Source organism: Metabacillus sp. KJ11-3 (assembly GCF_055808295.1).
Genome location: NZ_CM147865.1, coordinates 3575627 through 3806312, shown reverse-complemented (window position 1 = coordinate 3806312; position 230686 = coordinate 3575627). Strand labels below are relative to the sequence as shown.

General features: G+C 36.7%; 231 protein-coding genes, 1 tRNA gene, 8 pseudogenes, 3 riboswitches and 1 other annotated feature (1 of these 244 only partly in view). Of the genes and pseudogenes, 146 read left to right on the top strand and 94 right to left on the bottom strand.

The features are described from left to right. A protein-coding gene (locus AC0L8O_RS18945; protein ID WP_473444516.1) for a peptidoglycan-binding protein crosses the window boundary here: on the top strand, positions 1-343 show its final stretch. Its footprint begins 458 nt before the window's first position; only the last 343 of its 801 coding nucleotides appear in the window; its start codon lies beyond the left edge, outside the window; its stop codon occupies positions 341-343. Between the two features lie 98 nt (positions 344-441). Here the strand turns inward: AC0L8O_RS18945 and AC0L8O_RS18940 are convergent, their stop codons facing one another. The 7 genes from AC0L8O_RS18940 to AC0L8O_RS18910 form a co-directional block, all read right to left on the bottom strand. After that, positions 442-663, bottom strand: coding sequence for a hypothetical protein (locus AC0L8O_RS18940; protein ID WP_473444514.1), 222 nt, complete (start codon positions 661-663; stop codon positions 442-444). A gap of 240 nt (positions 664-903) precedes the next feature. Continuing rightward, positions 904-2382: an alpha-amylase gene (gene amyS, locus AC0L8O_RS18935; protein ID WP_473449028.1), complete on the bottom strand. Its 1479-nt coding sequence runs from the start codon at positions 2380-2382 to the stop codon at positions 904-906. Positions 2383-2876: 494 nt separating this feature from the next. Next, positions 2877-3419 carry a DinB family protein gene (locus tag AC0L8O_RS18930; protein WP_473444512.1) on the bottom strand — a complete coding sequence of 181 codons (543 nt, stop codon included), beginning with the start codon at positions 3417-3419 and terminating at the stop codon, positions 2877-2879. A gap of 83 nt (positions 3420-3502) precedes the next feature. Continuing rightward, positions 3503-4879: a Na+/H+ antiporter NhaC gene (gene nhaC, locus AC0L8O_RS18925; RefSeq protein WP_473444510.1), complete on the bottom strand. Its 1377-nt coding sequence runs from the start codon at positions 4877-4879 to the stop codon at positions 3503-3505. Positions 4880-5064: 185 nt separating this feature from the next. Beyond that, entirely contained in the window at positions 5065-6375 is a 1311-nt protein-coding gene (locus tag AC0L8O_RS18920) for a protoglobin domain-containing protein (protein ID WP_473444508.1), read from the bottom strand. Positions 6376-6500: 125 nt separating this feature from the next. Beyond that, positions 6501-7028, bottom strand: a complete 528-nt coding sequence (locus tag AC0L8O_RS18915) for a universal stress protein (protein ID WP_026560359.1) — start codon at positions 7026-7028, stop codon at positions 6501-6503. Positions 7029-7161: 133 nt separating this feature from the next. Beyond that, positions 7162-7482: a hypothetical protein gene (locus tag AC0L8O_RS18910; protein ID WP_026560358.1), complete on the bottom strand. Its 321-nt coding sequence runs from the start codon at positions 7480-7482 to the stop codon at positions 7162-7164. Between the two features lie 203 nt (positions 7483-7685). Between AC0L8O_RS18910 and AC0L8O_RS18905 the strand changes: the two genes are divergently transcribed. Together AC0L8O_RS18905 and AC0L8O_RS18900 are read left to right on the top strand one after the other, a co-directional pair. Next, a complete protein-coding gene (locus AC0L8O_RS18905; RefSeq protein WP_473444506.1) occupies positions 7686-7889 on the top strand; it encodes a hypothetical protein in 204 nt (67 codons plus the stop codon). Beyond that, complete coding sequence (locus tag AC0L8O_RS18900) at positions 7870-8187, top strand: YbjQ family protein (protein WP_473444504.1); 318 nt, start codon at positions 7870-7872, stop codon at positions 8185-8187. The genes AC0L8O_RS18905 and AC0L8O_RS18900 overlap by 20 nt, the downstream gene beginning before the upstream one ends. A 32-nt stretch (positions 8188-8219) precedes the next feature. Here the strand turns inward: AC0L8O_RS18900 and AC0L8O_RS18895 are convergent, their stop codons facing one another. The 3 genes from AC0L8O_RS18895 to AC0L8O_RS18885 all read right to left on the bottom strand — a co-directional run bounded on the left by AC0L8O_RS18895 (position 8220) and on the right by AC0L8O_RS18885 (position 9475). Beyond that, positions 8220-8840, bottom strand: a complete 621-nt coding sequence (locus tag AC0L8O_RS18895) for an NAD(P)-dependent oxidoreductase (RefSeq protein WP_473444502.1) — start codon at positions 8838-8840, stop codon at positions 8220-8222. 95 nt (positions 8841-8935) lie between these two features. Continuing rightward, positions 8936-9061, bottom strand: a complete 126-nt coding sequence (locus AC0L8O_RS18890) for a hypothetical protein (protein ID WP_275955425.1) — start codon at positions 9059-9061, stop codon at positions 8936-8938. A 195-nt stretch (positions 9062-9256) separates the two neighbouring features. Then, complete coding sequence (locus tag AC0L8O_RS18885) at positions 9257-9475, bottom strand: alpha/beta-type small acid-soluble spore protein (RefSeq protein ID WP_026560354.1); 219 nt, start codon at positions 9473-9475, stop codon at positions 9257-9259. A 379-nt stretch (positions 9476-9854) separates the two neighbouring features. On the opposite strand from AC0L8O_RS18885, the gene AC0L8O_RS18880 reads away from it, so the two are divergent. After that, positions 9855-10097: a hypothetical protein gene (locus AC0L8O_RS18880; protein ID WP_473449026.1), complete on the top strand. Its 243-nt coding sequence runs from the start codon at positions 9855-9857 to the stop codon at positions 10095-10097. Between the two features lie 40 nt (positions 10098-10137). Here AC0L8O_RS18880 and AC0L8O_RS18875 read toward each other — a convergent pair whose 3' ends face one another. From AC0L8O_RS18875 to AC0L8O_RS18840, 8 genes are all read right to left on the bottom strand, one after another. Further along, a complete protein-coding gene (locus AC0L8O_RS18875; RefSeq protein WP_026560352.1) occupies positions 10138-11250 on the bottom strand; it encodes an ABC transporter ATP-binding protein in 1113 nt (370 codons plus the stop codon). 127 nt (positions 11251-11377) lie between these two features. Further along, the gene (locus AC0L8O_RS18870) at positions 11378-12274 is read right to left on the bottom strand and encodes a PucR family transcriptional regulator (RefSeq protein ID WP_473444500.1); all 897 of its coding nucleotides are present in this window, start codon (positions 12272-12274) and stop codon (positions 11378-11380) included. Positions 12275-12365: 91 nt separating this feature from the next. Beyond that, positions 12366-12557, bottom strand: a complete 192-nt coding sequence (locus AC0L8O_RS18865; RefSeq protein WP_473444498.1) for a hypothetical protein — start codon at positions 12555-12557, stop codon at positions 12366-12368. Between the two features lie 47 nt (positions 12558-12604). Further along, on the bottom strand, positions 12605-12814 hold the full coding sequence (locus AC0L8O_RS18860; RefSeq protein ID WP_473444496.1) for a YheE family protein: 210 nt from the start codon (positions 12812-12814) through the stop codon (positions 12605-12607). A gap of 59 nt (positions 12815-12873) precedes the next feature. Continuing rightward, entirely contained in the window at positions 12874-13920 is a 1047-nt protein-coding gene (locus tag AC0L8O_RS18855; protein WP_473444494.1) for a YheC/YheD family endospore coat-associated protein, read from the bottom strand. Beyond that, entirely contained in the window at positions 13907-15280 is a 1374-nt protein-coding gene (locus AC0L8O_RS18850; RefSeq protein WP_473444492.1) for a YheC/YheD family endospore coat-associated protein, read from the bottom strand. The genes AC0L8O_RS18855 and AC0L8O_RS18850 overlap by 14 nt, the downstream gene beginning before the upstream one ends. Then, positions 15273-16370, bottom strand: a complete 1098-nt coding sequence (locus tag AC0L8O_RS18845) for a YheC/YheD family endospore coat-associated protein (protein ID WP_473444489.1) — start codon at positions 16368-16370, stop codon at positions 15273-15275. The genes AC0L8O_RS18850 and AC0L8O_RS18845 overlap by 8 nt, the downstream gene beginning before the upstream one ends. A 243-nt stretch (positions 16371-16613) precedes the next feature. After that, the gene (locus tag AC0L8O_RS18840) at positions 16614-17984 is read right to left on the bottom strand and encodes a YheC/YheD family endospore coat-associated protein (RefSeq protein WP_473444487.1); all 1371 of its coding nucleotides are present in this window, start codon (positions 17982-17984) and stop codon (positions 16614-16616) included. Between the two features lie 116 nt (positions 17985-18100). Here AC0L8O_RS18840 and AC0L8O_RS18835 point away from each other — a divergent pair, with 116 nt between their 5' ends. The 3 genes from AC0L8O_RS18835 (at position 18101) to AC0L8O_RS18825 (ending at position 20714) form a co-directional block, all read left to right on the top strand. Beyond that, entirely contained in the window at positions 18101-19234 is a 1134-nt protein-coding gene (locus AC0L8O_RS18835; protein WP_473444485.1) for a DUF445 domain-containing protein, read from the top strand. A 92-nt stretch (positions 19235-19326) separates the two neighbouring features. Next, positions 19327-19674 carry a YlbF/YmcA family competence regulator gene (locus AC0L8O_RS18830; protein WP_026560343.1) on the top strand — a complete coding sequence of 116 codons (348 nt, stop codon included), beginning with the start codon at positions 19327-19329 and terminating at the stop codon, positions 19672-19674. Positions 19675-19841: 167 nt separating this feature from the next. Further along, positions 19842-20714, top strand: a complete 873-nt coding sequence (locus tag AC0L8O_RS18825) for a Cof-type HAD-IIB family hydrolase (RefSeq protein WP_473444483.1) — start codon at positions 19842-19844, stop codon at positions 20712-20714. 31 nt (positions 20715-20745) lie between these two features. Here the strand turns inward: AC0L8O_RS18825 and AC0L8O_RS18820 are convergent, their stop codons facing one another. Then, entirely contained in the window at positions 20746-21291 is a 546-nt protein-coding gene (locus AC0L8O_RS18820) for a hypothetical protein (RefSeq protein WP_473444481.1), read from the bottom strand. 79 nt (positions 21292-21370) lie between these two features. Between AC0L8O_RS18820 and AC0L8O_RS18815 the strand changes: the two genes are divergently transcribed. Together AC0L8O_RS18815 and AC0L8O_RS18810 are read left to right on the top strand one after the other, a co-directional pair. Beyond that, the gene (locus AC0L8O_RS18815) at positions 21371-22285 is read left to right on the top strand and encodes a phosphatidate cytidylyltransferase (protein WP_026560340.1); all 915 of its coding nucleotides are present in this window, start codon (positions 21371-21373) and stop codon (positions 22283-22285) included. 147 nt (positions 22286-22432) lie between these two features. After that, the gene (locus AC0L8O_RS18810; protein WP_473444479.1) at positions 22433-22993 is read left to right on the top strand and encodes an AAA family ATPase; all 561 of its coding nucleotides are present in this window, start codon (positions 22433-22435) and stop codon (positions 22991-22993) included. Positions 22994-23223: 230 nt separating this feature from the next. Here the strand turns inward: AC0L8O_RS18810 and AC0L8O_RS18805 are convergent, their stop codons facing one another. Next, the gene (locus AC0L8O_RS18805; RefSeq protein WP_473444476.1) at positions 23224-23418 is read right to left on the bottom strand and encodes a hypothetical protein; all 195 of its coding nucleotides are present in this window, start codon (positions 23416-23418) and stop codon (positions 23224-23226) included. A gap of 187 nt (positions 23419-23605) precedes the next feature. On the opposite strand from AC0L8O_RS18805, the gene AC0L8O_RS18800 reads away from it, so the two are divergent. From AC0L8O_RS18800 to AC0L8O_RS18770, 7 genes are all read left to right on the top strand, one after another. Then, positions 23606-23743 carry a DUF3953 domain-containing protein gene (locus AC0L8O_RS18800; protein ID WP_473444474.1) on the top strand — a complete coding sequence of 46 codons (138 nt, stop codon included), beginning with the start codon at positions 23606-23608 and terminating at the stop codon, positions 23741-23743. 925 nt (positions 23744-24668) lie between these two features. Beyond that, a complete protein-coding gene (locus tag AC0L8O_RS18795; RefSeq protein WP_473444472.1) occupies positions 24669-25184 on the top strand; it encodes a sigma-70 family RNA polymerase sigma factor in 516 nt (171 codons plus the stop codon). After that, entirely contained in the window at positions 25181-25861 is a 681-nt protein-coding gene (locus AC0L8O_RS18790) for a DUF3600 domain-containing protein (protein ID WP_473444470.1), read from the top strand. The genes AC0L8O_RS18795 and AC0L8O_RS18790 overlap by 4 nt, the downstream gene beginning before the upstream one ends. Before the next feature lie 191 nt (positions 25862-26052). Further along, positions 26053-26349, top strand: coding sequence for a TIGR04104 family putative zinc finger protein (locus AC0L8O_RS18785; protein ID WP_473444469.1), 297 nt, complete (start codon positions 26053-26055; stop codon positions 26347-26349). Positions 26350-26436: 87 nt separating this feature from the next. Beyond that, the gene (locus AC0L8O_RS18780) at positions 26437-26868 is read left to right on the top strand and encodes a GNAT family N-acetyltransferase (RefSeq protein WP_473444467.1); all 432 of its coding nucleotides are present in this window, start codon (positions 26437-26439) and stop codon (positions 26866-26868) included. A gap of 53 nt (positions 26869-26921) precedes the next feature. Next, positions 26922-27590 carry a VanZ family protein gene (locus tag AC0L8O_RS18775; protein WP_473444465.1) on the top strand — a complete coding sequence of 223 codons (669 nt, stop codon included), beginning with the start codon at positions 26922-26924 and terminating at the stop codon, positions 27588-27590. Between the two features lie 84 nt (positions 27591-27674). Further along, the gene (locus AC0L8O_RS18770) at positions 27675-28301 is read left to right on the top strand and encodes a hypothetical protein (RefSeq protein WP_473449024.1); all 627 of its coding nucleotides are present in this window, start codon (positions 27675-27677) and stop codon (positions 28299-28301) included. 18 nt (positions 28302-28319) lie between these two features. Here AC0L8O_RS18770 and AC0L8O_RS18765 read toward each other — a convergent pair whose 3' ends face one another. Beyond that, positions 28320-28640 carry a hypothetical protein gene (locus AC0L8O_RS18765; RefSeq protein ID WP_473444463.1) on the bottom strand — a complete coding sequence of 107 codons (321 nt, stop codon included), beginning with the start codon at positions 28638-28640 and terminating at the stop codon, positions 28320-28322. 257 nt (positions 28641-28897) lie between these two features. Between AC0L8O_RS18765 and AC0L8O_RS18760 the strand changes: the two genes are divergently transcribed. After that, entirely contained in the window at positions 28898-30394 is a 1497-nt protein-coding gene (locus AC0L8O_RS18760; protein ID WP_473444461.1) for a coproporphyrinogen III oxidase, read from the top strand. Positions 30395-30702: 308 nt separating this feature from the next. After that, a complete protein-coding gene (locus tag AC0L8O_RS18755; RefSeq protein ID WP_473444459.1) occupies positions 30703-31479 on the top strand; it encodes an enoyl-CoA hydratase in 777 nt (258 codons plus the stop codon). Between the two features lie 51 nt (positions 31480-31530). On the opposite strand, the gene AC0L8O_RS18750 is transcribed toward AC0L8O_RS18755, so the two are convergent. Further along, on the bottom strand, positions 31531-31716 hold the full coding sequence (locus AC0L8O_RS18750; RefSeq protein WP_473444457.1) for a YhzD family protein: 186 nt from the start codon (positions 31714-31716) through the stop codon (positions 31531-31533). Positions 31717-31839: 123 nt separating this feature from the next. Here AC0L8O_RS18750 and AC0L8O_RS18745 point away from each other — a divergent pair, with 123 nt between their 5' ends. From AC0L8O_RS18745 to AC0L8O_RS18720, 6 genes are all read left to right on the top strand, one after another. Next, the gene (locus AC0L8O_RS18745) at positions 31840-32739 is read left to right on the top strand and encodes an ABC transporter ATP-binding protein (protein ID WP_473444455.1); all 900 of its coding nucleotides are present in this window, start codon (positions 31840-31842) and stop codon (positions 32737-32739) included. Next, a complete protein-coding gene (locus AC0L8O_RS18740; protein ID WP_473444453.1) occupies positions 32732-33985 on the top strand; it encodes an ABC transporter permease in 1254 nt (417 codons plus the stop codon). The genes AC0L8O_RS18745 and AC0L8O_RS18740 overlap by 8 nt, the downstream gene beginning before the upstream one ends. A gap of 740 nt (positions 33986-34725) precedes the next feature. Next, entirely contained in the window at positions 34726-34857 is a 132-nt protein-coding gene (locus tag AC0L8O_RS18735) for a YjcZ family sporulation protein (protein WP_473444451.1), read from the top strand. A gap of 255 nt (positions 34858-35112) precedes the next feature. Continuing rightward, positions 35113-39351 carry an AAA family ATPase gene (locus tag AC0L8O_RS18730; RefSeq protein ID WP_473444449.1) on the top strand — a complete coding sequence of 1413 codons (4239 nt, stop codon included), beginning with the start codon at positions 35113-35115 and terminating at the stop codon, positions 39349-39351. Between the two features lie 367 nt (positions 39352-39718). Next, positions 39719-40663, top strand: coding sequence for a 3'-5' exoribonuclease YhaM (yhaM, locus tag AC0L8O_RS18725; protein WP_026560325.1), 945 nt, complete (start codon positions 39719-39721; stop codon positions 40661-40663). A gap of 103 nt (positions 40664-40766) precedes the next feature. Then, positions 40767-40982 (top strand): sporulation YhaL family protein, encoded by a 216-nt coding sequence (locus AC0L8O_RS18720; RefSeq protein WP_473444447.1) that lies wholly within the window; start codon positions 40767-40769, stop codon positions 40980-40982. 79 nt (positions 40983-41061) lie between these two features. On the opposite strand, the gene AC0L8O_RS18715 is transcribed toward AC0L8O_RS18720, so the two are convergent. Continuing rightward, on the bottom strand, positions 41062-41919 hold the full coding sequence (locus tag AC0L8O_RS18715) for a peptidylprolyl isomerase (RefSeq protein ID WP_473444445.1): 858 nt from the start codon (positions 41917-41919) through the stop codon (positions 41062-41064). Between the two features lie 391 nt (positions 41920-42310). Here AC0L8O_RS18715 and AC0L8O_RS18710 point away from each other — a divergent pair, with 391 nt between their 5' ends. Continuing rightward, complete coding sequence (locus AC0L8O_RS18710; RefSeq protein WP_051475522.1) at positions 42311-42397, top strand: YjcZ family sporulation protein; 87 nt, start codon at positions 42311-42313, stop codon at positions 42395-42397. 88 nt (positions 42398-42485) lie between these two features. Next, positions 42486-42572 (top strand): YjcZ family sporulation protein, encoded by an 87-nt coding sequence (locus tag AC0L8O_RS18705; RefSeq protein ID WP_473449022.1) that lies wholly within the window; start codon positions 42486-42488, stop codon positions 42570-42572. Between the two features lie 117 nt (positions 42573-42689). Here AC0L8O_RS18705 and AC0L8O_RS18700 read toward each other — a convergent pair whose 3' ends face one another. Together AC0L8O_RS18700 and AC0L8O_RS18695 are read right to left on the bottom strand one after the other, a co-directional pair. Then, on the bottom strand, positions 42690-42869 hold the full coding sequence (locus AC0L8O_RS18700; protein WP_026560322.1) for a hypothetical protein: 180 nt from the start codon (positions 42867-42869) through the stop codon (positions 42690-42692). Between the two features lie 119 nt (positions 42870-42988). Beyond that, positions 42989-43531: a DUF3267 domain-containing protein gene (locus tag AC0L8O_RS18695; RefSeq protein ID WP_473444442.1), complete on the bottom strand. Its 543-nt coding sequence runs from the start codon at positions 43529-43531 to the stop codon at positions 42989-42991. Between the two features lie 215 nt (positions 43532-43746). Here AC0L8O_RS18695 and AC0L8O_RS18690 point away from each other — a divergent pair, with 215 nt between their 5' ends. Next, on the top strand, positions 43747-44076 hold the full coding sequence (locus AC0L8O_RS18690; protein ID WP_473444441.1) for a DUF1878 family protein: 330 nt from the start codon (positions 43747-43749) through the stop codon (positions 44074-44076). A 13-nt stretch (positions 44077-44089) separates the two neighbouring features. Here the strand turns inward: AC0L8O_RS18690 and AC0L8O_RS18685 are convergent, their stop codons facing one another. Together AC0L8O_RS18685 and AC0L8O_RS18680 are read right to left on the bottom strand one after the other, a co-directional pair. Continuing rightward, positions 44090-44668, bottom strand: coding sequence for an HTH-type transcriptional regulator Hpr (locus tag AC0L8O_RS18685; protein ID WP_026560319.1), 579 nt, complete (start codon positions 44666-44668; stop codon positions 44090-44092). Positions 44669-44977: 309 nt separating this feature from the next. After that, positions 44978-45331 (bottom strand): YtxH domain-containing protein, encoded by a 354-nt coding sequence (locus AC0L8O_RS18680; RefSeq protein WP_226529556.1) that lies wholly within the window; start codon positions 45329-45331, stop codon positions 44978-44980. A 401-nt stretch (positions 45332-45732) separates the two neighbouring features. On the opposite strand from AC0L8O_RS18680, the gene yhzF reads away from it, so the two are divergent. Then, positions 45733-45924, top strand: a complete 192-nt coding sequence (gene yhzF / locus AC0L8O_RS18675) for a membrane protein YhzF (RefSeq protein ID WP_026560317.1) — start codon at positions 45733-45735, stop codon at positions 45922-45924. A gap of 70 nt (positions 45925-45994) precedes the next feature. Here yhzF and AC0L8O_RS18670 read toward each other — a convergent pair whose 3' ends face one another. The 3 genes from AC0L8O_RS18670 to AC0L8O_RS18660 all read right to left on the bottom strand — a co-directional run bounded on the left by AC0L8O_RS18670 (position 45995) and on the right by AC0L8O_RS18660 (position 48579). Beyond that, positions 45995-46519 carry a tryptophan transporter gene (locus AC0L8O_RS18670; protein ID WP_473444439.1) on the bottom strand — a complete coding sequence of 175 codons (525 nt, stop codon included), beginning with the start codon at positions 46517-46519 and terminating at the stop codon, positions 45995-45997. 398 nt (positions 46520-46917) lie between these two features. Next, positions 46918-47997: a 3-phosphoserine/phosphohydroxythreonine transaminase gene (serC, locus tag AC0L8O_RS18665; RefSeq protein ID WP_026560315.1), complete on the bottom strand. Its 1080-nt coding sequence runs from the start codon at positions 47995-47997 to the stop codon at positions 46918-46920. Between the two features lie 159 nt (positions 47998-48156). Continuing rightward, positions 48157-48579: an HIT family protein gene (locus AC0L8O_RS18660; protein ID WP_026560314.1), complete on the bottom strand. Its 423-nt coding sequence runs from the start codon at positions 48577-48579 to the stop codon at positions 48157-48159. 885 nt (positions 48580-49464) lie between these two features. Between AC0L8O_RS18660 and AC0L8O_RS18655 the strand changes: the two genes are divergently transcribed. From AC0L8O_RS18655 to AC0L8O_RS18645, 3 genes are read left to right on the top strand one after another with little or no spacing between them, the layout of a single operon-like run. Next, positions 49465-50211, top strand: coding sequence for an ABC transporter ATP-binding protein (locus tag AC0L8O_RS18655; RefSeq protein WP_026560313.1), 747 nt, complete (start codon positions 49465-49467; stop codon positions 50209-50211). Further along, positions 50198-51424 (top strand): ABC transporter permease, encoded by a 1227-nt coding sequence (locus tag AC0L8O_RS18650; protein ID WP_473444437.1) that lies wholly within the window; start codon positions 50198-50200, stop codon positions 51422-51424. Before AC0L8O_RS18655 ends, AC0L8O_RS18650 begins: the two co-directional genes overlap by 14 nt. Beyond that, positions 51421-52128 carry an EcsC family protein gene (locus tag AC0L8O_RS18645; protein ID WP_473444435.1) on the top strand — a complete coding sequence of 236 codons (708 nt, stop codon included), beginning with the start codon at positions 51421-51423 and terminating at the stop codon, positions 52126-52128. The genes AC0L8O_RS18650 and AC0L8O_RS18645 overlap by 4 nt, the downstream gene beginning before the upstream one ends. Positions 52129-52254: 126 nt before the next feature. Here AC0L8O_RS18645 and AC0L8O_RS18640 read toward each other — a convergent pair whose 3' ends face one another. Further along, positions 52255-53460: a M20 family metallopeptidase gene (locus AC0L8O_RS18640; protein WP_473444433.1), complete on the bottom strand. Its 1206-nt coding sequence runs from the start codon at positions 53458-53460 to the stop codon at positions 52255-52257. 164 nt (positions 53461-53624) lie between these two features. Between AC0L8O_RS18640 and AC0L8O_RS18635 the strand changes: the two genes are divergently transcribed. From AC0L8O_RS18635 to AC0L8O_RS18600, 8 genes and pseudogenes are all read left to right on the top strand, one after another. Continuing rightward, complete coding sequence (locus AC0L8O_RS18635; protein ID WP_473449019.1) at positions 53625-54263, top strand: phosphatase PAP2 family protein; 639 nt, start codon at positions 53625-53627, stop codon at positions 54261-54263. Positions 54264-54394: 131 nt separating this feature from the next. Next, positions 54395-54604: a hypothetical protein gene (locus AC0L8O_RS18630; protein ID WP_473444431.1), complete on the top strand. Its 210-nt coding sequence runs from the start codon at positions 54395-54397 to the stop codon at positions 54602-54604. Beyond that, on the top strand, positions 54579-54965 hold the full coding sequence (locus tag AC0L8O_RS18625; protein WP_473444429.1) for a GntR family transcriptional regulator: 387 nt from the start codon (positions 54579-54581) through the stop codon (positions 54963-54965). The genes AC0L8O_RS18630 and AC0L8O_RS18625 overlap by 26 nt, the downstream gene beginning before the upstream one ends. Then, positions 54962-55864, top strand: a complete 903-nt coding sequence (locus tag AC0L8O_RS18620; RefSeq protein WP_473444427.1) for an ATP-binding cassette domain-containing protein — start codon at positions 54962-54964, stop codon at positions 55862-55864. Before AC0L8O_RS18625 ends, AC0L8O_RS18620 begins: the two co-directional genes overlap by 4 nt. Further along, complete coding sequence (locus AC0L8O_RS18615) at positions 55842-56591, top strand: hypothetical protein (RefSeq protein WP_473444425.1); 750 nt, start codon at positions 55842-55844, stop codon at positions 56589-56591. Before AC0L8O_RS18620 ends, AC0L8O_RS18615 begins: the two co-directional genes overlap by 23 nt. Beyond that, positions 56588-57313: a hypothetical protein gene (locus AC0L8O_RS18610; protein WP_473444423.1), complete on the top strand. Its 726-nt coding sequence runs from the start codon at positions 56588-56590 to the stop codon at positions 57311-57313. Before AC0L8O_RS18615 ends, AC0L8O_RS18610 begins: the two co-directional genes overlap by 4 nt. A 119-nt stretch (positions 57314-57432) precedes the next feature. Then, entirely contained in the window at positions 57433-58209 is a 777-nt protein-coding gene (locus AC0L8O_RS18605; RefSeq protein WP_473444421.1) for an aldo/keto reductase, read from the top strand. After that, a pseudogene (locus tag AC0L8O_RS18600) lies at positions 58169-58306 on the top strand (aldo/keto reductase); the annotation flags it as partial. The gene AC0L8O_RS18605 and the pseudogene AC0L8O_RS18600, both read left to right, overlap by 41 nt. Before the next feature lie 173 nt (positions 58307-58479). On the opposite strand, the gene AC0L8O_RS18595 reads toward AC0L8O_RS18600, so the two are convergent. The 3 genes and pseudogenes from AC0L8O_RS18595 to AC0L8O_RS18585 form a co-directional block, all read right to left on the bottom strand. Further along, on the bottom strand, positions 58480-59514 hold the full coding sequence (locus AC0L8O_RS18595) for a Gfo/Idh/MocA family protein (protein WP_473449017.1): 1035 nt from the start codon (positions 59512-59514) through the stop codon (positions 58480-58482). 120 nt (positions 59515-59634) lie between these two features. After that, positions 59635-61024 (bottom strand): annotated as a pseudogene (locus tag AC0L8O_RS18590) (hypothetical protein). 269 nt (positions 61025-61293) lie between these two features. Continuing rightward, positions 61294-61800: an antibiotic biosynthesis monooxygenase family protein gene (locus tag AC0L8O_RS18585; protein ID WP_473444419.1), complete on the bottom strand. Its 507-nt coding sequence runs from the start codon at positions 61798-61800 to the stop codon at positions 61294-61296. Between the two features lie 149 nt (positions 61801-61949). Here AC0L8O_RS18585 and AC0L8O_RS18580 point away from each other — a divergent pair, with 149 nt between their 5' ends. The 9 genes from AC0L8O_RS18580 (at position 61950) to AC0L8O_RS18540 (ending at position 75932) form a co-directional block, all read left to right on the top strand. Beyond that, complete coding sequence (locus AC0L8O_RS18580; RefSeq protein WP_473444417.1) at positions 61950-64094, top strand: transglycosylase domain-containing protein; 2145 nt, start codon at positions 61950-61952, stop codon at positions 64092-64094. 725 nt (positions 64095-64819) lie between these two features. Beyond that, complete coding sequence (gene hemE / locus AC0L8O_RS18575; protein WP_473444415.1) at positions 64820-65872, top strand: uroporphyrinogen decarboxylase; 1053 nt, start codon at positions 64820-64822, stop codon at positions 65870-65872. A gap of 34 nt (positions 65873-65906) precedes the next feature. After that, positions 65907-66836, top strand: a complete 930-nt coding sequence (gene hemH / locus AC0L8O_RS18570; protein WP_473444413.1) for a ferrochelatase — start codon at positions 65907-65909, stop codon at positions 66834-66836. A gap of 102 nt (positions 66837-66938) precedes the next feature. Further along, positions 66939-68408 (top strand): amidase family protein, encoded by a 1470-nt coding sequence (locus tag AC0L8O_RS18565; protein WP_473444411.1) that lies wholly within the window; start codon positions 66939-66941, stop codon positions 68406-68408. 266 nt (positions 68409-68674) lie between these two features. Continuing rightward, entirely contained in the window at positions 68675-69280 is a 606-nt protein-coding gene (locus AC0L8O_RS18560; protein ID WP_473444409.1) for a hypothetical protein, read from the top strand. Positions 69281-69377: 97 nt separating this feature from the next. Further along, a complete protein-coding gene (locus AC0L8O_RS18555; RefSeq protein WP_026560296.1) occupies positions 69378-69953 on the top strand; it encodes a TetR/AcrR family transcriptional regulator in 576 nt (191 codons plus the stop codon). A 111-nt stretch (positions 69954-70064) separates the two neighbouring features. After that, positions 70065-72263 (top strand): YhgE/Pip family protein, encoded by a 2199-nt coding sequence (locus AC0L8O_RS18550; RefSeq protein WP_473444407.1) that lies wholly within the window; start codon positions 70065-70067, stop codon positions 72261-72263. Between the two features lie 178 nt (positions 72264-72441). After that, positions 72442-74733 (top strand): ammonium transporter, encoded by a 2292-nt coding sequence (gene amt, locus AC0L8O_RS18545; RefSeq protein ID WP_473444406.1) that lies wholly within the window; start codon positions 72442-72444, stop codon positions 74731-74733. A 179-nt stretch (positions 74734-74912) separates the two neighbouring features. Further along, positions 74913-75932 carry a LacI family DNA-binding transcriptional regulator gene (locus tag AC0L8O_RS18540; RefSeq protein ID WP_473444404.1) on the top strand — a complete coding sequence of 340 codons (1020 nt, stop codon included), beginning with the start codon at positions 74913-74915 and terminating at the stop codon, positions 75930-75932. Between the two features lie 119 nt (positions 75933-76051). Here the strand turns inward: AC0L8O_RS18540 and yhfH are convergent, their stop codons facing one another. Continuing rightward, positions 76052-76186 carry a protein YhfH gene (yhfH, locus tag AC0L8O_RS18535; RefSeq protein ID WP_473444403.1) on the bottom strand — a complete coding sequence of 45 codons (135 nt, stop codon included), beginning with the start codon at positions 76184-76186 and terminating at the stop codon, positions 76052-76054. 208 nt (positions 76187-76394) lie between these two features. Between yhfH and AC0L8O_RS18530 the strand changes: the two genes are divergently transcribed. From AC0L8O_RS18530 to AC0L8O_RS18505, 6 genes and pseudogenes are all read left to right on the top strand, one after another. Further along, positions 76395-77135 (top strand): MBL fold metallo-hydrolase, encoded by a 741-nt coding sequence (locus tag AC0L8O_RS18530; protein WP_473444401.1) that lies wholly within the window; start codon positions 76395-76397, stop codon positions 77133-77135. Between the two features lie 328 nt (positions 77136-77463). After that, positions 77464-77673 carry an IDEAL domain-containing protein gene (locus tag AC0L8O_RS18525; RefSeq protein WP_473444399.1) on the top strand — a complete coding sequence of 70 codons (210 nt, stop codon included), beginning with the start codon at positions 77464-77466 and terminating at the stop codon, positions 77671-77673. A gap of 620 nt (positions 77674-78293) precedes the next feature. Continuing rightward, a complete protein-coding gene (locus tag AC0L8O_RS18520) occupies positions 78294-79850 on the top strand; it encodes a fatty acid--CoA ligase family protein (protein WP_473444397.1) in 1557 nt (518 codons plus the stop codon). 230 nt (positions 79851-80080) lie between these two features. Continuing rightward, complete coding sequence (locus AC0L8O_RS18515) at positions 80081-81094, top strand: ABC transporter substrate-binding protein (RefSeq protein ID WP_473444395.1); 1014 nt, start codon at positions 80081-80083, stop codon at positions 81092-81094. A gap of 12 nt (positions 81095-81106) precedes the next feature. Further along, positions 81107-82048 (top strand): annotated as a pseudogene (locus AC0L8O_RS18510) (ABC transporter permease); the annotation flags it as partial. Positions 82049-82069: 21 nt separating this feature from the next. Continuing rightward, positions 82070-82870: an ABC transporter ATP-binding protein gene (locus AC0L8O_RS18505; protein ID WP_473449015.1), complete on the top strand. Its 801-nt coding sequence runs from the start codon at positions 82070-82072 to the stop codon at positions 82868-82870. 36 nt (positions 82871-82906) lie between these two features. Here AC0L8O_RS18505 and nagB read toward each other — a convergent pair whose 3' ends face one another. Both nagB and nagA read right to left on the bottom strand, forming a co-directional pair. Further along, a complete protein-coding gene (gene nagB / locus AC0L8O_RS18500) occupies positions 82907-83653 on the bottom strand; it encodes a glucosamine-6-phosphate deaminase (RefSeq protein ID WP_473444393.1) in 747 nt (248 codons plus the stop codon). Further along, entirely contained in the window at positions 83640-84848 is a 1209-nt protein-coding gene (nagA, locus tag AC0L8O_RS18495; protein ID WP_473444391.1) for an N-acetylglucosamine-6-phosphate deacetylase, read from the bottom strand. The genes nagB and nagA overlap by 14 nt, the downstream gene beginning before the upstream one ends. 278 nt (positions 84849-85126) lie before the next feature. Between nagA and nagE the strand changes: the two genes are divergently transcribed. Continuing rightward, positions 85127-86578, top strand: a complete 1452-nt coding sequence (nagE, locus tag AC0L8O_RS18490; RefSeq protein WP_473444389.1) for an N-acetylglucosamine-specific PTS transporter subunit IIBC — start codon at positions 85127-85129, stop codon at positions 86576-86578. Between the two features lie 97 nt (positions 86579-86675). After that, positions 86676-87401, top strand: coding sequence for a GntR family transcriptional regulator (locus AC0L8O_RS18485; RefSeq protein ID WP_473444387.1), 726 nt, complete (start codon positions 86676-86678; stop codon positions 87399-87401). Positions 87402-87478: 77 nt separating this feature from the next. Here the strand turns inward: AC0L8O_RS18485 and AC0L8O_RS18480 are convergent, their stop codons facing one another. Next, positions 87479-88150 carry an SIS domain-containing protein gene (locus AC0L8O_RS18480; RefSeq protein ID WP_473444385.1) on the bottom strand — a complete coding sequence of 224 codons (672 nt, stop codon included), beginning with the start codon at positions 88148-88150 and terminating at the stop codon, positions 87479-87481. 191 nt (positions 88151-88341) lie between these two features. On the opposite strand from AC0L8O_RS18480, the gene AC0L8O_RS18475 reads away from it, so the two are divergent. The 6 genes and pseudogenes from AC0L8O_RS18475 (at position 88342) to aceA (ending at position 94446) form a co-directional block, all read left to right on the top strand. Next, complete coding sequence (locus AC0L8O_RS18475; protein ID WP_473444383.1) at positions 88342-88896, top strand: helix-turn-helix domain-containing protein; 555 nt, start codon at positions 88342-88344, stop codon at positions 88894-88896. A 24-nt stretch (positions 88897-88920) separates the two neighbouring features. Further along, the gene (locus tag AC0L8O_RS18470) at positions 88921-89649 is read left to right on the top strand and encodes an AzlC family ABC transporter permease (protein ID WP_473444381.1); all 729 of its coding nucleotides are present in this window, start codon (positions 88921-88923) and stop codon (positions 89647-89649) included. Continuing rightward, positions 89642-89951, top strand: a pseudogene (locus tag AC0L8O_RS18465) (AzlD domain-containing protein). Before AC0L8O_RS18470 ends, AC0L8O_RS18465 begins: the two are co-directional and overlap by 8 nt. A 107-nt stretch (positions 89952-90058) precedes the next feature. Then, positions 90059-91327 carry a M48 family metallopeptidase gene (locus tag AC0L8O_RS18460; protein WP_473444379.1) on the top strand — a complete coding sequence of 423 codons (1269 nt, stop codon included), beginning with the start codon at positions 90059-90061 and terminating at the stop codon, positions 91325-91327. Between the two features lie 203 nt (positions 91328-91530). Continuing rightward, complete coding sequence (gene aceB, locus AC0L8O_RS18455; RefSeq protein WP_473444377.1) at positions 91531-93120, top strand: malate synthase A; 1590 nt, start codon at positions 91531-91533, stop codon at positions 93118-93120. A 42-nt stretch (positions 93121-93162) separates the two neighbouring features. After that, positions 93163-94446, top strand: a complete 1284-nt coding sequence (aceA, locus tag AC0L8O_RS18450) for an isocitrate lyase (protein ID WP_473444375.1) — start codon at positions 93163-93165, stop codon at positions 94444-94446. 83 nt (positions 94447-94529) lie between these two features. Here aceA and AC0L8O_RS18445 read toward each other — a convergent pair whose 3' ends face one another. After that, positions 94530-94763 (bottom strand): IDEAL domain-containing protein, encoded by a 234-nt coding sequence (locus AC0L8O_RS18445; protein ID WP_026560276.1) that lies wholly within the window; start codon positions 94761-94763, stop codon positions 94530-94532. Between the two features lie 154 nt (positions 94764-94917). Between AC0L8O_RS18445 and AC0L8O_RS18440 the strand changes: the two genes are divergently transcribed. Both AC0L8O_RS18440 and AC0L8O_RS18435 read left to right on the top strand, forming a co-directional pair. Then, complete coding sequence (locus AC0L8O_RS18440) at positions 94918-95046, top strand: hypothetical protein (protein WP_473444372.1); 129 nt, start codon at positions 94918-94920, stop codon at positions 95044-95046. 131 nt (positions 95047-95177) lie between these two features. Next, positions 95178-95750, top strand: coding sequence for a competence protein ComK (locus tag AC0L8O_RS18435; RefSeq protein ID WP_473444370.1), 573 nt, complete (start codon positions 95178-95180; stop codon positions 95748-95750). 158 nt (positions 95751-95908) lie between these two features. Here AC0L8O_RS18435 and AC0L8O_RS18430 read toward each other — a convergent pair whose 3' ends face one another. After that, complete coding sequence (locus AC0L8O_RS18430) at positions 95909-96268, bottom strand: YhjD family protein (protein ID WP_473444368.1); 360 nt, start codon at positions 96266-96268, stop codon at positions 95909-95911. Between the two features lie 163 nt (positions 96269-96431). Here AC0L8O_RS18430 and AC0L8O_RS18425 point away from each other — a divergent pair. The 3 genes and pseudogenes from AC0L8O_RS18425 to AC0L8O_RS18415 all read left to right on the top strand — a co-directional run bounded on the left by AC0L8O_RS18425 (position 96432) and on the right by AC0L8O_RS18415 (position 98915). Next, a pseudogene (locus tag AC0L8O_RS18425) lies at positions 96432-97042 on the top strand (TVP38/TMEM64 family protein). 15 nt (positions 97043-97057) lie between these two features. Continuing rightward, complete coding sequence (gene lepB, locus AC0L8O_RS18420) at positions 97058-97567, top strand: signal peptidase I (RefSeq protein WP_473444366.1); 510 nt, start codon at positions 97058-97060, stop codon at positions 97565-97567. Between the two features lie 178 nt (positions 97568-97745). After that, positions 97746-98915: an acetyl-CoA C-acetyltransferase gene (locus AC0L8O_RS18415; protein ID WP_473444364.1), complete on the top strand. Its 1170-nt coding sequence runs from the start codon at positions 97746-97748 to the stop codon at positions 98913-98915. Positions 98916-98939: 24 nt separating this feature from the next. Here the strand turns inward: AC0L8O_RS18415 and AC0L8O_RS18410 are convergent, their stop codons facing one another. Beyond that, a complete protein-coding gene (locus AC0L8O_RS18410; RefSeq protein ID WP_473444362.1) occupies positions 98940-100088 on the bottom strand; it encodes an MFS transporter in 1149 nt (382 codons plus the stop codon). Positions 100089-100521: 433 nt separating this feature from the next. Here AC0L8O_RS18410 and addB point away from each other — a divergent pair, with 433 nt between their 5' ends. The 6 genes and pseudogenes from addB to AC0L8O_RS18380 all read left to right on the top strand — a co-directional run bounded on the left by addB (position 100522) and on the right by AC0L8O_RS18380 (position 112731). Beyond that, a complete protein-coding gene (addB, locus tag AC0L8O_RS18405; protein ID WP_473444360.1) occupies positions 100522-104013 on the top strand; it encodes a helicase-exonuclease AddAB subunit AddB in 3492 nt (1163 codons plus the stop codon). Next, complete coding sequence (gene addA / locus AC0L8O_RS18400) at positions 104006-107731, top strand: helicase-exonuclease AddAB subunit AddA (RefSeq protein WP_473444358.1); 3726 nt, start codon at positions 104006-104008, stop codon at positions 107729-107731. Before addB ends, addA begins: the two co-directional genes overlap by 8 nt. 93 nt (positions 107732-107824) lie before the next feature. Then, positions 107825-109006, top strand: a complete 1182-nt coding sequence (locus AC0L8O_RS18395) for an exonuclease SbcCD subunit D (RefSeq protein WP_473444356.1) — start codon at positions 107825-107827, stop codon at positions 109004-109006. Next, entirely contained in the window at positions 109003-109935 is a 933-nt protein-coding gene (locus AC0L8O_RS18390) for an AAA family ATPase (protein ID WP_473444354.1), read from the top strand. Before AC0L8O_RS18395 ends, AC0L8O_RS18390 begins: the two co-directional genes overlap by 4 nt. A 1877-nt stretch (positions 109936-111812) precedes the next feature. Beyond that, a pseudogene (locus AC0L8O_RS18385) lies at positions 111813-112400 on the top strand (SbcC/MukB-like Walker B domain-containing protein); the annotation flags it as partial. A 22-nt stretch (positions 112401-112422) separates the two neighbouring features. Continuing rightward, positions 112423-112731 (top strand): HNH endonuclease, encoded by a 309-nt coding sequence (locus AC0L8O_RS18380; RefSeq protein WP_473444352.1) that lies wholly within the window; start codon positions 112423-112425, stop codon positions 112729-112731. Positions 112732-112827: 96 nt separating this feature from the next. On the opposite strand, the gene AC0L8O_RS18375 is transcribed toward AC0L8O_RS18380, so the two are convergent. The 7 genes from AC0L8O_RS18375 to AC0L8O_RS18345 all read right to left on the bottom strand — a co-directional run bounded on the left by AC0L8O_RS18375 (position 112828) and on the right by AC0L8O_RS18345 (position 115450). Beyond that, complete coding sequence (locus tag AC0L8O_RS18375) at positions 112828-113046, bottom strand: spore germination protein (RefSeq protein WP_473444350.1); 219 nt, start codon at positions 113044-113046, stop codon at positions 112828-112830. Positions 113047-113139: 93 nt separating this feature from the next. Continuing rightward, positions 113140-113514 (bottom strand): spore germination protein GerPE, encoded by a 375-nt coding sequence (locus AC0L8O_RS18370; protein ID WP_473444348.1) that lies wholly within the window; start codon positions 113512-113514, stop codon positions 113140-113142. After that, positions 113511-113687 (bottom strand): spore gernimation protein GerPD, encoded by a 177-nt coding sequence (locus AC0L8O_RS18365; protein WP_026561271.1) that lies wholly within the window; start codon positions 113685-113687, stop codon positions 113511-113513. The genes AC0L8O_RS18370 and AC0L8O_RS18365 overlap by 4 nt, the downstream gene beginning before the upstream one ends. 224 nt (positions 113688-113911) lie before the next feature. Beyond that, a complete protein-coding gene (gene gerPC / locus AC0L8O_RS18360; protein WP_084043048.1) occupies positions 113912-114523 on the bottom strand; it encodes a spore germination protein GerPC in 612 nt (203 codons plus the stop codon). Between the two features lie 81 nt (positions 114524-114604). Further along, a complete protein-coding gene (locus tag AC0L8O_RS18355) occupies positions 114605-114844 on the bottom strand; it encodes a spore germination protein GerPB (protein ID WP_473449013.1) in 240 nt (79 codons plus the stop codon). A gap of 37 nt (positions 114845-114881) precedes the next feature. Further along, on the bottom strand, positions 114882-115103 hold the full coding sequence (locus tag AC0L8O_RS18350; RefSeq protein WP_026561274.1) for a spore germination protein: 222 nt from the start codon (positions 115101-115103) through the stop codon (positions 114882-114884). A gap of 173 nt (positions 115104-115276) precedes the next feature. Next, a complete protein-coding gene (locus AC0L8O_RS18345; protein WP_473444345.1) occupies positions 115277-115450 on the bottom strand; it encodes an aspartyl-phosphate phosphatase Spo0E family protein in 174 nt (57 codons plus the stop codon). A 240-nt stretch (positions 115451-115690) separates the two neighbouring features. Between AC0L8O_RS18345 and AC0L8O_RS18340 the strand changes: the two genes are divergently transcribed. Both AC0L8O_RS18340 and AC0L8O_RS18335 read left to right on the top strand, forming a co-directional pair. Next, entirely contained in the window at positions 115691-116593 is a 903-nt protein-coding gene (locus AC0L8O_RS18340) for a fumarylacetoacetate hydrolase family protein (protein ID WP_473444343.1), read from the top strand. Between the two features lie 156 nt (positions 116594-116749). Further along, positions 116750-117109 carry a YisL family protein gene (locus AC0L8O_RS18335; protein WP_026561276.1) on the top strand — a complete coding sequence of 120 codons (360 nt, stop codon included), beginning with the start codon at positions 116750-116752 and terminating at the stop codon, positions 117107-117109. 283 nt (positions 117110-117392) lie between these two features. On the opposite strand, the gene AC0L8O_RS18330 is transcribed toward AC0L8O_RS18335, so the two are convergent. Beyond that, positions 117393-117956 (bottom strand): DUF2777 family protein, encoded by a 564-nt coding sequence (locus tag AC0L8O_RS18330; RefSeq protein ID WP_473444341.1) that lies wholly within the window; start codon positions 117954-117956, stop codon positions 117393-117395. 203 nt (positions 117957-118159) lie between these two features. On the opposite strand from AC0L8O_RS18330, the gene asnB reads away from it, so the two are divergent. Further along, complete coding sequence (gene asnB, locus AC0L8O_RS18325; RefSeq protein WP_473444339.1) at positions 118160-120010, top strand: asparagine synthase (glutamine-hydrolyzing); 1851 nt, start codon at positions 118160-118162, stop codon at positions 120008-120010. A gap of 106 nt (positions 120011-120116) precedes the next feature. On the opposite strand, the gene AC0L8O_RS18320 is transcribed toward asnB, so the two are convergent. Next, positions 120117-121475, bottom strand: coding sequence for an MATE family efflux transporter (locus AC0L8O_RS18320; RefSeq protein WP_473444337.1), 1359 nt, complete (start codon positions 121473-121475; stop codon positions 120117-120119). Positions 121476-121596: 121 nt separating this feature from the next. Between AC0L8O_RS18320 and AC0L8O_RS18315 the strand changes: the two genes are divergently transcribed. Next, a complete protein-coding gene (locus AC0L8O_RS18315; protein WP_473444335.1) occupies positions 121597-122457 on the top strand; it encodes a helix-turn-helix transcriptional regulator in 861 nt (286 codons plus the stop codon). 8 nt (positions 122458-122465) lie between these two features. Here AC0L8O_RS18315 and AC0L8O_RS18310 read toward each other — a convergent pair whose 3' ends face one another. Further along, positions 122466-124220, bottom strand: a complete 1755-nt coding sequence (locus AC0L8O_RS18310; RefSeq protein ID WP_473444333.1) for an alpha-glycosidase — start codon at positions 124218-124220, stop codon at positions 122466-122468. 167 nt (positions 124221-124387) lie between these two features. On the opposite strand from AC0L8O_RS18310, the gene AC0L8O_RS18305 reads away from it, so the two are divergent. After that, on the top strand, positions 124388-125734 hold the full coding sequence (locus AC0L8O_RS18305; RefSeq protein WP_473444331.1) for an alpha-amylase family glycosyl hydrolase: 1347 nt from the start codon (positions 124388-124390) through the stop codon (positions 125732-125734). A 198-nt stretch (positions 125735-125932) separates the two neighbouring features. On the opposite strand, the gene AC0L8O_RS18300 is transcribed toward AC0L8O_RS18305, so the two are convergent. From AC0L8O_RS18300 to AC0L8O_RS18275, 6 genes are all read right to left on the bottom strand, one after another. Further along, positions 125933-126805, bottom strand: a complete 873-nt coding sequence (locus tag AC0L8O_RS18300; RefSeq protein WP_473444329.1) for an SDR family oxidoreductase — start codon at positions 126803-126805, stop codon at positions 125933-125935. A 140-nt stretch (positions 126806-126945) separates the two neighbouring features. Continuing rightward, complete coding sequence (locus AC0L8O_RS18295) at positions 126946-127377, bottom strand: MarR family winged helix-turn-helix transcriptional regulator (RefSeq protein WP_473444327.1); 432 nt, start codon at positions 127375-127377, stop codon at positions 126946-126948. 152 nt (positions 127378-127529) lie between these two features. Then, positions 127530-128156 (bottom strand): FMN-dependent NADH-azoreductase, encoded by a 627-nt coding sequence (locus AC0L8O_RS18290; RefSeq protein ID WP_473444325.1) that lies wholly within the window; start codon positions 128154-128156, stop codon positions 127530-127532. 1008 nt (positions 128157-129164) lie between these two features. Continuing rightward, the gene (gene metH, locus AC0L8O_RS18285) at positions 129165-132587 is read right to left on the bottom strand and encodes a methionine synthase (RefSeq protein ID WP_473444323.1); all 3423 of its coding nucleotides are present in this window, start codon (positions 132585-132587) and stop codon (positions 129165-129167) included. Further along, positions 132580-134433 carry a bifunctional homocysteine S-methyltransferase/methylenetetrahydrofolate reductase gene (locus AC0L8O_RS18280; RefSeq protein WP_473444321.1) on the bottom strand — a complete coding sequence of 618 codons (1854 nt, stop codon included), beginning with the start codon at positions 134431-134433 and terminating at the stop codon, positions 132580-132582. Before AC0L8O_RS18280 ends, metH begins: the two co-directional genes overlap by 8 nt. A gap of 451 nt (positions 134434-134884) precedes the next feature. Further along, positions 134885-134981: riboswitch (SAM riboswitch) on the bottom strand. A 238-nt stretch (positions 134982-135219) separates the two neighbouring features. Further along, the gene (locus AC0L8O_RS18275) at positions 135220-135711 is read right to left on the bottom strand and encodes a YajQ family cyclic di-GMP-binding protein (RefSeq protein ID WP_026561292.1); all 492 of its coding nucleotides are present in this window, start codon (positions 135709-135711) and stop codon (positions 135220-135222) included. A gap of 120 nt (positions 135712-135831) precedes the next feature. Here AC0L8O_RS18275 and AC0L8O_RS18270 point away from each other — a divergent pair, with 120 nt between their 5' ends. The 3 genes from AC0L8O_RS18270 to AC0L8O_RS18260 all read left to right on the top strand — a co-directional run bounded on the left by AC0L8O_RS18270 (position 135832) and on the right by AC0L8O_RS18260 (position 139457). Then, positions 135832-136695 (top strand): CvfB family protein, encoded by an 864-nt coding sequence (locus AC0L8O_RS18270; RefSeq protein ID WP_473444319.1) that lies wholly within the window; start codon positions 135832-135834, stop codon positions 136693-136695. Positions 136696-136832: 137 nt separating this feature from the next. Next, a complete protein-coding gene (locus tag AC0L8O_RS18265; RefSeq protein ID WP_473449010.1) occupies positions 136833-137795 on the top strand; it encodes a BMP family lipoprotein in 963 nt (320 codons plus the stop codon). Positions 137796-137804: 9 nt separating this feature from the next. Beyond that, complete coding sequence (locus tag AC0L8O_RS18260; RefSeq protein ID WP_473444317.1) at positions 137805-139457, top strand: methyl-accepting chemotaxis protein; 1653 nt, start codon at positions 137805-137807, stop codon at positions 139455-139457. Positions 139458-139649: 192 nt separating this feature from the next. On the opposite strand, the gene AC0L8O_RS18255 is transcribed toward AC0L8O_RS18260, so the two are convergent. Continuing rightward, entirely contained in the window at positions 139650-139781 is a 132-nt protein-coding gene (locus AC0L8O_RS18255; RefSeq protein ID WP_078435225.1) for a DUF3941 domain-containing protein, read from the bottom strand. 61 nt (positions 139782-139842) lie between these two features. Then, positions 139843-140700 (bottom strand): DegV family protein, encoded by an 858-nt coding sequence (locus tag AC0L8O_RS18250; RefSeq protein WP_026561296.1) that lies wholly within the window; start codon positions 140698-140700, stop codon positions 139843-139845. 215 nt (positions 140701-140915) lie between these two features. On the opposite strand from AC0L8O_RS18250, the gene AC0L8O_RS18245 reads away from it, so the two are divergent. Both AC0L8O_RS18245 and AC0L8O_RS18240 read left to right on the top strand, forming a co-directional pair. Continuing rightward, positions 140916-141758: a YitT family protein gene (locus AC0L8O_RS18245; RefSeq protein WP_473444315.1), complete on the top strand. Its 843-nt coding sequence runs from the start codon at positions 140916-140918 to the stop codon at positions 141756-141758. A gap of 8 nt (positions 141759-141766) precedes the next feature. Further along, complete coding sequence (locus AC0L8O_RS18240; protein WP_473444313.1) at positions 141767-142243, top strand: BsuPI-related putative proteinase inhibitor; 477 nt, start codon at positions 141767-141769, stop codon at positions 142241-142243. A gap of 21 nt (positions 142244-142264) precedes the next feature. Here AC0L8O_RS18240 and AC0L8O_RS18235 read toward each other — a convergent pair whose 3' ends face one another. The 3 genes from AC0L8O_RS18235 to AC0L8O_RS18225 form a co-directional block, all read right to left on the bottom strand. Next, complete coding sequence (locus tag AC0L8O_RS18235) at positions 142265-142459, bottom strand: DUF3813 domain-containing protein (protein ID WP_026561298.1); 195 nt, start codon at positions 142457-142459, stop codon at positions 142265-142267. Then, a complete protein-coding gene (locus AC0L8O_RS18230; RefSeq protein ID WP_169908462.1) occupies positions 142460-142612 on the bottom strand; it encodes a hypothetical protein in 153 nt (50 codons plus the stop codon). It abuts the gene before it with no gap. 116 nt (positions 142613-142728) lie between these two features. Continuing rightward, positions 142729-143541, bottom strand: a complete 813-nt coding sequence (locus AC0L8O_RS18225) for a Cof-type HAD-IIB family hydrolase (protein WP_026561299.1) — start codon at positions 143539-143541, stop codon at positions 142729-142731. Between the two features lie 330 nt (positions 143542-143871). Between AC0L8O_RS18225 and AC0L8O_RS18220 the strand changes: the two genes are divergently transcribed. The 10 genes from AC0L8O_RS18220 to AC0L8O_RS18175 all read left to right on the top strand — a co-directional run bounded on the left by AC0L8O_RS18220 (position 143872) and on the right by AC0L8O_RS18175 (position 155629). After that, a complete protein-coding gene (locus AC0L8O_RS18220) occupies positions 143872-144639 on the top strand; it encodes an alpha/beta fold hydrolase (RefSeq protein WP_473444311.1) in 768 nt (255 codons plus the stop codon). A gap of 309 nt (positions 144640-144948) precedes the next feature. Continuing rightward, on the top strand, positions 144949-145257 hold the full coding sequence (locus tag AC0L8O_RS18215; RefSeq protein ID WP_026561301.1) for a metal-sulfur cluster assembly factor: 309 nt from the start codon (positions 144949-144951) through the stop codon (positions 145255-145257). A gap of 511 nt (positions 145258-145768) precedes the next feature. Further along, positions 145769-146806: an N-acetyl-gamma-glutamyl-phosphate reductase gene (gene argC, locus AC0L8O_RS18210; RefSeq protein ID WP_473444309.1), complete on the top strand. Its 1038-nt coding sequence runs from the start codon at positions 145769-145771 to the stop codon at positions 146804-146806. 110 nt (positions 146807-146916) lie between these two features. Further along, entirely contained in the window at positions 146917-148149 is a 1233-nt protein-coding gene (gene argJ, locus AC0L8O_RS18205) for a bifunctional ornithine acetyltransferase/N-acetylglutamate synthase (RefSeq protein ID WP_473449008.1), read from the top strand. An 11-nt stretch (positions 148150-148160) separates the two neighbouring features. Further along, complete coding sequence (gene argB, locus AC0L8O_RS18200; protein ID WP_473444307.1) at positions 148161-148943, top strand: acetylglutamate kinase; 783 nt, start codon at positions 148161-148163, stop codon at positions 148941-148943. Continuing rightward, a complete protein-coding gene (locus tag AC0L8O_RS18195; RefSeq protein ID WP_473444305.1) occupies positions 148940-150100 on the top strand; it encodes an acetylornithine transaminase in 1161 nt (386 codons plus the stop codon). The genes argB and AC0L8O_RS18195 overlap by 4 nt, the downstream gene beginning before the upstream one ends. Positions 150101-150202: 102 nt before the next feature. After that, a complete protein-coding gene (locus AC0L8O_RS18190) occupies positions 150203-151273 on the top strand; it encodes a carbamoyl phosphate synthase small subunit (RefSeq protein WP_473444303.1) in 1071 nt (356 codons plus the stop codon). Beyond that, entirely contained in the window at positions 151266-154355 is a 3090-nt protein-coding gene (locus tag AC0L8O_RS18185) for a carbamoyl phosphate synthase large subunit (RefSeq protein ID WP_473444301.1), read from the top strand. Before AC0L8O_RS18190 ends, AC0L8O_RS18185 begins: the two co-directional genes overlap by 8 nt. A gap of 34 nt (positions 154356-154389) precedes the next feature. After that, on the top strand, positions 154390-155331 hold the full coding sequence (argF, locus tag AC0L8O_RS18180; protein WP_078435212.1) for an ornithine carbamoyltransferase: 942 nt from the start codon (positions 154390-154392) through the stop codon (positions 155329-155331). 118 nt (positions 155332-155449) lie between these two features. Next, positions 155450-155629: a YjzC family protein gene (locus tag AC0L8O_RS18175; protein WP_026561040.1), complete on the top strand. Its 180-nt coding sequence runs from the start codon at positions 155450-155452 to the stop codon at positions 155627-155629. Between the two features lie 81 nt (positions 155630-155710). Here the strand turns inward: AC0L8O_RS18175 and AC0L8O_RS18170 are convergent, their stop codons facing one another. Then, the gene (locus tag AC0L8O_RS18170) at positions 155711-155842 is read right to left on the bottom strand and encodes a DUF2929 family protein (RefSeq protein WP_473444299.1); all 132 of its coding nucleotides are present in this window, start codon (positions 155840-155842) and stop codon (positions 155711-155713) included. Between the two features lie 359 nt (positions 155843-156201). Here AC0L8O_RS18170 and AC0L8O_RS18165 point away from each other — a divergent pair, with 359 nt between their 5' ends. From AC0L8O_RS18165 to AC0L8O_RS18145, 5 genes are all read left to right on the top strand, one after another. Then, the gene (locus tag AC0L8O_RS18165) at positions 156202-156933 is read left to right on the top strand and encodes an alpha/beta hydrolase family protein (protein ID WP_473449006.1); all 732 of its coding nucleotides are present in this window, start codon (positions 156202-156204) and stop codon (positions 156931-156933) included. Positions 156934-157098: 165 nt separating this feature from the next. Continuing rightward, entirely contained in the window at positions 157099-157416 is a 318-nt protein-coding gene (locus AC0L8O_RS18160) for a hypothetical protein (protein ID WP_473444297.1), read from the top strand. Positions 157417-157661: 245 nt separating this feature from the next. Then, a complete protein-coding gene (locus AC0L8O_RS18155) occupies positions 157662-157850 on the top strand; it encodes a hypothetical protein (protein WP_473444295.1) in 189 nt (62 codons plus the stop codon). Positions 157851-157921: 71 nt separating this feature from the next. After that, complete coding sequence (locus AC0L8O_RS18150) at positions 157922-158875, top strand: BMP family ABC transporter substrate-binding protein (protein ID WP_473444293.1); 954 nt, start codon at positions 157922-157924, stop codon at positions 158873-158875. A gap of 24 nt (positions 158876-158899) precedes the next feature. Continuing rightward, positions 158900-159082 (top strand): ComZ family protein, encoded by a 183-nt coding sequence (locus AC0L8O_RS18145; RefSeq protein WP_026561045.1) that lies wholly within the window; start codon positions 158900-158902, stop codon positions 159080-159082. Between the two features lie 229 nt (positions 159083-159311). On the opposite strand, the gene AC0L8O_RS18140 is transcribed toward AC0L8O_RS18145, so the two are convergent. Beyond that, entirely contained in the window at positions 159312-159620 is a 309-nt protein-coding gene (locus AC0L8O_RS18140; protein WP_051475627.1) for a hypothetical protein, read from the bottom strand. 230 nt (positions 159621-159850) lie between these two features. Here AC0L8O_RS18140 and AC0L8O_RS18135 point away from each other — a divergent pair, with 230 nt between their 5' ends. The 4 genes from AC0L8O_RS18135 to AC0L8O_RS18120 all read left to right on the top strand — a co-directional run bounded on the left by AC0L8O_RS18135 (position 159851) and on the right by AC0L8O_RS18120 (position 163886). After that, positions 159851-160783: a beta-ketoacyl-ACP synthase III gene (locus AC0L8O_RS18135; protein ID WP_026561047.1), complete on the top strand. Its 933-nt coding sequence runs from the start codon at positions 159851-159853 to the stop codon at positions 160781-160783. A 24-nt stretch (positions 160784-160807) separates the two neighbouring features. Further along, a complete protein-coding gene (gene fabF, locus AC0L8O_RS18130; protein ID WP_473444291.1) occupies positions 160808-162049 on the top strand; it encodes a beta-ketoacyl-ACP synthase II in 1242 nt (413 codons plus the stop codon). 148 nt (positions 162050-162197) lie between these two features. Then, the gene (locus tag AC0L8O_RS18125) at positions 162198-162992 is read left to right on the top strand and encodes a DUF2268 domain-containing putative Zn-dependent protease (RefSeq protein WP_473444289.1); all 795 of its coding nucleotides are present in this window, start codon (positions 162198-162200) and stop codon (positions 162990-162992) included. A 141-nt stretch (positions 162993-163133) separates the two neighbouring features. Then, the gene (locus AC0L8O_RS18120; RefSeq protein WP_026561050.1) at positions 163134-163886 is read left to right on the top strand and encodes a YjbA family protein; all 753 of its coding nucleotides are present in this window, start codon (positions 163134-163136) and stop codon (positions 163884-163886) included. Positions 163887-164099: 213 nt separating this feature from the next. Here AC0L8O_RS18120 and trpS read toward each other — a convergent pair whose 3' ends face one another. Beyond that, positions 164100-165092 carry a tryptophan--tRNA ligase gene (trpS, locus tag AC0L8O_RS18115; protein ID WP_473449004.1) on the bottom strand — a complete coding sequence of 331 codons (993 nt, stop codon included), beginning with the start codon at positions 165090-165092 and terminating at the stop codon, positions 164100-164102. Positions 165093-165153: 61 nt separating this feature from the next. Beyond that, positions 165154-165358, bottom strand: a binding site (T-box leader). An 83-nt stretch (positions 165359-165441) separates the two neighbouring features. Further along, positions 165442-165804 (bottom strand): DUF3899 domain-containing protein, encoded by a 363-nt coding sequence (locus AC0L8O_RS18110; protein WP_473444287.1) that lies wholly within the window; start codon positions 165802-165804, stop codon positions 165442-165444. 403 nt (positions 165805-166207) lie between these two features. Between AC0L8O_RS18110 and AC0L8O_RS18105 the strand changes: the two genes are divergently transcribed. The 7 genes from AC0L8O_RS18105 to spxA all read left to right on the top strand — a co-directional run bounded on the left by AC0L8O_RS18105 (position 166208) and on the right by spxA (position 173453). Then, complete coding sequence (locus AC0L8O_RS18105; RefSeq protein ID WP_473444285.1) at positions 166208-167896, top strand: peptide ABC transporter substrate-binding protein; 1689 nt, start codon at positions 166208-166210, stop codon at positions 167894-167896. Positions 167897-168040: 144 nt separating this feature from the next. After that, positions 168041-168970 carry an oligopeptide ABC transporter permease gene (gene opp3b, locus AC0L8O_RS18100; protein ID WP_473444283.1) on the top strand — a complete coding sequence of 310 codons (930 nt, stop codon included), beginning with the start codon at positions 168041-168043 and terminating at the stop codon, positions 168968-168970. After that, positions 168970-169992: an oligopeptide ABC transporter permease gene (gene opp3C / locus AC0L8O_RS18095; protein ID WP_026561054.1), complete on the top strand. Its 1023-nt coding sequence runs from the start codon at positions 168970-168972 to the stop codon at positions 169990-169992. Before opp3b ends, opp3C begins: the two co-directional genes overlap by 1 nt. Before the next feature lie 21 nt (positions 169993-170013). After that, positions 170014-171057: an ABC transporter ATP-binding protein gene (locus AC0L8O_RS18090; RefSeq protein WP_473444281.1), complete on the top strand. Its 1044-nt coding sequence runs from the start codon at positions 170014-170016 to the stop codon at positions 171055-171057. A 1-nt stretch (position 171058) separates the two neighbouring features. After that, positions 171059-171997, top strand: a complete 939-nt coding sequence (locus AC0L8O_RS18085) for an ABC transporter ATP-binding protein (protein WP_026561056.1) — start codon at positions 171059-171061, stop codon at positions 171995-171997. Positions 171998-172232: 235 nt separating this feature from the next. Then, entirely contained in the window at positions 172233-172811 is a 579-nt protein-coding gene (locus AC0L8O_RS18080) for a GNAT family N-acetyltransferase (protein WP_473444279.1), read from the top strand. Between the two features lie 246 nt (positions 172812-173057). After that, positions 173058-173453: a transcriptional regulator SpxA gene (spxA, locus tag AC0L8O_RS18075; protein ID WP_078435194.1), complete on the top strand. Its 396-nt coding sequence runs from the start codon at positions 173058-173060 to the stop codon at positions 173451-173453. Positions 173454-173534: 81 nt separating this feature from the next. Here the strand turns inward: spxA and AC0L8O_RS18070 are convergent, their stop codons facing one another. After that, positions 173535-174203, bottom strand: coding sequence for a TerC family protein (locus AC0L8O_RS18070; RefSeq protein WP_251684331.1), 669 nt, complete (start codon positions 174201-174203; stop codon positions 173535-173537). A 336-nt stretch (positions 174204-174539) separates the two neighbouring features. On the opposite strand from AC0L8O_RS18070, the gene mecA reads away from it, so the two are divergent. The 5 genes and pseudogenes from mecA (at position 174540) to pepF (ending at position 180647) form a co-directional block, all read left to right on the top strand. Further along, positions 174540-175211, top strand: coding sequence for an adaptor protein MecA (mecA, locus tag AC0L8O_RS18065; protein ID WP_026561060.1), 672 nt, complete (start codon positions 174540-174542; stop codon positions 175209-175211). Between the two features lie 411 nt (positions 175212-175622). After that, positions 175623-177133, top strand: a pseudogene (cls, locus tag AC0L8O_RS18060) (cardiolipin synthase). Positions 177134-177250: 117 nt separating this feature from the next. Further along, complete coding sequence (locus tag AC0L8O_RS18055) at positions 177251-178435, top strand: competence protein CoiA (protein ID WP_473444276.1); 1185 nt, start codon at positions 177251-177253, stop codon at positions 178433-178435. A gap of 71 nt (positions 178436-178506) precedes the next feature. Continuing rightward, a complete protein-coding gene (locus tag AC0L8O_RS18050; RefSeq protein ID WP_473444274.1) occupies positions 178507-178677 on the top strand; it encodes a hypothetical protein in 171 nt (56 codons plus the stop codon). A gap of 140 nt (positions 178678-178817) precedes the next feature. Then, positions 178818-180647 carry an oligoendopeptidase F gene (gene pepF, locus AC0L8O_RS18045; protein ID WP_473449002.1) on the top strand — a complete coding sequence of 610 codons (1830 nt, stop codon included), beginning with the start codon at positions 178818-178820 and terminating at the stop codon, positions 180645-180647. 197 nt (positions 180648-180844) lie between these two features. On the opposite strand, the gene AC0L8O_RS18040 is transcribed toward pepF, so the two are convergent. From AC0L8O_RS18040 to AC0L8O_RS18020, 5 genes are all read right to left on the bottom strand, one after another. Beyond that, positions 180845-181000: a hypothetical protein gene (locus AC0L8O_RS18040; protein WP_026561063.1), complete on the bottom strand. Its 156-nt coding sequence runs from the start codon at positions 180998-181000 to the stop codon at positions 180845-180847. Between the two features lie 393 nt (positions 181001-181393). Next, positions 181394-182278, bottom strand: a complete 885-nt coding sequence (locus tag AC0L8O_RS18035) for a ClpXP adapter SpxH family protein (RefSeq protein WP_473444272.1) — start codon at positions 182276-182278, stop codon at positions 181394-181396. Further along, positions 182262-182693, bottom strand: coding sequence for a globin domain-containing protein (locus AC0L8O_RS18030; protein ID WP_264144842.1), 432 nt, complete (start codon positions 182691-182693; stop codon positions 182262-182264). Before AC0L8O_RS18030 ends, AC0L8O_RS18035 begins: the two co-directional genes overlap by 17 nt. 304 nt (positions 182694-182997) lie before the next feature. Next, entirely contained in the window at positions 182998-183642 is a 645-nt protein-coding gene (locus AC0L8O_RS18025; protein WP_404810110.1) for a lytic transglycosylase domain-containing protein, read from the bottom strand. Between the two features lie 11 nt (positions 183643-183653). Next, entirely contained in the window at positions 183654-184238 is a 585-nt protein-coding gene (locus tag AC0L8O_RS18020; RefSeq protein WP_473444270.1) for a CYTH domain-containing protein, read from the bottom strand. Between the two features lie 161 nt (positions 184239-184399). On the opposite strand from AC0L8O_RS18020, the gene AC0L8O_RS18015 reads away from it, so the two are divergent. From AC0L8O_RS18015 to AC0L8O_RS18000, 4 genes are read left to right on the top strand one after another with little or no spacing between them, the layout of a single operon-like run. After that, complete coding sequence (locus AC0L8O_RS18015) at positions 184400-184783, top strand: UPF0738 family protein (protein ID WP_473444268.1); 384 nt, start codon at positions 184400-184402, stop codon at positions 184781-184783. 42 nt (positions 184784-184825) lie between these two features. Then, complete coding sequence (gene yjbM, locus AC0L8O_RS18010; protein WP_078435186.1) at positions 184826-185455, top strand: GTP diphosphokinase; 630 nt, start codon at positions 184826-184828, stop codon at positions 185453-185455. A 47-nt stretch (positions 185456-185502) separates the two neighbouring features. Beyond that, positions 185503-186306 carry an NAD kinase gene (locus tag AC0L8O_RS18005; RefSeq protein WP_078435185.1) on the top strand — a complete coding sequence of 268 codons (804 nt, stop codon included), beginning with the start codon at positions 185503-185505 and terminating at the stop codon, positions 186304-186306. Next, positions 186306-187196, top strand: a complete 891-nt coding sequence (locus AC0L8O_RS18000) for an RluA family pseudouridine synthase (protein ID WP_264144839.1) — start codon at positions 186306-186308, stop codon at positions 187194-187196. Before AC0L8O_RS18005 ends, AC0L8O_RS18000 begins: the two co-directional genes overlap by 1 nt. A gap of 47 nt (positions 187197-187243) precedes the next feature. On the opposite strand, the gene prpE is transcribed toward AC0L8O_RS18000, so the two are convergent. Both prpE and AC0L8O_RS17990 read right to left on the bottom strand, forming a co-directional pair. After that, positions 187244-187978 (bottom strand): bis(5'-nucleosyl)-tetraphosphatase PrpE, encoded by a 735-nt coding sequence (gene prpE, locus AC0L8O_RS17995; RefSeq protein WP_473444263.1) that lies wholly within the window; start codon positions 187976-187978, stop codon positions 187244-187246. 70 nt (positions 187979-188048) lie between these two features. Continuing rightward, complete coding sequence (locus AC0L8O_RS17990; protein WP_473444261.1) at positions 188049-189224, bottom strand: FtsW/RodA/SpoVE family cell cycle protein; 1176 nt, start codon at positions 189222-189224, stop codon at positions 188049-188051. Positions 189225-189575: 351 nt separating this feature from the next. On the opposite strand from AC0L8O_RS17990, the gene mgtE reads away from it, so the two are divergent. From mgtE to AC0L8O_RS17935, 11 genes are all read left to right on the top strand, one after another. Beyond that, a complete protein-coding gene (mgtE, locus tag AC0L8O_RS17985) occupies positions 189576-190943 on the top strand; it encodes a magnesium transporter (protein WP_473444259.1) in 1368 nt (455 codons plus the stop codon). Positions 190944-191107: 164 nt separating this feature from the next. Then, positions 191108-192955 carry a monovalent cation:proton antiporter family protein gene (locus tag AC0L8O_RS17980; RefSeq protein ID WP_078435180.1) on the top strand — a complete coding sequence of 616 codons (1848 nt, stop codon included), beginning with the start codon at positions 191108-191110 and terminating at the stop codon, positions 192953-192955. 298 nt (positions 192956-193253) lie between these two features. Beyond that, positions 193254-193363, top strand: a riboswitch (TPP riboswitch). Between the two features lie 77 nt (positions 193364-193440). Further along, positions 193441-194058 carry a thiazole tautomerase TenI gene (gene tenI / locus AC0L8O_RS17975; RefSeq protein ID WP_473444257.1) on the top strand — a complete coding sequence of 206 codons (618 nt, stop codon included), beginning with the start codon at positions 193441-193443 and terminating at the stop codon, positions 194056-194058. Beyond that, positions 194042-195169, top strand: a complete 1128-nt coding sequence (thiO, locus tag AC0L8O_RS17970; protein ID WP_473444255.1) for a glycine oxidase ThiO — start codon at positions 194042-194044, stop codon at positions 195167-195169. Before tenI ends, thiO begins: the two co-directional genes overlap by 17 nt. Beyond that, positions 195166-195369 (top strand): sulfur carrier protein ThiS, encoded by a 204-nt coding sequence (thiS, locus tag AC0L8O_RS17965; protein ID WP_226530486.1) that lies wholly within the window; start codon positions 195166-195168, stop codon positions 195367-195369. Before thiO ends, thiS begins: the two co-directional genes overlap by 4 nt. Next, positions 195369-196142 carry a thiazole synthase gene (locus AC0L8O_RS17960; protein ID WP_318841613.1) on the top strand — a complete coding sequence of 258 codons (774 nt, stop codon included), beginning with the start codon at positions 195369-195371 and terminating at the stop codon, positions 196140-196142. The genes thiS and AC0L8O_RS17960 overlap by 1 nt, the downstream gene beginning before the upstream one ends. Next, entirely contained in the window at positions 196142-197158 is a 1017-nt protein-coding gene (locus AC0L8O_RS17955; RefSeq protein ID WP_078435176.1) for a thiazole biosynthesis adenylyltransferase ThiF, read from the top strand. The genes AC0L8O_RS17960 and AC0L8O_RS17955 overlap by 1 nt, the downstream gene beginning before the upstream one ends. A 17-nt stretch (positions 197159-197175) precedes the next feature. After that, entirely contained in the window at positions 197176-197991 is an 816-nt protein-coding gene (gene thiD, locus AC0L8O_RS17950; RefSeq protein ID WP_473444253.1) for a bifunctional hydroxymethylpyrimidine kinase/phosphomethylpyrimidine kinase, read from the top strand. 93 nt (positions 197992-198084) lie between these two features. Continuing rightward, a complete protein-coding gene (gene thiE / locus AC0L8O_RS17945) occupies positions 198085-198735 on the top strand; it encodes a thiamine phosphate synthase (RefSeq protein WP_264144829.1) in 651 nt (216 codons plus the stop codon). A gap of 76 nt (positions 198736-198811) precedes the next feature. Continuing rightward, on the top strand, positions 198812-199585 hold the full coding sequence (gene fabI, locus AC0L8O_RS17940) for an enoyl-ACP reductase FabI (RefSeq protein WP_078435173.1): 774 nt from the start codon (positions 198812-198814) through the stop codon (positions 199583-199585). 239 nt (positions 199586-199824) lie between these two features. Further along, positions 199825-200328 carry a spore coat CotO family protein gene (locus AC0L8O_RS17935; protein ID WP_264144827.1) on the top strand — a complete coding sequence of 168 codons (504 nt, stop codon included), beginning with the start codon at positions 199825-199827 and terminating at the stop codon, positions 200326-200328. Between the two features lie 150 nt (positions 200329-200478). Here the strand turns inward: AC0L8O_RS17935 and AC0L8O_RS17930 are convergent, their stop codons facing one another. The 5 genes from AC0L8O_RS17930 to AC0L8O_RS17910 all read right to left on the bottom strand — a co-directional run bounded on the left by AC0L8O_RS17930 (position 200479) and on the right by AC0L8O_RS17910 (position 203531). Next, on the bottom strand, positions 200479-200892 hold the full coding sequence (locus AC0L8O_RS17930; RefSeq protein WP_216772253.1) for a CotY/CotZ family spore coat protein: 414 nt from the start codon (positions 200890-200892) through the stop codon (positions 200479-200481). 154 nt (positions 200893-201046) lie between these two features. Further along, entirely contained in the window at positions 201047-201532 is a 486-nt protein-coding gene (locus AC0L8O_RS17925; protein ID WP_264144826.1) for a CotY/CotZ family spore coat protein, read from the bottom strand. A 595-nt stretch (positions 201533-202127) separates the two neighbouring features. Further along, positions 202128-202643 carry a spore coat protein gene (locus AC0L8O_RS17920; RefSeq protein ID WP_264144825.1) on the bottom strand — a complete coding sequence of 172 codons (516 nt, stop codon included), beginning with the start codon at positions 202641-202643 and terminating at the stop codon, positions 202128-202130. A gap of 93 nt (positions 202644-202736) precedes the next feature. Next, positions 202737-203018 (bottom strand): hypothetical protein, encoded by a 282-nt coding sequence (locus AC0L8O_RS17915; RefSeq protein WP_216772256.1) that lies wholly within the window; start codon positions 203016-203018, stop codon positions 202737-202739. A gap of 90 nt (positions 203019-203108) precedes the next feature. Then, a complete protein-coding gene (locus AC0L8O_RS17910; protein ID WP_026561087.1) occupies positions 203109-203531 on the bottom strand; it encodes a spore coat protein in 423 nt (140 codons plus the stop codon). Positions 203532-203838: 307 nt separating this feature from the next. Between AC0L8O_RS17910 and AC0L8O_RS17905 the strand changes: the two genes are divergently transcribed. The 6 genes from AC0L8O_RS17905 (at position 203839) to spoVIF (ending at position 206270) form a co-directional block, all read left to right on the top strand. Beyond that, positions 203839-204189 (top strand): DUF1360 domain-containing protein, encoded by a 351-nt coding sequence (locus AC0L8O_RS17905; RefSeq protein WP_078435166.1) that lies wholly within the window; start codon positions 203839-203841, stop codon positions 204187-204189. A gap of 142 nt (positions 204190-204331) precedes the next feature. After that, complete coding sequence (locus AC0L8O_RS17900; RefSeq protein ID WP_264144823.1) at positions 204332-204457, top strand: hypothetical protein; 126 nt, start codon at positions 204332-204334, stop codon at positions 204455-204457. A gap of 151 nt (positions 204458-204608) precedes the next feature. Beyond that, the gene (locus AC0L8O_RS17895) at positions 204609-205208 is read left to right on the top strand and encodes a DUF421 domain-containing protein (protein ID WP_473444248.1); all 600 of its coding nucleotides are present in this window, start codon (positions 204609-204611) and stop codon (positions 205206-205208) included. A gap of 94 nt (positions 205209-205302) precedes the next feature. Then, entirely contained in the window at positions 205303-205506 is a 204-nt protein-coding gene (locus AC0L8O_RS17890) for a hypothetical protein (protein ID WP_394186601.1), read from the top strand. A gap of 87 nt (positions 205507-205593) precedes the next feature. Beyond that, positions 205594-205725 (top strand): YjcZ family sporulation protein, encoded by a 132-nt coding sequence (locus tag AC0L8O_RS17885; RefSeq protein ID WP_372496303.1) that lies wholly within the window; start codon positions 205594-205596, stop codon positions 205723-205725. Between the two features lie 290 nt (positions 205726-206015). Further along, positions 206016-206270 (top strand): sporulation-specific transcription regulator SpoVIF, encoded by a 255-nt coding sequence (spoVIF, locus tag AC0L8O_RS17880; RefSeq protein ID WP_026561091.1) that lies wholly within the window; start codon positions 206016-206018, stop codon positions 206268-206270. A 219-nt stretch (positions 206271-206489) separates the two neighbouring features. On the opposite strand, the gene AC0L8O_RS17875 is transcribed toward spoVIF, so the two are convergent. After that, entirely contained in the window at positions 206490-208769 is a 2280-nt protein-coding gene (locus tag AC0L8O_RS17875) for an ATP-dependent helicase (RefSeq protein ID WP_473444244.1), read from the bottom strand. A gap of 175 nt (positions 208770-208944) precedes the next feature. On the opposite strand from AC0L8O_RS17875, the gene AC0L8O_RS17870 reads away from it, so the two are divergent. Further along, positions 208945-209190, top strand: coding sequence for a hypothetical protein (locus AC0L8O_RS17870; protein WP_473444241.1), 246 nt, complete (start codon positions 208945-208947; stop codon positions 209188-209190). Positions 209191-209239: 49 nt separating this feature from the next. Here the strand turns inward: AC0L8O_RS17870 and AC0L8O_RS17865 are convergent, their stop codons facing one another. Continuing rightward, positions 209240-209914 (bottom strand): YetF domain-containing protein, encoded by a 675-nt coding sequence (locus tag AC0L8O_RS17865; protein WP_473444239.1) that lies wholly within the window; start codon positions 209912-209914, stop codon positions 209240-209242. A gap of 155 nt (positions 209915-210069) precedes the next feature. Here AC0L8O_RS17865 and AC0L8O_RS17860 point away from each other — a divergent pair, with 155 nt between their 5' ends. Next, complete coding sequence (locus AC0L8O_RS17860) at positions 210070-211083, top strand: DUF3231 family protein (RefSeq protein ID WP_473444237.1); 1014 nt, start codon at positions 210070-210072, stop codon at positions 211081-211083. Positions 211084-211101: 18 nt separating this feature from the next. Here AC0L8O_RS17860 and AC0L8O_RS17855 read toward each other — a convergent pair whose 3' ends face one another. The 3 genes and pseudogenes from AC0L8O_RS17855 to AC0L8O_RS17845 all read right to left on the bottom strand — a co-directional run bounded on the left by AC0L8O_RS17855 (position 211102) and on the right by AC0L8O_RS17845 (position 212864). Further along, positions 211102-211536 (bottom strand): GNAT family N-acetyltransferase, encoded by a 435-nt coding sequence (locus AC0L8O_RS17855; RefSeq protein WP_473444235.1) that lies wholly within the window; start codon positions 211534-211536, stop codon positions 211102-211104. Beyond that, complete coding sequence (locus AC0L8O_RS17850) at positions 211537-212055, bottom strand: YjcG family protein (protein ID WP_473444233.1); 519 nt, start codon at positions 212053-212055, stop codon at positions 211537-211539. It lies immediately after the preceding gene. An 84-nt stretch (positions 212056-212139) separates the two neighbouring features. Then, positions 212140-212864: pseudogene (locus AC0L8O_RS17845) on the bottom strand (esterase family protein). A 168-nt stretch (positions 212865-213032) separates the two neighbouring features. On the opposite strand from AC0L8O_RS17845, the gene AC0L8O_RS17840 reads away from it, so the two are divergent. The 5 genes from AC0L8O_RS17840 (at position 213033) to AC0L8O_RS17820 (ending at position 217729) form a co-directional block, all read left to right on the top strand. Continuing rightward, positions 213033-213317: a hypothetical protein gene (locus AC0L8O_RS17840; protein WP_034332655.1), complete on the top strand. Its 285-nt coding sequence runs from the start codon at positions 213033-213035 to the stop codon at positions 213315-213317. A 129-nt stretch (positions 213318-213446) separates the two neighbouring features. Further along, positions 213447-213586, top strand: a riboswitch (SAM riboswitch). Positions 213587-213941: 355 nt separating this feature from the next. Then, on the top strand, positions 213942-215066 hold the full coding sequence (locus tag AC0L8O_RS17835) for a methionine biosynthesis PLP-dependent protein (protein WP_473444231.1): 1125 nt from the start codon (positions 213942-213944) through the stop codon (positions 215064-215066). Then, entirely contained in the window at positions 215053-216240 is a 1188-nt protein-coding gene (metC, locus tag AC0L8O_RS17830; RefSeq protein WP_473444229.1) for a cystathionine beta-lyase, read from the top strand. Before AC0L8O_RS17835 ends, metC begins: the two co-directional genes overlap by 14 nt. Positions 216241-216389: 149 nt before the next feature. Beyond that, positions 216390-216848, top strand: a complete 459-nt coding sequence (locus AC0L8O_RS17825) for an HTH domain-containing protein (RefSeq protein WP_368658272.1) — start codon at positions 216390-216392, stop codon at positions 216846-216848. Then, complete coding sequence (locus AC0L8O_RS17820) at positions 216791-217729, top strand: IS3 family transposase (protein ID WP_368658273.1); 939 nt, start codon at positions 216791-216793, stop codon at positions 217727-217729. Before AC0L8O_RS17825 ends, AC0L8O_RS17820 begins: the two co-directional genes overlap by 58 nt. On the opposite strand, the gene AC0L8O_RS17815 is transcribed toward AC0L8O_RS17820, so the two are convergent. Further along, complete coding sequence (locus AC0L8O_RS17815; RefSeq protein WP_368658274.1) at positions 217719-218033, bottom strand: hypothetical protein; 315 nt, start codon at positions 218031-218033, stop codon at positions 217719-217721. The genes AC0L8O_RS17820 and AC0L8O_RS17815 overlap by 11 nt on opposite strands. 780 nt (positions 218034-218813) lie before the next feature. Here AC0L8O_RS17815 and ltrA point away from each other — a divergent pair. Beyond that, the gene (ltrA, locus tag AC0L8O_RS17810) at positions 218814-220088 is read left to right on the top strand and encodes a group II intron reverse transcriptase/maturase (RefSeq protein ID WP_473444226.1); all 1275 of its coding nucleotides are present in this window, start codon (positions 218814-218816) and stop codon (positions 220086-220088) included. 56 nt (positions 220089-220144) lie between these two features. Here the strand turns inward: ltrA and AC0L8O_RS17805 are convergent, their stop codons facing one another. Then, positions 220145-222694, bottom strand: a complete 2550-nt coding sequence (locus AC0L8O_RS17805) for a bifunctional diguanylate cyclase/phosphodiesterase (RefSeq protein ID WP_473444224.1) — start codon at positions 222692-222694, stop codon at positions 220145-220147. Between the two features lie 191 nt (positions 222695-222885). On the opposite strand from AC0L8O_RS17805, the gene AC0L8O_RS17800 reads away from it, so the two are divergent. The 3 genes from AC0L8O_RS17800 to AC0L8O_RS17790 all read left to right on the top strand — a co-directional run bounded on the left by AC0L8O_RS17800 (position 222886) and on the right by AC0L8O_RS17790 (position 225904). Further along, positions 222886-223896, top strand: coding sequence for a TAXI family TRAP transporter solute-binding subunit (locus AC0L8O_RS17800; RefSeq protein WP_473444222.1), 1011 nt, complete (start codon positions 222886-222888; stop codon positions 223894-223896). A gap of 208 nt (positions 223897-224104) precedes the next feature. Next, positions 224105-224176: transfer RNA gene (locus AC0L8O_RS17795), tRNA-Val, on the top strand. Positions 224177-224806: 630 nt separating this feature from the next. Continuing rightward, positions 224807-225904, top strand: coding sequence for an L-dopachrome tautomerase-related protein (locus tag AC0L8O_RS17790; protein ID WP_473444221.1), 1098 nt, complete (start codon positions 224807-224809; stop codon positions 225902-225904). 429 nt (positions 225905-226333) lie between these two features. Here AC0L8O_RS17790 and AC0L8O_RS17785 read toward each other — a convergent pair whose 3' ends face one another. From AC0L8O_RS17785 to AC0L8O_RS17750, 8 genes are all read right to left on the bottom strand, one after another. Beyond that, on the bottom strand, positions 226334-226633 hold the full coding sequence (locus AC0L8O_RS17785) for a spore coat protein (protein ID WP_102232322.1): 300 nt from the start codon (positions 226631-226633) through the stop codon (positions 226334-226336). Positions 226634-226650: 17 nt separating this feature from the next. Continuing rightward, on the bottom strand, positions 226651-226851 hold the full coding sequence (locus AC0L8O_RS17780) for a hypothetical protein (RefSeq protein ID WP_102232323.1): 201 nt from the start codon (positions 226849-226851) through the stop codon (positions 226651-226653). 17 nt (positions 226852-226868) lie between these two features. Continuing rightward, positions 226869-228005, bottom strand: coding sequence for a zinc-dependent alcohol dehydrogenase (locus AC0L8O_RS17775; RefSeq protein WP_473444218.1), 1137 nt, complete (start codon positions 228003-228005; stop codon positions 226869-226871). Positions 228006-228023: 18 nt separating this feature from the next. Next, positions 228024-228392, bottom strand: a complete 369-nt coding sequence (locus AC0L8O_RS17770) for a spore coat protein (protein ID WP_473444216.1) — start codon at positions 228390-228392, stop codon at positions 228024-228026. Between the two features lie 17 nt (positions 228393-228409). Beyond that, on the bottom strand, positions 228410-228655 hold the full coding sequence (locus AC0L8O_RS17765; RefSeq protein ID WP_473444214.1) for a spore gernimation protein GerQ: 246 nt from the start codon (positions 228653-228655) through the stop codon (positions 228410-228412). 522 nt (positions 228656-229177) lie between these two features. After that, on the bottom strand, positions 229178-229471 hold the full coding sequence (locus AC0L8O_RS17760; protein WP_473448999.1) for a hypothetical protein: 294 nt from the start codon (positions 229469-229471) through the stop codon (positions 229178-229180). Between the two features lie 32 nt (positions 229472-229503). Next, the gene (locus tag AC0L8O_RS17755; protein ID WP_473444213.1) at positions 229504-229746 is read right to left on the bottom strand and encodes a hypothetical protein; all 243 of its coding nucleotides are present in this window, start codon (positions 229744-229746) and stop codon (positions 229504-229506) included. 186 nt (positions 229747-229932) lie between these two features. Then, the gene (locus AC0L8O_RS17750; protein ID WP_473444211.1) at positions 229933-230412 is read right to left on the bottom strand and encodes a CBO0543 family protein; all 480 of its coding nucleotides are present in this window, start codon (positions 230410-230412) and stop codon (positions 229933-229935) included. Between the last annotated feature and the right edge of the window lie 274 nt (positions 230413-230686).

Sequence of the window (230686 nt, the reverse complement as noted above, 5' to 3'; positions counted from 1 at the left end):
ACCGAATACAAGATCGGCATTAGATCGTAAGGCTGAGCGTGGTTCAGCTGCTGGTAAAACATTAACGGTGGAAAGCACTGCATATACGGCAAGTTGTAACGGTTGTTCAGGTGTGACGAGAATGGGTCTTGATTTGAAAAAATATCCCGACGCGAAAGTAATCGCGGTAGATCCTAACGTCATTCCGCTTGGTTCCATTGTAAAAGTAGATGGCCATGGTATTGCCATAGCAGCAGACACAGGTGGCGGTGTGAACGGGAATTCAATCGATGTGTTCATTCCTAACCATGATGATGCCCTGCAATGGGGACGAAAAAATGTACGTGTGGAAATAATTGAATAAGGGCAAGAAGCTGATGTACGCAATTTTGTAGATCAGCTTCTTTGGCGTGTTGATTTAATAAGCTCTTCGCTTAAAGTTTAGTTGATCCTGAGATTTACTCATTTACCTGAACAATATCGGGGATATGAAGGAACTTGATGCCACCAAGTAGGGACGAAGTGGTAGTTATAATAAGGCGTATAATTGTTGTTATGATTGTAAGGGTTGTTAGTAGGAGGATTGTGGTGGTTATAAAGAGTATGGTGATTGTACTCTGCTGTACAAGCCCCCGGCTGTCCCGGATGTGCTCCGGTAATAATGGTATGATAATGTGGGTACATAGTTAACTCTCCTTTACCTATAAAATAGTTAGAAGCTGATATAACTTATGCACATCATTACTTATTTGTATGGACATTTGTGAAAATGGGGATTGGATAAAAAGGGAATAAAATCCATAATTAAAACAGCTAGAGAAGAATCCATTTTGATCGACTTTTATCAAAATAGATTCTTCTTATTTACAAAAAAATGGGTTTGTGTAATCTTTTACTCTAACTTTATTTTAAAGTTATGGTCTGTTACTTTAAAGACTGTGTATATATTGATACGGAACCACCATTTACAGAGAAATTACCCCATCCATCACTATTGATCGTAACATTATTAGAGGAGTTTCCAGTAATATCTCTCCATGTTTCACCAGCATTTTGCGTTCCTACATACATCCACTTGCTTCCACCCGGACCATCACTTATAAGAGTTGCTAACCCGGAATTTGAATGTGAACTATCTCCTTCTCGTGTCCAGCCTATCACATCATGATGGTCAATATAATCATGTTGTGTACCATAGGCATAAGTCTTACGTGCTATTAATATAGGATCAAGTTTAGTACCAAGAGCTGGAATTTCATATGAAGATGAACCTTTTGTTCCATAATAATCACCATAGAAAAGTGTGGGATATCCATTTGATCTAGTTAATATAAAAGCATAGGCTAGTGGTTTAAACCAGCTTTGAACTGTTGATTCTAATGATTGCCCCGGCTGTGAATCATGATTATCAACGAAAGTTACAGCTTTGGATGGTTGTGATTTTACCAGAGTACCATTTAATAGATTTCTCATATCATAATGACCGCTACTATTTGAGGCTTGTTGAAAATTATAATGCAATGGCACATCAAAGGCAGAGTGAGTGTTACCACTTTTAGTAAGGTAATTTTCAATTGCTCCTAAATCATTCTGCCAATACTCTGCAACAGTAAACATTTCTTTTCCTGTGCTCTGCCTTACACTTGTTACCCATTCACCTAAATATGAATGTTTTATGTGCTTAACAGCATCTAACCGGAAGCCATCAAGGTTTAGTTCATTGGCATACCAATTACCCCATGTTTTTAGTTCTTGTTGAACATCAGGGTGATCAAAATCTACATCTGCGTACATGAGATAATCATAATTACCCTTCTCCGAAGATACTTCCCAATCCCAACTTTTTCCTATTCCGCGAAATTTGAATAGACTATTTTTGCTTCTCGATTGATCCCAATCAACTCCATCAAAATGGTACCATTGCCATTTGAAATTGGAATGTGAATTGCTTCTTCCTGGAAAATCAAAACCTGTCCAAGCCTGAATTTGGTATTGACCAGTAGTTTCATAATTTCGATTATTTGGATCTACTTCAACTGCATCTACTAATTGTGTGTAATCAGCACCACCTTTATGGTTTATAACTACATCACCATATACATTTATTCCCTTAGAATGAAGATTTGATATAGCATCTTGTAGTTGTGTTTTCGTTCCATACTTCGTTCTTATGGTACCTTTCTGATTAAATTCACCTAAATCATATAAATCATAAGCTCCGTATCCAACATCATTCTGTGATGTCCCCTTATAAGCTGGTGGAATCCATACTGCTGTTATACCTAAATCTTGTAAATGAGTACTATCATTGTTTAATTTGTTCCAATGTTGTCCGTCATTTGGTAAATTCCATTCAAAATACTGCATCATTGTACCATTTGTGTATGCACTAGCATTCGATATCCCTAAAGATCCTGTGAAGAATAATCCCGTGAAAAGTAAAGCGGCTATCAATCGTCTTAATAATTTCAAACCTATTCCTCCCAACAAAATAAAAGATATGCAAACGATTGCACAAAAAAGATATGATATGAGCAAATGGGTTTTCTCTCTGTCACCTCACTTCTTCTAAAATGGCCCGGATTTTTATGCAAGCGCTTTCCTAAAGATTATATCACACGGATTGTTAAAGTATTTCGAATATATCGAAAACGATATAATTTTCCTAATGAATTAATTCTCTTGTAGTTCATTTGACATAATAACTTTTCATTTAATGTGTACTAAAAATAGAGAGGATTTTTCCTGAAGTTTATGATGAAGTGGAACAAAGGTTGTTACTTATAAGTTATTTTCGCAAAGTTGCATTTACTATTATATAGTAAAGCTATAGTGGAATGCCTGGAGCGCAATGGAACAAGCTGATTTTAACTTTATGGAGGAAAAAGGAAGTTGTTTCAATTTCCTTTTTCCACTGAATCTTTGTTTATCAAATATCTTTCCTTGATAATTGTTTGATGATGTAGTTCATGACCAGCAATGATGTATGCCAATGCACGTGCAGTAATAGGGTGGTTTAATACTTTTCCTGTACGAATCCATGAATCATCAGGAAGACTGGTAATCAATGAAGAGGTACATTGTCTTACAATCGTAAAATCTGAAAGTATGTCCTTGAAATCAAGTTGTCTGAAATTTGCATTAGTCATAAATAAATCTTTATCAAAGGGAGTAAATGAGACCGTATCGCCACGAGCAATGACAAGAAGGTGATAACTCAGTACACGTTCTACATCTGCCATATGTCCGACTACTTCTTTTAATCTCCATTTTTTTGCCTCATATTGGTATTCTGCTTGTTCGCTGGTTATATGACTTAGGAGATGAATAGTTGTCTCTTGTTGTTTCTTTAGAATATCTTGTAATTCTTTGTCAGGAACAAGCTTCAAGTATCTCTCAAAATAAGAATGATATTCATTCATATTCGGACGTTCCAGCATTATTACCGCCTCCATACTAGTTATATCTTCATGTTAACTCATCTTAATAAAAATGTTAATTTTTAACTGAAAAAACCGCCTCATTAAGAGACGGCCTTGCGATCCTTTAAAAATCCATAAAGAATAGTAAAAACAGGGGAAAGGTATAAGAAAAACGCGAAAGGTAAGAATGCCAAAACAGGGACTCCTAGAGTTTGAGCAAAGAACGCACCACTAACTCCCCAAGGAATAAGCGGGTTAATTAACGTTCCTGCATCTTCCAGCGTTCTAGATAAATATTTTCGATCCAGCTCCATGTCTTCATATAGGGACTTAAATGATTGCCCTGGTATTAAAATAGACAAGTATTGCTCCCCAGTAAGTAAATTGACACCTAGCGAAGAAGAAGCTGTTGAAAGAATCAACTGTCCTTTTGAATGAATTCGATCTATTAACCCGTTTAATAATGTTGGAATGATGTTAAGAGAATCCAACAATCCTCCAAAAGCAAATGCGATTAGAATAAGTGAAATCGACCACATCATAGATTGTAAGCCGCCACGATTTAACATATTGCTTATTTGTTCATTTTCAATTGAAAAGGATGTACCATTTTGTAAGACATGTAGAAACTGACTAAAGGAAATTCCTTGTATGCTGACTGCCGTTACTGCCGCCGTCACTATACCGATAATTAATGAAGGGATAACGGGTATTCGTTTAATGGCCAAAACGATTACAATAATAGGAGATAACAAGGTTAAGCTGCTCACCTTAACTTGTGATTCAATTGCCAAGACCATGATTTTCATCTCACTAAGTGATGTAACATCGATAGGAGCCATTCTTCCCAATATAAAGAAAATAACCGTTGTAATAAGTATACTCGGAATCGTTGTTAAAGACATATGTCTTATATGAGTAAATAAATCAACCTTTGCAACACCTGAAGCGAAATTTGTTGTGTCTGACATAGGAGACATTTTATCCCCAAAACAGGCTCCTGAGATAATAGCTCCGGCAACCCATTCGATTGGTAAGCCGATTGCAATTCCTGCCCCCATAAGAGCAACTCCGATTGTGCTCACTGTTGTAAAAGAGCTTCCAACTAAACTTGAGATGACCATACAAGAAAATAGTGATGTGATAAGCAAGTAATCGGGGTTGATGATCGTTAAGGCATACGTCATGATCGTTGGAATGGTTCCACTGCTCATCCAGGCACCAATTAACATACCGATTAATCCTAAAATAACAACTGGCTGGATACCACTTTGAATTCCTTTCATCATGCCATCCTCCAAATTTTTCCATCCGAAGCCTCGTAACAATCCAATTAGTAATATTACCAACAAGCAATTGAGCAGCGCTATATGTGGTTCAGTTTTTAACAAAAATAAACTTAGAAAAATAACAGCTAATATAAGAAGGAGAAGCCCGACAGCTTCTTTAAAATGAAACATTCCTTTTTCTTTATTCATGAAATACTCCTTTATAACTTAAACGCTTTTACGCTTTTTCGTACAAAAGTATTATACCAGTCTAGTTTTTGGTGTCAATTTAAAACAGTATTATGAATGTTCTAAATTCGATAAACGTTTTGTTGATATACTAATTTGCAAAAAGAAAAATCAGTGAAAAAGTTCACTGATTTTTAGGGTGTTTTTTATATTGTTTTTGCCATATCTTTTAATTGGTCCGAAGTGTCGGCGATTGAATGGATCGCATTTGAGACGTCATTTATAACATCTGTAAAGTTTGTCAGGTCTGTTTTTGCTTGCTCACTTTGTTGTTTATTTTTGTTCATAATATCAAGTATCGTATCAAAAAATGAACTCATATCGTCCATTTGATCTGATCCTTTGGTTGTTAAATCTGCCACTTTATTAATCGAGTCGGAAATACTGTCAATTTGAGTGTGAATATTTGTGATTAAGCTAGATACACCCTGTACAGAACTTTTTGTTTCTTCTGCAAGCTTGCGAACCTCACTTGCTACAACAGCAAAACCTTTTCCATATTCCCCGGCACGGGCTGATTCGATCGCTGCATTTAATGCTAATAAGTTTGTTTGTTCCGCAATGGATGTCACGATTGAAACAACTTGATTAATTTTCTCAGATGTTTGCTCCAGAGACTTCATTTTTTCAAGGATTTCAACATTGCTTTGTTCAATGAATGTCATTAGTTTACTTTGCTTTTCTAAATCACTTTTTCCGTGGTGAGCTTGTTCTTCCGCGGTTGCGGCAGCTTCCGAACGGTCAACCGAATAAGAAGCGATTTCTTGTGATTGAGCGAGAATTTCCTGTATAAAAGCTTTTGTATGATCAGTCGTATCTGCTAATTGTACAGCCAGGTGATTTACTTCCGCACGAATTTGCTGTTTTTCATGCTCACTTTCTGCTCGGACAGAAGCATATTCACGATCATATGCTTCTAAAACAATCTGTTGTTCCAAGCTAAATAATTTACTGATGCTCTGAATGACTTGTATAATTTCACTTTTCGAGTGGAAGTGTGGCTCAATTGTATGAATAACGGATGCAAGAAGCCGCTGAAATCCAGCCATATACCATTTTGCCTCAAGTCCGATTTTTACATGGATATGTGCGATTCTTCTCATTCTTTTCACATCTTCAGCATCCATGTGTCCATCAAACATTTTCAAAACATGTGCTTTAAGCGTTTCTTTTAAGCGGTCAACAGAGCTGTGTTTGTTAATAATATCAATAAGACCTTGTCCGGCTTCAAATGATGCGTAAAAAGTTTGAACAATTTCTTGAATGTTTTCTTCAATATAAGGTTTAACTTTCAATGCAATCGCGAGATCGTGTTTTGTGATGTCGAGCATGTTGATTTGTGAGAGTAATTCCGGTTCGTCTATTTGTAAAACAACTTTTGATAAAAGTGCTTCGTAATCTTCGTTTTGTACTGAATTAACGGCTTTCTTCTCTTTTCTAAACGATAAGATACCCATGAAAATAATTCCCCATTTCGTAAATATATACTTACTAGGTATATCGGCATGGATGATCAGAGTATTTAGTTTTTAACAAAAATAAAAAAGGTAGAAAATAAATTCTACCTTTAAGAAAAAGTACATTATTTTGCTATCAACACTGGAATGGTTGATAATTGTGAGACTTTTTCACTGACACTGCCAAAAATTAATTTTTTTAATCCGCTAATATTACGGTTACCGACGATGATCAAATCACCTTCATTTTCTTGGGCGTAGGAGACGATTGCATCAGAAGGTTCACCGTAGGATACAGAGACATTTGCTTTCGCATGGTGATGTTGAAGTATACGATTTGCCTCGGTTTCCAGAGCGATTTCTTCTTGACTTTTGTCAGGAAAAACTTCAGATGATTCAGGGTTAAGTTCCTGGTCCTGTGGTACAGGTATTGCAGGGTAGTTTCTCATTTCTCCAACCGGATAAGAGTGAACGGGTGAAATTAAAGGTGTTTGATCCTGGTCTGTTAAGGGATTTAGTGATTTTTCTTTAGCTATATATACGACTGATAATTGAGAGTTCATTTTTTTACTCATATTAATTCCTAATTCAAGTGCATCTTTACTATCGTCTGTCCCGTCAAATGCAACAATTAAATGGTTAAGTTCTTTCATGAAAGATCATCCTTTCAAATTGGATTTTGATAAGACCAAATTAAAAAATGAAATTAAGTAAGATGCTAATAACGACAATTGCTCCAACGACCATTAAAATAGTTCGTACCATGAATGATTCCTCCTAGTTTGTTTACTCCATATTTGCTTTCATAGCTGGTTGTAACATTGGTTTTTTCGCTAGTTTTGCTTCTGAAGAAATGATCTTCTTTAAATCGTTTAATTTTAAATGTGAATATTCTCCATTAATAATGAACGTTATTTCTTGTCCGTTTTTAACCGTTAATAAATAGGTAATAAAGGTAGTGAAATTTTCAGCGTTGATAACGCTTTTATTTCTCGTGACTAAGTAAATACTTCCGTTATAGGATTTTGCTAATTGACTAATTTTTATCACTTGATCAATTCGTAAATGATTTTTAAATGAGAATTGTAATGTAATGGGTTTATTCATATGAATTCCTCCATGAAAAATGTTGTTTGTTTTCTCTTTACTTACCTCCTCTTGTTTGGTGAGAAACCTATTTGAAGGAAAATACGACAATAGTCCTGCGATAGTTCTTAGTACCTATGCGACGTATAATGTCGGATGAAAACCATTCATCTTTAAAGGGAAACAAGGTATAGTAGAAGGTGAAGAGAGGAAGGAAGATGGGGATGGAAAAACTAAAGTACATAAGCATGTTTTCTGCCGTTATGACACAGATTGTTGGAATTATTTTTTTATTTATTAACATAAAAATCGCCATTGGATTCTTTTTCATTTATTTTCTTTCATTGCTTGTTTTAGTTATAACCTTTATTAAGATTCGAATAGATGAAAAAAAGGAGGACGACAAAAATGATTATCGTGACTACTGAGACAGTTCCAGGTAAAGCAACAAAGGAATATAAGGGTTTTGTTAGAGGCAGTACTGTTCAATCTAAACATATTGGAAAAGATTTAATGGCCGGGTTAAAAACAATTGTTGGCGGCGAACTAAAAGAATACACAGAAATGATGGAAGAAGCTCGGCAAAAAGCGATCTTTCGTATGGTTGAGGACGCGAAAGAAAAGGGTGCTAATGCCATTGTATGTATGAGACTTGAATCATCCGCGGTCATGCAAAATGCATCAGAAATTATTGCATATGGAACTGCAGTTACAGTAGAAGAGTAATGGAAAAGAAAAAAGGGCTGCCAGCCCTTTTTTTAGTAGCAAATCCCAACTCGTTTATAAATAAATTTATTGTTTAAAAGTTCATGATAAGCAAAATGTGCTGTGTCTTGGACAGAGATTTCCTTTCCGTTTGGAGGAAGAAAGTCAGGAGTAAAACGGTAATTTTTCGTTAAGGTTCCATCTGGAAGATAAGTTGGGCATACAATCGTCCACATTAAGGAACTGGATTGAAGGTATTGATAGGCTGTTACATGTTCTTTAGCGGCTCTTGTTGTTTTTCTTCTAGATTCGTTTGATTGATATCGATATAGATCCGGTTGAGATCGGGATTGGAGGATACCTGCCGTTCCAATTGTTACAATCCTCTTGATTTGATTGGACTCCATCGCCTTGATGATATGAGGAGTTGCTGTTGAGAGAAGCTGTTGACCATCTGTGCTTAATGCGCTAATGACAGCTTCCTGGTTTTTGATTGTTTTTAAAACATCTTCATACTGTGCTGCATCACCTGCTATGACGTTTAAGTTGGGTGATGCTACATCCACTTTCTCAGGAGAGCGAACAAGTGCTGTGATGAAATGACCATCACGTAAAAGAGAAGATAAAAGTTCTTTTCCCACACGTCCTGTTGCCCCAAATAATGCGATATTCATTACTAAAACTCACCTCTTAATTATGCTGTGTTTTCACTAATGTAACGTATATCCGTAAATAATGGAAATAAACATGCTTAATAGAGGATTGACGGTTAATCTGACTTTTTCTTTACTTGATCCCAATAGTATATTTGTGGAAAACGAACATATATCATATATTCATGAAATAATGTATAACCAACAAACCCAACTTGCTTCCAATCAATCGCATCAAACATATCATTCAGCTCCTTTTCAAAAAAGGTATGTGAATAGGGAAGTCATTTTCTCTACGAGGAATGATGGTGAAAACATATAAGATCATTTGAGGGTTTACTTATACTATATGGTCGAAAGAACTTGTTTGATACATTTTCATTCAACTGAAAGAGACCAACACATTGTGTTGGTCTCTAGCCAATTATATGGAATTGTTATTGTTGAGAAAATCCGCTCATAGATTGTTGAGCCATTGATACTAAACGCTTAGTGATTTCTCCACCTACAGAACCGTTAGCGCGTGAAGTAGTTTCTCCACCAAGGTTAACACCAAACTCAGAAGCGATTTCATACTTCATTTGATCAATTGCTTGAGCTGCTCCTGGTACTACTAATTGATTTGACGAATTGCTGTTTGAACTATTTTGTGCCATCTTATATTCATCTCCTCATAATAGGTTTTTAATGGTTGGGTTAGCTGGGATTGCACCAACATATGGAGGAAGTTGTCCTTCATAGCCTAACTCGGCGTAACCCATTGATAAAAGGTAGCTGGTTGTGTGTTGCGTTGTTGTTACTAAGTATTATGGATTTTTTCTTTTATTATATTCATTTTTTTTGGTAATTTTTTTCATCTCTTATTGCTTGTTGTATAGAAGAAAAGAAAAAATCTCTGGGATTGTTTGTATTATGAAGCAAGGCTTTCAAAATTATACGCTTATATTTAAAGATTCTAATATCCTAGAGAACTTACATAAATGATGATTTATTTTGGGATTCTATAGCTATGAGAGTAATAAAGGGGATGACATGATGCATTTATGTCCTTTGTGTAACGGGCTTGAGCAGAAAACGTTACAATGTCCAAATTGTCATACGATTATGGAAGATCAGGGTAAGATAACGGATTATTTTGATGATTACAGTGCATATATGGATATTGACATTATGAAACTCTATGATGGTCAACCAGCTTCACTAGAAAATCATCTATGCTTACATTATTTTTACTGTCCAAGTTGTCAGCATCAAGAAACAACTTCTATTCAAGAATAAGAAAGAGAGGGCCAGAATGGACCCTCTCTCAATGTTTATCTTATTTCTCGCCAGCTGGACGAATTCTTAATTCTGTTTCGTTATCGAAGAAGTGAGCTTTGTTCATATCTAATGCTAAGTCAAGTGATTGACCTGGTTTTACGTCAGTACGAGAGTCAACACGAGCTACGAAAGATTGACCATCGATTTCAGAGTAAAGCATTGTTTCAGCACCCATTAACTCGGCAACTTCGATTTTAGCTGTAATTTTTGAAGCTGGAGAAGATTCAATGAATACAGGCTCATCATGGATTTCTTCAGGACGAACACCCATTAAGATTTCTTTATTCACATAGCCTTGCTCACGAAGGTATTTCATTTTTCCTTCAGGTACAGCTACAGATGTTTTTCCGAATGAGAATTTGCCATCTGTTAAAGTACCTTTGAAGAAGTTCATTGCTGGTGAGCCGATGAATCCGCCAACGAACGCATTTTCAGGCTTGTCATACACTTCTTTAGGAGAACCAACTTGTTGAATAAGACCATCTTTTAATACAACAAGGCGTGTAGCCATTGTCATCGCTTCAGTTTGGTCATGTGTTACGTAAATAGTTGTTGTTTGTAAGCGTTGGTGAAGTTTAGTGATTTCAGCACGCATTTGTACACGAAGCTTAGCATCAAGGTTTGATAAAGGCTCATCCATTAAGAATACCTTTGCATCACGTACGATCGCACGACCTAAAGCAACACGCTGACGTTGACCACCTGACAATGCTTTTGGTTTACGTTGTAAGTATTGTTCAAGTCCTAAAATCTTAGCCGCTTCGTTTACACGACGTTCGATTTCGTCTTTTGGTAATTTACGAAGTTTTAGACCGAATGCCATGTTATCATATACATTCATATGTGGATATAGAGCGTAGTTTTGGAATACCATCGCGATGTCACGGTCTTTTGGTGCAACATCATTCATACGTTTTCCATCGATGAAGAAATCACCTTTTGAAATTTCCTCTAAACCTGCAACCATACGAAGTGTAGTAGATTTCCCACAACCAGATGGACCTACGAATACGATAAATTCTTTATCTTGGATATGAAGATTGAAATCTTCTACCGCCGTTACTTTATTGTCATAAATTTTATAAATATTATCTAATTTTAACTCAGCCATTTTAATTCCTCCCCGTATTTGAAAGCGTTTTAACTTGGTTTTATTGTAAGGGATTTCACTTAAATAAGTAAACGTACAAGTTGCACGAAAAATACTAGGCTCTTTTGTGCAACTTGTAAACGCTATCCTAGTTTTCATAATGAACCAAAATACTTGCTAGAAAGATAAAGGCTGCATTTGAAAATGTACGAATATCCAATCCTGTCTTTTCTAGTAATTTCTCCAGTCGATATTGAAGACTATTTCTGTGAATAAATAATCTTTTCGCTGTAGATGATGCATTCAAATTTGAGTGGAAAAATGCTTCAATCGTATGGTGAAGTTCCTTGTCCTCTATTGCCTCTAGTAAATGATTTGAGAGTATATCTTTTTTACTTGCAGTAGGGGCTCTCATGATGAGAATCGGAAGTGCCTCATAAAAGCTCATCACTTTCTCGCGATTACTAGTTCGATGTAAAGTATGAAAACAGCTTTGTTCTAATAAAAACTTTTTCTTTAGATCTTCGTCATTTTTTTGTAGCTGTCCTATATAAATAAAAGGTTCAACATAAAAGTCGGTTGTCAGTGTATCACTAAAGTCTTTTAACATATCTATTTCAAGTGTGACTTGAGGTTTGTCTTCTACAATGATTCCGTGTGACAGGCTTAACCAAATAACAAGCTCGGAGTTTATGATTCCTTTTACAGCTTCTTCAAAGTTTTGTTTATCATCAATCGGTTGTTTTAAGAAAAAATAATAAAAACGAACAGATGCGTTTTCAGTAGGCAATGGAGATTGTCCCATCTCTTCTGAAAATAAAAATGTATACCATTTTTGTTGACTGATTGTAAATGAATCTTCACTAATATTTTCTAATGGTTGAAAGAGGGAGGAGAGTAATTCTTTTTCATTATCGTGTATAGCTGTTTTCGAAATACCAAAAACTTGACCTGTATCTGTCTGAAACCAGTCATAAGTCGTATCATGTGGAATATATGTAGTTGTCATTGCGTTTTTATAATGGTTCATCAAGTTATCTAACATGAAAGTACTCCTTTTTATCCATTGTCCATACCTCTATTATAAGTAAGAAACAACATGTATAAAAGGAAAAAGACAGTTCGATATGAACTGTCTACTTATCAGCATTATATGGAGGATCTTCTTCTATTAGATCGCGGGCTTCTTCAATATTTGTAGAATCCTCCCTCATGTGGACAGAGCCACCTGATAACCCTTCATTAATGATGCGATCTATATCTAAATAAGCTTTGTCTTTACCTTCATAATCAAGATCCTGCTTTACACCTAATTCTTTATCGGTCATCTTTTAAACCCTCCTATGACACATAGTTTGTGCGAGAGGAGATATGCTCATTCATAAACATGAAAAAGCATTAATTCGTGAATTTGTGATTGGAGGTCTGTTTCCGCTTCTTTAGGAGGCTTTTGGGATCCCCACTCAATTTGTCCATTTTTATGATACACCCCATCATAGTGTGCTCCACGAAAGTAAAAGGAAATTCGCCAACCAGGTAAATGTGCTTGTTTGAACATTGGTTTGTATTGGAAATGTGTAATCAACTAAAACCGCTCCTTTCCTGTTATATTGAAATGATACGGCAAAAAGAGGGGAATTCCTGCTACCTAATACTGGAATTTTTGGTTAGGGAAAGAAAGAGTTCACCTAACAGAATAATCCGCTTATGTTGAATATCCTTTTCATCAAATATCATCGGTTTTGAATTCACCTCAAAAAGAATAGGGGAACCGGTTGATGTTAAACCTATATCCATTGAAAATTCTCCAATGAACCCAATCTTCTTTGTTAACGTGTTTCCGACCTCATTAGCTAACCAGTCTATTTGCTTAATGGAACAGCGGTCTTGAACTTTATGAAAGGGAAGAATCTCTCCTCCATTAGGGACATGTGTAACAATGGATTCTTTCCTCGCCTTACGGACCCCAATGCCAACAGATGTATATCTTCCTTCTGTATACATACAAAGAACCCGTAAATCATATTTACATGTTTCAAACTTATCCGTTTGAACTTCCTCCTGCAATATATACAAATTAGGTTTAAGAGAGTTCTCCAGCCAATTTGAAAATTCTACATTTGAAAGTGTCCTTTTTTCCCATGTTGTTTGAACTGTAAAGTGATGTTCGTTTTTTATAACTTTCATGATTCCGCTGCCTTTATAACCATTTACTGGTTTTACGTAGAGTGAAGGATATGTATGAAGGAGTTTAACCAGATCTGATTGTTTCGTGTACATCCAGGTCTCAGGTAAGTAAATTTGCAGGTTTTTCTCTTGAGAAAGGATCAAGTGGCAATCCCATTTGTTGAAAAAGCAGGGATTAAAGAATGGTTTTTCTTTCTGTCTATACAGCTCATTTAGATGTTGAAATTCTAAGGAGGATTCTTCAGATCTTGTTGAAATCCTATTATAAATTAGATCTGGAAAAGGGAAAGAGATCTTTCCCCATCTTTTGTAACCTTCAAAATAAACATATCCTGTTATACCTTTTTCGTGAATGCCGGCGGTTGTAAAAACAAATGATAGAATACCATTTTCTTTCAATTCCTTCTGAATGGCTTTAAAAACAGTGATATCACCATGGAATGTATCCTTTTTTTGTCCCTTACTTGCGAATATGCCAACAAGTGGGTGTTTATAGGTCTCCATTTACAAGTTCCTCAGGTTGAAGAATCGCTTTTTTTGATAAATAAAGGCCATACTGCAAGGATGCTTTGCGGGTTAATAGATCAGCATCTTTTAGCTCAGGGTGTGAAAAGATGGATCTTCCAGGCTTAGAATTCGCCTCAAACATCCATATCCTTCCATCTACATCAATTCCTAAATCAAAGCCAATTTCTCCAATAAAGCCTGTAATCTGTTGATCAATTCTTTCGCTTAATTTGATTGCAGCTTCTGTTAAATAATGGAGGGCTTTCACTCTCTCTTGTGGATCATCGTAAATTTCCTCCAGGCTTTTCACAACACCACCATTGTTTAAGTGGGTGGTTACACTTCCTCTGCCTGCAACCTTTGCCGCAAGAGCGGTAACCCTCCATTCGTCATGTTCATCTTTATTTGTATGAATGCGAAAATCAATCGGTTTACCATCTATTCGGGCTAGTTTTATTCCTTGTTGGGCTAAATAGCTTGAGAGCCGTCTGTCTTTAAAGCATGCTTTTAGAAAGCTTTCAAGTGAAGGATATTTCCTGAGTCGATTGATTTCATGGTCGTCACGATATCTGGAGTAATACATATTATCTTCACGAGAATACATAAGATGATATACGCCTAATCCTAAGCTGCCATTTGCAGGTTTTAAGTAAATGCTTTGGTATTTTGCAAGCATCTCTTCCATTTGACTTATTGTTGGTGTATGAATGGTTTCAGGTAAATATAAGGAAGCATCATGGTCATGAATGAGAAGTTGATGAATGGACCATTTATTGAAAAAGCCGGGGTTATACCAAGGTATAGAGTATTCTTCTGTGAGCCGTTTTTTGACTAGTTTAAGTGCGTTGTGGTTTTCGATCCGCCGATTAGGAAGACGGTCGTACACAACATTAGGGAATGGAAAGAGTTCTTTTTTCCAGCCCGATTTTCCATATGTGTATCCCTCGATTGTTCCTTCCTCCCAATTAATATGATGGGCTCCGAACACATAAGAGTGTATTCCCAGTGAATCATCTATTGATAAGAACTTCGCGAAAAAGAGAGAACGCTCACCAATTGGTCGTAATAGTGACTCGGTAAATCCTGCTGTAAAAATACCGATAATAGGTCCTAAATATAAAATGTTTTCATGTGTTATAAGAGTAGTGCTTCCACCAACAGGGAGAAGAAGCTGTTTGGCTACTTCCTGTGAAACGAAAATCGTATCTTGTAAGTGATCTTCAAAAACAATTTCACAAGGCATGATGAACGTACCAAATGATACGGAGTGAATCTCTTCATCAAGCTGTGAATGTTTAGGTAAATGAATCATAAAATCCTGTGAATCCGTTTGTTGGATTGAGTATATCTTAGTCAATGATCGTAGCTCCTTTTTGGTTATTTTTCGAGCTCAAATAGTTGCAATAAGCTAATGGTGAATCGTAAAGTGTGTGTTTTAACTCAGGCTTTGTTTCAATGAATGTTTTTCTCCCGGGCTTTGAATTTACATCCAATACCCAGATTGAGCCGTCTTTGGCATAGCCGATATCAATTCCAAGCTCGAATAGTCGACCAAAGTTGTCTTCAAGTAGGGTTGGAAGATGTGAAGTAATCGTGGATAGCTCATCTTCAAGAAGAAATCTTTGACTGGGTGTGAGCTGCTCAGACCACTGCTTATAGGTAACGGGCTCTCCACCAGTTGTTAGATTTGATAAAAATGATCCTTGGTACCCCTTTCTTACCCCTTTTTCAACTAGTGACCAGCTACCGTCAGCATCCTTTTGGAGAAGAATGCGTATATCAAATGGATATCCTTCACGATCGACAAGTGGAAGGAGAGGTTGAAGAAGATAGCTTTGTTGCTTTAGTAGACGTTCACTCCAGTCTATAAATCGTTCTACATGTTCAAACGATTTCGTTTTTTTATCAGGACCGCTATGGTATGTGATCGTTATATCTTTTTGAGTTTGGTGAATGGCAACAATGCCGATACCTCTTGATCCAACAACAGGCTTCAATAAACAACTTGAATCATTTCTTAAGCGATTTAAAATTTGCATTGGTGTTGAAATCAGCTCAGTGTCAGGTAAGTATGAATTTAGATGGTTATTTTTTTGAATGATAGAATAAACCTTCCATTTATCAGGTAACCCAAATCCTAAAAACGTGGTAACAGGATTTTTTTTCAACCACTCGACAATTGGTTTACATCTCTTAGAAGCTTTACTTTGATTGTAAAAGCAGCGGTCATAAATAAATGGAGGAATTGAAAATGTATCACTTATCCAGGATTGCGTTTGTGGATCAAACGTTTCACCTGTAATCGTTAAGTCTATAGGGTCAATAGAAGCAGGGACAAATCGAACACAATTTATCCCATATGAAGAACTTCGTTTGGCAATCTCTGTCACGTATCCATGTTCATGTGATAGGTGGACTGCCATTATTCCTAATGATATCCGTTCCAAGCACAACACTCCTTTTGTCTAAAATGCCGGCTATCTTTGTTCTCGTCTGGTAAAGGATAAAATTCTTGAACTGTGGATAAGCGTTTCGACATCCAGCTCCGAAGCACAGGATGTGCAAGTGCAGTTTTCGCGACAGTACGTCGCGTTCTTAAACTGCCAACGCCTAGCCCCTCTTGGGTCTAACCAATTTAGAATTGAAGGCAAAGAACGCCTTCTATTCTAAATCGTCTTATTTGCCCTAGGCTAATCAAGGCGCTTGCGCTTTTGTTCATATAAAAAAAGGCAATATTGGATAATGGATTTGGCTGACGGCCGGACTTTTCCGGATTTGAGATCATCCTCTGATTTTGAAGGTTTTGTATTTACTTCAATGATCCAAGGGTGACCATTTTCATCTAGTGAAAGGTCAATACCAAATTCCCCGAATTCTCCACCAGCCTGAATGCAGATCACTTCTACTATTTCTATGGAAAGTTCAGCTAATAATTTCCGCAAATGACCTGCTTCTTTCTCTCCGAAAAGCTCTTGCAGCAATTCTTTCGTTTTATAAATCTCGCCTCCCCTTGCTAAATTTGCGACAAACTGATGATCTGCTGATACTCTTGCCACAGCAGAAGTAACTTTCCATTGGTGACGGTCTTTTTTATGACATAAAAACCGGAAATCAAGGGTGCGATTTTTATAGGATTTAAGAGGAATTGTTTCTTGCAAAAGGAAGCCTTCCTTTTTTAATCTGGGATATAATGTTTTGAATAGCTCTTCAAAACTTTGATATTCTTTGTTGATATCTCCGGAAAATGTTGTGTAATCGAGAACGTATTGATTTTCGTCAGTTTGTTTTACCCGAAAGATTCTTTTTCCCTGACTACCGTTGATTGGCTTAATAAAAAGATCCTTTTTCTCAGTGAGCATATTTTTTAATATGTTCTTCGATTCTAGCAATTGACTTTCAGGTAGATAGGGTAGGAGATGTTCATTTGCTGAAAGAATTTGATGCACTTCCCATTTGTTTAAAAAGCGATCATTAAAATACGGTATTTTATTTTCAATTAAATCAGACGTAAGATCCAAAAACTTCTTTGATTTTTCCAGGGTTCGAGAATGAATTCGGTTGTGTACAACGTCAGGATAGGGCACAATGGTTTTTATCCATATATCTTGGTGAAAACAATAACCCTGCATCATTTCTTTGTTATAAGATGAAAAGGAAAAAATATAGAATAAACAACCATTGGTATAACAATATGCAGCAAGCTCTTTACAAAACTCATGGATGGATCCAAAGTGTACATGGTGATCTTTTTCTTTGATTTCAGTTAAAAGACCGATGATGGGACCAAGCTTTAGATGTCTTTGGTTAACTAATTGTCCTTGAAGTGACAGGGTTTGATGTGGTAGATGAAGTTCATCAAAGATACCGGCAGGTAAGGACAAACTAAGATCCTCTTCATCTATAAATACGATTGGACAGGACACAGTATGCATCCCGCAGCTAATTTTCAGAGTAAGAATATTTTTGGAGAGACCCAGATGTTCTCTAAGGCCAACACTTATTTCACATATATCAAGATTAGAAGTTACATTTTCTGTAATTTCAATTGTTTTTTGTATCATGTAATTCCCTCATTTGCTCGAGATGAAGCCAACCTCTATAATGTTCTTAGGCAGATGTTGATATAACATCGTATGTGACGAAAAAAAATCGGTGATGTTGTGGAAGGTAGATGATAATGGATCAAATGATAACAGCATTAATCATGATAATTGTTGGGGCAGCAATTGGAGGAGTGACAAACTCCCTGGCTATTAAAATGTTATTTCGCCCCTATAAAGCAATCTATTTTTTAGGGAAAAGAGTACCTTTTACACCTGGATTGATTCCAAAGAGAAGAGATGAGCTTGCAACTCAGTTAGGAAAAATGGTTGTGGAGCATTTGTTAACAGCTGAAGGAATTAAACGGAAATTTCTGCAAGCGGAGTTTCAAGACCAGCTCATTTCATGGGGAGAAACACAAGTGAAAAAGGTGACGAACTCAGAAAAATCTGTTGAGCAAATTCTGGAGTCTTTTAATGTGAACGAACCATCGCAAAAGGCTGATGTGCTACTCAAAACGTTTCTACAGGGAAAATATGAAGAGCTGGTTCACGAGAATAAAAGCAAACCACTTCAAGAACTGCTTCCAAAAAACCTGTTAGATGAGGCATATGTCGCCATCCCTAAAATTGGACAATTTATTATTGATAAAGGTATTTCCTATTTTGAAAGTAATGAAGGCAAACAAAAACTCAAAAAAATGATCGAAGACTTTTTGGCGACTAGAGGAATGCTCGGAAATATGATCGGGATGTTTTTAGGAAATGAAAGCCTTGTAGACAAGGTTCAACCCGAAGTCTTGAAATTTTTGAAAAACAAAGAAACACATGTACTCATCACAACATTAATTGGTCGGGAATGGAATCAGATTCAAGACATGACTCTTGATGAACTGGATCAAAAATGGGGCATCTTTGAGAAGGGCTCGACAATAGTAAATACAGTCGTTGAGACATTAAATGTTCAGGATTTGCTATCAAAGCCAATCTCAGCTTACTTAAAGCCAAATGAAGATAAAATCATTCAGGAATGGCTTCCGAAGATGGTGACTCTCTCCATTCAATATCTGACCTCACATCTTGAAGAAATGCTTAAGAAATTAAAGCTGGAAGAAGTTGTGCGTGAACAGGTGGAAACCTTTGCAGTGGACCGGCTGGAGGACATTATTCTCTCTATTTCCCGTAGAGAGTTTAAGATGATTACATATCTTGGGGCACTGCTTGGTGGAATCATTGGAGGATTACAAGCAATCATTGTCATGTTTATTTAGTAAATTCCTCACATCAAATGCAATTTTGAAAAGAGTTTGTTATAGTGAAGGAAGAGCCTACATAGGTTAAAACTAGAAAGGAGGCTCATCATATGTCAGAGAATTTATATGATGTTGCATACAACTTAGAAAAAGCACTACGTGAAAGTGATGATTTCAAAAACCTAAAAAGACTTTATGAAGAAGTGAATGCGGATGAATCTGCAAGCAGAATGTTTGAAAACTTCCGTAATATTCAATTAAACCTTCAGCAAAAACAAATGCAAGGTGAAGAAATTACGCAGGATGAAATTGATCAGGCACAAAAATCTGTGCAGCTTGTTCAACAGCATGAATTAATCTCTCAATTAATGGCTGCAGAACAACGTTTAAGTATGGTTGTAACAGAATTAAACAAAATCATTATGAAGCCGCTTGAGGAAATGTACGGAAGTCAGTAAGACGACCCTATATACATATACATTTGTAAATTTGATGCAGAATGGACTAGGTTCCGTTCTGTTTTTTTGTTGCGGAAAATTTATCATGTCCCATCTATTGTTCTATTTTTCCTAAAAGGGACATAACTTCATAATAGGTTTTGACATCTGTAGAAGGGGGACCTGTTGTGACTGCTTATCGATTACTTGCTTTGAATATTGATGGAACATTGCTTCGATCAAATGGTCGTCTTCAGCCATCCACGAAAGAGGCAATTGAATTTGTGAAGGGTAAAGAAGTGTATGTGACGCTTGTAACAAATAGACATTTTCAATCTGCGAGAAAGCTGGCAAAAGCATTAAAGCTGGACTCTTTACTCGTTACACATGGCGGAGCATTCATCTCAGAAAATTTAGATAAGCCATTATTTGAAAAGCGGATTTCAGAAGAAACAACATTCAATCTTGTGCAAGTATTAGAAAACTTCAATTGTAATATTCGTCTTACACATGAAAGATTTTCAATAGGAAATCGAAAAAAAGTATCACCGAATTTATTAAACAAATCGATACTCAATACATCAGATTCGATGTTTTATCCTGTTCAGTTTGTGGATTCCCTGGGAGATACTCTTCGTGATGAACCGGTTTCTGCAACGAGAATAGATGTTCATTTTAAACATGAAGATGAAAAACAGGAAGCAGAGACCGTCGTAAAGGAAGCTTTTGACATGGTCGATATTCGAAGTCATTTGTCATCAATTAGCTTTGACATCGTCAGAAAGGGAGTATCAAAGGAGAATGGGTTGCGTGCTTTAGCGAGTCATTTGAACATTCCTTTAGATCAAACGGTGGCAATTGGTGATGCTGAGGACGATATCGGGATGATTTCTTCAGCTGGATTAGGTGTTGCGATGTGGAATGCACCGTTTGAAGTAAAGCGTGCTGCTGATTGGGTGACACGATCTAATAATCAACAAGGTGTGGATTATATGGTCAAAGAGCATTTTCGCAAGCAACAAAGACAGGATTTTTTACGTAAAATTAAAATTGATCAATAAGAAGAAGGGGGAGTTTATACTTTCCCTTCTTCTATTTTTTTATTAGTGGATAATCCGTTAGCTTTCCTTCATATACGAGTTGGAAATGTGGATTTCTGCGAAAGTCATCAGGGGTTACCAAGGCAGGGAGTTTATCCCATAACTTAATACCGGACCGATGAAGCATTTCAGCAACGAATTGTGAGCAAAAATACGAATTGCTGAATTCAACAGGTTCATTTAAGGAAACACCTAAAACACCAATTAAATTATAAAGAAATCTTTTTTGATTCTTAATAAAAACATTCAATACCCTTCTCATTTTTTCCACATCCCGGCTTGTTACTTCCAGCTTGTAGATAACACAGGTTGTTTCAGGATACTTACTATATGTTCCTGTATGGATATCTTCTTTCACAAATCCTCCGTTAATAGGGTTATTGGGATTTTTTCTTCCAAAGCTGTACATTTCAGTTAAATGTGCATCAAATGCAATGGAAGCATGATTATAAGGAGCTTTTGTATATTTTTTAATAGACTTAGTAAATAATGTTCCTGTGTCAGTTAATAAAATATAAATAAACGTTTTTGAAGTCATTTCGTTTCCCTCTTTTAAATTCTTCCATAATATTCTATCCTTAATTATACAATAGAAATACAAAGTTGGAGGAATAAAGGTGATATCAACCCTTTGGACATTAGGTATTATTTTTCTTAGTTTAAGTTGTGTACATCTCATTTTTATCTTTACGAGCAAAAAGCAACCGAAAAAAGATTTTTCGGGTGTTTTCATGCGTGTCAAAACATGGTGGGGGATGTTTGCGGTCTTTTGTATCGCTACGTTATTTAATCCCATTGTTTCATTGTTTTCATTGATGTTGTTATGCTTTTTTGCATTAAAGGAATATTTTTCAATGATGAAAACAAGGAAAGCAGATCGACGGTTATTTCTTTGGTCATATTTGGCGATTCCTGTGCAGTTTTATTGGATTTTTATCGGATGGTACGGTATGTTTATTGTCTTTATACCAGTTTATGTGTTTTTGTTTCTACCGTTTCCACGATTACTGGGCAAGGGAACCAGTGGTTTTCTTCGTTCCGTTAGTTCAACTCAATGGGGCTTAATGCTGATGGTTTTCGGACTTAGTCACTTAGCACATTTTCAATTTGCTACACCTGAATACGGAGCGAATCTTGTCTTATTTTTAGTTGTTTTAACACAGCTCAATGATATTGCCCATTATTTAATCTCTACTTATCTTGGAAAAAGAAAGGTTGTTCCTTCAGCAAATCCGACCATTACGTGGGAGGGATATATAGGAGCAACATTAATCACAATCGCTGCAGCATATTGCATCTATCCGTACTTAACACCATTTGACAGTACATTTGCTCTATTTTCAGGTCTTTTAATCAGTTTAAGTGGTTTCTTCGGAAGCTTGACGATTTCTGTTTTACGAAGAGATTTATTAATTGGAGATCAAGAGAAGTTAAAAATGCTGCACAAAAGCTATTTAACTCGTGTTGATAGTTTAGCTTATACATCACCTGTATTTTTTCATGTGACTCGTTATTTTTTTGATTTTATGTAAAAACTAATTGCTCCGCATACGAGGCGTTTATCCTAATCAAGGGTAACGCCTTCTTTTTATGGGGAAATTGAAAGAAGTTTAAGGGAGGAATTATTGGCGATAAAGAGAATACCTTTACTTTATTATTGGTTTTAAGGAGGGGGCCTTATGAAATTTGTTTTAATTTTTGGTCCGCAGGCAGTTGGAAAAATGACAGTTGGTCAAGAACTAGCTAAATTGACTAAACTAAAGCTGTTTCATAATCATATGACGATTGATTTGGTCAATCCGTTTTTTAACTACGGAACACAGGAAGGAAAAAGATTAGTCAACTTATTTCGACAAGAACTATTTGAAGAAGTATCAAAAAGCAGCTTGTATGGAAAGATTTTTACATATGTATGGGCATTTGATCATCAATCAGATTGGGATTATGTTGATAAAGTCTGCCGAATTTTCGAGTCAAAAGGCGGGACTGTTTACTTTGTAGAACTTGAGGCTGACCTGGATGAAAGACTTGAGCGAAATAAAAGTCCTAATAGACTTGAACATAAGCCAACCAAAAGAAATGTAGAATGGTCGGAAAGAGAATTAAAGGAGTCGATGCACACATACAGATTGAATTCCCATGAGGGAGAAATTGCTAGGGAAGAATATATAAAAATCAACAATACGAATTTGGGGGCAGAAGAAGTAGTTAAGATTATTAAAGATCGATTTCAATTATAGGTTTTATAGAGGATATCAGTGGGGATGATGGGAAATCGCCAAGCTATGGCCGATAAATTGCGCGCAATGGAGGGATAACAGCGATTATGGTTCGAAATCATCAAGAAATGGAGGGAATTGCGTGCCTCATTGCACTTAATAATTGGCATGCAAGGCCAGCAAATAAAAAAGGTCCCCCATGTTCGCGCAATTTGTTATGTAAGTTCTTCTAAGTTGAATCATTTATTAAGTTACGAATTCAAGAATTTAACCCCAAACAGAATATAAAGAATCGAAGAAGCCCCAATAAAGAAAAGAAAAAATCCTAATTGTTGTCGTTTGGAGCCATTTTTTAACAAGTTCCAACGCTTACTCTCCGTATCAAGCCAAAGAAAGTCAACAATTGATGCGACAAGTATTACTACTAGGAATGTAACAAAACCCATGGATTTTTTTCTCCTTTCTTGTTTGTTTATATGATACCATTATATGGAATTAGTGAGAATTCATACTTATTAAAGAAGAACAAATTGATTAAGGGGGAATCATGCTAAAAACGATAAGAAGGATAATTGCAGTAATAATAATTATTCTTGGATGCTATGGGTTGTTTACTAAAGACTATGATATGCAATGTTTTTTCTCAGTTTATTGATGTTGGTGATGGGAATAGAGGAGTTTCAAAATGGACAAAAAATGTATGCGAATATTTGTATAGCTGTTTGCTTATTTCTGTTGTTAATTTCCTTTCTAGGTTTTTTATCAATCTAGCTAACTACTAATTTACACCAGACCAGCTAAGAGAAAAGCTGGCATTACATAAACACAAATGCAAAAAACTCTACTTTTTTTCCTAAGTTACTATAGCAATCAATAATAGAGAAAAACAAACCCGATAAAAAAGTTAAACATCTAGTAATAGAGTTTAACTTTTTTATGTATCATATTTTGTTTTTATAATAAAAGACAAAAATAATACTAGTAATTATATAGTGCAACCCGATTACAGATGTACAATCTGATAATACAGTCCATAAATGATTTTGTTTAATCAGATACATCCAAATAAAGAAACTAATAATAAATACTAAGGGGAAAAATATATAATATCCACAAAATATAGCTTTAAATTCTTGTTCATATTCCAAACTCTTTAACTAAGACATTCTGCAAATATCCCCATAAACACCAGTTAATGCAACTTCGATAATAGTAACACCAAAGTGATCTTTAAGTGCAGCAATCATATGATCTCCTTAGGTACCTTTAGCTGCTGCACTAACTGCATAGCTTTTTACTCCATTAGTTACTTTAGGTTCACATGTTGCTTTATTGATCTCTAATTCTAAAATTTGTAGTTCTTTAACTTCACCAAATCTTACTGACAGTTTATCAAAATCAAATGTTACTAAATTACCATCTAAATCATATATAGCTGGGCTAACGTTTAGTTTAGTTGTATAAAATTCAGGGGATTTATTTACTGAAGATCTGGAATTTTATGTTAAATACTTCTGGGTTTGGTGGCTTTTTGGAGGAGTATTGGATTTGAATACTATTTTGACTCATAAGTAGTTTTGAGCGGAAGAATTATCTTTACCGAATCTTATGTTTGAAAAAAATAAAAAATACTCAAGCCAAAATTGGTTGTTATTTGTCTAATAAATGAGGATAAAAAGAAAGGGGGAGTCCTAATTTGAATATTCGCTTGGTGAAGAAGGCACAAAAAGGGGATGACAAGGCTTTCTTGAAGCTTTTCCAAAAGCTTCAAGAGGACATCTATCGTACAGCCTATGTTTATGTGAAAAATAAGGATAATGCTCTAGATGTAGTACAAGAAGTAGCATATCAGTCATTTAAAAAAATAAACACATTAAGAACACCAGAGTATTTCAAAACATGGATAATAAGAATGACAATAAACTGTGCAATAAATGTAACTAGAAAAAATAAAAAAGTAGTACCTTTAATAGCAGATTTTGAGAATTTAATTGCTGAAGAAGAACAATACTTGCCTTTATTATCAGTACAAGAATTAATAGATATTCTTCAAGAGGATGAGAAGAGTGTTATTTTATTGAGGTTTTATCACGATCATACCATAAAGGAAATATCCGAAATATTAGATATACCTTTAGGAACAGCTAAAACTGTTTTATACAGAGCGATAAATAAACTCCGAAAAAATGTAAAGGAGGCAGGCGAATTATGAATAACCACTTAAAGCAAGAAATAGCAAATATAGAAATTCCAGTAGAACTTCATAAAAGAAGTAAAAGGGGAGTAAAAAAAGCAAAGGGTGAAATGAAAGGTAAGATAAAAATATACATTAGGAAACGCTTAGTAGCAGGTGCTTTTACGGTTTGTTTGCTTATTCCATCAGGTGCTTGGGCTTATCAAACCTTTCTTGCAGATGAGTTATATGGATCATATGAAAATATTAAAAGACATATATCAAGTGCTACTATGGAAAGTTATTTGCTTTTGGATGCAAAATTATCACATGTGAAAGGTGATTTAGAAAAAGACGAATATTTACATTTCAAAGAGTTATTAACTGTCATTACGACTTCTAAGCTTGAATACGGTAATGAGTATGGAAATATTGATTACTCCCAAATTCCAATAGCAGAACTAAACCATATTAGGGAGGTATTACATAAAATTCAACCATACTTTGATAAACTGAATGGGCAAAAATTAAGTGAAGAGGTTTTAACAAAAAAAGAATATGAAAATTACATAGATGCTCTAATGACATACGAACAAATAATGGCTCAATGCGACATGGAAAATTCTGGTGAAATAGATAAGATTCCAAATTACTTAAGGGAGGACTTTGCTGAAGCAGAAGCTCTTATCATGTATGTTAATGATAAACAGCTGTAAGGTTAAATCAATATCTAATTCAAAACAAGCTATCGGGCGATTTCTCAACCAAGGAGAAACGCCTCTTCTGCTTTTGGTAAATATTGTTACATAACAATGTGGTATATATGTTAAAATTGGAACAAGTTGTTAAGGAATCTTTGATCTTGGAAGGGATCTACTGAATAATAACTAAATGGTGGTGCTTGTGAATGCAAAAATGCCAGAAATGCAATTTACCTTTTGGTTGGAAAAACATTTATCGGTCATTTTGGGGATGGGTTTATAAACCAATAATATGTGGCAAGTGTAGTACAAAGCATCGTATTACTTTCCAAGGGCGTTTTATCGTTACTTTTCTTACAATAATCCCAATGTTACTTTTCATTAATTTCCTATCACTCTTTAATAATGCTTTTTTAACACTAGGTGTTGGATTGTTCATAGCATTTATTGGATCACTATTAGCTCCGTACTTAGTAAGATTTAAAGATACTACAGCTACTTAACGTTTCCTCAAAGTTACTAAGTACACTTTTAATTCTACATACAAAAAATAGAAAAAACTTTAGGGTTTATTTTAAGGAGAGGAAAAGATGAAGGTCCGAAGAGCCATTCCAGGTGATATAGCTATTTTAGCATCCCTAATGGAACAACTTGGTTATCCAACTTCTATTGAGCAAATGAACATAAGGTTTAATCAAATTGAAAAAATTTCAAATCATTATACTCTTGTAGCTGAAAATGATGATAAAGTCGTAGGGATGATTGGTTTTCATACAGGTGTACTTTACAACAGTGATGGTATTTATGCCCGTGTAATAGCTTTTGTTGTAGATTCAAATTATCGTAGTAAAGGAATTGGAAGACTACTATTAACTGAAGCTGAAAAATACGCAAAGAACCTAGGTGCAGAAGGAATCGGGTTAAATAGTGGAAACCGAGCTGAGCGGGAAGACGCACACCAATTTTATGGAAAAATGGGGTATAGTGCGAAAAGTACAGGCTTTGTAAAGCGATTATTTTAAAAGAAATTATTCGAAAGAATTTTACATGAATTTGATCAATTAGGTGATAAGTTATGAAGAAATATTTATTATTAATATTTCCTTTATTATTTTTTGGAGAAAGTCTATTTTTTTACTTTAGTAATGTGAATGATTACTTGCCTATCATTTTACAAGTCATAGTGAATATAATCATTACCACTGTCTGTATGATATTTTTGTTGAAACATACAAAAATAAAAAATGTATTTGACTGGATACTGGGTATCTGTTTCTCTCTATATTTTTGCATATTGTATCATAGTACAATCGAAAATTTGTTCTTTTTTGAAGGTGTAAGATATTCGTTAGAAAGTATTGGTTACATTTTTTATTCTGTAAATTTGATACCTATTAAAGGAATCATTGACGTAATAATGTACAGCCCCTCCGCTTTGTTTCAAATTGTGGGTAATATTATCATGCTTACTCCATTTACATTTGCTATGCTTTATTTTAAGTGGGCAAACAGTTATAAACAAGCTATTTGGTATTCGCTTCTTTGTACTATAGGAATAGAATTCATACAGTTTTTACAAACTGTTTTAGCATTAGTTTTTAATTTGGGAATCGGAAGAAGTGCAGATATTGATGATGTTATTTTAAATACCCTCGGGGCATTAATAGGAATTGGGTGTTATAGTATTTGGGTTATAATTGATAAGCGATTTAAATCTTGGGGAAAAATACATGTTGGTATATAAAAGAGGTCCAAAGGAGAAAACACAAAAGAAGGGGGCGAATGAAATGAAAAAAAGCTAGGATGCTTACACGCACACTATTCAAATATTGAATATATCGAAAACGCACTTTCTTCATATGAAATTGAATTAGTTCATTTTGTTGACCCGGCTTTAATGTATCGGGTTACATCTGATGAAACATTTAAAGCAGCGGATGCCCAGATGAAAGTGAAAGAGCAAATAGAATGGATTGCTGAATGCCATGTTCATGCCATTCTTATTACCTGCACAAACTATATTGCTATTTTACAAGAAGAACAACTTTCCATATCAATTCCAATTATTAAAATTGATGAACCCTACTTTGAATATATATGTCAAATACAACAACCTCAGACAATTCTATTCACAAATCCTGCTACTGTAAATGGGACAATGGAACGTCTCAAGCAATATGCTGATTACCGGCAAAAATCCTTAGATATAGAAGCAATTGTTATTAATAATACCTTTGAATTAATCATGCAAGGTCTAAAACAGGAATACGATCAAGAAATATCCACGTACTTGCACAAACTTATGAAAGAAGATAAAGCTATCTCTGTTGCTCAATTATCTATGGTCGATGCATCCAAGGAAGTTGAACTCAAGACATCAAAGTCTATAATAAACCCACTTGATACATTAATTTCTTACATAGTTCGTGAATTGAAAATAGACAAAAATGCATAAGGGAAGTCCCTATGCATTTTATTGCTTATACCTTAAATAATGATAATTTTCTGTTGCAACCCTCTCCATAACATTCCCTTGCTCGTTCTTATATACCTCATACTCCTGATACACTTCAACCGAATATCCATCTTCCAAATACATATCAACGAGTCGGCTCTCTAGCTCAGGAATTCCCTTTATTTCTTCCTCCTCTGCAGCAGTAGCTGAGGTTGTTTCTTCCTCAGGTACAGGAAAAGTTGAAATGGCTTGTTCTTTTTCGGCAAATTTAGGAGAATCAAAGTAACCTATTACCACTATGGCGATTGCAACCAATAATAAAGGAGCAAATTTTTTCAACAATACTGCCTCCTATTCTAATCCTTGTCTTACTTGTACTATTATTCTATGAAGTTACTTATGGAAATTATTATGATTATTTTATGTCTTTTGTATCCTAAACAATATATTATTAGGTTGTTCTCTTAGAAATTATTGCTAACCAATTCTCCAAATTCATTTCAATGATAAAATTAACAATATGTTAACATTGACCAATCAAGATGTTATTTTGTACACTTAAGTAAGTTTTCACAAAAAAAGTTAAGGTGATTATAATGAAAATTTATATAAAAGGCATTGAAGATGAACGTTTCCATCGACCGCTAACGTTAATTGGTAATTTGTTTTTTGAAGAAACTGAGCTCTGCTTTACAGATGACGATCATTCTCTAGAAGCAGAGTTTTTTATTGAAGAAGAAAGTGAAAAGGTTTCTATTAAAGGGGCACTGCTCTCTGAAGATGGAAAGCAATTTACAGCAAGCAAGGAAAGGGAAATTCCCTCCCATTTCGTTGGAAAGGATCGATTAAGATATGTGAAAAACACCCTTTCCTATGTTTATTTAACCTTACTTCAAGACTACACAGGCATGATTCAAAAATGGGGTATCTTAACAGGAATTCGTCCAACAAAGCTTTACCATAAAAAGAGACAAGAAGGTATGCAAACATCTGAGATTCATAAAATGTTTAAAGAAGAATACCTATTATCAGATGAAAAAATTAACCTTATGCAGCAAATTGTTGAGCGCCAGCTTGAGGTAATACCTGACCTTGATTCCCTGGCAAATGAAGTCAGTATATATGTTGGGATTCCGTTTTGTCCGACAAAGTGTGCTTACTGTACATTCCCGGCTTATGCAATCAACGGAAGACAGGGGTCTGTCACATCCTTTTTAGGCGGACTTCACCATGAGATGAGAGCAATTGGTCAATGGCTAAAAGAAAATGATATCAAGATTACAACGGTTTATTACGGCGGAGGTACTCCAACTAGTATTACGGCAGAAGAAATGGACATGCTTTACGAGGAAATGGTTGAATCATTTCCAGATGTGAAAAATATTCGTGAAATAACAGTTGAAGCCGGTAGACCTGATACAATTACAGAAGAAAAACTTAACGTATTAAATAAATGGAAAATCGACCGCATTAGTATTAATCCGCAGTCATATACTCAAGCAACACTAAAAGCAATCGGACGTCACCACACAGTGGAAGAGACGATTGAGAAATTCCATTTAGCAAGGAAAATGGGAATGAACAATATTAATATGGATCTAATTATTGGCTTACCTGGTGAAGGAGTGGAGGAATTTGATTACTCCCTGTCTGAATCAGCGAAACTTATGCCTGAATCACTAACTGTTCATACTCTTTCATTTAAACGTGCATCAGAAATGACACAAAACAAGCATAAGTACAAGGTAGCAAGTCGTGAAGAAATCACAACCATGATGGATCACGCTGTCACTTGGACGAAAGACCATGGCTACGCGCCTTATTATTTATATCGTCAAAAAAATATCCTGGGTAACTTGGAAAATGTGGGCTATGCGCTCAAAGGTCAAGATAGTATTTATAACATTATGATCATGGAAGAGCAGCAAACCATCATTGGAATCGGATGTGGAGCAGCAAGTAAATTTGTAGATCCAACAACAAGAAAAATCACCCACTTCGCCAACCCGAAAGATCCAAAATCCTACAACGACGGATTTGAACACTACACCACTGAAAAAATTAAGATTTTAGAGGAATTGTTTTCTAAATAATAGCTGGAGCAGTAGAAATTTTACATAGTAGAGTTTCTACTGCTTTTGTTTTTAATCTCATTTGGCAGAGATTGTTGCACTTCAATAAAATTGTAATTCTATAATGAAATGGAGCGGAAGAAACTTGACTCCTGCGGGAAGCGAGTTTCTGGAGCGTAATGGAACGAACTATTTTTATCATAAACTACATTAACTAACAAAAAAGTATGCAAAAACAGACTTCTTTTAAGACAGGAAACGAAATAAGCAGGATATCTCCCACATACTTTAGAATTAATATATTGAAATAAAAATAAGGGGTGGAAGAAATGTCTTATCAAACACTTGAACTGGTCAAAGAGGGGAACATTGCAACACTATACTTAAACAGAGTAGATACATTAAACGCAATGGACGTTCAAATGCTAAGAGATCTATCGGAATGTCTTAGCGAAATATCCACATCAAACATCACTTTATTATTTATTACTGGGCGAGGTCGTGCATTTTCAGCTGGGGGAGACTTAAAATCGATGCTATCAAGTCCAAGTGAAGATGGATTTAAAGAAGTGATGGACAATATTAAAAACATTATTGTCACCCTCTATACAATGCCTGCTATTACAGTAAGCCTAATCAATGGACCTGCTGCCGGGTTAGGCCTAAGCTTTGCGTTAGCTTGTGATTCTGTGTTAGCCGAAAGGAAGTCAAAAGTGGCCATGAATTTTATCAACATAGGTCTTGTACCAGATGGAGGGGGACATTTCTTCTTAAAGAAACGCTTAGGTGAGCACCTGGCGAAACAGGTTATCTGGAAAGGTGAATCCATGGATAGTGATAAGGCATTGGAAATGGGATTGATCGATGAAATCTATAGAGGTGACACGGAAGAACAAATAGAATTGATGAAAAGAAGATTAGGAGCAAGGCCAATCAAAGCCATGATTGCGTCCAAGATACTCTTTAGTTCACAAGAAAAACAAGAGTTGATTCAAACCTTGGAGTTTGAAACAATCAGTCAGCTTGAAATGAGAAGAACAGAAGATCATCGTGAAGGTGTAACAGCATTTTTAGAAAAACGAGCACCACAGTTTACAGGAAAATAAAGGCCAATAGATAAGGGGTAGTCTCAAGTAAGACTACCCCTACTTTTGTGATTAACGTGCAAATAATACGAGTTTACCCGATGATGATGTGCAACGATGGGTTTTATCCGTAAAGTTATTTTCTTCTAATTTTTGTTGGCCGATTTCTTTTGCTTCTTTTTCACTTTGTGCTTCAAAGGTTTCATCTAATAATTTTTCTCCGTTTTTTTCAAAAACTGTTAAGTAATAGATAGCCATTTCCCATTCCTCCCATGTTGTAGATCCATACTTTCATAGTATTCTTAAATTATCGTGAGTTTTCCTGCTTAAAGGTGAAACCTTCTATTACCATTTTCGTAGTACATATAGAGGAGGGGAAATATGAGTTTAACGATTAATACTGTCACAAAACGATTCGGTTCATATCTTGCGGTAGATCAACTTTCGATCACAATACCGGAAAATGAAATTTTTGGTTTCCTTGGTGCGAACGGAGCGGGGAAAACGACAACTTTTCGAATGATTTTAGGGTTGTTAAACCCTTCAGATGGCACCATTACATGGAATGGAAATAGAATATCATATGAAGAAAGCGACAAAATTGGCTATTTACCAGAGGAGAGAGGTCTTTATCCGAAATTAAAGGTCAAAGATCAGCTCATGTATTTAGGTAGATTAAAAGGGATGTCCAAGCAACAGGTGGTAAGCGAGATGGACCACTGGCTGCAGCGATTTAATGTGACAGAGTATGCAAATAAAAAAGTTGAAGAGCTATCAAAGGGAAATCAACAGAAAATACAGTTTATCGCAGCAATTTTACATAAACCAAAGCTTTTAATTTTAGATGAACCATTTAGTGGGCTGGACCCTATTAATGTTGAACTGTTAAAAAAGGCTGTTGTTGATTTGAAAGAAGCCGGTACATCAATCGTTTTTGCAAGTCACAGGATGGAGCACGTAGAGGAACTATGTCAGCATCTCTGCATCATGCATAAAGGAAAACCGGTGGTACATGGATCTTTACGTGAAATTAAGAGGTCATTTGGAAAGAAAAATCTCTTTATTCATGGAGACTTTGATATGGGCTTTTTAGAGCAAATCCCCGGTGTTATCAAGATTAAGAAGCTTACTGAGGGTGTTGAATTGCAAATTGCAAATGAAGAGGTTTCACAAAGAATTTTTCATGAACTTCAACACAAAGGCTTTGTCCGGAAATTTGCACTTGAGGAACCATCACTAAATGATATTTTTATAGAAAAAGTAGGTGCTTCATATGAGTAAATTTTGGATTATGGTGGCTCATACTTATTTAAATAAACTTAAGACGAAGTCATTTATTATTACAACATTATTAACAGCCCTTATTCTGGTCGGATTATCTAATATTACATCCATTATTGATATGTTTGACAACGGAGAACAAACAAAAGAATTTACTGTCATTGATGAGTCAGAAGGATATTATGATTTATTTGAAGCACATCTGTCTTCCGCGGGATGCCCACTATCAATTGAAAAGGCAAATAATGATGAGGATGACTTAGAAAAAAGTGTTCTAGCTGGCGAGTTAGATGGAATTATTGTTTTATCCAATGATGCTAACCAACTTCCACAAGCTACTGTAAAAACAAGCTCAATCACTGATAGTCAGGTTTTTACTCAGGTGGAGCAAGTATTGCAGCAAACAAAACTTGAAATAGGAAGAGAAAAGCTTGGGTTACAAACAAATGAATTAGACCAATTATTTACTCCGGTGGAAGTTCAAAAAGTTGCCTTGGAGGATAATGCGAAAACAGAAGAAGAGTTAAATCAAGCAAGAGGCTTAGTGTATGTTCTCTTATTTGTTATTTATTTTTCTGTTATTTTTTATGCGAGCATGATTGCGACAGAGGTCGCAACAGAAAAGTCTTCAAGAGTGATGGAAATCTTAATCTCCAGTGTCTCACCGGTCAAGCAGATGTTTGCAAAGCTGATCGGAATCGGGTTATTAAGCATAACGCAAATGCTTGTTATTCTAATTGTAGGGTATGCTTCTATACAGGCAAAGATGGATGATCTATCGGCAATGACGGGAGGAATGTTTGGCTTTTCTGATATTCCAACCTCAACCTTCATTTATGCAGGAATTTACTTTTTATTAGGATATTTCCTTTTTGCAACACTTGCAGCATTCTTAGGGTCACTCGTCAGCCGAATTGAAGATGTCCAACAATTAATATCACCTATGATCTTTATCATTGTTGGCGCATTTATGATTGCTATGTTTGGATTAACAAACCCTGAAACACCATTCATCACGGTCACATCGTACATTCCGTTCTTTACACCAATGATCATGTTCCTCCGTGTAGGAATGTTAAATATCCCATTTTGGGAAATTGCACTATCAATCGCTATCCTGTTCGGATCAATTATCGTGTTAGCCGTGTTTGGAGCAAGAGTGTACAAAGGAGGAGTTCTCATTTATGGGAAATCTTCATCTTTTAAAGATTTAAAAAGGGCGCTTATTTTATCGAAGGATAAATAAGAAAAAAAGAGAAGGGCTGTATTAAAATGGCACCACGTCAGGGACACAAGAAAAAAGAGTTAAGCAACTAAAAGATGATTCCTATATTGATTAGGGGTCATCTTTTTAAATTCCATTGATAGCGTTATTTCTTATAGTAAACCATATATTGATTTATTTTTACATTTAGTTTTTTCAATGTTTTATAAGATTGGTAGTCAATCTCATCCTTTTAATGATCAAAAAATGACTCCATAGGGGCATTATTCAAGCAGTTCTTCTTCTGTAGATTGATTGTCCTAATCCATATTTTTAATTAAATTTTGATATTTTGGGCTAGTAGTTGCTGATGGAAATGGAAAAGTATTTCTAATTGACAGGTCCAAATATCAATTTAGAAATTAAAGATATTGCATATGGTTATACGTTTCCTAATGGAGAAACGATAGGTGGCCAACTTATCTCTAGAGGAAATTATACTATGACTGGTGTAACATATCTGATCGAGAAAATGGGAGGGGAATCCCGGACCTGAATGGACTGTTGGTTCCTAAGGAATAGAAGTTGAATTTGAAACACTCGATTACACGTATTGGATTTTGATGGCTTATTCTATCATTGATATTAGGCAAGGGGAAATGAAAAGGCGTTTTTTGTAAGTTGGTAATTTTATATACATTTAATTGTAGCATTTGAAGAAAAAGTCCATATCTTATATTAACCCATGTTTCAATCCTCCTTTAACAAAGGAGATGCTAATTATGTCAAATGTAGGTCCAGGTGCAGGTTGTGGAGTTGGATACGGTGGAGGATTTGCGCTATTAATTGTTTTATTTATTCTTCTAATTATCATCGGAGCTAGTTTCTGGGGAGGTTATGGTGGTTATTGCTAATAACCTCAAAAAGGCGACTTAAATAGTCGCCTTTTTACATTAGATATATATGTTAGAGTCCATGAAAGTAATGTACATCATGAGAGGATCGACCATAAGTAACAAAATTGAAATATAAATTCAATATGTACAAGTATAGTTTATATTATCAACAGGTAAAGCCTAGCCATTAAAGATTTGGAGCAGAACGTGCATTCGTATTTCATAGATGGTAAAATAATAGGTAAACAAAGGAAGACGAAGAAAGAGGTATATATGAGTGCCATAAAATTTATCCATGCTGCAGACCTGCATTTAGACAGCCCTTTTCTAGGACTAAAACATATGCCCGCAAAGCTCTTTGAAAAAGTGAGAGAAAGCACGTTTACATCCTTTTCAAACATCATCACATATGCCATTAAAGATAAGGTGGATTTTATCCTTTTATCAGGTGACTTATACGATGAAGATGAAAGAAGCTTAAAAGCCCAATTAAAATTAAAAAAAGAATTCGAACGTCTGGCTGAAAAGGATATACAAGTCTATATTATTCATGGAAATCACGATCATATGGGTGGGAAGTGGCTTGATCTGGTATGGCCGGAAAATGTGCATGTGTTTTCAAGCCGCAAAGTTGAAGTAAAAGAATATATAAAAAATCAAATTCCGACAGCCTATATATACGGTTATAGCTATCCTGAGCGTGCAGTACATGAGAATATTACGTCACAATACAATAAAATAGAAAATCCAAATGTATTCCACATCGGTATGTTGCATGGCTCTGCAGAAGGAAACAACGAGCATGACGTTTATTGCCCATTTAAAGTAAACGATTTAATAAGTAAAGACTTTGACTATTGGGCTTTAGGGCATATTCATAAACGTCAGGTATTACATGAAGCACACCCTGTTATTGCATATCCAGGTAATATACAAGGCCGTCATCGGAAGGAAACAGGCAGAAAAGGCTGTTACTTAGTTGAAATAGAAGAAGGAAAAGTAACAAATACATTTGTCCCAACAGAAGTCATAAGATGGGAGGAGATTGATGTTTCAATCAATAAATGCCGAAATCTGTCTGAGTTAATTCAAGCCTGTGAAAGATCGGTTGAGAACCTGAAAAGACAAAACAAAGCGATATGTTTAACGATCTCATTTGTAGACTCAGGTGAATTAGCAAATGAACTCAACTCTCAGGATCTCGTTGAGGATCTTCTTGATGTTTTGAATGAGCAACAAAATGATCAGGAGAATTTTGTTTGGGTGGTTAAAATCATTGATCGTACAATCAAACCACGAACAACCTCGCAAAAACTATCGACTTTTTATCAAGATCTTGAAAACACAATCGATAACTATGATGAATTTGATGAAGTAATTGAACCACTGAAAAAAAATCCTTTATTCCGTAAGTATATTAGCGGTTATACACTTGAGGAACAAAAGCAGCTTCTAAAAAAGCTGAGCAACTACTACATCGTGAATTACTGCAACATCACGAGCATAAGTGAGGTGAAAAGATTGAAAATAGAAGAACTGCAAATCTATGGATATGGAAAATTTGAAAATGAACATATTATGCTTGGACAAGCCAATTTTTCCGTTATTTATGGAGAAAACGAGGCAGGTAAATCAACAATTATGTCATTCATACATAGCATCCTGTTTGGGTTCCCAACAAAGCAGCAATCGGAAAACCGTTATGAACCAAAAAGAGCAACAAGCTATGGCGGCTGTATATTCGTTCGTTTAGAAAGTGGTCAGCGTATGAAAATTGAACGATTGCCAGGTAAGTTTGGCGGTGAAGTTAGGATTGAATATGAAGATGGAGCAATAGAGAATGAAGAGTTTTTACAAACACTTTTAGGTGGGGTGGATAAGGAAACATATCGCTCCATATTTTCCTTTGATGTCCATGGTTTACAGCAAATTCAAAAACTTGATGCCAATCAAATCGGAAAATATCTGTTTCTATCGAGTATCTACGGGGCTGATGCACTTTTTACCATTGATGATCAATTAACAAAGCAAATGGACCTTCTATATAAACCAAATGGAAAAAGACCGACTGTAAATGAAGGACTAGTGAAGCTAAAAGAACAAGCTGCAGATCTGCAGGAAGCAAAGCGGAATAATCATCTTTATGAGCAATTTCAACATGAAAAAGCATCACTTCAATCACGACTATCATCCATTATTGAAACAAAACGGAATAAACTGTTACAGCATAGGTATTTGGAAAAAGCAAAAACAGTTCTTCCTTTAGTAAAAGAAAAAAATTGGTGTATAAACCAGTTAAAACAATTGCCTGCAACAGAACATTTTCCTGAAGCAGGACTTAAGAAGCTGGACCATCTTCATGTAACACTTCAGCCGCTGAATATGCAGCTACATGCTTTGCAAGCACGGAAATCCCAACTTGAGGAAGAAGTAGCAGAGATTCATATAAACGATGCATTTATTGTACATAAAAACGAGATTGAATATGTTCGTGAGCAGATGTCATTATATGAAGAAAAAGGAAAGAACAAGCAAGTTGTGGAGAAAAAAATTGATCAGCTTCAACATGAATATGAGGTATTAAAGCAAAGATTGTATCCTCATTTAACGGAGGATGACATCTTAACTATTCAAGCGACAATGATGATGAAGGACAAACTTAAGAGATTGGTTGAGGATGAAGTAAAGTTAAAACACAGAAAACAAATGCTTGATGATCAGTTTGAACAGGTGCAAAGCTCTCTAGAAGAAGCGGAATGGAAGATAGGGAAATTAACGAATGAAGTTTTGACTAATGAAGAAAGGTCTTCTTTAGAGCAAGAGCTAGCTTCAAGAAAGAATGCTAATCTTCCGGTACTTAAGGAGGAACATAAGCAGGTATCAGCAGAGCTGAAAAAGCGTAAGCAGGAATATAAAGTAGAAAAGAAACAACGATCCCTTCTTTTTATCTTATTTTCCCTCCTTTTATTAGCCGGATCTGTTTGGGGATTTCTTCAACAAAATTGGCTATTTTTTGGAATTTTATTGGTTGCATGTATCGGAACTCTTTTACAGACCAAGAATTTGCAGGCGAAAAAAGACACGTTTGTTGAGCATTTGGAAACGAAGGTAAAGAATTTAGAACAACGTATTTATCATGCTCATCAAAGCGAATCATCATCAGGCAGAGAATTATCTGATATTATGACTTTATTAGAAAAAGATCAAATGATGAAAGAATCCCTACATCATGAAAAGCATACTCTTGAACAACAGGAAAGGGTCTATGAGAGGCTGCTAAAACAGTATGAGGAATGGGAAAAGGATCAATTTTTCAAACAAGAACAGCTTGCTGAAATTGCTAACCAAATTCAAGTTGATTCGAATGCATCGTCTGAAGTTCTTTTAGAAGCTTTTGAAGCATTACAACATCTTCAAAGTGTCATCATAGAAAAGAATAAATATAGTTCTGAAGCAAGATTACTTCACCAAGAGCAATTGAAGTTTGAGGAAGAAGTATGGAAATTAGCTGAATTATGCCAAATTGAACGGTCCTCAATGAAAGAATCTATCTATATATTAGGTAAACAAAGTAGTGTGGAAATAGCTAAAGCTGCAAAACGGGAGAAAATATTCGAGAAAAAAGAAGAGGTTGCAGAAGAACTAGCTTCTTTATCAGAAGAGATTGTATTCATCAAGAAACAGCAGAATGATTTAATCTGTAGTAGCAAGTGTGAAAATGAAGATGAATTTCGAAAACTGGCAAAAGTACAAGAAGAACGTCAAGAAATACAAAAACAATTGCAATGGGTTGAAAAGCAATTGGTCACGGAAAGTGATATAGACCTAGAGACACTGGCTAATGAGAAAATGGATACAATTGATGTGAGACTACAAGAAATAGTAAATGACATGGAACAACTGGAAAAAGAGGAAACTCACGTGCAACAGGAGTATTCAAGTATTTGTTTTAAGATCGAAGAAATGGAGCAAAGTGGAACATATTCTAAGTTGAGACATGCCTTTGAAAATGAAAAGGCCATGGTAAAAGATGAAGCAGAAAAATGGATTGTCAGGGCGCTTGCAAAGGATCTCCTTCAAAAAACAATTCATAGGCATAGAGAAGAAAAGCTGCCAGAATTGCTGACTTCCATCACGTATTATTTTCAATTGCTTACTTCAAACTCCTATCAGAAGGTATATTTACCGATGGAAAAGCAATCGTTTATTGTGGAACGTCAGGATGGAGTAAAGTTTTTTGCAGAAGAGCTTAGTCAAGCTACTGCCGAGCAACTATACCTGTCGATTCGATTAGCGGTTATCCAAAACATTAATTCGCAACTACAACTGCCTGTCCTGATTGATGATAGTTTTGTTCATTTCGACCATCGCAGAACAACGAATACGTTAAATTTATTACATGAGCTAAAAAAAGACCAACAAGTCCTTTTCTTTACATGCCATTACCACTTGGCCGAATCATCACAGCCCGAGCATATAATCAATCTCTCTAAAACGATTAATATTAGCTAAATAACAAAGGTACTAAACTTCCTCAAACAGGATAGAACCGAATTATGCTATACTAGCCATACAAATGATCGTTTTTAGAACTTATTTCATAAAGAGTGAGCTCTTGAATACTACTTTTTCATTTATAGTAACTCTATAGTGGAATGGAGCGGAAGACACTTGACTCCTGCGGGAAGTTGAGGAAAGGCTGAGACCCCGCAAGCGAAACTGAGGAGGCTCAAGCTTCCTCCCCGGCGAGTCTTGTGTCTGAAGCGCAAGAACGATTTAATTATCATATTTAACCGCATTATAAACAACAAAGTATGCGAAAACATCAGTATTATAAATGATACTGACAGATAAACAAGCATTGAGAGGAGCTTTTAGGATGGGAAAAGGAATATTGCATCATGACATTGGGGAACAAGTAGAAGTTCACTTATTAATTAAGTCTTCAACAAAAGGAATTGCAAGTAACGGAAAAGCATTCTTAACATTAATTTTACAAGATATGTCAGGAGAAATCGAAGCAAAGCTTTGGGACGCTTCACAAGAAGATGAAGCCATGTACAGCCCTCAAAGTATTGTCAAAGTATTAGGCGATATTCATCACTATCGGGGACGTAATCAACTGAAAATCCGAAAAATCCGTCCTAAACATGATGAAGAAAAAATTGAAATATCAGATCTATTAGAGACAGCACCAATTGCTAAAGATGTGATGAATGAAAAAATTACTCAGTATATATTTGATATGAAAAATTCAAATATCCAACGAGTAACAAGATATTTATTAAAGAAACATGGGTCAGCTTTTATGGAATATCCTGCTGCAACGAAGAATCATCATGAGTTTGTATCAGGGCTGGCGTACCATGTTGTCTCTATGCTTGATTTGGCCAAGTCAATTTCCACTTTATATCCAAGTTTGGATACTGACCTGCTTTATGCTGGTGTGATCCTTCATGATTTAGGGAAAGTCATTGAACTGTCTGGGCCAATTAGTACAACCTACACGGTTGAAGGGAATTTATTAGGTCATATCTCGATCATGGTGAATGAAATTGCCAAAGCGGCAGAGCATTTACAAATTGAAGGGGAAGAAATTGTTGTTCTTCAGCATTTAGTACTAAGTCATCATGGAAAGGCAGAATGGGGAAGTCCAAAGCCTCCAATGATCAAAGAAGCCGAAATTCTCCATTATATTGACAATCTAGATGCAAAAATGAACATGTTGGATCGGGCACTTGAGCGAGTGAAGCCAGGTGAATATACTGAAAGAGTTTTTGCTTTGGATAATCGTTCATTTTATAAACCTTCATTTCACAAATAATAGGATATGCTAGTAAAAAATAATAGGCATAATATAAGAAATGTGATCATATGCTCCTAGAAAAAGGCTTGTCTTTTGTACAAGTTAAAGGGGGAAATAGTATATGGTCATGTTGCCTTGGTGGATTTATTTATGTTTGATAGGAATACTCGTCAGTGGATATATGGCATTTAAAACATCGCGTCAGGATAAAATGATTGACGAAGATTTCATTGAAAAAGAAGGTCAAGTCTATCTTGATCGAATCGAGCAGGAGCGCCAAAAGAAAAAGACCATGCTCGAACAACAACCACTCCAAGATGATCAATCTGTAAGCTAATAGAAAAATTTATCCTCTCTGATAGTAAAAATAAGGCTCTCGAATAAACGAGAGCCTTATTTTTTGTTAGAAACAAATCTTATTTCTTAGTTTCCTCAGCTTCTTCAGCTTTAAATAGATCTTTTAAATCTTCATCTTTCACATCAACATTTGAGTCTTTAAGGGCTTTGTCTAAAGCACTTTGGATTGTATCAGGTTGTTGAACCTTTTGTTTGCGAACCTCTTCGGTTAGTGATTCTTTCATTTCTTCCAACGGTTTTACAGTTTCCGTTACCTTAATGATATGGTAGCCGAATTCAGATTTTACAGGAGCACTTACTTCCCCTTCTTTTAACTTAAAGGCAGCATCCTGGAATTCCTTAACCATCGCACCTTCACCAAACCATCCGAGATCTCCGCCGTTTTGGGCAGAACCTGGGTCTATTGAATGTTCTTTTGCAAGGTCTTCAAACTTTTCTCCGGCATCAAGTTTCTCTTTTACTTCTTTAGCAGTTGCTTCATCTTCAACAAGGATATGGCTTGCTCTAATTTGTCCTTCTAAAGATTCGTGATAAGCTTTGATATCCTCATCTGTAACTTCAACTTCAGCTTCTGCAGCTTTCTTTCTTAATAAATCAACTTTGACCATTTGTTTCACAACATCTTCACCTTGTGCTTGGATGACACTTTCAAATTGCGCACCATATTGTGTTTTAAGATTATCAAATTCTTTTTGTACTTCCTCATCTGTTACTTTATATTTATCGCTAAGTACCTTTTCGTGAACAAGCTCAGTTAGAACATCTCCACCGAAACGGTCTTTCATTGCTTCATAAAATTCATCTTTTGTGATATTTCCCGCTTTTGTTTCAACAACAACTTCTGAATCAGCGTTGTTACATGCGCTTAACGCAAGTAAGCTTGTTGCTGTGGCTAGTACAATGGCAAACTTTTTCATCTTCTTCTACAACTCCTAGTTAAATTAGATTTTTACTGGATCCAGCTTTTCTATGTATTGCCAGATTATATTAGAAAAACTTGGCTTATCGCCAAGCACTAATGGCGAAAGCCTTAGTATTTCTTATACTATCAACCCATAAAATTTTATCTTTCTGATAGTACAAGAAATACTATACCATATTGAGTGACGATCAAAAAGTTTTTTCGGGGAAAACGCTATCAAATGGTTGGGTGAGAAAAATAAAAGAATGAAATTCCCTTGTAAATAGGGGGATTGAAGAGGGATATTCCATTTATATAAACACAAATACCTGGAACTGGGCTATCGTCCAGTCATGATTGATTCATTTGCATAGGATATATTGAAAGAAATAAAGGAGGTAATTGATATGGGTCACGCTTTTACAGGTAACTTTGCTTTGATTGTGGTGCTTTTCATTTTGTTAATTATTATTGGTGCTTCTTATCTATACTAATTAAATCAATTAGTACGGGATAAATGCCTATACCATTAAATAGGTTAGATCATAGGATATTGTAACAAGAAGAAAGGGAGGTGTCATTATGGGCGAAGGAGCTTATGCAGGTGGTTTTGCGTTAATCGTTGTATTGTTCATCTTGTTAATCATCGTTGGTGCAGCGTGGTTATAAGAAAACAAAAAAAGCTAACAGGATTTCCTGTTGGCTTTTCTATGTATGTAAGCAATAAGGCCCCGAAGAACAACCAGTACAATGAATAAATGAATTACTCGAGGCAACATAAAGCTTTTAGGTGTAAAGAACTTCAATATATGAAGAAATCAGCAGAATTGTAATAAGTACATTGATTGTTCTAAAAACCTTTGTTTGACGGTCTTCAGGAATCTCGCGAACTAAACACAATGTATTTGTAAGCTTATTTATGTAAAACAAGATAAAGACTGCAAACAAGATAAAGAAAATGATCACCAGAGATCCCCCTCCCCACATTATACATATTAGATTACCAAACTATTTATGAAAAAGATAGCATTGACATCTGATTTGCACAAAAATGTAAAAAAGTGACAAGCGTAATTGCCACTTTTTTAACTATTGTTTTGGACTAGTACCTCATAACCATCCTCATACTCCTCAATTGTACAAACCTTTGGAGCGAATAATAGTTGCCTTAGTAATAAGAAATCCGGTACACACATGCCAATATGGAAGGCAAAAGCTATACTTAAATAATGGATATAGGCCGGAAAATAAAGGCCTCCAATCACAAATAAAATGGTGAAGCTAAGAAACGGAGTTAATAAGGAAGTGATCATTCGTTTCTTTTTTATTCCTTCACAAGCTTTGAGTTGGAAAGTAGGGAACACACGGTAAAATTTAATATTAAGCGAAACACGACATCCGGTTAGTATTAACGGAAAAACATGTAGTAATTTGTGAACTGGCATCATGCAGACCAAAATAAACATAAATAATAAGAAATGCCCATCATCAAAATGAATCTTTGGAAATAGCAGGTTAATAGGCAAGTAGGTTAAAATAAATACAAGAATCATTGTGATCATCGATATAAATAAAATTCTGTGTAGACCAATATCCCTTGAAAGGTTTATGGTTTTCCAACAGTACATTGTCTCACCATCCAAACATAATACAAAACTAATTACTAACATACTGTACGATGGTGAAAGGAAAAAATCAATAAGGAATTTTAGATGTAAACGATTTAAAAATAAAAATGTGAAATTTATCATATCAACCTATGTAATTTGAGAAAAACTTCCTTTCGTGCAAGGAATACTATACAATAAAGAACAACAATGTGAGTTAAGAGAGAGGGTAAGGGATGAATTCGATTGAAAAAAGATTGGAAACATTGGAATACTACCAATCATTATTATTAAAAATAGTGGAGCCTGCAAAATTCCCTTTTTATCATTTAGTGATGTCGAAAGGATTAAGTAAAGATGAAATTGAAGAAGTACTGGTGATTTGTGAAGAACTTTCCAGACTACATGAAGAACAAAAAGCGCAAGGATTAGTGATCTTTACAGACCTCCTTACGCGATTTGCCGGCCAATTAAACCCGAAGCTGGATTTATATGAAACAATCCATGCTTTACATAGACAAAACTTATACAGCTCCTTAATGGATGATTTTGTAGACCTAATATAGTCTTCTTTTTTCATTAAGGAGAAGAAATGAGCTGTTCAGACTTAGACTCTTTTTCTTGTTCACTATTAAATGAATCTTCAATGTTATGGAATGATTGTTCAAAAATTTCCATAAAGTCTTCGCCATAAATATTACGAATGATGCACATCATTTCCATCATTTCAGGAAATTTACCATATAAATTTTGAAGTGGTAAAGCCCCTTTTAAAACAGAGTTCCTGTCTGGACTAAAGTCTTCTAACAGTTTTGAAAGAACTTCTTCGCCTTGTTTTGTTAACTTAATATACGTGTTTCGCTTGTCATTAGCTTTTTTCGAGAACTCAAGATATCCTCTTTCCTCAAGCTTCTTTGAAAAGTTGAAAGCAGTAGAAACATGCATCACTCCGAATTTAGCAATCTCTGAAATGGATGCACCATTCAAATGATCAGCAATCCACAGAATATGGTGCTCATTAATATTTAAATCATAAGGCTTAATCCACTGCTGCCAATCCTTTTCAATTGTTTTCCACAATGCTTTACTCAGCTGCGCAACACGTTGACTAAATAACAAGGCTTCTTTTACTGTATATTCCCTTTCGTTATGTTTCATCAGCCGTCACCCCTGATCTTCCAAATGTATTATTCTCTATTATGCCAATAAAATAAAGATTAATAAAGATATAAATTTACGAAATTTTTAAAAATTTTCAGAAACCCTGTTATATCAATGGTTCAGCCAATAAAAAAAGTGTGAAGACAGGGCTTGTCTATCACACTTTTTTATTACTCCAAAAATATTTCTAGCTGCAAAGGAAACGATAAAATTTCTTAAACCTGCGTTTAAGCACTTCGACATCCAGCTCCGAAGCACAGGATGTCGAAGTGCTGTTTTCGCGACAGGAAGTCGCGCTTTTGAAAACTAGTTTAATGTTTTTTCAAGTTGTTTAATTCTGGAATCGATTTCTTCAATTTCTTTCATAATATTTTCTTTATGTGGTTCAGTGTCCTGTTGATACTGTTGAATAGACTTCATTAAGTCGGCGGAAACTTCTTTTACAACCTCAGAACCTTCTTTTGCCGTTTGAACTAATTGAACCTTCAGTGCTTTACTTTCTTTTTTTAATTGGTTTACAAGATCTTCGATTTGCTTACGGTTTAGATTGATTTGACTACGTAACTCTTTTCCTGATGAAGGGGTTGAGAGTAATGTGGCAACCCCGCCGATCACGCCTCCAACAAGTAATCCAACTAACAATGATTTATTATTTGACAAACTGCATCCCTCCATAACTATGTAAAAATGAATTAGACATACTTTCTTTCAACATACCCAAAGATGTCTTCTATAAACATTATACATACATATCGAAAGTATAGCATACCTATTTATTAAGTCGTTTATAAGTCCCGTGTTCTATGCTCTTCATGGACATGTTTAGAAATTCATGATGAAAAGGTACCGAGCAGGGGAATAGGTTTATATAAGGTGTGAAGGACAGGGGAGATGAGAGAGAGCTATGAAATGTCTTTCACGAGAGGGATGAAGGACAAAAGTAAAAGATCAGCCCACTGAAATTGAAATGTTCTTCATAAGTGAAATACGAAGTAACCTCTCCTGAAATAGCTCTTCTCAAATAGAATAAAAATCTAAACTAAATATAAGGGGGGATGAGAATGTCAGGTGTCATCTTTTTATTTTTTGTCATTAGTTTATTACTCTTTATAGGTGCTTTTCATTACTTTAAACTTCTACAGCAATCAGCATCTTATCCACCTAAAAAAATAGTGAAACAAAAGGTATCGGTACTTGCTACCGGGGGAGCAGCAATGCTGCTTATAGGGATTATTTTAATGATCTTTAATTGATAAAATGAGATAAAAAAAGCAAGAAAGAGGATGAATCTATAAACATCCTCTTTCTTGCTTTGTATTTGTCTTAAGCGACTGTTATAATTCTTGAGCGTTTGAAAATAGCTTGAACAATTGGCAGGATAATAATCATCGCAGCACCGTTCAATAATGTAGCAGGTAATACAACCGTTACGAATAATGTTGTAAATGCTGCTCCTCCTGGTAGGCCGACAATTAATGATGCGGCAGTTAGGAAGACTGTTCCTGAAACAATTGTGCCAATCACTGTGAGTATTGTTGCTGTTGCAACTTTTTGGGCAATTTTCTTAACTGCTAAAACTAGACCGTAAAATACGAATGCTGTTACCACTTTGTCAATGATATTTGGAACGAATCCACCCGGGAATGCTGATGTTAATGCAGATAAAAATCCTGTCACAATACCTAGCAATGCAACATTTTTAATTGCAGGAAACATAATAATTCCGATAAACATCATGGTTAACATCATGTCAGGCTTCATACCACCGAAAAATGGAGGCATTACCATACTTAATACAGCTCCAATTGCAGCAAATAAAGATAAAATAACTAATACTCTTGTGTTCATTTTCTCATCTCTCCTCTTCTAATCTCCTAAACTCTTCTCCCCAATAGTGAACTCATTTCCTATTGCGAGAGAACTTATTTATTATTATAGCAACATTTATGCATATCGTACAGAGGATTTATGCTGTCAAAAAATAGTGAGAGCTTGTGAGAGTTTAATGTGGAATAATAGTGAAGAATTTCACATACTTAAGACATTAGTTTTATGAAGGTAAAGGTGAAAATTAGTTCGTTCCATTGCGCTCCAGACACTCGCTTTCCTCTACTTCCCGCTGGAGTCGAATGTCTTCCGCTCCATTCCACTATAGAATTAACATAATATTCAAAAGCAACAATCCTTGCGAAAACAATCTTATACAAAAAAAGAAAAGGACGTGAAATCCTTTTCTCTAAACTAACTTAGCTATTTTGATGTTTAAATTCAGCCATGAATTCAGCAAGTGCCACACAAGCTTCTTTTGGTACTGCGTTGTAAGTTGATGCTCTGCAGCCACCTACAGATCTATGACCTGCAAGGCCGATGAATTGACGTTCTTTTGCTTCTTGAAGGAATTTCTTTGTAAGTTCTTCACTAGGCAGTGTGAACGTGATATTCATTAATGAGCGACTATCATCTGTTGCGTGAGCTTTATAGAACCCGTCGCTATTATCAATCGCAGAATAAATATAGCCCGCTTTTTCCTCATTGATTTTTTGAATGTTTTTTACTCCGCCTTGTTCTTTAACCCATTCTAATACAAGAGATAGCATATAGATCGCAAACGTTGGTGGTGTGTTGAATAAAGAATTATTTTTAGCATGAGTTCGATAGTTTAAGATTGTTGGAGCATCTTCTTTTGCAGATTCTAAAAATTCTTTTTTAACAATTACAACGGTTACACCAGATGGACCCAGGTTTTTTTGAGCTCCTGCATAAATCAGTGAAAACTTTTCAACATCAATTTCTTTACATAAGATATCACTGGACATGTCAGCTATTAGTGGAATAGGGCTGTCCGGGTAATCCTGCCACTGAGTTCCAAAAATGGTATTGTTTGATGTAATGTGAAGGTAAGCTCCGTCTTTTACTTCGTCTAATGAATAGTCTGTTGGGATATGAGTATAATTATCTTCTTTACTTGACGCTAAGATTCTTGTTTCACCGAAAAATTTTGCTTCTTTTAGTGCTTTATCAGACCAAGCACCTGACATAATAAAGTGAGCAGTTTGCCCTTCTTTTAAGAAGTTCATTGGAATCATTGTGAATTGAAGGCTTGCCCCGCCTTGTAAAAATAAGACTTCATAGTTGTCAGGAATCCCTAATAGTTCCCTAAGTAATGAGTTAGCACGATTGTGAACTTCTTCATAATCTTTACTGCGGTGGCTAAGCTCCATAACAGACATGCCTGTATTTTGGAAATTAACTAGTTCCTTTTGTGCACGTTCAAGCACAGGTAATGGAATTGCTGCTGGTCCTGCATTAAAATTATAAGCTCTCATGAATTGCCCTCCTTGATTAGAACGTAAAATAATACTCATATCCTATCATGAATAGAAGAGGAAATGTAGACTGAAAATTTTCATCTTTGTGAAAGTTAATGAATAAAACGGTTACATATATAGGTGTATAAGAAAAGGCCGCTTCAAGCGGCCGAAAAGTTAAGATATACCATTATGAATTGTTGAAGCAATTTCCTGTAAATCCTGTGGAGTATACTCTTCTGTATGTGGTTTCCATACTGCACCAAAGCCATCGCCTTTACCATATCTTGGGATAATATGCATATGGTAATGAAAAACAGATTGTCCGGCTTTTTCACCGTTATTATTCAGGAGGTTTAAACCGATTGGTTGAAATTGTTCTTTAATGGAATTTGCAATTTTAGGGACAACCTCAAATAGTTTTCCGGCAATTTCAGGTGTAAGTTCATAGATATTTTCTTTATGTGCTTTCGGCACAACTAATGTATGACCTTTTGTTACTTGACTAATATCAAGAAACGCTACTACATGTTCATTTTCAAATACTTTTGCACTTGGAATTTCTCCATTGACAATTTTGCAAAAAATGCAGTCACTCATCAACGCACACATCCTTCAATTATTTTTCATGTTCAACATGTTTCAACATCATTTGTAAGGTAAGTATGTTATTGTTTCAATCAGAAATTATTTATGTATGAACAGTTATATTTTACCACAAGCATCTTTATATGAAAAAGAACAGAGTGAAACGAATGTTCACTCTGTTCCTGAAGAAGGGAAGAATAACTCATATAATGGGAAAAGTATCTTTGATAAACACCTCATTTAACATTTAGATTTAAATGTTAAATGATGTGAAATCGCCATTGTTCAATACAACCATCCCCTTGTTAAGTGATAAACGACCTAACATATGGAAAAGATTACTGTATTTTGACAAACACCTCATTTACAAAATGATGTTACATTCGAGCGTTTATTTCAAGAAAATAGCGGCCCGTAAACACCTCATTTCGTAAGTGTTCTATCATCAATGGTTAAAAACAATAAATTGTCTTTGACAAACACCTCATTTAACATTTTATTTAAATGTTATTGGAAAGTGTCCAGACCATTGTTCAATACAACCATCCCCTTGTTAGTTGTTTACTTAACATTAACAAAAAGAGAAATTGTCTTTGATAAACACCTCATCTACAAAATGATGTAATACCGAGCGTCTAATTCAAATGAATAGCGGCCCGTAAACACCTCATTCCGTAAGTTGTTTATAAAGCAATGGTTCATACATTTTATCCCTTGAGTTAAAAGATATTGTCTGGAACAAACACCTCATTTATAAGGTTTTTTGTTTGACAAGGATCCCTTCCTCACTAATTATGATGTCCGAAAGATCGCAGGATATGCAAAAAAATTACGGTCAATATGAGCATGTATTTTTGTTTTTTGATACTATAAAAAGAAAAAGGAGATCCATAAACAATGGCATTGCTAAAAATAGAAAATCTGACAGGTGGTTATACACGAAATCCTGTTTTGAAAGATATATCATTTGAAGTTGAAAAAGGGCAAATTGTTGGATTAATTGGATTGAATGGAGCAGGGAAAAGTACAACGATTAAACATATAATTGGTACGATGGAAGCACATAAAGGACAAGTTTCCATAAATGGTCATACATTTGTGCAAGACTCAGCAGCGTATCGTTCACAATTCAGCTTTATTCCTGAAACACCGATTCTTTATGATGAACTAACATTACATGAACATCTTGAGTTAACGGCAATGGCCTACGGACTTGATAAAGAAACATTTCAAAACCGTCTCCAGCCTTTGTTGAAAGAATTCAGGATGGAAAAGCGGTTAAAATGGTTTCCTGCTCATTTTTCAAAAGGAATGAAGCAGAAGGTCATGATTATGTGCGCCTTTCTAATCGAACCTGAACTGTATATCATTGATGAACCATTTGTAGGATTAGATCCATTAGCGATAAACTCCCTGCTTGAAATGATGGATAAAGCGAAAAGTCATGGATCGGGCATTTTAATGTCTACACATATCTTAGCGACTGCTGAACGGTATTGTGATGCGTTTGTTATTTTACATAATGGAAAAGTACGTGCAAAAGGAACATTGCATCAGTTAAGGGAACAGTTTGGTATGAGGGATGCTACATTAGACGATCTTTATATTCAATTAACAAAGGAAGATCAAGATGAAGACAGTTAATGACATTTGGCAAACAAGACTTCATCAGCATATAAATGAAACAAGGTCATATTTGAAATATATGTTAAATGACCATTTGCTTTTTGTGTTTATATTTCTTGCTGCAGGCGGGGCTTTAACATATCAGAAATGGCTTGAAACATTATCACCGGATTTTCCGGCCGTCTTGATTATGACAGTGACCTTTGCATTCATTATGATCGCTTCGAGTGTGAGAACATTATTGAAAGAAGCGGATATAGTGTTTCTACTTCCGATGGAATATAAGCTAAAAGAATACTTCCAAAAAGCTTTTACGTATAGCTTTATTTCTCAAAGTTTTTTTGTTATCGTGCCTTTAATTCTTTTTACACCTCTGTTTTTTAAAGCAACAAATGCAAATGGACGTATATTGCTCATTAGTCTTGTTTTATTACTTTTGGTGAAATTTTGGAATTTAAGGGTAAGCTGGAGAATCAGTTACTTTACAGAAGCATCAGCAAAATGGGGAGATATACTTGTTCGCTTAGCAATCAATATGTGTGTCATCTTTTTTATCTTTTCTCAAACATATATATTTGTGGCCATTTTATTGGTCGTGATGGCTGGATACGATGCCTATTTCTCACATGCAGCAAAGAAAAAGGCATTAAAGTGGGAGCCATTAATTGCGAAAGAAGAAGGGAAAAAACAATCATTTTACAAACTGGCTAATTTGTTTACAGATGTCCCTAAGTTAAAGAAGCAAGCTAAGCGCCGCGCCTACTTAGATTGGGTTGTCAGTCGAGTAAAGTACGATATGGAAAATGTATATGAATATTTATTTATGCGAGCATTCATTCGTTCCGGTGATTATTTCGGAATTGTTGTAAGATTGACCATTATCGGCTGTGTTATTTTATCATTTATGGATCTAGAGCTTATTGGGAGTATTGTGGTTTCGGTCATTTTAACCTTTTTAACAGGCATACAAATTATGAGCTTATATAAGCATTATGAATTGCTTGAACTGCCAAATCTTTATCCATATGCCGAGAAGAAAAAAATGAGCAGCTTTTTAAAAATTATATGTAACATACTCCTCATTCAAGTTGTGATATATTCAATTGTTACGTTAGTTAAATCAGATCTGATTGTGTTTATAGAGGTACTCATTGCAACTGTTTTATTTGTATATCTTTTTGTTTTTGCCTATATGCAAAGTAGAATGAAGAAAAAGGATGTCATTTCATGAGTTATGAACAACAAGCAGCAGAGGAAGCGAAATTATGGAAGCAAAAGCTGTTAAGAAAGCCGTCGTTTTTAGAACGTTCCTCAAAGAAAGCCCAGAGTAAAATCAATGGATTTATCCCTGAAAAAGTACATGCAACAGTGACTGAAGGGATTAAAAAAATGGTGGAAGCAACCTTAATAGGATCGAATATGACGACATTTCCGAAAAAAGTTGAGAATCTCACCTTTGAAGAAAGGGAACAACTAGTCAGGAAGTCAATCGATGTATATAAGAAGACAGCTGCTGTTGAAGGGGCCTCAACAGGTGCGGGGGGAATTTTGTTAGGCTTAGCTGATTTTCCTTTATTTTTAAGTATTAAAATGAAATTTCTTTTTGAAGTGGCAAGTGAGTATGGGTACAGCACGAAGGAATATGAAGAACGATTGTTTTTATTGTATGTTTTTCAACTGGCATTTTCGAGTGAAAAGCATAAAGAAGAGGTTCTCGATACAATTGAAAATTGGGAACTAAGAAAAGAAGAAGTCAAAGATCTAGATTGGCGAATATTTCAACAAGAATATCGCGACTATATTGATTTGGTGAAATTGATGCAAATTCTCCCGGGTGTCGGAGCTGTTGTTGGCGGAGTTGCAAACTACCATCTTGTTCAGCATTTAGGGGAATGTGCAATAAACAGTTACCGATTAAGAATATTTTCAGATTAGAAAAACACGACTTACCGCCAAGAATGGCGGAAGTCGATGTCATTTCTTATACTTTCATCCATAAAATTTATATACTTTCTGATAGTATGAAAAATAGGGGCAGTCACACCGACTGTCCCTATTTTTCTAGTTTGTTTTTATTAATGTTTCCTGCTTAAAATTCGATTGATACTGAATCACAGCTGCACAAAGTGTTTTAGTAGCGATTAGTAATGCTTTTTCATCAATATCGAATTTAGGATGATGATGTGGATACGCATGTTCGCTTTGAAGTGGTCGGGCACCGGTAAAGAAAAAAGTTCCCTTTACGTGTTGTAAATAATAAGAAAAGTCCTCTCCACCCATTTGTAATGGACTCTCTTCCACTTCATGAACACCAGGAACCTTGCCTGCCACTTCCTTTAGGAAATCTGTCTCTTCTTCATGATTCACAACAGCAGGATAACCTCTGAAAAAATCATAACGATAATCAGCCTCATTCATTAAACAAGTTCCTTTTACAACTTTTTCAATTTCATTTTCGATTTGCTGCCGGACTTCTTCATCAAAGGATCTTGCTGTTCCGATAAGAGTTGCTGAATTGGCAATGATATTAAATGCATTTTCGGCCATGAAGGAACCGACTGTTACAACAGCTGAATGGACTGGGTCAATCTTACGGCTAACAATTTGTTGAAGACTTGTGACAACCTGAGATCCTATTAAGATGGCGTCCTTTGTTTTATGAGGCTGTGCTCCATGGCCGCCTTTACCTAGGATATTAATTTCAAACCGGTCGGCAGCAGCCATAATTGGACCAACTCTATACTGTATTTTCCCTACAGGTTCAGTTGCCCAAAGATGTGTTCCGAAAATAACGTCCACTCCATCTAAACACCCATCTTGAATCATCGGAAGAGCTCCACCAGGGGCATATTCCTCTGCATGTTGATGAATGAGCACGATATTCCCTTTAAGCTGCTCCCGATTTTGAAAAAGAATCTTAGCCAACACTAGTAATGTAGCTGTATGACCGTCATGACCACAAGCATGCATCACACCGGGTACAGTTGATTTGTATTCAACTTCTTTTTCATCTTGAATGGGAAGTGCATCAAAATCAGCGCGCAATGCAACCGTCGGACCGGGGGACGCACCCTTTATTGTGGCCACAACACCATTTCCACCTACATTTTCCCTCACATCAATTCCAAGGTTTTTATAGTAATCAGCAATATATTTAGCGGTCATCACTTCTTGGAAAGAAAGTTCAGGATGCATATGTAAATACCGTCGGATGTTAACCATTTCAGAAAAATGAAGATCAAGTTCGTTGTAAAGATGGTCAAGCATGTGAAATACCTCCTTTGAAAAATGTTGTAAAAGTGATATAGAATCATATGTTCTAAACATAAAATGTATTAAAATAGGATTGGAAAATTTATAATTAGCTAGATTGTATTGAAAAATATATCAAAAGACAAGAAAATTGTTTGAGAAGAGGGAATATTTTGAAAATGAGGGTCATACTAAGTTTGCTCGTTTTAGCATTTCTATTCGTCATTCTCCTTATAAAATGGAATCTAGTGAATGATATTGATTCAACAATTGGTGAACATATCTATCATCTTCACGATCATCCTGTTTCGTCGATTATAGCAGGTATTGGGGTGGTTGGCTCGACTGTTGGAATTATTTCTACCTTATTTCTATTTATGTTTATTTTTGCCTGGCTAGAAAAAAGCTTTGTTTCAGCGGCAGTGTTATTTTTCACCGTTCTTTTCGGAAACATTGCTAATAAAGTATTGAAAGAAATTGTAGCAAGAGAACGGCCAGCTTTTCCTCAGCATATAGAAGACGGCTACGGTTTTCCAAGTGGCCACGTCATGGTTGGGGGACTTCTTCTTGGTATGATCGCCTACAATCTGTTAAAAAGAACAAGCCAAAAGAACATCAAACAGTCAATTTTAACGATAACTTGCCTTTTAATTCTACTCATCGGTTTTAGCAGACTTCTTGAAGGAGAGCATTTTGTCACAGATGTGATTGGTGGAATCCTTGCAGGAAGTATTATGTTGGTTGGAATGATTAAGCTTGATCGGTTGGCGCATCAAATGGTTAAGGTTAGGAAGCAAAGGAAGGATGTCGCTTTGTAAAAGTTTAAGCGGTTAAAGTAAATACTTTTGATTAACAGCCCTTGCTGGATATGGGGCTGTTTTTTGTTGTTCTGTAAAAGGGGAAGCTTTTTTTAGTTATTTGTAAGGAGGGTTGTAGGGGAGTTGTTTGTATGAAAGAGATGAAAGACAAAGTGGTCGTTAAAAGGAGGAGAAATGTCCTTCATAAGTGGGATGAAAGACAAAGTAGACAAGCTAAAAGAAATGTCTCTCATGAAGTCAATGGACCATTGCAAATAACTGGTAATCATGATATAGTACATTACATCAGTAATGCACTAGGGAAGGGGGCTTTGTTTGATAATGGATTGGGATCATACTAAGCCGATATATATCCAAATCGCGGAGTGGCTTGAGACGGAGATTTTAAAAGGGCACCATAAGCAGGATGAAAAAATCTATTCTCAATACCAGCTTGCAGACATGTTCAACATTAATCCTGCAACAGCCGCCAAGGGGTTAAACATATTAGCTGATGAAGCCATTTTGTATAAAAAGAGAGGGTTAGGGATGTTTGTTTCGGAAAAAGCGAATGAGATTATTTTAACGAAAAGAAAAAATCAAACATTAAAACGGTTAGTTCATGATCTGGTTATAGAGGCAGAACAACTTCATGTAGGAGAAGCGGAATTAATTGCTATGGTGATAGAAGAAAATAAACATCGTAAAGGGGGTACATCATGAGTGTTATTGAATGTAATGGACTTTCGAAAAACTATGGAAAGAAGAAGGCATTAGATGAAGTTTCATTTGTGATAAAAGAAAATACGATTACAGGTCTTATTGGAAGGAACGGGGCCGGAAAAACAACACTTCTAAAACTGATCGCCGGCTTTATCCATCAAACAGAAGGTGATATTAAGGTGTTCTCAAAGAATCCGTTTAATTCACTAACTGTGTCAGCAAATAGAATATATATAGATGATCAAATGAATTTTCCCAACACGTTAACCCTCCAGGATATTCTTCAATCAGCAGCTTCGTTTTACGTAAATTGGGATCATCTATTAGCAGAGAAACTATTTGATTATTTTTCCTTTCATCCTTCTTTGCGTTATCAGCAGCTCTCTAAAGGAATGAAAAGTACGTTTAACATGATTATAGGCTTATCCGCCCGATGTCCATTAACCATATTTGATGAGCCGACAACAGGTATGGATGCATCGGTGAGAAAGGATTTTTATCGTGCATTATTAAAAGATTATCTGGCTTACCCAAGAACGATTATTCTTTCCAGTCACTTGTTAAATGAAATAGAAGATTTACTTGAGGATGTCCTGTTACTAAAAGATGGAGAAAAATGTCTCCATTTATCAATTGAAGAACTTAAAGAATATGGAGTTTATTTGCAAGGGTCTGACAAAGGTGTAAGAGAACTCGCCGGAAACAAAGAAATCCTGTATGAAAAAAGTCTAGGCCAAGACCATTTGCAACTAGGTATTAAAAATGACCTTACAAACCGGGAGATACAGCAAGCTTCTTCAATGGGCGTTCATATTTCACCAATCTCAGCCGATGATGTTTGTACGAATTTAACAAATAAAACGATTGGGGGAATTGATGATGTCTTTAACAGAAGCTAAGCTTTCAGAGATTGTGAGGAAACAATTTAAGTATAAAGTGAAAGCGTATATGAGTGTTTTCAGTTCTTTACTCGTTGTTCAGGTCATTAGTCTATTGTTATCAACAAACGGAAGTAGAATGATGGGATCTAGCTATAACGGATTTTCAATAGATATTAACTATTATACAGGTGATATCAGCATTGTTTTTACGTTAATCTGGAGTTTTATTACAGCCATTATCATGACAACTAAAGCCTATCGTAATGATGATTTTACATTCGTGTCAAACAGGTTAAGTAGTCATTTATCAAATGTAGCCTTTTTACTTTTTGCGTCTGTTATTGGAGGAATAACTGCTGTTTTATCTGGGCAATTGTTTAAGGTAATCATGAATGTGATTTTAAGAGATGGATATGTAATGGGAAGTGCAGTACCCATTCAAGAGCTGCTTTTGAGTGTGATCGTAAGCATTTTTTACGTATTTTTACTCGCATCATTAGGCTATTTTGTTGGGATGCTTATCCAGCTAAATCGTTGGTTGGGTATTATACTTCCGACATTCATAATTGGCTATATGATCATTGGAACCAACACAGGCCAAGAACCGAAAATGGTTGTTGAGGTATTTACCTTTTATGTAAAGGAAACGGCTCTATTTCTCTTTGTGATTAAAATACTAGTCACAACGGGTTTATTATTTTTCCTTTCTAGTATTCTTACAAACAAGCTGGAGGTGAGACAATGATTGTGGCTACAATTTTACCGTTTGTACTGCTTTTAATCATCATAGCCCTGATATATTTATTTTCAAAGAATATTGGACGAATTGCATTTCTGCAAAAGCTAAAATTGAAATGGATATTAGTCGTTTACGGAGCTGTCTTGTTGCTGGCACTGATCTCCAGTTATTTCATGCCTGTGGGTGAATCATTAGTATATAAAAATGTTTCGGAAACAGAAAGAGATGAAGCAGAAATCGCAGGAGCAGCGTTAGTAAAGGCTGCATATGATCGGGAAAACATTAGGGAGAAAACAATTGAAGGTGTTGAGATCCATCATCAGTCAACCATTCCATATGAAGGGAATCAACTTGAACTATCTGTAGAAGAAACATATGGGCCCCTCACTATCCTTGTTGAACGGAAAGAAGAAAGTGACGATGAAATAGAGTTCATTGAATATCAAACAAAAACAATTATCGAAAATCTTGACCTAACCGAAGAATTTGATCCACTCTCTGTTTCGATTGAAAAAGACATATTAAGAGTGATGAACGGAGGGGGAAAAGATATAAAGATCGGAATGTTTGAAAAAGAATTTACAATCTCCCAGTTTACAAGTGAACAAGGGTTGGAGTTGTTTAGTGATTCGCATCATGTATGGGGTGAGCATGTGCTGTTTCTTCGTATTCCTAAGAATATGAAAATCATTGATGAATTTGATTATGTTCAATATGTTAAGGAATAAGCCAGCTCTTTTGAGTTGGTTTTTTTTATTTCTTTCCCGCTCTAACTTTTTAAAGGAATAAATCACCAAACCACGAATATAAAAAATAGAGCAAATGAAAAGGTTAGGAGAGGAAAAGAATGCAATACAAAACATTAGGGAAAAGTGGTTTGCTAGTTTCTGAGCTATGCTTAGGGGCGATGACCTTTGGAAAAGAAGTAAATGAAGAAGACTCTATTAACATGATTCATCGTTTTCTTGATCAAGGCGGGAATTTTATTGATACGGCTGACGTGTATGTTGGGGGAGAGTCTGAAAAAATTGTTGGGAAAGCCATTAAAGAGCGTCGTTCAGAAGTTGTTCTAGCGACAAAGGTAAGAATGAGAGTGGGACCGCATCCGAATGATTTTGGATATTCACGTCGTCGCATCATGGAAGGGATTGACCAGAGCTTAAAACGTCTAAATACAGATTATCTTGATCTTTATCAACTCCATGTATGGGACCATTTAACCCCGATTGAGGAAACAATACGAACTTTAGACGATCTTGTAAGTTCCGGAAAAGTAAGATACATAGGATGTTCAAACTTTTTAGCATGGCAAATGATGAAAGCATTATCTTATAGCGATTTTCAAAATATGGTGAGATTTATTTCGATTCAGCCACAGTACAGTTTAATTAATCGTGAAATGGATCGTGAAATCCTTCCATTATGTAAAGAAGAAAATGTAGGAATCATTCCATGGGCACCAATTGGTGGTGGTTTCCTCACAGGTAAATATAGAAAAGGAGAATCTCCGAATAGCGGCAAGGCTTTCGAACGGAGTTGGGGAATCAAGTTGGGAAAATCGCGCAAACGAGAAGAACTTTGCCATTCTAGAAGCGGTACAGGGAATTGCTCATTCATTAGATAAAACCCCTGCACAGGTTGCGTTAAGATGGCTACTTCAAAAAGAAGAAATTACTTCTCCGATTTTTGGAGCGAGCAGCTTAGAGCAATTTGAGGAGAATATGGGAAGTATCGGTTGGGAGTTAACAGAAGAGCAATGGAATCAATTAGATGAAATAAGTAAGCTTCCAAGTGAATATCCTACTCGATTCCTTGAAAAATTTAAAAGATAAAGTGTGTTTTAAAAAAGTAAGAAAGAAAAGGTGGATACCTTTTCTTTCTATTGATGTTAGCGTTAACAAATATCCTCAATGAAAACCTTCTTACCTGTCCGCGCGCTTTCGATTGCAGCAAATACCATTGCCATACTTTTAATATTGTCTTCACAATCTGTTTCAGCTTTCCGGTTTTGTTCTAACGCTGAAAACATTTCGTCTAAGCAGCCCCAATGTCCTTCATGACCGGAATAAGTATCCTTCGCCTCTTTTCGAATAACTGAACGTAAAAATTCAGTTGGCTTCGTTTCGTCAACAACTTCATAAAAAGGAAGGTGAAACCCATCCCATTTTGCTGTTCCTTTACTGCCGATGACACGCCAGTCCGATTCCCAGGATGTATTTAATCCTTCAGCACTCCATGATCCCTGGTATGTAAATACCACTCCATTGCTCATTTCAAAGATACAGGAAGCCGACGCATTACCTTCGTACCAGGAGCTTGATGGATTGTATTCATGACAATAAACAGACACAGGATCTGCATTTGTTACATATCTCGCTTGATCAAATGTATGTATCGCCATATCAAGAATCAGTGGACTATCCATCGCTTCACGAAATCCTCCAAAATGAGGTCCAAGGAAAAAATCAGCGTGAATAGAGTTAATGTGACCAATTTCATTATTAGCAAGGATTGAGCGTAACGCACGGATTTGTTTGTTATATCGTCTGTTTTGCATAACTGTGTAAGTAAATCCTGTATCACGGGATATGTCCAATAATTCACGTGCATCCTTCATTGATTCTGCCATTGGCTTTTCTCCGAAAACATGGCAGTTTGCTTGTAAGGCAGTTGATACAATTTGCTTATGAGCCGCTGGAATGGTGACGTCAAAGACAAGGTTAACATGTTGATGAGCAGCTAGAGCTTCTCCTAAATCTGAATAAACAGGTACCTGTAAGTGTTTACTCGCTGCCATTGCTGATGCTGTTTCAAGATGAACATCAACAAATGCAACGATTTCTGCAGAATCCCTTTGTAAGACATAGTCAATCCATGTATTAGCCATGCTGCCACAACCTACAACAATAATCTGATGTTTCAAAAAAATTCCTCCCCTCACTAGTATTTTAGTTGAAATGAGAGACAAATCACAGGAAAGATTGTTAACATCAGAAGAAAATTTTAAAAAGATGACACGGAATTCCCGGCCATCCCTTTTTAACAATTACTATAAAAGAAACATAGCAACAATGGTTGTGATAATCAGTCCAATGGCTACTGGAAGCAAGTTCCTCCTGGCCAGCTCAAATGGATCGACCCCACAAATGGCGGCGGCAGGTATGAGTGCCCAAGGGATAATCGTACCTCCGCCAACCCATATAGCCGTTACTTGACCTAATGCGGTTAAAGTAGCAGTACTAACACCAATTGCTGCTGAGAATAACTGTGCGATGGATCCCGCTAAAGAGATACCTGAAAAGCCTGAACCATCCAACCCGGTTAAAATACCAACACCTGTTAATGTAATGGCTCCAACTTCAGGGGTTAGAGGGACTATGGTTGCCAATGCAACACCGAGGTCATTAACAATTCCTTCCGAGCTTTTTGGAAGAAATTCTCCAATGATTGTGTAAAAACCTGCATCACCTAGATAGAAGAAGGCGGCGATAGGGATAACAGGACCGAACACTTTAAATCCGAATTGAAAACCTTGAACTAAATAATTAGTAGATTCTTCAAGGCCCTTTTTCTTATGTGTTAAGCAAGTGGTCAAAATTAAGATTAGAAGTGCTGTTCCACCTATTAAAGCTGTTGCATCACCGCCTTGTAAGTTCAATGTAATCATTAACAAAACATCTATTAAGAAGATCAATGGGATGAGAATAGCCAATAACCTTTTTGTGGAAGAGGATAAAAGACTATGATCTGCTTCTTCGTTTGCTGTTTCTGTAGAAACGGTCGGGAAAGACTTACCTAATTTCATATCTCTTTTCAATAAGAAAAATGCTGTAACTGTAGTAACGAGCCCCATCGTAATGACGAGTGGAACACTTGCCCCAACCACGTCTCCTACAGGAATTCCTGCCGCATCTGCTGTTAGTTTTGGAGCTGCTTGAATAATAAAGTCCCCGGACAATGCGATTCCATGACCAAATAAATTAATCGCAACGGCAACTCCAAGAGCTGGCAAGGCCGGCTCTAATTGCGACTGGTAATAAAACTGCCCCTATTAATGCAACAGCTGGTGATGGCCAAAAGAAAAAGGAAATAATCATCATAAGGATTCCGATCGTCCAATATGCAGTAGTGGGATTTTTGATAATCTTGGAAAAAGGAGCAATCATCACTTCATTAATTCCTGATTTCATTAGTATTTTACTCATTGCAACAATAATCGAAATAACGAGAATTGTAGGCAATAATTCAGTAATGGCAAATATAAAACTATTAAATAGACTTGATATTGAATCACTAACAGATAAGGTTGAGAAAGCTGCTACAGAGAGAATGCCAACTATACAAACAATCGTTGTATCACGGCGAAATAACATAAAGCCAATAATACCGATGATAAATAATAAATAAACCCAATGAATGAGTGTTATTTCTACCCCCATTTTTCATCACTCCTTAAGCAAATGCCTAAAAGGTATTTATTACACTTTATGAACAATGTTAGGCAGGTGTGAGAAAGGGGAGAAGATATTTTTTTCATATAAACTCGTTGTTTGTCAAAATTGTAGATAATTTGTGTAACCTAGGAAAATGAAGGGTAAAGTTATGTAGAAAGAAGTTGTCATTTCCAAGGAAATATTGTCAAATGTACAGCGAGTTAAACTAAAAAGAGACAGTCCTTTATGACTGTCCCTGCTTATACATTCTGAAGTTAATTTTCAATAGCAACTTTCGTATATGTTGTAACATATGAAGGTCGTGGAAAAATAGATTTTCGATCAATACCCTCTTCACTGCCTCTTTTTTTATGAGCGTGTTCATATGCTTTTGAATCCTGCCAAGCCTTGAAGTGTTGTTCACTTTCCCATAGTGTTAGAATAATATACGTGTCACCACGAGTTGGACGCAAAACACGAATGGCGGAAAATCCGGGTTCTTTTTCAATTAATCGAGCTCTTTCGCTAAATCTTTTTTCAAAAAGTGGTCTGCCTTCATCTGTAACAGGGATATTATTTAAAACAGCAAAAGTACCGTTCGTGATTATACCTGTTGAATCTAATACATCGTATTTTTTTGGTTCATTAAAGATGGTTGCGCCTTCAGTTTCATGAAAAAGAACGGCTGTATCTTGGTTTGCCATCAATAATAATGTCTCATTACTATGCTTTTTTACTAACTTTTCTAAATAATCGACTGTTCCATATGTAATGTAAAGCATCTTATGAATCACCTCATTTTTTTGTCTTGACACTTAAGAGTTATTCAATGACATTATAACAATGACCTTTATTATTTTTCCAATTGTAATGTTTTTAACACATATACATACCTAATTTTAACAATACTAAGCTTAAAAGGGGTGATGATATGAAAAGAAAGTTCATCTTATCAGCGATTGCAGTAGTCTCTATTGTCATCTTCGCTCTACTCGGCTATCTTTTTATCATTTTCATGGGTAATTATGTTATAGATGAAGAAAAACTCGTTATGAATACAGCATCTAAGCTTGTTGATGAAGAAGGAAATGAAATAACAAAACTTTATGTGGAAAATCGTGAACTTGTTGATATATCAGATATTCCTGAATATGTTCAACAGGCATTTATCTCTGTAGAGGATCAACGCTTTTATGACCATCATGGCATTGATATTAAAGCGATTAGCCGTGCTCTTTACAAGGATATTCTTGCCGGTGGGAAGGTAGAAGGCGGCAGTACGATTACTCAACAATTAGCCAAAAACATCTTCCTGACAAATGACAAAACATGGTTGAGAAAAACTAAGGAAGCAATTATTGCTGTGAACCTGGAAAAACGGTACAGCAAATCAAAGCTGCTTGAAATGTACTTGAATCAGGTTTATTTTGGGCATGGTGCATACGGCATCAAAGCGGCTGCGAATCTTTACTTTAATAAAGATGTTTCAGAGTTAACGCTAGAGGAGGGAGCACTACTTGCAGGTATACCAAAGGCTCCTTCCACTTATTCTCCTATAGTCAATAGTGAAAAAAGTAAGGAAAGAAGAGATACGATTTTAAGTTTAATGGGAGATCAACGCTATATTTCTTATGATGAGGCTGTAAGAACTCAAGGAAAAACAGTGAAGCTTCAAGTGAATAAGAAGCAGGAGAATCCATGGTTAACAACATATGTTGACATGATTTTTGATGAAGCAAAAGAAAAATATGCCATATCAAATGAAGAGCTACTAAGAGGCGGGTATACAATAAAAGTGCCGCTTAAGGTAAATCTCCAGCGATCGGCATATGAGTTATTCCAAAAAGCTGAATATTTTCCAGGAACTGATGAAACCGCTCAAGGTGCCTTTGTGTTAATGGATAATGAATCAGGTGGTATCATTGCTGCTATTGGTGGTCGTGATTATGTGCCAAAGGGATTAAATCGGTTGAATATAACAAGACAACCCGGCTCTACCTTTAAACCAATTGCTGTTTATGCACCAACGCTGGAATCAAAACTCTTTCAGCCATATTCTCTATTAAAAGATGAAAAATTATCGTATGGCAATTATTCTCCACAGAATGTTGATCAGCAATATGCAGGGGAAGTTTCAATGTTCGATGCCATTGTTTCTTCAAAAAATGCTGCAGCTGTATGGACTTTATCTGAACTAGGAATTAAAGAGAGCAAGAAATACTTGCATAAAGTAGGAATTGATATTAAAGATGATGGTTTGGCAATTGCGTTAGGCGGATTATCTGAAGGTGTTACACCACTCCAAATGGCAAATGCCTATCGAACTTTCACCACGAATGGAAACTATAGTGATGCGTTCCTTATTAATGAAATAGTGGATCGAGATGGTAAGGTCATCGCTAAGTATCAACCTCAACCTGAACCAGTATATTCCCCACAAACTGCTTGGGATATGACACGTATGCTTCAGCATGTTGTAAGTGAAGGTACTGCTCAAAATGGTACGTTTAATGGGGAGTTGGCTGGTAAAACAGGTACAACTTCTTATTCAGGTGTTAAAGGGGCTGCGAAAGACGCATGGTTTGTCGGCTACACTGATAATGTTGTTGGAGCTTTGTGGATGGGCTATGATAAAACAGACAAAGACCATTATTTGAAACACGGAAGTTCTTTTCCAACCAAATTATTTAAGGATATCTTAACTGAAGCTGATTGGGACCAAAACGTAGCTTTTTCTGTTCCGAAAGGTGTAGAAGACTTGGAAAGTCCGATAAGAATGAAAGAGATTGAAAAAGTGAATGCAAAATATACGTTTAAGCCATTAGGGTTGATTACATTAACACTGGAATGGGAACCTTTATCAGATGAACGGGTTGAATATCGTATATACGAATCCGTACAAAACGATGAAAAGAAACTTGTTGGAACTGTAACTGGAAAAGGATATTATGAAATTCCATTTGCGAACGTTTTTTCAGATGCAACGTATTCTGTTGCTCCTTATAATGTTCAAACAAATGAAGAGGGAAAACAAACATCAACCGAAAAACCATCATTATTTAGTGCGAAAAACTGATATAAAGGTATTAAGATAAGAAAGTATTTGATTTTGTACTTAGTTTTGGTGTCTAGCCCCGAAGCACAGGACGTGCAAGTGCAGTCGTGGAGATTGACGTCGCGATTTTAGACTGCCTCGAGGTCATAAGCAGAAAATGAATTGAAGACAAAGAACGCCTTCTATTCTTAGTCGTCTTATACTAGTCGGGCTGAACAAGGCGCTTGCGCTTTTTTAGATGCTAAGAAACGATAACCTTTGAACGGTGGATAAGTGTGTGCGACATCCAGCTCCAGCGCCTAGCCCCTCGAGGTTATAAGCCACTTAAGAATTGAAGGCAAAGAACGCCTTCTATTCTTAATCGTCTTATACTAGTCTGGGCTGAACAAGGCGCTTGCGCTTTTTTAGATGCTAAGAAACGATAACCTTTGAACAGTGGATAAGTGTGTGCGACATCCAGCTCCAGCGCCTAGCCCCTCGAGGTTATAAGCCACTTAAGAATTGAAGGCAAAGAACGCCTTCCATTCTTAATCGTCTTATACTAGTCGGGGCTGAACAAGGCGCTTGCGCTTTTGTATTCTTTTCGTCTTTTTTTTGACATTTGCCGATCTATGCTATACAACCGGAAATGAAACCGTTATAGTTGAAAGTGCAGAGAGAATAATATAGAATAAGTATTACTTTATAATTAATATAATTTAATAATTAGGGATTGACCCTTGTGCATAGAAAGGTGGATTTTTAGAATGGCTGAAAAGAAAATCAATGATACGTTTCTTAAGGCGTGTCGTGGAGAAAAGACAGATTATGTACCAGTTTGGTATATGAGACAAGCAGGCAGGTCACAGCCTGAATATCGGGCGATTAAAGAAAAATACAGTTTATTTGAGATCACACATCAACCAGAGCTTTGTGCGTATGTGACAAGGCTGCCTGTTGAACAGTATGATGTGGATGCTGCCATTCTATATAAAGATATTATGACACCACTTCCGGCAATTGGTGTAAATGTTGAAATTAAATCGGGAATTGGCCCGGTTATTGATGATCCGATTCGCTCTATTCAAGATGTTGAGAAACTGGGAGAGATCGATCCGGAAAGTGATGTTCCTTATGTATTAGATACAATAAAGTTACTAACCAAAGAGCAGCTCGAAGTTCCTCTTATCGGTTTTACCGGAGCTCCTTTTACTCTTGCCAGTTATATGATTGAAGGCGGTCCTTCAAAAAACTATAACAAGACAAAAGCGTTTATGTATTCAGAGCCGCATGCTTGGTTGGCTTTAATGGATAAACTTGCTGAAATGTGTATTACATATGTAAAAGCTCAAATTCGTGCAGGTGTAAAGGCTATCCAGGTCTTTGATTCGTGGGTAGGTGCATTAAATGTGGCAGATTACCGTGTGTATATTAAGCCGACGATGGAGAGAATCTTTGCTGAACTAAAAGAGGAAAATGTACCACTTATTATGTTCGGTGTAGGTGCTAGTCATCTAGCATACGAATGGCATGACCTCCCTCTTGATGTTGTTGGATTGGATTGGAGACTTCCAATACAAGAGGCTCGTTCAATGGGACTTACTAAATCATTGCAAGGAAATCTTGACCCGGCAATCTTACTATCTCCTTGGGAAGTGATTGAAGAAAGAGCAAAGGAAATATTAGACCAAGGGATGAAGCAGGATGGATATATATTTAATCTTGGACATGGTGTTTTCCCACAAGTAAACCCGGAATCATTAAAACAATTAACATCATTTGTTCATGATTACACGAAGAAAGCAAAAGTAGGTCAATAACCTTTTAAATTATAGAATCATGAGGTGAATTCAAGTGAGTAAGAAAAAAATGGGATTACTAGTAATGGCATACGGTACGCCTTATAAAGAGGAGGATATCGAGCGCTATTACACTCATATTAGGCATGGACGTAAACCTGCACCCGAAATGCTTCAGGACTTAAAAGATCGCTATGAAGCTATTGGTGGTATTTCGCCACTAGCTAAGATTACGTTAGAACAAGCAGAGAAGCTTGAACAGCATTTAAATGATAGTCAAGATGAAATTGAATTTAAGATGTATCTTGGTTTAAAGCATATTGAGCCATTTGTCGAGGATGCTGTCAAACAAATGCATGAAGATGGGATTAAAGAAGCGGTAAGTATCGTATTAGCTCCTCATTTCTCTACGTTTAGTGTTAAGTCTTATAATGGACGGGCAAAGGAAGAAGCAGAAAAGCTTGGAGGATTAACGATCACATCTGTTGAAAGCTGGTACACAGAGCCAAAATTTATTTCATATTGGGCAGATCAATTGAAAAAAACATATGGCAGTATGACACAAGAAGAAAAAGACTCAGCAGTGTTAGTCGTCTCTGCACATAGCTTACCTGAAAAAATTATTGCAAATGGTGACCCATATCCACAACAATTAAAGGAAACAGCTGATTTAATTGCGGAAGCAGCAGGAGTTAAAAAGTATGTGACAGGATGGCAAAGTGCCGGTAACACACCTGAACCATGGTTAGGACCGGATGTTCAAGATTTAACAAGAGATTTATATAATGAAGGCTATAAAACATTTGTTTATGTGCCGGTCGGATTTGTAGCAGATCATTTGGAAGTTCTGTACGATAATGATTATGAATGTAAGGTTATCACGGATGAATTAGGAGCGAGCTACTATCGTCCTGAAATGCCAAATGCAAAACCTGAGTTCATTGACTGCCTTGCAACAGTTGTATTAAAACATGTAAATAAATAAGGAAAAGAAGCAGTGAAACAAAGTGTTTTGCTGCTTCTTTTTGTAAGTTGGGGATGTAACAAGTAAAATGGGTGTATGAGTGACAAGGAAGGGGTAACAAGCATGATAAATGAGCAGCTTAACAAGTTGAAAAATGAATGGCTGGAAGAGGTAACAGTTGATGAGATCCAAGAAAAACTTGATCGTCATGAGATCACATCCAGAGAATTAGTCCTCATGTATTTATCAAGAATAGCTGACATCGACCAATCCGGACCGAAATTAAATTCCATTATAGAAGTTAATCCGGATGTCTTACATATTGCTGCTGCACTTGATTATGAACGGAAAACAAAGGGGTCTCGCGGGCCGTTACACGGTATACCAATATTAATTAAAGATAATATTGATACCGCAGATAAAATGCATACAAGTGCAGGATCTCTAGTGTTAGCCAATTCATATGCTAAGGAAGATGCTACTCTAGTAAAGCAGCTGAGAGAGGCTGGAGCTATTATTTTAGGGAAGACGAATCTAACAGAATGGGCAAACTTCATAGCAGAAGACATGCCGTCAGGCTATAGCTCAAGAGGTGGTCAAGTCTTGAATCCGTATGGTGCTTCATTTATCGTTGGAGGCTCCAGCTCGGGTTCCGGAGCAGCCATTGCAGCAAATTTAGCAGTCTTAGCAGTTGGAACAGAAACCTCTGGCTCTATATTAAGTCCTGCCAGTCAAAACTCGCTTGTTGGGATTAAGCCAACAGTGGGACTTATAAGTCGAAAAGGAATTATCCCAATTTCTCATACTCAAGATACGGCAGGACCGATGGCGAGAACAGTAAAAGATGCCACCATCTTACTTAATAGTTTAAGGGGAATAGATCCTTTAGATCCTGCTACACTAAGCAATGAGTTCGTTCATCACGATTTTACACATCATCTAAAAATAGATGGACTATCTGGAAAAAGAATTGGAATTGCACGCAACACCTATTTTGATGAACTAAGTGAGTCACAACGTACCGTAATGAATCAAAGTATTAAGAAATTAGAAGAGCTAGGTGCTACTGTTATTGATTCAATTGATATTCCTTCAACAAATGAAAACTGGGATATAAATGTGATGCTATATGAATTTAAAACCGACCTTCAAGCATATTTAAAAACAATTGACTCAAGTGTTGGAGTCCGTACGTTAACTGATCTGATACAAGCGAATGAACAATTAGGTGAAAAAGCGTTAAAGTATGGACAAAAGGTTTTTCTTGATGCCGATTTGACCAGTGGCCATTTAACCTCCCCCGAATACCTGGAGAGTTTGGAAAAAGATGATTATTTATCTAAAACTAAAGGGATAGATGCTGCAATGAAAGAGCATGAATTAGATGCGCTTGTCTTCCCAAACGCTAATGGTGAGATGATTCCGTCAAAAGCGGGTTACCCATCGATTACTGTGCCTGCTGGGTATACGAATGAAGGGGAACCTGTAGGAATTACTTTTACAGCGAAGGCTTATATGGAACCGACCTTAATAGAAATAGCTTATTCGTTTGAACAAGGAACAAAACATCGGGTAGCTCCATTTAAAATATAAAGAGGCTGGGACAATACTAAAATGTTCATTACTAATGACAATATTTTGGTTAGAAAAAATCCGAACTAATTCAACATTCTAATCGTAGAATCATGAATTGTAGTTCGGATTTTTCTTTGGATAAAATACTTTTGTCCCAGCCTCTTTTATATGTAAGGGGTTGTAAAAGATTACATATTCTATGAAACCTATTACAAACTTGTTCCGTATAATATATAAAGAAGAATTCATCTATAGAATTTAATATAGAGGGGGAAGAGAATCAAATGATTGATATACTTTATATCGTGATCTTTCTTATAGGTATTGGATATTTAATTCAATATCGATTAAATATTAAAAAGGCTGCAGAAATGTCTCATGATGCTCTTTTTCCAAAAAGGCAAACAGATTTTCAACATATTCTGATTCCGAATGAATGGAAAGAGATGGAGCCCTTATCGAAGAATACAAAAACGTATCAATATGTGAAGTGGGGAACATTCTTTGCGTTACTACTACTATTCATTCTTCTAATTATGGTCCTTACAACAGACTGGTTAAAGTCATCCTTCATTAGCTCTGCCTATCTATTTTTTATTCTCATCAGCGCGGTAAAACATAAAAGTTGTTTCTATGTTTTAGCAAATGGAATCATTTTAGATGGCAGGTATTATGCTACTCAACAAATTCAATCCTATAAAACAGAAAAAATCATTCGATGGCACGAGCTATATGGATATAGCACAAGAGTTGATAACGGTTACAAACTTTCGGTGAAAGTAAAAGGTACACTCTTTTTCACAACAAAATATGTTGTGATAGAAAATCAGGAACAAGTAAACAAAATCCAAAGTCTTTTTGATGAACAAGGTGTTGCAAAAGTTGCCTGATTTTTCTCCTTGTAAAAAAGAGAAAGGCATGTTATATTACATAAATAACAACTGACTGATTTGTTCATTTGGTCAATATTCTTCAGGAGTGAAACCTATGAGCGTCGATCGTAAGAAGCAAATATTAGAAGCTGCTACAAAATCTTTTGCGCAATTTGGTTATAAAGGTACGACAATGGATCTTGTATCAAAACTCGCTAATGTTGGAAAAGGTACCATTTATACTTTCTATAAAAATAAAGAGGATTTATTTTCAGAAATCATTGATCATCTATTGCTTGATATGAAAATAGTCGCAGATGAAGCCTTTGATTCACAACGTCCGTTTGTAGACAGTGTGCATCAAGCATTATATAGTATTCTGGAATTTCGGAAAACCCACCATCTAACAATTAAAATATTTCAGGAAAGCCAAGAAATGGGGACACCGACAGTGAATGAAGGTGTGCAAAAAGTCGAAGAAATGGTATTACAATATATAAAACAAAAAATTATTGATGCAATCAATCGTAACGAACTAAAACAATGTGACCCGGAACTGACTGCTTTTATCATTCTTAAATTATATATTTCACTTATTTTTGATTGGGAAAAGCACCATGAACCATTAGAAAAAGGAAAAATTGCTGAGATCTTTGAAGGTTACTTATTAAAGGGATTGTCTATAAGATAATCCTCTTATTTAGGTAAAAAGTGACCAGATGGATAAAATGGTCATTAAGTATTAGAAATTATATCGACATGTCAATCTTTTGAGAGTTTGTCACATAGGAGGGAATAGAGCATGTCATTATTGAAAGAAGAATGGAAGTCATTATTTAAAAATAAAAAAGTGCTTATTGCTGTTATTGGGGTTTTATTTATTCCTTTAATGTATAGTGGTGGTTACCTAAGTGCTTTTTGGGATCCGTACGGAAACCTCGACCAGCTTCCGGTTGCTGTTGTTAATCAGGACACTGGTACAACATTTGAAGATGAAAAGCTTGATGTTGGCGGGGAACTTATAGACAACTTAAAAGAAAACAATAAGTTTGATTGGCAGTTTGTTGGTAGTGAGGAAGCAGAAAAAGGACTTCAGAGCCACGATTACTATATGGTCATCGAGATACCTGAAGATTTTTCGAAAAATGCAACTACTCTACTAGATGATAAACCAAAGCAACTCGGACTAACGTTTACCACAAATAAAGGCTATAACTTTATCTCAGGCCAAATTGGGGATAGTGCAATTGAGAAAATAAAAGAAGAAGTAGCAAATTCTTTAACGAAAACATATGCAGAAAACTTATTTGACAGTATGGAATTAATGGCCGAGGGAATAAGTGATGCGAGTGATGGAGCCACAAAAATAGATGACGGTGTACTAGATCTTCAAGAAGGATCTCAGTCCTTAGATGAAAATCTACATGAACTTGTGTCAAAATCAATTATCTTTAAAGAAGGTCTTAATGAAGCTTCAAATGGTTCAACTCAATTGTCAGATGGACTATCTACCTTAAACAGTGGGCTCTCGGCTATGCAACAAGGACAGAGAGAGCTTTATGACGGTGCTGTTCAAACCGAAGATGGAACAGGAAACTTGGTGCAAGGCCTAGATAAGTCACTCAATGGAATGGAGGAACTTCAGGCAGCTTTACCACAACTAACTGAAGGGACAAATCAATTAAATGAAAATGTCCCTCAATTAGTTGCAGGAACGAAACAGCTTGCTGAAGGAAATGTTGCAGCGAGTGAAGGTGCTGACTCTTTATCGCAAAATATTTCAACACTAACTGAAACAGTGAATCAGTTGGCTGCAACGTTAGAAACGGTCCCATTAGAAGAACAACAACAAAAACAACTACTTGCTCTTGTAGAAGCACTAAATCGTATAGATGATGGCGGGAAGCAACTAGCGACAAATCTACATCAGCTTTCAGATGGAGCAAATAGCTTATATGCAAATGTTGAGCAACTACCTGAAAATACGAGTAAGCTTCATGAAGGAACTGCATCTGTGGAAAATGCTGTGCAACAGTTAACATCAGGGCAGGAAGAACTTTATAATGGAGCAGTTCAAATAAATGACGCTCAATCACAAGTAAGCCAAGGATTAAAAACATTCGGCGAAAAAATCGGAGAAGTGAAAACCGGTGTAGAGCAATTAGAGAATGGCGGGAAAGTATTAGATAACGGAATTCATGAATTAGCAAGCGGTTCTGTTGCGTTGGAGGATGGAACTAGTAAACTTGCAGATGGGGCAACTGCATTAAATAATGGGGTATCGGAACTTTCTGAAGGGACAAATGAACTTTCAAGCAAATTAAGTGATGCAACGGCAGACACAAAAGATGCAAAAGGTTCTGATGATCAATATGAAATGGTGGCAGATCCCGTTCATCTTGAAACGAAAGAGCTTAATAAAGTTTCTAATTATGGAACAGGTCTTGCACCTTACTTTTTATCATTAGCATTATTTGTTGGTTCCTTACTTGTTACAGTTGTTTTTCCATTGCGGGAAACAACAGGAATACCGAAATCAGGAATCTCGTTATTTGCTAGTAAATTTAGTGTGTTGTGTATTGTGGCCATTGTCCAATCAATTCTTGCAGATGTTGTCTTATTATATGGATTAGGACTTGAAGTTAAAAGTGTTGGTTACTTTATGCTGTTTAGTATCATAACAAGCTTAACGTTTATGGCAATCGTGCAGTTTTTAGTGACAACAATGGATAATCCGGGAAGATTTATTGCCATTATTGTGTTAATACTTCAATTAACAACAAGTGCAGGTACTTTCCCAATTGAGTTGCTTCCTGAGATTTTCCAAAAAATCAACCACTGGTTACCAATGACATATTCTGTAGAAGGATTTAGATCCATTATTTCGATCGGAGACTTTGGATCCATGTGGAATCAAGTGTATAAACTTGCTGGGATGATGTTGGTCATGATGCTTGGTACGATTGTTTACTTTTCGAGAAAAGTGAAAAAAGATCTATAAATGCTTAAAGTAAGAACTGATCCAAGTAGGGTCAGTTCTTTTTTTGAGGTATTGTTAGTTCTTATGACATATAAAATTAGAAAAACATCTATTTTTTTTCTGAAAATTCCCCCTTTTTACCTAAAATGTTATAAAATATACCATTATACGACATATTTTGTAACTGAGGAGGTAAAGAATGGATACAATACAACTTAATGTAAATGTATTATGGATGGTTGTCGCAACTTTTTTAGTCTTTTTTATGCAAGCTGGCTTCACTTTATTAGAAGCAGGATTGGTCCGGGCAAAAAACTCAATTAATGTGGCAATGAAGAATGTGATTGATTTATTAATTACAACAGTCGTGTTTTCCTTAATTGGTTTTGCTTTTATGTTTGGTTCATCATCTACCGGATGGATCGGCTTGGATGGTTTCTTATTTCAAGGACTTGAGGAAGATCCATCTAATTGGGCGTTTTTATTATTCCAAATTGTCTTTGCAGGAACTGCTGCAACCATTGTATCCGGGGCTATTGCTGAACGAGTTAAGTTTAGTGCATATATTATCGGTACAATTATGATTAGTGCCCTTATTTATCCGATTTTTGGACATTGGGCTTGGGGCAGCTTATGGAATGGTGAGAGCCAAGGGTGGTTGGAAGCTTTAGGTTTTATGGATTTTGCCGGATCAACGGTCGTTCATTCGATCGGAGGCTGGGTTGCTCTGGCTGCTGCCATTATTGTGGGTCCCCGTATTGGAAAGTATTCATCAGATGGAACAAGCCGTAAATTTGCAATGTCTAATGCTGTCTTAGCTGTAACAGGGGTGTTTATCTTATGGCTGGGATGGTTTGGATTTAATGCAGGATCAACAGGAGTGGCAGATATTCACATTGCATTAATTTCATTGAATACACATTTTGGAGCAGTAAGTGGCGGATTAACAGCAATGATAGTAAGCTGGTTCCTGGATAAAAGACCACAGGTAGAGGATATCTTAAATGGAATATTAGGAGGACTTGTTGCGGTAACAGCTGGAGCGAATGTGTTAACACCTGAAACAGCTTTGCTTATCGGAGCAATAGGCGGAACGATTGTTGTTTTTTCTTTAAGAATCATTGAAACAGTATTTAAAGTGGATGATGCAGTTGGGGCAATAGCAGTTCATGGAGTATGTGGTGCATGGGGGACAATTGGACTTGCCCTTTTTGCTCCGGTAGAGAATCTTGTGCTTCAATCGAGATTAGAGCAGATAGGTGTCCAAGCTTTAGGAGCGGGAACAGCATTCGTCTGGGCATTCGGAATGGGGCTATTAATCTATGGGATAATGAAATTCACAATGAATATTAGAGTAGAGAAGCATGAGGAGGAAGCTGGGCTAAATGTAAGTGAACACGGTGCATCTATTTCGGTTTTAGATACAATTGTTGCGATGAATGAAATTGCAGCAGCAAAAGGAGATTTGACAAAAAAGATCAAGTATGAGCCAGGAGAAGACATGGCTGAGCTCAATAAAGCGTTTAACACAGTGCTTTCCACATTAAACGATCTTGTACACCAAGTAAAAACACAAACATCACATGTTCTTGATACAACAGTGAATGTATTGTCTTTAAGTGAAGATTCGAAGAAAAGTGCATCACAGCAAATGACAGAAATTGAAGAAACATATACGTATGTATCAAAATCAGAAAAGTGGCTTGAACAGGAGATTGAAGTGGAAAATCAAGTGATTGCAGAAATACAACAGGCTTTTTCTTCAATAGAGCAAATAGGTCATCAATTGGGCTGGATTCAAAAAGAAATGACAGACATATCAAGCTTTGTTCGAGATGTTGGTGAATTAAATCATGATGTTAATCATAAACTGACCGTTTTTCATGATAATGTGTCCAAAATTACCAATTATGCAAAAGAAAGTGAACAAATGGTTAACTTGATTACAGAGGTTTCCGAACAAATAAATTTACTGTCGCTTAATGCCAGTATTGAAGCTGCAAGAGCCGGGGAATCTGGTAGAGGCTTTACAGTTGTTGCAAATGAGATTAAAAAGCTTGCAAATAAATCCAAAGACTCAACAGCAGATATTAGGGACATGATTCATCGTACAGCACAAGAAACGACAGCAGGGTTCTCTGAGGTGATCGAATTATCCCGAAAAATTGAGCTATTAAGCGACCAATTAGTAAAAATGCCGAAAAGATTTCATACGATTGATGAAAAGGTCAATCAGGTTAATCACTTTATGAATGATTTTCTCATTACGTTGGAACGCGTAAATCGTGATACGGTCACGATTCAAGGTAGACGATATGAACAGCAAGATAGTTTTAAAGAAATGACAGGCCGGATGGAGAAAGTCTTTCAAAATATGAAAACTAATCTTGACCTAAATCTTGATATGGTAGAGAAAATTAACATGATGAAACAACAAAATGAACAATTGCATAGGTCTGTTAAACAATTTGTTACTGCAGATATAGGATAAAAGATAGTAGGAGCAGTTTTCTATAAATTGCTCCTATTAAAACGTAACCCTGTAGGTAAAATAAACACTTTTTGTAAAAAAAGATTGAATTATAGATAATATTTTCATATAATCATAATTGAAAACGTTTCCAAGGTCAAGCAAGGTGGGCAACATAGAGCCTGTGGGGAGGGAGTAATTTGTCTACCATTGAAGATGTCGCGAAGCTGGCAGGATTATCAAGAACAACTGTATCCAGAGTATTAAATGATCACCCATATGTTTCAGATGAAAAAAAGGAGCTTGTGCAGAAGGCAATGGAACAATTGGGGTATGTTCCTAATTCTGCCGCAAGAAGCTTAAGAAATCAAAAGACAGGAATTATTGCTGTATTAATACCGAAAATATCCACACCTTTTTTCAGTCAATTAATAGAGTTACTGGAAATGAAAGCATCATCAAAAGGATATCAATTGATTATTTGTCAAACTCAATTCTCAAAACAAAAAGAATGCCGGTACTTGAATCTATTAAAAACCAAACAAGTCGATGGTGTCATTATGACAGCTGTTGAAAATGATTGGTCTGTGATTGATTCATATTTAAATTACGGTCCCATTGTTCTTTGTAATGAGAAAATAGAGAACGCAAATATTCCAATGGTGTATGTCAATCAAGCGCAAAGCGGCTATCTGGTAGCAAAGCACTTGATTGAAAGGGGACATACACATATTGCTTATTGTTCAAACGGGGTAAAAAGCGAAGGAATGAGAGCTAGAATTAAGGGGTTTCAATCTGCTTTAAAAGAGGTAAATATACATTCTTATGAAAAATTTCATTTTGATAAAGTTTCAACAGTTGAAGATGGTAAGCAGATCTTTCGAAAATTAGCTTGTATGAAGGTATCACCGACAGCAGTTTTTGCTGGAGGAGATGCCGTTGCAGCTGGCATTATTTCAGAGGCACAAAAGGCTGGTTGGAGAATACCGGAGGATTTAGCTGTAGTCGGCTATGATAATATGGAGATTACCAAACTCGTAGATCCAATGATTACCACAGTCATACAGCCTGTTGATGCTATGGCCGAAAAATCAATAGATGTTATGTGTGAAAAAATACATAGAAAGCAATTCCGTACTTTTGAGAATCATGAATTCATTTCTAAGCTGGCATATCGGGGTTCATCTACAAGTAGAGATCATTTAGTCGCGACATCATAAAAATAAGAAGGTTGGCCTAATGGCCAACCTTCTTATTTTTATTGATATATTTATGTTCTTGTAATATATCAATATTGCATTTTAATATCTGTTATCTAACAGTATAGACGTAAAAAAGATTAAAGATCTGTTACGTGTAAGCACTCATTACAAGTATTTCCATAACACTCATGCTGTTCTTCAATTTCGCCTCCACACTCTTTACACTGTTTTTTTGGTAAATTTCTGAAAAATTCTGTTATTTTCACCATCATTTGGATCCCCTCCGTTTGATTTGTTACACATATTGTATTATAACAGTTCGAGTGATGTCAACATCTGTTTTGTAACAATTATCGAAAGATTTATGTAAAAGCTAATTTTTACAAAATTAGGTGTTTGCCATTTGTTCAAGAATGTTAAAACGATTCAGAAGAGGTTATAATGTTCATGGTGAGAAATTGAGAAAGGGTTGAGTGGCTAGTGAAAGTAACGGTGATAGGGTTTTGGGGCGGCTTTCCAAACGCAGGAGAAGCAACCTCAGGCTATTTATTCGAATCAAACGGTTTTCGGTTATTGATTGATTGCGGCAGTGCGGTTTTGTCAAAATTGCAACAAACCATTACAATAGATCAACTGGATGCAGTTGTATTATCACATTATCATCATGATCATGTAGCAGATATAGGTCCCTTACAATATGGCTGTTATGTTACAGGATTGATTCATAATAAGAAAAAAACATTGCCTATTTATGGGCATGATTTAGATCAAGCAGCTTTTCAAAAACTGACATATAAAAATGCAACGATTGGTGTCGTATACAGGGAAACAGAGGTGTTGGAAATCGGACCATTTTCTATTACGTTTTTAAGTACCACTCATCCGGCACCATGTTTTGCTATGAAAATCACTGATCACGTATCAACTGTCATATATACTGCCGATACAAGTTACCAGGACAATTTCATCCCATTTTCGTCAAATGCCGATCTCCTCATCTCAGAGTGCAGTTTATACTCTCATCAAGATGGAAAAAGTGCAGGTCATATGAACAGCGCTGAAGTGGGACAGCTTGCACATAAAGCAAAGGTAAAGCAGTTATTGTTAACACATCTTCCTCATTTCGGCAATCATGCAGATTTAGCAGCACAGGCAAATGAGCAATATACAGGAAAAATAAGTCTGGCAAGTACAGGATTTGTTTGGAGTTCAGAGGATTAACGTGGTAGGTTCATCTCCTGTTCATGGAATGAACCTTTTCTTATTAGATTAATCCATACAGGTGTTGTTACCAGTTTACAAAGGAACAAATCAAATGGTGGCAGATTGTTAGGTGTTTACAATTTTTAACTTCATTATGAATGGTCTTTACTTTTGGAAGCGTTTTCAATTATAATTAAATTAGGTGGGATGGCACGAGTGGGACCGATATATATTGGTCTTATGATGAAGAAATTAAGCCTTTTGGTCTTTGATTTATATGCCCTATATCCTGACAATTAACATGCTTTTACGAAGTGTATAGATAAAATTCAAGGAGTTGAGTTTGATGAAAAAGTTTTCGACCGATACATCCCGACACCTTGTAAGAAATGATGCCGACTATGCTGCGATGGTGTTAGATAAAGCAATTCAAGATTTCCGTTTGGATCGAATTCTTAAGGAAATTGATCAATCCTTGGAGAGTAGAAATAAAGAGGAATTCTTGCGATTAACTGAGGAACTAAAGCTGATACGCAAGCGAAGTTTTATTCAATAAAGTAGCACAATGGCGTTTATAAGAGTTCGAAAGAAATTGATTGTTTCCTTTTTAGTGTATAAGAGAATAATAGTTTGGGAATAATATAGTTAGTGATGACAAAAGGAGGAAAGTGATAATGGAAAAAAACATGTCTTATCTGATTTCGTTAATGGAGATCAATTCGAATTAAATTCTTACTTAACTTATTTATTCGATAAATTTAATGGGGATAGGAATCATTCGGAAGATAAACGTATAAAACAATCGATTAACTAAGTGAAGGGATAATGAAGTGATGAGCAATAAAATTATATAAGCGAGCTTGTCTATTCTAATCAGAATAGCGAGGTCGCTTTTTGTTAGTTTTAATTTTTAAAACGGGGAAAAGGAGCTACAATTAAGTGGATGAAGGGGAAACTAAAAATAATTTGTCCAAGGCAGACCACTTACATGCGCTTTTGTTGATATGAAATCAATCTCAGTCATTGTGAAATCTTCCTCCATTCAATATAATGGAAGTAGAATGTTTTTCTGGAGGTAACTCATCATGAGCAAAGGGGTTCTTTATACCAATAGAAAAAAAGTTTCTATCAGATAAGTGAATGACTATTCATTCATTTTTAAAAAGGGGTGGGAGAATGAATTTATCTTTACGGTTGTCTGAAACTGTCAAAGAACATGGATCAAAGCCGGCTTTTATTTTTGATGGAACAGAAACAACATATTTGCAACTTGAAGGAGCAATCAATCAATTTGCAAGCAGCTTAAAGGAGATGGGAGTTAACAAGGGGGATCATGTCGCGATTGTATTAGGAAATTCTCCATACTTTGTCATTTCACTGTATGGTGCATTACGTGCAGGTGCAACCGTTATTCCGGTTAACCCAATTTATACACCTGATGAAATTGCCTATATCTTGAACAATGGTGATGTAAAAGCAGCTGTTATAGTGGATTTACTTTTGCCGTTGTTTGAGAAGATGGAAAGTGTGCTACCGAAGCTTGAACACATCATTACTTGTGATACACCGCCAACTTTAGACAAAAAGGAAATAGATATCACAAAGCTTTCGATTTACATAAAATTGAAAGGGTTTACAAAGATGATTTCGACAGGCAGCACTCAATTTGAAGGTCCCGAACTTGATGAAGAAGATGTTGCTGTTATTTTATATACGTCCGGAACAACCGGTAAACCAAAAGGTGCGATGTTAACGCATAAAAACCTATATTGTAATGCCGTGGATACAGCTAATTATTTAAAAATGAACAAAGAAGATGTGATTGTAACGGTTCTTCCGATGTTTCATGTTTTTTGTCTGACTGTTGCGTTAAATGCACCACTTATGAACGGGGCAACTTTGCTTATCGTACCTAGGTTTAGTCCTGACACTGTTTTTAATCTTGTTAAGACGTATCAAGCAACTGTTTTCGCCGGAGTTCCTACCATGTATAACTTTTTACTTCAATATGATAAAGCTCAACCAGAAGACTTAAAATCATTACGTATGTGTGTTTCGGGCGGTGCTTCAATGCCAGTTGCTTTATTAAAAGGATTTGAACAAAAGTTTAAGGTGATTCTATCAGAAGGATATGGTCTTTCAGAAGCTTCACCGGTTACATGCTTCAACCCTCTTGATCGTCCACGAAAACCAGGCTCAATTGGGACAAATATTATGAATGTAGAAAATAAAGTTGTGAATGAATTAGGCGAAGAATTACCACCTAATCAAGTAGGAGAATTAATTGTTAAAGGCCCTAATGTTATGAAAGGATATTATAAAATGCCTGAAGAAACAGCCTTTACTCTAAAGAATGGCTGGCTATATACAGGTGATCTTGCCAGAAGAGATGAAGAAGGTTATTTTTATATTGTTGATCGAAAAAAAGATATGATCATTGTTGGCGGTTATAACGTATACCCGCGCGAGGTAGAAGAGGTATTATATAATCACGAAGATGTTGTTGAGGTTGCAGTATTAGGAGTACCTGATCCAAACTTTGGTGAAGCAGTAAAATGCTTTGTTGTTGTGAAAAATAAAACAATAACAGCTGAAGAGCTTATGGAATACTGCCAACAGCATTTAGCTAAGTATAAAATACCTAGTTCGATTGAGTTTTTAGAAGAACTTCCTAAAAATACAACCGGGAAAATTTTAAGAAGAGCACTGAAAGATCAAATTTTACAAAAATAGTATTTTAAAAGAATGTAATCATACCTTACAATGTTTGCAGAAAAACACAGTTATCTTTGGGATAGCTGTGTTTTTTGTTGATATGAAAGGATTTTTGCTAGATTGTATAGAAAAAAATAAGCAAAGTTTTCAAAATATATTGAACTATTTGATTTCTCCTGTATAATTTAATCAATGAAAGCATAAAAGCATAAAAGAGATTTAAAGGGACTAAAGGGGGATTATATAGTATGAAAATAGGTTGGAAAATCGGTACAGGAATGATGCTAGCTAGCTTTTTAGCACTAGCTGGCTGTGGAAGCAGTGAAAATTCATCTGGCAGCACAGGTGAAGGGAGCTCTGATTCTGGAAGCTCAGAAAAAACATATAAAATAGGTGTAAACCAAATTGTCGAGCATCCATCATTAGATTCAGCATTGGAAGGCTTTCAAGCTGCTTTAAAAGAAAAAGGGCTGGAAGTTGAGTATGACGTACAAATTGCTCAGGGAGACCAAAATAACAGCCAAACAATCGCGACAAATTTTGCGGGAGACAATGTTGATTTAATTTTTGCCAACTCTACACCAAGTGCACAAAGTGCATTGAATGCAACACAAGATATACCGATTGTGTTTACATCTGTTACAGATCCTATCGGCGGAGGACTTGTGAAAAGCTTTGAAGAGCCTGGTGCAAATATAACCGGAACAACAGATACTCACCCTGATGCGATTCCAAATACAGTGAAGTTTATTGCAGATAATATTGAAGGAACAAAGGTAGGAATGATTTATAACTCAGGAGAGCAAAACTCTGTGGCACAAATTGATTTAGTTAAGAAAGCAATGGAAGGGACAGACTTAGAAGTCGTTGAAGCATCTGTTTCTACCTCTGCAGAAGTAAAGCAGGCAGCAGAATCATTAGTAGGGAAAGTCGATTCTTTATACGTGATTACTGACAATACGGTTGTTTCAGCGTTAGAAAGTGTTATTGGTGTTGCTAGCGATAATGATATTCCGCTATTTGTAGGTGAATTGGATTCTGTAAAACGCGGCGGCTTTGCAGCTTACGGATTCGATTACTATGATATCGGCTTTGAAGCAGGAGAAATGGCAGCAAGCATTTTAACTGGTGAGAAGGAAGTAAGTGAAGTTCCAGTCCAATATCCGCAAAATCTAAAACTTCAAATCAATGCAAAAGCAGCTGAAGATATGGGAATTGAAATAAAAGAAGAATGGAAAAAAGAAGCAGAAATTCTTGAATAAAGGTGAGGAATTATGTTTACAGCCCTATTTGGATCAGTAGAGTCAGGCTTAATTTATGCGATTATGGCTCTTGGAGTATACCTATCATTTCGAATACTAGATTTTCCGGATTTAACAGTCGACGGCAGCTTTGTTACAGGTGCAGCTGTGAGTGCAGTGTTAATTGTGAATGGTGTGAATCCTTTCGTAGCCACGTTAGTCGCATTACTAGTAGGCTTTTTGGCTGGCTGTATCACAGGGGTTTTGCATACGAAAGGAAACATTAACCCGCTTCTATCCGGTATCTTAATGATGATTGCCTTGTATTCTATTAACCTTCGAATTATGGGTAAATCGAATGTCCCGCTATTACAAGAGGAAACAGTTTTTACTCAATTACTTGATTGGTGGAGCAAGCTTGGAATAGACACTGGTCTAGAGAAGCTCTTCATTTCAATTGGTTTGGAAGGCTATGTACCGAAAACCTGGTCAGTTGTGATCACAATGCTGATTATTATTCTAGTTATTAAATTTGCATTGGACTATTTCTTGAAAACAGAGCTTGGACTTGCAATTAGAGCTGTTGGTGATAACCAAAATATGATCACAAGCTTTTCAGCAAATACAGATATGTTAAAGATTGTTGGATTAGGTCTTTCAAATGCACTTGTGGCATTTTCCGGTGCCTTTATTGCCCAATACAATGGATTTAGTGATGTAGGTATGGGAATTGGGATGATCATCATCGGGTTAGCCTCAGTTATTATCGGGGAAGCATTAGTCGGAACAAAAACGATCATTCGTGCTACGGTTGCGGTCATTATCGGAGCGATTATCTATCGCCTAATTGTTGCGATGGCCCTTCGAGTTAATTTCTTTGAAACAGGTGATATGAAGCTTATTACAGCATGTATTGTTATTGGAGCCCTTGTTATCCCGCAAATGGTTGATAAGCAAAAGGATAAACGGAAAAAAGCTTACGCAGAAAGCGGGGGAATGATATTGCTTCAGCTAGAGCAAATATTTAAAGTGTTTAATGAAGGTTCATTAGATGAAAAAATAGCCCTTGACCATCTTTCTTTATCATTAAATGAAGGGGACTTCGTTACAGTTATCGGCAGTAACGGAGCCGGAAAATCAACACTTCTAAATGTGATTGCCGGACGAATAACTCCTGATGATGGAGATGTACGCATAAAGAATCAATCAATGCTTGATGTCAGGGAGTTTAAACGGTCACGGTATATCGGCCGGGTGTTCCAGGACCCTATGGCTGGAACATCTCCAACACTGACAATTGAAGAAAACTTAGCGATCGCTTATTCGCGTGTTCACAAGAGAACATTAAGACCAGGTGTAACAGCAAAAAGACGAGTGTTCTTCAAAGAACAGTTAGAGATGCTGGGATTAGGCCTTGAAAACCGTTTATCCGCTAAAGTTGGTTTGTTATCCGGAGGAGAACGCCAGGCTTTATCGCTATTAATGGCTACTTTTACAAAGCCTGATATCCTTTTACTGGACGAACACACAGCTGCCCTTGATCCTTCACGTGCAGAGCTGATTACCAACTTAACAAAAAAACTTGTTGAAAAAGGGAATTTAACAACGTTAATGATTACACATAATATGCAACAAGCTGTTGATCTTGGAAATCGCTTAATCATGATGGATAAAGGAAACATTGTGTTCCAGGCAGAAGGAGACCAAAAGCAAGGCTTAACGGTGAGCAGTTTACTTGAGGAATTTTCAAAAATAAAATCAGATAGTTCTTTATCAGATAAGGCGCTATTAATTTAAAAGGTACATGCTCCAATAGTGGGGCATGTACCTTTTTTACATAGCATTAGTCGTTTTTTTAACGCCTCTTAATGCTTCTTCATCAGCAATCACAATGGTGTTCGAATGGTTATTTAGGATGGATGCAGGGAACAATTCTGTTACTTCTCCATTTAAAAGCTCAACCATTGCCTGTTGTTTTGCTTTACCTGAAGCTAAAAGAATAATTTCCTTGCTTTGAAAAATCGTATGAATTCCCATTGTAATGGCTTGTTTTGGGACATCCTCTAGTCGATCAAAAAATCTGGCATTTGCTTCTCGGGTGGAATCAGCTAAATTAACAACATGTGTTTTTGAGCGGAAGGAGGTTCCAGGCTCATTGAAGCCTATATGTCCGTTTGCACCTATTCCTAATAACTGAAGGTCTATTCCACCGGCATTCTTAATCATATTTTCATATGCTTCGCATTCTGCTTCCGTGTTTTCATTTGTACCTGACGGAATATGCGTTTGCTCAAATGAAATACCAATATGTTTAAAAAGATTTTCATTCATATAGTGAAAATAGCTGTTCGGATCATCTTTTTTAAGGCCGATGTATTCGTCTAAGTTAAACGTGTTTATATGAGTGTAGGAGGTTTTATTTTGCGAATAATCTTTAATTAATTCCTGATAGACTCCCTTTGGTGTTCCTCCTGTAGCAAGGCCTATATTTAGTTGAGAGCTGCTTTTAATCTTTTTTAACATGTACTCAGCAGCTTTTTTGCTCATTTCCTCATAATCTTTCACTTCAATGATTTTCAAGGTTGTCATCTCCTCTCGTAAAAGCGATTTTTCCTTTACAAATTGTCATATATACATCCTTATTTTCATCCAGGATGACGAGGTCAGCATCTTTTCCATTCGCTATACTACCTTTACGATCAAAAACATTCAGTTGCTTAGCTGGATTTTCACAAGCCATTTTAATTGCGCTCTCCATACTGCAACCAGTAAATGTTTGGATATTTTTAAATGCATCAATCATCTTAAGTACACTGCCAGCCAAAGTGTTTTCATCGAGCAGTGCCTTTCCGTTTGTAACGGTAACCATCTGACCGCCCAAGTCATAACTACCATCTTCAAGCCATTTTGCTCTCATTGCATCAGTAATTAATATCATTCTTTCATCTGTAATCTGTTTATAAGCAACTTTTACGATTTCAGGAGAAACATGTATCCCATCTGCAATAATTTCTACCATTAGCTCATCCCTTAGAAAAGCTGTCCCTACAATTCCCGGGTCACGATGGTGAAGGCCTGTCATTTGATTAAATAAATGTGTTACATGTGTAAGACCGTGATCAATTGCTTCTAACACTTGAGAATAGGATGCTTCAGAATGGGCAATTGAAGAGACGATGTTTTTATCCTTTAGATAGTCTAAAAGCTCACTTCCTCCTGGGAGTTCTGGAGCCAGAGTAACTAGCTTAATATGATGATTGGATAATGATTCAAGTTGTTTAAATGATTGAGTGTTTGGGTCAGCTATATGCTGAACAGGCTGGGCGCCAGCTTTACCTTTATGAATAAACGGACCTTCCAAGTGAATCCCTAACACTTCGGCATTTCCTTCGGATTGAAGGGAGTTGATATATTCACCGGCATTTGCTAACGATTTTTTAATTTGGTTTATATCCTCTGTTATCGTCGTTGCCAAGAAACTAGTTGTTCCTTCTTTTGGAAGGGTGGAAGCCATTATATTAAGAGCTTCACTTGTCGCATCCATCGTATCAGCACCATTCACACCATGAATGTGAAGGTCGATCATACCAGGGATTATACTAAATCCTTCCGGTAAGGTAATCAGCTGATAATCGTTTGAAGATAGATGTTCAGTAGATTTACCTATCTTTGTTATTTTCCCATCATCAATTTGAACAAAACCTGATTGTAACGTTTGTTCTTCGGTATAAATGGTTCCTTGCATAATGATTAATTTGTCTGAAATGATTTCCATCTAAAAACCCCCTTTGAATAGTATTAGAGGAAAAGGTATAAATTATGAATATAGGATACCACCTCTTTATCTAGTTGTCTATACCAGCTAAAAATCATGTATGTTTATCTTACAAAGAATATGACAAATATAATTGTTTGTTATATAAAATTGGTATAGACATCTATACTCAACGATGTTACTATATGCTTATGAAACGCTTTCACTTTTGTGAGAGTGCTATAAAGCAAATTGGTCTAATTTTGTTCCGTTATATAAATGGATAGGGGGAAGTCAACATGATGAAATACTTACAAAACATTGGACGGTCATTGATGTTACCGGTAGCCGTTCTGCCAGCTGCAGCTATTTTAATGGGAATTGGTTATTGGATTGATCCCGCTGGGTGGGGCGCAGGAAACCCTATAGCTGCATTCTTAATTAAAGCTGGTTCCTCAATTATTGACAATATGTCTATTCTTTTTGCAGTAGGTGTGGCATTAGGAATGTCCAAAAACAGAGATGGCTCTGCTGCACTAAGTGGTTTAGTAGCTTTCCTTGTTATTACAACATTACTTTCGACTGATACGGTTGCGATGTTACAGGGAATTGATGCAGAATCAGTGAATCCGGCTTTTGGAAAAATTGAGAATCAGTTTGTTGGAATTCTATCTGGGATTGTTGCATCTATTATGTACAACCGATTTAGCGAAGTTCAGCTGCCAGCTGCGTTAGCATTCTTTAGTGGAAAACGATTGGTTCCAATTATGTCAGCTGTATCTATGCTAGTTGTGTCATTGGTTCTCTTTTTCGCATGGCCTGTTATTTTCACAGGATTAGTTTCTTTTGGAACAGCTATCAGTAAATTGGAGTTTATTGGAGCAGGATTATATGGATTCTTTAATCGTTTGTTAATACCAACAGGTTTACATCACGCATTAAACTCGGTATTTTGGTTTGATGTAGCGGGAATTAATGATATTGGAAACTTCTGGGCTGGAACTGGTACAAAAGGAGTTACAGGTATGTATCAGGCTGGATTCTTCCCGATAATGATGTTTGGTTTACCGGCAGCAGCTTTAGCTATGTATCATACAGCGAAAACAAAGCGTAAAAAACAAGCTGCATCACTGATGTTAGCGGCAGGTTTTGCTTCATTCTTTACTGGTGTAACAGAACCTCTTGAATTTTCATTTATGTTTTTAGCACCTGCACTTTATGTTGTTCACGCAGCCTTAACGGGGATATCGTTAGCAATTGCTTCATTTTTCCATTGGACGGCTGGATTTGGTTTTAGTGCAGGATTAGTAGACTTTGTCCTTAGCTCAAGATTACCGTTGGCTAATCAACCATATATGCTTTTATTACAAGGATTAGCATTTGCTGTTATCTACTATGTATTGTTTAGATTTTTAATCACCAAGTTTAATTTGGCTACACCAGGTAGAGAAGCTGAGACAGAAGTTTCGAGTCATGAGACTGAAGAAGGGACGGTTACTTCAGAAAATAAATTTGCAAGGATGGCAAACGTCATTTATGAAGGACTTGGCGGAGATGAGAATGTTACATCTGTAGATAACTGTGTCACACGATTAAGAATTGAAGTAAAAGACATGGATGCTGTTGATCAAAACAAAATTAAATCAGCTGGTATTCCGGGTATCAACATAGTTGGACCACAAAGCATTCAGGTCATTGTAGGAACACAAGTGCAATTTGTAGCAGATGAAATGGCCAAAATCAGAAAATAAATAAAAAGGAAAACTACCTGTTATGCTCAGGTAGTTTTCTATTTTATTTGTAAATATACTATAATGAAGAAGAGTGAAATTGAAAGGGGATCTTTATGTGGTAGACAAAAATTCTCCTCTTCCATTGTATTATCAGTTAGAAGAGCAAATAAAAAAAACAATAGAAACCGAAGAGTTGCAACCAGGTGATGCGTTGCCATCAGAAAGAGAGCTGTCAGAAAGCTATCAAATAAGTCGTATGACTGTACGTCAGGCCATAACAAACCTTGTAAACAAGGGATATCTTTTTCGGGAAAAAGGGAAAGGAACCTTTGTTTCCAGTCAAAAATTTGAACAAAATCTACAAGGTCTCACAAGTTTTACCGAAGATATGAAAGCCCGCAATTTAGTTCCGGGAAGTAAGTTACTGCATTTTGAAATATACCCGGCAGACAAAGAGATAAGAGCAACACTTTCTCTTAAAGATGAAGAGCTTATTTATAAAATAAAACGACTTCGCTTAGCAAATAATGAACCGATCGCCGTAGAGACCAGTTATCTTCCTGTTAGTCTAGTTCCTGGTTTAACACCAGCTATATTGGCGAGCTCTCTATATACTTATATTGAAAATGATTTGGAATTAACGATCGGACATGCATCCCAAACGGTTGAGGCTGCCATTGTTGATGCTGAAGATCAACAGCATTTGAACATACATAAAGGTGTTCCGGTCCTGCTCATTCAACGGGAAACCTTTTTGGAAAATGGCACTCCCCTTGAGCTTGTCAGATCCTCCTATCGTGCAGACAGGTATAAATTTAAAATTGATATCGAGAGAAAATAAAAATGAGCCCAACCTTTTATACTGAGGTAGGGCTCATTGTCTATCTTAAATTGGAATTTACGATAGACAAAATGTAACTAATCAAACGTAAGCAACGGAATTCGATCACTATACTGCTCAATCAATCTTTGATTATGCTCATCTGCCCCATCGATATTACCACTTAAAAAAACAGGTGCCTGGAATCCATTGTTTACCATCATTTTAATTGCTTCAGCAAAGATCGCATTTAACATTGTTGCTCCAATAATGGTTGAAGTTGGCCCAAATGGAGTTGAGGAATGTTCATATGTCAGAGCAGCATCTCCTTTTGTTGCATGGTTATTAAGGGCTAAATCAACAACTTGAGATAGGAATTTACCACTTGTATGTCTTGATGATTTTCCGTCTACATAATAAAAGGAGCTTATTCCTATTACATATGCCCCCTGATTTTTAGCGTGTATGGCTACATCAATTGGGACTGGATTCAATCCGGAGGTTGAAATGACGATAATCAGATCTTGAGGCTGGATATCTTGGTTATAGATAAACTCTTCGGCATAATCGTTTTGCCTTTCAAGATAAGAAGATTTTACTGCTCCCTTATGAAGCATTAATTCCTCAATAAAGACCGGTTTAACAGGAGCTAAGCCACCCGCCCGATAGAACATTTCCTCTGTTAACATGTGAGAGTGACCACATCCAAAAAGATGGATAATCCCATTTGTTTGAATGGTAGTTGCGATTTTCTCTGCTGCAACCAGCATCGATTTTTTCTCCTGTTCGAGCACATGTTGAAGCTTTTCCTGGATTTTTCGAAATAATGTATAAGCATTTTCTTCACCCTCAGTAGATTAGCATAGTTCCAATTTACTTCATTAAGCAGGAAAAGAAAAGTATTGTATGTTATAAAATACGAATGTATACTATATTATACGATAGCAATATATGGGGGAATATGATGAAATCCATTCAGTCTCAAATCGCAGAGAATTTAAAACAAATACGCAAGCTTAGGGGATATAGCTATGATCAGTTGGCAAGCTTGACTGGCGTTAGCAAAGGAATGCTTTCGCAAATTGAAAAAGGGGAATCAAGTCCAACCGTTAATACGCTATGGAAGATAGCGAATGGACTTCAGGTTTCATTTTCGTCACTTGTTGAGGAGAATAAACCCGCTGTCTCTGTTATTAGATTACATGAAAAAAGTGCGGTCATGGAGGACGGGGAACAATTTCAAGTATACCCTTATTTTCCATTTGATTCCTCTAAAAAATTTGAAATCTACTTTATTGAAATGAAACCGGGATGCATTCACACTTCAGACCGTCATCACGGAAGTGTTGAAGAATATGTACTTGTATGTGAAGGGGAAGCCAAAGTCTCAATAACGGAAGAGTCCTATCTATTGAAAAAAGGCGATTCGATGAAATTTCAAGCAGCCCACTCACATACGTATGCAAATGAAACAAATCAAATAACAAGCTTTTATCTATTAATTTATTATTCTTAATTTGCAGCAATAGGAGGTATTTGTGTGTCATCGACAACCACTTTAGTAAAAAAACAATCTAGTTTTCTTCAAGGATTACAAGGTGGAATCAGTATTGCAATCGGGTATTTACCTGTTGCCTTAACCTTTGGGCTGCTTTCAAAATCAACAGGCTTGTCTTTACCTGAGACGGTCCTTATGAGTTTAATCGTTTTTGCCGGTGCTTCCCAATATATGGCTTTAAGCTTACTCACAGTAGGTACCGGGATTATTGAAATTATTTTCACTACCTTTATTGTGAATATTCGTCATTTTTTAATGTCTGCCTCTCTTAGCGAAAAGGTAGAAAACGATTCTTTATGGAAAAAGGCACTCTACTCGTTTGGGCTAACAGATGAGACATTTACTGTTGCATCAACGAAAGAAGGTACAGTAAATGCAGGCTACCTGTTTGGGTTAATGTTGATTTCGTATGCTAGCTGGGTGATCAATTCAGGAATTGGCTATGTCATCGGTGCAAGCCTGCCGGCAACAGTTCAGGAGAGCATGGGGATAGCTCTATATGCGATGTTTATAGGGTTACTAATTCCATCTCTAAAAAAACATCGTAAGGTTATGTTTTTAGCGGTTACGGCTGCTATCTTAAATTCTATTTTTTATACGTCGCAAATGATTTCAACAGGTTGGTCTATTGTATTATCAACTCTACTTTCAGCGATCCTTGTTGAACTATTTTATTTGAAGTATTCAAGCGAGGTGGAGACAGATGGATAGCATGATTATCATTATGATTATTGGAATGGGACTTGTCACATATATACCGCGTATGATTCCGTTAGTCGCCTTAAGCCAGTTGAAATTGCACTGTTTTTGTGCAAAATGTATTAAAAAACGTACCGTACGCGACATTAGGTGCATTAGTTGTTCCTGGTATTTTTTTAATTAGTGATGACCTGATATTTGGAATTGTTGGCGCTATTGCTGCTACATTAATTGCTTTTACCGGAGCAAATGTTATTGTTGTTGTGATGGGATCCATCGGTACGTTGGTTTTATATAGTATGTTTTTTTCTTAAGTCATGATGAACGTTTGTTTATATCGGGTCCATCCCTTTTCATGTTCTAACTCAATGTTCATAGTACTACACTAATAGTAACAGCTTGTTCAAGGGGGAAAGGCCAGATGAGGAAATGGGTAACAACATCAATTTTTCTCTACTTTTTATATGGGTTAGTTGTTTACTGGTATTTGTTTATCTTTTCCGGTACAGGTGTACCAGCTCCGTATGAGGGAACATCAGCAGATCCTACAACTTTCATGTCCGGTAGAGAATTACTATTAACTCAGGAATACTCCACAATTCGAAATTTTCTTTATTTCGTGACCATTCCTTTTGAGTGGTTTCTTCTGTTCATTTTTATGATTACAGGGCTCTCAAGGAAAATGCAGGATTGGTCGAGTTCATCATCCAACATATTTAGTATACAATCTGCCATTTATTTCTTTTGGTTATCGTTATTTATTAGTGTTATTTCGTTACCTGTTAATTGGATTGGATTCCGGATATCTAAAATGTACCACATCACCACTCAATCCTTTTCTACTTGGATGAAGGATCAGTTAATTGATTTTTGGGTTAATTATCTGTTAATGACAATCGTTATTATCGTTCTTTATTCGTTAATAAAACGATTTGAGAAAAGATGGTGGTTGTATGCTTGGTTATTGTCCATCCCTTTCTCCATGTTTTTAATGTTTATTCAACCGGTTGTTATTGACCCGCTTTACAACGATTTTTATCCGTTGAAGGACAAAGTGCTTGAGGAAAAAATACTGGAAATTGCTGAAAAAGCAGATATCCCTGCAGAGCATGTGTATGAGGTGAACATGTCTGAAAAAACGAATGCACTCAATGCCTATGTCACAGGGATAGGTTCTAATTCTCGAATTGTCTTATGGGATACAACGTTAAATCGATTGAATGAGGATGAAATTCTGTTTATTATGGCTCATGAAATGGGTCATTACGTGATGAAACATATCTATGTCGGAATAGCAGGCTACTTATTACTTAGCTTAGCCGGTTTATACATCATTCATGTCCTTATGAGGATTATTATTGCCAGACATGGAGGGATGCTGAAGATCCGATCGATGAGAGAGCTTGCTGCGTTTCCATTATTTCTTCTCTTGTTAGGAACACTAACGTTTGCATCAAGTCCTTTGTCAAATACTGTTGCAAGGTATCAGGAGAAGTCAGCTGATATGTATGCAATAGAAATGACAGACAATCATGAAGCTGCAATCAGTTCATTCCAGGAATTGTCCAGAGCAGGACTAAGTGAGGTCAATCCACCGGCTTTGGTGAAGATCTTTCGCTATACACATCCAACGATGCTGGAGAGAATTCTTTATCTTGAAGAACATGGTAACCGTACATTAAATAAATAATCTAATTTGTAACAATAAAAGGGTCTGTGCATGTTTACTGCACAGGCCTTTTTTCTTTAGTCTTCTGAACCTCTAGTTAAGTGTTTTAAAAAATTCAACTTTTTAAAAAGAAAATTGTTCCAATTCCCCTTTTTCTGTTATATATTAGTTTTAGTAATAACAAACTGTATTATAACAATTATATGAGAGGTGTTGTTACACAAATGGCTACACAGATGACAGGTTGTAAAATTGTTGGAAACATGGAGACTGAATTTCATCAAGTTTTAACACCTGAGGCGCTACGATTCATTGAGAAGCTTGAGAGGACGTTTGGAAGTCGTAGACGTGAACTGTTACAGCAACGGGTGAAAAGACAACGGGAAATTGACAATGGTAAACTACCGGGATTTTTACCGGAAACGGAGCAGATTAGAAAAGGAAGTTGGACTGTTTCTCCCATACCTGATGATCTTCAGGATAGGCGAGTGGAAATAACGGGTCCAGTTGATCGCAAAATGGTGATCAATGCATTTAATTCAGGAGCGAAAGTGTATATGGCTGATTTTGAGGATGCAACATCTCCGAGTTGGGAAAACGTTATAAGCGGCCAAATTAATTTAAGAGATGCAGTTCGTCGATCCATTTCTTATACAAGTGATAGCGGTAAAACGTATCAATTGAACAATAGTATTGCAACGCTCAAGGTTCGACCTAGAGGGTGGCATCTTGATGAAAAACATATCGAGATTGATGGAAATCGGGTATCAGCAAGTTTAGTAGACTTTGGATTGTTCTTTTTCCATAATGCGGGAGAGCTTTTAAAAATAGGGAGCGGCCCCTATTTCTATTTACCGAAATTAGAAAGTCATCAAGAAGCAAGACTTTGGAATGATGTGTTTTGTTTTGCGCAAGATGAATTGAATATTCCAAGAGGAACAATAAAAGCAACTGTTCTCATTGAGACGATCATGGCAGCTTTTGAAATGGATGAAATACTTTTTGAGTTAAAAGAACACTCAGCAGGCTTAAATTGTGGTCGTTGGGATTATATATTTAGTTATTTAAAGAAACTGCGAAACTGTGAATCTGTTATTCTTCCAGATCGTGCCCAAGTGACAATGACCGTTCATTTTATGAGGTCATATTCGTTATTAGCGATTCAAACCTGTCATAAGCGAAATGTTCATGCTATTGGCGGTATGGCAGCACAAATTCCAGTGAAAAACAATCCAGAAGCAAATGGCCGTGCACTTGAGAAAGTTAGATTAGACAAAGAAAGAGAAGCTACAGATGGTCATGACGGAACCTGGGTCGCTCACCCGGCACTAGTTCAAGTTGCTATGGATGTTTTTAATGAGCATATGAAAACACCGAATCAAATTCATAACAAAAAAGTGGATGTTCAGGTAACTGCACAGGATCTTCTGGAGGTACCAGACGGAGTTATTACAGAGGAAGGAGTCAGAATCAATATCAATGTAGGTATTCAATATATCGCATCATGGTTGAGTGGTAGAGGTGCAGCTCCCATTCATCATTTAATGGAGGATGCAGCAACAGCAGAGATATCAAGGGCACAAGTGTGGCAATGGATTCGCCATCCAAAAGGGATTTTAGAAGATGGTCGAAAACTTACAATTGGGTTATACGAGAAATTAAGAGATGAAGAGGTTCAACATATAAGAGAAAGAATCGGTGAAATTTCCTATCAAAAAGGCAAGTTTGAAGAAGCAATCACTGTTTTCGATCTGCTCGTAAAAGAAGATCATTTTATAGATTTCTTAACAATACCAAGTTATGAAATGATGTAAGCGGGATAAAGGGGACTAAAAAAATTGAATGGGGGATTTGACATGAACGGTCAAACAAGGGTTGAAGCATTACAAGAAAGCTGGAAATGTGATAATAGATGGGAAGGAATTACTCGTCCATATGGTGCAAATGAAGTCATTCGTTTAAGAGGTTCTATTGAGGTTGAACATACACTGGCAAGACGTGGAGCCCAAAAGCTATGGAAGTATCTTCATGAGGAAGACTATATTCATGCGCTAGGAGCATTAACTGGAAATCAAGCTGTACAACAAGTAAAAGCAGGGTTAAAGGCCATTTATTTAAGCGGCTGGCAGGTTGCTGCTGACGCAAATCTTTCAGGAAATATGTACCCCGATCAAAGTTTATACCCGGCAAACAGTGTGCCGCATGTTGTTAAACGAATTAATCAAGCACTTCAACGCGCAGATCAAATTCAGCATCTTGAAGGTGAAGGTAATATTGATTGGTTTGCTCCCATAGTGGCAGATGCTGAAGCAGGTTTTGGAGGTCAGTTAAACGTATTTGAATTAATGAAAGCCATGATTGAAGCAGGTGCGGCAGGTGTTCACTTTGAGGATCAATTATCATCAGAAAAGAAATGCGGCCATTTAGGGGGCAAGGTATTACTTCCAACTCAAACGGCTGTGAGAAATTTAATCTCAGCTCGGTTAGCAGCAGATGTGATGGGGGTTCCGACGATTATTATTGCTCGAACCGATGCGGATGCAGCAGACTTAATTACGAGTGATGTGGATTCAGCTGATCACGAATTTATTACAGGAGAGCGTACTGTTGAAGGGTTTTATCGTACCCGGCCAGGAATTGATCAAGCGATAAGCAGAGGGTTATCTTATGCCCCCTATGCTGACTTAATTTGGTGTGAAACATCTGAACCGAATCTTGAACAGGCAAAGCGATTTGCTGATGCGATTCATAAAAAATATCCTGGTAAATTACTAGCCTATAATTGCTCGCCATCGTTTAATTGGAAGAAAAAGCTTGATGACCAAACCATCGCAAATTTTCAAAAAGAAATTTCTAAGATGGGATACAAGTTCCAATTCGTAACACTCGCCGGCTTCCACGCTCTGAATCACAGTATGTTCGAGCTTGCTCGTGGATATAAAACCCGCGGAATGGCTGCTTATTCAGAGCTTCAGCAAAATGAGTTTGCCAGTGAGGTTTATGGATATACAGCAACAAGACATCAACGTGAAGTTGGAACAGGTTACTTTGATGAGGTAGCACAAACCATTACCGGTGGAACATCGTCAACGACTGCTTTAAAGGGATCAACTGAGGCAGAGCAGTTTATGGATGCATAAAACAGTCTAAGGCCCAGCAATATGATGCTGGGCCTTAGTGGTATGTTTAGGAGCCAAAAATAAAGATCACCTTTCGGCGATCTTTATCCTAACTTACGCATTCCTCTGTATTCTTTTGATAGTTTCATAAATTCTGTTTTGTTCTTTGTGTCAAGTGCATCATTGATACGTTCTTCTAGCAATGATTTCTTCCTGTTAAACAGCGCTTCATCCAAAATCATTTGAATATACATGTCTAATACAGGTTGCTCGGATGGAACGTTTTTCGTGTTACGGGACTTCATGATTTCAGTGTACGATGACTTTTTATTTTTCATGAAATATCACCCCTGATGCCTTTTTTATATTGTATGGAATTTAAACTGGAAAATCAACTAAATTGTTAAAATTTTTAAAAAATTTAATAGGAATATTTTGATCTATGTATGAAAACCTTACAAAGGGAGATGCTATTTTAAAGGATGTGATGTCATGAAAAAAGAAAGAGAGAAGGAATTGTCCCCAACTCCTTTAAATCCGGTTTTTGGCATAGATATGAATCTTGATGAGTTTCAAAATGAACCAAATAATGGATCGACTGATATAAATGAAAAAGAATGACTTCTTTACAGGAATGTAAAAGAAGTCATTTTTTTGTGGAGATTTTGTAAATGTGTAGATATCTAAAAAAAGACATGATAGATTGAATTTATGGGATAAATTACCTAAAAATATTAAAAGAGGTGTAAAAAATGGCGAAGGATTTAACAAAAGAAAAAGTAGATGATTATTTTATTAATCGTTTTACAATGGCAATTTTACCTGGGGAAAATAAGTTTTGCTCAGAAATATTGGAATATGAGCAAGAGATCTTTGTTGAAAAACGTCCGATGGAAGTCATTGATCAAAGTTGTCGTTATTTTGGCAGCAGTTATAGTGGGAGAAAAACCGGGTCCAAAGATATAGCTAATATTACACATAAGCCGCCTGTTGTTATTGATCCAGCAAATTCGATCTATTTTTTTCCTACAGCCTCCTCAACTAAAGCCAATTGTGCATGGATCGCGCATAGTTTTGTGAAAGAGTACAAAGCGACGAAAGAACATAATACAGAAATTACTTTTACAAATGGAAAGCAAATTACAGTTCCTATGTCTGTCGGTTCATTTGAAAATCAGCTGTTCCGAACTGCTCAATTAAGAGCGGTTATTTCTTCTCGAATTGAACAGGAGCAACGAAAAATAAATATGATGCTTTTACCGAAAGACGAAAAGGAGATAAATGCTTTCTATGAACAAATCATTAGAAAAATGAATCGTTTCTGATAAAATAATCAAACTTGGAATATAAATATGAAAAGTGGAAGGGATAACCTACATTCTGAATCAACTTAACTTTTACCATTATGATGATAGCTCACCTAATAAGATTGGGGATACATCCCGGTTTGAGGGACATGAGCTATCTTCATTTGCAAGTTACGTTATTTCTTTGGTTTAAATAAGTATTCCTCCATTATTTCAGAGACTTTGTTTCTAATTCTCGGATTAAAATAATTGTGCTTCTCTTCATAGCCGTTATAAATAAAAGAATAGAGAGTAAATGCTTCATCGCGTTCAACTTGGTGAACTTTAATGTTACGTTTATAAAGCTCACGTTTTATTTCTGACAAGTCTTTTTGTGCAAGTTTTAGTGATTCTTCAACAATGGCTAAGTATGGTCGATGTAATTTAAAAGGACTTTCTTCAATGACAGCTAAATCTCTGTTGAAGATGGAAACAGCCATCGGTAAGTAAATAGACTGTTCAATCATGTCTCTGATGTCATTTGGAATTCTTGTCATAAAAAAGACCTCCTACAAAGAATAGAACAAGTGTTCTGTTTTATTATAAATGATGATGTATGTGTTCGCAAGTATGTCACTTAAGATTATGTTCTTTCTTTTAAGTTTTTATATAAGTGTGTACAATAGAGACAAAGGATATTTTGAGGAGTTTTGGATGATATTGGAGACACTGCAGGATATTTTTACTTTAGAACAATTAATGGAAGTTTTTGAAACATATCGTTCATTTGGTCCATTTTTTGCGATATTATTGCCTTTGTTAGAAGCATTTTTCCCATTTTTGCCACTTGTCGTTTTTATTGTTGCCAATGTTAATTCATTTGGACTTTGGATGGGATTCTTATTGTCTTGGATAGGTGCTTGTTCAGGCGCTATTATTGTATTTATTATCATGAGAAAGCTAGGCAAGTGGAGATGGATCCAAAAGATTAAAGAAAAAAAGGAATGAGGAGACTTTTAACTTGGATTGAACGCAGAGGCTTTAGTCCACTTTTTCTTATCTTGTGTTTTCCTTTTACTCCTTCTGCTGCAATTAATGTAGTTGCAGGACTTTCACGAATAAGCTATTGGCAATTTATTTTGGCTGTTTTATCAGGCAAACTTGTTATGATTTTTATGGTGAGTTTTATTGGTCAGGACCTGCGGGCTCTGATTACTCAACCAACAAGAGCAGCCATTGCAGGAGTGGTCATTTTCTTATTATGGCTTGTAGGCAAGCAGGTGGAAAAGCGTTTAAATACAACAATGACAACAAGAAAAAGAGGGAGCTAATCTCTAGGGGGTTGTATGAGAAAACGAGGAATTGCTTTTACTGCAGTAGGGATTTGTTTAACGGCTATTTTTATAAAAAACCTGGTCTTCGTAGAGTACAAAGTTGAAGGTGTATCCATGCAACCAACGTATGAAGAAGGCCGATTGCTATCAATTAATAAATTAGGTTTTATTTTTTCATCATTAAAAAGATTTGATGTCATATTATTTCATCCACCAAACAGTGAGGAAATATATATTAAGAGGATTATCGGATTACCTGGTGATGAAATACACTATGAGGATGATCAGTTGTATGTGAACGGTAACGCCGTAAATGAACCGTTTTTAACTTCTTCAAATGATCAAATAGACCTTATGAAAAAGACGGGAAGCTTTACACTGGAGGAAATTACGAATAAAACCCGGATTCCGGAGGGCTATATATTTGTCATTGGAGATAACCGGATCCAAAGTCGGGACAGCCGTCATTTCGGTCTTGTTAATATTGATGATATTATTGGAACTGTACATGATAAAAAATAATGCTGACTCATTCAAGAATCATTGTGAGTTAGCATTTTTTTGTACTATACAGAAAGTAAAAGATTGATAATAGCATAAGGAAATAAGTTAGACCTTTCCATATTTCTAGCAACTTATCATATAATAAAACTATGAGCATGTGCTCACATTAGATTTGTGAAAAAAAGGGGATGGAAACATGTGCGAGGTAGTGATTACGGCTGCAGTTAGAACGCCTATCGGAACTTTTAGCGGCGCTTTCAAAGAGCTGTTGCCCACCCAGTTAGCTGTTCCGGTGCTAGATGAGGTGGTGAAAAGAAGTAAACTTGAGAAACATGAGGTAGATGAGGTGATATTAGGGCACTGTATTCAACGGACTGATGAGCCCAATACAGCACGAACATCTGCCCTATTAGCTGAATTTCCAGATACAACAACAGGATTTACCATTCAAAGGCAATGTGCATCAGGTCTTCAGGCTATTCTGTCTGCTGCTATGCAAATCCAAACTGGTCAATCCAACATTGTCATCGCCGGCGGGGTAGAAGTGATGAGTTCAAGCCCTTATTTATTAAAACAGCATCGCTGGGGCTCGCGACTTCAGCACAGTCAAGTGACAGATAGTGTGTGGGAAATATTAGAAGATCCAATTCACCATATTATGATGGGGGAGACAGCTGAAAATGTGGCTGAAGCCTATAATATCACACGCCAGGAGCAGGATGAGCTTGCATTATCAAGTCAAAACCGAGCATTGTCAGCAATCGAGAGTGGGAAGTTTGAGGATGAGCTAGTCCCAATAAAGGTGAAATCCAGAAAGGGAGAAGTAACAATATCTCAGGATGAAGGGCCGAGACAGGTGACATTAGAAAAACTTGCTTCATTACCTGCTATTTTCAAAGAAAATGGTTCGGTTACAGCTGGAAATGCTTCTACATTAAATGATGGCGCAGCAGCACTTGTATTAATGACGCGAGAAGAAGCGGAAAAAAGAAACTTGACCATCTTGGGGACGATCTCTCACTACACGGTTGTAGGTGTTGATCCAAAAATGATGGGGATAGGTCCTGTTCCTGCGATCCAAAAAGGATTAAAAGCACTGGATTGGTCTGTAGATGATCTCGATGTGATCGAGATTAATGAGGCATTTGCCGCTCAATATCTTGCTGTTGAAAAGAAATTATATCTAAACAGAGAGAAAGTAAATGTAAATGGAAGCGGCATTAGTTTAGGGCATCCCATTGGTTGTACGGGTTCAAGAATTGTTGTAAGTCTTTTACATGAAATGCAGCGCCGTGATTCCAACAAAGGTCTTGCCTCCTTATGTGTCGGCGGTGGAATTGGTGTAGCACTTTTTATAGAAAGATAGATTGTAAAGGGCTAAGGATGGTTGTTAGCCCTTTATTTGCGGCTTGAGGAAAAAAAGTACAAGGAAGCTAACACCAAACAACGTAATAAATAAAATTAGTGTTGATTGAAAAGGTAATAAGCTTGATACAATCGGACCAATACTTGCTCCAGTTAATAGGATAAATGAATAAAGAGAAATAGCAGTTGCTCTTCTTTCTGCAGCAGCTTCTCCTATAAACGTAATTAAAGATGGAATAAAAACAGCGATTGCAGAAACAAATATGATGGATATAGTTGTAATGATGACCAATTGTTTAACAAGCAACATAAATGAAAAAGAGAGAATCATAAACATTAAGCAAATGAGCATGATTTTTTGAGGTGTCATTTTCTTAAACCAGTGTCCACTAAACAAAGAAAGCGGCGTACCAATTAATGCAATACTTCTACTAAAAAATAGCTCCTTTTCCTGTCCTGCATAATATTGGGCAAGCTCTTCGTAAAAAGAGACAAAGGACATGAGTGTTATAAAGGTCATGCAAAGTCCAATAATGACAGGTGCTTGAAAAAGTTTATTTTTAGATGTGGAAAAGGGAGTCGGATGAGCAGGTTTGTTCCAATTTACTTTAGGAAGAAGATAAATAGCACAAATGGATAGAATCAAATATGACAGGCTGAAAAAGTAGAAAACAGCTTGCCAATTATACATGTGAACCAGAGTTGAGCTAATAAGCTGCCCAATGATACCTGCCATTAGAAAGCCTGTATTAATGACTGCGATTACAAATGTTCTCCGTTTTACAGGAAAAGCATCAAAGCAGTAAGCATAGGCAACCGGAGCAAAACTTCCTAACACAATTCCTTGAATCCCTCTTAAAATATAAAAGCTTTGTAAAGATAAAACCGTTGTAAGACTAAATGTTAAAAGAAAAGAAGCAAACATACCAAAACATAGAACATATCTTTTTGAAAAAGCTCTCGAAACAGGTCCGAAGCTTAAAAGGCCAATGGCATAACAAAAGGTAAAGACGGTGCTGGAGAAAACAGCTTCTTCATATGTAGAGGACAGCCCTTCAGCCAGATAAGAATACATAGGAATAAGAAAATATATATTACTTGCAACACAAACAGCAGCAAGCCAAAAATACAAACTAACTAACCGGCTTCTCACCCAAACCACCCCTTCTGTCATCTTATGAACCACCAAATGGTTTGGTGTCCCTAAGACAAAAGTTGGCAAGCGGGAAAAATGGAATTTGCTTAAAAAGTAAAGTAAAATAGTAATAGATAATTAGAACTTTAATAAAGGGATTTTAGTTTATCAACAAGTAGAACTTTTATTCTAAAGACATCTTCATAAAGATTTTTGCAGATAGTGGAATGGAGCGGAAGACACTCGACTCCTGCGGGAAGTGAGGAAAGGGTGAGACCCCACAGGCGAAGCCGAGGAGGCTCAGCTTCCTCCCCGGCGCATGGAGTGTCTGGAGCGCAATGGAACGAACTAGTTCTCACGTAAATGCATTTAATTCGAAAACAGCCAAAATCAATCACTACCACGCTATTTTAGTTGTGGTATTTATTTTTTCTAATAGAAAACATCCTAAAACGTTAGCGGGGTATTTAGCATGACGATTCGATTTATCCTTGGTCGCTCCGGGAGCGGAAAAACAGAAACAATATTGAACGAAATAAGAGACAGATTATTTGATGAACCAATAGGAAGACCGATTATTTATCTTGTTCCAGATCAAATGACATTTGGTGCGGAATACGAATTAATCCGCACACCAAACCTGGGAGGAATGATTAGAGCTCAAACTTTCAGCTTCAGTCGTTTGGCATGGAGAGTGTTGCAGGAAACAGGCGGAATGACGCGTCAGCATCTTTCAAGCACCGGAATCCAAATGCTATTACGAAAATTAGTAGAACAATATAAACAAGAATTTAAGGTGTTTTCAAAAGCCAGTGATAAAAATGGATTTATTGAGCAATTAGAGACAATGCTAACAGAGTTTAAACGGTATTGTTTATCACCGGAAGAGTTGGAGCAATATTTAGCAGGTGCGCAAACAGAGATAGATCAAAAATCATTAACAGATAAGCTCCACGACATGGCGATTCTCTATAAACAAATGGAAATTCAATTAAGTCAGCAGTATGTTGATTCTGAAGATTATTTAAGATTGCTTGCAGAAAAAGTAAAAGACTCACATTATTTACAATCAGCCGATGTTTATATTGATGGCTTTCATAGTTTTACACCACAAGAATATGAAGTGATAGGCTCATTAATCAAGCATGCAAAAAATGTGAAAATCGCCCTTACTGCGGACAAGCCGTATGAAGAGTTTCTTCCACATGAATTGCATTTATTCCAAATGACGGGAAAAACCTATCATAAAATTCTCGAGTTGGCTAAAGAAGCAGGTAAACAAGTTGATGAACCTTTGCTTCTTAAAGAACAACATCGCTTTTATAAAAGCCCATCACTACAACATTTAGAAACATATTATGACATCAGACCAACACAAGTATTTGAAGACAGGACAAGCCTTACCATCTTTCAAGCTGCAAACCGCCGCTCTGAGATTGAAGGAATTGCAAGAAACATTCAATCACTTATGAGACAAGGTGAGTATCGTTACCGTGATATCGCTTTGCTTGTACGAAATTCAAATGAATACCGGGATGTGATTGAACAAGTTTTTCGTGATTATGAGGTGCCGTTCTTTATCGACCAAAAGCGTTCGATGCTAAATCATCCATTAGTGGAACTTATTCGTTCTACTCTGGAGGTGATCAATGGTCATTGGCGATATGAGGCTGTGTTTCGGGCGGTGAAAACAGAAATGCTGTTTCCGTTAACAGAACAACTCGAGTCTCTTCGCGAAGATATGGATTTACTGGAAAACTATGTTTTATCCTATGGTATTCAAGGGTCAAAATGGACGAAAGATGAGCGTTGGCGTTACCGACGTTTTTATTCACTTGATGATGAATTTGTCGTGACAGATGAAGAAAAACAAATGGAAGACAAATTAAATCAGCTACGGGAACTGATTGTTCAACCTGTCCAATCCCTTCATAAAAGATTAAAACGAAGTAAAACCGGACGTTCTCTTGCGGAGGCGTTGTACTTGTATTTAGAAGAATTACAGATTCCTCAAAAGCTGGAAACACTTCGTCTGAAGGCGGAGGAAAACGGACGGTTGTTAGAAGCACGAGAGCATGATCAAGTATGGCAAGCGGTTGTGAATCTATTAGATGAGTTTGTTGAAATGATGGAAGAAGAGCAGGTTTCATTAAAGCTTTTTTCTGAAATGCTTGAAACAGGTTTAGAATCGATGAAATTCTCACTCGTTCCACCTGCCATTGATCAAGTATTAATTGCAGACTTGGAAAAATCAAGGTTCTTTCATGTGAAGTGTTCTTTTATTGTTGGAGCAAATGATGGTGTCATACCGGCAAGACCAAAGGAAGAAGGGATTTTAACAGAGGATGACAGAGAGTTCCTTCACTATCAAGGTGTAGAATTAGCCCCTACAGCGAGACAACAGCTTCTTGATGAAAACTTTGTTATTTATATGGGGTTAGCTAGCCCTTCTGAAAGGTTGTTTCTTTCTTATCCAATGGCAGATGAAGAAGGTAAGGCATTGCTTCCTTCGGTAATCATTAAGCGAATGCAGGAGATGTTTCCTCAAATTGAACAGAAAAGACTGATCAATGAGCCGGAACAGTTAACAACCGAAGACCAGTTATCTTTTATCATAAATCAGAATGTAACACTTTCCTATGTGACCTCACAGTTGCAATCATGGAAAAGAGGATATCCGATTCATCCTTTGTGGTGGGATGCTTATAATTATTTTTTGAACTCAGAAACAAAGCAAATGACCAAAAGAGTGTTAGGCAGTTTATCCTATGAAAACAAATCAAAGCAGCTTAAACCGGCCATTAGCCGGGATCTGTACGGTGAGCATATTCAAGGCAGTGTGTCGCGAATGGAGAAATTTAATAGTTGTCCATTCTCCCATTTTGCCTCACACGGCTTAAAGCTTAGGGAAAGACAATTTTTCAAGCTGGAGGCACCTGACATAGGACAAATGTTCCACTCTGCTCTTAAGCTCATTTCCGATCGATTGCAGCAGTTAAAGCTTGATTGGAAGGAGCTTACAAAGGATCAATGTGAGTTACTTTCGAATGATGCTGTTGAAAGATTGGCACCACGTTTACAAAAGGAAATCTTATTGAGCTCAAATCGTTATCACTATATTAAACGCAAGCTTCAAAAAATACTTGCTCGTGCGTCAACGATCTTAAGTGAGCACGCCAAAGCAAGCGGATTTGCACCGGTTGGATTAGAGCTGGGCTTTGGTCAAGGCGGAGAGCTGCCACCAATTCGTTTTACATTGCCAAACGGCTGCACGATGGAGGTTGCAGGGAGAATTGATCGTGTGGATAAAGCAACAGGTTCAAATGGTGTGTTATTGCGAATTGTAGACTATAAATCAAGTGAAAAAAATGTTCAGCTTTCCGAAGTATATTACGGATTAGCACTGCAAATGCTCACATATTTAGACGTTATTATTTCAAATTCGCATTCTTGGCTTGGCGTGAAGGCTACTCCTGCAGGTGTGTTGTACTTCCATGTGCATGATCCGATGATTCAAGCATCAACTCTATTACCGGAAGAAAAGCTTGACGATGAAATTTTTAAGAAGTTTAAAATGAAGGGCCTCTTATTAGGTGATGAAGAAGCCGTTAAATTAATGGATAACACCTTAACGGAAGGAAGCACGTCAAATATAATTGCGGCAGGCTTAAAAAAGGATGGAGGATTCCGTTCAACTTCCGCTATAGCGAGTGAAGATGAGTTTGAGCTGTTGCGTAACCATGTTCGTTCAACATTTAAGAAAATAGGCACCAATATTACCGATGGTGTGACCGATATTAGTCCATACAAGCTAAAAGATAAAATGCCATGTACGTATTGTGAATATAGATCGGTTTGTCAATTTGATGAATCGTTAGAGGAAAACAATTTCCGTATCTTAAAAAGTGAGAAAAATGATGAAGTGCTAAGAAAACTAAGAGAGGAGGCAGGTCGTCATGAGTGAACTAATTCCGAAACCGGAAAATAGCCAATGGACTGATGATCAATGGAAAGCAATTGTGGCTAGCGGACAGGATATTTTAGTTGCAGCTGCAGCCGGTTCAGGGAAAACAGCTGTCTTAGTCGAGCGAATCATCCGGAAGATTTTAAATCGTGAAAACCCTGTTGACGTAGATTCTCTTTTAGTCGTTACGTTCACAAATGCCTCCGCTGCTGAAATGCGGAGCCGTATTGGTGAAGCGCTCGAAAAGGCGCTAAAGGAGAATCCATCATCTCTGCATTTACGAAGACAGCTTACATTGCTTAATAAGGCATCTATTTCAACATTACATTCATTTTGTTTACAGGTTGTTCGGAAGTACTACTATTTGATTAACATTGATCCAAGCTTCCGCATCGCCGATCAAACTGAGGGCCAGCTACTGATTGATGAGGTACTTGATGAAATGTTTGAAGAGGAATATAGCCGAGAAGAGAATGAAGAGTTCTTTGACTTAGTTGATCGATATACATCGGATCGAAGTGATATGGAACTTCAGTCATTAATACGGGAACTTTACTTTTTCTCCAGATCACATCCAAAACCATCTGTTTGGCTTGATCAGCTTACAGAGATGTACGATTTTGATGAAAATGAAATGAATTCATTGCCGTTTATTACGTATCTTTTGCAGGATATTGACATGCAGCTAACAGGGGCTAAAGACCAGCTGTTACAAGCTATGGAACTCACAAAGCAGCCGGCAGGCCCGGCACCAAGAGCGGAAAATTTAGAGGATGATTTAAAACAGATTGCTGAGATTCTTGCACATAAGGATTCATGGGATTTGCTTGGAGAACAACTGAAAAAATTCAAAATGACTCGTGCAAAAATTGTGAAAGGTGATCAATATGATAAAAGCCTTACAGATCAAGTGACGGCATTACGAAATGCAGCAAAAAAACAAATTGAACAGCTTCGGGATGAACTTTTTACCCGTCCGCTGGCAGCATATATTCAAGACTTCAAACACTTAAAACCTGTAATGAAAAAACTAGTGTCTCTTGTTCAACAGTTTGCAGACCGTTATGAAGGCATGAAAAAGGAAAAAGGCATTGTTGATTTTGCTGATCTGGAGCATTACTGCCTGCAAATTCTCCAAACAGAAGAAGGGCGACCAAGTGAGGCGGCTCTTTATTATAAACAACAGTTTGTCGAAGTGTTAGTTGATGAATATCAAGATACGAATCTTGTACAGGAATCGATTTTGAAATACGTCACAAAGGAAGAAGAAGCAACTGGAAATCTTTTTATGGTAGGAGATGTAAAACAATCCATCTATCGCTTCCGATTGGCGGAGCCTTTTCTCTTTTTAAGTAAGTATAAACGATTTACACAAATGCCGGAAAACAGTGGAATGCGAATTGATTTATCAAAGAACTTTCGAAGCCGTTCAGAAGTGCTTGATGGAACAAACTATTTATTTAAGCAGATAATGGGTGAGACGGTTGGAGAGATCGTATACGATCATGATGCAGAATTAAAGCTCGGAGCTGACTATCCCGAGAACCGGTTGATGAGTACTGAACTCTTACTCATTGAACGTGGTGATGAAGAAACCGGTTCTGAGAAGGAAGAATCAGATGCTGAAGGTGTTTTTGATGAACAAGAGCTGGAAACCGTACAACTTGAAGCAAGATTAATGGCTAAAAAGATTAAAACATTAATAGATGAACAGTTTCAAATTTATGATCGAGGAATCGGCGGAACACGAAATATCACATATCGTGATGTGGTGATTCTCCTTCGTTCTATGCCATGGGCTCCGCAAATAATGGAGGAGTTCAAACAAGCTGGAATACCCGTCTACGCAAATCTGTCAAATGGATATTTTGAAGCAACAGAAGTAGCCATTATGCTTTCTGTCCTAAAAATTATCGATAACCCATTTCAGGATATTCCGTTAGCTTCAGCGTTACGCTCACCTGTTGTCGGGCTAAGTGAAAATGAATTAGCATTAATTCGAACCTATGATCGAAAAGGCACGTTTTATGATGCTGTGAAAGCATTTATTGTAACTGGAGAAAAGGACCACCAAGAATTATTTCATAAATTAAACCCATTTATTGACTTGTTACAAGGATGGCGTGACTTAGCGAGGAAAGGTTCTGTTTCTGATTTAATTTGGCAGCTTTACCGTGATACAAAGTTTTTTGATTTTGTCGGCGGAATGCCTGGAGGTAAGCAGCGTCAAGCAAACCTCCGTGCACTATATGATCGGGCACGACAATATGAAGCAACATCTTTTAGAGGTTTGTTCCGCTTTTTACGTTTTATTGAAAGAATGCAGGATCGCGGGGATGATTTAGGGGCAGCTCGTGCTCTTGGTGAGCAGGAGGATGTTGTCAGATTAATGACTATCCATAGTAGTAAAGGATTGGAGTTTCCGGTTGTATTTGTTGCAGGTCTTTCCAAGCAATTTAATATGATGGATTTAAATAAAAAATATTTGCTTGATAAAGAGCTGGGATTCGGCACAAAGTTGATCAATCCTAAGTTGCGTGTTAGTTACCCAACATTACCATATATTGCACTAAAGAAAAAAATGAGAATGGAGCTTCTTGCAGAGGAAATGCGTGTCCTCTATGTCGCCCTTACTCGTGCAAAAGAAAAGCTCTACTTGTTAGGGACGTTAAAGGACCCTGATAAAACAATGACAAATTGGAGAAATCATCTTTCACATACAGAATGGCTGCTACCTGACTTTGAACGTGCAAAAGCAAAAAGCTATTTGGATTGGATTGGCCCGGCGTTAATTCGTCATAAAGATTGTATTGTACTTAGTGAAGGACAGATTTGTTTTAATGACGACATTGCAGGACATCCATCAAGATGGATCATCGAAAATGTAAAAGGGGAAGAGTTGAAAGAAACATTTAAAGCTGAGCAGGAATTAAATTATGAGCTTCTGACTTCTATTCAAGAAGGTGAAACTGTACCAATTGCAAGTGAATTGAAGGAAGCCGTTCAACATCAGCTTTCATGGTTTTATCCTTATAAGCAGGCAACAGTCAGCAGATCAAAGCAATCGGTCACAGAATTAAAAAGACAGCGTGAAGTTCAAGACGAATATAGTGATCAGCAGCTGATAAAGAAGACGGATGCACAATCACTTCTTTTTAATCGACCTAGTTTTATGCAAACAAAGTCGATTACTCCGGCGGAGAGAGGAACAGCGATGCATGCTGTCATGCAGCATATCGAACTCCAAGGAGAAATAACAGAAAAAACCATTACACAAAAGATAGAAGATCTTGTTCAAAGGGAAATTCTTACCCCTGAGCTGGCCAAAGTGATTGATGTCAATCAAATTATCGCTTTTTTCTCTTCAGATCTTGGTCAAAGAATGGTACATGCGAGACATGTTTATCGGGAGGTTCCATTTAGTTACGCATTAGACGCGGATCAACTTTATAAAGATATGAAAGATGAACCAATCTTAATACAAGGTGTCATTGACTGTTTATTTGAGGACGAGCAGGGGACTGTTTTGCTAGATTATAAGACAGATACAATCAAAGGACGCTTTAATCAGGACAGAAGAGCTGTTGAAGAAATAGTAAAGGACCGCTATCGTATACAGATAGATTTATATACAAAGGCAGTGGAAGATATACTGCACCGCCCTCTTCAGGAAAAGTACCTGTTTTTCTTTGATGGTGGTTATTTGATCAACATGTAGAAAAAGTTCATTGAAAAACATAAGTGCAATCGGTCTAATGCCGATTGCTCTTGCTATTCAAGTGGAAAACAGACCAGAAAGGAATGTTTATAAATGCGTTTATTGCATACGGCAGATTGGCATCTGGGTCGAGCTCTTGAAGGAAGAAGCCGGCTGGCAGAACAGGCACAATTTATTGATGAACTTGTCAGAATAGTAGAGGAAGAAAAGGTTGATGCCATTTTAATGGCCGGAGATGCCTTTGATACAGTGAACCCCCCTGCTGCGGCTGAACAATTATTCTATGATGGACTATCCAGATTATCGGACCATGGTAAACGCCCCATTGTTGTCATTGCAGGAAACCATGATAATCCCGATCGATTATCTGCTGCATCTCCTTTGGCAGGTAATCATTCCATTCATTTAATCGGATATCCGAAGACTGAGGTTATTAAGGTAGACATACCTGCAGTCAACCAACAAATGATGGTTGCGGCACTCGCTTACCCTTCTGAAGCACGCCTTGAGCAAGTGTTATCACAGGAACACGATGAAGTTCTCCTTCGAAATAAATATGATGAACGAATACGTGATTTATTTTCCATCATGAGTAAGCAATTTCAGCAAGATACAGTCAATATTGCCATGAGCCATATTCATGTAGCAGGTGGAAGCTCTTCTGATTCAGAGCGGCCAATCGAAGTAGGCGGGGCTTATACAGTTGCTGCAACAAGCATGCCGGAAGCTGCCCAATATGTAGCGCTGGGTCATTTGCATCGACCGCAAAATATGAAGCGTGCAAGTACGTTGACAAGATATTCTGGTTCTCCGCTTGCATATAGTTTTTCGGAAATCGGCTATACCAAATCGGTTACAATTCTTGATGCAGAACCAAATCAACCGGTTGTCATGAAAGAAATTCCGTTATCATCCGGAAAGCCTTTAGTGAAATGGAAGGCGACCGATGGAATAAGTCAGGTTCATCAATGGCTTGATGAAGGCAGAGATTCAACCGCTTGGATTGATTTAGAAATACACTTAACAAGCACATTATCCATTGAAGAAATCCATCGATTACGAAAATGGCATCCAGGTTTTATTCATATTCGCCCTGTTTTCCAAGCAGAACAGGAAGTAGCAGCAACAAGACAAGCAAATCTGCCGATTGATCAATTGTTTACACAGTTTTATGAAAAACAAACAGGTGGAGCCAAACCTGAAGATGAGCTTATTAAGCTGTTTTTGGAACTGGTCAATCAGGATGAGGTGCAAGAGGAAGGTGATGAAGCATGAAGCCTATTTCATTAAGTGTTGCTGGTCTGCATAGTTTTCGTGAAAAGCAGACCATTCAATTTGATTCTCTTTGCGATGGAGGGATTTTCGGGATTTTTGGTCCAACCGGAAGCGGAAAATCATCCATTTTAGATGCCATGACACTTGCTTTATATGGAAAAGTGGAGCGGGCGATGAACAATACACATGGCATCCTTAATCATGCGGAAGATCAGCTATCGGTTTCCTTCACCTTTGAACTTGAAAATGCTTCAGCAAAGAAAAGGTATATCGTTGAACGTGTGTTTAAACGAACAGATGATATTAGAGTGAAAACAGCTATATGCCGATTAATTGAAGAGGATGAAGAACATATTGTTCTGGCTGACAAGGCGGTGGATGTAAATGAAAAAATCTATGGATTGCTCGGGCTGACAATTGATGATTTTACTCGTGCCGTTGTGCTTCCGCAAGGAAAATTTGCTGAATTTTTATCTTTAAAAGGGGCAGAAAGAAGGCAAATGCTTCAGCGTTTATTCCATCTAGAGCAATATGGTGATCAATTGCTGAAAAAGTTAAAAAAACGCTTAGCTTCAACCCGTATTGAACGAAATGAACTGGAAGCAGAAAAAACAGGGTTAGGTGATGCGTCAGTCGAGGCAGTTGAAGAAGCGAAAAATCTTGTGAATGAAGCAAAAATCTTGTTAGAAAAGCGTCAAAAAGAGTTAGAAAGTGTCACAAAAGACTTTGAGCAAAAACAAACTCTTTGGAATTTGCAGTTGGAAAAGGCTGAAATTGAAAAAGAAATGCTAACTGTAAAAAAAGCAGAAGAACAAATTGCAGTCTTAGAAAAACAATTGAAGTCTGCAGAGGAAGCAGAGGCTTTAAGACCGTATGCAGAAGCCCTTCAGGCTAGAAAAAAGGAAAAAGTGAAGCAGAAATCAACTTGATTACTGCTAAAAAAAGCTATGAAAAAATGAAAGAAAAGTACGAAATAACAAGTCGGGAGTACGAGGAAATTCGGGCGGAAAAAGCGGAACAGGAACCGGTGCTTGTAGCAAAGCGTGAGAAACTATTACAGTTGCAAAAGGTTGAAGAGGAGCTTGAACAGGAGCGAAAGCTCCTTCAAGAAGCAGAAAAAGAGTACACTAACCTGCAAAATCAGCGGGAACATCATCAGACATTATTAGTAAAGGCTCAACAGTTAGTAGAAAAAGCGGTTAATAAACAACAAGTATTAAAAGATGAGCTGCAAAACAATGTGGTAACGACAAAGGATCGTGATCAAGCACGTGGTGCTATAGATGCAAAACAACATGTACTTAGAAGTAAGCAGCAATATGTTGAAACAGCTGAATTACTAAATAGAAAAACAAAAGCTATTCAGACCGAAAAGGAGAAAGACGGTTTAACAACCGAGCAATTACAAAGAAGTAAACAACAGTTAATAACACATTTCCGTGAGTTAAATAAGCTGTATTACTATGTAGCTGAGCGGGAAAATGAATATAAGCAGACAGTTTCAATCGCTAAAAATAGAGTGGAAAAAGCGGTTAAGGAAGAAGAAAAGGCGAAAAGCGAAAAACTTGCATATGAATTAGTTAAGGATTTAAAAGAAGGTGAGCCTTGTCCGGTTTGTGGATCTTGTCAACATCCTAGTCCTGTTCATGCTGAACCAGATCATGACAAGCTGGATAGTTTGTCAGAATCAATGAAGCAACAGCTTGAACAGCTGCAAATGTTAGGGCATGAGCCACAATCTTTAAAGGTGAAGGCGGAAGGTTTATCAGAGCAGCTTGTTTCAGAATTTGAATTTTTGCAACCAGTGAAACAAACAGAAGATATTCAAGTAAACGAAATACTCCAAAATGCTCAGGATGTATCAATTGAACAAATGTCTCACCTTCTTCAAACTGAATTCAAACGACTAACCCAGGATTATTTACAAGTAAGAGATGCTATAGAGAAACTGGTAAAACAGTACCGCGAATGCCAGAAGGAGGAAATAAGAAGGAAAGACAGTATCTCCTCAGCGGTTTTGGATGCTAAAGAGTGGGAAGATAAGGTGAATTCATACAAGGAAAGCTATGAACAAAGCTTATCTTATTATAATGAGAAATTCGCAGGGATCCCTTTTGAAGAGGTTGAAAAGAGACAACAAGAAATTTCGGAAAAAGATGCTGCCAATGAACTTCTAACAGAAAGAATTCAAAAAAGTTTCTCTTTTATTGAAGAACAACAAGCTTTAGTGAAAGAACAAGAACAGATGAATCAGCAACTAACAGAGCAGCAAATTGCCTTAAATGCAACGTTGCAAAATCGTCGTTCATCCGTCAAGGATAAGGAAGAAATGCTAAATGGAATAACAATTGAGATGACCATTGCCGCACAAATTCAGGAAACTGAATCACAAATTAAGAATTTGATAGAGAAAGAAAATAATTTATATCAATTATGGCAAAAAGAGTCAAACGAGCTTCATACACTGCAAAGTGAACAAACAGCACATGAAAAATCATTAAACCAAGCATCCAGACAAGTTGAAGAGTCTGAGAAAGCCTGGGAACAAGCCAAACATAACACAGAATTTTTAACGATTGAAGAAACACTGGCTTCTCTATTATCTTCTGATGAGAGACAACAAATGAAACTGAAAATAGTAGCCTTTAAGGATAAAATGAAACAACTTAACACAGACTTAAATCGAATCGAAGGGAAATTAGAAGGAAAAGCGGTCACACCAGAGCAATGGAATCACATCCAAATGATAAGACATGAGATGAAGCTGCAAACAGACGAAGCTGTTGCAAATAAAGGAGCAGTAATAAATGCATTAGAAGTGCTGCTTGAAAAACATGAACGCTTTACAGCTATTGAAAATAAGCAAAAAGAACTTGATGACATGCTGCAAAAACTTGAAAAGCTTCAATCAGTATTTAAAGGAAATAGCTTTGTAGAATATGTGGCAGAAGAACAACTGCAGCAAGTCAGTCGAGATGCTTCTGAACGTTTATCTCTGTTAACACGTGGCCGCTATGCAATCGAAGTGGATTCTCAAGGTGGCTTCATTATGAGAGATGACGCAAATGGCGGAGTCAGACGCCCTGTTTCAACACTCTCCGGTGGGGAAACCTTCCTCACATCTTTAGCTCTTGCGTTATCATTATCAACTCAGATTCAATTAAGGGGAGAATACCCGCTTCAATTTTTCTTCTTAGATGAAGGATTTGGTACACTGGATGTTGAGCTACTTGATACCGTGATTTCAGCACTGGAAAAGCTTCAAGCACAAAACCTGTCAGTTGGAGTAATAAGTCATGTCCAGGAATTAAGGGCGAGATTACAAAGAAAACTAATTGTCGAACCGGCCGAACCTTCCGGAAAAGGAACTTCTGTTTATGTAGAATCTCTCTGATGCTAAAAGGATTGAAGAAGATATGGGGAAGAAAAAGGAAATCGGTACATGTGAATTATGTGAAAGAGAAGAGGTTGAAACAACCATTCACCATTTAACACCTAAGGAAATGGGCGGAACCTTTTTACCGACAGCCAAGCTCTGTATAGCCTGCCATAAACAAATTCATGCACTCTATACGAACGAGGAATTAGCAGCGAGGCTATCAACAATCCAAGAGTTAAAGCAAGATGAAAAACTCAAAATCTTCATTAAATGGATTCGTAAGCAACCATCAACAAAGTTGGTTCAAACGAGAAAATCAAATGAACGGAAACAAAAAAGGCGTTAAAAATGGTCAAGGTTATTGCTTGACCATTTTTTTACGGTTTTAAATCCTGATAAAAGGAAGATGCTGTAACAACATCCTCCTTTTTTAACAATCTGTTTAATTATTAGCAACCATATTTTGATCAGCTACATCAGGATCAATTAAATTTGTAGCACTTATTCCATTATTAACAATATGGAAATCACCTGTGTTTCCCCCGCCAGACCCTGAGGCGGACTTTGACTGGTTTTTTGGAGCAAGATAGAACGTGTCACCAAAATTAACTACGCCTCCACCTACATGATTAATCTTAATCGGACCGACAATTGCTGGCATATAAAACATCCTTTATAGTTTACTACTACATTACAATATGCTGGGTATTTTAAATATGTTCTGACTACACTGAAACATCTGCCAGGCCTTTCTCTATCCATTTTCACCCTTTAATTGTCGGATATGTTTCACTCTGGCTTCAGCTATAATGTCTTTTGTAGATCCAATGTGAAAAACAGCAGAACTTGAAAGAGCTGCAATATTAACAAAAGAAACATTGATCGTTGGTTGTTCATGGAAAAAATTTGTTGTTATCGCTTCATAGATAATCGGTTGAGGAATTTCTTCCTGAAAGGCTTGAAACATAGAGGTATCTCCTTCATAGTCGAAAAACCTTTCCTCCTCACGCTGTACGGCCAGGACATTTGTTGAAGGCTTTATCTGAAAAGAATCACCAATCTGAAAAACAGAACTTAGCCCAACAGAATTTACATAAGCGGATGAAACATTTGACTGCCGATTAATCATTGTGGAGCCAACGGTACAAGCGGACCGATAATTAGTGATTCAGGAGGCGTATCAAAGACAGATGATAGCGAAATGGTTTGTGTATCTCCAATAAGGAAAACCGATGAACTCGCTACCCCGACAATACGGATGTTACCAACCTCTATATTCCGATTCACAACTGTAAAATTCATAAGAAAATTCACTCCTTTATCCCATTCTTAACGGGCAGTAAGCCTCTGACTTCAAGGTTCGAGAGAAACATAGAAGATAAGTGGAAGATAACTACCGGTAAAGACCCGATAAATGATTGACGTCCAAGTCAGGCGAAGCCACAGGATATGGCGTTTTGGGCGTGATAAGTTTCGCTATCCACCAGTGGGGGATGAAGAAAATTCCCACTGATGGTAGTCTCACTTTACTGAACAGAATCTTTAGGCAAGTGCTGTAAAAAATGATTTATGGAATTCTCAACATCCTTTTTCACTAAAGCGAAAATTTCCTGTTTCTTAGTTTCAAGAGAGTCCTGATTCGTTAATGGCTGGAGATTTAAGTAATATTGAATTCGACTATCAATTTGTTTTCGAATATCTGCGATAATATGCTGGCGATGAGGTTCATCAAGCTTTAAATCATATTGTTTCTCGGCATGATGAATATATTGGACACAATCATGACTTAAAAAGTGATGAATATCATGTGAGCATTTTTTTAACAATTGATCACGAAGCTGTTGTTGGCCTCCATTTACATTCATTCCGTTTTGTTGAACCTCAAAGTTATCGATTTGATCAGGATCGGTTGGATTTAGTCCAATATTTAACACACCATCAAGTTGTTCTACTTTTAATTGATCAAATTTATATTCAATTCTTTCAATATTTGTGACAGGTTGATTTTTTAATTTTTCAATGTCAGTGCGAAGACCTGTTATTTGTTTGGTAAGTTGTTGAATCATTTTGTCTTGCTGCTGAACATAATGATGCATTTGCTGTAAATAATTCATCATATCGTTATAGTTCAAAGTCATTCACCCACCTTTGTTTCTCGCTCAACAGTTGTTACACATAGTGTATGCACACAATGAAAAATGGGTGAATGCCTAGAACATTTATGATGCGGCAGTCGGCGAGGTTAATGGAACAACAAGACCATCTGTGGAAGGTGATTGAACACCTGTTGGCGTTGCTGTTTCAATTTGAGGTGCCGGTTGATAAAAGCCGCCGGTATTATACAAATTTGATAAAGGCTTAATCATGCCTGCACTCCCAATCTGCAATACCGAAGAGTTACTAACTGCATCTACTCGGAGGTAATTAATACAGATTGATTGATTAATATAAAAATTCATCATTACACTTCCTTTGTGTTAAAGGCTATGATATGGGTTAAAAGTTTCCGGTGATCGGCTGGTCAACAACATCATTATCATACGTATTAGTAACTGAGTTTTGATTGTATATGTTCAATCCATCACCTGTATTAAATGAACCTGCACCTGCAAATGTTTTAACCTCACTATGAGGAGAAATGGTAATAACATCTCCAACATGCACGATGCTGCTTGTTCCTACACTATTTACCTTAAAAGCTCCTACAATAGCTGGCATTTTTAACATCCTTTGGCATGAAAATGAAAAACAAGAGAGAACATTTGTGACAATTACCTAGTTTTAGAATATGAAGCAGGTGGAAAGGGTGTGAACAATGGGGAGAAAAATACGTGTTGAAGAGATCGTTATCGATCATGATATATTGGGAGGGAAACATGGAACTTTATTTGTTAAACATTTCGGGCACTCCCTTTTAATGTTTCTTTGTTAAGTCCTTTTATTTCTTGTAGAAGCAATAAGTCTAACTCTTGACTGCACTGAATCGTTTTAGTTGAATTAATTCCATAATGTAGAGCTGTTTTAATTAATTGCTGTCTCTTACGTTCAATTTCATTCACTGGCATATATGGTATTCTCCATTTCGCTAATTTCTATGAGTATTGGACAAGAATATTATACAATGTTTACATGATGAAAAGCGTATATTTGATAAAAATTCCTAAAATTATACAAAAATTTACATAAAGGAAATCCTCTTCTTTATAGCGAATATAGAACATAACTAGATCTGAACATAAAAGGAAAAAGGAAAGGTAAAACTAAAAAGCTTTGTTATAGTACGAACAAATGAGGGAGGAAAAACAGTGAAATTTGTTACAGCTATTATACATAATGAGCCGTTTGTCGGTTTATTACATGAAGAAAAAATAATCGACATACATAAAGCGGAACAGGTAATCTTTGAAATGACCTCTTTCCCAAAAACATTAGATGAATGTGTTGCGTTTGGTGATAAATTCATCCAAAATGTTAAGCAAATCGTCGATAAGTTGAAGGATGCAGACAGGGTGGAAAGCTATGTATATGCGATAACTGATGTGACTATTTTAGCCCCCATACCGAGGCCGGCAAAAAACATATTCTGTGTAGGAAAGAATTATCGGGAGCATGCGATTGAAATGGGAACGGAAGAAGATATACCAAAGCATGTAATGCTTTTTTCAAAAGCACCGACGACCGTTATCGGCCATGAACAAGAAATTGATCCACATTCCCATATCACAACTGAATTGGATTACGAGGGTGAATTAGCGATTGTAATAGGCAAAAAGGGAAAGCGTATTGGCGAGGCTGAAGCAATGGACTATGTATTTGGCTATACGATTGTTAATGATATTACAGCGCGAAATCTACAAGCACAGCATAAGCAATTTTTATTGGGCAAAAGCTTAGACACATCTTGTCCAATTGGTCCGTACTTAGTTCATAAATCTGCGATCTCAGATCCATATGATCTTACCATAAAAACAAAAGTGAATGATGAAATTAGACAAGATGGTCATACAAAGGATATGATTTTTTCAATTGAGCATATCATTTCAACAATTTCACAGGGAACAACATTAGAACCGGGAGATATCATCGCAACAGGAACTCCTGCTGGTGTAGGAAAAGGATTTAAGCCGCCTAAGTTTCTACAACCGGGTGATGTGATAGAAATCGAGATTGAGGGAATCGGAACATTACGAAATACGGTGTCAAGGTAAGGAAATGGAAGGAGTCTGTCTTTGGATTTGACTTCTTTTTTACTTTAAGATCCTAATATTCACAGGAAGTTCATTCTTTTCATGTTAATTTTTTAATATTTGCAGTAAATCATGCTAAAATAGGGTTGTCTGTGATCAGTTTAAGGAGGAAAAAATATGACACATGCACACATAACAACCTGGGTTGTTGCGATTATTTTATTCTTTGTCGCACACTCGCTGTATAAGTCTGGAAAAGAAAAGCCGTCTAAAATTGTACATATGGTTCTAAGATTATTTTACATTTTAATTATTGTGACAGGTGGTTTGCTTGTATCAGCTATTTATAAGATAGATGGCGAATACATTGCGAAAATGATCTTGGGTGTGTGGACCATTGGAGCAATGGAAATGGTATTAGTCCGCTTGAAAAAAGGGAAGCCAACAAGAGTATTTTGGATTCAATTTGTGATTGTTGTGATTCTTACGATTTTATTAGGAATGCGTTTACCTTTAGGAATCTGGAGCTTTTCGTAAAAAAAAATGCCTTCTCTTACTTAAGAGTAGGCATTTTTTTGTTCACAGGTAAGATAGTATAGAATTTCGTCATTAGTTTTCGTGTCTAGCTCCGAAGCACAGGACGTGCAAGTGCAGTCGTGGAGAGTGACGTCGCGTAGTTAGACTGCCAGCGCCTATCGCCTATCAAACTTCAGATCATCTCCCTACGATAAGTCAACATCGGTTCGCTTACCGTGTTCCCTAAAGCTTTAGTCGATGCTCCTCCAGTTTGTACGGCGATGACCAAGGCGCTTGCGCATTTCTAATAAAACTTACTGCAAACCAATCTTCTCTCTCCAAGGCTTGTTGTCATTTCCAGCCGGTCTGAGGAGTGAACCCCTCTTTCAAAGTGATGTTGAATTCCGAGTATGCATTCTTCATTGTCCAGTTGATAAAAAGATACTCCTTTTTTATGAACGCGATTTTCAAGAAATAATAATTGGTTATATGAATAAATACAGTCATAAGGTGAGAAGCCAAGTGAGTTAATTTGCTTAATTAACCGGACAAATGTCTCATCTTGTAGTTCCTTCAACATTTCATCTAGTGCAACCGGTAGCTTTTTTCGTACGCGAACAGTATCACCATCATTGACTGAATAAGTCCCCGTATTTGTTTTAATCTTACCCAAACCTATCCATACCCCGGTTTTCCACCCTGAAGATTGCAAAATTTCTATATGCGAATTGTTAATCTCATCTAATAAAAGAAGCTCATCATTCATATCATCATAAATGACGTACTGATCATTCGCTACTTCGATCAGTCCGGTTAAATACGAACGTTTTTGGTTTAATAGCAGATCTGTCCGTTTTAATGGAAACATGATATTTACCTCCAAATCATTCTGACACGATTTTGTGTTGTTACTCGTTTTAGACAAAAGTGAGTAAGTTTATGCATGGATATTTTTGATTAGGACAATTCAACATTGTTATGTCATGGGCATAGACTAGGTACACCTGTTGGAGTAATTGGCGTGAGAATATATAACATGGATTGTAAACAGATGAGGGAGATGATATGTAAATGTGTGGAATCACAGGGTGGGTTAACTTTAAGGGACATTTACGCACGGAAAAAGAAACCATTAAAAAGATGGCAGAAACTTTATCCAAAAGGGGACCAGACGATACAAATATTTGGGGAGAAGACCATGTGCTGTTCGGTCATAAACGTTTAGTCGTTGTTGATCCGGCTGGTGGTATTCAGCCAATGACAAGAACAAAGAATGGTCACACTTATACCATTTGCTATAATGGTGAGCTTTATAATACAGAGGATATTCGGAGAGAACTTCTTGCAAAAGGGTACACATTTAAAGGACATTCCGATACAGAGGTGCTCCTCCAATCATATATAGAATGGGAAGAAGAATGTGTCCACCGATTAAATGGGATTTTTGCTTTTGCAGTTTGGGATACATCAAAGGAAAAACTTTTTATTGGAAGAGATCGATTAGGAGTAAAACCTTTATTTTATAAGGAAGAAAATGGCTCACTTCTTTTTGGGTCAGAGCTTAAAGCGATCCTGGCACATCCATCGGTTTCTGCGAAATTAGATAAAACAGGTTTATCTGAAATATTTGGCGTTGGTCCGGCTCGTACACCTGGTGTTGGTGTATTTAAAGGCATTGATGAACTCCGTCCGGCACATGCATTAGTGTATACGAAAAACGGCTTGAAAAAATGGCGCTATTGGGATGTTGAAAGCAAACCACATGAAGATACTGTAGAAGAAACATCAGAAAAGGTACGCTCTTTATTTACGGATGCAGTAACAAGACAACTGGTATCAGACGTCCCACTTTGTACATTCCTTTCAGGCGGGGTAGATTCCAGTGCCATTACAGCAATTGCTGCCGAACATTACAGAAAAGAAGGGAAGGGGCAGCTTCATACGTATTCAATCGATTACGAGGATAATGAGAAGTTTTTTAAGGCAAATGAGTTTCAGCCGAACTCGGATGGCCCATGGATTCAAAAAATGAGTGACGAATTCAATACTGTTCACCATCGCTGTGTGATTACTCAGCAAGAGTTAGTCGACCATCTCATCGAAGCTACATCTGTACGTGACCTTCCGGGTATGGCTGATGTTGATTCATCATTGCTTTGGTTTTGCCGTGAAATAAAAAATGACTTTGTTGTAGGTCTATCAGGTGAATGTGCGGATGAAATTTTTGGGGGATATCCATGGTTTCACCGTCCTGAAGATTTAGCCAGCTCCGGCTTTCCCTGGATGCGTTCAACAGATGAAAGAATGTCATTATTAAAACCTGAGTGGCAAAATAAATTACAATTACATGAATATGTTCAGGCTCGACATCAGGAAACGTTGAAAGAAACACCATTGCTTGAAGGTGAATCAGAAATTGAAACAAAAAGACGACAACTCTTTTATTTAAATATACATTGGTTTATGACAAATTTATTGGATCGAAAAGATCGAATGAGTATGGGGGCAAGCTTGGAGGTTCGTGTTCCATTTGCTGATCATCGTCTTGTTGAATATGTATGGAATATTCCTTGGGACATGAAAATGTATGGTGACCGTGAAAAAGGCATTCTTCGAAAAGCATTAGAAGGAATTTTGCCAAATGAGGTCCTCTATCGGAAGAAAAGTCCTTATCCAAAAACACATAACCCTGAGTATACGAGATTAGTGAAAAATTGGCTGCTATCCCTTGTGGATGGGAAGGATTCCATATTGCATGAACTTCTCAACAAGCAAAAGCTCAACGATATAATTGAAACAGAGGGGAAGGCATTCCAGGTTCCATGGTTCGGCCAATTAATGTCAGGTCCACAGCTTCTAGCCCATTTGGCGCAAATCCATGTCTGGTTTGACAACTATTCAATTGATATTGATGAAAGATAAGAGATTACGAGAAAAGTAGATGAAAAAAAGGTCAGACCCTTGGATCACACATAAAGTGTGAGATCGAGGTCTGGCCTTTATTACTGGGTAGAAGTATTGAAATTGCTTACGACACAATGGCTTCTTGAGCAAATTGTTTTCCCTGCCATGCCTTTGATTTCCAACGGTAATACATAATGATTCCTCTTACCCATTCGTCCGTTATAAAGGCAATCCATACTCCGATAAGACCAAGGTCAAAATGAATGCCCAGCACATAGGCGATTGGAACACCTATTCCCCACATAGACATAATTCCAATATAGGTTGGGAAACGGAAATCTCCCGCTGCTCTTAAAGAACCGACGACAATCATATTGAAGGCTCTCCCGGGCTCAAGCAGGATGGTGAGTAAAATTAATGTGCCACCAACCTCCAGTATTCTTTCATTAGATGTGAAAATACCGAGCAAGTAATCGGAGAAAAGGGTAAAGACAATCGCTATTATTGTAGAAATAACAATACCAACATGTAAGCTTTTTAAGCATCTTTTATATGCCGAATCATAATCCTTTGCTCCGACCATATAGCCAACTAAAATTTGTGTTCCCTGACTAACTGCTAGGCTAAATAATAAAATAAGCATCATAAGGTTTTGTGCATATACTTTTGTGGTTAGTGCCTCAGTTCCAATCATTGTGATGAAGAAAGTAATCAACATTTGTGAAGAATTGTATGATAATTGTTCACCAGCAGTTGGAATTCCAATATGAAGAAGCTTTTTAATATGATGTGCAGGTAACTTGAACAATTCTTTTAGATTAAGAGTAAAGTGAACACGTTGCTTTAAAATGTATAGAATAACGAGTAACCCAATAAACCGGGATACGACAGTTGAGATTGCAACACCTTGAACACCTAACACCGGAATACCGAAAGGTCCAAAAATAAATAAATAGTTTCCAATCACGTTAATCAAATTCATACCGATTGTCAGGTACATAGTATCCTTCGTATAACCATAGCTTTTAAGAATGGCACCAGCAGTCATAATTAAAGCCTGGATAAAAGAAAATCCTCCTACAACCTGTAAATAAAACTTTGCATCTGACATAAGTTCCTGAGGTAAATTCATAAGTTGAAGGATATCATCACTGGCGATGATAATGACAACACTGATAACAATACTGAATAAAAGATTGGCCGAAAGAGAAACAGAAGAGATTTCTTTTGCATCTTTATATTGATTTCCGCCTATATATTGAGCAACAAGAATGGTTGTTCCTGTCGCAATAAACCCAAACATCACAATCAATAGAAATAAAATTTGATTGGAAACACCTACAGCAGCCACAGAATTATCTGAATACTGACTAAGCATCAATGTATCTGCATTTCCCATTAACATATGAAGCATGATTTCAATAAAGATGGGCCAGGTTAATGCAAATAATGTCATTTTACGATCTTGTCTTAAAGTAGACATTTTCATCTACCTCCTTTACTATATGTCGATAATACTTAATAAGTTTACATAGATTGCAGTATAATAGAAAGAGAAGATTACGATATAATTTGGAGAAATACGACTTAGAGGATGATGCAACTTGTCACATATACAGTTTCAGGTACCGGCTTTTCCGACCTTGATTAAAGGAGGATATGCTGTTTTTGAAAAGGGTAAAAAACATTTTCAACGTACATTTATGGTGCTTGACTTGATTTATGTAAAATCAGGGGAATTATATCTAACAGAAGATCGTATTCCTTACTCAATTGGCAAGGGCCAATATATTATTTTACTTCCAGGGTTTGAACATTTCGGTCATAAAGGCTGTCAGGTGAAATCTGAATATTATTGGTTTCATTTTATGATTCCTACAAACTATGAAATTGTGGAAGAGGGGATTACAAATTGGGCTGATATTCATGAATCAGAAGGAGACTATGAACACCCTCCTTCTTACAGGCTGTCTATTCCATGTTATGGAGAAATAGAGAATACAAGCTTTGTAGAAACCATTTTTCACCAAATATTACATGTTGATCATCAAACACCTGATTATCAATTAAAGCAGCAATTGTTTTTTCAGGAGTTTCTTTTACACCTCCAAAAGGAAGCATGCAAAATCCCTTCTGCTGCCGAAAAGGTAGTGGAAGAAGTGGTAGCTTATATTCAAGCACATTACAGAGATGAGGTGAAAATGGAGGATCTTGCAAATGCTATCCATTTTCACCCGGATTATATTACTCGTTGTATGCAAAAAATTGTTGGTGAGACGCCAAATCATTATTTAAATAGATATCGGATGAACCAAGCAAAAAGATTGTTAGCCACTACAGATCAAAAGATCGCTAATATCTCAAAAGAAGTGGGGATTTTGGATTCCACTTACTTTTCAAAACTATTTAAGAAAATGGAAGGTCTCACACCAATTGAATATCGAAAGGTCATTTTAAGGAGATAACAAGACAGTTATTTCTTAATAAGCAAAAGGGCAAAGTCATAGCCATCAAGTGTGACAGAAAGCTGATCGGAATGTGCAGCAAATTCTTTTGAGAGCCAGAGGTCAAAAATCGTACGGTCTTTAAGGTGTAACGGAAGCAAAATCGTTTGTTTTTCAGGGTGATTATTAATGACAACAATGACAAGTTGTGTGGAATTTTCTCTTTGATAACAAATGGAATTTTGGTTGATATCATAAGATAAGAGCTGGAATTCCCCGTCATTTCCGAGAACAGGATATTGCTTACGAAGGTGAATCAATCTTTTCATGAATGTTAGCATGTCCTGATCCTGTCTTAAAGTATCCCATTCCATACACTTTCTGCATCCGGGATCCTGATCTCCAGTTAAGCCGATTTCATCTCCATAGTAAATCGAAGGAGAACCATAGAAGCTAAACTGAAAAACGGATAACAGCTTAACTTTTTGCTTATTCATCTTTGCAAGATTTACAATTCTTGGTGTATCATGGCTTCCTACCATATTAAATAATGTATGATAAACAGGTTTTGGATATTGGTGTAAATAGTGTTGTAATGACGTAGTAAATTGCTCAGCATTTATCACATTATATGCGAAAAATTGGTGAAGAAGCTGTGCGAAAGGATAATTCATCACAGCATCAAACTGAGCCCCGTCAAGCCATGGCATCGCATCGTGCCATACTTCTCCAACTAGATACACATCAGGGTGATCACGCTTTATCACCTGATGAAAATCTTTCCAAAATTGATGGTCAATCTCATTCGCAACATCCAACCTCCATCCATCGATGTGACATTCTCTTATCCAAAATTGCCCAACATCAAATAAAAGTTTGCGAACCTCAGGATGTTGAGTGTTCAACTTCGGCATTGATTTTTCGAAGGAGAAGGTTTCATACTGTATGTCACCAGTTGATGAAAAGCTTATATGAAACCAATCCTTATATTGTGAAGCTTCTCCATGTTGCAACACATCTTGAAACGGAGGGAAGTCCTGCCCGCAATGATTAAAAACCGCATCAAGCATGACACGAATTCCTCTAGCATGGCACTCCTTAACAACATCTTTCATATCTTGTATGCTTCCAAATTGCGGATCTATTTCGAAATAATTCACCGTATCATATTTATGATTTGAATGGGCCCGAAAGAGCGGGGTAAAGTAAATTCCGTTGATTCCCAAGTCTACTAAATAATCCAGATGTTGGAGGACACCTTGTAAATCCCCTCCAAAAATAGAGTCTGAGGCAGGTTCTATGCTGTTCCATGCTAATGTTCCTGCAGGATCATTTGATGAATCTCCATTTGCAAATCGATCTGGAAAGATTTGATACCAGACCGTATTTTTTACCCATTCAGGTGCTTTAAAGGCGTCTGCACGATGATAATAAGGTAAGCAAAAATAGGCTGAAAAATCTTCATGAACATGATCGGTAAATCCCTTTTCAGTGAAAAAGAGCTCCGACTCGTCGCTTTTTAAATGAAAGGCATACCTAAGACGCTTTTGTGGTGGGAAAACAGTAACGGACCAGTAATCAAATAATCCATCTGTACCACTATGCAACATTTGTAATAATGTAGACTTCCAATGCCCTTGATCAAATTCAAATGGATCTCCATAAAGAAGATTGACGGAGTTAACATCTTGATGCTTTGTTCGAAGTTGAATTTGAAAAGACCCATCACAAGTTGGGTAAGCAAATTGATCTCCCGGACGATGATAAATAGCTTCTCTCAGCATGATGACTCCTTTATCTTAAATGAATTTGTATTAATAAGCTTTTTCCAATTATAAACAGGATATTCATATAAAACATATAAGAATTTTAAATAAGATTTGACGGTATATGACACAAAGCGATACTCTTAAGAACGTAGAGATATAGAATATAGGAGGAACGGACCAAGATGTTTAAAAGTGCTGGCAAATTTTTGCTTATTCTGTTTCTTCTTTTAGGCGCAATTCCCGTGAATGCTGCTGAAAAAGAAGAGAGGGTATGGCAAGATGAAATTGCTTACTATGTTGTCGTTGACCGATTTAATAACGGAAACTCTAAAAATGATGGTAATGATCTCAATTTTGAGGATCCAACTGCTTATCATGGAGGAGACATTGAAGGAATTACTAAGAAAATTGAGTATATTCATGAAATGGGTTTTACCTCAATCATTCTTTCCCCGATTTTTAATGAAGAAAACAATGCAGTTGAAGTGAAAACAATGGACGAGCATGCAGGGACGGTTGAAGATGTAAAGAAACTTGTAGAAGAAGCTCACAAGCTGGATATGAAATTATTGTTGGATTACGGTGAAATCGAGCAAAATCTTACACAATCAGCATCATGGTGGATAAAAGAAACCGACGTTGATGGATACTATATCGAACAAGCAGACAGTATCGATGTGAGTGTTTGGAATCAGTTTCACAAGGACTTAGAAGAACTCAAAAAGGATTTTTACTTAGTAGGATCAATTGAGTCAAAAGATGCGAATGTTTTTTCTTCATATCTAGAAAATGGGTTTGATTCTATTCTGAATCAATCTTTTTATGAAGAATCAGCTAGGGTATTTTCTAATGTTGATCAATCTTTTCAACCAATTACAGAAATTGTAGCTAAGTCATCACCTTTACTAAGTACATATGTTGATAATGACCGAAAAGTCCGCTTTACAAGACATGCCATCGAAAATAATCAGCATCCGGGTGTTCGGTTGAAAATGGCTTTCTCCTATATGTATACGATCCCGGGAACTCCGTTTGTTTATTATGGATCAGAAATTGCTGTTGATGGAGGAGAGCCGCCGACAAACCGCCCTTTAATGAACTTTCAATCAGATGAAGAATTGATTGAGTATTTAGGAAAGTTAGCTAATGTAAGAAAGAACTTTCCTGCCTTAAGGTATGGTGACTATAAGGTTTTATATGAAAGACCTGGTATCCTTATTTTTAAACGGACCTATCAAGACGAGACAATAATTGTAGCAATTAACAATTCAACTGAAACTAAAAATGTGAAAATATCTGCCGCAGCAATTGCTGAAGATAAAAAATTAGAAGGCTTGTTAACGGGTGACACTTTTGAAGAAGAAGATAACCAATACGAGTTCATCCTTGATCGTGAAATAGCCGAGGTATATGAAATAAAAGAAAAGACAGGGTTAAATATACCATTTATCAGTGTCTTTATCATCGTTCCGACATTGTTTATTTTGTTTTTGGTCATGGCTTATAGAAAAGGAAAGCAGAAATCTTGATATAGAAAGGGACTGTTCATTTAGAACAGTCCCTGTTGTTTTATAATGATAGGCAAGCATAAAATTCTGTACGTAGTGTTGGTGTCCAGCTCCAGCACCTAGTCCCTCGAGCTCATAAGTTGATTTGGAAGGCAAAGAACACCTTCTATTCCAAATCAACTTATGATTGTCGGGCCTGATCAAGACGATTGCGCTTTTCTAACCATTAACAATTTTTCCACCATTCACATGAAGTGTTTGCCCTGACATATAGGAAGAATCATCACTAGCCAAAAATACGTAAGCAGGTGCAAGTTCTTCAGGTTGTCCAGGTCGCTTCATAGGTGTATTTGCACCAAATGTTGCAACTTGATCTGCCGGGAACGTAGATGGGATAAGTGGTGTCCAAATTGGACCGGGAGCCACTGCATTCACGCGGATTCCTTTACCGGCTAGATTAAGGGCCAACGAACGGGTAAACGCAGTAATCGCACCTTTGGTTGAAGAATAGTCAATTAACTGCTCATTTCCGGCATAAGCCGTTACAGAAGAGGTGTTAATAATAGCACTTCCTTTTTTGAAATGAGGAAGGACAGCTTTTGTTAAATGGAAAAACGAGAAAATATTTGTCTTGAAAGTTCGTTCAAGCTGTTCAGTTGTAATATCTTCAATTCCTTTTTGAGGGTGTTGCTCAGCTGCATTATTTACTAAGATATCAACTTGTCCAAAAGTTTCAACTGTTTTTGCCACAACTTGTTGACATACAGTTTCCTCACCGATATCTCCAGAAACAAGCAGGCATTTTTGACCTTCTGCTTCTATATGTTTTTTTGTTTCTTCAGCATCCTCTTGCTCATCTAAATAGGAAATGACAACATTAGCTCCTTCTTTTGCAAAAAATACTGCGACTGCTCGTCCAATTCCACTGTCTCCACCTGTAATAATGGCCACTTTATCTTTTAATTTTCCACTTCCGGTATATGATTGATCATCAAATGTAGGTTTTGGATTCATCAAATCCTCATGCCCGGGCTGAACATCCTGGTGTTGTGGTGGTAATGTTTGTTTTTGTTGATTTTGATTATTACTCAAAGTTTTTACCTCCTATAATCTTATCGTTTACCTATTATGTGAAGAAAATCTAAAAGTATGTTCATGATGTCATGATGGTATTTCTATTCCCACTTGTTCATTAGAGTAAACAAAAAAAGAAGCCCAATTTCAGGCTTCTATCATGAATTTCTTAAATTTGCTCTCATTTTACATAAAATTTCTCGTATCTGTTTCAGTTCGTCATTTGTTATATCCTGACAAAGTAGTGAATTAAATTGGTTGGCAATAGGGATGATATGTTCTTTTAATTCCAGCCCTTCTTTTGTCAAATATAATCGCTGAACACGACGGTCCTTTGGACAATTTATTCTTTTTACAAACCCTTTTTGCTCAAGTCCAAAAGCCATTCTTGCAATGTTTGTTTTATCTTTATCTAGTTTACATGCAACCTCATTTTGACTAAGTCCATCTTTTTCCCAAAGCAACATCATAATCAAATTCTGTTCAGGAGCAATATTAAAAGGTACTAATTTATTTTTTATATATCCTGTGAGCTCTAAATCAGTTTGGTGGATAAAAATGCTAATTAAGTCATTTAGCGAGAGTGTCATGTTCGGTAGACTCCTAATCATTCTAGATATCATTAATGTTAGTTTAGTAAGAAGTTACTATATTGTCAATTTTATGGGAGGAAAGTACTTAGAAATAGAGGAGTGAGTATATAAAAAAGCGAGTGTTTTCACTCGCTTTTTAGAGACTAAAATTAGAATTTGCTTGCTAATTCAGCAGCTTGACGGATACCGTCTTCGATGATCTCGTTTGCACGATCCGGGAATTGATTATGTCCTTCAACGATTACATCAGCTGTATTCGTGATTCCCCAGAATGCCAATACATTTTTAACATAGTTAACAGACATTTCTACAGCCGCAGCAGGACCTTCTGAATATACGCCGCCACGAGCATTTAAAAGAGCTACTTTTTTCTCTGAAAGTAAGCCTACAGGACCTTCTGGTGTATATTTGAATGTTGTACCAGCTTGTGATAAATAATCCATGTATGTGTGTAAAACAGCTGGAACTGTGAAATTCCAAAGTGGAAATGCGAATACAACTTTATCAGCTGCAACAAATTGATCCAAGTATTTTTGAACTAAATTTGCAGCTTTTTCTTCTTCAGCTGTTAATTCCATTCCTCTTGCATGTTTAAACATACCGTTAATTGCGTCCACTCCATAGTAAGGAAGGTTTTCTTGGAATAAATCAAGCTCTGTGATTGTATCTTCTTTGTGAGTTTCTTTGTAAGAATGTACAAAAGCGTCATATAATTTAACACTTACAGCCTGATCTGCAGGGCGAGAATTTGCTTTAATAAATAATACATTTGACATATAAATTCCTCCATTAACTTTGATTGCAACTCAGTTGCAATTATTTATTTGTTGGCATAGCAACTACTGGAAATTCAAGTATCTCAAATTCGTTTAGTTTGACTAAAAGATGTTGCTATACATACTAATCTGCATAAGTTTGATTTTAATGAATATTGATGCATGTGTCAACAATATTGTCTATGCGGAAAATTATAACGTATTTGGTAGAAGAAAAGGTCAGTCAAAAGGATGAGATTTTGGGGAGATGGACGTCAAATCTTGCAACTTGATAGATTTATTAGGAAGTGGATAGCATGTTAAGCAGAATTGAAGGAAAAATGTTCCTTTGCAACTTTGTCTCCATTTTTTGCAAAAGTTAGAGCGTATGTTTGCAGGTATATAGTTTATTCTTGCAACTTTCCTGATTGTTTTGTAACCGCCATTTGACGATCATTCCTGAATAGAGTCGATTAAATGGCTGACAATAATGAAGCAAGATCTCAATTTGCCCGCTTTTAAGGTTCTCAACGTACCCAATTTTGCAAGTTCCTATGTTTTTTTGCAACTTTGCCTGTATTTTTGCAAAGTCAGAGCATATTTTTGCAGGTATATAGTTTATTCTTGCAACTTTCCCGATTTTTTTGCAACTGCAATTTCACGGTCATTCCTGAGTAAAGATCAATTTCAATGGCTCCCCACACTGAAGCAGGATCTCAATTTGCCCGTTTTTAAGGTTCTCAACGTACCCAATTTTGCAAGTTCATATGTTTTTTTTGCAACTTTGTCTGTATTTTTGCAAGTCAGAGCATATTTTTGCAGGTATATAGTTTATTCTTGCAACCTTCCCGATTTTTTTTGCAACCGCCATTTGATGACCATTCCTGAGTAAAGATCAATTTCAATGGTTCCCCATACTGAAGCAGGATCTCAATTTGCCCGTATTTGAGGTTCTCAACGTACCCAATTTTGCAAGTTTATGAAGAAGTATAAAGAAAAGCCCTAAAACACTGTTTTAGGGCACATACCTTACATAACATTAAAATATTTTGCATCCGGATGTGCAACAACTATGGCTGTAACAGATGCTTCTGGTTCCATCATGAAACCTTCTGTTAGCTGTATGCCGATGTCCTCAGGACGAATAAGGTTAAATAGTTTTTCTTGATCTTCAAGATCAGGACAAGCCGGATATCCAAAGGAATAGCGCTGTCCTTGGTATTTGGCTGAGAAGCGCTGGTCCATTGTGAAATCTGGTGCATCAGGGAAGCCCCAGCGGTCACGAATGAGTTGATGTGTACGTTCGGCTAACCCTTCTGCAAGCTCTAAAGCAAGTGCCTGAACAGCGTGACTCTTTAAATAGTCACCTTGTTCTTTAAATCCTTGGGCAAGCTCACGAATTTGACTTCCTGCTGTAACGGCGAACATAGCAACGTAGTCAAAGCCGTCTTTTTGTTTCGGACGAACATAGTCGGAAATGCAGCGATGCGGCAGTTTTTCCTGTCTTGGAAAATCAAAAGTTTGTACGATTCTTTCTGTATTTTTCGGATCAAGGATATGAAGCTTATTTCCATCACTATACGATGGGAAAAATTGATAGACCGCAGCTGGTTTGAACCATTCCTGTTTTGCTCCATCTTTTAAAAGCTCTTGTATCAATTCAACAAGCTCGACTGCTTTAGGGTCTTTCTTTTGAACTAATTCCTTGATTTTCCCTTTTAATCCCAGATGATGACCGATAAGCATTTGCATATTTACATAAGGAATGATGTGGGAAAGGGAGATATCCTTGAGTATATGACGCTTTGTATCAACAGGCGTAAAAATTGGCGCATCAGTTACAGTTCCACGCTTGATTAGCAGGTCTGTAACACTTTGTGCTTGAGAGTTCTTTGGTTTTGCCTCTTCTGTTACGGCAGCTTCTTTTGCAGCGAATATTTCAGGTGTTGTGCGTAATTGATTAGCTAATGATAAGCCATCCATTGCATCCTTTGCATAGACAACAGGACCGTTGTATTCAGGTGCAATTTTCATTCTCGTGAATTTTCTTGATAATGCTGCACCACCAACCAAAATTGGTAACTCACAGTTTGCTTTGTGTAAGTCTTGGGCAGTGATCACCATTTGTTGTGCTGATTTAACAAGTAAGCCGGATAAACCTATAAGATCCGGTTTTTCATCCTTTACAGCTTGAATTAATGTTTGTGGTGTTACTTTGATGCCAAGATCGATCACTCTATAGCCATTATTACTTAAAATAATATCAACCAGATTTTTACCTATATCATGAACATCACCTTTTACTGTAGCAAGTAGGATTTTCCCTTTTCCGCTATCATCGCGTTTTTCCATGAATTGCTCAAGGTAGGAAACAGATGCTTTCATAACCTCGGCACTTTGGAGAACCTCTGCAACAATTAATTGGTTATCATTGAATAAAACTCCGACTTCAGCCATACCTTCCATTAATGGTCCATTAATGATATCAAGAGGCTCAGGATATTTTTTTAATGCTAACTCTAAGTCTGGAATAAGACCTTCTTTCGTTCCTTCTACGATATAGCTTGCTAACCTTTCTTCCAAGGTCAGGTTTTGAACAGGTTTTTTGTCTTCTTTTTTCTTACCGCGGTAGAATGCAGTAAATTTAGCTAATGATGCGTCTGTTGTTTTAAATAAAAGATCTTCGGCCATTTGTATTTCTTCTTTAGGAATCGAAGCAAATCTTTCTAATTTTTCTGTGTTTACAATCGCATAATCGAGTCCGGCCTGTGTACAGTGGTACAAGTAAACAGCATTCAGAACTTCGCGTCCAACAGGAGGAAGACCGAAAGAAACATTACTAACGCCTAATATCGTTAAGCATTCAGGCAGCTTTTCTTTAATAAGCTGGATACCCCGAACCGTTTCATTTGCTGAACCAATATATTGCTCATCACCAGTTCCTACCGGGAATACAAGTGGATCAAATATCAAATCACTCGGCTTTAGTCCATGCTTTTTGACGAGAAGATCATGAGAACGAATCGCCACTTCAAGTTTCTTTTCTGCTGTTAGGGCCATTCCCACTTCATCTATTGTTCCAACGACTAAAGCGCCACCGTATTTTTTGACAAGAGGAACGATTGCGTCAAAGCGCTCTTCACCATCCTCAAGGTTAATGGAGTTGATGATCGCCTTACCTTGAGAGTATTTTAGTGCCCGTTCAATTACTTTCTCATCTGTGGAGTCAATAACAAGAGGAGCTTTGACTTTTTTCACAACCTCTTGAATGAATACTTCCATATCCTCGAGCTCATCCCTATCAGGGTCAGCCAGGCAAATATCGATAACATGTGCACCGCTTTTTACTTGTGCTCTTGCTATCTCAGATGCTTCCTCTATTTTGCCTTCTGCAATCAGACGTTTAAATTTGCGGGAGCCAATAACATTGGTACGTTCACCAACAAATAAAGGCCGCATTCCTTCTTCATAAAGAAGGGCATCGATTCCAGATACAGTGTGACCAGTCGATACTTCTTCGATTTTTCGTGGAGTAATGGTTGAAACTGCTTCAGTAATAGCACGGATATGTTCTGGTGTAGTCCCACAGCATCCGCCAATTAGATTCAGCCAGCCTTGTTCTGCAAAAGCAACAAGCTTTTTCGCGAGTGATTCTGGTGATTCATGATAATTCCCCTCTTCATCAGGTAAGCCTGCATTCGGGTAACAGCTAACAGCTGTATTAGCTAAACCGGAAAGTGTACGAATATGGTCTGTCATAAATTCAGGTCCAGTTGCACAGTTTAATCCAACTGAAAGTGGCTTCATATGTTCTAATGATACATAAAATGCTTCGATATCTTGACCTGCAAGAGTTGTACCCATAGGCTCTATCGTTCCGGAAATCATTAAGGGAAGTTCCTTGCCTGTATGTTCAAAGGCTTTTTTAATTCCTAAAAATCCAGCTTTTACGTTTAACATATCCTGGCTTGTTTCGAGAAGGAGCAAGTCTGCTCCTCCAATAATTAAGCCTCTTGCTTGTTCTTCATAATTTTCGACTAAAGTATCAAATGTTGTTCCACCTGTAACTGAAAGTGTTTTTGTTGTTGGTCCCATTGCACCTGCGACATATCTGGGCTTTTCAGGTGTTGAGTATTTTTCAGCGGCACGTTTCGCTATTTTAGCAGATTCAATGTTTAACTCTAAAGCCAGGCGTCCTAGATCATACTCATCCAAAACAAGACCTGTAGCCCCAAAGGTATTGGTAGAGATAATATCTGATCCAGCTTCCAAATAGGCTTCGTGAATGGTTTCAATCGTCTTTGGAGAAGTCAATGTAAGATATTCATTACATCCATCATAATCTTCTCCGCCAAAATCCTCAGGGGACAGGTCTGCTGCTTGAATCATTGTCCCCATCGCACCATCTAGGACAAGGATTCGTTTTTCTAGCTCTTTGTTGATGCTACACATGTGTAATCTTCCTTTCAGCTCGCTGTTTTTCCTTTTCATGGATGTAATTTGTTAACTCCACTGTAAGGTCGTATTGTAAAAACGGTGTAATTAAATAAATACCATTGAACAGTTCGAAGGCTGTATCAATTAAATCTTTTGCAATGGCAAGGCCTTCTTGGCGTGCCTGTTCTTTATCTGATCCGGCTGAAGCCATTTTTTCACGAATAGAGTCAGATAGCTTTATACCAGGAATTTCATTATGAATAAATTCCGCATTTCGACTTGAGGTTAATGGCATAATCCCGATATAAATCGGAGCTTGCAAGTTTCGTGTTGCTTCATATACATCGATAATTTGCTGGTTTGAATAAAGGGGCTGAGAAATAAAGTAATCAGCGCCATGAGCAATTTTCTTTTCTAGTCGGACTACAGCTTTATCTAAGTGACGTACATTAGGGTTGAACGCTGCCGCTACAGAGAAGTTTGTTTGTTGTCCAAGCGGTTTACCGGAATAGGATACACCTTTATTAAATTGTTTAATTAAACTGATAAGGTCAAATGATGACACATCATATACGGATGTAGCCCCAGGGAAATCACCAATTTTAGATGGATCACCCGTAATGGCTAATATATCTGACATCCCAAGAGAGTGTAAGCCCATGAGATGTGATTGCAGTCCAATTAAATTCCGATCGCGGCATGTAATATGAATTAATGTTCTTGCCCCGGTCTTTTCTTTTGCTAAGATTCCGGCAGCTAAGTTACTAATTCTTGGTGAAGCCAATGAGTTATCTGCAAGTGTTAAAGCATCGATTCCTGCATGGTGAAGCGCTTCTGCACCTTCAAGGAATTTCTCCATACCCAGTTTTTTAGGGGGATCTAATTCAACAATAACAGAACGTCTCTCCTGAACAATATCCTCAAGCGGAGTTGGAGATGTGACGTGATGTTCTTGAACATGCAGTTGAGATGTTGCAGGGACTTTAACCTGTTTTGTTGTAACAGGGGATAAGTTTGATACAGCTTCAGCCATTGCTTTAATATGCCTAGGTGTAGTCCCACAGCATCCTCCTATTAATCTCACACCTTGATCTCTAAATTTTAGAGCACTTTCCTTGAAATACGTTTCATCAGATTCATAGACAAGATTCCCCTCAATTAGTGCAGGTAAGCTGCTGTTTGGAAAAACAGATAAATAGGCTTCATTTGGTATTGGTACCTCTTCTAAAGATTGAATCATATGGTAAGGACCTAGGCGACAGTTTAAGCCAACAACATTTGCACCAAGGTCTTCCAGAAGTGTGAGACCATTTTTCACTGATGTTCCATCCTGCAGGACACCAGCTTCATGAAGGGAAACATTTGCAATAATGGGCTTGTTCGTTTCCTTGCGGGCAATTTGAAGAACTGTTTTCATTTCTTCCATATCATAATAAGTTTCAAGTAGAAGACCATCTACATCTTCGTTTAGAAGGAGAAAGAGCTGCTCTCTAAAATTTCGTTTCACTTCTTCAATACTATGTGCACTCTTTTTAAAAGATCTGACCCCGCCAATTGTGCCAAATACATATGTGGATTGATCAGCGGCTTTTTTGGCAATTTCAACTGCTTTTTTGTTAATTTGTCTGATTTCATCTTCTAATCCATATCGTGAAAGTTTGATATCATTAGCACCATATGTGTTTGTTTGAATTAAGTTTGCGCCAGCTTCTATATACGCTTGATGAACAGCAAGGACATCCTCAGGTCTTGATAGATTCAATTCTTCAAAGCAACGATCAACACCATGTGCATAAAGCATTGTACCCATCGCACCGTCACCAATTAAAATGTTATGTTTTAAATCTTCTAAAAAACTCATTGAATGAAGCCTCCGATCTATATGATTAATAGGTAAAAATTGTTTTTAGATAAAGGAAATTAAAAAAGCCTTCTTTAGGAAGAAGGCTTTAATCATTATTAGCTTCTCCTTATCTTTCAAGCATCTTACATGCTTAGCTGGAATTAGCACCTTGGCACTCGCAGAAGTCTTGGTGGGGTGTTGGGAATTGATTGACGGGTAAGAATAAAACACTTCTTAAATAGTGGTGCATATTTTCTTTTAGCACAGCAAGCTTGCACAGCAAGCTTTAAAAAATAAATAAAAATGCTTCGAACAAACAAGATCGCTTTGTTCGATTCATTTTTATACTATCTCAACTTATATTTTAAGGTTGATAGTATAAGAAAAACTAAGGCTTTCGCCAGTTCGCGATAAGCCAAGTTTTTCTAATTTAGTTTTCTGTGCTAAAAGAAAACAACCTAGGCTTGCGTGCTTAACTTAGTCAATCATATTAACCAGACTTCACTCGTTATTGACCGGTTGCTGAAGCTTCATAGGGCCAGTCCCTCTGCTTCTCTTGATAAGATATGAAATTTTCATATAACCTTTAACGTGTGAAAAAGTATTACAACTAATTTATCTAATATTTAGAAAAATATCAATAGTAAATTAACAGTTTGTCAATTTTTACTTAGTATGTGATGAATTATGGTTGTTGTTTTGTTGGAGCCTTTATAAAAATATGAAGAGAGGAGGAAATTATGCTTTTCATATTTGAGGTAGAAAAAAGAGCTGAACTCATTTGAGTTAGCTCTAATAACTATGTTATCGGTAATTAATAAATTGTACATCGATTGGTAAGTCAGCTTCTCTGATTGCGGCAATCACCTGTTGGAGATCGTCACGACTTTTACCTGTTACACGGATTTGATCATCTTGGATTTGCGATTTTACTTTTAAGCCTTTGTCTTTAATAATGCTGTTAATTTTTTTAGCGTTATCTTTGTCAATGCCTGAAACAAGTTCAGCTCTTTGACGGACAGTCCCGCCTGAAGCATTCTCAACTTTTTTATACGAAATATTTTTGATTGGTACATTTCGTTTAATTAATTTGGAAATAAGAACATCTTTTAATTGCTCGAGCTTATACTCATCGTCAGAAACTAAAACAAGCTCTTCCTTTTCTAATGAGACGGTGCTTTTACTACCTTTGAAGTCATATCTTGTCGCAATTTCCTTCATTGCAATATTAATCGCATTCGTTACTTCGGGAAACTCAATCTTTGATACAATATCAAATGAACTATCTTTCGCCATAATTATCCTCCATTACGTATATAATATAGGTTGATTATAGTAAAATATAACAATGATCACAACTTTTGAAGTGATGTTAAAAGAATTTTCTTACAGAAAGAAGAAAGAGAGGATATATTTATGATCCCAGGTACATTTGCAACATTAACAATAGATGAAAAGGTAGATTACGGTTATTTTCTAACAGATGGAAAAGAACGGGTGCTTTTACATAATAATGAAGTGATAGGAGAAGTAGAAGAAGGTGACAAGGTTGAGGTCTTCTTTGGCGTTGACACACAAGATCGACTATATGCCACAATGAAAAAACCATACATTACAGAAGATTCGTATGGTTGGGTCGAGGTCGTAGATGTCGTAGAAGATATGGGAGCTTTCGTGAATATCGGACTTAGTAAAGACGCTCTTGTCGCGAAAGATCATCTTCCTTATTTGAGAGAAGTTTGGCCAAACGTTGGGGACAGGCTTTATTGTACATTAAAAGTATCAGGCAACGGCCGATTTTTTGTTCGATTAGCTACAGAGGAAATCGTTGAGCCGCTTATGAAGGAAGCAGACCGCACGATATTTAATAAAGAGGTAATAGGAACAGTTTACCGAATGATTGTGGCAGGTTCATTTATATTAACAGAAGAAGGATATAAAGGGTTTATTCATTCATCACAGCGCGTGGTTGAACCAAGGCTTGGCGAGACGGTGACTGGAAGAGTCATTGATGTAAAAGAGGATGGAACAATTAATGTTTCTCTTCTCCCTCGAAAGCATGAAGCACAAAGTGGTGATGCGGAGAGAATTTATGCCTACATGCTAGAAAGAAATGGTGCGATGCCATTCACTGACAAAAGTGACCCTGATGACATAAAAGAAAGATTTAACCTTAGTAAGGGAGCGTTTAAAAGGGCATTAGGTCATCTAATGAAAAGCGATCGTGTGTACCAAAAGGATGGGTGGACGTACTTTAAAGAAGAAAAAAACAACGAATAAAAAATGTAATGGTTTTCACTTGTAACTATAGAGTGAAAACCATTTTTTATTTGTAAAAAGCCTTAAAAATCTATCATTATGACCGATACAACTAAAGGTGTAAGAATAGTTAGTAAAGAGAGGTTGTTAAAATGATCATCAAGAAAATAGCATCCATGTTGGGATTCATATTCATTTTCATGATAGCAGGTTGTTCACAAGAGGAGGCTGCTAGTAAAGTAGATGAAAAGGTTAAGGTTGGGATTATGCTGTCAGATGTAGGCTTGGGCGACCAATCCTTCAGTGATTCAGCTTTCAATGGATTGATAAAAGCAAGAGATGAACTTGGTATAAGATTTGATTATCGGGAATTAAAGGATTCGGGAACATATGAAAAAGGGTTAACCGAACTAGTTGAAGAGGATCATGATATTATTGTCGGTCTTGGATATATGGTTCAAGAAGAGCTTGAAAAGGTTGCTCAAAAATATCCCGATCAGCAATTTGTCTTAATAGATGCAATTTCAGAATTAAAAAATGTAACATCCATTACATTTAAGGAAGATCAAGGGAGTTATTTGGTTGGGGTTGTTGCCGCTTTAACGACTCAAACGAATAAAATTGGATTTATTGGCGGAGATGATGTTCCTCTTATTAATAAATTTGAGGAAGGCTTTATAGAAGGGGCAACATCTATTAATCCATCAATACAAGTTGATGTCACATATGCAGGTGACTTTGGTAATGACCAATTAGGAGCAAAGTTAGCGCGTGAAATGATTCATAACGATGTAGATGTCTTATATGCTGCAGCAGGGTTTACGGGTGTTGGTATGTTGAAAGAAGCTCAGGCAAACAAAGTATTAGCAATTGGTGTAGACAGTGACCAATATTTTTATGCTGAAAAGGCAGTTGTGACATCCATGTTAAAAAATGTGGATGTGGCGATGTATCAACTTGCAGAACAGTTAATAAAGAACAGGAAAGTACAATCAGGACATATTGAATTAGGGATAGAGGACGATGGAATAGGGCTTGCTCCTCTAAGGGTATTTCCATTTTCAAAAGAACAGCAGGACATCATCGAAGAATGGAAAACAAAACTATCAACTGACAGCTAGGAGGACACTATGACCATTAAGAAAAAGATATTATTTAATTCAATGAGTGTACTGATCATTGCTATTATCATGATTGCCTATATTATTTTTAATATGCTTTCAATTCAATCATCCAACCAGGGTGAAGTAAACACTTTATTAAATATACAAAAACTTCAAGCTGAGATGAATTCTACAAAGCAGGGACTAGATAACTTTTCTGTTTCAGGAACAGATGCACAAAAGGAAGAGGTCTTAGTAAGCATTACAAATAGTAATGAACTATTAGCAGAATTAGAAAAAGAAGTCACCTATGGAAAAAGTGTTGATACGTTAAAAAAGGCAACCTCAAAATATGAGGAGTGGAAAGCTGAAGCAAATACTGCATTGGAAGAAAAAGGCGGTCCGGAAGCAAAGCGACAGTCTATCCGGATGAATGGAGTATTAAACGATATTCATCTTTTAAATGAATACGCAAATGAGCAATATTCCGCCTTGCAAACAAAATTAGCGAATCAAATTTCTTATGTTATTATCTCAGCGATTGTTGGGAGTATTGTATTAATTGGATTATCCATCTTCATCACGATGAAAATAACGAATTCAATTACCCGTCCTCTGAAGCAATTATCTAAACATGCAAAAGCAATTGCTTCGGGAAATCTTATTGTTGACACAATTACCTACGAGGGAAAGGACGAATTAGGTTCACTAAATAAGTCCTTTACACAAATGGTTGAACAGCTGAAAGAATTATTATTTTCAATTGAAACAGCAAGTAAGAATGTCGAAAGTTTTGCAAGGGACTTAGAAACAGAGAATAAAGGGCTAACAGCTATAACAAACCAAGTGGCGATTTCAACAAATGAAATGTCTATTGGGACACAAAGTATTTCCAGTGACTTACAAGATGCTGTCACATTAATTGAGAAATTGGACAACAACTTTAAGGAAAACGTCCGGACATCAGAAGAATCTGCTTCATTTGGAACAGAGGTTGTATCAGTAATTACAGATGGACAAGGTGCAATTGAAGTCCAACGAACATTAATGATGAAAAATCAGCAAACAAGTCAACAGATAGACACAGCAACCAAAACATTTGCGGAATATACCACTGAAATTGAAGATATGGCCAAAACCGTTTCAGGTATAGCAGATCAAACGAATCTGTTAGCATTAAACGCTGCGATTGAGGCTGCACGAGCTGGAGAGGCCGGAAAAGGCTTTGCGGTTGTGGCAGATGAGGTTCGAAAATTAGCAGAAGAGGCAGCCAATTCGACAAAGCATATCTTCAACATGGTCTTTAAAATTAAAGAAGGAATTTCAGATGTTAGACAAGCTGTTCAAGAAGCTGTGTTCATTGCAGATGATCAGCAGCAATCTATGAATACAACGACAGAGGCATTTATTAAGATCGGTGATCGTGTAGATGAAATGATGGTGAGGCTCACTTCTTTAGTAGAAGGAATGAATACCTCCAAACAGTTTGGCGAACAGGTTTTAAATAGTGTGGAAAGCATTAGTGCGGTAGTGGAGGAAACGGCAGCAGGAAACGAAGAAATTTCCGCCTCTACGACAGAACAGCTATCTGCCTTTGAAAAAATAGTGGATAAGGTTGAGGAGTTGAGAAAGCTTACTGATGACCTGCAGTCAACAATGAATTATTTTAAATTAAAATAAAGTAGAGGGTGGTTCTAAAAAGAATCACCCTTATTGCTTTACCTGCTTAGGAAGGTTGAAAATTGCAGGAACTATGGCTAAGTGCATTTTGACATCCAGCTCCAGCGCCTAGCCACAAATGAATTGAAGATAAAGAACATCTTCTATTCATTTGCGCCTTATTTGCCTGAGGCTGAACAAGGCGCTTCCGCTTTAGATATGATCTGTTTTTTTAGAATATTGTCTTTCGCCTTTTTGGCGGTTTTTTTCCCGCATCATATTTTTCTCGTGGCGTTTCGCATTGTTGTCTTGTGCTTTTTTATCATTATCACTAGTATGTGGCATGATGAAGCTCCTTTCAAACGAATGTAAGCTTATCATTCCCAATCCAAAATGCTCCTATGTGTTATTCCTCATCATTTAAGAAGAAAATCGCCAGTGTTCCAGGACCTGAATGAGCTCCAATTACTGCGCCAACAAGATTCACATAAATCTCTTTAGGTGAAAAGGCTTCTTGAATTAATGCCTTCATTTCATTGGCAGCTTCTTCATCATCACCATGGCTTATGGCGATTGTTTGATTTTCGAGGTTAACCCCTCGATCTTTCATAATGTCAATGATCCTTCTGAACACTTTTTTCCGTCCTCTGACTTTTTCGAGTGGAATTAGCTTTCCATCTTCAACATGAAGAAGTGGCTTAATATTTAACAAACCGCCAACAAAAGCAGATGCTTTGCTGATTCTGCCACCACGGGCTAAGTATTCTAAATTATCGACCGTAAAAATATGCTCAACCTTTTTGCAATAAGCTTTTACAGCAGTTTCTATTTCAGTAAGAGATTTTCCGCTACCAGCCAGATTAACGGCGTATTTAACTGCTAAACCGCAACCTAATGAAGCACACTTAGAGTCAATAATGGATAACTCAAATTCCGGGAAATCCTCCAGCACTTCATTTCGAATCATCATTGCGGTTTGGTATGTACCTGAAAGCTCTGATGAAAAACATACATACAAACTGGGAACACCCCTTTTAGCCAGGTCAGTAAATACATCTTTAAATAATGAAGGTGATATTTGAGAGGTTTTTACTACTGTTCCAGATCGCATGGAATCATAAATTTCTTTTGGTTTAATTTCCTTTTGGTCCTCCAGTTGTTTCCCATCAATTTCGACACTTAAAGGAAGAAATGTCACAGAGTTTTCTTCAAAAAACTCAATGGGCAAATCTGAAGCACTATCAGCTAAAATGTGAACATTCATTTTAACACCTCTTTATATTCGAATTATAAGGTCGAATCGTTATATGTAAATCAAATCTTTATATGTTTAGTTTATCCCACCTTAACGGGCAGTACAACTCCCACTTCACCCTACCGATGGTAACATTCTAAAGGTAAAAAACAATCTTTGTATTCAAATGGAGCAAAGTTGGGAAAAACTAGAGCAAGGATATAAATAAGTAAGGAGGAGAATGCATGCTGAAAAATGAGACAATGAAAATTATCGTGGTCATTATAGGTGCTTTTTTAAATGCTGTTGGGTTAAATATGTTTTTAATCCCTGCAAATGTATATGCAAGTGGTTTTACAGGCATTGCCCAGCTTCTCTCAAGTATACTTGAGGAATATACACCATTTTTTATTTCGACGGGTGTGTTATTATTACTTTTGAATATACCCGTTGCTATTTTAGGATGGTTAAAAGTGGGGAGATCTTTTACTTTATACAGCTTCTTCAGCGTTGCAGCAACAACTGTTTTTTTAGGAATTGTACCTTTACATTCATTCTCAGGTGATATTTTACTAAATGCTGTTTTTGGTGGTGTGATAGTAGCTGTTGGTGTGGGAATTACATTGAAATATGGTGCATCAACAGGAGGACTAGATATCATTGCTATGATTCTATCGCGGATGAAAGATAAGCCAGTTGGGACGTATTTCTTTTTATTTAACTCGATCATTATTCTAACTGCGGGCTTATTATATGGATGGGAAAAGGCATTGTATACATTGGTAGCACTTTATGTGTCAACAAGGGTGATTGATGCTATTCATACAAGACATGCAAAACTAACCGCAATGATCATTACAAAAAAAGCTGATTCGTTAAAGGTGGCCATACATTCTCGTTTGGTCAGAGGGATAACGATGATTCCTGCAAAAGGAGCGTTTACGAATGAACCGAGGGATATGCTTATTATTGTTATTACAAGATATGAATTATATGACCTCGAAAAAATAATTAAAGAAGAAGATCCGAATGCATTTACAAATATTGTTCAAACAACAGGGATATTTGGGTTCTTTAGAAAGGAATAGGTACTTAAATGAAATGGATAATATTTCTAACTATCGGTGTTTTATCCCTGTTGACAGGTTGTGCATCTGAAAGAAATGGTGATGCCGAGGAGATGAATCAAGAGGTGGAGGTGCAGGAAGTAATGAGTAAAGAGCTTGAGGTGGATTTTCAAGTTATACCATTATCAAAAGAAACTCAATTTCTAATCTCTTTAACAAATCGATCAGATCAGTTGAAAAAACTTGAATTTCATAGTGGTCAAAAATATGAAATTATAGTAACCAATGATAAGGGTGAAGAAGTATTTATCTACTCAAAAGGAAAAATGTTTTCACAGGCACTAGAGACAGCCCTACTTAAGTCTGGAGAGAATATGGAGTGGGAAGAAACATGGAAACATGATTCATTGCCACCTGGACAATATAAAGCAAAAGTATCCATTTTATCGCACAAGTCCGATAATCTCAGTTTAGAAAGGGAATGGACTGTCCCTCCAAACAATTAAACGAAGGGCAGTCCATCTTGGTTAAATTGAGTCGATTTTTTGCTGAAACTCTCTTAGTTGAGCTCTTTCAGCATCGGTGCTATTAGCAAAAGCAGATGACAGGGCGTTTTTTGCTTTCATGACAGCTTCATGTTTATCACCCTGTGCAGACCCTGATGCAACCGAATCGGCATATGCGACAGCTTCACGTGCTTGTTGGAATAATGGATTTGTCATTTAAAAGCCTCCAAGCATACTATCGTCAGTTTTACTCATTTTTTGTTGTTCTGATTCAGAAAGTGTTGAATGGTAAGGGAACCTCTCATCGTGCTTAGTAACTGTATCTTTGCCTTGTTGTACAAAACGTTTTGATTTGTTACGTTTACCCATTGAAAAAGCCCCCTTTAAAATAGTGACGCCTTTCTCTTGCGTCAAGATTATTTTGTACGATCCTGCAAATAATATAGATGGCAAAATGTATCTCATTTTCCCCGAGTTTCTTTAGTTTAAAGGGATAGAACTTCCTTTAAGTAGTAAGCAATTCCATCTTCTTCATTCGTTTTTGTTTTTTTATTGGCTACATTTTTTACTTCATCGGTTGCATTCCCCATGGCCACGCCATGGCCTGCGTATTGAAGCATTTCCAAGTCATTATCTTCATCGCCAAAGGCAATAATGCAATCTTGAGGAATATTGTAGTGGGAAGCAATTTTTTGTAAGCCAATCGCTTTATTCATTCCTGCCCGGATGATTTCAATAACATGCCATGGTGCAGCCCATCTTCTATGGTCAACAACCTCTGCATGAACATCTGATAAATAAGTTCTTATTTTCTCAACATCTTCTTCATCTGCATGAATAAGAATACTTGTTACATCTTCACTTAAGTTCTGACGCAAGTCTCCAATAGTCGTATTTGGATTTCCCATGCTAAAAACATCAAGTAGCTTTTCATCGTGATAATGGAAATATACATCATCAATAATTTCAGCTAATACATTATGTAGGTTATGCTTTTCAGATACAGTGATGATTTCTTTCACTACTTCTAAATCAAGGGTAGTATGGTAGGTACCCCACTTATTGTCTTTTGGGTGGTGAACATATGCACCATTAAAGTTGACGATCGGTGTTGATAAGTCTAACTCTTCATAGTAAACGGAGCTTGAACGGAATGGCCTTCCTGTTGCGATACAAACAATATGACCAGCTTCCTTTGCTTTCTTAATGATTTCTTTGTTATAAGCTGAAATGGTCTTATCATCTTTTAAAAGGGTCCCATCTAAATCTAAAGCGATTAAATAAGGTTTTGTATCCATAACGTCTCCTTTGTTATAAAATATTTTATGATCAAGTTCATACGTCAAGGCGCTTGCGTTTTCTTTCGGATAGGAAGTAAACATTTCTTACTTAGTGTGGTGTCTAGCTCCAGCGCCCAGCGACTAGTGAACTTCACACTCCTCCTTACGATAAGTCAACATCGAATCGCTATCGCTCTTCGTGTTTTCTATATCTCATTCGGATTGCTCCAGTTCATACGTCGCTGAACGGGCGCTTCCGCTTTCCTTTATTAGTGTATCTTTTTTCCAAGATTTATGTCTACATGTTACACTTATTTAGTGGGAATATAACTAGAAGGAGCAATTAATGTGATTATTGTTGAGAAATTACATATAGAAGGAATACCGACTTTACACGTTGTTAAAGAGTCGTTAAAAGAGACAAAAACACCATTTGTGATGTTTATCCATGGTTTTACAAGTGCCAAAGAAAATAATCTCCATATTGCTTATCATTTAGCTGAAAAAGGGTTCAGGGTTGCATTGCCGGAAGCATTGTATCATGGAGAAAGAAGTAAACAATATGGCACGAAGGAGCTTGCCTTCAGGTTCTGGAAAATTGTTTTAAATGAAATAAATGAAGTAACGAAGATTAAGGAATACTTTGAAATAAATCATTTAATTGATTCTGACCGAATAGGACTCGCGGGTACTTCAATGGGCGGGATTACAACACTAGGTGCACTGACACAGTATAATTGGATAAAAGCAGCGGTTAGTTTAATGGGAAGCCCTTGTTATACAGAACTTCTTAAAAGTCAGCTTTACTCGTTAAAGCAAAGCGGTGCGGAAATTCCTCTTTCAAACGAAGAAATTGAAGAACAGCTTGCATTACTACAGCCATTTGACTTAAGTCTTCAAACAGAGAAACTTCAAAATCGCCCATTGCTTTTCTGGCATGGTGAACGTGACCAAGTCGTCCCATTTGCTCCAACATATCAATTTTATAAAGATATTGTCCCAATGTATGATAAAGAACCCGAAAAACTTCAATTCATAGCAGATCCGCTAGCAGATCACAAAGTATCAAGACAAGGTGTCCTGGCATTGGTCGAATGGTTTGAAAGGTATTTATAATTAATTAAGGTTCTTTGGAAGATTGTTGCTTTTAATTTTTGATTTAATTTTAAGAGTTAGTGGAATGGAGCGGAAGACACTCGACTCCTGCGGGAAGTAGAGGAAAGGCTGAGACCCCATAGGCGAAGCCGAGGGAGGCTCAGCTTCCTCCCCGGCGCATGGAGTGTCTGGAGCGCAATGGAACGGACTACTTTTACACCTTCATCTTTTTAAAAAGTAATAAATTTCTCAAATAATGCAGAATACTTTCTTTGACTTCAATCTTTTACTATACTCAAAATACCAACTATCTGAAAGGAGTGTTTAAATATGGATGAATTACTAAAAGAAAATATCTATGGTGCGTTAGAAACAGTTGTAGATCCGGAGCTTGGTGTTGACATTATCAATCTTGGCTTAGTATACGATGTGGAAATGGATGATGAGGGCCATACGATTGTTACAATGACATTAACTTCAATGGGATGCCCGCTGGCAGCTACTATTGTTGAACAAATCAAAGTAGCCATTCAAGATATACCGGAAGTAAAAAGCACTGAAGTAAATATCGTCTGGAGTCCGCCATGGTCAAAAGACAGAATGTCAAGGATAGCAAAGATTGCATTAGGAATTCAATAAATCGTTTGAGAGTAACCCTTATACATTGTTATAAGGGTTACTTTTTTGTATTTTAAAAAAGTTTAACTATACTAAAGGATTAAAGTATAAGAAAAGGCATCGACTTCCGCCATTCTTGGCGGTAAGTCGTGTTTTTCTAATTGCTATTATAAAAAAAGATGTTTGTTCCTAGTGAAATATGGATATAAACTATTAGGTTGATAGGAGCAGTTCAATCCCAAAAATTATCACAACCCCAATATCAAAGCATAGAATATGCAATGATAAACCAGACTCTGATTATTCAAACAACTTACACATATGTAATCCCTATTCAATTTTCAAATTTTTTATACAATTAAATGCATATATATTATGTCGTGCGAATACACGTAGTTTCTAATAAATCCTTTCATTTACGTGATTTTTTTGAAAAATTAGCAAAAATATTATTTATACACTTGATTTTATTTTTATACATATTTATAATTGAGAAATAATTTAGATAACGAACTTAAGAGAAGGTGATTTGGTGAAGGTCGGAATTATCGGTGCCACAGGATACGGTGGAGTCGAATTACATCGTATATTATCCAATCATCCACATGTAGAAGAATGTATACTTTACTCATCTTCAGAAATGGATGTTCCATATAGCAACTCGTTTCCACATCTACATCAATTAAGTAATCATATATTGCGAGATATCAATGTCGAAGAAATAAAAAGAGACATAAAGTTTTTGTTTCTTGCAACACCACCTGGAGTTTCAAGAGACTTAACACCAAAGTTTCAAGGATCAAATGTCAGGATCATCGATCTCTCCGGTGACTTGAGGTTAAAAGATCGATTAGCTTATGAGCAATGGTATAAGCGACCATGTGTATCAGAAGATATTTTGGAACATGCTGTATACGGGCTTTCTGAACTTAATAAAGAGGAAATAATGAATGCTGATATTCTTGCAAATCCAGGCTGTTTTCCGACAGCAACGATTTTAGGCTTGGCACCTGTTGTCCAAAACAAAATCATTGATGTGAAATCAATCATTGTTGATGCCAAAACAGGAGTATCTGGTGCAGGACGCAATGCATCACAAACCACACATTATTCAGAAGTAAATGAAAATATGAAAATTTATAAGGTTCATGAACATCAGCATGTTCCGGAAGTTGAGCAAGCACTTCATTCTTTAAATGAAGCAGTTGGTGCTATTTCTTTTTCAACACATTTGATTCCAATGACACGTGGAATTATGGCAACTATCTATGCAAGTGTAGAAGATTCATATACAACGGAAAAATTACTAGATTTATATAAAAGCTACTATGCGGAATCATCATTTGTTCGTATTCGTGAGCAGGATGTATTTCCTTCAACAAAAGAAGTGTACGGTTCAAATTTCTGTGATATCGGGTTAAAGCTTGATGAACGAACAGGCAGAATCACCATCGTTTCAGTAATAGACAATTTAATGAAAGGTGCAGCAGGTCAAGCGGTTCAAAATTTCAACCTAATGAACGGTTATGAGGAAACAACCGGCTTGTATTTTGCACCTATTTATCCATAAGGCTATTTTGCAGATGAAATGGAAGGTCAGACTCTAAAGAAGGGGCAAATTGACTAAACCAATGTCATTGTAAAAGAGTGTTGATCATGACAACCAGGGAGGAAAAAGAAGTGCTACAAGCAAAAGAAACATCTGCTATTACAAAAATTGAAAATGGATCTATTGTAACACCGAAAGGATTCTCAAGTGACGGTGTTCATGCCGGACTCAGATATTCAAGAAATGATCTGGGAGTTATCTACAGCGAGGTACCAGCAAATTGTGCAGCCGTTTATACCCAAAGTCATTTCCAGGCAGCTCCGCTAAAAGTAACGCAGGCAAGCATCGCTGAAGAGGAATTGTTGCAAGCGATTATTGTCAATAGTGCGAATGCTAATGCATGTACAGGAGAACAAGGATTAAAAGATGCTTATGAGATGCGAGAAAGAACTGCAGACTTGTTTAACATCAAATCTCATTATGTTGCGGTTGCGTCAACAGGTGTAATTGGGGAATTTTTAAAAATGGATAAAATTCGGGCTGGAATCGAGCAGCTAAAACCCCATTCAACACATGAAGCTGCTGAAGCCTTTCAAACAGCCATTTTAACAACTGACTTGGTTATGAAAACATCATGCTATCAAGTTGAAATTGATGGAAAAACGGTTACCATCGGTGGTGCGGCTAAAGGTTCAGGGATGATTCATCCAAACATGGCAACGATGCTTTCTTTTGTGACAACAGATGCAAAGATTGACTCTGCATCACTTCAGGCCCTTTTAAGTAAAACAACAGATATAACATATAATCAAATCACGGTTGATGGTGATACATCCACAAATGATATGGTATTGGTCATGGCAAATGGGCAGGCTGAAAATGAGCTGTTAAACGAGCAACATCCAGGGTGGAATGATTTTAAAACAGCGTTTCATAAAGTTAGTGAAGAGTTAGCAAAACAAATTGCAAAAGATGGCGAAGGGGCAACAAAGCTAATTGAAGTAGCGGTAACAGGAGCAAAAACAAAGCATGAAGCAAATGTTGTTGCCAAGAAGATTGTCGGATCAAGCCTTGTCAAAACAGCTGTTTACGGAGCTGATGCAAACTGGGGAAGAATTATTTGTGCAGTAGGTTATAGTGAAGCACAAGTTGAACCTGAGAGCATTGATATTTACTTAGGGGATATTTGTTTATTTACAGATAATCGTCCTCAATCATTTTCAGAGGAAGTTGCCTCAGAATACTTAAAACAGGATCAAGTAAAGATTACAGTTCATCTTGGTGTTGGAGAAGAAACAGGAAAAGCCTGGGGCTGTGATTTAACATATGATTACGTGAAAATAAACGCAAGCTATAGAACGTAAGGGAGATTGTTATGTCAAAAACAGTTGTATTAAAATGTGGCGGAAGTACTGTTCACCAATTGTCAGAGTCATTTTTTCAAAGTTTAACAGCATTGATTTCCTCAAATTGGAGAGTGATGATCGTTCACGGTGGCGGTCCTGATATCACAAACATGTTGAAAGCTTTAAAAATAGAAACTGAATTCTACAATGGTCAACGTAAGACGACAGAAGAGGTACTTGAAGTTGCGGAAATGGTGTTAGCCGGGAAAATTAATAAGCACCTGACAGGTCTATTAAACCAAAAAGGATTAAAATCGATTGGATTGTCCGGTACAGATGATCAACTATTACTAGCGGATTTCTTGGATCAAGAAAACTTGGGAATGGTTGGGAAAGTAATATCAGTTCATACAGCTGCAGTAGAATTACTCATGGATAACGGCTATATTCCTGTTGTAGCGCCACTTGCAAGTACTGAAACACATGATACCCTCAACGTTAATGCTGATTTAGCTGCTGCAGCAATTGCAAATGCAGTCGGAGCAGAAAAATTCTTATTTGTAACAGATGTACCTGGCATTTTAAATAAAGAAAAGAAAGTCATTGAGACCGTAACACCATCTCAAATTGATGAACTGATAAAGAATGAAGTCATTACTGGTGGAATGATCCCAAAGGTGGAGTCGGCTGTTTCCACACTTTCAGATATTTGTCAGGAAGTCATGATTGTAAGTGGTCAACAAGCTTTCATTGAAAAAGATGCTTTTAAGGGAACGAAAATTGTGAGTGAGAAGGAGGTCTTGTCATCATGAGTTATTTATTTCCAACATATGCACGCTGGGACGTAACGATTAAAGAAGCAAAGGGTTCTTGGGTAACAGATGTGAATGATGTAAAGTATTTGGACTTTATTTCAGGTATTGCGGTTTGCAACCTAGGTCATGCCAATGAAGAAGTGTCCAATGCTGTACAAGAGCAGCTTACAAAATACTGGCATATGTCCAATCTATTTCACCAGCCCGTTCAAGAAGAAGTAGCAAAACTTCTAGTTGAAGCTAGTGATGGAGATGCAGTGTTTTTCTGTAACAGTGGAGCTGAAGCAAATGAAGCGGCGATAAAACTTGCAAGAAAGCATACTGGTAAGCAAAAGATCGTTACATTTTTACAATCATTTCACGGCAGAACGTTTGCGACAATGTCTGCAACAGGTCAAGAGAAAATTCATAAGGGCTTTGGACCTTTACTCGAAACCTTCCAATACCTCACCTTTAATGATGTAGAAGCATTAGATGAGCTAGGAACTGATGTGGCAGCCATTATGCTTGAAGTTGTTCAAGGTGAAGGCGGAGTCGTTCCGGCTGACAAAGAATTTATTGAAAAAATAACAGAAACATGTGAGAAGATCGGTGCATTACTTATTATAGATGAGGTTCAAACAGGAATTGGAAGAACAGGTAAGCCATTTGGTTATCAGCATTTTGGAATGAAGCCTGACATTATCACTTCTGCAAAAGGTCTTGGTAGTGGGCTGCCAGTTGGTGCAATGATCGGTCACAAATCGCTCATCGAAACATTTCAGGCTGGAAGCCATGGATCTACCTTTGGAGGTAATCCAATTGCCATGGCTGCTGCTAAAGTGACATTAGAGAAAATTTTCAATAAAGATTTCTTAAATGAAGTAAATAAGAAAAGCAACTATTTACTAGAAAAATTAGATCATATCGTCGGAAAGCATCCACTTGTAATTGGAGTTCGCGGGAAAGGATTATTAATTGGGATTGAATGTAAAGAACCAGTTTCACCAATCATTGACCAATTAAGAGAGCACAATTTCCTTGTTCTGCCGGCTGGTCCTCATGTAATCCGTTTACTGCCGCCATTAACCGTTTCATACGAAGAAATGGATATAGCGGTAAAAACAATAGCAGAAGTTTTCTCAAAGGTAAACGATTCTGTAGGAGCTCATTAATTTGAGCATTTTTTTTACAAGTGATTGAATAAAAATACCCATGGTTTAATAATTATCCAATAGGGTATAGAGAAGAATTAAAGACAAACGAGGTGTAAGCAGATGAAAGGATATCTCCATTTAGAGGATGGTTCAATTTATACAGGAGAACTAGAGCATGGGTCTTTGGAGGATATAAACGGAGAAATCGTATTTTTTACAGGAATGACAGGTTATCAGGAAGTACTAACTGATCCTTCTTATAAAAATCAAATCGTTGTATTCACGTACCCGTTGATCGGAAATTATGGTGTCAATATAAGTGATGATGAAAGTAAAAAGCCGCAGGTTAAAGCAGTTGTAATCTATGAGTGTACATCACAATATTCTCATTATGAAGCACAGTATAGCTTTAAAGAATATTTGGAAAAGTGGAACATCCCGATTATTCATCATATCGATACCCGGGCAGTGGTGAAAAAAATCAGAAATCACGGGTCGATGGCAGCTACAATAACGTCAAAATCTGCATTAGATGAAAAGCCGAGTACCATTTTCGAAGATGGAGTATTTGAAGTTGTATCAGATAAGCTTGAAACATATGGGAATGGGGAAAAGCATATTGCATTAGTAGACTTTGGATATAAGAAATCAATTCTTACATCCTTATTAGATAGAGGCTGCAAAGTAACGACTGTCCCATTTAAAATGATGGATAAAATAGGTGATTTAAAGCCTGATGGTGTCTTATTATCAAATGGACCTGGAGATCCTGAGCAATTATCAAGCTACTTTAGTCAAATTAAAAAAGTTGTTTCTGCTTACCCGACATTAGGCATTTGTTTAGGTCATCAATTAATCGCTCTATCTTTCGGTGCTAAAACGACAAAACTATTATTTGGACATAGAGGAGCAAACCAACCTGTTTTTGATCTTAAAACAAATAGAGTCTTCATGACATCTCAAAACCATAGTTATGTTGTCATTAAAGAGAGCTTAAAAGATACAGATTTATCGATGCGTTTTTATCACATTAATGATGACTCAATTGAAGGGTTATCACATAAAAGTTTACCAGTTTTAACAGCGCAATTTCATCCCGAAGCACATCCGGGACCTTCAGATAGTGAATGGATCTTCGGTGAATTTTTAGAGTTAGTCGCAGTTGCAAAAGGAGATATACTTTATGTCTAAAAATCAGTCTATCAAGAAAATCGTTGTTATTGGCTCCGGTCCTATTGTGATCGGGCAGGCCGCAGAATTTGATTATGCAGGCACACAAGGCTGTCTGGCTTTAAAGGAAGAAGGCTACCAAGTTGTTCTTGTTAATAACAATCCTGCAACCATCATGACAGATGAGGAATTTTCAGATGTTTTGTATTTTGAACCATTAACAGTGGAAAGTTTAACAAAAATTATCGCCAAAGAAAAACCGGATGGTTTACTTGCATCTTTAGGTGGTCAAACAGGGCTTAACCTGGCAATGGAACTTCATGAAGCAGGTGTTTTAGAGAAATATGGTGTGCAATTATTAGGAACTTCTATTAATTCGATACGTAAAGGTGAAGATCGAAATGAGTTCCGTCAATTAATGTATGAGTTAAATGAACCTACCCCTGAGAGCTCCATTGTTACAACATTAGAGGAAGCACTTGAATTTTCTAATAAAATCGGGTTCCCAATTATCATCAGACCTGCCTATACTCTTGGTGGAAAAGGCGGCGGAATTGCTTCAAATCTTGAAGAGTTTAAAAAGCTCGTAAGAAGTGGTTTGCAAGCAAGTCCGATTACACAATGTTTAATTGAAAAAAGCATTGCCGGCTTTAAAGAAGTAGAATATGAAATGATTCGTGATCACAAAGGAACGTGTATTTCTGTATGTAATATGGAAAATATTGATCCTGTTGGTGTTCATACTGGTGACTCGATTGTTGTTGCACCTTCACAAACATTAACAGATCAAGAGTATCATATGCTAAGAAGTGCTGCCGTTAAAATCGTTTCAGCACTTGGTGTGATCGGTGGATGTAACATTCAATTAGCGTTAGATCCTAATAGCAAACAATACTATGTTATTGAAGTAAATCCACGGGTCAGCAGATCATCTGCATTAGCATCAAAAGCAACTGGTTATCCAATTGCAAAAATTGCTGCAAAGCTTGCAGTAGGATATACATTGGAAGAATTAAAAAATCCTCTAACGATGAGTACGTACGCAAGCTTCGAGCCAGCGCTTGACTATGTTGTTGTGAAGTTCCCAAGATGGCCTTTTGATAAGTTTAATAAGGCTGACCGTAAGCTCGGGACTAAGATGAAGGCAACTGGTGAAGTTATGGCGATTGAGCGTAATCTCGAAGCAGCTATTCAAAAAGCATGTGACTCACTAGAACTTGATAATATCGGCACACACCTGCCAGAGCTTAAAGATTTATCCATTGATGAATTAAAAACAGTCATGAATAAAACAGATGATCGCCGCTTTTTTGCTGTGATGGAGCTATTAAGAAAAGGAAGCACGATACAAGATATCCATGAGCAAACAGAAATGGATGTGTATTTCCTTTCAATATTCCAACGAATGATCGATCTCGAAAAGCAAATCCAGGAAAAAACGATTTCAACACTTGATCCTGAATTTATAGCAAACGTGAAGGAAAAAGGGTTCTCTGATAAGACGATCTCATCATTATTAAATGCTCCTGAAGCTGAAGTTCGAAACGTAAGACTTCAAGCAGGAGTAAAGGCTTCTTATAAATATGTTGATACATGTGCAGCAGAGTTTGAAGCCCGTACGAATTATTTTTATTCTACCTATTTCGGTGAAAATGAACAGCCTGCTTTAACAAATAACAAAAAGATTTTAATCATTGGATCAGGTCCTATACGTATCGGTCAAGGGATTGAATTTGACTATAGTGCTGTTCATGGGATTAAAGCGTTAAAGCAATTAGGTTATGAAGCGGTGATGATAAATAATAATCCGGAAACGGTTAGTACTGACTTTGAAACAGCAGATCGATTGTACTTTGAACCAATTACGCTTGAACATGTATTAAATATCGTTGATTCCGAGGGAATTGATTCTGTTATTGTCCAATATGGCGGGCAAACGGCGATTAACCTTGCTGAACAATTAGAATCTGCAGGTGTAAAGCTGCTTGGTACTGATACTGAAACATTAGATTGGTTGGAGGATCGTGACAAGTTCTATCAACTGTTAGATGAATTATCCATACCACACGCAGCAGGACTAACGGCAAACAATGCGGATGAAGCATTAAAAGGATCAAAAGAAATAGGTTTCCCACTGCTTCTTAGACCATCATATGTTATTGGCGGAAAAGGAATGGTCATTGTTCATAATGAAGAAACCTTAGAAAAGTTACTTGCGGAAAATACAAATATGATTTATCCGGTTCTTATTGATCAATTTGTTGAAGGACTTGAGGGAGAAATTGACCTCATTTCAGATGGTCAAGATGCCTTTATACCAACATATATTGAGCATGTTGAGCCTGCAGGTGTCCATTCAGGGGATAGCTTAGCCATCCTACCTTCTCAAAACCTGACGGACGAAAATAAACAGGTCATTGCAAATTACGCAAGGGCGTTGGTGAAAAAGCTGCATTATCGAGGAATTATGAATATTCAATTCTTAGTGAAAGATCATACAATTTATATTGTAGAAGTAAATCCACGTGCAAGCAGAACAGCGCCGATTATTAGTAAAGTAACTGGTATTCCTATTATTAAGCATGCTACGTATTTATTATGCGGTAAAAAAATAACAGAACTAGACATTACCTCCCCAGAGTCTAATAACATGGTGGCGGTGAAATATCCGGTCTTCTCCAGTCATGCTTTGCATGATGTTGATATTACACTTGGACCGGAAATGAAGGCAACTGGTGAAGGAATGTGTATTGGTAATAATTTAGAGGCCGTTTATCGCAAGATCTTTGCAAAGGACTTAGAGAATGTACGAAGTGTCTTTTTTGATGTAGCAGATAATGAGGCGATAAAAACAGCTAAGGAAGTTGGACTTGAAGTTGTGACAGATCAGTACGAAACATGGGTTGAGGGAGAAAAAGGCATTTTCGTCTCATTGATTGACAGTGATGAAGCGAAATTAGCACGCCAACAAGCGATTGAAAAAGGAATGCTTCTTTTTACAAATCTATCAACATTTTACGCTTGTTTAACATCCATTACTGCCACTGATGATGATGTATCTTCAATTCAGGAATTTTTGAAACCATTGGTGAAAAACCAATAGGTTCCGCCTAAGCTAAGGAAGGTAGTGAGCTGAAATGAGTATAAATGTAAAAAATAAAACAGCAGTCGAAAAACGTGATTTTCTAACTCTTCTTGATTATAGCAAAGAGGAAATTTTAGCTTTAATTGAAGAAGCATTTAAATTAGAAGAAAATCCAATTCAACCTGTTCTACAAGGAAAAACACTGGCGATGATCTTTGAAAAATCATCTACAAGAACACGGGTATCTTTTGAAACGGGAATGCTTCAATTAGGGGGTCATGCATTATTTTTAAGTAGCCAGGACCTTCAATTAGGAAGAGGTGAACCTGTTTCTGACACTGCGAAAGTGTTGTCCGGCTATGTTGATGCGATTATGATCCGTACATTTGGTCATGATAAAATAGAAGAATTGGCCAAGCATGCTAGTATCCCTGTAATCAATGGATTAACAGATCTTTTCCACCCATGTCAGGCACTTGCAGACTTAAAGACAATTTACCGTATAAAAGAAACATTTGAAGGTGTAAAGACTGCATACTTAGGAGACGGAAATAATGTAGCTCATTCCTTAATGATTGCTGCAGCCAAAGTCGGAATGGATTTTTCATTAGGATGTCCAAAGGGATATGAACCTGATGCAGACATTGTGGCGAAAGCTCAAAAGCTTGCTGAAGAAACAGGTGCTACGATTACCATCACATATGATCCGATTGAAGCTGTTAAAGATGCTGATATTATCTATACAGATGTATGGGCAAGCATGGGGCAAGAAAGTGAACAACAAGAACGCTTGGTTGCATTCAAGGACTTCCAAGTAAATGACCAGCTTGTTCAGCATGCAAAAGCAGACTATCATTTCCTACACTGCTTACCAGCGCACCGTGAGGAAGAAGTTACAGCCTCCATTATAGACGGCGAACACTCAGCAGTCTTTGAACAAGCAGAAAACAGACTTCATGTCCAAAAAGCACTACTAAAAAAATTACTTTCATAAAGAGACGCGGGGACAGGTTCCTCGTCCCGATGGGACGAGGAACCTGTCCCCGTGGTCCGTTACATGAAAATAACTCATATGGAGATACTAGTAGTAATGCAATGAGAGGAGGTTAACAATGGGACAACAACATCGTTTTCGTGTAGGACAAAAAGCCCCTAATAATGGTATTTATGTAGAAATAGGTGAAACTGGAGACAATGTGAAAAATCCTGGACAAATTAAATTGAAGGCCGGAGACCGTTTCCCGGAAACAGCTAACCATAACCGTCAATGGACATATAAACGTAAGCCTTAATAGATGAAGAAACAAAAAAACCTACTTTTATAAGTAGGTTTTTTTGTTTTTTAGTCGAATCATTTTTAATACTTAGGTTTTTTAATGATGATCATGCTTAGCTACAGGCTCGTTAGGAATAACCTCAGCGATAATGAAAATGACAACGATTGCAATCACGGATAAAACTGTCGCAGTCATAAAATCGTAATGACCACCTGTCATATTATTCACTACATATGACGCCATGTGAATTAATAAAAAGCCCCAAAAAAATGTCCAAAAGAAACGCAAACCATTCACCTCTATTTCCAGACGAGTTCTTATTATATATTATCACAAAATATTTCAAGTTTAAAAGAACCTTTTTAAATTGTTCATAAACTCTCCATAACCTGCATGAAATAATAAAACTAAAGGAAATTCTCAAGGGTGAAATTCAATCGAAATGTTGGAAAAATCTGTTAGCGGTACTTTCACTTTGATGTGTCCATATTTGCAACAAACGTGATACAATCCCATTCTTTTTAAAAAGTTAGACATACATTATAGAGAAATAAAATGACATTGAAGAGAAAGGTGGTGGGCAAGTGATGACGATAACGGAACGCTTTTTTCAGATTGAGACAGAATGGAATGTAATACATTTACCATTTAAACCAAATGGGTTTGGGATATTAATCATTGGTAATCGTTCAGATTTTGTTGATGAAACCTCCAGTTTTTGGCACCAACATTATGGGAGAAATCAATTAATCTCTGATTTAATGAAGCAGGGCTATACACTCTTTCATTCGAATCTTTATGGAAACCACTGGGGCAGCCCTCGTTCAGTCACAATGGCGAAACAGTTATACCATTTAGTCATGAAAAAAGAGATATTAAATCAACGAATCCATTTATTGATCGATGGAATGGGTGGGTTAACAGGGTTACAATTAATGCAGGAAATACCTGAAAAGATTCGTTCTGTCGCCATGATGAATCCTTGCCTTGACCTCCAAGCCCATCTTGAAAATGAAAAAGAGCATAAATTTTTTTATAAACGATTAATTAAGGAAATTTCGGCAGCATATGGTGTTGACCCCAAAATCGTATCATCTCTAAATCTTCCAACACTAAACACAACTTCTAATATACCTGTGAGAATTTGGCAAAAAACGAATAGTACGATCTATTCACCACAAGATCACAGTAAAAAATATGAGGAAATGCGAAAAAAAGCTGAACATCCTATTCAATTAATTTATCATCTTGGTGACAATTTATATCGTATCAATCAATCAATCATAAGGTTCTTTAAAGAAAATGAAAAAGTGTTATAAGGTTAGAAAAAAGCTTAGGTTTTCAAAAATCTAAGCTTTTTTATTTAATATATGGGTGATCTCATGTAAAGAGGTAACGATGCTTGGCATTCTGTCAAAGGGAATACTAAATGAAGGATCTTTTGCATATTGTAAAATATCGTCCTTAAGGAGGTAATTCAAGATATGCAAGTGATGGTGTTTGGGGCACAGTCACACATTGGGTTTGCGATTTGTGAAAAGTTGCTTGAGGAGGGAATTGAAGTATGTGGAATTTTTTTAGACTCTTCCTCAAAAATGGAAAAGCTTCTACTAGAAGAAAGAATGTTGTTGATTGGAAGAAATGCTTTATTTCATGAATTAGCATTAGATCATGAATGGAGAAACATAGAAGCTACCCATGTCATTTATTGTAAAGGAAAAAAAGTCATCATCAAGACCAGTTATGTATTGAGAAATCTGTTGCGACAGCAGTTGAAACAAGGAGCCATTACTTTTATGTAGCTCCTGATGCCAGACAGATTGAAGAAGACAATCAGTATGTTACGTCAACACTGGAATCTTATACGCTTTTTAAGTTACCGAGGCTTTATGGACCATTTCAACCACCGGAAGAAAAAATTCATCAACACTTAAAATCTTGTGTAGCCGGTCAGAAAAATACACTTATTATTAAAGAACCTACTATATATATTACAGATGCTGCTGAAACAATTGTTGAGATCATAGAAAAAGGTGAATATCAAAAAGTGTATTCGTTTTTATGTGAACAGAAGGATGAAACAATTGAATCAGTTTCAGTTGAGGTAAAAATAAATACAAAAGAAACTGAATCAGGTGGACACCGTATCATGAACAAAACATCCATGGAAAAGGGATTATTGGAACAGGTTTCCTGTATTAAAATGTATAGAGAGATCTACGGTATTGATAGTTAGTGCTTGAACAAATAAATCATGAAAGGATAAAATAAAAGCGAAGGAAAAAGTATACAAGGAAGTGGTTGCCCATGTACTTAAAGCTAGGTTCTGTTCTTATTATTCTTCTTTCGCTTTTGGGTTGTGGACAACCTGTAGCTTCGGGGGAACTCGAAAAGGTTGGTTTACTTGTTACAGAAACAATTGATGAAAAGGTTTGGGGAACAAAAGGCTACAAAGGTTTGTTGAAAATTCAATCGGAATTAGATGTTGACGTATATTACAAAGAAGGCATGAATGATGAGGCAGGTATACGTGAAGCAATCGAAGAATTTCATAACAATGGTGTAAATCTCATTTTTGGACATGGAAGTGAATTTACAAATTATTTCAACGAGATAAGTAGTGAATACCCGGACATTCACTTTGTTGTTTTTAACGGAGAAGCCAATGGTGAAAATGTAACAAGTTTGAATTTCGATTCAAATGCAATGGGTTTTTTTGGTGGGATGGTAGCAGGAGAAATGACAAAGACGAACAAAGTTGCAGTTTTAGCAGCTTTTGAATGGCAGCCTGAAGTTGATGGCTTTTTCGAAGGTGCTTACTATCAAAATGAAAACGTGGAAGTAGACATCCAATATGTACAAGATTGGAACAATACGGATATTGCGTTAACTCTACTTGATCAAATGGTCAAAGATGGGGTAGACATTGTCTATGTAGCTGGCGACGGATATAATATAGCTGTGATTGAAAAGTTAAAAGAAGAGGGGCTATATGCAATCGGCTTTGTTTCAGATCAATCTGACCTGGGAAAAGGTACAGTGTTAACAAGTACAGTTCAACATGTTGATAAATTGTACGAAGTTGTCGCAAAGGAATTTGATAATGGAAAACTGGAAAATGGGGAACTCTATTATGATTTTAAAGACGGAGTGATTTCATTAGGTACCTTTAGTCCTCTGGTCAACGAAGAATTCAAATCAACTGTTATGGAATCAATCAAAGAGTATAAGGAAACAGGACTCTTACCTAATCAACTATAATAATCAATAAAAGGAGTGAAGAAAATGGAACAACATCCAAAAACAATGGAATTTATGCAAATTGCTATGAAGTACTTACCTGAAGCAAAGCAAAAGCTTGAAGGCTCAGGAATTGAATTATCAATGGAAACCATCCAACCAATGCTTGAACTATTTACAAAAGTTATGGGAGAAGCGTATGAGCTAGGGAAAAAGGATGCTGAGTAAACACAAAAGCGCAAGCGCCTTGAACAGCCTAGGGAAAAAAAGACGATTTAGAATAGAAGGCGATCTTTGCCTTCAATTTAAATTGCTAGACCCTAGAGGCTAGGCCTGGCAATCTAAGAACGCGACGTCAATAACAAAAGACTGTACTTAAACGTCCTGTGCTTCGGAGCTGGATGTCGCGCACTTATCCACAGTTAAGCAAAAACAAAGGCTGCCAATCAGGTAGCCTTTATTTCATTTTCTTTTTTATATAATCAACAATTGGTCCAAATTCTTTTAAAACCGGTTTAAGATTTTCTAATGAACCCATAATATCATCAATCTGCTCCATTAAGGTAAAGTAGTTCACCTCATTATTTTGTTCTTCTACTTGTTTTTCTTGAGAATTGTGTTGTTCTCTGTATTTATTGGGAACCCTATTTCCGAACATAAGTTGTGTAAATCGGTCGGATGGAGGAGTGGCTTCGGTTTCCTTTTCTATAGTTTCTGACAGTGAATCTGAGTCAATCCGTTCTTCATCTTTTTCGTCATAAGACATGTCTTACACCTCCTTTGCGTTTGGCTGCGATACATATCTATTCCTAGTTTATGAAGGGGAATGTAGCAAGGTCTAGACATGTGTACTAAAACATTAATATTGAAAAAAAAGTGAATAAGATAAAATTAGTACCAAGTCATAATAATTGATATAAAAATGCAATTTCCAATAATAAAGATAAATGAAAAGACAATGTAGTGAAGAATTAATGGATAAAAGGGGCTGTACAAATGAATGCAGGGATAATTGGTATCGGTCGATACACACCTGAAAAAGTTGTTACAAACGCAGATTTAGAAAAAGTTATGGATACATCTGATGAGTGGATTAGAACAAGAACCGGCATAGAAGAACGCCGCATTGCAGATGATTCAATAGATACATCACATATGGCAACTTTTGCTTCGGAAAAAGCATTAAAGGATGCGGGGATTTCAGCAGAGGATTTAGATCTGATTTTAGTTGCAACTGTAACTCCTGATCAGCCGTTTCCTACTGTTGCATGTATGCTACAAGAGAAATTAGGAGCAAAAAAGGCAGCTGCAATGGATATTAGTGCCGCTTGTGCAGGTTTTATGTATGGAATGGTTACAGCTAAACAATTCGTTGAGTCAGGTACTTATAAAAATGTATTAGTAGTTGGAGTTGAAAAACTATCAAAAATTACCGACTGGGATGACCGTAATACGGCAGTTCTTTTTGGAGACGGTGCCGGTGCAGCAGTCATTGGCCCAGTAAGTGAAGGAAAAGGAATTCTATCCTTTGAATTAGGTGCGGACGGCACAGGCGGGAAGCATCTGTATCAAGATGAATACATCATTATGAATGGTCGTGAAGTATTTAAATTCGCTGTTAGACAAATGGGTGAATCCAGTGTGAACGTGCTGGAAAAAGCAGGTTTAACAAAAGAAGATGTAGACTTTTTAATCCCGCATCAGGCAAACATCCGAATCATGGAAGCGGCAAGAGAGCGTTTAGAGCTTCCAGTTGAAAAAATGTCTAAAACCGTGCATAAATATGGAAATACTTCAGCAGCATCCATTCCGATTTCTTTAGTAGAAGAAGTAGAAGCAGGAAAAATTAAAGATGGAGACTTAATTGTAATGGTCGGTTTCGGAGGAGGACTTACATGGGGAGCAATTGCTCTTCGTTGGGGTCGATGAGAAAAAAGAATGAGGTGAATCATCATGGAAAAAAAGCGAGTAGTAGTAACAGGATTGGGTGCAGTAACTCCGATTGGCAATGATGTAGAAACAGCTTGGCAAAATGCAATTAACGGGGTTTCAGGTGTTGGACCAATCACTAGAATAGATTCAGAGCCATACGCAGCAAAAGTAGCAGCAGAGCTTAAAGACTTTGATGTAGAACAATTTATGGATAAAAAAGACGCAAGAAAAATGGACCGCTTTACTCAATATGCAGTAGCAGCATCCTTCATGGCTGTAAAAGACGCAAATCTTGAAATCACAGATGATATCGCTCCGCGTGTTGGAGTTTGGATCGGTTCTGGTATCGGCGGAATGGAAACTTTCGAACAGCAACATAAAACACTTTTAGAAAAAGGTCCCAGACGAGTAAGTCCATTCTTCGTACCAATGCTTATCCCGGATATGGCAACCGGTCAAGTTTCAATTGCTTTAGGAGCAAAAGGTTTTAACTCTTGTACAGTAACAGCTTGTGCAACAGGAACAAACTCAATTGGAGATGCTTTTCGAGTTATTGAACGAGGAGAAGCAGATGTGATGATTTCGGGTGGAGCAGAAGCACCTCTTACTGAAATGTCATTTGCAGGATTTACTGCTAATAAAGCATTGTCAACAAACCCGGATCCTAAAACAGCAAGCCGACCATTTGACCAAGATCGCGATGGTTTTGTTATGGGTGAGGGAGCAGGAATTGTTGTTCTTGAGGAATTAGAGCATGCTTTAGCTCGAGGAGCAAAAATATATGCTGAAATTGTAGGATACGGAGCAACAGGTGATGCCTACCATATAACAGCACCTGCACCAGGTGGTGAGGGTGGATCAAGAGCGATGCGTATGGCAGTTGAAGGTAGCGGCCTATCAGTTGATGATATTGATTATATTAATGCTCATGGTACAAGTACCCCTTACAATGATAAGTTTGAAACACTAGCAATAAAAGAGGTATTTGGAGAACATGCTAAAAAATTAGCAATAAGTTCAACTAAATCAATGACAGGTCATCTTCTAGGTGCAGCAGGTGGAGTCGAGGCTATTTTTAGTGTTTTGGCGATTAAAGAAGGTATCATTCCGCCGACGATTAATTTACAAACTCCAGATCCTGAATGTGATCTAGATTATGTTCCGAATAAAGCTCGTAAACAGGAAGTAAGAGCTGCTCTAAGTAACTCTTTAGGATTTGGCGGACATAACGCAACGATTATTTTTAAGAAATATAATGCTTAATTTTTATAACCCGACAGTTATGTCGGGTTTATTTTTTGTGAAAACAGTTTAATTAATAATGTAGTGGCAAATTAACAAATAGGTAACTTCCATCAAGAACAGTTCTTCCTTCAATTCATAGAATACATATGAAGGAGAGATGTTCATCATGAGTTTCATTAATACGATTGATTGGCTAAAGAATACACCACAGCAACTGAAAATTTGCGAAAAATTAGTTCCATATTTTAACAATATGAATAAAAGAGAAATTGCTTCCTATCTACATTCATTTGGGATGTATAAGCACCCTGCAAACATTGAGCAATGGATTGAACAAATGACAGATAAGCAAATGGGCTTTTATATTAAAAAGTTAGAAAACAGATATAAGCTTGAGTGGAACGGACCGGATGTACCGATCTTTATGTTACCAATAGATCAAGCCAATCGGAAAATAGAGAGAGAATACCGGGGGAGATCTGGGTTAGCTTTTCATAACAAATTATTCTTATTTCTTTCAAAAGACGTACATAAAGACGATATTGAGTCTTTATTTTTACACGAGTATCACCATGTTTGCCGGCTGGCTTCTGTCACAAAAGCTGAAGATACGTTTACGATAATAGATACAGTTATAATGGAAGGTTTAGCAGAAAATGCGGTTAGGGAACTGGCTGGCGAACAGGCTGTGTCGAATTGGACGAAATTATATGATTCAGACCAATGTGAAAGATTTTATGAGCGAATGATTCTACCGCATAAAGAGATGACAAGGGAAAGTCCGAAATTTTCCCAGCTCATGTACGGAACTGGTTTTTATCCAAATATGCTGGGGTATTCTGTAGGATATCATATTGTAAAAACATTGATGGATAAAACAGGACTGAAGACAAAGCAGATGTTAGGTATGCCGTCTGAAAAAATACTGGAAAAGTATTCGGATGTAAAGAAATCATCATAAAAAGAAGCCTAATTTCATACAATGTGTTAGGACATGTTCAAACATCTGAAAAAACTATGCATAATCTTCATTGATTGGAATAAATTCTCTGAAATTTGCCTATACTGTTTGACAAATGGTACTGAAGTGAGGGGTTTTTATATGTTATTTCTTCATGATGTTTGGGTAAATTGGTTTGAAGGTGAAGAGAATGGATACAATGTCTGTCATTTTCATGAATGGAGAAAAGATGACAGTGTTGAACTCCTTGATCAGGTTCCTCTATTAAAGGTAAATTCCATGCTATTCGACTACATAGAAAACAACTTATCGGAGTTACCACCTGGTCTATTAAAAGATATTTTTCAAAAGGCTTATATTCGTAAAAATCATGAGCGAATCCAACTTGATTATTGTTTTGTTGTGACAGATGGAATAGGAATTTTAGCAGTTGATACAATTGGCTATACCATTCCAATTCGAAAAAGCAGAATTATCCCAAGACAAGAACAATTGGTATTTGAAATGGTGAAGGATATTGAGCCTGAATCATATTCAACAGAAATTATAAAAGAAGAATCAAACAAGGAATATCATATTTTGTCTTTAGCACCACAATATATGAGAGGCTTGACAAGAAAAGAACGCCAATTAAAGCAATTGTTATTTATGGCGCTTGATCAGCTGCTGGCAACGAAAAATGCTGCTGAAGTTAAGTACTGGTATACTGAATGGAACCCTACAAAATATGAGGATATTCAGCAAAGAGAATTTGATGAAGTATGGAATCAGCTCTATGAAGAAACATTAAACGGTTGGTCTCCAAAGCATATTCAGCTATGTGAACGACTAATAAAAGGACAACCCTTTTTTGAAAAGCTTTGGGATATGGAGCATGAATCAAAGGTTAATTGATTTGGACAAGCTAAATAGTAAAAAACGATGTGATTGGCTCACATCGTTTTTTAGGTTTTGCAGGACTTGCAAAAAAAACATGAAATTTGCAAGAATAAATAGGATACTGCAAAAATAAGCGTGAATTTGCAATAAAGCGGCCAATTTTGCAAAATTATATATAAACTTGCAAAATTATATATAAACTTGCAAAATTGAGTTTGAAAGTAACTTTTACTTACGTTTACGACCTAGTCCCATGGCATTTTCCATTTTCTTTAATGTGCGGCTTGCAACTGCATTCGCCTTTTCTGCACCTTTATCAAGGATTTGATCCAATTCATCTGACTCCATCAGCTGGTAATACTTATCTTGAATTGGTTTTAATGCATTTACAACAACCTCAGCTACATCTGTTTTGAAATCCCCGTATCCTTTTCCTTCATATTTTGCTTCAATTTGTTCAATCGGTTCATTTGTTAAAATAGAATAAATCGATAAAAGGTTTGAAATACCAGGTTTGTTTTCTTTGTCGTACTTTACAATTCCTTCCGAATCTGTGACAGCACTTTTAATTTTTTTCTCAATTTGTTTAGGATCATCTAAAAGTGTGATAAATGCTTTTTGATTCGCGTCTGATTTACTCATTTTTTTTGTTGGGTCCACAAGTGACATAATGCGAGCGCCAACTTTTGGAATACGCACCTCAGGGATAGTAAGAACATCGTTATATTTTTTATTAAACCGTTCTGCCAGATCTCTGGTTAACTCTAGATGTTGTTTTTGATCTTCGCCTACTGGTACAAGGTCAGTGTTATAAAGAAGGATATCTGCTGCCATTAGTGGTGGATATGTGAGTAATCCGGCAGAAACAGCTTCTTTTCCATGTGATTTATCTTTGAATTGAGTCATTCTTTCTAATTCTCCGATATAAGAAACACATTGCAACATCCATCCTGCTTGTGCATGGGCTGGAACCTCGGATTGAATAAATAATGTGACTTTGTCAGGGTCTAAACCAACAGCAAGATAGAGTGCTGCAAGACTTCTAATGTTTTTCCTTAACGCTAATCGGTCCTGAGGAACGGTAATTGCATGTTGATCAACGATACAGAAATAACAATTGTACTCATCTTGTAAATCAACAAATTGTTTTAATGCACCAATATAATTTCCTAATGTAACGGAACCACTTGGTTGTATTCCTGAAAAAATTGTTTTCATAATACCCTCCTGAATATAAGTGAAATGTATAAAATAAACACAAAAAAGGCCCACTCGCCCCAAAGATAGGGACGATGGACCGCGGTGCCACCCTAATTATTTCTTAAAAGAAATCACTCTAATCTTTAACGCAAGATTACGTCTGCACGTACTAAATTTCTGCACAGAAGCTCAGAAGTCCATTCCATATCGGTCATTACCTGTTTGCACCAACCACAGGCTCTCTAAAAATGCACCATATATGTACTACTCTTCATCATAGCCGACTATTAATACTTCAACCATCATTGGTGGTAAGTTATGTTTTTCTAATTATATGAAATCATGTATGCATTTGCAAATTTTATATGTTTTAAATGCAATAATAAAGAACTGTCCCGATTACTACAATGCCCGTCATAACTAATCCGCTAGTTAAAAAAGGTGAATGATCAAATGTTAACAGCTCAGAAACTGGTGTCATTTCATTCACTTCTTGTTTTGAAAGCTCCTTCCCCTTAGAAACAAACATTCTTCTAAAGCCATATGTGATGCCGTCAAAGAAACCCCCTTTTACTGTGATTGTAAAGAAAGAAATAAATAAGAGTCCCAAAGCGAAAAAGAAAGAAATATTTACAAATGATAAAATAGTTAATTTTTGGTAAATAATAAAAGACAGTAAGATTGTTAAACATAATGACACAATAATGAGTGTAACAGATCGATTAGTGCGCAATTTCTTTCACTCTTTTCTTGTTTAAATACTATTGCATCTATTATATCAGATGAATGGAGGAGGGAAAAAACAAGTGAAGTTATTGTAGAAATATTTATTAGATGCAAATGTATAAATTATATAAATGCATTCGTCAAATTTCTACATTTTCTACAAAAAAAGTTTGTAAGATTTTGTAACCCTTTCCAATTCAACGCGTTAAAGCGTTGTGAAGAAATTGAGTGAAAAATAAAAAAAGTTCAAATAGAAATAGATAGGTCTTTTTACCTATTTTTTATTCGAATTTCATTAATATTATTGCATTTGTGTAAATTTTATTAAAAAAATAAATGCACAATTTACTGAATACTTGTATAATAATCCGTGTAAAGAAACTTGTTCAAAATAAAGGGAGGTCAAATTTGTGAAAAAGTCGAAATATTTTCTACTTTTAGCATTATCGCTTGTACTAAGTATGTTCTTAGCTGCATGTAATGGTGGCGGAGATACTAGTAAAGAGAAAGATACAGGCGGAGATGAAGGTACAGCAGAGCAAAAAATTACTGCTCTAGAGTCACAGGCAATTCCATCAATGGATAGTGTAATGGCTCAAGATACAGTTAGTTTCACTACAATGAATAACGTAATGGAAGGTTTATACCGTCTAGATCCAAACCAGGAAGTTGTTGAAGGTATGGCAGAAGGTGAACCGGAAGTTAGTGAAGATGGTACAGTTTATACATTTAAATTAAGAGATGCAAAATGGTCAAATGGCGACCCTGTTACAGCGAATGATTTCGTGTATGCATGGCAACGTGCAATTGATCCTGCAAACGCATCACCTTATGGTCCATATATGATGGATGGTAAAATCAAAGGTGCAGCTGAAATTTCTGCAGCTGGTGCAGAGAAAAAAGAATACGATCTTAACACTCTAGGTGTTAAAGCACTCGATGAAAAAACACTTGAAGTAACATTAGAAAGACCAATTCCATATTTCCAATCTTTAATGGCGTTCCCAACGTTCTATCCACAAAATCAAAAATTTGTTGAAGAACAAGGTGACAATTACGCGAAAACTGCGGAAAACCTTGTTTATAACGGACCATTCGTTTTATCTGACTGGGGTGGAAGCACAGCATCTGAATGGACTTACACAAAAAATGAAGATTATTGGGATGCAGAAACAGTTAAGTTAGAAACAGTTCAATGGAATGTATTAAAAGATTCTCAAGCATCTGCAAACGCTTTTGAAACTGGTGAAGCAGATGTTACTGGTAAACTTTCTTCTGACATCGTTCCTCAATATGAAGGCGATGAAAGAATGGTAAAATGGTTAGAACCAACAATCTTCTGGTTGAAATTTAACCAAAAAGAAAATGAAGCTCTAAAAAATCCAGATATTCGTAAAGCACTTGCACAAGCAATTAACAAAGAAGACTTCGTTAACAGTGTATTAAACAATGGTTCAATCATTGCAAACTATGCTGTTCCAAGTGAGTTTGTTAAAAATGAAGAAACTGGTAAAGACTTCCGTGAAATTAACGGGAATGAATTATTACCATATGATGTAGATGCAGCAAAAGCATCATGGGAAAAAGGTTTAGCTGCTCTTGGTACTGATAAAGTAGAAGTTAGATACTTAGGTGATGATACTGAAAGTGCAAAGAAAGTTGCTGAATATGTTAAGAATCAATTAGAAACAAATCTTCCTGGCCTTACACTTAAAGTGGAAAGTGTTCCATTCAGCGTTCGTTTAGATCGTGAAAATTCTCAGGATTATGATATTCAAATGGCTGGTTGGGGTCCTGACTACTTAGACCCAATGACTTTCTCTGACCTATGGTTAACAGGCGGAGGAAATAACAAAATGGATTACTCTAATGAAAAATATGATCAGTTAATTAAAGATGCTCAAACGACTTTAGCTCAAAAACCAGTAGAGCGTTATGAGGCACTTGCTGAGGCTGAAAGAATCTTACTTGAAGAAGATGCTGCAATTGCTCCTATGTATCAACGTTCTTCTAATGTGTTAGTAAATGAGAATGTTGAAGGATTTACTTACCACTTAGTTGGACCAGAATATAGTTACAAATGGGCATCAGTAAAATAAGTATTGATTTTATTAGTACTTTTTGATTATAGTGATAATTGATGTAAGGAGAGAGTATATTGAATGCCGATATACTCTCTTTTCCCTTGTTGGGAAATTGTCGAACTTTGTAGAATATTTAATTTATTTAGGAGGTGCACTCATATGGCGAAATACTTAACTCAACGTGTTATTTATATGGTCATTACACTTTTTTTAATTGCCACGTTTACTTTTTTCCTCATGAAAATTATTCCAGGTACACCTTTTACAAATGCTAGTAAATTGTCAGAGACACAACTAACGATTATGAAAGATAAATATGGTTTAGATGAACCCGTACCGGTTCAATATATGAACTATATGGTGAATATGCTTAAAGGTGATTTAGGTGTTTCCTTTCAATTCAATAATGTAGGTGTCACTGAAATACTTATGGATAGCATTGGGCCATCAGCAACACTCGGATTTCAGGCCATTCTTTTTGGAACATTTTTTGGTATTATCTTAGGAGTTATTTCAGCATTACGACAAAATACTTGGGTTGATTATAGTGCAACATTTTTAGCGGTACTTGGTAAATCAATCCCTTCATTTGTTTTTGCGGGACTATTGCAATATTATATTGCCGTAAAATTAGGCTGGTTTCCGGTTGCATTTTGGAAAGGCCCGGAATACACCGTATTGCCTACAATTGCATTAGCTATGTTCCCGATTGCAACAGCAGCAAGGTTTGTTAGAACCGAAATGGTCGAGGTTTTAGAATCAGATTACATTACACTTGCTAAAGCTAAGGGTGCAAGCTGGTTTGAAATTGCATTTAAACATGCCCTAAGAAATGCGTTAATTCCAGTAGTAACTGTTTTAGGACCGTTGGTTGTTAGTTTAATGACCGGTTCTCTTGTTATTGAAAAAATATTTGGTATTCCGGGACTAGGTGAGCAATTCGTGAAGTCAATTACAGTCAACGACTACCCGGTAATTATGGGTACAACAATCCTATTTGCGGTTCTGTTTGTTGTCGTTATCTTAATTGTAGATCTACTGTATGGAATCATTGATCCGCGGATTCGTTTAGCGGGAGGTAAAAAATAATGGCACATGAGAAAATTTCAAAAGATTTGTTTAAACCCGCTCATATCGATTCAGCGAAAAGTGAAGAAATTTCCAAGCCAAGTCTTAATTATTGGCAGGATGCATGGTTGCGAGTTAGAAAAAACAAAGGAGCAATTGTCAGCTTAATTGTTCTAGCACTATTAACAATCATGGCTATTGTCGGACCACATATAAATGGTCATGGTTATGATGATCAAAATCTTAAACATTCGAACTTACCTCCAAGAATTCAGGGGCTTGAAAATATTAGCTGGTTACCATTTGATGGGGACTTAACTAGAAAAAATGGCGATGTTTATAATGCCTATGAACAAAAAAAGGTGGATGAATATTACTGGTTAGGGACAGACAGTCTTGGTCGTGATTTATTTACGCGTGTATGGAAGGGTACACAAGTATCATTATATATTGCAGTATTAGCTGCTGTTATTGATATGGTTATTGGTGTTTTATACGGTGCCATTTCCGGATTTGTCGGCGGCCGCACTGATAATGTTATGCAGCGGATTACAGAAATATTAGTAGGAATTCCAAACCTTGTTGTTGTTATCCTCATGATTATTGTGTTGGATCCAGGTATTTTATCGATTACAATCGCCTTAACCATTACAGGTTGGGTTGGAATGGCGAGGGTTGTCCGTGCCCAGGTCATGAAATTAAAACAACAGGAATATGTGTTAGCAGCCAGAACATTAGGTTTGTCAAATGGAAAGATTATTTGGAAGCATCTTTTACCAAACTTAGCTGGTGTAATTATCATCAACACAATGTTTACCATTCCAAGTGCCATTTTCTTCGAAGCCTTTTTAAGCTTCATTGGACTGGGATTACAGCCGCCGTTGGCTTCTTTAGGTACACTGATTGATGACGGGTTTAAAGTACTTCAGCTATACCCTTATCAAATGATCATACCGGCCATTATTATCAGTTTAATCATGATCTGCTTTAATATGATTGCAGATGGACTGCGCGATGCTTTAGATCCGAAAATGCGTGACTAGAAAAGGTAGGTGAACCCGAAAATGGATAAAATCTTAGAAGTGAAAGACTTGCACATTTCATTCCATACGTTTGCTGGAGAAGTGCAGGCAATTCGTGGAGTTAATTTTGATTTGTTTAAAGGGGAGACTTTAGCAATCGTAGGTGAATCCGGTTCTGGAAAATCAGTTACGACAAAAGCGATTATGCGTTTGCTTCCCGAAGCAAATTCAGACATTAAACAAGGTGAGATTCTTTTTGAAGGTAAAGATCTAGCAAAAGAATCAAATAAAAATATGCAAAAAATTCGTGGGAAAGATATCTCGATGATTTTCCAAGATCCAATGACTTCGTTGAATCCAACAATGAAAATTGGAAAGCAGATTATGGAACCAATTATTAAACATCAAAAACTAAGTAAATCAGCTGCGAAGGAACGTGCAATTGATATATTAAAGCTTGTGGGTATTCCTAAACCTGAAGATCGTTTTAATCAATATCCACATCAATTTTCCGGTGGAATGAGGCAAAGGGTCGTAATCGCGATTGCTCTTGCGTGTAACCCGAAGGTTCTGATTGCTGATGAACCGACTACTGCGTTAGATGTGACAATTCAAGCTCAAATTCTTGAATTAATGAAGGAATTACAGAAGAAAATTAATACATCCATTATTTTTATCACCCATGATTTAGGTGTTGTGGCAAATGTTGCTGATCGTGTTGCCGTGATGTATGGTGGGAAAATTGTTGAAACTGGAACTGTTGATGAAGTTTTCTATAATCCTCAGCATCCATATACATGGGGATTAATAAGTTCAATGCCAAGCCTTGATACTGAAGAAGAGGAATTATACGCAATTCCAGGTACTCCGCCTGATTTATTACACCCGCCTAAGGGTGATGCATTTGCACCTCGTAATGAATATGCAATGCAAATTGATCTGGAGGAGCAGCCTCCTATGTTTAAAGTGTCTGATACACATTATGCTGCAACATGGTTACTCCATCCGGATGCGCCGAAGGTTGAACCGCCACTCGCAGTAAAACGACGTCAGCGTCAATTCCCTAATGGAAAAGGGGGGAACTAAAATGGAAACAACAGAAAAGTTATTAGAAATTAAAAATTTAAAACAATACTTTAACATTGGTAAGCCTAATGAAGTAAAAGCAGTAGATAATGTTTCGTTTGATATTTTTAAAGGGGAAACATTAGGATTAGTTGGAGAGTCCGGGTGTGGTAAATCTACAACCGGCCGAACAATTATCAGATTATATGATGCTACTGACGGTGAGGTTCTATTCAATGGAGTAAATGTACATGGGAAAAAGTCCCGTTCACAGTTAAAAGAATTTAACCGAAAAATGCAAATGATCTTTCAGGATCCCCAAGCGTCTTTAAACCCAAGAATGAAGGTTTCAGATATTATTGCTGAAGGTATTGACATTCACGGTCTTGCAAAAACGAAAAAAGAACGAATGGACAGAGTCATTGAATTACTTGAAACAGTTGGTTTAAATAAAGAGCACGCAAACCGTTACCCTCATGAATTTAGTGGCGGGCAGCGTCAACGTATCGGAATCGCTCGTGCACTTGCTGTAGAGCCTGAATTCATTATTGCAGATGAACCAATTTCTGCACTTGATGTATCGATTCAAGCTCAGGTTGTTAATTTAATGAAAAAGCTTCAAAAAGAAAAAGGCTTAACATATTTATTTATTGCCCATGATTTATCAATGGTGAAATATATAAGTGATCGTATAGGTGTTATGTACTTTGGAAAGCTTGTGGAACTGGCTAGTGCAGAAGAACTCTACAACAATCCAATTCACCCTTACACACAATCTTTACTATCAGCAATTCCACTTCCTGATCCGGATTATGAGCGCACTCGAGTTAGAAAAACGTATTCTCCTAGTCAACATAATTATCAACCAGGTGATGAAGTTGAATTCAGAGAAGTAAAACCAGGACACTTTGTCATGTGTTCACAAGCGGAATTTGAAAAATATAAAAAAGAACATGCTTAATGAATTTGTGAAAGAGATTACCCACGGGTAGTCTCTTTTTTACGTGGACATATGAAGAAATTATGTTATAATCAGGTAAGAACATCTGTTCTTGTTTGACTTTCGAAAAGATTGTTTTTTTACCATAAGTAGTATGTAAGAAATAGCCTTTTTATTAACATAGAATGTTTAATAATTCATAAAAAGGGTATACATAAGCATGGGAGAATTTATTAAATGTGATAGGAGTAGATGAATGAACTGGTATGAGAAATTAAATCAGTATTTTCCCATTGAAGAAATGAAATCAAAAAAACATATGGAAACATTGCTTCAAGAGAGGAAAGATATCTATCATAAGGATGAAGGGAAAAATCATGTCCTAATGTACGCTGAACTTCCTGATTTTCTTTTTATTGATTATCTCTTTGTATCAAAAGATGCTCGGGGAGAAGGCTTAGGAAGTAAATTAATAAATAAGCTCAAAGATAAAAAGAAACCAATCATTCTTGAGGTTGAGCCCATTAATTATGAAGATTCTGATTCCGAAAAGCGCTTGAAATTTTACCAAAAACAAGGCTTTAAGCATGCTGAATCAATTGGTTATGAAAGGCGCTCACTTGCAACAAATGAAATAAATAAGCTTGAGATCTTATATTGGACACCAAATGATGAATCTGAAGAAAAGATTTTTGAAGCCATGCAACAAACATATACCCTTATTCATACATTCAAAGACAAAGAACTTTACGGGGAATCCTATCAACCTGTTCATGAAGTACTGTCAATGAATGATAAGAAGAACAATCAAAATATTTTCGATGAGCTGACTTAATTGAGAATGCAGACAGTGACTTTTTTGGAACAGCAGGCTTTTTTAAAAGGCCAAAATAAGTCACTGTTTACATACACTATCTAGACTTTTCAAGATTGTAATCGTTTTGTCATACTTTTAACATAATAGCTATATGCATACTTACTTTTTTATAGTATAATCAATTTATTGATTCTTAATTAAATTAATTTTAATTTTAGAAAGATATAAATGTTACTCATTCTATATTTAGAGGAGTGAAAGTCAATGGTTACATTGTATACATCACCAAGTTGTACTTCATGTCGTAAAGCAAAAGCATGGTTAGAGGAACATGAAATTGCGTACGTTGAAAGAAATATTTTTTCCGAACCTTTATCCATTCAGGAGATTAAAGAAATCCTGCGAATGACTGAAGACGGAACAGATGAAATTATCTCAACACGTTCTAAGATTTTCCAAAAGTTAAATATTAACTTAGAAACAATGCCATTGCAAGATCTGTATACTTTGATTCAAGAAAACCCTGGACTTCTTCGTCGTCCTATTATCATTGACGAAAAAAGACTGCAGGTAGGCTATAATGAGGATGAAATCAGACGTTTCCTTCCTCGCCGTGTTCGAACTTATCAATTACAAGAAGCACAACGTTTAGTTAATTAAATATGAAAAAGAGGTTATTTCTACATTCTGTTCAAATTCTTGAATACTGTAGAAATACCTCTTTGTTTAATTTGGGATTGTTTATTCTTTTCTTAAAGAAATTTGTTGATAAATAAGGCCTGCTAACAAAATAAAAGACACGGTTAAATAGGGGATGCTCTGCTCAATCATAGGGTAAGAGATAAACAGATTTTGCAAATTAGGCTCTTCAATAATCATTTTTCCTGATGTAAGCGCAAGTAAGCCACCGCCAATATAGATCAAAAATGGATACTTTGTCAGTAAGACAAGGATGATCTTACTTCCCCAAATGATAATAGGAATGGAAATAAATAGTCCTAGTGCTACTAATACCATATGCCCCTGCGCTGCTCCAGCTACCGCAAGAACATTATCAAATCCCATTAATAAATCGGCAACAACTATTGTCTTAATAGCTTTCCATAAAGATTGATGACTTCTTATCTTTGTCGTGTCTTCCTCTTTTCCGACAATAAGTTGGTACGCAATATAGAGGAGAAAAACACCACCAATAAGCTGAAGGAAAGGTATTTTTAGTAAATACACGGCAACTAATGTAATGAGGATCCGAATGACAATTGCAAGCATTGTTCCTAATACAATCGCTTTGTTACGCTGAACAACGGGTAAGTTACGGCATGCCATAGCGATAACAACAGCGTTGTCTGCACCAAGGACTAAATCAATTCCTATGATCATAAGAAGTGATAACAAGAAATCGTGTTCCATCGAATAAACCCTCTTTTCAGCTTTTTGACTGCTCGTACAAATTATATGATTGTATTTTTAAGATATGCTTTTAAGATTCATATAGGTAAATAACTGTTTTTGTAAATTCAGAGTTTTTTTATTTCCTTTAAGCACTTTTTATCATAAAATAGGAGTACAAGATTCTTTCAATATTGAAGGTTTTGAACATTAGTGTGAATCATTCTTTTAGGAGAATGTTGACACTTCCCTTTACCCGGGTTAAATAGTTGAAATTTTGGGTAAAGTGTAGTAAAGTACAACTACCCTGAGGGGGGTTGTCCCTTCAACATCTTATATAGAAGGGAAGGTTGAGTAATGGAAATTGAACGTATTAACGAGAATACCGTAAAGTTTTATATTTCGTATTTAGATATAGAAGAGCGTGGATTTGATCGTGATGAAATATGGTATAATCGTGATCGAAGTGAAGAGCTTTTTTGGGAAATGATGGATGAAGTCCATGAGGAAGAAGAATTTATGGTTGAAGGTCCTCTTTGGATTCAAGTTCAGGCGCTTGATAAAGGTTTAGAAGTTATTGTGACAAAGGCCCAATTATCAAAAGACGGACAAAAGCTTGAACTTCCGATTTCTGATGAGAAGCTTAAAGAACTGCCAGTAGATGAAAATATTGAATCCTTATTGGATCAACATTTTAATAAATCAAGTGATTCACAAGATGATCACATGGAAGATATGGAACAACAGCTTCAGTTTGTATTAAAATTTAATGATCTTGAACATATTATTTCCTTGTCTAAATATTCGCAACTGAATGGGATGACGAATCATTTATACACGCTCGACCAACAGTATTATTTATTTATAGAGTTTGATGACGAGGTCAGTGATGATGAAATCGAGAACACATTAAGTATTCTTCTTGAATATGGACAAGAATCTCGGGTGACCATTCACCGACTTGAGGAATATGGTTCTATTATTGCAAAAGATCATGCACTTACTGTTATCAGAAAGCACTTTTCCTAATAAATCATAAGTAGCAGAAAAAACCGATTATTCATGAATCGGTTTTTTCTGTGTTTTTTATCCCACCTTAACTTGCAGTAAAATTTCCATTTCAAGATTTGAGAGAAGCAAAGAAGATAAGAGAGAGTTAACTAACTGCCCGTAAAGGTCCGACGAAGGAAAGGACGTCCAAGTCAGGCTAGACATAAGAATGTGGCGTTATGAGCCTGATAAGTTTCGCTAACCAGTGGGTATGAATAAAACCCCCACTGATGGAAGTCTCACTTTATTTTCCTAATTAAGGGTTAAAAAGGATTCTAAAGTAATAAAATAGTGAGAACTATAAAGGAGCAAACTTTAAAAAACAGCCGGAAAGGTTTTGTTTTATTAAAAGAAGGGAAGTAAGAATAAAAATAAGACAGGTGAAAATCGATGAAATTTACATTCCGATTACTACTATTTATCACACTTATTGCTTCCATTATCCTAATTACCAAAAGCTTCTGGGGAGATTGGGTTGTTGGATCTGTCAGTGTCCTTTTTACACTATCCATCATATTTATTTGCATTGTCATTTTCTTGGAAAATCGACATCCATCTCATACAATCACATGGCTCGTTGTATTGGGGGGATTTCCTCTAGTAGGTTTCTTTTTTTATTTATTCTTTGGAAGAAATATTAAAAAGAGGCGATTGTTTGAAAAAAAGCTCTTTTAGATGAAAAAGCATTTTTAGAAATAGAGGGAAATCAAAGGTCATATCAAGAAAAAATTGAGCATATGGGGAATCATCAGCAATTATTGTTTAAGTTAGCTCACCGTTTGGGACATAGTCCTATTTCATTTAGTACCAAGACAAAAGTGTTAACAGATGGAATCGAGACATTTGAACATATCTTTCAGGAAATTAAGAAAGCAAAGCATCATATTCATCTTGAATATTACATTGTGAGAGATGATGAGGTTGGACAAGGGTTAAAGAACCTTCTGATTGAAAAAGCAAATGAAGGCGTGGAGATCAGGTTTCTATATGATGCTGTTGGGTGCTGGAAATTATCTAAAGAATATATAAAAGAACTAAGTAAATCGGGTATAGAAATGGTTCCGTTTTTACCGGTCAAAATTCCCTTCTTTAACAATAAAATAAATTTTCGAAATCATAGAAAAATCGTCGTGATTGATGGAGAAGTTGGCTTTGTTGGGGGCTTGAATGTAGGGGATGAATATCTGGGGAAAGATTCCTATTTTGGTTACTGGCGAGACACCCATCTACTGATTAAGGGTGAAGCAGTTCGAACATTACAAATGATTTTTTTACAAGACTGGTACTACATGACAGATAAAAAATTGTTGCCTCATTTGTATTTAGCACCAAATACAGAGTTATTAGAGGAAACGGGAGGAGTGCAGTTAATTGCAAGTGGTCCAGATAATAAATGGGATGTTATTAAGAACTTATTTTTTTCAATGATTATTTCTGCAAAAGAGTCGATATGGATTGCTTCTCCTTATTTTGTACCTGATGAAGATATTCTCTCGGCACTAAAGGTTGCCGCATTAAGTGGAATTGACGTTAGACTTCTCGTACCAAAGCGACCGGATAAAAAAATTGTTTATTATGCATCAAGATCATACTTTCCTGAACTATTAGAGGCAGGAGTCAAAGTATATGAATATGAGAAAGGATTTTTACATAGTAAAATTATTATTGTTGATTATGAACTAGCTTCCATTGGGACAGCCAACATGGACATGAGAAGCTTTCATTTGAATTTTGAAGTGAATGCCTTTCTATACCGGACGGGTAGTACACAAAAGCTAGTAGACGCATATATAAATGATATTAATCATTCCAGAGAGATTAATTTAGAACAGTTTTCGAAGCGATCACTTCCGGTAAAACTTTTTGAATCGGGGGCAAGGCTTATGTCTCCATTGCTTTAACACAAAAGTTCAAACAACCAGTGGAAATTGGTTGTTTTTCTTTTCGAAAATTAACTTTTCGTAATTTGTCAAATTCCCCTTCATATGGATAATGGATAGAAAAGGGAGGGGAAGCAGGTGTTTGTCGCGATTGATCAAGAAGGATTGATGGTTAATGTTGCAGAAAAAAAGTGGTCAAGACAAAAATTAATGAGGCTCAGGGAAGAAAGGATCTTCAACTGTCCAACATGTAAGCAAGAAGTAGATTTGAAAATTGGCTCTATTATCGCTGCACATTTTGCACACAAAAAATATGGGGAATGCCCCACCGTCAAAGGAAGTCATGAAAGTGACTATCATATGAGGGGAAAACATGATTTGTATCATTGGTTTACTAGTCAGAAAGGGGTCGAATCTGTACAACTCGAACCTTATCTACAAGAAACAAGGCAGCGCCCGGATTTATTCATTGAATATAATCGAAATAAAATTGCGATTGAATATCAATGCTCAACAATTGATGCGAGAATTTTGAGAAAAAGATCACAACTATATCACCAGGAAGGAATCTCCTATCTATGGATCTTAGGTGCCAAAACCCTAACAAGAGTAGCATCACAGTCCTATCGTCTATCTCCTTTCCAATGGAATTTTATCTTGAAAAAAGAAAACTCAGCGCCATATCTATTTTCGTATTGCCCTAAATCAAGGGCAATGATTGTGTTATATCATCTTCTTCCATTTTCCTCCCAAACAGTTATTTCTGAACATAAACATTACCCTTTACCCTCAAGCTCTGTTCATGATGTCATGAAACTTCATCCTTATAAAAAAGAGAATTTGCAGAAGGAGTGGATTCGTAAGGTTAGAAGTTTTCGTCTTAAAGCCCCGGGTTTTCAATCTAAACAATCGTCAAAACTCCAACAATATCTATATCAAACCGTTCATCTGCCACTTTCATATTTACCTTCCTATGCATTTCTTCCTTTGGCCAATAATTATATTTTTGAATCTCCTGTCTATGTTTGGCAGGGATGGATCCTCTTGTTTATTCATGCAATCTCGTTATATGGTTCATTTCGTACACATGATGTTTATCATGCCATCTCAATGAGAATGAATGATGGCTCCATTACATCTCGTTCTTTAATAAAGCAAGTGTCCTTTATTTCAGCAATTGATACATATCTCATGAAGCTTGCAGACTTGGCAGTTGTGGTTTTCGAAGGAAAGGATCGATTGAAGAAGATAAAAGAAATAAGGTGGACAAACCAAATGGAAGAGCTGCTCAAGGAAGATGTGAAAATAATAGGATCAATATAAATACGACAGTGAATAGTAAATTATTTTTTGAACAAATTAAAAGGGAGATATTAACATAAAGAGGTGAACATATGTTTAATATGAAGAGAAAAAATAATCCTGTTTTAATGGTGGCTTCGATGTTAGGTGTTGGGGCAGCTACTTACTATTTGACAAAAGAAGCAATGCGGGGTGAAGATAGAGATAGTAAGGAGTCATATCCAACAGAAAATCCTTTCGATTATATAAGGAATGAATTTTAATTGGCTCATGCGGAGAATGATCTTCGGGAGGGTTGGATATGAACATAAGCAAACTGTTATCTCTTCTAACAGCTTTTACACTTATGGGTTCAATGAGCCCAAGCTCCGCATTAGCTGTTAACGTTAAAGGGGGAAATGATATGTCGGAACAAGCAGCAGTAAAAAAGTTACCATCTAGAAGTGACATCAAAGTAGATGATACATGGAGATTAGAGGATATTTTTTCTACAGATGATGCCTGGGAGAAAGAATATAATGAAGTCCAACAAGCACTACCTAAATTAACCGAGTTTAAAGGAAAGCTAGGGGACAGTGCAGCATCACTTCATGAAGCTCTTTCCTATCAAGACGAAGTAATGGAGCGGTTAGGAAAACTGTATACATATGCACATATGAGGTATGATCAGGACACAACAAACTCAAAATACCAGGCATTAAATGATCGTGCCAGAAACTTATACACACAGGCTTCAAGTATTAGCTCATATATTGTACCGGAAATTCTATCAATTGATGAAGTGAAAATTAAGCAATTTTTAGGAGAAAAAGAAGAATTGAAACTATATGAGCATGCTTTAGACGAAATTAATCGCCAGCGTCCACATGTTCTTTCAGCTGAAAAGGAAGAACTATTGGCTGAAGCTTCAGAGGTTTTGGATTCTTCAAGCAATACATTTGGTATGCTAAACAATGCTGACTTAACTTTCCCGACAATTAAAGATGAAAACGGGGAAGAGGTAGAAATCACACATGGCAGATATATCCGCTTTTTAGAAAGTGAAGATCGCAGAGTACGTGAAGAAGCATTTAAAGCAGTATATGGAAAATATGATGAATTCAAAAACACTTTTGCCAGTACTTTAAGTGGGACAGTAAAAAAAGACAATTTTAGTGCAAAGGTAAGAAACTATGATTCAGCTAGGCAGGCAGCACTAAGCAGTGACAATATTCCTGAGGAAGTCTACGAAAATTTAGTGAATACGATTCATGATCATTTGGATTTGCTTCAACGGTATGTGAAGCTTCGTAAAGAAGTACTGAAGCTTGATGAAGTTCATATGTATGATCTGTATACACCGCTTATCAAAGATGTGAAAATGGAAGTAACCTATGACGAAGCAAAAGACTATATCTTAAAAGGTCTTGAGCCATTAGGAGAAGATTACATCTCTATACTTGAAGAAGGCTTTGAAAATCGTTGGGTTGATGTTCATGAAAATAAGGGAAAACGCAGTGGTGCCTATTCATCAGGTACATATGGAACAAATCCATACATTTTAATGAACTGGCAAGATAATGTTAACAATTTATTTACACTTGCTCATGAGTTCGGCCATTCTGTACACAGCTATTACACACGCAAGTCTCAACCATATCCTTATGGCAACTACTCAATTTTCGTTGCAGAAGTAGCTTCAACTTGTAATGAAGCACTGTTAAATCATTATCTGTTAAATACAATTGATGACGAAAAGAAACGGCTATATTTACTAAATCATTTCCTTGAAGGATTTAGAGGAACTGTTTTCCGTCAAACCATGTTTGCTGAATTTGAACATATCATTCATCAAAAAGCACAGGATGGAGAGCCCTTAACACCTGAACTATTAACAAAAACCTATTATGACTTAAACAAAAAATACTTTGGTGAAGATATTGTAGTTGATGAAGAAATTGGATTGGAATGGTCGAGAATTCCTCATTTCTATTACAATTACTATGTTTATCAATATGCAACAGGGTATAGTGCTGCAACAGCATTGAGCAACCAAATTCTAGAGGAAGGTCAGCCTGCTGTAGACCGTTATGTAGAATTTTTAAAAGCAGGAAGCTCTGATTATCCAATTGAAGTTCTTAAAAAAGCAGGTGTTGATATGACTTCATCTGCACCGATCGAAGAAGCTTGCAAAGTGTTTGAAGAAAAATTAAATGAAATGGAAGAGTTATTAGGGAAAGTGAATAGTTATTAGAAAAGCGCAAGCGCCTTGACCAGCCTAGGGCAAATAAGGCGATTTGGAATAGAAGGCGTTCTTTGCCTTCAATTCCAAATTGACTTATGACCTCGAGGGGCTAGGCGTGGGAGCTAGACACCCACACTAAATACAAAATTTTTTACTTTCTTACCTGTAACTATAAAAGGAATATGCATACGCACATTCCTTTTTATTTAAAATCCTTTAAATGTTTTTCGATGGTTAATAAAATAAAGAGTTGTAAAAATTGCAATAAATAGTAGAGGAGAGGTAATATATAGCGGGAAAATGTCCATAAATGCTAATAAGTTAATAATGATTAAAACGATTGTTATTAAGGTGAGAAGCAGGATCCAGCTACCTTTCATGAGTAATCCCCCTTAGAAATAATTCTTAGTATTTTATATGTTACCAGTGAACCAATTATCCATGAAAATTGAGACAGGTTAAGTCATCGAGAAATTCATGTAAACCTCATTTGAATGTGAATTTTTTGTGAAAAGGAACTATCTTACTTGTCAAATGTCGACACATTTTGATATATTATAGATGTGAAATTAATCACAAACAAACATTTACCCCTTTGTTTGACCGTGAAAAATTTCTCCCATCCCCTTTGTTGTCGTTAAGACATATAAAAGAGACCCTTTACTTTGTATAGGGTCTTTTTATTTTGGAAGCGGAAGTTCTTTCCTATTCTTATTCATAAAAAAGAGATTGACTATAGTCAATCCCCATTCCCTTTATTTGGTTCCTGTATATCTCCAAAATGTTCCGTGTTTCGCTTGAATCTTTTCAACTTTTTGGGAAAGAACCAGCTTTTTAAGCTCTTTTTCTACTTCAGTTATGGTCATATTATAAACGGTTGCAATCTCAACTGAAGCAACAAATCGATAATGCTGTAAGAATATTTCCAATGGAGGTGTGTGTGAAGGTTTAATCACGTCACCAACCATTTCTTCTAAAAGCTGTACATACATATCATAAGAATAAATGCCGGTTATTTTTAATCCTTCCTGCTCAACTTCTTCGCTAAAAAAGGCGAGTGTGGGGATTTCCTGGATATCCATTTCTGATGTGATTTTAAGATCACATTGTAATGCTTTTGCAGCACTCTCAGAATGGAGGTCCTTCCGAAATTCAGTTACATCCAGTCCTACATTATTAGCAATATCTACTAAAATTTCTTCAGCTGATACATTTTGACTTTCTATAAATAATAATTCCTGCAATTTTCGTAAATAGCGAAGTCCTGCTTTTCTACCTTGCAATTCAGCGGATTTTATTGCTAGTGATGCCCGATACGGAGTTGATAATGGATTTTCCATCCATACTTTACCGTCACAAGACATGCCTGTACGACATGCAGTTTTTTCCCAAGCCTGAGCGAGCTTTTCAGGGCTTTTTCTTTTTGTAATATTCAATGTAGCGAGACGTCCGCTAATGATGTATTTAAGGGTGAAAAGCCGTCCGTACTCGATTTGTAACTTTTTAATAATTGGTTCCAATGCCCAACATTCGGGGCATAAAGGATCAACAAACATATAAATCTCAATTGGTTTATCAGGATGCCCATGACAATGGGAGAAGAAGAGGGATACGTTCTGTTTCTCATGATGTTCCTTCATTGTTTGTGCCTTCTTTCTGATTGCTTTCTTCTTCCGGTTCAATTGTGTTGACCATATGATGTGCTGTTAGCTGTAATCGATGAAGGAGAAAATCCCCTATTTCCCCTTCCAAGCCTGTTTCTTTCATAGCGGTTTGCATACAGCTTATCCAAGCATTTGCTCTGGAAGGTGTGATTTCAAAGGGCAGATGTCTTGCTCTTAACATCGGATGCCCATGTTCTTCTGTATAAAGTTGTGGTCCACCTAAGTATTGTGTCAGAAATTGCTTTTGCTTACGTGCTGTTTCCGTGAGATCATCTGGAAATATGGGAGCCAGTAACGGGTGATTCTGAACATGAGAATAAAAGGTATCAACAAGCTGCGAAAGTGTTTCTTCTCCGATCGCTTCATAAGGTGTTAAATGTTGATTCGTCATGTTGATTTCTCCTTTTCGATATGCTAAATAACAAGTTACGTTAAAATTGAATCTTAGGTAGTTTTTTGTTTTGATGTAAATTCATTTTAACAAGCGTTCTTTCATATCTCAAACAAACCGCTCTCAAATGTTATATTTACCATTATTGTATGTGGAAGAAGAAAAGCGCAAGGCGCCTGCCAATCGCCTTATGACCTCGAGCCGATGGCGCCTGGAGCTAGACACTAAAACTAAGTACAGATTATATACTTTCTTATCAGTTTTAAAAAAGACCATCAAGAAGATGGTCTTTAAAAAATTTGCCTCACACCTGATAAGTTGACGTGATTTTTCTTACATAGTTTTGTGTTTCTTTAAATGGAGGAATACCGCCATATTTGTCTACGTTTCCTGGTCCCGCATTATATGCTGCTAAAGCGAGGGAAACATCTCCATTGTATCGTGATAGCATTTGTTTTAAATATTTTGTTCCTCCGTCAACATTTTGGGCGGCATCTAACGGATTATCAACTCCAAGAGATCTTGCAGTTGCAGGCATTAATTGCATCAAACCCATTGCTCCGGCATGACTTTTTGCAGTCGGGTTAAAACCGGATTCCTGTTTAATGACGGCACGAATTAACTTTTCATCTACACCATACTTTTCGGCTGCTTTATTAATGATTCCATCAATTGAGTTTGCATGTAAAGGTGCGTCCGATTGACTAGTAGGAGTCAATTGATCAACAACAGGGGAACTCATTAACGAAGATATTGGCAAAGATGATAGTGTTGGTGTAACATTCTGTTGAACAGTCTCATTATTACTGCTAGTACCGACTGATAAGAAAGATTTTAGTAGTTCTTGAAAATTCGTTTCAAAAGTGGAATTACTTGACTGATTAGCAGATTGATTAAAGCTTTGAAGTGCCTGCAGTTCAAGCATGGTTTTGTAATATTGCATTTTAATATCCAAAAGTCTTACCTCATCTCACTATATTTTTGCTCATAAAACCGGCGAATTTTATTTTTCGTTTCGCGAATTGGAATATTTAGTTCTTCTAAAAGAGTATGGAAAACCTTTTTACCTTCTTGTTCATCTGTTACTTCATATTCAAGTTCAAAGTCCTCTATATTTAAATATCGGCTGTGATCGATCACAAGTAAACCATTTTTATAATTTATTTCTGCCCGTAATGTGGATAAAGTACCAAAATAGGTCATGTCCGCTTTATTAATTCCAAGTTTCGTTAATCTCTCAGTAATTTGTCCATCCTCTAGGATCCCAGTTTCCATCATCTGTTGGGCTGCTTTTTTTGTAACGATTTGATGAGTCTCCAGTATGCCAACTTGTGCAGGCTCCTTTAATGTCATGACAAATTGATTCTGTTTCTTTCGAATTCGAAGAGCAGATCCAAGATCTTTTAATGAAAACTGCGAGGTGTCAAAATAATGATTTTCCTGAAGAAAAAATTGTTCATCCTTCAACTGAAATACTTCTTTTATGTTCTTAAACTCATTGCGAGTTAATAGGTTTTTAAATTCAATTTCTATTTCCTGTGACATATTGGTTTGACCTCACTAATCAGAGTTTCAACGAAAGCCATTACCTTAAACAGGTGCTTCCGCATTTCTTATTATCTCTCGAATTTAAATAGTCTGCAATGTTATCATGTAACTTTTTAATATGGTAAAATAATCTTGGATTGTAATGGAAGGAGATTCGTATGAATACTAGAATTGAATTAGTTGAAGCAAAAGTAGAAGATCATGTATTAATTTTGGAGCCGGCAGAAATTTCATCCGGATTGGAACAAAGTGATGTAAAGGCACAAGGACAGATGCTTGTTGATTCTGATCAATTGGCTTTTATTTATATATTAGAATCAGAGGATGAGTTTGTCTATGCAAGTCTTCCTCATCAAATTTGGCCGCATTTAAAAGAAGCGTTGGATAAAGAGTATAAAGTTGCTATGAAATTGAATGGCGAGCAGATTGAGCTCGAAAATTTAACAGAAGAATTACGTTATCTATTAGAAAATATTAAAGATAATGCAAATTACGGAGATGAAATGGAGAGCAAGGTAGTAGAACTTTTTTCTCTATCTTAAAATGTAGTGGACAACAGGCGGTTGTGTTAGGGGGATACATAGATGGAAGGTCAACAATGGAAAGCCTTTTTGGCTCCTTATAACCAGGCAGTGGAGGAATTAAAGGTTAAGTTAAGAGGCATTCGGTCACAATATGAGCTGGAACATTCGAATTCTCCGATTGAGTTTGTTACTGGCCGAGTGAAGCCTATTGCTAGTATTTTAGATAAAGCTAAGCGGAAAAATATAGCAATGGAAGATTTGGAAGAAGGTCTTCAAGATATCGCAGGGGTAAGGATGATGTGTCAGTTTGTTGATGATATTCGATTTGTTGTAAATATGTTGAAAAATCGAAACGACCTGGAAATCATTGAGGAACGAGACTATATTACAAATCAAAAAGACAGTGGTTACAGATCGTATCACCTTGTTGCAAGGTACCCGGTACAAACCATTGCAGGTGAAAAGAAGCTGCTTGTTGAAATTCAGATTCGTACGTTATCAATGAATTTTTGGGCAACGATTGAACACTCATTAAATTATAAATACAGCGGAAACATTCCGGACAACATCAAAGTCCGTTTAAAACGAGCTGCTGAAGCTGCTTACTCACTAGATGAAGAAATGTCCCAGATCAGAGGAGAAATCCAAGAAGCCCAAGCTATTTTCTCAAGGAAGACCGATAAAAAATAAGCTGAACTAGCCTTATTATGAAAATAAACAATAAAGGGGTAGTATCTATGAAATTTGCTATTTCATCAAAGGGTGATCCAATTTCAAACTCAATTATGCAAAAAATGAAAACCTATTTACTTGATTTTCAGCTGGAATATGATGAAGAATGTCCGGATATCGTGATTTCAGTTGGAGGGGATGGAACGCTATTATATGCATTTCATCGCTACAAAAGTAGACTGGACAAAACCGCCTTTATTGGAGTACATACCGGTCACTTAGGATTTTATGCTGATTGGGTACCTGAGGAAATTGAAAAGCTTGTGATTGCCATAGCAAAAACACCTTACCAGGTTGTTGAATATCCAATCTTAGAGGTTATTGTCCGTCATAATGATGGTGGCAGGGAGGCAAGGTATTTGGCTCTCAATGAATGTACGGTGAAAAGTATTGAAGGAACATTGGTTATGAACGTTGAAATTAAAGGCCAAATGTTTGAAACCTTTAGAGGTGACGGATTATGTATATCTACACCGTCTGGAAGCACCGCTTATAATAAAGCACTTGGTGGAGCAATTTTACATCCTTCTTTACGGGCGATTCAATTGGCGGAAATGGCATCTATAAATAACAGAGTCTTTCGAACAATTGGATCACCATTAATTTTACCTGAGCATCATACATGTATGCTGAAGCCGGTAAATGATGTTGATTTTCAGGTCACGATTGACCATCTCACCTTGCTGCATAAAGACGTAAAGTCCATTCAATGTAGAGTGGCCCATGAAAATGTCCGATTTGCACGATTTAAGCCATTTCCATTTTGGAATCGTGTACGGGATTCATTTGTGGGAAATACAGAAAGATAATGGACAGAGCGTTTCATCTGAAGTGGACCATTCGCAAGGAAGAAGATGGTATGCTCATCTTTGACTTTGTGAAAGCAAAGCAAATCTCTAAGCGTGCTTTAACAGATATAAAATTTAATGGCGGCGACATATTAGTTAACTTTGAACATGTGACTGTTAGGCATAAGGTAAAAGAAGGAGATGTCCTAACAATCATTTTTCCCGAGGAAGTACGAGGCTCAGGCTTACAGGCAGACAAAGTACCATTTAACATTGTTTATGAAGATCAACATTGTTTAGTGATTAATAAACCGCCATATGTCCCGTCTATCCCGTCCCGGGAGCATACAAAAGGAACATTGGCGAACGGATTGATTGATTATTATGAAAAACATCATATCCCTTCGACCGTTCACATTGTGAATCGATTAGATAAAGATACATCAGGACTTATGCTTGTTGCGAAACACCGATTTGCTCACTCTTTATTTTCTACTCAACAAAAAACCAAGCAAATCCATCGAACGTACAAAGCGGTCGTGCATGGTGTATTGACTCTGGATAAGGGAACGATAACAGCTCCGATTGGTCGCAAAATAGATAGTATTATCGAGAGAGAAGTTTGTGAAGATGGACAGGTGGCAGTTACTCATTATGAGGTTATTCAACGACTGGAGGATAAAACGCTTGTAGAGCTGGTCCTTGAAACTGGCAGAACTCATCAAATCCGTGTGCACATGTCTTCACTCGGGCACCCCTTATGTGGAGATCAATTATACGGTGGAAATGAATACGAGATCAAAAGACAGGCCCTTCATAGTTCACAGCTGTCATTTTGGCATCCTTTGTTGGAAAAGCAATTAACATTTGAGGCGGAAATGCCTGAGGATATGAGAGAATTACTTAGTTAGCCCTACTATTTCATTAGTAGGGCCTTTGATAGTGAATTGAACTTCCATTATTTTTCCCTGAATCTTGTTTCATCATATGGCAGGCTGGATGGGACGGAAATAAGTTCTTCTTCCGGGTAACGGAAGGCGGTGAGTTTATTACCAAAAACGGCACCTGTATCGATATTAATTGTACGGTTTACCCGTCGGGGTTCTTTAATTGGTGTATGCCCATATACAATCATTGGTTTCCCTTGGTAGTGCTGAGCCCAATCGCGGCGTACAGGCGTTCCATCCGGATTTTTCTTACCGGTGATATCTCCATATAACACAAAGGTTTTGACAGCATTGGTATTCTTTCCTATATAATCTTCACGAATGCCTGCGTGGGCAACAATCAATTTGCCATTATCGAGTATTTGATATAAATGAGAAGATTCGTATAACCACATAAATTTTGCTTTCACATCAGCTTGCTCATCGGTTGCTAACTGTTCATATTCTGCAACAGTGGTTTCAAGTCCATGAGTGATTTGAACTTTATTACCTAAAAAGAATCGATAAAGCTTATTACAATGATTACCAGGTGAGTAGTGGGCATGATTTTCTTTTACTAGCATGTAAACCATATGAATAACCTTAATAGAATTTGGACCACGATCTGTTAAATCTCCCACAAAAGAGAGCTTCCGTCCTTCAGGATGAACAGGCATACCAGATTCCCAATCATAACCCAATTTCTTCGTTAACTCTTCAAACTCTGCATAACATCCGTGTATATCACCGATCACATCGATTTTCATATGTAGACACCTCATATCTTTGTTTTGCAAGTAATAAAAAGGGTACTCTAGAAATAGAGTACCACTTGTCTTAATCAAACATGTATTTTCTTGTACGAGACCGGACATTTAATACAATACCGATTGCGACCATATATGTTGCCAGTGAGCTACCGCCGTAGCTAACAAATGGTAATGGTAAGCCGGTAATCGGAAGAAGTCCGATTGTCATGCCAATGTTTTGGAATACTTGGAATGTAATCATACCGATAACACCGGTACATAAATAGCTGCCAAATGGATCATTACTTTCCAGAGAAATGTGAATCATTCTGTAGATAAGTAAAAAGAATAACGATACAACGATACTGCCGCCAATAAATCCAAATTGCTCAGAAATAATCGCAAAGATAAAGTCAGTATGGGCCTCAGGTAAATAAACTTCTAAATTATTATATCCTTTTCCTTTTAGTTCTCCTGATCCAATAGCGAGGAGTGATTTGACAAGCTGGAAACCTTGTTCTCCTGAATATTCATAAGGATTTAACCAACCATAAAATCGGTCCAATTGATAAGATTGACCACCTAGAATGTATTTTAAAAGGATATCAGGGTATTTAAAAAATAGAATAAGAAATGTACCAACACCTACTACAAACGTAATAACAGCCGGCAGAATAATACGCCACTTAATGCCCGAGATAAGCAGTAAAGAAGCAATAATTACACAAAATACCATTGTCATCCCCATATCGGGTTGTCTAATTAACAATAGAATAGGGGGGCCGGCAACAGCAGCTACTTTTCCGATAAGAAGAAAGTCATCTGTTGTTGTATTTTGCGGGTACTTCTCTCGGTGGTCAGCAACGACCTTACTCAAGACGATAATAATGATAATTTTCATTAACTCTGATGGCTGAAAATTACCAAATGGTCCAAGTTTATACCAGGCTGTTGCTCCTTTAATGGTTTGAACGATTCCTTCCGGTAAAATTTCTAAACCAAGTAATAGTAAAAAGCCAAAACCATATAAATACCAAGCAAGCTGTCTAAACCGATCATAGTCAATGAGCATTGTTACTGCAATGGCAACTGCACCAATAATGTACCACTGAATTTGTTTCATCGAAAAATTGATGCTTTGCAGGGTTGCTGGTAATGTTGATTCAGCACTATTAATTGCGACTGAACTGACAATCGCTAATAAAAACAATATAAAAATTAACGTATAATCTATTTGTTGTTGAGGGGATTTATCATTTGTCATAGCTGATCCCTTTCTAAAATCTTTTAACTTGAAAAACAGTCCATCTTCATTGTATCATGTACAATCTTAAAGGATTGTGAACGATTTGCAAAGAATCCTTTTTAAAAAGATGTGGAATGTACAATTTATTTTGTTTTTTGTTATGCAGCAGGTCACTTCACTTTTCAGAAATGTTTCATTTGTGTAAATAGTCGTCAACTTATTGATTCATCATTTGTATATAGAATATTATAGTTATTATGGACAGAAGCACAATATGTAGAAGGATATAAGTTTTTGTCGAACGCATGAAATATTTTCCCATATAAATATAAACGATCCAATTGATCAAAAAGAGAGGAGGAACAACTTATGTCAGAAATAAAAGAACAGGCAGAACATGAAGTGGAAGCACTTCTAACAAGTTTGTCAGATAAAAATATGGATGAATTCCGGTCCATTTTTTTAGAGCAACATCCATATGACCAAGCAAATGTATTTAGTAAACTTGATCTTGATCAACGAAATACAGTATATCAATATCTTTCTCCTGAAGAAATGGCTGCATTGTTTGAAAACATTGAGGATGAAGACGGTCAATATGAAACCTATTTATCTGAAATGGATCCCACATTTGCGGCACAGATGCTTGCCCAGATGTATGCGGATGATGCAGTCGACGTATTGAATGAATTAGATAAAGATCAGGTTGCAAGCTATTTAACGATTATGGATGATGATGCAGCTGAAGAAATTCGTGAGTTGCTTCATTATGAAGAATATACTGCAGGTAGTATTATGACGACTGAGTATATCTCCATTCATGCCCATCAAACGGTTCACTCTGCCATGCAAATATTGAAGCAGGAAGCACCGAATGCAGAAACCATTTATTATGTGTTTGTCATTGATGAAGATGAGAAGCTGGCAGGAGTTATTTCGTTAAGAGATCTAATTATAAGCGATTCAGATACAATGATTTCAGAGATTATGAGCGAGAGGGTATATTCTGTAAGTGTTGCTGAGGATCAAGAAGAAGTCGCAAGAAAAATGAAGGACTATAACTTTTTAGCTCTTCCAGTTGTTGATTTTCAAGGTCATTTATTAGGAATTATCACAGTTGATGATATCGTTGATGTTATTGATGAAGAGGCTAGTGATGACTATTCAAAATTAGCCGCTGTTTCCGATGTTGGATCAACAGATCGAAATCCGTTTTCAGCAGCTAAAAAGAGACTGCCATGGCTGATTATCTTATTATTCTTAGGAATGTTTACGGCAAGTTTAATCGGACGATTTGAAGAAACTCTAGACAAAGTTGCCATTTTAGCTGTTTTTATTCCGTTAATTGCGGGAATGGCCGGTAACACTGGGACACAGGCATTAGCGGTTGCTGTTAGAAGAATTTCATTAGGAGATACCGAAGATCAAAGTTTAAGCAAAATGGTATTCAAGGAAGCTGGAACTGGACTCATTACAGGAACAATATGTGGAATTGTTGTTGCTCTCACTGTCTTTATTTGGAAGGGGACACTTTTTCTGGGGATATTAGTCGGTTTGTCTATTTTGGCTACATTAACAGTTGCGACCATTTCAGGAGCATTCATTCCGCTAATTATGCACAAACTAAAGGTTGACCCTGCTGTTGCATCAGGACCTTTTATTACAACGATTAATGATATTATTAGCATTTTAATTTATTTTGGAATGGCAACATTGTTTATGCAATATTTGATTTAACAACAAGCAAGCATATTAATACAATTAAAAATTAAATTTGTATATGATAGGAACTAGAATTATCTAAAGAGAAAAATGATGAGGTTGAATGCAGTGACATACGGGTATCTTCATTTCTGCATTCAACCATTTCAATACTGAAAAAAATAAAAAGGAGGGATAGGATGCACGGAGCTTCTGTAACTTCATTAGTTATTGTTATACTCGCAGCCTTTTTAACCCCAATTTTACTCCACCGTTTAAAATTGAATTTTATGCCTGTTGTGGTAGCTGAGATTATCATCGGGTTATTTATTGGAAAAAGCGGATTCAATATTGTTCACGAGGATATGTGGTTGGAGACATTGTCAATGCTTGGCTTTATTTTCCTTATGTTTCTTAGTGGACTTGAAATCGACTTTACAGCATTTGCGGGAGGGAAGAAGAAAGAAAAGCTTCCTTCAGGGAAAAATGCTCCAAATACATTCTTAGTTTCAACAGTTATTTTTGTGGGGATATTTGCCCTATCATTATTACTTTCTTACATATTTGTATGGATCGGTTTAATGGACAATGCCTTCCTCATGACATTGATCATTTCAACCATTTCGCTTGGTGTTGTTGTTCCTACTTTAAAGGATGCCGGCATTATGAAATCCAACATCGGTCAAATTATTTTGCTGGTCGCTGTTATTGCTGATTTAGTAACGATGATTTTACTTGCTGTTTTTGCCTCTATATATGGAGGAGGAGAAAGCAATACATGGCTGCTACTCATTCTGTTTGGAGCAGGTGTTGCGCTCTACTTCTTAGGAAAAACGTTTATGAATCGGTCGTTCATTGAAACAATGTCAAAGGGAACCATTCAAATTGGGACTCGTGCTGTTTTTACTTTAATCATTTTATTAGTGGCAATCTCAGAGACTATAGGGGCAGAAAATATTCTTGGAGCCTTTTTAGCGGGGGTATTAGTATCACTCCTATCTCCTAACAAAGAAATGGTTCAAAAACTTGATTCGTTTGGATATGGTTTCCTTATTCCGATTTTCTTTGTAATGGTTGGGGTTGATTTAGATATATGGGCATTATTCCAAGACCCTAAAATTTTCATTTTGATCCCATTATTGTTTATCGCTTTACTCATTTCTAAAATTGTACCCGTGTTGTATTTGAAGAAATGGTATGACATGAAAACCACTTTAGCTTCAGGGTTCTTGTTAACATCAACCTTATCATTAGTTATTGCAGCAGCGACAATCGGGGAAAGGATGGAAATCATTACTTCTCAAATGTCAGGAGCCTTGATTTTAGTTGCTGTTATTACGAGTATTGTGACACCAATATTCTTTAAAAAGCTGTTCCCTAAAACGGAAGCAGAGCCTACAAAAATTAAAGTTGCATTTATTGGTGCAAACCAAATGACATTACCTGTTACAAGGGAATTAAATCCAGATCTTTATGAAACAACGGTTTATCATATTCAACAAGACAAGATTGATAAGCAAATAGCTGAATCATTATTCGAAATTAAAGAAATTAGTGAGTTTCAGGTTGATGCTTTAAAAGAACAGAATGCATTTGATGTTGATATGATCGTTGTGGCAACTGGAGATGAACAAAAAAATGCTGCGATTGCCCTGTATGCAAAAGAAGAACAAGTTAATCGGGTAATTGCGAGTGTTGGTTCACCAGATTTAGCAAGTAAATTAAAAGATGAAGAAATCGACATCTTCTCAACACTACTATCTACGAATACAGTACTGCGTGCTTTAATTGAAGCACCAAGTGTGATGAGAATTTTAACAAACCAAGAAACTACTCTTTACCAAATCAATTTAAACAATCCAAAATACGATGATATTTTATTACGCAACTTTCCGTTTACAGGTGATATCATTTTCGTAAGAATTTTCAGAGGAAAAGATTCCATTGTACCTCACGGTGATACAGACCTTAAACTCGGTGACCGCCTCATCGTCACAGGCTCAAGAGAATATGTAAATGAACTGAAACAGGAGTTGGAGTTAGTCTGATTCTTATATATAAAAAATTACTTTTCATGATTCTATAACAAAACTAATTAGGTTGATTGAAGCGGAAGGTACGAGACTCCAGTGGGAATAGCGTGGCAGGTGAGATCCCACAGGCGTGTGCGCCGAGGAAGCTCACCGCACGCCCCACGGAAAGCGAGTATCCTGGAGCTTCAATCAATCACACGATAATAAGTGAATAGTACAAAGTTTACCGAAAACAAGGATGATAAAAAAATAATTTCTTGAAAGTTTGCACACATTTGGTATGATAATAGTAATTAACAAATAAATATTGGCAATCAACCGCTAGGGGAGCCCTATACAATGGGCTGAGATTAAAGTGATTCTTTAAGACCCTTATAACCTGATCTGGTTCATACCAGCGTAGGGAAGTGGATTACAGCATGATATATAAATGTATGTAAAACCACTTTTCTATGGAAAAGTGGTTTTTTTATTTGCCATAAAAGAACTAGGTGATCGTAATGGAATTCCATGTCATAACAGATGGTAAGCAATCCATAGATGAACTGATATCTAGATTGTCAATCATTCACACTGAAGTTGATTATATCCATATTCGAGAAAAAACAAAATCAGCTTCAGACATAATGGAGCTCTTATCTGTGTTAGTGGACATAGGTGTACCAAAGGAAAAGCTCGTCATAAATGATCGAATGGATGTGGCTGTTTTACATAACATACCTAATCTTCATTTACCAAGTCATGGCTTTTCGATTCAAGAAGTAATAAAATACAGCCCTTCATTTAGAATCGGCCGATCGATTCATTCTTTAGAGGAAGCGATTCAATGTGAGAATGAAGGCGCAGATTATTTATTATATGGTCATATTTTTGAAACAACGTGTAAAGTTGATCTTTTGCCTCGGGGTGTCGAGCAGTTAAAGGACATTTGTAAAAACGTCACAATACCGGTTATCGCAATAGGAGGAATTACTCCTGAAACAATTGATCAACTAAACCAAACAAATGTACATGGTGTAGCGGTTATGTCTTATGTCATGGAGAGCATAGACCCCAAGAGTGCATTGATGAAATTAAAAAAGGTAGTAGAGGAGAGATACAATGAGCAAGCACTATGATGTAGGAATTGTTGGTGGAGGAATCATTGGTCAATCGATTGCCTATCAATTGGCAAAAGAAGGTATCTCTGTCCTTGTGTTGGATCGTCATAAAGGGGGATCTGGTGCGACAAGTGCTGCAGCAGGAATGCTTGGAGCGAATTCTGAACTTGAACAGAATGATGCTTTTTTCCAGTTTGCGAAGGAAAGTCAACGACAATATCATCTATTACAAGATGAACTTTCTCATTTTTCACAGATTCATATACAACTAGTTGATAAAGGAATGTATAAAGTAGCTTTATCTCAAGAAGAAGCCATAGCTTTAAAAAACGCGGTACAACATCATGAAACACTTGAATGGCACACAAGGGAAACAGTTTTAAATCACGAACCTTCTGTTTCAAGTGAAATTGAAGGAGCACTTCATATCCCTGAGGATGGTCATGTTTCACCAAAACATGTTTGTGAGGCATTTACAAAATCAGCTAGTTTACTTGGTGCAACTTTTATCGAGAATGCTCCCGTTCAGTCCATAAAAAAAGCATCGGTCAATGACTATCTACTCAGTACACCACAAGGAGATTTTACTTGTAATAAAGTAGTTATAGCGAATGGCGTTTGGAGCGGTTACTTCTTTAAACAGTTAGGGTTACCAAATGGGATGAAGCCTGTTAAAGGAGAATGCTTGGCAGTAAAAAGTAATACATTGCATTTGGAAAAGACCATTTTTTATGATCATTGCTATATTGTTCCCAAAGGTGATGGAAGATTTGTCGTTGGTGCCACGATGGTAGAGGATGACTGGAGTACGACACCATCTTTAGGAGGAATTCATGCGTTAATTGAAAAGGTCTCCCCGCTTGTGCCTGGGATATCTTCTGCACAACTTATAAGTACCTGGGCAGGGTTAAGACCACAGTCAGAGGATGGAAAACCTTATATTGGGGTGCATCCTGAAGATGATAATATTCTATTTGCAACAGGACATTACCGAAACGGAATCCTGCTTGCTCCTAAAACAGGAACGATGATAAGGGATTTTATTTTAAAGAAAAAGATAGATGAAAACTATGTGAGAGCATTCTCTGTAACGAGAAATTTAGCACAGTCTAATGAGGTGATCGTATGAGCATAAAGCTTAATGGAGAGTTGGTTGATCTGAAGGAAGATGTTAAGACAGTTCAGCAGTTATTAGCTTTTTATCAGTTGGAAAACCGTCTGGTTATCGTAGAACATAATCGGGAAATTGTCGTAAAGGATCAATATGATTCAACAACCATTCAACATGGGGATGAAATTGAATTAGTTCATTTTGTAGGAGGAGGATGATTGACATGTTAAAAATTGCTGATAAAGTATTTCAATCAAGATTATTATTGGGGACAGGAAAATACCCGTCATTTGAAATTCAAAAGGAAGCTGTTGCTCAGTCAGAAGCGGAGATTTTGACGTTTGCGGTTCGTCGTATGAATATTTTCGAAGAATCTCAGCCGAATTTCCTAGAACAGTTAGATGTATCAAACTATACACTGTTGCCAAATACGGCGGGTGCAAAAACGGCTGAAGAGGCAGTGAGAATTGCGAAGCTTGCAAAAGCATCAGGATTATGTGACATGATTAAAGTAGAGGTGATCGGCTGTGACCGTTCATTGCTTCCAGATCCTGTTGAGACATTAAAAGCGAGCGAAATGCTGTTAGAAGAAGGATTTATTGTTTTACCGTATACATCAGATGATGTGGTTCTGGCAAGAAGGTTAGAAGAATTAGGTGTTCATGCAATTATGCCTGGTGCTTCACCGATTGGCTCAGGTCAAGGATTATTAAATCCTCTTAATCTATCATTTATTATTGAGCAATCAAACGTGCCTGTTATCATTGATGCCGGAATCGGCTCTCCTGCAGATGCTGCATTGGCAATGGAGCTTGGTGCTGATGGAGTCCTTTTAAATACAGCTGTTTCTGCTGCAAAAGATCCTGTGAAAATGGCTGTAGCGATGAAGCTGGCTATTGAAGCTGGCAGATTAGGGTATGAAGCTGGTAGAATAGCTAAAAAAGACTATGCCATCGCAAGTAGTCCAACAGAAGGAATGATTACGACTTAATGGAACGCTATTCTAGACAAATACTATTCTCTCCAATCGGAGAAAAAGGTCAAGAGCAAATACGGAAGAAACATATCCTGGTAGTTGGTGCAGGTGCATTGGGTACCGCAAATGCCGAGATGATTGCCCGCGCCGGGATAGGAAAACTTACAATCGTCGACCGTGATTATGTAGAATGGAGCAATTTGCAGCGTCAACAGCTTTATATAGAAGAGGATGCACAGAATCGCATCCCTAAAGCTGTTGCGGCAAAGCTTCATCTGAAAAAAATAAATTCAGAAGTAGAAGTTCATTCATATGTTGAAGATGTAACATCAGCCAATATTGAAGAACTTGCAGAAGGTGTCGATCTAATCATTGATGCGACCGATAACTTTGAAACAAGATTACTGATAAATGATGTGGCATTAAAACATGAGATTCCATGGATTTATGGTGGATGTGTCGGAAGCTATGGATTAACTTTTACCATTATTCCACATGAAACACCTTGCTTGCACTGCTTATTAAAACATATCCCGTTTGATGGAATGACATGTGATACGGTGGGGGTTATTTCACCAATCGTAAGTATGGTGGCTTCACATCAAACATCAGAAGCGCTAAAACTTCTTGTGGGAGATGAAGAAAATAGACGTGGTAAGCTTGTTTCCTTTGACTTATGGAAAAATCAATATTCATCAATCAACATGGACCGTCTAAAAAATAATGCTTGCCCGACATGTGGAACAAATCCAGTATATCCTTACTTAACAGCTGAAATGGAAACAAAGGCTGCCGTTCTATGTGGAAGAGATACCGTACAAATCAGACCAAGTGAGACAAAACAGTTTTCATTTGCACAAGTGGCTGAACGTGTAAAGCCGCTTGCAGATGCATTTTTAGAAAATCCGTTTTTAATGTCATTTACATTTGGGGAGCATAGAATCGTTCTGTTTAAAGATGGGCGTGCCTTAATTCACGGAACAAAGGATATATCGGAAGCGAAGAAGATTTATCACCGCTACGTTGGGTAGTAGGGAGAGGGAGAAACATGACAGTGTCTCGAGCGCTTACAATTGCCGGATCTGACTCTGGAGGAGGAGCTGGTATTCAAGCGGATCTAAAAACCTTTCAGGAGCTAGGTGTGTTTGGTATGTCAGCTATTACTGCGGTAACGGCCCAAAATACATTAGGAGTACAAGGGGTGTATCCGCTTAGTCTTGATGCGTTAAAGAATCAAATTGATTCGGTTGCTACTGATTTGAAGCCGGCTGCAATTAAAACAGGTATGCTTTTTAATGCTGAAATGATTCAGCTAGTTGCTGATCGCATCCAGTATTATGAGTGGGAGAATATAGTAGTTGATCCGGTTATGATTGCCAAAGGCGGACAGTCGCTTTTGCAAATAGAAGCAGTCAGTGCATTGCTGACAACATTAGTACCTCTGGCTAAAGTGATCACTCCAAATATCCCTGAAGCAGAGGTTTTAACAGGAATGGAAATTCAAACGATTGAGGATAAAAAAGAAGCGGCTAAAAAGTTGTTCAATCTTGGTGCCAAGTTCGTCATGATTAAGGGAGGCCATGATATAACAGGAGAAGTTGTGATTGACCTTTTATATGATGGAAACAGCTTTGAATCATTTGAGGGTATACGAAGAGAAACAAAGCATACTCATGGAACTGGCTGTACATTTGCCGCAGCCATTACGGCTGAACTAAGCAAAGGAAAAACCGTGCATGAAGCCGTAGGTACAGCGAAGGAATTCATACAAGCAGCAATCGATGACCAATTAGGAATTGGTGGAGGACACGGTCCAACCAATCATTGGGCATACAGAAAAAAGAATCTTATATTTAGTTCATAATAAAAAGAACTGACTCTTGATTAGGCGGGGCAATCTATCGATTAGTTGTCGTGTATTTGTGGAGTCAGTTTTTTTGCGGGGAGAGACATAATCATGAATGTATCTGAAGCATTAAAACTATATCTTGTCATGGGATCGACAAATTGTCGTGTTTTTGATCCAGAAAAGACTTTGGCTGAAGCAATTGAAGGTGGAATTACGTTATTTCAATTTCGGGAAAAAGGGAATGAAGCTTTAAAAGAAAACGACTGTTTATATCTGGGGCAAAACTTGAGACAGCTTTGTAAGAAGAATAAGATTCCGTTTATTGTCAATGATGATATTGAAATGGCCCTCGAACTTCATGCTGATGGTGTACATATTGGACAAGATGATGGTGACCCATATAGGACAAGAAAACAAATTGGCGAGAACATGTGGATGGGAGTCTCTACACATTCAATCACAGAAGCCCACAAGGCAGTAAAGGATGGAGCTGACTATATAGGCGTAGGACCGATGTTTCCTACTAAAACAAAAGAGGATGCACATCAAGTGGTGGGACCTGACCTCATTAAAACAATTAGAAGATCAGGTTTGGACCAATTTCCGATTGTTGGGATAGGTGGAATTACACTTGATCGGGCGAATCTTGTTTATGAGGCAGGAGCAAATGGGGTGGCTGTTATAAGTGCCATTAGTGGAGCTGAATCACCGAAACAGGCTGCTGCAGAATTTCTTTCCATCAAAGCAACCAAAATATGAAATAGCACTTTTTCAAAATCAGTGATATAATTATAACCAGGTACTAATAACATGTATTAATTTAAGGAGGATGTACATGAGTTTATCATTAAAAGGACGTAATATTGTCGTAATGGGTGTAGCGAATAAACGCAGTATTGCTTGGGGAATTGCACGTTCTTTACATAATGCCGGAGCACGATTAATTTTTACATATGCTGGTGAACGTCTTGAGAAATCAGTTCGCGATTTAGCTGATTCATTAGAAAGTAATGATTCACTTGTTCTACCTTGTGATATTACTAATGATGAAGAAATTAAAACATGCTTTGCCACAATTAAAGAACAAGTTGGAGTGATTCATGGTATTGCACATTGTATCGCGTTTGCTAATAAAGAAGAGTTACAAGGTGAATACCTAAACACAACACGTGAAGGTTTCCTGCTTTCCCAGAACATCAGCTCATATTCTTTAACAGCTGTTGCTAAGGAAGCAAGAGGTCTATTATCAGAAGGCGGAAGCATTGTGACGCTAACGTATCTTGGTGGAGAGCGTGTACTGCCTAACTACAATGTAATGGGTGTTGCAAAGGCTTCTTTAGAAGCAAGTGTAAGATACTTAGCAAGTGATCTTGGAAAAGACGGAATCCGTGTGAACTCAATTTCCGCTGGTCCGATTCGAACTCTTTCTGCAAAAGGTATTAGTGACTTTAACTCAATCTTAAAAGATATTGAAGAACGTTCTCCACTTCGCCGCACAACAACTCCGGAAGAAGTTGGAGATACTGCATTATTCTTATTTAGTGATTTATCTCGAGGAATGACTGGAGAAAATCTTCACGTTGACTCAGGATACCATATCTTAGCATAATTTTTTGATTATAATAGAAAATCGACTTAGCCGTTTGGTTAAGTCGATTTTTTTATACTTTAAGAAAGTTTAACTATATTTAAGGATTAAAGTATAAGAAAAGGCATCGACTTCCGCCATTCTTGGCAGTAAGTCGTGTTTTTCTAAGAAAAAATCCTAGGGTCCAGAAAATAGGCACATTACCCAGTACTCCCGCATAACATGTTGAGTGTGTAGACTCTTGTTTAGGAGGGAAACGAATGGCAAATAAGCAAAATTACAAAATGAAGCCCCTTATGTATATTGTTCAACCTGATTCTGATGGTGTTCATGTAAATATGCAGTCTTATGTTGTGAAAAAAGCAAAACAAAAAGTGGTGGAGAAGCCAAAACAATCAGAAGCTGTTGTTAATACAGTGGTAGAGGAAGCTGTTGAAACTGAACTGGAACTGCAAGGGGCTGTCAGTACGGCTGTGGAGATTCAAGAGGAAGAACAGGTAGAAGAAGAACCTACAGTTAAGCAGTATCGAAAGCAAAGAAAACCTATTACCCAGATGAACGTTCAAGAAAAAATTGAGTTTTTTAAACATTTACCGAAAAATATGCCTAGGACACTTTGTCAGATCAGTACAGTTGAAGAAACGTACCGTGGAGTGATTATGACAGAGGAAAATGACATTGTTACAATTCGATCGTTAACACATTCTAAACCGATTGATATACCGCTAAATCAGATTAAAGAAATTAATTTGTTAGGTTTCTAACGTACTTAAACTAAAAAAGTTAGGCACATTTGTGTCTAACTTTTTTTGTACTATCAGAATTTATAAAAATTTTATGGTTGATAGTATAAGAAAAACTAAGGCTTTCGCCATTGGACTTGGCGACAAGCCAAGTTTTTCTAAACGAGATTTTTAATCAACTAATAACCGGGGTGATAAACATTGAATTGCACAGAAACAGCTTAAGTCAACCTCTACACAATTTCTTGTTTTAACAAGCTCTTTTACATCACAAATTTTATGAGCCACATGTCCGTGACAATCGATTGGAAGCAGCAGCCGCAGCGTTGCACAACAATGGTGAATTTTTTCGACTCTGAAAAAGTTTGTTTCAAAGCATTCCCCACCAACATGACCGAATGCTTTAAATGGCTCACCCTTTTCATTTAACAGAATAAAGGGTATTGTATCTCCAAGTGATTTGACAGGGTTTAGAAGGTTTGAATAACAACTAGTTGGACATTTTTCATCTTCGACAGCTTCCTGTTGATTCAGTATATTTTCAACCGCATCACATACACAGTTAAAGGCATTATTATGTCTCATTTTTGATATCCCTCCCACCAAAAGTTCTTATTAATAGTATAAGAATTGATTGGCCAATAGGTTCTGGGGAAAGTGCCTATTTTTCTTTAAAATCTTGTTACAATCTAAAAAGAAAAGACTGCCGATTGTTCAGCAGTCTTTGATGTTCATCAGTTTATTTGTGGCATTTTTTTCTTTCGTCTGCAACACGGTCCACTAATTCCGGTGATAAGCATTGGATAGCACAGAAGCAATCAAGGTCTACTTCGATGCAGAAGTCAGTCTTTTCAAGACCGAAGAAATCTTCGTCACAAGGATTACATACGCTTAGCGTATTGCCATCAACATCAACCGGACGTAATAATGATAATGTTGCACAGCAATCTTCAACAGCTTCAACACGGAAGAAGATTGTTTGGAAGCAAGTCATGTCTCCGTTGAATCCACCAACATTACCGAATGCTTTAAAGAGTTCACCTTTTTTTCCGTAAAGGATGAAAGGAATTGTATCTCTTTGAGGACCAGAGACAGGGCCTAATAAATTGCTGTAGCAGCTTGTTGGGCATGAGATTTCTTCAACTGCTTCTTGTTCAGCTAAAATTTGTTCAACAGCTTCACATACGCAATTATTGTCTCTATCTTTTTTATCTTTGCAACCCATTGAATAGTCATCTCCTTAAATGATTTATTGACTTTAGTCCTTAACAGACTATGTGGGAAATGACTAGTTGGTGTGGGTTATCGTCTATATTGTATGTATTCATCCAGAAAGTTTTTAGGTGAATGTATCAAAAAAAGGAAGGGTAACTTGTCTTTTTAAGAACAAGTAATACATACTTTGTTGTTAAAGTAATATGTGCTGTGCTGATTGATTGAAGCTCCAGGATGCTCATCTTAAGTGGGGCGTGCGGTGAGCTTCCTCGTCGCTTTGCGCCTGCGGGGTCTCACCTGCAACGCATCTCCCACAGGAGTCTCGCACCTTCCGCTCCAATCAACCTACAAAGTTATTGTTTACAGATGCTATTAAATATAGACTCATATAAAGTTTAATAATAATAAAATTAGTTGGATACAACATATGATATGATCTTTACTTAGTTTAGGATAAAAACATAAAATGAAAAGGCAGTTTCCGCAAAGATTGTGGCTTTTAAAACAATATTTTAACTCTGCAGCGTAATGGAACGAACTAATTTTTACCTTCAACTACATTTAAAAAAACATAAAAAAAGCAGGGCAGCCCCTGCTTCTTGTCATTAGAAAATGTCGATGTTAACAACTAGTGCGATTAAGATTTGAAGAAGAACTTGAAGTGAGATTGCAACGTCTGTGTCAGTTGTTGTAACTTTTACATCTTTTGAATTTTCAATGACTAGTTTTTGTTTGTTAACTTGTTTCATATCTGCTTCTTGAAGTAATTGTTGTGTTACTTGCTCTGCACGAGCGCTGTCAGCAATTGTTAAGTTGATAACAAGTGCGATTGCCACTTGAAGTGCTACTTGTAGGGAAACAGCTACTTGAGTATCAGTTGATTTAATATCAATGTCACAAGAATCTCTTACAATGATTGTTTCTGAAGAAATTTGCTCTGTTTCGCTTACTTGATTCGCTCCTTGTGATACTTGAGCATCGTCGCCAAAGAAATTGCCAACGTTTGCTCCAGCCACCTCGTTGTTGTTATTGTTGTTGTTGTTGTGATTACCACAGCCACAATGTGTTGGATGACAAGAATTACGGTCTAATGCAACCCACTCATATGGTTTTGCTTGCATGTTTTAATTCCTCCTTTCGATGTACTATTATTAAATGTCAGGATTTTATTTTTGTATAAGACAAACATCTTGGTGTTTTCACCCATTTTTAGTTTATTTGTCTTTCTTTTTATTTTTTAACATGTCACGTAGTGTCATGTTTTTTGGTGCTTCTTCAACTTTCTCAGGCTCTTCTTTCTTTGCCTGAGCTCCTTTTACAAATTCATTCACTTGTGCTTGAAGATCTGCTACTACCTTTTTTAACTGCTCCTTTTGGTCGTCCGTTAATTTCTTTTTACTTTCATCTGAGATGTTATTTTTGCTTAATACGTCTTGAACGAATAGTTGCATCATTGTTTGTGAGATATCTTGAAGATTTAATTTATCATTAGACAATGTTGGTCACCTCCATAACATAAATGGATAGGGGAAATAGCGCATAGCGACCCCTTCCCCATAAAAATTTTTTATTTATCTCTGGTAGTTTTATAGGATATCAATTGATACTAACAATGCTAGTAAAATTTGAATTAGAACCTGGAGAGAAATGGCTACATCTGTATCAGTTGTTGTAATCGTAACGTCACGGGAATTCTCAATGATGACTTTTTGTTTATTTGCTTGCCTAATAACTGAGTTTTGTAATAAATCCTGAGTTACTTGCTCAGCACGGGCGCTGTCAGCAATTGTTAAGTTAATAACTAATGCAATTGCTACCTGAATTGCTGCTTGTAATGAAACAGCTACTTGTGTGTCTGTTGATTTAATATCAACGTTGCATGAATCTTTAATGTGGATAAATTCCTCTGAAACTTGAACTGTCTCATTTGTTTGTACTGCATCTTGTGTTGTGTTTGAGTTACTGTGCTTACATTTGCAATCATCTAAGGCAGACCATCTAGTTGACATCCAAATTCACTCCTTTCACGATAAGAGGTAAAAAGGGGACACAACGATTAACCGTTACGATGGGACGTTTAGGGAGGATGGAAATCGTGAGGTATGCTGTGTTCCCTTTTAATTGTATATAATGCAGATTCACTAGGTTTTGAATGAGGCAAACATACAGGTTTGCACCCATTTTTCTTATAAATGCTGATGGACAAATGACTGTTTAGGGATTTGGCCTATTCATAAAAAAATTATCTTGTCCAAGTTCATAAAACAAAGAAGCCTTCATAATGTATAAAGATTATGATTAGAAAGGTGGGAGGGGATGATCACATGGGTAGAATTTTTGATCATTGCATTGGCATCTTTTCGGTTAACGAGATTAATGGTTTTCGATAAAATCACCTCCTTTATTCGCAGTCCATTTCATCGTGAAATTGAAGAGATAAACGAAAACGGCGAAACCGAAATTTATATTGAGATCAAAGGAAAAGGAATACGGGCATGGATCGGTGAATTATTAAGTTGTTATTGGTGTACAGGGGTCTGGTGTACAGCCTTTTTATGCGGATTGTGGTGGTTTTGGCCAATAGGTGCCGAACCATTACTTGTGATTTTAGCCATTGCAGGGTTAGCCGGAATCATTGAATCTATCGTAGGGAAACTAATAGAATAGGCAAAACACATAGAAACATAAAAGCAATTACACATAAGATGAGATATAGATGCTAAATGACTGCAGACGGTAAACAGAACAACTGACTTCTTCAGCATAACGTCTAAAAGCTATATTAAATCGATAGGAAGGTGGGATAATCATGAAAAAGGCAAACTTGAATCCTTCCGGAAGACCGACTAACTCGAATCAATCGATCTCTGTGTCAAAACCTAAAAAGGTAAAAAAGAGTGGCTGTGGCTGTGGAAAGAAAAATAAGCGTGTATAGCTTTTAATAGGTTAGAATCGAGAGACTACTTTAGATAAATGGTAGTCTCTTTTTAATGGTAAGAAACATTACATATTTTTACATATATATCCACATACTAAATTTAGTTTTTATTCCAAAAGTTAGGGAGATAGTAATATGCCAGATTGGATTGAAGTGGTCATTCGTTCTTTTTGCATTATTAGTGGTCTTTTTTTATTACGAAGTTACTTGGGAAAAAGCAATTATCCAAATTGTCTTTTTTGAATATATTGTTGGCATAACAGTAGGAGATATTGCCGGGACCATCACAATGGATATTGAATTAAATATCTTGAACGGAGTGGTTTCTATCTTAATATGGACGTTATTTCCCCTTGTCATATCTTATATCTCGCTTAAAAGTAAGAAGTTTCGGGATATTGTTGAAGGAAAAGCAACTACGTTTATTCAGGATGGGAAAATCTTAGAAGGAAATCTAAAGTACGAAAAATATAGTACAGATGAATTACTTGAACAGCTGCGCAAGAAAAATATCTTTCAAGTTTCTGATGTTGAATTTGCCATATTAGAGACGAATGGAGAGCTAAGTGTTTTATTAAAAAAAGAAAAGCAGCCAACAAAATGGGAAGATTTTTTCGGAGAAGGTCCAAAACAGAAAACACCGTTAACGGTCATTATGGATGGAAACTACTTAGAAAGTGCAATTTATGAGGGTGGCTATAGTTTAGATTGGGTGAGAAGGAAGCTGCAGGAGAAAAAAGAAATGTGAAGGATGTATACCTTGCTCAACTCGACTCTGATGGGAATCTATATGCAGATTACTATGATGATGAACTAAAAAAGCCGGAAACAGGAGAGGAAAAATGAATATTTTAGAACTGTTTTTTGAAGGATGGCTGAATTCCACTATGAAAAAACATGATCGGATTCAGTCTGGAGAAGATGTGAAACTGGCTGAACTGCATGACCAATTAAAAACATTAGACCAAACAACAGAAGATTTTGAATATCGAATGGAGAGTGCAGCAGTAGAATATGAAAAATGGGTAAAGTCAAAATCAAAGTGAAATTAAGGCAGAAACACTGTTATTCGTCCACACCGTTTCCTCAATCCCTACATAGATTATAAAGAAGTTAGGGTAGAGGAGGTGCTTATGCTCATGGGTTACGGCTACGGTGGTGGTAACTATGGTTATGGCGGTGGCGGATACTACGGAAGTACTTTCGTATTAATCGTAGTATTGTTCATTCTTTTAATCATTGTTGGTGCATCTTTTTATAACTAATGTGTGAAGCTTTAATGACGAACCAAGTACGAGCATGGTAGGCTGCTCGTACTTTCGTCTTTTTAATAAAGTTTTTACTTAGTATAGGAGCTCCAGCGCCAAGCCCCTCTAGGGTCTAGTCAACTTGGAATTGAAGGAAAAAACGCCTTCTATTCCAAATCGCCTTATTTGCCCTAGGCTGATCAAGGCGCTTGCACTTTTCTAATTTGAATTTTATTAATAAGATGAATTTCCTATCACATTTTAAATGGAATTCCATACGATATATCATGAATTAAGGAGGCGGGAAAATGGATAGCAAATTCTTTAAGAATCTTGAAGGAAAAACTGGCGTTAACATGAATGATATTTTCTCATTAGCTAACTCATTACAAGGTGCAAACTTTAAAGATGAAAAAACAGTACGCAGCGTCATTCAACGAGTTTCAAAGATTGCCAATAAACCAGTTAACAAGCAAATGGAAGATAAAATCGTTAACTCTATTGTTAACGGAAACGAGAAATTGGATTTTAATACGATTTCTAAAATGATAAATAAGAAGTAAACAGAAAAAGGGGTCTGACTTTTGGTCAGACCCTTTATAGTAGGGTGGAAAATTAAGCTTTGCAAAAAAAGGCTCTTTTCTGCAAAATAGATTAAGAATTTGCAAGAATAAAAGTCAAACTTACAAAAATAATTTAAAATCTGCAAAAAACTAGTGGAAGTCTGCAAAAATGAGCTGATTTTGTCAATGAAATCAGCATTAGAGCGGCTTCTTTCTAACTTATTTCATCATTCCCCTTATAAACCGGGAAGGGACAGCCTTCCGCCCTCTTCGGTGTGATGGAACTGACAAATATAAATGTTCTTTTGCCCGCGTCATCGCCACATAAAGTAATCGTCGTTCTTCCTCAAGATGTTCGAACTTTTCCTTTCGAGCCGACTCCAATGCGAAATCATGTGGTAAAGAGCCGTCGACAACACCTAATACATAAACATATTTAAATTCCAGGCCTTTTGAACGGTGAATTGTCATAAGTTGAACTCCGGATTCTTGTGTTGATGTTTTTAACGATTGCTGTGTCACAATCATATGGTCAACGTGCTGGAGAAAATCAGTAACAGTCATGAATTTCTTCGCAACTACCTTTAAATCATTCAAGTCATCTGAGCCCTTTTCCATTGCATTTCCTTCATTCCCCTGTTTCTTTAAGTAATCAACAAAGCCTAAATCTTTTTCAATGATCGCTAATGCGACAGCCGGTTTTTCATGCTGAAGAGAGTTGATTCTTGGGATGATTTTCTTTAGCTTTGCTTTTTGAAATGCAGGCAGTCCATTTACATGTAATAGAGCTTCAACAAGTGAGCAGTCATGCAGGATGGATAAAGCTTTGACATCATTGAGAACCGATTGTTTTAAAAATAAAGCGCGTATCAACTCCGTTATGGCGGAGCTGTCATCAGAGTTCATACTAAGGCGAAGATAGGATAAAATACTGCGTACCATTTTTCTTTCATAAAAGGATGATTGTCCTTTTTCAATAGTAAAAGGAATGCTTGATTGAACAAATCGTTCAAATACTGCTCGTCCACCTGTATGTGTACGATATAAAACAGCAAACTCTTCGGGATTTGCTCCTGCTTCAATTTTCTCCTTCATATCTTGCAAAATCATTGTAGCTTCTTCCTCTTCATCATATGGAAAAAAAGCAACAGGTGAGTGTGGTGTTTCATATTGAGCGATCATTTGCTTACTGAGTCTTTGTTTGTTTTTTGATATAACATCATTTGCTGTTGAGACAATTTGATGATCAGAACGATAGTTAGCAGAGAGTGTAATTACTTTTGCTGATGGGTATTCTTGTTTGAAATTCAAAATAAATGACGGTTGACTGCCTCTAAAACTGTAAATGGTTTGATCATCATCCCCGACACCGCATAGATTGTTAGTATGACTGGATAATAGCTTAATAAGCTTATATTGCACAGGATTAATATCCTGAAATTCATCGATTAAGAAATACTGAAACCGCTGCTGGTAAGAGGATAAAAGATCAGTATTTTCATTTAATAGCTCATAGCACTTCACAAGCATATCATCGAAGTCAAATTGTCCGCGCTGTTGTTTTTGCTCCTCGTATTCTCTATAAAGAGTGAGTGCGGTTTGCTCCCAATCATCAGCAGGCTTTATACACTGGGGCATATACATTGTATTTTTCCAATAACCGATTTGTTGAATGGCTTGGTCAAATGGAAAGTCCTTTTCATCTATTCCTAATTCTCTGCAGGAGGCTTTTAGATAGCTTTCCTTTTGCCAATCCCATTTTAACAGGTGTCGGCTATTCCACTTCTCACGATCGTGATGGAGAAGAATTTTATAAAAAATACTATGAAATGTACCGATTAGCAATTGGTTAAGCTTTGCAGCCTGAATAGAAGAGTTTGCAATGAGCCGTTGCTGCATTTCTTTTGCTGCTTTTGCTGTAAAGGTGACAAGCATCATCGATGTAGGCGAAATCTCTTTTTCCTCAATCATGTACAAAGCTCTTGTTGTTAATACACGTGTTTTTCCACTACCGGCCCCGGCTAAAATAAGCAAAGGTCCTTCAGTCGTTGTGACAGCTTCTTTTTGTTCCACATCTAGTGGAATGCCCAATAGGGACGCAGGAGTTTTTACTTTTATTGTAAAGGGAGTTCTCCCTTTTAGCATTTTTGGTTCACACCATTTTGTTGTTTCTTTTTTGTCAGCTGTAGCAATACTTCTTGATTTTGGTAACCGAAACCCATTTTGCTCAGAGTCGTTCTCTGTTGTTGTTTCATGAGTTGGTGTTTCTTCTTGTTTCGGAAAATCGACATGAAATTGTTTCTGGCATGTTTCATTTAATTCTCTGTTTGAGTGATAAAAATAGGGAGGATGGTTAATGCCTAAATACAGCTTCACCGGTTTTCCGCAGCACCTGCAAACAACAGCCTCTTTTAAAGATTCTTCATATATTCTTTGGATTTCCTGCTGAGGTAATTGTGTTAAGGAGATGATTGATTCCTTTATTTTTGCTGAATTCATTGTTGTCCTCCTCCCTTAAAATTGGATATTTCATCGTATGTATATAGAAATTTAGTATAAGCGAATAAATGAAGCGACAAAATCTATGATAACAGAACGAGAACTGAACGAAAAGTGAAAGAAAATGGTTTAACCTTCCATAGACACGGGAAATAAAGAATAAGAGGTGGTAAAAGTGGGATATATCTTACCGATACAACATGATACATACACTCAATACGCTAATCGATCTGTCTCAGTTAAACAACATTATGCATATGTTTTACCAACATCTGGAGTCACTCTGAATACTCGTCATCTCCGAGAAAGTTCACAGGCAGAACAACAAAAGTTTGCAGATATTTTAAAAGAAAAAATGAAGCAGAATAGCTATGTAGCAACATATACAGGAAAAGGAAAACACTTGAATGAATATGTTTAAATACGAAAAAGGACTGGTTTCAACTGAAACCAGTCCTTTTTTGATGATGTTAGAATGACTGAACGTGTAATCCTTTCCCTTCTAACCACTCTGCATAGAGAACTTCCTCTGTCCGAAAAATATTCTGTTGCTTTAATTGCTGCTCAAGCCAGGTGTAATTAAAACCAGCTTCAATTAAATTTTCCTTCAAAACTTTGCCGTCGCTAATAATTGTAATGGGGATATGAACTTTTTCTTGACTCACTTGAAGATCTGACTTGGTCGGATTTTCGAATTCAGCTTTTTTTAGAATACTAACAGTTCCATCTGTTTCAAGAATGGCATACTCCAACTCCCTAATCGAGAAAACACCCTTTGATCGAATTAAATGCTGTAATTGATTGATGTCCAGCTTACACTTTTTTAAGCTGTCTCTTTGTATTTGTCCTTCTCTAATAATAATGGTTGGCTTTCCTTCAAGAAATCCCCTTGTTTTACTCCACTTTTGCGTAATCATTTCTAAGATGAAGATGAGAAGCCCCCAAATAAAAACAGCATAAAATATTTCAGCAATACTAACGTGATCATCAAAAACGGCATTCCCGACCAATTCTCCTAGAACAAGAGCAGAGATAAAGTCAAATGTTGTAATTTGTGTGATTTGTGTTTTACCTAATATTCTTGTGATAACAAATAAAGCAATAAATCCAAAAAATAGTTCAATCGTTATTTGTCCAAAATGCATGTTAAAAACCTCCGTCACACACGTCCATATATAGTATCTTTAGCGTCATAATAGTTTTTATACTATAAGAAATAAGAGAGAAAGAATTGAAATAATAAGAGGAAAGATAGGAAAGAATATAAAAAAATTCTTCATTGGCCGAAGGAGGGGTATACGTGTCTGAAGATTATAACAAACTTACCTCAACTGAAATTGCATCACTATGGACGACCTATATGAATGAGAGCATGGTAAAGACAATGTTATCACATATGCTGATTGATATAGAGGAGAGTGAGATAAGAGCAGGGGTTCAACAATCTTATGATATAGCAAATCATAATTTAAATTTTTTAACAGAATTTTTTCGGAAACATAAATATGCAGAACCGGTGGGGTTTACAAATGAAGATTTATATACAAATGCACAAAAACTATACTCCGACACTTTTATCCTTATCTATATTAATCACATGTCAAAGGTTGCCATGCTTGGGTATTCAGGTTGCTTAGCAATGTGTGTACGAGAAGATACAAGACATTTCTTTACGGAGTGTTTGCAAAAGGCGGCAGAATTATATAACTCCACACTTGAAATTGCTGACAAAAAAGGATTTTATGTCAAAGCACCGTACATAGAAGTACCAGAGAACAGTGATTATGTGGAGACGAAAAAATATCTTAGTGGATTAAATCCTTTTTCAGAGAAACGCCCATTAAACGCGATTGAAATTTCTCATTTATACATGAATATCCAAACCAATTCAATCGGCAGTAAATTATGTTTAAGCTTTGGACAGACATCTCAAAACAAGGAAGTACAGGAATATATGATGAGAGGAAGCGAAATTTCAAAAAAACATGTAAAAATCTTTACGAAAACATTGGCTGAAAGTGATATCCTAGCACCTGGTTCTCCGGATGTTTGTGTAAGTGATTCGACATCACAAACTTACTCAGATAAATTAATGATGTTCCAAATGTCATTGCTTAGTGCAGCAGGTTCAGGTAATTACGCAACAGCGGCAGTAGCAAGTCAACGAGCGGATTTGGCAGTAAATTATGAAAGGTTATCTATAGAAATTGCAGACTTTGCAAAAACTGGCGCGGATATTATGATAAATAACAATTGGCTGGAGCAGCCGCCGGGTTTGAAGGATCGCAAAAAGCTTGTAAAGAAGGATAAATAGAAAAAAGCTAACCCAATGTTAGCTTTTTTCTATTTCCTTGATCATCGTCACATGAGGAATACCTGCGTCCATAAACTCATCAGACACAACCTCATAGCCTAACTTCACATAAAAAGGAATTGCATGTGTTTGTGCGTTAAGCTTTAGTTTGCTTACACCTTGCTGTGTTGCAATTTCTTCTAATTTTTCAACAATCATTCGGCCGGCGCCGTTTTTGCGGCTTGTTGATAAAACACAGATTCTTTCAAGTTTGCCTATGCCGTCAACAACTCGCACCCGTCCTGCACCGGCAGGCTTTTGGTTGTCATCATATAGCACGACATGTGTTGCCTCATCTTCAAGTTGATCAATTTCTTCTTCTACTGGAACTTGTTGTTCATCTACAAAAACAGTGTATCGTACTGAAAATGCATCATCTAGTTGTTCTTTTGTTGTGACTTGTTGTATGTTCAATTATTCGCTTTCCTTTCCGAGTAAAAATGTTTCGTAGACAGTCCAAGTACCGTTTTCTAATTGGTATAAAAGGTGAAAACGATCAATAACCTCTTCATGACGAATGTCCAACATTTTAAGATTTCCCAACACATCTGAATGTTCGTCGTCTGATAGTTTTTGACCAATTGTTATATGTGGAACAAATGCATACTCCGGATTGCTATTCAGTGATCCTGTATGCAGCTTTTCATGGAGAGCTTTAAGCTCATCTGTCGGGTCTACTTTTAAATAAATGACGTTATTCACAGGTGAAAAAGAGCTTACCTTCTTAATGGAAATGTGCAAAGGTTTTGTTGCATTAGCGATGTCACGTAACTCTTTTGCGATAGCTTTAATTTCAGTATCATCTGCATCAAATGCTGTTTTTAACGTTAAATGCGGTGGAACTAAAGCGTAATTCGTGTCATATCGTTTACGATATGAATTGGCAAGATCCTGTAGTTTTTTAGATGGAAAAAGGGCAATTCCGTATTTCATGTCATTCCCTCCTAACGAGTCATTGTAATGTTAGTATATCAAATTTTTGAAAATAAACATATGTACGTATGATGTGTCTGAAAATTACTCAAATATTTGCTTGAAAATCGGCGTTAAAGAAGGCTGCCAATACTTCCATGTATGATCGCCATCAAATTCTTCATAGGTGTATGAAAATCCTTTTTTTCAATCGCTTCTGCAAGCTTGCGGTTTGGTGTCACAAAATCAAGGATCTCACCATGAGTTGTTTTTACAGCTGTTTCTTTCTTTCCGATTTGATGATAAACAATTGGACGGGTAGATGAAGTAAAGTTTTCAACTGCTTCCAATACACCATCATTAACAAATGGGGATTGCAAAATAAGTTTACCAAAAATATTTGGATACATTAAGCCTGTCAGCAAGGAAACGGATGCCCCTAAAGAATCCCCGATAAGAGCACGGCCGTAGCCAATTTGGTAGGTTGGAAATTCTTCATCCAAATATGGAACAAGCTCATGTGCAAGAAAACGTATATACTGCTTAACCTTAACTCCATCAGGATGATATTTATCTCGGCGGTCATCGACATCTTTGTATGGAATTCCTACAACAATAACATTCTCAATTTCTTCTTCTTTCATGAGTGCTTCGAGTTGTCTGCCAACCCGGCCCAGCTTGAAATAATCCTGACCATCCTGTGCAATTAACAAACTATACTTATATAAAGGAGAAAAATTTTCCGGAAGATAAATAAGCAATGTTACTTCTTCCTCTAAAGATGCTGAAAAAAAGGAACGCTCCTTTATAATACCTGTTTGTTTACTCATCATTTCCCTCCTTAATGTATATGTTTGAAACCATTTTCTATTTTAACACGCCTGAGTGGATTCATCCTTAAAAATGCAAATAGAAAGATAGAGAAAAAAGGTTTGAAAAAATGGGACAAGGGAATGTACATGGTAAACCTATTAAAAAAGAGTGAAAGGAGAATCACAATGAAAAAACAAGCCTTATCAAAGAGGACAGTGGTTTTATCCGGTGTTGCGCTATCGACAATAGGTGTTACTTCTTATTTATTAAAAGATGAGAAACGAAAAGATAAAATGAATTATGGAATTCAGCGTATAAAAAATAAAGCAAAAATCCTTTTATCTAGGAAAGAACCAGTTATGGAAAAAGCCGGACATCCCGATCCTTATGATATAGAAGATAATTCAATGGTTGCAGAAGGATCTATGTACTCTGTTAATTATTTTAATGAAAAATCGAAATCTAAGTAGAAGCCGACAAAACGTCGGCTTTTTACGTTCGAATAATTATACAAATCAAACTATTACAATAATTGTATTGCATTCTAAACTCGAATCATGTAAAGTAGTAAAAAAAGTAAACCAAACAATTTCATATATTTCTTATCAAGAGAGGCAGAGGGACTGGCCCTATGAAGCCTCAGCAACCGGTTCATAACGAGTGAAGATCTGGTGATTGATATTTATTTTCTTAGAATATACCTATGTTGGTTTTTAAAAGCACCGACAGATGATGAAAAATGAAGCGAACAAAGCGATTTTGTTTGTTCGAAGCATTTTTCATCATCTGTCGCTGGCTTGCATCGCAAGCCGCAAGCATTGCGTGCTTCTAAAAACCCACTTAAACAAATTAAGTAGGTTCTAAGTTCATAAGTAAATATTAAGCTAACAGATTTTACGAAAGATCTTCCACGAGTGCCAAGGTGCTAAATCCAGCAAGCCACACCAGCTTTATGCTTGAGAGATAAGAAGAAGCGCACTCAAAACAACACAGTCTTCTTCTTAACGGGGAAGACTTTTTATTTTGCCTTAGAAGATAAGGAACGCTTTCTCTCATGTCCATAATGATTAATTCAAACTTTAGGAGTGACAAACATGAGCAAACGAATTGAAACGAAATTAGCCCAAATTGGTAACAGAAGTGAAAATGTAACAGGTACTGTAAACCCTCCAGTTTATTTTTCTACAGCATATCGTCATGCAGGGATTGGAGAATCAACAGGGTTTGATTATATACGTACAGGAAATCCAACCAGATTGCTTGTAGAGCAGGCAATTGCTGACTTAGAGCATGGTGATCGGGGATTTGCTTTCAGCTCGGGAATGGCTGCCATCCAAACGATCATGGCTTTATTTCAAAGTGGAGATGAACTAATCGTCTCATCTGATTTATATGGTGGAACATATCGATTATTTGAAAGAGAGTGGAGAAAGTACGGACTATCTTTTCAATACGATGATTTCACAAATCCAGCGGAAACAGAAAAGTTAATCAATGAAAAAACAAAAGCACTATTTATTGAAACACCAACAAATCCATTAATGCAGGAAACAGATATAAAGGAATTAGCAGCAATTGCAAAAAAACATGAGATCTTAGTGATTGTGGATAATACCTTCTATACTCCTGTTCTTCAAACACCAATATTAGTTGGTGCTGATATTGTGATTCACAGTGCAACAAAATATTTAGGCGGACATAATGATGTACTTGCCGGTTTAGTTGTAACCAAAGGGCAGGAACTGAGTGATGAGTTTTTTCAGCACCAAAATGCGATCGGAGCGGTGTTATCTCCATTCGATTCATGGTTATTAATGAGAGGGATGAAAACATTATCTCTTCGTATGAGACAGCACCAGCAAAATGCTCAGCAGGTTGCACAATTTTTAGAGGAGCATCCTGATGTACTCGATGTTCTTTATCCGGGAAAAGGTGGAATGCTTTCTTTCCGTTTGCAGGATGAAGCATGGGTAAATCCATTCCTTAAAAACTTGAAAACCATTTGTTTTGCAGAAAGTTTAGGTGGTATTGAAAGTTTCATTACGTACCCGGCTACCCAAACACATATGGACATACCTGAAGAAATTCGCATTGCAAATGGTGTCTGTAACAAGTTATTGCGTTTTTCAGTAGGTGTTGAGCATGCGGAAGATATTATAGAAGATCTTACACAAGCATTTAAAGCAATGAAGGGAGCTGTAGCAGTTGAGCAATCATAATTGGTCATTTCAAACAAAACTACTTCATAATGAATCAAAGGTGGATCATAGCACAGGATCGGTAAGTGTGCCTATTCACCATTCTTCCACCTTTCATCAATTTAATATTGATGAGTTTGGGAAGTATGATTATGCCCGTTCAGGAAATCCGACACGCGAAGCTTTGGAACAAGCTATCGCAGAATTAGAGGGTGGATCAAGAGGGTTGGCATTTTCTTCAGGAATGGCTGCTATTTCAACAGCATTCTTATTATTATCGCAAGGTGATCACGTATTGGTCACCGAGGATGTATATGGCGGGACATTTCGGATTATTACAGATGTATTAACTCGTTTTGGAATTGAGCATACATTTGTTGATATGACAGATCTTCATCAGGTTGCATCTGAAATTAGACCAAATACGAAAGTGATCTATATGGAAACACCTTCAAATCCGTTGTTAAAGGTAACGGACATTCAAGGTATTGTGAATTTAGCAAAAGCCAATAATTGTTTAACCTTTTTAGATAATACGTTTTTGACACCAGAACTTCAAAGACCATTAGAGCTTGGTGTGGATGTTGTGCTTCATAGTGCAACGAAGTTTTTAGCAGGTCATAGTGATGTACTTGCAGGACTTGCGGTTGTAAAAGACCCTGAGCTTGGGGATCGCTTATATAAACTACAAAATGCATTCGGAGCAGTTCTTGGTGTGCAGGATGCATGGTTAGTTCTTAGAGGGTTAAAAACATTGCATGTAAGATTGCAGCAATCACAAGCTTCCGCATTAAAGATCGCTGAGTTTTTAGCTGACCATCCAAAGGTGGTTGAAGTATACTACCCGGGCTTAAGCTTTCATCCGGGACATGATACACAGCGATATCAAGCAGACGGACCTGGTGCGGTTTTATCATTTAAACTAGCGGATGGAGATGCAGTAAGAACGTTGGTGGAGAATGTTGAGCTTCCTGTTTTCGCTGTAAGCTTAGGAGCGGTTGAATCAATTCTTTCCTATCCGGCAAAAATGTCGCATGCAGCAATGCCGCCAGCTGAACGTGAAAAACGTGGGATTTCTGATGGATTGCTTCGATTAAGTGTAGGGTTAGAAAAGGTGGATGACTTAATTAAGGATTTTGATGCAGCATTGGAGAAGCTTCCGACTGTGAAGAAGAAGGAAAATGTGAATGCATAAGTTAAGAAGAGAGCTAACTTTTTGTAAAATGGACCCTATAAAATAGACAGTTTTAAAAAAGAGGCTTGTCCTTGAATTTTTTACTGACTCTGTTTTGCAGGGTCTTTTTTTTGTTATATTTTAATTATTCAAATAGGTGAGGGTGTAAAATGGGGAAAAACAAATTTTCAGAAGAACAACAAAAACAGCTACTGTCCAATCCTTTCATCGAAAAAGTAAGTGATTCAAGTATATCTTACACAAAAGAATTTAAAGAACGATTTTATCAGGAATACCAATCTGGAAAAGGACCATCGGCTATTCTGCGTGATATGGAAATTGATCCTACTCTTTTAGGGAAAAGAAGAAAGGACAGTCTAGTTCAAAGAGTTAAAGATTATGCAGAACGAATAGATGGCTATCAAGACATGAGAGGTAAAAATTCTGGTCGTCATTCCATTAAGGAATTATCAAATACGGATCGAATAAAACGTTTGGAACATCAAATAAGGTACCTAAAACAAGAGAATGAATTTCTAAAAAAAACAGAATTTCTAGACAGACAGGCAGAATGGAAGGAAAACCAGAAGCAACGCCAGAAGAAAAATTCAGACTCATCGAAGAAATGACTCTGAGAGATAATAATGAGCTTAATATCAATTGGCTTTGTGAAATGGCAGGTGTGTCTAGAAGTGGTTATTACAACTGGCTTAAGTCCGCAGATAAACGCAGAAATAAAGATGAGCAGGATAAAAAGGATTTTGAATTAATTTTGGAAGCTTATCGATTTCGTGGATATGACAAAGGTAGACGCGGTATATATATGCGCCTTCTGCATATGGGCTTAAGGATGAATCAAAAGAAAATCAGCCGCCTAATGAAAAAGTTCAATTTGTTTTGTCCAATCAGAAAAGCAAACCCCTACAGAAGAATGGCTAAAGCATTGAAGACAGATACCATATCAGAAAATATAGTAAATCGGGAATTTGAAAAGCATGGTGCCGGGAAAATATTCCTTACAGATATAACATATCTTTATTACAATAATGGCCGTAAGGCTTATCTTTCCGTCATAAAGGATGCCTTCACGAAACAGGTGCTGGCGTACGTTCCAAGTGAGTCACTTGAAGTCGATTTTGTATTAGAAACAATCAAAATCCTACTAGAAAACCACGGTGATAGCTTAGAAACTGATGCCATTGTCCATTCTGACCAAGGATGTCATTATACAAGCATCTCTTTCCGCCAACTGTTAAAAGATAAGGAACTTAGGCAATCCATGTCCCGACGTGGTAACTGCTGGGACAACGCACCGCAGGAATCATTTTTTGGGCATATGAAGGATGAAATCAATTTGAAAAACTGTGGTAGTTATACAGATCTCCGTCAGGAGATTGATAACTACATAGATTATTATAATAATGACCGGTATCAATGGAAACTAGCAAAGCTCTCCCCTAACCAATATGCAGAATATCTGAAAACAGGTGAATATCCACTTAAAATATGACAGAATCATCGACATTGACGTCATTGTCCGATTCTTCATTCAAGCTATAATGGATTTCGTATAATTCTTTCTTCAAGCGCTGCCCGTATCGATTCCGTAGAACGGGTAACCACTCATCTTTGATTAGTGATTGAGGATTACTTTCGGGATCCATAATATCTTGAAAATACACAGCATAGGATAAATCGTCAAAATCATACTTTAGGATCCATTTTAGTACGTAGAAAAGATAAGCCATGTCAGTAACAAAGGTAACAGGTTCCGACATCTGTACATAAAACCACTGCCATTTTGAGTCATCCAATTGTTTACAATACCTCTGAATGTAACAAGGAACACTTTCTCCCAGCATAAATACGCGAAAGCTATCAATTGACTTTATAAAACATCTATTCATAAATAATTTTAAGACACGGATAAAATTTAAGAACCAGTAACTTTCTAAAGGCAGAAGAGTTACTGGTTCTTTTGTCGTATCTCCTCCTTAACGGAAGAATACGATATTAATTCTCAAAATTTAAGGCCTTTTTTTCAAAGTGTCCTTGACATAGGGACCACTTCATTGAGGTTAGCTCTTTCTTTTGGTGTGCCAGGCATGGCAACTATCTAGGTGGTGAAAGTCCACTGTGGGGGTACACATCGACCAACCACTAAGGAAGCGCAAGGTACTTATCGTGAGATAAGGGCTGGAGGAAGCGTGGAATAAAATCTTGGCTCGACGAACAGAAATCTGATACTAAGGCTTTACAAAGGGATAAGACTCCCAAACAAGTTAAAGTCCAAAAGATGTGCGTAACTTTGTAAAGTAGATCAGGCGAGTAAAAGAGGAAAGATGGTTGTCTTACCCTGGGAGATCTTGCGGATGTACAAAGGGTACAGTCGAAAAAGGTTAGCCGCAAGAAGTCAGCAGAAGCCATAGTAGTGAAGTAATTTCATGAAGGGCTGAACAATTTATAGTGTTTCAACACCACGAATGCGTAAGTGACATACTCCGAATGTGTTAATGGTGAAAGTATGAGAGTACCTCAAAGGATAACCAAAATGGAGCTATCACTTACTACGTGAGAGGAAAGGAGAAACGAGTGTGGAACTTTTAGAACAAATTCTAAGTAATCAAAATATGAATGAAGCCTACTTGCGTGTATATAAAAACAAAGGTGCTAGTGGGGTCGATGGAATAACGGTCAATGAACTGAAACAATATCTGAGAGAGAACAAGGATGAGCTACGTCAGCGCATCAGAACAAGAAAGTACCAACCACAAGCTGCCTTAAGAGTGGAGATCCCAAAAGAAAATGGTAAGATGCGCAAATTGGGAATACCAACAGTAGTGGATAGGGTAGTTCAACAAGCCATTCATCAAGTTCTCAGTCCAATATTTGAAAAGCAATTCAGTGAATTCAGTTATGGCTTTAGACCAAAAAGAAGTTGTGAGATGGCAATTATTAAAAGCTTGGAATTTCTAAATGATGGATACGATTGGATTGTGGATATTGACCTTGAAAGATTTTTCGATACAGTTCATCACGATAAACTCATGCGGATCATCTCTAATACAATAGATGATGGAGATGTCATTTCCCTAATAAGGAAATATCTTGTCAGTGGAGTTATGGTGAATGGGAAATATGAAGAAACACCAGTTGGAACTCCGCAAGGAGGAAACCTAAGCCCACTGCTTAGTAATATTATGTTGAACGAACTTGATAAGGAGCTAGAAAGTAGAGGACTCCAATTCGTGAGATACGCTGATGATGCCCTAATCTTCGTGAAGAGTGAGAAAGCAGCGAATAGAGTGATGGAATCAATTGTGAGATTTATAGAAAATAAATTAGGGTTAATAGTCAACGGAGAAAAGAGTAAAATCTCCCGTCCAAAAGATTTGAAATTCTTAGGATTTGGATATTATTACGATTTTAAGAATGAGAAATACCAAGTAAAACCCCATTCAACGTCAATACAAAAATTTCAAAGGAAGCTTCGAAAATTAACAAAGCGAAATTGGAGTGTTTCGCTAGACTACCGAACCTTAAAACTAAAACAAGTCATACTTGGGTGGGTTAACTACTTTAGAATCTCGAATATGAAAAAAGCAATGACTGAGATAGATAAGAAGCTTCGCTCCAGAATTAGAGTCATCATATGGAAGCAATGGAAGGTATCGAAGAAACGAATCAAATCGCTTATCCAATTAGGAATCCCTGAGGGAGAGGCGAAGGGATTAACCTTCTGTCGAAGAGGTTATCGATACATCGGTTTATCGAAAGTTGTTCAAAGAGCAATCTCAAACAAAAGACTAAAGCAGAGGGGTCTTCCCTCTGCTTTAGATCATTATCTAAAAGTACACACTGTAATATAAATTGAACCGCCGTATACGGAACCGTACGTACGGTGGTGTGAGAGGGGCGAAAATAATTAGATTATTTTTCCTCTACTCGATCTTATAAGCTCTATTATTTTTTGTGCAGGAAGAGGTTGACTAAAATAATATCCTTGAAAATCTGTACAACCCTTAGATAATAGGAAGTCCAGCTGTTCCTTTGTTTCAACACCTTCTGCAATAATTTGAATATTCAACTCACGAGCAAGAGTAATAAGGGCTGAAACAATGGCTGCATCTTCCTGGTTATTAGGAAGAGTTGAAATAAATGACCGGTCAATTTTAATTGTATCAATCCGAATTTGTCTTAGATACGTAATTGAAGCATAACCTGTACCGAAATCATCAATCGAAATTTTTACTCCTAAATCCTGCAATCGTTTCACAGAATGTTGGATATGCTGATTATGTTGGTTGAGAACACTTTCAGTGATTTCAATTTCTAAACAATTGGGAGGAAGCTCAAATTCAGATAATGTTTCTTCTACAAGTACTGGAATGTCAGTAAGGATAAACTGATTGATTGAGACATTAACCGCTATAGGGACAAGTGGATACTGCTGTTTCTTCCACTCGTGGAGTTGCCTGCATGCTTCCCAAATGACCCAACTACCTAATTCTTCGATAAAGCCACTTTCCTCTGCTGAAGGGATAAAATGAGCTGGACCGACTAATCCTTTTTCGGGATGATTCCAACGGATTAAGGCCTCAAAACCGATTACTTTCCCTATCTCTGCATTCATCTTAGGTTGATAATATAGTTCGAATTGGTTCTTACTTAATGCATGGCGAAGCTCCTCGTTAAGCATGAATAACTCAATTCCTCGCTCTGTCATGGATTCATCATACAATGCGACAGACTTACCGCCAGCTCCCTTTCTTTGATACATAGCAATATCGGCATTCTTAATGAGAAGATCTAAGGAGTTTCCATGATCCGGAAAAATACTAATCCCAATACTTGCAGTAACATGAAATTCTCGATTTTCTATTATAATAGGCTTTCTGATTTCATGAATAATTCTTTCTGCAATCGTAAATAAAAGTTTTTTATCAGAAACATCCCGTAAAAGAAGGACAAATTCATCGCCGCCCATACGAGATACAATATCTCCATCACGCACATGATCGGTAATTCTTTTGGCAACTTGTTGAAGAAGCTTGTCACCGAATGCATGACCAAATGAATCATTAATCGGTTTGAAACGATCTAAGTCCATGACTAAAATCGCAAATTTCGTTTTATTTTCCTTCGTTTCTTGAATAATGTCTTGGGAAATATCATGAAGGAAACGAATGTTATAAAGATCTGTTAATATGTCATGAGATGCTAAATAATGGATTTCCTGCTCTTTTATATTTCGTTCCAATGCGAGACCGGAAAGATAGCTAAAAGCATTTAACAACTCAATTTCGTAGCGTTCAGGTGCACGAACTTGAGGATGATAAATAGCGAATGTTCCTAAGAGAACACCTTTAGTCGATAAAATTGGCATTGACCAACACGAATGGATCCCATGATCTAATGCAAAGCTTCTCCATTTTTCCCAATTAGGATCGGTCTCTACATTTGAGGTAATTGTTAACTTTTTTGTGTAGGCAGCATGCCCACAGCAAGCATTGTTAGACATAACAGGAAACTGGTCTACCCGTTCCAAAAATGATGAAGGAAGTTTGGAAGCATATGCCACACGAAGCCAATTATGTTCTTTTTCATAAAGCATAATCGAACAATAACTTTGATTTGACAGCATCTCAACAGTTTCAACGATACCTTGTAGAATCTTTTGAATAGGTTCTCCAGACGCAATTCTTTCTAAATATCTGTACTGAAAAACTTTTACATGTTCACTTAGTTTTTGATCTGTTATATCTCTGGCAACTCCATGAATTCCTATTAATTTTCCATTTAACATAGAGGGGATTGTTGTAATTTGTAAGTCAACAAGTATACGATCTTTTCTCACAATCTTTGCTTCATGTGTTTGAGTTCGTCCGTATTTAACATGATCAAACTTCTCCATTATGAACGGAAGGTTATCCTTTGCAATAACAGATTTAAAGTGATGACCAATAAGCTCATCTTTATGATATCCAGTGATTTTTTGAAGCTCCTGATTTATATCTAGAAAAATCCCATCTGTATCTAGTGAAAAGACACCATAGGGATGGTGTTCAAATATAGATTTATATGTTTGATTACTGCTTAATAAATCAGTTATATCCCGACCGATGACGACAATTGTATCGGGATTTCCGAGTGAATTGTAGACAGGGGTTTTTATGACTTCAAATATATGATCCTTTCCGTTGATTGTAATAATTTCTTCTATTTTAATTTGTCTTCCTTCATCCCATGCTTTCTGGTCAGAGGATGCAAAGTCAGGTGCGAAAGGAGCAATGCCAGCACTTAGATGTCCTAGTTCTTCATCTGTTTTACCTTCATAAGAATGTTCATCTAACCCGAAAATATCAAGTGTACGCTGATTTGTTTTGATCCAACGACCCTTGTAATCCTTCAATACGATAATATCAGGACTTGTATCAATAATTTTTGTTAAGATTTCTTTCTGATCAAGTGCCATTGGTTATCCTTCTTCTTTCGTTTTTATGAATATACGTATGGATATTATACTATACAGAATTATCTGGGAACTAGCACTCTATGTTGGTATATATAGGAAACTTGTCAAGATTCATATGCATGTACAGAGAGGTTTCATCATATATAAAAAAGAGCTATCGCTTTACCTAAAATTTCAAAGGGGGAACAGAGATGAAAAAAATGCGTCATAGCTTGGTATTTATCCTACTCCTTGCCTTCATGTTGGTCATGGCTGCCTGTAATAGTGGTGCTGATTCAGGGAATACGAATGAAGAAGAGGGCACAAACGGATCTGAAAATAATTCAGGTGATAAGCAAGATTTAAGCTTATTAACAGGTGGTACAGGTGGAACTTATTATCCACTCGGCGGCCAGATCGGAAAAATTATTACCGACAACACAAATGCAAATATAACACCACAAACATCAGGTGCCTCAGCTGAAAACATGGAAACCTTAAGAGCTGGAGAAGCGGAAATAGCATTTTCACAAACAGACATTGCCGCATATGCCATTGATGGATTAGAAATGTTCGAAGGAAATGCGATTGATAATATTCAAGCAATTGGATCGTTATATCCTGAAACAGTTCAACTTGTCACAACGAAAGATAGCGGTATTACATCCGTAGAAGACTTAAAGGGAAAAGCAGTATCAGTAGGTGCTCCAGGTTCCGGGGCATATATCAATGCCATGCAAGTGTTAGAGGCTCATGGATTAACAGATAAAGATATTAAACCTCAAAACCTATCATTTGATGAATCGACTGATGGCATTCAAGCCGGAACCATCGACGCAGCATTCATAACAGCAGGGACGCCAACAGGAGCGGTAGAAGCACTATCAGCCCAAAACGATATCGTGATAGTTCCATTTGCAGAAGATAAAATACAAGCATTAATTGATCAGTATCCCTATTATGCACAAGATACAGTTGCTGCAGGAACATATAAGATAGAAGAAGATGTACCAACAGTCGCTGTAAAGGCGATGCTTGTTGTAACAAAGGACTTAGATGAAGAGCTAGTCTATGAGATGACAAAATCACTATTTGAGAACACAGATAAAATTACGCATGCTAAAGGTGAATTGATTACACCTGAGACTGCACTTGAAGGATTAGGAAATCTGGAATTACATCCAGGTGCAGCGAAATATTTTGAAGAAAAAGGGATACAGTAGTAGAAATAGAATTCCAGAGTTTTGAAGAATAATGATGAGAATCGTGTCAAAATGGGAGGGTTTTGTCATATGATAAATCCATTTTGACATGATTCAAATATTTTCTGGGAAATAAGTCGAACAGTGATAGAGAAGAAGTGTTGACTTGAGGTAGGTAACTGAATATAATAGAATATGTAGCTTAAAGTGTTACATAAAATAATATATTGATCCGATAGTTCAGTGGGAGAACACTACCTTGACAGGGTAGGGGTCGGGGGTTCGAATCCCTCTCGGATCATCAGAGTAAAGCTTCAGTTCCTGGTTTAGGAATTGAAGCTTTTTTGTTATTTATATCAGCTAAATGTCTTTACTATTTTGGTGATTTTTTTAATTTTCCTTAGTTGAGTCTCTCTTACGGATCTTCATTTACTGTAATTTCACTCTATCGATAAGTGTTATTAACACGTCTTGGAGTATAAAATACTTTATCCATATCTTTTCTTCCTCAATCTGGCCGGATTGTATTATAAGGTTAACCAAATATTTCTGGTTGAGTATTTTTTATATCGATATATGCTAACTGTAGCCGGGGTAGAACGTATGGCTCGTGGGACTATGATCCCGTCCGCAAAACAGTTTCACCTCCTACTTGTAGAAACATGTTTGAGGCTAGTTGGGACTAAGATCTCGTATAACAAGTGAAGCTATGTTACTGCAGGGATGATTTATGGGTACCGGTAATTAGATGGATAATTAGGAAGAGTTTCCTAAATGTGATTGAATACGTTCGTCCCTTCAATTCACTTTTCATCAAATTGTTTTAATTCTGTTTTAGAGTTTAATTGAAATACACCGTAAGAACCAGGCACTAGAAAAAATTTTAATCATATATAGGTGATATCCAGTTCTATTTGATGAGGAGGATATCATGGAACCAATGTTACCTATGGAAAAATATTTCAGTAAGTTTGAACTAGTATATTCATTTTATGGAGCAATGCCTACAGGTGTTAGTGTGACAGAAACCAATCGCATTTTCATTTGTTTTCCGAAATGGGGAGACGATGTTAAATTTACGGTAGCGGAAATTGTTGAGGATAAACTGCAGCCTTATCCTAATTTACAAACCAATTTGGTTAACCCTGAGAATATAACAATGACTTTCATCAGTGTCCAAAGTGTAGTTGCAGATGGAAGGGGAACGCTTTGGGTATTAGATACAGCGGCACCCAATTTTTCTGAACCCATTAAAGGTGGGGCAAAATTAGTCGCTGTGGATTTAGAAACCAATACAATAAGAAAAGTATATACTTTTACAGAAGATGTTGTCCTGCCTACAACTTATCTGAATGATGTCCGTTTTGATTTTCGTGTTGGAAAAGCAGGTTATGCCTATATAACGGATTCTTCTTCTACAGGACCAGGAGCAATTATCGTCGTAGATTTATCAAATGGAAACGCGTTTAGACGGTTAAATGGTGCAAATTCAACTTCACCCGATCCCTATTTTTTACCGAAAGTAGAAGGTCAATTTTTAATGAATCGAAACAAAGATGGTTCAACTTATCCATTTAGATTGGCTTCTGATAGTCTTGCGATTTCTCCAGATGGAAAGATATTATATTTTGCTCCACTAACAAGTCGTCATTTGTTCTCGATCTCAACAGAAGCCTTGAGAGACAGAACGATACCAGATATGAATTTAACTTATCATGTGGAGTATTGGGGAGAAAAAGGTGCGTCTGATGGAATGATTACCGATGCAAGGGGAACTGTTTATGCTGGAGATTATGAAAACAACAGTATATGTAAAATATTGCCAAATGGCATAATGGAAACTATCGCACATGATCCGAGAATTTTGTGGCCGGATACTTTTTCAATTAGTCCGGATCAATATTTATATGTCATTGTGAACCAATTACATCGGCAGCCTAGATTTCATTATGGAAAAGACCTACGCCAGAAACCTTATAGTTTACTTCGTATGAAAATTGATGAATTTCCTGCTCCGACCTTTTCATAATAAAAATAGTCAATTAAATGTTTTCATTATACAGTGTTAAACAAACACTAATTAAGCAAGAAGTATTAATTTTATTACTTCTGCGAAATAAAATCACATTGGTTTACTAGGAACAGTTTATCTGGTAATTGTTATACTGTTCCTTGGGGTTGTTTGTAATGTAGATAAGTTCAATGCTGTATTGATATTATTTAAATCTAAACTGATCTGTTTGTTTGTATGCCAAGCATGGTACCATCCTTTTTCTACCATATATGTGATATTTGGCTATGGCATAAAACAATATAGAAAGGTTAAAGCAATCTCATAATAATTTACACGATAATGTAGTAATAGGTAGAAATCCAAATTCATTTGGTGGGGAAATGGAGAATTTATATTTATAGTAGAGGAACTATTTTTATTAATTAAAATAGTTCCTCTACTAGGTTATAGGGTCGGTAAATTCATTGCTGTATTAATATTTTGTAAATTAAGTTGAATTTGTTCTTTGGTATCATAAGCATGATACCATCCTTTTGAGACCATATAGTTCGATATTTTTTCATGCATGTCGAGGGCTTCCTCTAGGTGGCGAGTAAGAGTGTGTTTAATTTCAGGTGTACCTGCTTCGGTAACTGCCATTGCATAGTTTCTAACACCACTTTTTGCTGAAATCAATAAGTCAGTGGCTATGACTTGATCAGACATCGCATTCATTCCAGTTAAATTTTCTATCATTGAGTTCATGTTTTTTCATCTCCTAACTAGTGCATTCCTTGTGCTTTAGATAAAATAGAAGAATATTCATCTAACTGACGACTTGATATCGTAATGTCCTGCTGCATGATATCTTTTAGCTCTTGATCGGATACGAGAGCTCTCATCGTTTTAGACTTTGTTAAACAGGTTGTTTTAAATGAGGCTATTTCCTGAACCTCAAGCACTTCATGTAAAGCATAATCCATTCTTAAATTCTCCTTCCTTATGGTTTTAATACGACTTTAATACAATTGTCTGTTTTTGTGTCGAAAATTTCATAACCACGTTTCGCTTCACTTAGTGGAAGAACGTGACTGACAACATCACCCGGATCAATCTTGCCAGTGGAAACTAATTCAAACATGTATGGCATATAGTGGATCATCGGAGCTTGTCCTGAGCGTATGTTTACATTACGCTGCATGATATCTCCTAGTGGGAATCCATTATATCGACCACCGTACACACCTGTAATTTGGATGGTCCCTCCTTTACGAACGGCTTGGGAAGCCATTACAATTGCACTCATGGCGCCACCTTGAAGCTTTAATCCTGTAGCTAGGAACTCCATTTCGGTCATTTTTCCATCCATGCCAACTGCATCAATGACAACATCCGCTCCGCCTTTTGTGATTTCCTTCAGGTAACTTCCTACATTCTCATGGTCTTCAAAATTAACGATCTCTACTTTATTTGTACGTTTCGCATGTTCTAAACGGTATTTGACATAATCTACAGCTATTACTCGTTTTGCTCCTTTTAACCAACAAAACTTTTGAGCAAAAAGGCCAACTGGTCCACAACCTAGAACAATCACAGTATCTCCACTTTTTACACCTGCATTATCAACACTCCAAAAGCCAGTGGACATTGCATCTGCAATAACACTTAATTTCTCATCAGGTTCTTCACAGGTTTCTGGTATTTTAAAATGAGTAAAATTGGCAAAAGGAACTCTTAAGTATTCAGCTTGACCACCTGGGTAACCACCTGTAGTACCCGAATAACCGAAATAGGCCCCCATATCACCATTATCATTTGAATTATCACATTGACTCTCAAGGTTGCTTTTACAATATTGGCATTCACCACAGGCAATATTAAAGGGAATAATGACGCGGTCGCCTTTTTTCAATTTAGTTACTTCCGGACCAACCTCTTCAACGATCCCCATTGGTTCATGCCCTATCACATAGTCTTCTTGCATATTAGGAATCATTCCATGAATTAAATGTAAATCAGATCCACAAATTGCCGTACTTGTTACTTTAATAATCATGTCGTCGGGCTTTTGGATTTTTGGATCTTCAACTTCTTTCACTTCAACATTTTTGATGCCTTGATATGTTACGGCCTTCATACTATATAACCTCCAATATTAATGTTCATCGGGTGTACGGTCAAACATACCTTTTCGATTGGTCTCAACAGGAAATAGATTCATGTTTCCAACCATAATTGTGTTATTTGCAGAAAGCTGATCCAATTTATATTGCTCTTTTAAATCATGTGGATGAAACCATTTTTTCTCAACCATAAGCTCCGTAATTTCTTGATGCATGGCGATGCTTTGCATTAATTGCTTTCGCAGCATGGCTCTTAAGTCAGGTGAAGAGGTTTCGGTTAAAGCCACAGCCGTATTTCTTACTGCTTCCTTTGCACGAATAAGAAAATCCATTGCAAAAGTTGTATCTGCAAGCTCAGGAACATGTAACGAATTTATGGGGTCTAAATAGTCATTGTTCAATGCTTGTAACCTTCCTTTCAGTTGATAATTGGAGTTGGACGATTTTGTGGGACAGGAGCTTCAAAAGGCGCACGCTGATAAATTGCCTGTAAGTCATTTAGTGACTGGATGGATTGATCTACATCTTTTTGCATTAGGTTTCTAAGGTCTTGATCAAAAGCTAGTCCTTGCATTAACTTTGATTTTGCGACACAAAGTGTTTTAAAGTTAATAACCTCATGTAAGTCCAAAGATTCGTGTGGAGCTAATTTTTGAGAATCCATTCAAAGTTATCCTCCTTTTTAATCTAGTGCTTGAGTATTTTTCCCGACATAGGATAATTAACTCTGAAAAAATATTTGTGAAATTGGTATAAAAATTTGGAGGCAACTTAGATGATTTGATGTAGGATTTTAAAACGAAAAGAGTAATCAGAAAGAAGACATTGAACAATTAATGGCCATACTCTAAATGTTTGGCCAACTAATAAAATTAAAAGCTAAAGGTAAATTAATTAATAAAATATTTATATTAAGGATTTGTTGCATAATCAGCAGTTTTTACGAGTATAGACTAGCTATGCTGTCTTTATTATTAAAGGGAGGGAGAAATATTTACTTAATCATCTCGTAAGCATTTATAAAGGGGTTTACCTCATATTCCTTCAATAATCATTTATACAACCAGACTATTAATTAGAAAAAGCAAGCGTCTTTTACCGAATAATTGACAAAAAATTTAAAAAATTGATATAAATAATACCAAATTAAGAAAGTACCCAAATTTAATGAGTACTTTACTAATCCTTATTCAGCTGAAAAATTAGGTTTATATAATTTATTAAATATCCTAGTTATCCATTTGGATATTAATAGGACAAATATGTAACAGATAAATAAATGAAAATAATTTATATTACCGTACATTCTAAAAAGGCCAATATTTACTAATATAGGCTTTAAAATAAATGCAAATATAGCAGCCAGTATTATTGCGTATATGTAATAATTTTTCTGATTATTTAATGTCCATTGATAAATAAGCATAAAAGCCACTGGCACTAAGGAGGTGTCTAATGAAATGCTTGGCAAAGAAGGGATTACTTGATAAGGGTAATGCCAATAACCTCTATTTATACCGTAAAGATCGATAAAGGTAAAAAAACATGAACGTTATATCCAAAAAAACCAATTAGAAATACTTTGCTCCGATCAATTTTGAAGTAAAGAATTATCAGGGGCACTAAAAGAATAGCAATCAGAACCCAAAATTGCCACGTAAGAGGGTTAGAGTAGTCTACCCAATAATTAATTAATGAATCAGTATTCTCTTTTCTACCATAAAGAATATTGTCAAATTCATGTAAACGATCCAAAATGGTTCCTCCTTATTTTTATTAATTATACATTTAGTATAACCCCCAAAAACGTTCCTTATTTATTATTACTTTGAGCGGAGTTGCATTTCTAAGGAGTTTTACCAAAAAAGTAGAGGGAGGATAAAAAGATCAGCATAAAATTGATACCGGGTAAAGTTCTGAGAAGTAACGTTTTGTGTAATCCTATTTTGTAATTATTCTGAAAAACCATCTTTGAAAGATACGCGAAAGAAAATAACTCATATACATTGTTATAAAACTCCAATACCATGACCATTTGTTATACTTAATTAAGTTAGTATATTTTACTGCAATAATTTCAAAGATCGTTATTATTGATGTATGAAAACTGTAATAAAGGACTTTTATTATTTTGGGTTTATTTTCAGGATAATACAAATTAAACAATGCACACAATCCTGGATATACAAAGTATTCAAAAGTGAAACTTGATTTAATTGTTTTTTTGAAAAATAAACGATTGGGATAGGTAATTAAATCCTTCTCTACTACTAGTAAACCAAAGAGCCAAGTAATTACTTGTTTAAATAAGAACGAAACTATTGCTTCACGAATCCTTTTTCTTGGTACAAACTTGATTAATAATACTGAAGTAACTATCCAGGCTAAGAGCTCTATTGAATTATCTAATATTTTCTTCATGAATTATCACCCAACAATTAGGATTACCTATAATGGGAATTGTATTAGTAATAAAACTAAAGGCTGTTTTAACATACTTTGTTGGTCTTTATGAAGATATCGAAATCATCAGATTGAAGACATTGAACAACTAGTGGCCATACTTTAAAAGTATGGCCACTAATAAAATTTAAATATAAAGGAAAATTAATTAAAAAAATATTTATTTATACTATGGGTTTGTTGAGAGTTTAAGTCGAGAAACCTCCAAATTAAGCTACCTGCATTATTGATT

Bases quoted from the DNA above. Each gene is read 5' to 3' on its own strand.
- AC0L8O_RS18940 (WP_473444514.1), bottom strand. From the start codon at position 663: ATGTACCCACATTATCATACCATTATTACCGGAGCACATCCGGGACAG.
- AC0L8O_RS18930 (WP_473444512.1), bottom strand. From the start codon at position 3,419: ATGCTGGAACGTCCGAATATGAATGAATATCATTCTTATTTTGAGAGA.
- nhaC (WP_473444510.1), bottom strand. From the start codon at position 4,879: ATGAATAAAGAAAAAGGAATGTTTCATTTTAAAGAAGCTGTCGGGCTT.
- AC0L8O_RS18920 (WP_473444508.1), bottom strand. From the start codon at position 6,375: ATGGGTATCTTATCGTTTAGAAAAGAGAAGAAAGCCGTTAATTCAGTA.
- AC0L8O_RS18915 (WP_026560359.1), bottom strand. From the start codon at position 7,028: ATGAAAGAACTTAACCATTTAATTGTTGCATTTGACGGGACAGACGAT.
- AC0L8O_RS18910 (WP_026560358.1), bottom strand. From the start codon at position 7,482: ATGAATAAACCCATTACATTACAATTCTCATTTAAAAATCATTTACGA.
- AC0L8O_RS18905 (WP_473444506.1), top strand. From the start codon at position 7,686: ATGGAAAAACTAAAGTACATAAGCATGTTTTCTGCCGTTATGACACAG.
- AC0L8O_RS18900 (WP_473444504.1), top strand. From the start codon at position 7,870: ATGATTATCGTGACTACTGAGACAGTTCCAGGTAAAGCAACAAAGGAA.
- AC0L8O_RS18895 (WP_473444502.1), bottom strand. From the start codon at position 8,840: ATGAATATCGCATTATTTGGGGCAACAGGACGTGTGGGAAAAGAACTT.
- AC0L8O_RS18890 (WP_275955425.1), bottom strand. From the start codon at position 9,061: ATGTTTGATGCGATTGATTGGAAGCAAGTTGGGTTTGTTGGTTATACA.
- AC0L8O_RS18885 (WP_026560354.1), bottom strand. From the start codon at position 9,475: ATGGCACAAAATAGTTCAAACAGCAATTCGTCAAATCAATTAGTAGTA.
- AC0L8O_RS18880 (WP_473449026.1), top strand. From the start codon at position 9,855: ATGCATTTATGTCCTTTGTGTAACGGGCTTGAGCAGAAAACGTTACAA.
- AC0L8O_RS18875 (WP_026560352.1), bottom strand. From the start codon at position 11,250: ATGGCTGAGTTAAAATTAGATAATATTTATAAAATTTATGACAATAAA.
- AC0L8O_RS18870 (WP_473444500.1), bottom strand. From the start codon at position 12,274: ATGTTAGATAACTTGATGAACCATTATAAAAACGCAATGACAACTACA.
- AC0L8O_RS18865 (WP_473444498.1), bottom strand. From the start codon at position 12,557: ATGACCGATAAAGAATTAGGTGTAAAGCAGGATCTTGATTATGAAGGT.
- AC0L8O_RS18855 (WP_473444494.1), bottom strand. From the start codon at position 13,920: ATGGAGACCTATAAACACCCACTTGTTGGCATATTCGCAAGTAAGGGA.
- AC0L8O_RS18840 (WP_473444487.1), bottom strand. From the start codon at position 17,984: ATGATACAAAAAACAATTGAAATTACAGAAAATGTAACTTCTAATCTT.
- AC0L8O_RS18835 (WP_473444485.1), top strand. From the start codon at position 18,101: ATGGATCAAATGATAACAGCATTAATCATGATAATTGTTGGGGCAGCA.
- AC0L8O_RS18830 (WP_026560343.1), top strand. From the start codon at position 19,327: ATGTCAGAGAATTTATATGATGTTGCATACAACTTAGAAAAAGCACTA.
- AC0L8O_RS18820 (WP_473444481.1), bottom strand. From the start codon at position 21,291: ATGACTTCAAAAACGTTTATTTATATTTTATTAACTGACACAGGAACA.
- AC0L8O_RS18810 (WP_473444479.1), top strand. From the start codon at position 22,433: ATGAAATTTGTTTTAATTTTTGGTCCGCAGGCAGTTGGAAAAATGACA.
- AC0L8O_RS18805 (WP_473444476.1), bottom strand. From the start codon at position 23,418: ATGGGTTTTGTTACATTCCTAGTAGTAATACTTGTCGCATCAATTGTT.
- AC0L8O_RS18800 (WP_473444474.1), top strand. From the start codon at position 23,606: ATGTTTTTTCTCAGTTTATTGATGTTGGTGATGGGAATAGAGGAGTTT.
- AC0L8O_RS18790 (WP_473444470.1), top strand. From the start codon at position 25,181: ATGAATAACCACTTAAAGCAAGAAATAGCAAATATAGAAATTCCAGTA.
- AC0L8O_RS18785 (WP_473444469.1), top strand. From the start codon at position 26,053: ATGCAAAAATGCCAGAAATGCAATTTACCTTTTGGTTGGAAAAACATT.
- AC0L8O_RS18780 (WP_473444467.1), top strand. From the start codon at position 26,437: ATGAAGGTCCGAAGAGCCATTCCAGGTGATATAGCTATTTTAGCATCC.
- AC0L8O_RS18775 (WP_473444465.1), top strand. From the start codon at position 26,922: ATGAAGAAATATTTATTATTAATATTTCCTTTATTATTTTTTGGAGAA.
- AC0L8O_RS18760 (WP_473444461.1), top strand. From the start codon at position 28,898: ATGAAAATTTATATAAAAGGCATTGAAGATGAACGTTTCCATCGACCG.
- AC0L8O_RS18755 (WP_473444459.1), top strand. From the start codon at position 30,703: ATGTCTTATCAAACACTTGAACTGGTCAAAGAGGGGAACATTGCAACA.
- AC0L8O_RS18750 (WP_473444457.1), bottom strand. From the start codon at position 31,716: ATGGCTATCTATTACTTAACAGTTTTTGAAAAAAACGGAGAAAAATTA.
- AC0L8O_RS18745 (WP_473444455.1), top strand. From the start codon at position 31,840: ATGAGTTTAACGATTAATACTGTCACAAAACGATTCGGTTCATATCTT.
- AC0L8O_RS18740 (WP_473444453.1), top strand. From the start codon at position 32,732: ATGAGTAAATTTTGGATTATGGTGGCTCATACTTATTTAAATAAACTT.
- AC0L8O_RS18735 (WP_473444451.1), top strand. From the start codon at position 34,726: ATGTCAAATGTAGGTCCAGGTGCAGGTTGTGGAGTTGGATACGGTGGA.
- AC0L8O_RS18730 (WP_473444449.1), top strand. From the start codon at position 35,113: ATGAGTGCCATAAAATTTATCCATGCTGCAGACCTGCATTTAGACAGC.
- yhaM (WP_026560325.1), top strand. From the start codon at position 39,719: ATGGGAAAAGGAATATTGCATCATGACATTGGGGAACAAGTAGAAGTT.
- AC0L8O_RS18720 (WP_473444447.1), top strand. From the start codon at position 40,767: ATGGTCATGTTGCCTTGGTGGATTTATTTATGTTTGATAGGAATACTC.
- AC0L8O_RS18715 (WP_473444445.1), bottom strand. From the start codon at position 41,919: ATGAAAAAGTTTGCCATTGTACTAGCCACAGCAACAAGCTTACTTGCG.
- AC0L8O_RS18710 (WP_051475522.1), top strand. From the start codon at position 42,311: ATGGGTCACGCTTTTACAGGTAACTTTGCTTTGATTGTGGTGCTTTTC.
- AC0L8O_RS18705 (WP_473449022.1), top strand. From the start codon at position 42,486: ATGGGCGAAGGAGCTTATGCAGGTGGTTTTGCGTTAATCGTTGTATTG.
- AC0L8O_RS18695 (WP_473444442.1), bottom strand. From the start codon at position 43,531: ATGTACTGTTGGAAAACCATAAACCTTTCAAGGGATATTGGTCTACAC.
- AC0L8O_RS18690 (WP_473444441.1), top strand. From the start codon at position 43,747: ATGAATTCGATTGAAAAAAGATTGGAAACATTGGAATACTACCAATCA.
- AC0L8O_RS18685 (WP_026560319.1), bottom strand. From the start codon at position 44,668: ATGAAACATAACGAAAGGGAATATACAGTAAAAGAAGCCTTGTTATTT.
- yhzF (WP_026560317.1), top strand. From the start codon at position 45,733: ATGTCAGGTGTCATCTTTTTATTTTTTGTCATTAGTTTATTACTCTTT.
- AC0L8O_RS18670 (WP_473444439.1), bottom strand. From the start codon at position 46,519: ATGAACACAAGAGTATTAGTTATTTTATCTTTATTTGCTGCAATTGGA.
- serC (WP_026560315.1), bottom strand. From the start codon at position 47,997: ATGAGAGCTTATAATTTTAATGCAGGACCAGCAGCAATTCCATTACCT.
- AC0L8O_RS18660 (WP_026560314.1), bottom strand. From the start codon at position 48,579: ATGAGTGACTGCATTTTTTGCAAAATTGTCAATGGAGAAATTCCAAGT.
- AC0L8O_RS18655 (WP_026560313.1), top strand. From the start codon at position 49,465: ATGGCATTGCTAAAAATAGAAAATCTGACAGGTGGTTATACACGAAAT.
- AC0L8O_RS18650 (WP_473444437.1), top strand. From the start codon at position 50,198: ATGAAGACAGTTAATGACATTTGGCAAACAAGACTTCATCAGCATATA.
- AC0L8O_RS18645 (WP_473444435.1), top strand. From the start codon at position 51,421: ATGAGTTATGAACAACAAGCAGCAGAGGAAGCGAAATTATGGAAGCAA.
- AC0L8O_RS18640 (WP_473444433.1), bottom strand. From the start codon at position 53,460: ATGCTTGACCATCTTTACAACGAACTTGATCTTCATTTTTCTGAAATG.
- AC0L8O_RS18635 (WP_473449019.1), top strand. From the start codon at position 53,625: ATGAGGGTCATACTAAGTTTGCTCGTTTTAGCATTTCTATTCGTCATT.
- AC0L8O_RS18630 (WP_473444431.1), top strand. From the start codon at position 54,395: ATGAAAGAGATGAAAGACAAAGTGGTCGTTAAAAGGAGGAGAAATGTC.
- AC0L8O_RS18620 (WP_473444427.1), top strand. From the start codon at position 54,962: ATGAGTGTTATTGAATGTAATGGACTTTCGAAAAACTATGGAAAGAAG.
- AC0L8O_RS18615 (WP_473444425.1), top strand. From the start codon at position 55,842: ATGATGTCTTTAACAGAAGCTAAGCTTTCAGAGATTGTGAGGAAACAA.
- AC0L8O_RS18610 (WP_473444423.1), top strand. From the start codon at position 56,588: ATGATTGTGGCTACAATTTTACCGTTTGTACTGCTTTTAATCATCATA.
- AC0L8O_RS18605 (WP_473444421.1), top strand. From the start codon at position 57,433: ATGCAATACAAAACATTAGGGAAAAGTGGTTTGCTAGTTTCTGAGCTA.
- AC0L8O_RS18585 (WP_473444419.1), bottom strand. From the start codon at position 61,800: ATGCTTTACATTACATATGGAACAGTCGATTATTTAGAAAAGTTAGTA.
- AC0L8O_RS18580 (WP_473444417.1), top strand. From the start codon at position 61,950: ATGAAAAGAAAGTTCATCTTATCAGCGATTGCAGTAGTCTCTATTGTC.
- hemE (WP_473444415.1), top strand. From the start codon at position 64,820: ATGGCTGAAAAGAAAATCAATGATACGTTTCTTAAGGCGTGTCGTGGA.
- AC0L8O_RS18565 (WP_473444411.1), top strand. From the start codon at position 66,939: ATGATAAATGAGCAGCTTAACAAGTTGAAAAATGAATGGCTGGAAGAG.
- AC0L8O_RS18560 (WP_473444409.1), top strand. From the start codon at position 68,675: ATGATTGATATACTTTATATCGTGATCTTTCTTATAGGTATTGGATAT.
- AC0L8O_RS18555 (WP_026560296.1), top strand. From the start codon at position 69,378: ATGAGCGTCGATCGTAAGAAGCAAATATTAGAAGCTGCTACAAAATCT.
- AC0L8O_RS18550 (WP_473444407.1), top strand. From the start codon at position 70,065: ATGTCATTATTGAAAGAAGAATGGAAGTCATTATTTAAAAATAAAAAA.
- amt (WP_473444406.1), top strand. From the start codon at position 72,442: ATGGATACAATACAACTTAATGTAAATGTATTATGGATGGTTGTCGCA.
- yhfH (WP_473444403.1), bottom strand. From the start codon at position 76,186: ATGATGGTGAAAATAACAGAATTTTTCAGAAATTTACCAAAAAAACAG.
- AC0L8O_RS18525 (WP_473444399.1), top strand. From the start codon at position 77,464: ATGAAAAAGTTTTCGACCGATACATCCCGACACCTTGTAAGAAATGAT.
- AC0L8O_RS18520 (WP_473444397.1), top strand. From the start codon at position 78,294: ATGAATTTATCTTTACGGTTGTCTGAAACTGTCAAAGAACATGGATCA.
- AC0L8O_RS18515 (WP_473444395.1), top strand. From the start codon at position 80,081: ATGAAAATAGGTTGGAAAATCGGTACAGGAATGATGCTAGCTAGCTTT.
- AC0L8O_RS18505 (WP_473449015.1), top strand. From the start codon at position 82,070: ATGATATTGCTTCAGCTAGAGCAAATATTTAAAGTGTTTAATGAAGGT.
- nagA (WP_473444391.1), bottom strand. From the start codon at position 84,848: ATGGAAATCATTTCAGACAAATTAATCATTATGCAAGGAACCATTTAT.
- nagE (WP_473444389.1), top strand. From the start codon at position 85,127: ATGATGAAATACTTACAAAACATTGGACGGTCATTGATGTTACCGGTA.
- AC0L8O_RS18480 (WP_473444385.1), bottom strand. From the start codon at position 88,150: ATGCTGGTTGCAGCAGAGAAAATCGCAACTACCATTCAAACAAATGGG.
- AC0L8O_RS18475 (WP_473444383.1), top strand. From the start codon at position 88,342: ATGATGAAATCCATTCAGTCTCAAATCGCAGAGAATTTAAAACAAATA.
- AC0L8O_RS18460 (WP_473444379.1), top strand. From the start codon at position 90,059: ATGAGGAAATGGGTAACAACATCAATTTTTCTCTACTTTTTATATGGG.
- aceB (WP_473444377.1), top strand. From the start codon at position 91,531: ATGGCTACACAGATGACAGGTTGTAAAATTGTTGGAAACATGGAGACT.
- aceA (WP_473444375.1), top strand. From the start codon at position 93,163: ATGAACGGTCAAACAAGGGTTGAAGCATTACAAGAAAGCTGGAAATGT.
- AC0L8O_RS18445 (WP_026560276.1), bottom strand. From the start codon at position 94,763: ATGAAAAATAAAAAGTCATCGTACACTGAAATCATGAAGTCCCGTAAC.
- AC0L8O_RS18440 (WP_473444372.1), top strand. From the start codon at position 94,918: ATGAAAAAAGAAAGAGAGAAGGAATTGTCCCCAACTCCTTTAAATCCG.
- AC0L8O_RS18435 (WP_473444370.1), top strand. From the start codon at position 95,178: ATGGCGAAGGATTTAACAAAAGAAAAAGTAGATGATTATTTTATTAAT.
- AC0L8O_RS18430 (WP_473444368.1), bottom strand. From the start codon at position 96,268: ATGACAAGAATTCCAAATGACATCAGAGACATGATTGAACAGTCTATT.
- lepB (WP_473444366.1), top strand. From the start codon at position 97,058: ATGAGAAAACGAGGAATTGCTTTTACTGCAGTAGGGATTTGTTTAACG.
- AC0L8O_RS18415 (WP_473444364.1), top strand. From the start codon at position 97,746: ATGTGCGAGGTAGTGATTACGGCTGCAGTTAGAACGCCTATCGGAACT.
- AC0L8O_RS18410 (WP_473444362.1), bottom strand. From the start codon at position 100,088: ATGACAGAAGGGGTGGTTTGGGTGAGAAGCCGGTTAGTTAGTTTGTAT.
- addB (WP_473444360.1), top strand. From the start codon at position 100,522: ATGACGATTCGATTTATCCTTGGTCGCTCCGGGAGCGGAAAAACAGAA.
- addA (WP_473444358.1), top strand. From the start codon at position 104,006: ATGAGTGAACTAATTCCGAAACCGGAAAATAGCCAATGGACTGATGAT.
- AC0L8O_RS18395 (WP_473444356.1), top strand. From the start codon at position 107,825: ATGCGTTTATTGCATACGGCAGATTGGCATCTGGGTCGAGCTCTTGAA.
- AC0L8O_RS18390 (WP_473444354.1), top strand. From the start codon at position 109,003: ATGAAGCCTATTTCATTAAGTGTTGCTGGTCTGCATAGTTTTCGTGAA.
- AC0L8O_RS18380 (WP_473444352.1), top strand. From the start codon at position 112,423: ATGGGGAAGAAAAAGGAAATCGGTACATGTGAATTATGTGAAAGAGAA.
- AC0L8O_RS18375 (WP_473444350.1), bottom strand. From the start codon at position 113,046: ATGCCAGCAATTGTCGGTCCGATTAAGATTAATCATGTAGGTGGAGGC.
- AC0L8O_RS18370 (WP_473444348.1), bottom strand. From the start codon at position 113,514: ATGATTAATCGGCAGTCAAATGTTTCATCCGCTTATGTAAATTCTGTT.
- AC0L8O_RS18365 (WP_026561271.1), bottom strand. From the start codon at position 113,687: ATGAATTTTACAGTTGTGAATCGGAATATAGAGGTTGGTAACATCCGT.
- gerPC (WP_084043048.1), bottom strand. From the start codon at position 114,523: ATGACTTTGAACTATAACGATATGATGAATTATTTACAGCAAATGCAT.
- AC0L8O_RS18355 (WP_473449013.1), bottom strand. From the start codon at position 114,844: ATGAATTTTTATATTAATCAATCAATCTGTATTAATTACCTCCGAGTA.
- AC0L8O_RS18350 (WP_026561274.1), bottom strand. From the start codon at position 115,103: ATGCCAGCTATTGTAGGAGCTTTTAAGGTAAATAGTGTAGGAACAAGC.
- AC0L8O_RS18345 (WP_473444345.1), bottom strand. From the start codon at position 115,450: ATGCCAGTGAATGAAATTGAACGTAAGAGACAGCAATTAATTAAAACA.
- AC0L8O_RS18335 (WP_026561276.1), top strand. From the start codon at position 116,750: ATGACACATGCACACATAACAACCTGGGTTGTTGCGATTATTTTATTC.
- AC0L8O_RS18330 (WP_473444341.1), bottom strand. From the start codon at position 117,956: ATGTTTCCATTAAAACGGACAGATCTGCTATTAAACCAAAAACGTTCG.
- asnB (WP_473444339.1), top strand. From the start codon at position 118,160: ATGTGTGGAATCACAGGGTGGGTTAACTTTAAGGGACATTTACGCACG.
- AC0L8O_RS18320 (WP_473444337.1), bottom strand. From the start codon at position 121,475: ATGTCTACTTTAAGACAAGATCGTAAAATGACATTATTTGCATTAACC.
- AC0L8O_RS18310 (WP_473444333.1), bottom strand. From the start codon at position 124,220: ATGCTGAGAGAAGCTATTTATCATCGTCCGGGAGATCAATTTGCTTAC.
- AC0L8O_RS18305 (WP_473444331.1), top strand. From the start codon at position 124,388: ATGTTTAAAAGTGCTGGCAAATTTTTGCTTATTCTGTTTCTTCTTTTA.
- AC0L8O_RS18295 (WP_473444327.1), bottom strand. From the start codon at position 127,377: ATGACACTCTCGCTAAATGACTTAATTAGCATTTTTATCCACCAAACT.
- AC0L8O_RS18290 (WP_473444325.1), bottom strand. From the start codon at position 128,156: ATGTCAAATGTATTATTTATTAAAGCAAATTCTCGCCCTGCAGATCAG.
- metH (WP_473444323.1), bottom strand. From the start codon at position 132,587: ATGTGTAGCATCAACAAAGAGCTAGAAAAACGAATCCTTGTCCTAGAT.
- AC0L8O_RS18280 (WP_473444321.1), bottom strand. From the start codon at position 134,433: ATGAGTTTTTTAGAAGATTTAAAACATAACATTTTAATTGGTGACGGT.
- AC0L8O_RS18275 (WP_026561292.1), bottom strand. From the start codon at position 135,711: ATGGCGAAAGATAGTTCATTTGATATTGTATCAAAGATTGAGTTTCCC.
- AC0L8O_RS18270 (WP_473444319.1), top strand. From the start codon at position 135,832: ATGATCCCAGGTACATTTGCAACATTAACAATAGATGAAAAGGTAGAT.
- AC0L8O_RS18260 (WP_473444317.1), top strand. From the start codon at position 137,805: ATGACCATTAAGAAAAAGATATTATTTAATTCAATGAGTGTACTGATC.
- AC0L8O_RS18255 (WP_078435225.1), bottom strand. From the start codon at position 139,781: ATGCCACATACTAGTGATAATGATAAAAAAGCACAAGACAACAATGCG.
- AC0L8O_RS18250 (WP_026561296.1), bottom strand. From the start codon at position 140,700: ATGAATGTTCACATTTTAGCTGATAGTGCTTCAGATTTGCCCATTGAG.
- AC0L8O_RS18245 (WP_473444315.1), top strand. From the start codon at position 140,916: ATGCTGAAAAATGAGACAATGAAAATTATCGTGGTCATTATAGGTGCT.
- AC0L8O_RS18240 (WP_473444313.1), top strand. From the start codon at position 141,767: ATGAAATGGATAATATTTCTAACTATCGGTGTTTTATCCCTGTTGACA.
- AC0L8O_RS18235 (WP_026561298.1), bottom strand. From the start codon at position 142,459: ATGACAAATCCATTATTCCAACAAGCACGTGAAGCTGTCGCATATGCC.
- AC0L8O_RS18230 (WP_169908462.1), bottom strand. From the start codon at position 142,612: ATGGGTAAACGTAACAAATCAAAACGTTTTGTACAACAAGGCAAAGAT.
- AC0L8O_RS18225 (WP_026561299.1), bottom strand. From the start codon at position 143,541: ATGGATACAAAACCTTATTTAATCGCTTTAGATTTAGATGGGACCCTT.
- AC0L8O_RS18215 (WP_026561301.1), top strand. From the start codon at position 144,949: ATGGATGAATTACTAAAAGAAAATATCTATGGTGCGTTAGAAACAGTT.
- argB (WP_473444307.1), top strand. From the start codon at position 148,161: ATGTCAAAAACAGTTGTATTAAAATGTGGCGGAAGTACTGTTCACCAA.
- AC0L8O_RS18195 (WP_473444305.1), top strand. From the start codon at position 148,940: ATGAGTTATTTATTTCCAACATATGCACGCTGGGACGTAACGATTAAA.
- AC0L8O_RS18190 (WP_473444303.1), top strand. From the start codon at position 150,203: ATGAAAGGATATCTCCATTTAGAGGATGGTTCAATTTATACAGGAGAA.
- AC0L8O_RS18185 (WP_473444301.1), top strand. From the start codon at position 151,266: ATGTCTAAAAATCAGTCTATCAAGAAAATCGTTGTTATTGGCTCCGGT.
- argF (WP_078435212.1), top strand. From the start codon at position 154,390: ATGAGTATAAATGTAAAAAATAAAACAGCAGTCGAAAAACGTGATTTT.
- AC0L8O_RS18175 (WP_026561040.1), top strand. From the start codon at position 155,450: ATGGGACAACAACATCGTTTTCGTGTAGGACAAAAAGCCCCTAATAAT.
- AC0L8O_RS18165 (WP_473449006.1), top strand. From the start codon at position 156,202: ATGACGATAACGGAACGCTTTTTTCAGATTGAGACAGAATGGAATGTA.
- AC0L8O_RS18160 (WP_473444297.1), top strand. From the start codon at position 157,099: ATGCAAGTGATGGTGTTTGGGGCACAGTCACACATTGGGTTTGCGATT.
- AC0L8O_RS18150 (WP_473444293.1), top strand. From the start codon at position 157,922: ATGTACTTAAAGCTAGGTTCTGTTCTTATTATTCTTCTTTCGCTTTTG.
- AC0L8O_RS18145 (WP_026561045.1), top strand. From the start codon at position 158,900: ATGGAACAACATCCAAAAACAATGGAATTTATGCAAATTGCTATGAAG.
- AC0L8O_RS18140 (WP_051475627.1), bottom strand. From the start codon at position 159,620: ATGTCTTATGACGAAAAAGATGAAGAACGGATTGACTCAGATTCACTG.
- AC0L8O_RS18135 (WP_026561047.1), top strand. From the start codon at position 159,851: ATGAATGCAGGGATAATTGGTATCGGTCGATACACACCTGAAAAAGTT.
- fabF (WP_473444291.1), top strand. From the start codon at position 160,808: ATGGAAAAAAAGCGAGTAGTAGTAACAGGATTGGGTGCAGTAACTCCG.
- AC0L8O_RS18125 (WP_473444289.1), top strand. From the start codon at position 162,198: ATGAGTTTCATTAATACGATTGATTGGCTAAAGAATACACCACAGCAA.
- AC0L8O_RS18120 (WP_026561050.1), top strand. From the start codon at position 163,134: ATGTTATTTCTTCATGATGTTTGGGTAAATTGGTTTGAAGGTGAAGAG.
- opp3b (WP_473444283.1), top strand. From the start codon at position 168,041: ATGGCGAAATACTTAACTCAACGTGTTATTTATATGGTCATTACACTT.
- opp3C (WP_026561054.1), top strand. From the start codon at position 168,970: ATGGCACATGAGAAAATTTCAAAAGATTTGTTTAAACCCGCTCATATC.
- AC0L8O_RS18090 (WP_473444281.1), top strand. From the start codon at position 170,014: ATGGATAAAATCTTAGAAGTGAAAGACTTGCACATTTCATTCCATACG.
- AC0L8O_RS18085 (WP_026561056.1), top strand. From the start codon at position 171,059: ATGGAAACAACAGAAAAGTTATTAGAAATTAAAAATTTAAAACAATAC.
- AC0L8O_RS18080 (WP_473444279.1), top strand. From the start codon at position 172,233: ATGAACTGGTATGAGAAATTAAATCAGTATTTTCCCATTGAAGAAATG.
- spxA (WP_078435194.1), top strand. From the start codon at position 173,058: ATGGTTACATTGTATACATCACCAAGTTGTACTTCATGTCGTAAAGCA.
- AC0L8O_RS18070 (WP_251684331.1), bottom strand. From the start codon at position 174,203: ATGGAACACGATTTCTTGTTATCACTTCTTATGATCATAGGAATTGAT.
- mecA (WP_026561060.1), top strand. From the start codon at position 174,540: ATGGAAATTGAACGTATTAACGAGAATACCGTAAAGTTTTATATTTCG.
- AC0L8O_RS18050 (WP_473444274.1), top strand. From the start codon at position 178,507: ATGTTTAATATGAAGAGAAAAAATAATCCTGTTTTAATGGTGGCTTCG.
- pepF (WP_473449002.1), top strand. From the start codon at position 178,818: ATGTCGGAACAAGCAGCAGTAAAAAAGTTACCATCTAGAAGTGACATC.
- AC0L8O_RS18035 (WP_473444272.1), bottom strand. From the start codon at position 182,278: ATGAAGGAACATCATGAGAAACAGAACGTATCCCTCTTCTTCTCCCAT.
- AC0L8O_RS18030 (WP_264144842.1), bottom strand. From the start codon at position 182,693: ATGACGAATCAACATTTAACACCTTATGAAGCGATCGGAGAAGAAACA.
- AC0L8O_RS18020 (WP_473444270.1), bottom strand. From the start codon at position 184,238: ATGTCACAGGAAATAGAAATTGAATTTAAAAACCTATTAACTCGCAAT.
- AC0L8O_RS18015 (WP_473444268.1), top strand. From the start codon at position 184,400: ATGAATACTAGAATTGAATTAGTTGAAGCAAAAGTAGAAGATCATGTA.
- yjbM (WP_078435186.1), top strand. From the start codon at position 184,826: ATGGAAGGTCAACAATGGAAAGCCTTTTTGGCTCCTTATAACCAGGCA.
- AC0L8O_RS18005 (WP_078435185.1), top strand. From the start codon at position 185,503: ATGAAATTTGCTATTTCATCAAAGGGTGATCCAATTTCAAACTCAATT.
- AC0L8O_RS18000 (WP_264144839.1), top strand. From the start codon at position 186,306: ATGGACAGAGCGTTTCATCTGAAGTGGACCATTCGCAAGGAAGAAGAT.
- prpE (WP_473444263.1), bottom strand. From the start codon at position 187,978: ATGAAAATCGATGTGATCGGTGATATACACGGATGTTATGCAGAGTTT.
- AC0L8O_RS17990 (WP_473444261.1), bottom strand. From the start codon at position 189,224: ATGACAAATGATAAATCCCCTCAACAACAAATAGATTATACGTTAATT.
- mgtE (WP_473444259.1), top strand. From the start codon at position 189,576: ATGTCAGAAATAAAAGAACAGGCAGAACATGAAGTGGAAGCACTTCTA.
- AC0L8O_RS17980 (WP_078435180.1), top strand. From the start codon at position 191,108: ATGCACGGAGCTTCTGTAACTTCATTAGTTATTGTTATACTCGCAGCC.
- tenI (WP_473444257.1), top strand. From the start codon at position 193,441: ATGGAATTCCATGTCATAACAGATGGTAAGCAATCCATAGATGAACTG.
- thiO (WP_473444255.1), top strand. From the start codon at position 194,042: ATGAGCAAGCACTATGATGTAGGAATTGTTGGTGGAGGAATCATTGGT.
- thiS (WP_226530486.1), top strand. From the start codon at position 195,166: ATGAGCATAAAGCTTAATGGAGAGTTGGTTGATCTGAAGGAAGATGTT.
- AC0L8O_RS17955 (WP_078435176.1), top strand. From the start codon at position 196,142: ATGGAACGCTATTCTAGACAAATACTATTCTCTCCAATCGGAGAAAAA.
- thiD (WP_473444253.1), top strand. From the start codon at position 197,176: ATGACAGTGTCTCGAGCGCTTACAATTGCCGGATCTGACTCTGGAGGA.
- thiE (WP_264144829.1), top strand. From the start codon at position 198,085: ATGAATGTATCTGAAGCATTAAAACTATATCTTGTCATGGGATCGACA.
- fabI (WP_078435173.1), top strand. From the start codon at position 198,812: ATGAGTTTATCATTAAAAGGACGTAATATTGTCGTAATGGGTGTAGCG.
- AC0L8O_RS17935 (WP_264144827.1), top strand. From the start codon at position 199,825: ATGGCAAATAAGCAAAATTACAAAATGAAGCCCCTTATGTATATTGTT.
- AC0L8O_RS17930 (WP_216772253.1), bottom strand. From the start codon at position 200,892: ATGAGACATAATAATGCCTTTAACTGTGTATGTGATGCGGTTGAAAAT.
- AC0L8O_RS17925 (WP_264144826.1), bottom strand. From the start codon at position 201,532: ATGGGTTGCAAAGATAAAAAAGATAGAGACAATAATTGCGTATGTGAA.
- AC0L8O_RS17920 (WP_264144825.1), bottom strand. From the start codon at position 202,643: ATGCAAGCAAAACCATATGAGTGGGTTGCATTAGACCGTAATTCTTGT.
- AC0L8O_RS17910 (WP_026561087.1), bottom strand. From the start codon at position 203,531: ATGTCAACTAGATGGTCTGCCTTAGATGATTGCAAATGTAAGCACAGT.
- AC0L8O_RS17905 (WP_078435166.1), top strand. From the start codon at position 203,839: ATGATCACATGGGTAGAATTTTTGATCATTGCATTGGCATCTTTTCGG.
- AC0L8O_RS17900 (WP_264144823.1), top strand. From the start codon at position 204,332: ATGAAAAAGGCAAACTTGAATCCTTCCGGAAGACCGACTAACTCGAAT.
- AC0L8O_RS17890 (WP_394186601.1), top strand. From the start codon at position 205,303: ATGAATATTTTAGAACTGTTTTTTGAAGGATGGCTGAATTCCACTATG.
- AC0L8O_RS17885 (WP_372496303.1), top strand. From the start codon at position 205,594: ATGCTCATGGGTTACGGCTACGGTGGTGGTAACTATGGTTATGGCGGT.
- spoVIF (WP_026561091.1), top strand. From the start codon at position 206,016: ATGGATAGCAAATTCTTTAAGAATCTTGAAGGAAAAACTGGCGTTAAC.
- AC0L8O_RS17875 (WP_473444244.1), bottom strand. From the start codon at position 208,769: ATGAATTCAGCAAAAATAAAGGAATCAATCATCTCCTTAACACAATTA.
- AC0L8O_RS17865 (WP_473444239.1), bottom strand. From the start codon at position 209,914: ATGCATTTTGGACAAATAACGATTGAACTATTTTTTGGATTTATTGCT.
- AC0L8O_RS17850 (WP_473444233.1), bottom strand. From the start codon at position 212,055: ATGAAATACGGAATTGCCCTTTTTCCATCTAAAAAACTACAGGATCTT.
- AC0L8O_RS17840 (WP_034332655.1), top strand. From the start codon at position 213,033: ATGAAAAAACAAGCCTTATCAAAGAGGACAGTGGTTTTATCCGGTGTT.
- AC0L8O_RS17835 (WP_473444231.1), top strand. From the start codon at position 213,942: ATGAGCAAACGAATTGAAACGAAATTAGCCCAAATTGGTAACAGAAGT.
- AC0L8O_RS17825 (WP_368658272.1), top strand. From the start codon at position 216,390: ATGGGGAAAAACAAATTTTCAGAAGAACAACAAAAACAGCTACTGTCC.
- AC0L8O_RS17820 (WP_368658273.1), top strand. From the start codon at position 216,791: ATGGAAGGAAAACCAGAAGCAACGCCAGAAGAAAAATTCAGACTCATC.
- AC0L8O_RS17805 (WP_473444224.1), bottom strand. From the start codon at position 222,694: ATGGCACTTGATCAGAAAGAAATCTTAACAAAAATTATTGATACAAGT.
- AC0L8O_RS17800 (WP_473444222.1), top strand. From the start codon at position 222,886: ATGAAAAAAATGCGTCATAGCTTGGTATTTATCCTACTCCTTGCCTTC.
- AC0L8O_RS17790 (WP_473444221.1), top strand. From the start codon at position 224,807: ATGGAACCAATGTTACCTATGGAAAAATATTTCAGTAAGTTTGAACTA.
- AC0L8O_RS17785 (WP_102232322.1), bottom strand. From the start codon at position 226,633: ATGAACTCAATGATAGAAAATTTAACTGGAATGAATGCGATGTCTGAT.
- AC0L8O_RS17780 (WP_102232323.1), bottom strand. From the start codon at position 226,851: ATGGATTATGCTTTACATGAAGTGCTTGAGGTTCAGGAAATAGCCTCA.
- AC0L8O_RS17775 (WP_473444218.1), bottom strand. From the start codon at position 228,005: ATGAAGGCCGTAACATATCAAGGCATCAAAAATGTTGAAGTGAAAGAA.
- AC0L8O_RS17765 (WP_473444214.1), bottom strand. From the start codon at position 228,655: ATGGATTCTCAAAAATTAGCTCCACACGAATCTTTGGACTTACATGAG.
- AC0L8O_RS17750 (WP_473444211.1), bottom strand. From the start codon at position 230,412: ATGAAGAAAATATTAGATAATTCAATAGAGCTCTTAGCCTGGATAGTT.